Genomic DNA, 228,654 nt, shown 5'->3' with positions numbered 1-228,654 from the left:
ACTCGGCGTGGACGTGATCGAAGCCGGATTCCCCGCCAGTTCCGAAGCCGACCTCGAAGGCACCCGCGCAATCGTGCGCGAAGTGCGCGGCTCCACCCTCGCCACCCTGGCGCGCTGCCACCCGGGCGACATCGAAGCCTGCGCGCGCGCGCTCGAAGGCGCGGCCAAGCCGCGCATCCACGTGTTCATCTCGACCAGCCCGCTGCATCGTCAGCACAAGTTGAATCTGGACAAGCAGCAGGTGCTCGAGCGCGCGGTCGCGGCGGTCGAACAGGCGCGCAAGTACGTCGACGATGTCGAATTCTCGGCCGAAGACGCACTGCGCACCGAGCACGATTACTTGGCCGAGATCTGCAGCGCCGCGGTCGCCGCCGGCGCGCGCACCCTCAACATTCCCGATACGGTCGGCTACACCACCCCGAGCGAGATCCGCGCGCTGTTCGAATACCTGCGCGCCAACGTCCGCGATGCCGACCAGGCCGTGTTCAGCGCCCACTGCCACAACGACCTGGGCCTGGCGGTGGCCAACAGCCTGGCCGCGATCGAAGGCGGCGCGCGCCAGGTCGAATGCACCGTCAACGGCATCGGCGAGCGCGCCGGCAATTGCGCGCTGGAAGAACTGGTGATGGCGCTGCGCGTACGCAACGCCTACTACGGCGTCGGCACCCGCATCGACACACGCCGGCTGGTACCGACCTCGCGTCTGCTGTCGCGCATCACCGGCATGGTGGTCCAGCGCAACAAGGCGATCGTCGGCCAGAACGCGTTCGCGCACGAGTCGGGTATTCATCAGCACGGCATGCTCAAGCATCGCGGCACCTACGAAATCATGCATCCGGAAACCGTCGGCTGGGCGCAGTCGCAGATGGTGATGGGCCGCCACAGCGGCCGCGCGGCATTGAGCGATCGTCTGCAGACCCTGGGTTTCACTCTCGACGAAGCGCGCTTGAACGCGGTGTTCGCCGCGTTCAAGACCTTGGCCGAGAAGAAGCGCGAAGTGTTCGACGCCGACCTGGAAGCGCTGGTGCTCGGCGCCGACGCCAAGGCCGCGCGTGGCTATCGCCTGATGCGTGCCCACGTCAGCACCGGTGTGTCCGACGGCAGCCTGCCGACCGCGAGCGTGCAACTGGTCGACCCCGAGGGCGCGACGGTCAGCGAAGCCGCGGTCGGCGACGGCCCGGTGCACGCGCTGTTCGCCGCCTTGGCGCGCGCGACCGGCGTGGCGCTGCGCATCGACAGCTACAACGTGTCCAGCGTGACCACCGGCGACGATGCGCAGGGGCAGGCCAGCGTGACCGCGCGCGTGGACGGCGTGGAACTGACCGGTTCGGGCACCAGCACCGACATCATCGAGGCCAGTGCGCTGGCCTGGCTGGAGTTGGCGAATCGGATGCATCGGACGAAGCAGGCGCCGCAGCAACGACTAGCCGCAACCGCCTAAGCCCCTCTCCCGCATGCGGGAGAGGGGTTGGGTGAGGGCACGAAGTCGCCGCGAATCTACCTGTGCGACAGCCAAAGCGCCCTCATCCCGGCCTTCTCCCGCAAGCGGGAGAAGGAGCCAAAAGAAATAGCCAACACCATGCTCAAGCCGAACGCCAAAGCGAACCAACTCAACTCATGACTACACCCACCACCCTGTTCGAAAAACTGTGGAACGCACACCTGGTCGCGCCAGAAAGCGACGCCGCGCCCGCCGTGCTCTACATCGATCTGCACCTGATCCACGAGGTCACCTCGCCGCAAGCCTTCGCCGAACTCGAAGCGCGCGGCCTGTCGCCGCGCCGGCCCGACCTGACCAAGGGCACCCTCGATCACTCCACCCCGACCCTGCCCGCCGGCAACGACGGCCGTCTGCCCTACTACACCGCCGAAGCCGAGCATCAGGTCGACACCCTGCGCCGCAACTGCGAACGCCATGGCGTCGAACTGTTCGACTTCGATAGCGATTACCGCGGCATCGTGCATGTGATCGGCCCCGAACTGGGCCTGACCCAGCCCGGCCAGACCATCGTCTGCGGCGACAGCCACACCGCCACGCATGGCGCGTTCGGCGCGCTGGCGTTCGGCATCGGCACCAGCGAAGTCGGCCATGTGCTCGCGACCCAATGCTTGCTGCAACGCCGCGCCAAGACCCTGGCGATCAACGTCGAGGGCGAGCTCGCGCCCGGCGTCGGCGCCAAGGATCTGATCCTGCACGTCATCGGCGAGATCGGCGTCAACGGCGGCACCGGCCATGTCATCGAATACCGCGGCTCGACCATCCGCGCGCTGTCGATGGACGAACGCATGACCGTCTGCAACATGTCGATCGAAGCCGGCGCCCGCGCCGGTTTGATCGCGCCCGATCAAGTCACCTACGACTACCTGGCCAAGACCCCGCGCGCGCCGCGCGGCGCCGATTGGGACCGCGCGGTCGCGCGCTGGAGCGAGTTCAAGACCGACGACGGCGCCACGTTCGACCGCGAAGTGCATATCGACGCGAGCGCGATCAAGCCGACCCTGACCTGGGGCACGCATCCGGGTCAGGTCGCGGCGATCGACGCGAACCTGCCGCGGGGTCGCGACGCCGACGAAGCCAAGGCGCTGGCCTACATGGGTTTCGACGGTGGCGCGGCGATGGCCGGTCGGCCGGTCGATGTGGTGTTCGTCGGCAGCTGCACCAATTCGCGTCTGTCCGATCTGCGTCAGGCCGCCGAGGTGTTGCGCGGCCGTCACGTGCATCCGCGCGTGCGCATGCTGGTGGTGCCCGGTTCCGAACAGGTCAAGCGCGACGCCGAGGCCGAAGGCATCGACGCGATCGTGCGCGCGGCCGGCGCCGAATGGCGCGAGCCGGGCTGCTCGATGTGCATCGCCATGAACGGCGATCTGGTAGGCGCCGGCCAGTTGGCGGTGTCCACCAGCAATCGCAATTTCGAAGGCCGCCAGGGCAAGGGCGCTCGCACTCTGCTGGCTTCGCCGCTGACGGCCGCGGCGTGCGCGGTCGCCGGGCACGTGGTCGATCCGCGCGCTTACCTCGACCCCGCATTCAACCCGTCGATCAAGGAGGTCGCGTAATGTCCGCATCCGTCCATGCCGCGTCCGCCGACGCCGGCTTCGTCGAACTGATCTCGCGCACCGCGGTGCTGCGCGAACGCAATATCGACACCGACCAGATCATTCCCGCGCGTTTTTTGACCACCACCGAACGCAAGGGCCTGGGCCGGTTCGCCTTCAACGACTGGCGTTACCTCGCCGATGGTTCGCCCAATCCGGAGTTCGAACTCAACAAGCCGCACAACGCCGGCGCGGCGATCCTGGTCGCCGGGCGCAATTTCGGTTGCGGTTCCTCGCGCGAACACGCGCCGTGGGCCTTGACCGACCTCGGCCTGCGCGCGGTCATCAGCAGCGAGATCGCCGACATCTTCCGCAGCAATTCTCTCAAGAACGGCCTGCTGCCGATCGTGGTCGCGCAGGACCTGCTCAACGAACTACTCGATCAGCCCGGTATCGAACTGCGCATCGACGTGCGTACTCGCAGCTTGCATTTGCCCGACGGCCGCGCGGTCGAGTTTCCGCTCGACGCCTTCGCCCAGACCTGTCTGATCGAAGGCGTCGACCAACTCGGCTATCTGCTGCGCCAGATCGACGCCATCCACCATTTCGAACAGCGCCGCGAGGCGGCGCGGAATAATTCACAGGAGCAAACCCATGCGCGCTGACATCGTCGTTCTGCCGGGCGACGGCATCGGTCCGGAAGTCACCGCCGCCGCGGTCGAAGTGCTGCGCGCGGTCGCGATCCGCTACGGCCACCAGTTCAACCTGCACGAACACGCGATCGGCGGCGCCGCGATCGACGCCAGCGGCGAGCCGCTGCCGGCCGCCACCCTCGATGCCTGCCGCCGCGCCGACGCGGTGCTGCTCGGCGCGGTCGGCGGGCCGAAGTGGTCCGACCCCAAGGCCAAGGTGCGTCCCGAGCAAGGTCTGCTGGCGCTGCGCAAAGGCCTGGGCCTGTACGCCAACCTGCGCCCGGTGCAGCCGCATGCGGCCACGCTCGGCGCGTCGCCGATCAAGCCGCATCTGCTGGCCGGGGTCGACCTGATCGTGGTGCGCGAACTCACCGGCGGCATCTATTTCGGCCAGAAGCAGCGCAGCGAAACCAGCGCCAGCGATCTGTGCGAATACAGCGTCGCGGAAATCGAACGCGTGGTGCGCCGCGCCTGCGAACTCGCGCGCGGACGCCGCAACCACGTGGTCAGCGTCGACAAGGCCAACGTGCTGGAGACCTCGCGGTTGTGGCGCGAAGTCGCCACGCGGGTCGCGCGCGATGAATTCCCCGATGTGACCCTCGAGCATCAACTGGTCGATTCGATGGCCATGCACCTGATCGCCAAGCCGCGCGCGTTCGACGTGATCGTCACCGAGAACATGTTCGGCGACATCCTCACCGACGAGGCCTCGATGCTGGCCGGTTCGCTGGGCCTGCTGCCTTCGGCCTCGCTCGGCGAAGGCAAGGTCGGCCTGTACGAACCGATCCACGGCTCGGCCCCGGACATCGCCGGCCGCGGCATCGCCAACCCCTGCGGCACCATCCTCAGCGTGGCGATGCTGTTGCGCCATTCGCTGGGCCTGCAGGCCGAAGCCGAATGCATCGAGCAAGCGGTCGCCGCGGTGCTGGACGCCGGCGTGCTCACCGCCGACCTGGCGCCGGCCGGTCAGGCCGCGACCACCGCGGACGTCACCGCGGCGGTGCTGGCCCAGCTGGAATTGCCGTGCCAGATCGCCGAACTGCGCGACTGAGCCGGCCCGGTCGAACCATGCGGCCGCGCCGTCATCGAAACGCAAACCCCGTGAGTGTCCCGCTGTAAAACAAGCACGTCATAAGAGCGATCCATGCAGTGGTATACCCCTTCCCGGTGCCGAGAGGCACCGGGATTTTTTTGCCTGGCCCGCGCCGCGCGTCGCGCGCATCCGACACATTCCCCTCACCCGCCATTGATGTGAACCCAGGCAACAATCGCGCGGTAACCGTATGCCATCATCCTGACGCAACCTGGGTCGGCGACGCGCGACCCGCAGCCAGTCGCGGGAGCGCATGACCGAGCACGAAGTATCCGGCGTCGACCCGCCCGCTGTTGACCAGCCTGGCGTCGTACAGCCCGTTGTCGCCCCGTCTGCCACGGTTTTGCCCGAGGTCGATGTGTTGATCGTCGGCGGCGGTATCAACGGCGTGGCGATCGCGCGCGACGCCGCCGGTCGCGGCCTGTCGGTGCTGCTGTGCGAACGCGACGACATCGCCTCGCACACCTCCAGCGCCAGCACCAAGCTCATCCACGGCGGCCTGCGCTATCTGGAACAGTTCGAGTTCGCCCTGGTCGGCAAGGCCCTGGCCGAACGCAAGCGGCTGTTGCGAATGGCGCCGCACATCATCTGGCCGCTGCGCTTCGTGCTGCCGCATCAGCCGCATCTGCGTCCGGCGTGGATGATCCGCATCGGCCTGTTCCTGTACGACCGCCTCGGGGGCCGGCGCGGCCGCGACCTGCCGGGTTCGCGTTCGGTCAACCTGCGCAAGCACATCGCCGGACGGCCGCTGCGCGACGAATTCTTCCGCGGCTTCGTCTATTCCGATGCCTGGGTGCAGGACGCGCGCCTGGCCGTGCTCAATGCGATGGACGCCAGCGAGCGCGGCGCGCGCGTGCTGACCCGCACCGCCTGCGTGCACGCGCAACGCGGCGCCGAGCATTGGGACGTGCAGTTGCGCGGCCCCGACGGCACGATGCATCACGTGCGTGCACGCGCCCTGGTCAATGCCACCGGCCCGTGGGCGGTGAGCTTTCTCGACAAAGTCGCCCACGTCACCCATTCGCACAACCTGCGCCTGATCAAGGGCAGCCACATCGTCGTCCCCAGATTGTTCGATCACGACCACGCCTACATCTTCCAGCAGCCCGACCGACGCATCGTGTTCGCGATTCCGTACGAACACGACTACACCCTGATCGGCACCACCGATGTCGATTACCAGGCCGATCCGTCCGCGCCGCGCATCGACGACAGCGAAACCACGTATCTGTGCGAGGCGGCCTCGCGCTATTTCAAGCAGCCGATCCAGCCTGGCGATGTGGTCTGGACTTACAGCGGCGTGCGTCCGCTGCTCGACGACGACAGCGACAAGGCCTCGGAGATCACCCGCGACTATCTGCTGCTGCTCGACCGCGAGGGCGCGCCCTTGCTCAACATCTTCGGCGGCAAGCTGACCACCTCGCGCAAACTCGCCGAAGAAGCCTGCGACACGCTGTCGCCGCTGTTCGGCGCGCCGCGCGCTGCCTGGACCGGCGACGCGCCGCTGCCGGGCGGCGACCTGCCCGATGCGGACTTCGAAGCCTTCCACGAGGACTTCAGCCTGCGCCGCCCGTGGCTGCCCGATGCGCTGGCCTTGCGGCTGTGCCGCAATTACGGCAGCCGCGCGTTGCGGATCGTCGAGAGTTGCGTGCGTTTGGAAGAATTGGGCGAATGCTTCGGTGCGGATCTATATCGGGCCGAGGTGGATTATCTGATCGACTTCGAATGGGCGCGTACGGCGGAGGATATTTTGTGGCGGCGGTCGAAGCTGGGTTTGCGCTTCAGTCCGGCGCAGGGTGAAGCCTTGCAGCGCTACGTGTCGCAACGCGCCATCGACGCATGAATCCGCGCCGGGAACGACAGCCCCCTGTAGGAGCGGCGCGAGCCGCGACCGCGACATCGCGTTTGCGTCGTGGGTGTGGTGTCGCGGTCGCGGCTTGCGCCGCTCCTACAGGCCGATACGAACCTGTCGGAAGGCCCTGTATTGCGCTATCTGGCTGGTCGAAAATCCGCAGGCTTCAGCGCCATGCCACTAGAACGTCATTCCCGCGAAGGCGGGAATCCAGTGACTTCAAGCGTTCTCGCACGAAAGGCCCTGGATTCCCGCCTTCGCGGGAATGACGGGCTGAGAGATTCGCGCGCGATGGGGCCGTATACGGATAAGAAAAGCGATAAGCAAAATAGTACAACCCACCAGCATTCGCATTACCAGCACCACCCAAAACAATAAAAGCACCACCAGCACCAGGGAGACCCACCGCAATGGCCACACCGATGTCGCAATACCTCAGCGAGTTCATCGCCACCGGCATGCTGATCCTGCTCGGCAACGGCGTGGTCGCCGGCGCGCTGTTGAACAAATCCAAGGCGCAGGGCGCCGGCTGGGGCGTGATCACCGCGGCCTGGGGGCTCGCGGTGCTGATCGGCATCTTCATCGCCGGCCCGACCAGCGGCGCGATCATGAATCCCGCGCTCACCATCGCCCTGGCCGCGATCGGAAAATTGTCGTGGGCGGTGGTGCCCGGCTTCGTCGCCGCGCAGATCGCCGGCGCCTTCGCCGGCGCGACCCTGGTATGGCTCGCCTACCTCGCGCATTGGAAAGTCAGCGACGATCCCGCCGCCAAGCTCGCGATCTTCTGCACCGCGCCGGCGATCCGCGACACCAAGGCCAATGTGCTGACCGAAGTGATCGGCACCTTCGCCCTGACCTTCGGCGCGCTCGCGGTTGGCGCCAACACCCTCGCGCCCGGCATGGGTCCGCTCGGCGTCGGCCTGTTGGTGGTCGTCGTCGGCATGTCGCTCGGCGGCCCGACCGGTTACGCGATCAACCCCGCGCGCGACCTCGGCCCGCGCATCGCCCACGCCCTGCTGCCGATCGCCGGCAAGGGCGGCTCGGACTGGGGCTATGCGTGGGTGCCCGTCGTCGCGCCGATCATTGGCGCGCTGATCGGGGCGTTCGCGTTCGTAGCGGTTTACAGCTAAAAACGAGTTCAGAGGAGTGAGGAGTGAGTAGAAGCGGCGAATCATGCAACTGCTACGCTCCCCCAACGCCCCTGACCCCGCCTTTACTCATTCCTCACTTCTCTCCACCAGTTCCTAGCTCTTACTCACTCCTCACTCCTCTCAACTCATTTCTAGCCCCATGACCGACACCTACATCCTCGCCATCGACCAAGGCACCACCAGCTCGCGCGCGATGCTGTTCGATCGCAGCGGCGCGGTGGTCGGCGTGGCGCAGCGCGAGTTCGAACAGATCTTTCCGCGGCCGGGCTGGGTCGAGCACGATCCGCGCGAGATCCTCGCCAGCGTGCAGACCACCGCGATCGAGGTGATGACCAAGGCGCAGATCAGCGCCTCGCAGATCGCCGGTATCGGCATCACCAATCAGCGCGAAACCACGGTGGTGTGGGATCGCCACACCGGCCAGGCGGTGCACAACGCGATCGTGTGGCAATCGCGGCAGACCGCGGCGATCTGCGATCAGCTCAAGGCCGACGGTTATTCGCAGATGGTGCGCGAACGCACCGGCCTGCTGATCGATGCGTATTTCTCCGGGACCAAGGTCAAGTGGATTCTCGACAACGTCGAGGGCGCGCGCGAAAAGGCCGAGCGCGGCGATCTGCTGTTCGGCACCATCGACACCTGGTTGATCTGGAATCTGTCGGAGAACAAGGCCCACGTCACCGACTACAGCAACGCCTCGCGCACGCTGATGTACGACATCCACAAGCGCCAGTGGTGCCCTGAGCTTTTGGAGATGCTCGGGGTGCCGGCGTCGATGCTGCCGGAGGTCCGCTCCAGCAGCGAGGTCTACGCGCACACCGGTGCGCGTCATTTCTTCAACAACTCGGTGCCGATCTGCGGCGTCGCCGGCGATCAGCAGGCGGCGCTGTTCGGCCAGGCCTGTTTCGAGGCCGGCATGGCCAAGAACACTTACGGCACCGGCTGTTTCCTGCTGATGAACACCGGCGAGAAAGCGGTGCGTTCGGACAACGGCCTGCTGACCACGATCGCCTGGGGCATCGATGGAAAAGTCGAGTACGCGCTGGAGGGCAGCATCTTCGTCGCCGGTTCGGCGGTGCAGTGGCTGCGCGACGGATTGCGCATGCTCGGCAAGGCCGGCGACTCGCAGGCCTACGCCGAACGCGCGCGTTCGACCGAGGGCGTGTACTTCGTCCCGGCCTTCGTCGGCCTGGGCGCGCCGTACTGGCGCAGCGACGTGCGCGGCGCGATGTTCGGCTTGACCCGCGGCACCAGCAAGGAACATTTCATTCGCGCGGTGCTCGAATCCCTGGCCTACCAGACCCGCGACGTGCTCAGCGCGATGCAGGCCGACTCCGGTATCGAACTCAAGGCATTGCGCGCCGACGGCGGAGCAATCGCCAACGATTTCACCGCGCAGTTCCAGGCCGACATTCTCAACGTGCCGCTCAATCGTCCGCGGGTCAACGAGACCACCGCGCTGGGCGCGGCGTATCTGGCCGGGTTGGCGGTCGGGTTCTGGGAAAGCCGCGAGCAGATCGCGCAGCAGTGGCAGGTCGAGCGCAGCTTCGAGCCGCGGATGCTCGCGGACGAGCGCGAGAAGTTGTATGCGGGATGGAAGCGCGCGATCGAAGCGACCTTGGCTTTCAGCGTCGAACACGCCTGAAGAACCCGCTTTAGCCCCTCTCCCGCGCAGCGGGAGAGGGGTTGGGGTGAGGGCGCGCGCGACTTCAAGATGGCGTCGCCCGTGCGATGTCACTTGCCCTCACCCCGGCCGCACCCCAGCCCAAACGCACAGCGTTTGGGCGTTCGTGGACGCGCGAGCCAATGGCTCGCACGCAGCGCCCACTCACCCCGCTGTGCGGGAGAGGGAGACAAGCCTAATCCTCAGGTTTCCTCCGGCACCTTCACCTTGAACCAAGCCGCATACAACGCCGGCAGGAACAACAAGGTCAGCAAGGTCGCCACCATCAACCCGCCCATGATCGCCACCGCCATCGGCCCGAAGAAGGCGCTGCGCGACAGCGGGATCATCGCCAGGATCGCCGCCAGCGCGGTCAGCACGATCGGGCGGAATCGCCGCACCGTCGCATCGACGATCGCCTTCCACGGCTCATGCCCTTCGCCGCGATCCTGTTCGATCTGATCGACCAGGATCACCGAGTTGCGCATGATCATGCCGGCCAGCGCGATCGTGCCGAGCATCGCGACGAAGCCGAACGGCACCCGGAAGATCAGCAGGAACAAGGTCACGCCGATCAAACCCAGCGGCGCGGTCAACAGCACCATGAACGCACGCGAGAAGCTGCGCAGTTGCAGCATCAACAAGGTGAATACCGCGAACAGGAACAGCGGCATGCCGGCGTTGATCGACTTCTGTCCGCGCGCGGAATCCTCGACGCTGCCGCCGACCTCGATCGAGTAACCGTAGGGCAGCTGCGCGCGCAGTCCGTCCAGGGTCGGCGAGATCTGCGCCATCACCGAGGCCGGCTGGGTGCCGTCGTAGATGTCGGCGCGCACGGTCATGGTCGGCAGGCGATCGCGATGCCAGATGATGCCTTCCTCGAAGCCGTATTCGAGCGTGGCGATCTGGGTCAGCGGCACGCTGCGGTTGTTGCTGGTCGGCACCATCAGGCTGCCGAGCATGTCCAGTTGCAGACGTTCCTGATCCGGTCCGCGCAGCAGCATCTCGATCAGTTCGTTGCTCTCGCGGTAGGTGCTGATGTGCGAGCCCGACAGCGAGCTGGACAGGAACTGCGACAACTGCGCCGAGGTGATGCCCAGCGCGCGAGCGCGCTCCTGATCGACCTGCAGGCGCACGACCTTGCTGGGTTCGTCCCAATCCAGATTGACGTTGGCCACATGCGCGTTGGCGCGGATCTTTTCGCGCGCCTGGTAGGCGATCTTGCGCACCACGTCGATGTGTTCGCCGGACACGCGGAACTGCACCGGATAACCGACCGGCGGGCCGTTCTCCAGGCGCGTCACCCGCAATTGCAGCTCGGGGAAGTGCGGCACCACGTCCTTGATGATCCAGGTGCGCAGGATTTCGCGATCGGCCAGGGTCTTGGGCATCAGCACGAACTGGGCGAAATTCGCCGCCGGCAGCTGTTGATCCAGCGGCAGGTAGAAACGCGGCGAACCGGTGCCGACGTAGGCGACGTAGTTGCCAAGGTCCTTGCGCTGCTTGAGCATCGCTTCCAGCCGCTTGGCCTGTTCGGTGGTCTGGCGCAGCGAGCTGCCTTCGGCCAGCTCCATGTCGACCATCAGTTCCGGACGCACCGAGTCGGGGAAGAACTGCTGCGGCACGAAACGGAACAGGAAGATCGAACCGATGAACGCGGCGACGGTGATGCCGATCACCAGCCAGCGCCGACGCACGCACCAGGTCACCCAGCCGCGGAAGCGCACATAGAACTTGGTTTCGTACGGATCGTGCGCGTGGCCCACCGGCTCCTTCGGCGCGAGCACGCTTTCGAACATCGGCACGCGCTTGGCCATGCGGCTGCGCGCATCGCGCCAGCGCGCGGCGAGCGAACCGGGCTTGGGCAACTGGGCCGCGGCGCCGTGGTCGGGCAACAGTTTGTCGCCGAGGAACGGAATGAACGCGACCGCGGCGATCCACGACACGCACAGCGCGATCGTCACCACCTGGAACAACGAGCGGGTGTATTCGCCGGTGCTGGATGCGGCGGTCGCGATCGGCAGGAAGCCGGCCGCGGTGATCAAGGTACCGGTCAGCATCGGGAACGCGGTGCTGTCCCAGGCGAACGCGGCCGCGCGCAGGCGATCGAAGCCCTGCTCCATCTTGATCGCCATCATCTCGACCGCGATGATCGCGTCGTCGACCAACAGCCCCAGCGCCAGCACCAGCGCGCCGAGCGAAATCTTGTGCAGGCCGACGCCGAAGAAATCCATCACCGCGAAGGTCATCGCCAGCACCAGCGGAATCGACAGCGCCACCACCAGACCGGTGCGCAGGCCGAGCGAGAAGAAACTCACCAGCAATACGATCGCGACCGCCTCGGCCAGCACGCGCACGAACTCGCCGACCGATTCTTCGACCGCGGCGGGTTGATCGGCGACCTTGCGCAGCTGCATGCCGGCCGGCAGGGTCTTCTGCAGCGCGGCGAATTCGGTTTCAAGCGTCTTGCCGAGCTTGAGGATGTCGCCGCCCTGCTTCATCGACACGCCGATGCCGATCGCGTCCTGACCCATGAAACGCATGCGCGGCTGCGGCGGATCGGAGAAACCGCGACGCACCTCGGCGACATCGCCCAGGCGGAAGGTGCGGTCGCCGACCCGGATCGGGAACTGCTTGATCTGTTCGACCGAGGTGAACTGGCCGCCGACCCGCAGCGGCACGCGGCTCGACGCGGTTTCGAAGAAACCCGCGGGAGCCAGCGCGTTCTGCTGGTTGAGCGCGTCCTGCACCGCCTGCGCGGGCACGCCGAGGGTCGAGAGCTTCACGTTCGACAGCTCGACCCAGATCTTTTCGTCCTGCACGCCGATCAGTTCGATCTTGCCCACGTCGGTCTGGCTTTGCAGGGCCAGCTGGACGCGTTCGGCGTAATCCTTGAGCACGGCGTAGTCGAAACCTTCGCCGGTCAACGCGTAGATGTTGCCGAAGGTGTCGCCGAATTCGTCGTTGAAGAACGGGCCGACCACGTCGCCGGGCAAGGTCGGGCGGATGTCGCTGATCTTCTTGCGCACCTGATACCACAGCGGCTGGATCTCGGCCGAATGCATCGAGTCGCGCGCGGCGAAGATCACCTGCGATTCGCCCGGCCGCGAGTACGAGCGGATGAACTCGTATTCGCCGGTTTCCATGAGCTTTTTCTCGATTCGCTCGGTGACTTGACGCGAGACTTCCTCGGCGGTCGCGCCGGGCCACAAGGTGCGCACGACCATGACCTTGAAGGTGAACGCCGGGTCTTCGCTGCGGCCCAGGCGCAGGTACGACATCGCGCCGGCGATCGCCAGCACCAGCATCGCGTAGACGATCAGGCTGCGATGGCGCAGGGCCCATTCGGAAAGGTTGAAGCGCATAGATAAACCCACTTCATTGTCCCCCTCTCCCGCTTGGCGGGAGAGGGCAGGGGTGAGGGCGCGAGCGCCGGCAAACTAGAATTCAGTGATGCGCGGGCCGTCAGGCGCACGCATCGCGATCACTTCCCGACCGGATGGTTGTCGCGATCGACCGCGACCACTTTTTGTCCGTCGCGCAGCAGGTGGCCGCCGGCGGTGACGACCCAGTCGTTGGCGCCCAGTCCCTTGGTGACCGGCACGCGCTCCTGGCCGTAAGGTCCGACGACGATGGGCTTCAACTTCACGATCCCGCTGCCGATATCGGCGACGAACACCGCCGTGCCGTTGCCGGTGCGCTGCACCGCCGCGAGCGGCACGCTGAGCCCGGAAGCGGCGGCATCGGCCTGGTAGATGCGCGCGCTCTGGCCCAGCTCCAGCGTTCCGTCCGGCGCATCGACGGTGACCCGCGCCGCATAGGTGCGCGAGGCCGGATCGGCCGCGGGCGACACCTCGCGGACCCGGCCCGGCCAGCGCTTGCCGGCCTGTGACCACAGTTCGATCAGCACCTGCTGGCCGGGCTTGAAGGTCGCGATCGCGCCTTCGGGCACGGCGAAGGCGATTTCGCGCGCGCCGTCGGCGGCCAGCGCGAACACCTGCTGGCCGGCGGCGACGACCTGCCCGGCTTCGGCGTTGCGCGAGGCGATCACCCCGGCGCTTGGCGCGCGCAACTGGGTGTAGGCCGACTGGTTCTTCGCCACTTCCAGATTGGCGCGGGCCGAATTGAGCTGGCCTTGCGCGGCCTTGGCCGCGGCGTCCTGCGCGTCCTGGGCCGAGCGGCTGACCAACTGGTCCTTGCTCAGCTGGGCGAAACGGAGTTGATCGGCGCGGGCCCGCGCGTATTCGGCCTCGGCCGCCGCGTACTGGGCCTGGGCCGCGCGCGCCTGGGCGTCGAGATCGCCCGGGTCGAGCACCGCCAGCACCTGCCCGGCGGCGACGTGCGCGCCGACATCGACCTTGCGCTCGATCAGCTTGCCGGCCACCCGGAACGACAGCGGGCTTTCTTCGCGCGCCCGCACCTCGCCGGCATAGGCCGAGACCGCGTTGATCGCGCCGCTGGGCTGGGCGACCAGCACCGGTCGCGGCGCCTCGACCGCCGGCTTGCCGTCGCCGCAGGCGGCCAGGCTCAACGCCAGGGCCGCGGCCAGCAATGCCGGTACCGGGGTGGAAGCGGAAAAAATCCGGCTGCGCATTGCGGATGGCCTCATAGGGAATTAATGTACTTGGCGGTACTGTATAAATATCGAACCACGTAGTCCAGTATTGTTGCCATGCCGACGCCCCCCACCACGTCCACCGCGCCCCCACCCGCCACCGCAGACCAGCCGAAGCCCACCGCGAACACCTCCGCGGACAAGCCGGCCGCCTCCGCGCCTCCAGCGGCCTCGCCCAAGCCCGCCGGCCCCGGCCGTCCGAAGGACCTGAGCAAGCGCAACGCCATCCTCGAGGCCGCCAAGCGCCTGTTCCTGAGCGACGGCTACGACGGCGTGAGCATGGACCAGATCGCGGCCGGCGCCGGGGTCTCGAAACTCACCGTCTACAGCCATTTCGGCGACAAGGAAACCTTGTTCAGCGCGGCGGTGCAGGCGTATTGCGAGCAGCATCTGCCGCCGCCGCTGTTCGAGCCGGCGCCGGCGACCGCGCTGCGCGAGCGCCTGGTCGAGATCGCCACCGCCTTCTACGAAATGATCAGCACCCCCGAGGCGATCCAGATCCACCGCCTGCTGTGCTCGCCGCAACTGGCCGAATCGCCGCTGTCGAAGATGTTCTGGGACGCCGGTCCGCAACGCCTGCACGGCGAATTCGCCGCGCTGCTGCGGCGGCGGGTCGAGGCCGGCGAGCTCGATATCCAGGATCCGGCCCGCGCCGCGACCCAGTTCTTCGCCCTGATCAAGGGCGAACCGCACGCCATGCTGATGTTCGGCTGCGGCCTCACCGCGCCGGCCGAGCTGACCGTCCACATCGAGGCCTCGGTCGCGATGTTCCTGCGCGCCTATGCCCGGCGCGAGCAATGACTGTGCCGGGTCTGCCCGCCCGCGCCGCCGCGGCGAACACGCCGCCAAACGGCACGGTGCCGGGAGTTCCGGTGACTTTCGGCACTAAGCCCGGCCCCCGCCGTGGTTGATTCTTTTTGCGCCGGGGGCCGTGCGGTCCCGGTAGAATTCGCGGTTCCCGCGCACGATTCAGAAGACTGCTCATGATTACGATCGATTACGCCAAGGCCCGCGAAACAATGGTCGAACAACAGGTTCGGCCGTGGGACGTGCTCGACCCGCGCGTGCTCGATGTGCTGGCGACCGTGCCGCGCGAGGCCTTCGTCGCCGACGCGCATCGCAACCTCGCCTACACCGACATCTCGCTGCCGCTGGCGCACGGTCAGTTCATGATGAAGCCGGTGCTGGAAGGCCGCACCCTGCAGTCGCTGGCGGTGGACCCGACCGACGACGTGCTCGAGATCGGCACCGGCAGCGGCTACCTCACTGCCTGCCTCGGCCGGCTGGCGCGCGAAGTGGTGAGCCTGGAACTCCATGCCGACCTGGCCGCGACCGCGCGCGCGCGCCTGGCCGCGCAGAACGTACTCAACGTCCAGGTCATTCAGGCCGACGCGCTCAACTACAGCACCGACCGCCGCTTCAACGCGATCTGCGTGACCGGCGCGGTCTATCAGATTCCGCAGCAATGGCTGCAGTGGCTGCAGCCGGGCGGACGCCTGTTCGTGATGCGCGGCCGCTCGCCGGCAATGGAAGGCATCGTGGTCACCGCGTCGGCCGAGCGCAACGAAGTCAACGCTTCGCGCATCCAATCGTTGTTCGAAACCGATCTGCCTTACCTCGAAGGCGCGGCGCCCGCGCCGGCCTTCGAGTTCTGACGATCCTGTCAGTCAACCGTCAGTCCCTCGTAAGAACCCGCGTGCCAGCATGCGGGTTCTCAAATACCAGCAAGTTCAAGGAAGCCGCATGATCCGCCGTCCGCTCGCTCTTGCCCTGGCTCTCGTCCTGCTGCCGGCCGCCGCGTCGGCGGAAGATCTGTTGCAGACCTATGAGCTCGCGCGCCAGGGCGACCCGGTGCTGTCGGCCGCCGAGTCCAACCGGCTGGTGACCCAGGAAGACCGCATCCAGGCCCGCGCCCGGCTGCTGCCGTCGCTGTCGGGCGAGGCGCGCCTGAGCCGCAGCCGCAACGACAGCGAAGCCAACGGCCTCGTCGATCCGACCGATCCCACGTCCGGCATCGCGCCGGGCACCAACGTGCGATCGGACACCACCTCGCGCAATTATTCGATCAGCGCCAGCCAGCCGATCTACAACCGCGCCAGCATCAAGAACCTGCAAAGCCAGAACGCACTGAGCGAAGCCAGCGACTTCACCCTGGAATCGACCAGCCAGGCGCTGATCACCCGCACCTCGCAGGCGTATTTCAACGTGCTGGTCGCGTTGGAAAACCTGGCCGCGGCCGAGGCGGCCGAAACCGCACTGCAGAAGCAGTTCGATTACGCCTCCAAGCGCCTGGAGGTCGGCTTGGCGCCGATCACCGACGTGCACGAAGCGCGCGCCCAGTACGACGACGCGCGCGCGCGCACCATCACCACCCGCAACACGGTCGAAGACTCGTATCAGGCGCTGAGCGAAATCACCGGCCAGCCGGTGCGCACGCTCAAGGCGCTGCCGGCCGACTTCAAGCCGGCGCTGCCCGAAGCGCAGCAGGTCGAGACCTGGGTCAACAACGCGGTGCAGGGCAATCCCTCGCTGCGCGCGCAGGAACTGGCGGTGCGCGCCGCCGACATCGGCGTGGAAACCGCGCGCGCCGGCCACTGGCCGACGCTGACCCTGAGCGGCAGCTACGGCGACAACGCGAGTTGGGGCGACCGTACCTTCGGCGGCCAGACTCAGGCGCTCAGCGGCAGCGCCAGCCACGGCCCGAGCATCGGCCTGACCCTGTCGGTGCCGCTGTATTCCGGCGGCTCGGTCCAGTCCGGCGTGCGCCAGGCCCTGGCCCGTCGCGACGCCGCGCAGGACGAACTCGAGCGCCAGAAGCGCTTGTTGGTGCGCAACACCCGCAACGCGTACCAGACCCTGGTCGCCGGCATCAGCGAAGTCGAAGCGCGCCGCCTGGCGGTGGTCTCGGCGCAGGCCGCGTACGACGCTTCGCAGGTCGGCCTGGAAGTCGGCACCCGCACCGTGCTGGACGTGTTAAACAACCAGCGCACCTTGCTGCAGGCGCAGCAGGCCTACGCCCAGTCCAAGTACAACTTCCTGCAGAACCGCCTGCTGCTGGAGCAGTCGGCCGGTTCGCTCGACGTCTCCGACGTGCAGGACATCAACCGCCTGCTGACCGCCGACGCCGCGACCAACCTCGCGCCGCCGCCGGGGATGCAGTGATCGGGTAGCGCTTGATCGGATGCGTCTCGTGAAAGATTGGGATGCGTTTGCGAGGGGTTGATACTCGCAATGGATTCGCGATACGAAAAAACCGCCGGCATGTCCGGCGGTTTTTTGTTGGGTGGATTTTGTTGGGTCAGCTTTTTTGGGGCGGTTTCGCCGCGCCTTTGCTGTTCCCCCCTTTGGAAAAGGGGGGGTGGGGGGATTCGCTTTTGCTCTGTGCTGTTGCTCTGTCGGGAGCAATTGCAAGAACAAAGGCCAAAGCAAAAGCAAATCCCCCCTGCCCCCCCTTTTCCAAAGGGGGGAACGGCAACAACAACGGCAACAGCAAGAACTACGGCGAACCAGCCGAAACCCCGTGCTACTTCCCCAACGGCGGCAACGCCGGCTGCAGCAACGCCATCGTCCTCGCCAGCGCGCCACGCCCCAGCTCGACCAGCGCGCGCCCCGCATCGATCATCTGCGCGCGTTCGATCGGATCGTCGAGCAAGCGCTCCACCGCCGCCTCGACCGCATCCGCGTCCGGACCGATGCGCAAGGCGCCGGCATCCTCCAGCCGCTGCGCGATCTCGACGAAGTTGTGCAGATGCGGGCCGGTGACGATCGGCGTGCCGGTCGCGGCCGGTTCGAGCAGGTTGTGCCCGCCGATCGCCTGCAGGCTGCCGCCGACGAAGGCCACGTCGGCGCAGGCGTAGAAACTCATCAGTTCGCCGAGCGTGTCGATCACGAACACGTCGTCGCCCGGTTGCGGCCAGCGCGCGCGCGAACGCGTCGACACTTGCCAGCCGGCGCTGCGCGCGGTCTCGGCAACCACCCGGAAGCGTTCGGGATGACGTGGCGCCCACAGCAACAGCAGGCCCGGAAAGCGTTCGCGCAGGCGCCGGTGCATGCCGACCGTCGCGGCTTCCTCGTCCTCGTGCGTGCTCGCCGCGATCCACACCGGCCGCTCGCCGGTGTGGCGATGGCATTCCAGCGCGAATTCCTCCAGCGCGTCGGGCACGTTGACGTCGAACTTCAGATTGCCGGTCTCGATGACCTGTTCGGGCCGCGCGCCCAACTGGATGAAACGCTCGCCGTCGGCGCGCGACTGCGCCGCGACCGTGCGCACCGTGCGCAATGCGCGGCTCACCAGCGGCGCCAGCGCGCGATAGCCGCGCAGCGAACGTTCCGACAGGCGCGCATTGAGGATGTAGGCCGGAATCCCGCGATCGCGGCAGCCGAACAACAGGTTCGGCCACAACTCGGTTTCCATGATCAGCGCCGCGCACGGCTTGTGATGGCGCAGGAAACGCCCGACCGCGCCGGGCAGGTCGTAGGGCAGATACACGTGTTCGACCGAATCGCCCCAGGCCGCGCGCGCGCGGTCCGAGCCGGTCGGGGTGATCGTGCTGACCAGCAATCGCAGATCCGGACGGCCGCGGCGCAAGGCGTTCACCAACGGAATCGCCGCGTTGACCTCGCCGACCGAAACCGCGTGCAGCCACAGGGTGCGGGTCTGCGCCGGGCCGCGGTAGATCGCGTAACGCTCCAGCCAGCGCTGGAAATACGCCGGCTGGCGGAAACCGCGCCAGATCAGGTGATACACCGTGACCGGGGCCAACAGGTACAGCGCGACCGAATACAGGCCGCGCAACAGGCGCTCGATCAAATCCTTCCGCATGGGCGTAAGGATAAAGGCTGCGGCGGCGATGCGGTGGCCACGACGGCGAGAAGGCGATCCACGCCCCACTCCACCGCGCGCGCATCGGCCCCGGCCCGAATGCCTCCGGCGCGCGCCTTCGGCCGATGGCGCGGCATTCATCGCCTCACCGCATAAACTACCCGGCATGGCCGAATCGACCCTGCCCCCACGTCCGTCCCTGCTCTCGCCGCGCCTGTGGCCCATGTGGCTCGCGCTGGCCGCGATGTGCGCGGGCGCGCGCCTGCCCTGGGGCCTGCAGCGCGGCCTGGGCGCGCTGATCGGCGCATTCGCGCTGCGCGCGGCGGGCGAACGCCGGCGCGCGGCGCGGATCAACCTGACGCTGTGCTTCCCGGAGAAAAGTGAGGCCGAGCGCGAGGTGCTGCTGCGCGAAAGCTTCCGCGACCTGGGCGTGGGCTTCTTCGAATTCGCCCGCGCGTGGTGGGGCGAGGTCGCGCCGATGCGGAGCACGGTGAAGATCGAGGGGCTGGAACTGCTCGACGAGGTGCGCGCGTCCGGACGCGGCGTGCTGATGATCTCCGGCCATTTCATGACCCTGGAGATGTGCGGCCGGCTGATGTGCGATCACCTGCCGCTGGCCGGCATGTACCGCAAGCACCGCAATCCGGTGATGGAATGGGCGGTCAAGCGCGGACGCCTGCGCTATGCCGCGGCGATGTTCACCAACGAGGAAATCCGCCCGGCGATGCGCCACCTCAAGCAGGGCGGTTTCCTGTGGTACGCGCCGGATCAGGACATGCGCGGCAAGGACACCGTGTTCGCGCCGTTCTTCGGCGTGCCGGCGGCGACGATCACCGCGACCCACCAGTTCGCGCGCCTGAGCGGCTGCGCGGTGGTGCCGTTCTTCCATCGTCGCGAAGGCGCCGATTACATCCTGCGCGTCGGCGCGCCGCTGCCCGAGTTTCCGTCCAGCGATGCGACCGACGACAGCGCGCGGGTCAACGCGCAGATCGAAGCGATGGTGCGACAGGCGCCGACGCAATACCTGTGGATTCATCGGCGTTTCAAGCGGCGGCCCGCGGGCATGGTGTCGCCGTACAAGGTCGAGGAGTGAGTGCAGAGGAGTGAGAAGTGAGTAGGAGCAGGCGCTCTGCTACTCACTCCTCACTCCTCACTCCTCTGCACTCGTTACTCGCTTCGCGGCGGCTGCGCGAGCAGGCTGCCGGTATACAACGCCGCCAGCAACAACGTCAGCCCGCCCCAGAAGGTCGAATAGAACGCCAGGTGGGTGTTGAACGGAAACACCGTCACCGACAACGCCACCATCGCCGGGCGCGCGCGTTCGCGCGCGGCGCCGTCGGCGAAGGTCCACGCGCGCCAGGCCAGCGCCGCGCCGGCCAGCCACATCAGCAGGCCGAACGCGCCCGTTTCGCTGAGCACTTCCAGCAGCAGTTGATGCGCGTGCAAGGCCGGGCCGTAACCCCAGGAGGTGGTCACACCGGGTTGCGGATCGCAGGCCGGAAACGCTTCGCGGAAACCGCGCGCGCCGACGCCGTTGACCGGATGCTCGGCGACCATGCACAGCGCCGCGCGCCAGATCCGGGTGCGTCCCGACAACGCGGTATCGACGCCGGCCAGATCAGCGCCGACGATCTGCGCGGTGCGCTCCAGGCGCTGATGCACCTGGGTCGAGGTCTGATTCAAGATCACCAGCGCCAGCAGGCCCGCGGCGAACAGCCCGAGCAGACGCTTCCAGCCGAGCATGCGCCAGCCCGACAGCAACAGCACCAGGGCGAAGGTGATCCACGACGCGCGCGAGCCGGCCAGCACCACCACGATGCCGACCGCCGCGGTCGCCGCGACCCAGCCGCCGCGGCCGAAACGCCGCCCCACCGCGTACAGCACGAACGGCGAGAAACTCGCGATCACCTGGCCGAGCTTGAGATTGCACGGCCCGAGAATGCCGCCGAGCCGATCGACCGCGGCGATTTCCTCGGCGCTGCAGGTGCCATGGCCGCTGATCGCGTGCTTGAGCGAGTCGATCGCGAAGAACAGCGGGCTGGTGCCGCTGATCGCCTGCAGCAGCGCGTCGACGGTCCAGACACCGACGATGATCGCCAGGCCGCCGAAGGTGGTGCGTCGTCCCTGCGCGGATGCGACCGCGGCCGCGACCAGCCACAGGAACGGCAGATAACGCAGGTCCACCGCCGCTTCGCGCAGCGCGCGGGCGGGATCGACCGCGTCGATCGCCGAAATCAGTTCGGGCAGCCAATAGGCCGCGAACAACACGCTGGTCAAGGCCCAGGCAGGATCGCTGAGCAAACGCGCGCCGGTGTTGAAGCGCGCCAGCACCAGCTTCACCAGCATGGTGATCGCGCCCAGGCTCAGCACCGTCTCGGCGATGCCGGGCGCGAACAACAAGGCGACATAGGCCAGGATCCACACCGGCGCCCAACGCCAGCCAACGATCGCCGGCGGCGGCTCGGGCGGACGCGCGCCGGCCCAATGCACGGGATCGGCCACGCCTTCGCCGGTCGCGGTCGCGACGGTCGCGTCAGGGGGTGTCGACGAGTTCGGCATAGACGGCAAGCGTGGCCTCCTGCATCGCCCGCAGGGAAAACGCCATCGTATCCACTGCCGCCGGCGCTTGCGTTAGCAATTCGCAAGCCGCGTCGTACAAGGCGCGCTCATCGAACGCGGCCACCGCGCCACGCGGCTGCAGCCGCGCGAGCAATTCGCCGACGCCGCCGTGGTCCCAGCCCAGCACCGGTCGACCGACCGACAAGGCTTCGATCACGGTGCGGCCGAAAGCCTCGGGTTTGCGCGACAGCTGCAGCACCAGATCGCTGGCGGCGTAGGCGGGCGCGATCGCATCGGTGGGCGCGGTCAAGGCTATCGCCGCATCGATGCCCAAGGCCTGCGCCTGCGCTTCGAGTTCGGCGATATAGGCCTCACGCCCGTCGGCGCGCGCGCCGGGCAGCCACAGGCGCGCGTCGCGCCCGTCGGCGCGTAACGCGGCGAGCAGGTTCAACGCGTCGGCATGGCCTTTCAAGCGGGTGCCGCGACCGGGCAACAGCAGCAGCGGTCCGTCGCCGGCCAGGGCCGGATGCAGCGATGCGGCCCATGCGCGCGCTTGCGGATCGGGCGACGGCGCGCGCGCGAACGCGGCCGGATCGATGCCGCGCGGAATCACCCGCAGGATGTCGGGATCGGTGTCGGGGTAATGCTGCAGCACGTAGTCGCGGACCGTGTTCGATACGCAGATCACCCGCTCGCCGCGGGTCATCACCGCGCTGTAGCGCGACGGCGAATTCAAGCCGTGGACGGTGGTGACCCAATGCGGCCGCGCCGATTCGGGCAGGCCGCGCCAGGCCATCAGGCCGATCCAGGCCGGCAGGCGCGAGCGCGCATGCACCAGGTCGACACCGAGCTGCGCCCACAACCGGCGCAGCGCGAACACGTGCAGCAAGGTCGACGGCGACTTGCGTCCGATCGTCAGTTCGATGTGTTCGGCGCCGGACGCGAGCAACCGCGGCACCAGGCGGCCACCGGCGGACACGACGATGGCTCGATGGCCGGCGCGCACCAGCGCCTCGGCGATTTCCAGGGTGGAGCGTTCGACCCCGCCGGATTCCAGCGCCGGCAGCAACTGCATCACCGTCAGCCGGCGCGCGTGGGTCGGCTGCACGGGCGTCATGGCCGCTGGATCAGTCGTCGACCAGGGTGAAATGCGAGCCGCAGTACGGGCACAGGCACTCGCGCTCGGCTTCGATCGGCAGGTACACGCGCGGATGCGAGTTCCACAGCGCCATCGACGGCAGCGGGCAGCTCAGCGGCAGATCGGCGCGGATGACGGTGTAGCGCAGGTCGGCGCTGGCCTGGGTGGGATGGGCGTTGGCTGCGGTGGTCATGGGGGACTACGGATGGCGACGCGGGCGGGCAGTTTAGCAGTGTTGGGGCGCTGGGCCGGGGCGCGGGGTATGTGAGTTCGCTTTCGGGTGAGGCTAAAAGCAAATCCCCCCTGCCCCCCTTCTCCAAAGGGGGAAAAGCAACAGCAGGGGCGTGACCTTGGCGGACCGTGAGCCGCGACGACACCTACCTAACGGGTTCCCCCCTTTGCAAAAGGGGGGCCAGGGGGGATTCGCTTTTGCTTTGTGCTTTTGCAGCTTTTGCTTTTTGCTGCCTTCGCTCCAACCACTCAACCCGCCGGCAACTCAAACCAAAGCACATCCGCCGGCGCATCGCCCAACCCAATCAACACCCTCTCGCCGGATTCCTCGCGGAACCCTAACGCATCGCCCGCCTCGAGCACGCGCCCGTCGACCTCGATCCGCCCTTGCGCCACCTGCAGCCAATACCAGCGCCCGCCATCCAGCGTGCGCCGCGCACTGACCCCAGCGCCCAAGGTAAGCGAATACAGCAACAGATCCTGCCGAATCGGCAGACCGCCATGCACCCCGTCGCGCGAAGCGCGCAACACGAACTCGCCATCGCCATCGGCCGGCGCATCGCTGTGCGCATACGCCGGCTGCGCATTCAAACGATCGGATTGCACCCATATCTGCAGAAAATGCACCGGCTCGGTCTGCGAGGCGTTGTACTCGCTGTGCTCCACGCCGTGACCGGCGCTCATCCATTGCAAGGTACGAGGGCCGATCACGCCGCCCCCGCCGCTGCTGTCGCGATGCGCCAGCGCGCCGCTCAGCACGTAGCTGAGGATTTCCATGTTGGCGTGGCGGTGCGGGGCGAAGCCCGCGCCGGGATCGACGCGGTCTTCGTTGATCACCCGCAGACAGCCGAAGCCCATCCAGGCCGGATCGTAGTAGCCGCCAAACGAAAACGTGTGGCGGCTGTCGAGCCAGCCGGCCTGGACGCGGCCGCGGGCGCTGGAGAGACGTTCGATGATCATGCCGAACAGTTTATCGGTTCGGCCTTGCGACGGCTCAGGGCTTGGGCACGATCGCTTCGGTGGTGATGCGGATCTTGATCTCGTCGCTGACGTTCGGCACGTACTTGCCGATGCCGAAATCGCTGCGCTTGAGCGTGGTGGTGGCGTCGAAACCGGCCGCCGCGCGCTTGGCCATCGGCTGCTCGCCGATCTTGTTGATGGTCACGTCGAGCACCGTCGGCTTGGTCACGCCGTGCACGGTCAGGTCGCCGGTGACCTTGAGCTTCTTGGCGCCGGCCGCTTCGACCTTGGTGCTCTTGAAGGTGATGGTCGGATACTTGGCGGCGTCGAAGAAATCCGCGCTCTTGAGGTGTTCGTCGAAATCGGCGACGTGCGAATCCAGGCCCGACAGCGGAATGGTCACCTCGACCTTGGACGCGGCCGGCTTGGCCGGATCGTAGGTGATGCTGCCGTCGACCTTGCCGAAATGCGCGACCGGGTTGGAGAAGCCGAAGTGGCTCCAGCTGGCGACCACATCGGTGTGGTTCGGATCGATCTTGTAGGTCAGGGCGGCGGCGCTGGCGGTGCCGGCGAAAGCCAGGCCGAGGGCGGCGGCGAGCAGGATACGCTTCATGAGGGAACTCCTGGATCTGGGTTTGGGAAGGGACGTGCTCGGGGTGTTTCGCTGAAAAACCAACAAAGTCGGGTGAACGTTCGCCGGGGCACTATCGCGCAAACCGCGCGGAGCCGAAGCGTCCGCGCCGCGAAACCGTGGCCGGCGGCACGCCTCAGTCGATGCGCGCGGCTTCGTCGAACGGCAGGCGCGGCGAGCGCGGGAACAGCTGGGCGTGATCGCCGGCGCCCAGGTTGATCAGGAAGTTGGACTTGATCTTGGTGCCGGCGAAGAAGGCCTCGTCGACCTTGGCGTTGTCGAAACCCGACATCGCGCCGGTGTCCAGGCCCAGCGCGCGCGCGGCCAGGATCAGGTAGGCGCCCTGCAGGCTGCCGTTGCGGAACGCGGTGGTGTTGATCGCCGCGTCGTTGCCGGCGAACCAGCTGCGCGCGTCGTCGTGCGGAAACAGGTACGGCAGCTTTTCGTAGAACTCCAGATCGTGGCCGACGATCACCGTGACCGGCGCGGCCAGGGTCTTGGCCAGGTTGCCGGGCGACAGCGCCGGGGCCAGCTTCTGCTTGGCTTCCTGGGATTTGACGAACACGAAACGCGCCGGCGAACCGTTGGCGCTGGTCGGGCCCCACTTCACCAGATCGTAGAGCTGGCGCAGCGTCTCGTCGCTGACCTGCCCGCCGAGCACGTTGTGGGTGCGCGCGGTGCGGAACAGCTGATCGAGCGCCTGGTCGTCAAGAGCCTTGGACATCGTCTTCTCCGTGGGGCTGCCATGCTTGGCAAAGTGGTCGGGAGACGGAAGTGTAGAGTCTCGATCGGACCGCTAGACCGCCACTCCCGGAACGGATTGACTGCATCTGTGCAACGAAACGGCTTTTCCGCAAAGAATGACCCCATTTCTGCAACCTGGATCCTGACCGACGGCCACGCCGGCAATCAGCGCCAGGCCAGCGCCCTGTCCCAGGCGCTGGGGCGGGCGGCCACCGACTGGACTCTGCACCCGCGCGCGCCCTGGCGCTGGCTGGCGCCGCGACAGCTGCCCGGCGCCGAACGCGCCTTCGGTCCCGACTTCGTCCGCGCCCTGAGCGCGCGCCCGCGCCTGGCGATCGGCTGCGGCCGCCAGGCCGCGCTGGCCACCCGACTGCTGCGCGGCCCGGGCTGCGCGGCGGTGCAGATCCTCGACCCACGCATCGACCCCGCGCATTGGGACCTGGTGATCGCGCCCGAACACGACGGCCTGCGCGGCGGCAACGTCATCACCCTGCTCGGCAGCCTCAACCCGGTCGACGACCTGTGGCTGGCCGGCGCGCGCAAGGCGTTTCCCGCGTTCGGCGCCCTGCCCGGTCCGCGCACCGCTTTGCTGCTCGGTGGCCCGAGCGCGCATGCCGCGTTCGACCAGACCGCGTTCGACACCCTGGCCGTGCAGCTGCAGGCCTTGCTCGAACGCGAAGGCGGCAGCCTGTTGGCGACGACCTCGCGGCGCACCCCGGTCGAAATCCGCGCGCGCCTGCGCGAACGTCTGGCGCGGCTGCCGCGGGTGTCGTGGTACGAGCCCGGCGAAGGCACCAATCCCTATCCCGGCCTGCTCGGCTGGGCCGACCGCATCGTCTGCACCGCCGACTCGGTCAACATGCTGTCGGAGGCCGCGGCCACCTGCGTGCCGGTGTTCGCGTTCGGGGTCGAGCGCGTCGACGGCCGGCCGCGGCGTTTCATCGACAGCCTGCTGAGCCTGGGCCGCGTGCGGGTGTTCGATCAGTCGCTGCTGGCGTATCCGGTGGTGCCGTTGCGCGAGACCATGCGGGTGGCGCAGGAGGTTCGGCAACGGCTCGCGCTGCAGGACTGAGCGCGGCTTGTCGATCGAATCGACCATCGAGTAATCGACGGCGTCACGAAGCCCGTGTAGGAGCGGCGTGAGCCGCGACCGCGAAACCACGCATTCGACGCAAGCACGTTCCGCGGTCGCGGCTCACGCCGCTCCTACAGGGGCATCCGCAGTTGCGAGGGAAAGCGCCTCAGCCGATCCGGCGGCGCGGGTCGGCGAAGCTGCCGATGAAGCGCAGCTCGTTATACAGCCGGCCCGGCGCGTCTTCGCGAAAGCTGCAGTGATCGTAGTAGTACAACGCGTTGCCTTCGGTCACGCCGAGCGCATGGCAGCGCGCGAGGATCGCCTGCTCGGTCTCGATCGCGTTGACGCCCACTTCCTTGACCAGTCGTTCGACCGGAATCACTTCGTTGCCGGCGGTGCGCCAGGCGGCGAAGAAATCCGAGTCGATGAAGTCGCAACCCAGATCGCGATGCGCGGGGCAACCGGAGCCGCGCGACTCCATGCCGTCGGTGTAGCGGTTGAAGACTTCAAGCGACTGCGTGGATGTTCCCATCCAGACCGAAATCACGCCTCGGGTGGTGTCGTCGATCATGGGCGGGGTCCTGAAGCTTGTGCGGCGTGACCTTAGCATCGCCGCGGGTCGATCGCGATCCGGGCGCGAGCGTCGGGGCGGTAGCTGCGGTGCCTGTTCAAAGCCTAGGCCTGTTCGAACACCAGCCCCTGCCCGGCCACCGCCGCGCGAATCGCCGCGCGCGCCGTTTCCACCGCCGCATCCGGCGCGATCCGTCGCGCGCGCCGATCCAAGGTGCAATCCAAGCCACGCGACAACAAGGTCGCATGCGCGGCCAGCAGCGACGACGCGGTCGCATCGTCGAAGGCGCCGATCCCGTGCGCGGTGTCGATCAACCCGGCGGTGTCGCGCGGCGCCAGCAGCGCCGCGTGCCGCCGCGCGTCGCGCAACACCAGCGCCTGCAACAGAAACTCCAGATCGACCAATCCGCCTTCGCCCTGTTTCAAGTCGAACGCCGCCGCATCGCTGCGATCGAGTTCGGCGCGCATGCGCCGGCGCATCGCGCCGACGTCTTCGTAGACCTTGGCCGGATCGCGCTCGCTCGCCAGGGTCTGCGCGCGCACCGCTTCGAAGCGTTCGCCCAACGCGGCATCGCCGGCGACGAAGCGCGCGCGCACCAGGGCCTGATGCTCCCAGGTCCAGGCGCGCTCGCGCTGGTAGTCGGCGAAGCTCGCCAATGACGACACCAGCAGACCCTTGGCGCCATCGGGTCGCAGCCGCACGTCGATGTCGAACAAGCGACCGCCCGCGGTCACTGCGCCGAGCAGCGCTACGATTTTCTGCGCCAGCCGCGCGAACCAGCGCGGCGCGTCGAGGGGGCGCGCGCCGTCGGAGCTTGCCGCTTCCTCGCCGGCTTCAGTCGCCGGCAAGTCGTACAGAAACACCAGATCCAGATCCGAACCAAAGCCTAGCTCCTCGCCGCCGAGGCTGCCGTAACCGAGCACGGCGAAACGCGCGCCCGGCACTCGGCCATGGGCGGAGGCGACTTCCTGCTCGGCCAGGCGCAACACCCGCGCGGCCACGCCGTCGGCGAGCCAGGCCAGCTGACGCGCGCTGTCCTGGGCCGACTGGCGACCGTCGCGCAGCGCCATCGCGATGCGGAAACTCAGCGACTGGCGCACTTCGTTGAGCGCCTGCAAGGTCAGTTCGGTGTCGTCGCCGCCATCGACCTCGGCGCAGGCCGCGAGCAGTTCCTCGCGTCCCGGCAACGGACCGACCACGCGGGCGTCGAGCAATTCGTCCAGCAACAAGGGATGCGAGGCCAGGCGTTCGGCCAACAGCGCGCTGCGCGAGACCACTTCGATCAGGCGCGACAACGCCGCCGGCTGTTCGTCGAGCAAGGCCAGATAGGCGCTGCGGCGCAATACATTGTGCAGCAGCGCGAGCAACCGCTTGAGCGCGAGCATCGGCTGCGACGACGACGCGGTGCCTTGCAGCAAGGCCGGCAACACCCGGTCCAGGCGCGTGCGCGCCGCATCCGACAGGCCGCGCACGCCGGGACTGCGGGCGAAGTCGCGCAACACCGCGTCGGCATCGGCGGCCGCATCGAACCCGGCGTCGGCCAGGATGGTCGCGTCGCCGGCCTCGGGCAGCGCGTTCCAGTACGCGGTCAGCGCATCGGGCGCGGCGCGGCGGCGGCGCGGCGCGAGCAAGGCATCGAATTCGGCGGTGATGCGTTCGCGGCGGCGTTCCAGATCGCTCAGCAACGCGGCCCAGTCGGGATAGTCCAGGCCGGCGGCGATGCGTTCGCGATCGGCCTGCAGGCTCGGCAAGGCGTGGGTCTGCGCATCGCGCAACATCTGCAGGCGGTTTTCCAGGCGGCGCAGGAAACGGTAGTCCTCGCCGAGCGCCGCGCCGGCCTCGTCGCTGATCTGCCGTTGCGCGATCAGTTCGCGCAGCGCCGGCAACAGACGGCGTCCGCGCAGTTCGGCCTCGCGCCCGCCGCGGATCAGTTGCAAGGCCTGGACCAGGAATTCGATTTCGCGGATGCCGCCGGGCCCGCGCTTGATGTCGTCGGCGAGTTCCTTGCGCGCGACCTCGGCGCTGATCGCGGCCTTCATCGCGCGCAGGCCGTCGAGCGCGCCGAAATCCAGATAGCGCCGGTACACGAACGGACGCAGGCTATCGAGGAAGCGTTCGCCCGCGTCGGCATCGCCGGCGACCGGACGCGCCTTCTGCCAGGCGTAGCGCTCCCAATCGCGGCCTTCGCGCTGGAAGTACTGCTCCATCGCCGCGAACGACCAGGCCACGCGGCCGGCATTGCCGTACGGGCGCAGGCGCAAGTCGACGCGATGGCAGAAGCCTTCGGCGGTGAGTTCGTCGAGCAATCGCGCGAGCTGCTGGCCGAGCTTGGCGAAATAGGTTTCCGCATCGAGCGCGCGCGCGGCATCGCGGCCATCGAATTGGGTACTGCCGTCGTGTTCGTAGGCGTAGACCAGATCGACATCGGAACTGAAATTGAGTTCGCCGCCGCCGAGCTTGCCCAAGCCAAACACGACCAGCCCCACCCGCTGCCCGTCGGGCGTGCGGATCACGCCGTGGCGCTGGGCGAATTCGTCCTCCAATGCTCGCAGTGCGGTCTGCAAGCAAACCTCGGCCAGATGGGTGCTGCCCTCGAGCGTGTCCTCGACGCTGTCCAGGCCGAGCGCGTCGCGCCAGATCAGCCGGGTCGAGCCGGCGCTGCGGTAACGGCGCAGGCGCGTGCCCCAGTCGGCGCGATGCTCGGTATCGAGTTGCGGCGGCGGCAGTGGTATGGCGCCGTCGTCGGCCGCTAGCGCGAGCAACAGGTCGGGCTGGCGCGCCAGCGTGTCGATGGCGAAATCGCTGACTACGGCCACGCGCGCGAGTCGCGCGAGCAACGATGGCTCATCGAGCGCGGCCGACAGCTGCGGCGAAGCGGCGCGCAAACGCGCGATGGCGCGTTCGACCTGAGCGGATTCGAATATGGTGCGATCGGAAGAAGCCATCGAAGCTGCGAATGCGGGCGTGCATGAATGATCGCATGGCGATGACGGTGGCCGATGCGTGCGCGAGCGCGATGGTGTTTCGTCGCGGTGATATCGCGATCGCCCGCTGTAGGAGCGGCGCAAGCCGCGACCGCGCCACCGCGATCACGGCGAAAGCCTCGGCTCGGCCGACGACACGCCACGCGACTTCGGCGAGCGGCCACAACCCACCCCAAAACCCCAGCCAATAAAAAAGCCCGCTTCCGGTAGAACCGGTAGCGGGCTTTGCTCCCTCCCCCACGTCGGGATGCGGGGCGATCGTGAAGGAAGCGTTATCCCCTTTGCACGCTGCACTGCAAAACAGAACTAACCGGTTCATTTGAAACGCCCGGACCCGATCCCGAGCGCTTATGCCGAAAGCTAATAACGACAGGGCTGTTACCGATGACATCGAATTCGCCGCTGTGACGCTGCACCGGCTCGCCAGCTTCGCCCCGACAAAACTGAACAGGCGAAGCCGATCCGGGTTTGCGCCGAACGGCGCAGACGACGCGCCCGCCGCCGGCCCGCGCTTGTGACCGCGATGCCCTGAGCGGCATGCTGGCTGCGTTAACCCGCTAGCCGCCACATAAGCGAGCCCCAACGCAGCGAACCGCCCCCGCGGCCGCCCCCGCGTTCCAAGGAGGAGACGCATGCCCCGCCCGACGCATTACCGCCGAAGGCGGCAAGCCGCAGGTCCACATCAACATGAAAGCGCTGCACCTGGATCGCGAAATCATGGAGACCAACGGCCTCAACCTGGGCGCGGCCGCGACCGTGCAGCCGTATTGCGACACCAGCACCGCCCCGCCGACCCAGGCCAGGTTTCACCACACCACCGACACTCACTTGCCGGTGCGCGATCCGATCGCGCCGAGCGTTGATGTGGCTGCGCAAGCACAACCCGAGTGCGCCGCGCGGGCGAGCGCGGGCCATCGCGATCAATCCCTGATCGGCGACATCCGCGACAAGGTCCAGGCCGAATTCGCGCGTCACCGCAGCCCGTTGTCCGAACCGGACGCCGAGCGCGTCGCCGCGGCCCTGCGGTGCAAGGCAAGACCGCCGGCATCGGCGGCGGCGATCACGTGGTGTTGAGGGTCGACCCGGCGACCAAGGAGATCGGCAAGACCGTGTTCCTGGTCAAGGGCGAACTCGACAGCCGCTCGCACACCCGGGTCAGCGCCTCGCCGCAACAGGCGCCGGCCACCGAAGAGTCCTTGCGTCAGCTCGACGCGATCGGCCCGGCCGGTCCGGCGCAGGCCGCGCCGCAAGCCGCGAAGACGATGCAGCACTAAGCCGGTATCGCAACTCCCTTGAGTTCACTCGGCCCCTGCGGCGACGTGGGGCGGCATGCCTTGCGCCGCATTGGCCTGCCGCGCGGGCTTTCGCCGTTGATCAAGCGAGCGCGCCGACTCCGCCGAAGGAGACGCCGTTCTCAATGCCGAGCCGGCAGCACGACGCAGCGCGATCGCGTTCTTAGTTCCAGCGATCCCGCCGCCGTGCGAACGGAGCGAATCATCAGCAGCACCGTCGAAGCGGCCGCCGCGCGGTTTTCCGCGATCGGGCAGCCGTAGACGACGGGCAACAGGGGCCATGACCGAAACGCAACAACACAGCCGCACGCGACGGCGCGGCGCGTGCGCACGCGCGTGTCGATCGTATGTGTCGATCGTATGTGTCGATCGCACTCGTCATCGCGCGCTGCCATCGCCGGCGCCGTCACCGCATTCCTCTCATTCCATCAGGAGCCCAGCATGGAACGCCTTTCTTCGATTCCCGCCGTCCAATCGCGATCGCGCGCGCGCAATCCGCTCGCGCTCGCGCTGTGCGTGCTCATCGCCGCGCCCATGACCCTGCCCGCGCAGGAAAAACCCGCTTCGCGCGACCTCGAACAGCCGGTGTTCGCGCGCATGCTGCGCTCCAGCGACGACGTCAAACCCTTGCTGAGCCTGACCGAAGCCGGAACCAGGCCGCTGGACACGCGCGAAGCCAGGCTCGATCTGCGCATCGCTTTCACCACGTCCAAAATCTGGGACCCCAACAGCCAGAAGTTCGACACGGTCAAGCTGCGCTCCTATCAAAGCCCGGGCACCAATCCCGAGGTGCCGTTCCTCGCGCCGACCATCGTCACCTCGCCCGGCGAAACCGTGCGCGTCGCGCTCGACAATCAGTTGCCGCCGCAGCCCGACTGCCATCCGGTCGACATCAACGTCCCGCATTGCTTCAACTCGACCAACCTGCATTCGCACGGCCTGTGGGTCAGCCCGACCGGCAACAGCGACAACGTGCTGCTCACCTTGCGTCCCGGAGTGAAGTTCGAGTACGAGTACAACCTGCCCGCCGACCATCCGGCCGGCACCTTCTGGTATCACCCGCATCTGCACGGCTCGACCGCGCTGCAGGTGTCCAGCGGCATGGCCGGCGCGCTGCTGGTGCGCGGCGAGCGCCTGCCGTCCAGCAACCGCACCGGCGACATCGACACCTTGCTGCGCGACCCGACCGGCGCGGCGATGCCCGAACGCCTGCTGATCTTCCAACAGGTCGCCTATGCCTGCCGCGACGGCGACGGCAAGATCAGGACCGATGAGAAGACCGGCTTTTGGATCTGTAACAAGGACGACGTCGGCGAGATCGAAAAATACGACGATCAGTTCGGCTTCGGCGTGTGGCAGAAATCCGGCCGCCACACCAGCATCAACGGCACCGTGCTGCCGACCTTCGACGACCTGGTCGCCGGCCGCATCGAACGTTTTCGCCTGCTGCATGCCGGCGTGCGCGATACCGTCAACCTGCAATTGCGCGAAATGAAGACGGCCTCGGCCAGTATCGAAGGCCTGTCCGGCGCGGCATTGGAAAATTGGGTGACCGCCAACTGCACCGGCGCGCCGTTGAAGCAGTTCGAAGTCGCCAGCGACGGCCTGACCCACGCCAAGACCATCGTCAAGACCGAGAACGTGCTGCAGCCCGGTTATCGCAGCGATGCGCTGGTGGTGTTTCCGAAGGCCGGCAGGTACTGCGTGCTCGACGCCGCCGCGCCGGCCAGCGCCAGCATCACCAACGCCGCCGAGGACCGTCAGCTGCTCGGCGTCGCCGACGTCACCGGCGATGCGAAGGTCGCCGACGTCGAAGCCTATGTGACCGATGCATTGGTCGCCTCGGCGCACAAGCGCATGCCCGAGGGCGTGCGCGAATCCGTTGTCGCCGGCCTGCGCGATCATCTGCGCCTGGATGCGTTCGTCCCGCACAAGACCATTACCAAGGGCGAGGTGAACGGCAAAGGCCAGGCGGTGGTATTCGACATCAAGGACAAGATCGTCGACGGCAAGAAGGTGGGCGACATCTACCTGGTCGACGGCAAGCCCTACGACCCGGGCGCCGCGCGCGACCTGATCCTCGGCCAGACCGAAGAGTGGCATCTGACCTCGCTGGTCGGCGGCCATCCCTTCCACATCCACGTCAATCCGTTCCAGATCGTCAGCATCCTCGACGCGAACGGCAAGGAAGTCAGCGTCACCGGCGACCTCGACAAGGATGGCAAGGTCATCGATCCGCAGTACGCGAATCTGCAAGGCACCTGGAAGGACACCTTGTTCGTCAAGAAGGGTTACAACCTGTACGTGCGCACCCGTTATGAGCGCTATATCGGCGAATACGTCCTGCATTGCCACATCCTCGATCACGAGGACCAAGGGATGATGCAGAACGTGCGCGTGCTGGTGCCCGACGGCAAGGGCGGCGGGATTTCGGCCACGAGCCACCACTGAGGCTGACGATGCGGCCTGCCGTAGCAGCGGTGGGCCGCATTCGATGATGACGTCCGAACCGCGATTGCGCGGTTAGTCGGGCATGGCGGTCGCGGCTCACGCTGCTCCTACAGTCGGAAATGCAGCAACGTCCAGCGACAACGCGATAGCCCCCTGTAGGAGCTGCGTAAGCTGCGACCGCGCAACTTCGCCTACCGCGCCGTCACCGCTTCCCGTTCTTCTCGTACTGCGCCATATCCACGCGCAGAATCCGCCGCAACTCCAGGATCGCCTGCGGCGTCTCCTGCACGCTGTGGCCGGACACGATCACCTTCTCCGACAAGGCGCCATCCAGATGCGCGCTGCGGTACGGCACCGCGCCGTCGCTGGATTGCAGCAGCGCGATCTTGGGATCGCGTTGGCCGACAATCGTGTGGTACGGCATGCCCGCTTCGATCGGCAGGTTCTCGGTGCTGCGCATGAACAAGGAATTCGGACTCAGGTCGTCCGGGCCGGTCGGCGGACGGCCCTTGCGGAAACCGATCTTCTGCAACTCGTCCTGATCGACCTTGGTGCGCTGCGCCAGTTCGGCGGTCTCGCGCAGGACATCGAACGGCAGACGAATCAGCTTGCGCACCATCCGCAGCGGCCAACCGTCGGTGACCACCGCGCCGCGATGCGGCGAGGCCAGGAACACCACCCGGCCGAATTGCGGCAGCGGCTGGAACACGGTCAGCGCGCGCACCAGCGGTTCGTTACGCAGACGCTGCGCGACGGCCGGATCGAAGGCCTTGAGCGTTTCGTCGAGCACCCGTTCGCCGCTGTCGCTGACCAACAGCCGCGAAATCACCCCGCCCATGCTGTGACCCACCAACACCGCATCGCGACTGGCGACATCGTCGCCCTCGGGATCGTAATGTTTGAAGGTCTTGTCCAGCGCCGAAGCGATCGCCGCGCGATTGGACAGGATGCCGATGTTGGTCGGATAGAACACCTGCCACAGCTGATAGTGCTTGCGCAGCGCTTCGTCGCCGAGGATCTCGTTGGCCAGATTGACCCACGCCTCCGGGCTGCTGGCCAGGCCATGCACCAGCACGATCACCCGCTTGTTCGGATCGTAAGGCTGATTGAGGTAGATGCGCGGCTTGAACGCGCGCGCCTGCTTGGGCCGCAACAGACTCGACAGGCTCAACCGCGCCAGTTCCGAACGCGCCAGCCACACGCCATAGGCGGCCGAATAATTCGCCGCGAGCGGAACCTTGCGTCCGCCGATGGTCTCGCTGTCGATGCGATACGGGTTGTAGACGTCCATGCTGGCCTGATCGCTCGCCAGCACCGCGTCCAGGCTGTCGCCGTCGAAGCGCAGGGTCGCGGTCACCGGCAGATAGCGGGTGTCGCGATACGGCGTGTCGTCCGCGCTGGCTTCGTCGGCCGGCGTGACCGGCGCCGGCGACGGCGCGCGCCGCGGAAACACCGCGACCAGGCCGGTACCGAAACCGTCGCGGCGATACACCGCGCGCAGGTTGTCGAAGCCGAGCGTGTCGGAGGCGAGCAGCGCTTCGGGTTGCTGGCTGATCTCCGAGGCTTCGTAACCGTGCAGGCCGATGCCGAGATTCAAACCGCCGACCTGCAGCGGCGAGGCACCGATCTGGCCGCGGCTGGCTTCGAACGCGGCCTGGGCAACGACATCGACGGCGCGGTTGTAGTACTGCAGCACGCGTTGCTGGCGCGCTTCGAACACGCGCTGCTCGGGCGTGCGCGCGGTCAGGAACAGATAGGCGTAGGCATAGCGCGCGGTCTCGACCGCGGCGCGGGTGCGCTCGTCGGTGGCGACCTGCCCAGCGATCGCCGCGTTGGCGTCGACCGTCGCCGCGTCGCCCGCTTCGATCGCCTCGGCCTTGCGCCGCGACAGGCCCGCGCTCTCGGCGGCCTTGCTGACCGTCGCCGGCGCGGCGTTCATGCGCAACAGTTGCAGTTCCGACGCCGTCGCCAGCCACGACTCGCTCGACGCGAGCGGCCGCAGCTGTTCGATGCACGGTGCGGGGTCGCGCGCGCACAGCTCCGGATCGAGCCCGGCCGAACCCAGCGCGGTCGCCGACGCGGTGCTCAGCTTGCCGCCGTTGAGCGCGTCGAGATTGCGCTCGGCGGCGATATCGCCGAACGCGCGCTCCTTGACCTTGACCACCGCGCAGCCGCTGCCCAGCAGCATGAGGAGGCTCGTCAGGACGAGGGCGATCGAGCGCAGGGGCATGCTGGATCCGGGGGGAAGCGTGAAGGGCATTGTCGAGGGCGCTGTGAGCGGAGTAAATCGATTTCAGGGCGTGGATCGATCAAGACCGCGAGATTAGCGTCCACGGATTAGGGATTCATAAGACCGCCCGCGCCGGGCAGTTGGGGCCGGATCGATACGATGCCGGGGCGACGGCCAGCGCCCGGGCTCGGCGGCGAGGACCCGGCGGGGCTTCAGCCTCGACGCTTTCCGCCAGGGTTTCGATGCGGCTTTCGGCGGCGAGAGCATCGGGCCGACACCCCAACCGCGCAGACTTCCGATTGGTCGCGTTCGCGCATTCGCGGCGCGGCCGGCGCCGCAAAAAAGAACCCCGCCTTTCGGCGGGGTTCCTCGTGTTGCTTCACGGCGATCGGTGGATCAGAAGTCCATGCCGCCCATGCCGCCCATGCCGCCGCCGCCCGGCATCGCCGGCTCGTCCTTCTTCGGCAGCTCGGCGACCATCGCTTCGGTCGTGATCATCAGACCGGCGATCGACGCGGCGTTCTGCAGCGCGGTGCGGGTGACCTTGGTCGGGTCCAGGATGCCGAACTCGAGCATGTCGCCGTATTCGCCGTTGGCGGCGTTGTAGCCGAACGCGCCGGTGCCTTCCTGGACCTTGTTCAGGATGACCGACGGCTCTTCGCCGGCGTTGGTGACGATCTCGCGCAGCGGCGCTTCCATCGCGCGCAGGGCGATCTGGATGCCGTGGTTCTGGTCTTCGTTGGCGCCCTTCAGACCGCTGATCGCGGCCTTGGCGCGCAGCAGCGCGACGCCGCCGCCCGGGACGATGCCTTCTTCCACGGCAGCGCGGGTGGCGTGCAGCGCGTCTTCAACGCGAGCCTTCTTTTCCTTCATTTCGATTTCGGTCGACGCGCCGACCTTGATCACCGCGACGCCGCCGGCCAGCTTGGCCACGCGCTCCTGCAGCTTCTCGCGATCGTAGTCCGACGAGGTCTCTTCGATCTGCGCCTTGATCTGCTTGATGCGCGACTGGATCGTCTCGCCGTCGCCGGCGCCGTCGATGATGGTGGTGTTCTCCTTGGAGACCTGCACCTTCTTCGCGCGGCCCAGGTCCTTGATCGTGGCCTTCTCGAGCTGCAGGCCGACTTCCTCGGAGATCACGGTGCCGCCGGTCAGCACGGCCATGTCTTCGAGCATCGCCTTGCGACGGTCGCCGAAGCCCGGCGCCTTCACGGCGCAGACCTTGACGATGCCGCGGATGGTGTTGACCACCAGGGTCGCCAGCGCTTCGCCTTCGACTTCCTCGGCGACGATCAGCAGCGGCTTGCCGGACTTGGCCACGCCTTCCAGCACGGGCAGCAGGTCGCGCACGTTGGAGATCTTCTTGTCGTACAGCAGCACGTACGGGTCGTCCAGCTCGGCCGACATCGACTGCTGGTTGTTGATGAAGTACGGCGACAGGTAGCCGCGATCGAACTGCATGCCCTCGACCACGTCGAGCTCGTTCTCCAGGCCCGAACCGTCTTCAACGGTGATCACGCCTTCCTTGCCGACCTTGTCCATCGCCTGAGCGATGAGGTCGCCGATGTCGGCGTCGGAGTTGGCCGAGATCGCGCCGACCTGGGCGATTTCCTTGCTGGTCGAGGACGGCTTGGACAGCTTCTTGAGCTCGCCGACGGCTTCAACCACGGCCTTGTCGATGCCGCGCTTGAGGTCCATCGGGTTCATGCCGGCGGCGACCGCCTTCATGCCCTCGCGGATCAGCGCCTGCGCCAGCACGGTCGCGGTGGTGGTGCCGTCACCGGCGTTGTCGGAGGTCTTGGAAGCGACTTCCTTGACCATCTGCGCGCCCATGTTCTCGAACTTGTCGGCCAGCTCGATTTCCTTGGCGACGGACACGCCGTCCTTGGTGATCGTCGGCGCGCCGAAGCTCTTCTCGAGCACGACGTTGCGGCCCTTCGGACCGAGGGTGGCCTTTACGGCATTGGCGAGAATGTTGACGCCGCGCACCATCTTGGCGCGTGCGTCCTCACCGAAACGAATTTCTTTGGCAGCCATTTGAAACTCCGGGATTTGAGATTGGGGATTTGGGATTGGCAAGAGCTGAAGCGGGTCGTCGGGTGGGGCGGGATCGCAGCGCAAGCGCTTTGCGAATCCCGAATGCCCAATCCCGAATCGCGGCTCTTAACCGACGATCGCCAGCACGTCGTCTTCTTTCAAAATCTTGTACTCGACGCCGTCCTGCTTGTAGGAGCTGCCCGAGTACTGGCCGTAGATGACCTTGTCACCGACCTTGAGCTTCGGCGCGCGCAGGCTGCCGTTGTCCAGGGCCTTGCCTTCGCCGACGGCGACGACTTCACCCTTGGTCGACTTTTCCTTGGCGGCGTCGGGGATGATGATGCCGCCGGCGGAGATTTCGTCGGCTTCGATCGGCTTGACCACAACGCGGTCGTAAAGCGGCTTGAGATTCATGGCGACCCTCTGTAAGTGATTGAATGGGTGGAGAAAGAACGGGAATTTTAGCAGTCGCCCCCGTCGAGTGCCAACGCCGGGGACAAAAGCGCCCGGGCGAACCGGGACTGCACGGAACATGAGGCGTCCTGGCGGCCTTTCAAGGGCCCGGGCGAAGAAATTCTCGATGCCGCCCGGATGCCGGCGGGCGCGGACTCCCGGCGCGGATGCCGGACGCGCGGGGCAAAGCTCACTAATAAGAAGGACAGCGGTGCCTGGACCGATGGGGATCTGCGCATGGCCGAACCGTCAGGCCACGCCCGCCCCGTCCGGCCGCTCAGCCCCGCGAGGGCTTGAGGTACTGGGTCGGCGCGGCGCCAAGGTGGCGCCGGAACATGGCGGTGAACGCGCTGACGCTGTCGTAACCCATCTCCAGCGCGACCGTGGTCACCGCCTCGCCGGCCGCCAGCCGTTCCAGCGCGCGCATCAGCCGCGCGCGTTGCCGCCATTGCAGCAGGCTGTAGCCGGTTTCGGCGCTGAAGTGGCGGCTCAGGCTGCGCTCGGACAAATGCGCGTAAGCCGCCCATTCGGCCAGACCGCGTGGATCGGCCGGGTCGTCGATCAGGGCCTGGGCCACGCGCAGCGCGCGCGGATCGCTCGGCATCGGCAGGCCGATGCGTTCGCCGGCCCGGCTGTGGGCATGGCAATCGACGATCTCGTCCAGCAGCACCCGCGCCAGCCGCTCCCGGGCCTCGTCCAACGGCAACGAAGCCGGCCAGGTCGCGGCTCGGGCGATCGCTGCACGCAGCAGCGCCGACACCCGGATCGCACACGGCCGCGTCGGCAACGCCACGCAATCGGCCTGGGCGACATACACGCTCCAGCCGGAAAACGCCTCGCCGTGCGAGCGCAGCGAATGCGGCGCGTGCGGCGGCAGCCACACCGCATCGGTCGCCGGCACCAGCCAGCGGCCCTGCCCGGTGCCGACGGACAGCAGGCCGCGATGGGCGCCCAGCAATTGCCCGCGCGCGTGCTGGTGCGGCGCGGTGTCGCGCACGCCATGGGCGACCAGGCTCACCGCGATCACGAACGGCCCCGCATCCGAATCGGCGCGGGCCGGGGCAAGCAAAGGATCGGACATGGCCGGAACGCGCTATGGGATGGCCGGGGCAACGTAGCAGAGCCGGCCCGGCCCACCCAGCATGGACCCACCTTTTCGACCGTCACGATGGAGTTTCCGATGCGCGCTCACGACATCCTGCCCGACCACCTCGATGAAGCCCGGATCGACGGCGTGGCCGTACGCAAAGGCTCGGTCGCCGCGTTCCTGGCCAATGCCCGCGCCTTGAGCGACCCGCAAACCGCCGACGCCGCGCGCGCCGAGGCCGAACAGCACATCCGCGAAGCCCTGCCCGCCTTGCGCGCGGTGGGTTTGTTCGAAGTGCTGGAGATTCGCGACGCCAGGCTGCGCACGTGGGTCGAATCGCAGGATTGACGCACGCGGCGCCATGGCGCGCGTGCGGCCTCTGCATGGCCGGACACGCCGCGTCGGGCGGCGTGCCATGCGGCGTACCAGGGCGTACTAGACTGGGATTCCCAGCCTTCGCCAGGATTTCGCATGTCGTCCGTGACTTCTCCCGCCGAGATCGCCGCAACGCTCACCGAACTGTGGTCGCCGCGGGTGATCGCCGAAGTCGACGACGCCTATATCAAGGTCGCGCGCGTGCACGGCACCCTGGCCTGGCACAGCCATGCCGACGAGGACGAATTGTTCATGGTGCTCAAAGGCAGGCTGGCGATCGAGATGGAAGACCGCACCGTCGAACTGGGCGCGGGCGAGTTGTTCGTGGTGCCCAAGGGCGTACGCCACAACCCGGTCGCCAGCGAGGAATGCCACATCCTGCTGATCGAACGCAAAACCACCCGGCACACCGGGGACGTGGTCACCGACAAGACCCGCTCGCTCGACGAGCAGTTGCGGCCGCTGGCCTGAGCGCGCGGCCGGTCGGCCATCGTGCGGATCGGAATCGACGGCCCGCGCGGCGCACAAAAAGAAAGAGCGCGTCCCGTGGAACGCGCTCTTTGGTACGGAGATGGCCGTCCTACGCATGGCGCAATCCAGCGCCCGTCCCCCGAACCGACCTCGTGTCCAGCCGAAGTCCATATCAGCGTGTGAGCATCTTGCGAAGTCCTTGCGACGGTTGCCACACGTCGGCCGGCTGGGCGCCGCCACTACCGGTATCAACAGGACTTGTCCGAGCACTTAACTTGCTGTATTTGTTGGAAGCGACAGCGCACACGGCTAGCTAAAGCGCACTAGGTACGGCGTCTATCGATCACTAGGTGAGCATAGGTAGCACTTGCTGATTTTTCCCCTATAAAAGTGCCAAATCCATCTCATGACGCCCCAACAGCGCATTCGACTCGCACGCCGCCACGCCGGCCTGTCCCAGGCCGCCCTCGGCGCGGCGGTGGGCGTACAACGCAGCGCGGTCGGGCATTGGGAAGCGGCCCAGGGCAAGTTCCCGAGCATGGCCCACCTGCGCGAACTGGCCCTGGTCACCGGCGTGCAGTTCGAATGGCTCGCGACCGGTCGCGGCAAGATGGGCCTGTCGCTGGACACGGCGATGGACTCGGTCGCCGCCGCCGACGCGCTGCTGATCGATGACCCGCTGGAGCTGCGCCTGATCGCGGCGTTCCGCGAGGCGCCGACCCGCTCCAAGGCGCCGCTGGTGGAAGTCGCCGAGCAACTGGCGGAGCTGCGTACCGGCAAGACCCGCGGCGGCAAGGGCCAGGGCGCGGGCTGAGCGCCGGAGCCAGCCACCGCCTCGAGATGAGCTGAGCGAACCACATCGGGCTGAAGCCGCCCACCAAACCCGCACTCGCAAAAGCGCTGTTTCACAAGCCGATCGCGCCCGCGACCGTCGGCCCGCCGCCGCTTCTCGCGGCATCCAACGCAGCCGATCTACGGCGATAACCCACATAACCGCGACCAACGTCTCTATTTGGCTGCTCCATTCGCCGGCGCATGCCCGGCTCGGTCACAAACCGCGTCTAGACTCGACCGGTGCGCCCGGGGAGGGCGCCTGAGCTGCGCCGGCCTAGCGCTTTCATGCGGCCGGACGCCACGCCACTCACAAGGAGTCGTTTCGATGCGCAAGTCAGTCACTGACTGTTCCGCCATGCTGTTCGCAAGCACGCCCCGCGTGCGCCGCGCCGCCGTTCTCTCGCTCGCCATCGCCGCGCTGTTGCCGTCGATGGCCTCGGCCGCGGTGTTCATCAACGAATTCCATTACGACGACGCCACCTCGGCCGGCGACACCGGCGAGCGGATCGAAGTCGTCGCCACCGCCGGCGAAACCCTCAGCAACTACCGCATCTATCTGTACAACGGCAGCTCGCCGTCGTCGGCGGTGACCTACGACAACGACCCGGTCCCGGCCGGCAGCGTGGTGACCTGCGGCAGCGGCAGCGCGCGCATCGCCACGTTGAGCTACCCCACCAACGGCATCCAGAACGGGGCCAACGACGGCTTCGCCCTGGTCGACGGCAGCGGCAACGTGGTCCAGTTCCTGAGCTACGAAGGCCAGATCACCGCCAGCGGCGGCCCGGCCGCGGGCAAGACCAGCATCAACCTGCCGGTGTCCGAATCGGGTTCGACCGCGGCCGGCACCTCGCTGCAGCTGTCGGGCAACGGCAGCGCGTATTCGCAGTTCACCTGGCAGAACTCGGCGACCCAGACCTTCGGCGCCTGCAACAACGGCCAGACCTTCACCGGCTCCTCGCCGAACACCCCGCCGAGCGTGAGTTCGACCACCCCGGCCAACGGTTCGAGCACGTTCCCGGCCGCCGGCGACTTGGTCGCGAACTTCAGCGAAGCGGTGACCCTGGCCAGCGGCGCGCTGACCCTGCAATGCGCCACCTCGGGCGCGGTCGCGCTGAGCTACCCGGCCAGCGGCACCGCGATCACCGCCTCGACCGGCACCGCGCTGCACGCCGGCGAAAGCTGCACCTTCACCGTCGTCGCCAGCAAGGTCACCGACGCCGGCGGCGCGACCCCGGCCGCGAACACCGTGGTCAACTTCAACGTCGCCAGCGGCGGCGGCGGCACGCCGACGGGTTACTACTCGCACGTCAACACCAGCAGCGCCAGCCAGCTGCGTTGCTCGCTGCATGCCACGATCAAGGGCCACACCGCGTATCCGTACAGCGGCGGCACCACCAACACCTGGACGATCCTGGAAATCGCCGACGAGGATCCGAACAACGCCGGCCGCATCCTCGACGCGTACAAGAACCGCAGCTACCTCAAGGTCACCGACCGCGCCGGCAGCGGCAGCGGCGTGAAGTACAACCGCGAGCACACCTGGCCGAATTCGCTGGGCTTCAGCAGCGCGACCGGCAACCTCGGCCTGCCGCACGCGCCGTACACCGACACCCACATGCTGTATCTCACCGACGCGGGCTACAACTCCGATCGCGGCAACAAGCCGTTCGCCGACTGTTCGCTGTCGAGCGGCTGCGGCGAGCGCGTCACCGAGGTCAACAACGGCCAGGGCGGCGGCAGCGGCGTGTACCCGGGCAATTCGAACTGGTTCAAGACGCCCGACGGCAACGCCGGTTCGTTCCAGGTCTGGGGCAAGCGCCGTGGCGACATGGCGCGCGCGGTGCTGTACATGGCGATCCGCTACGAGGGCGGCACCGATCCGAACACCGGACAGAGCGAACCGGATCTGGAACTGACCGACGACCGCAGCAAGATCGTGATCACTTCGTCCTCGCCGGCCTACATGGGTCTGCTGACCACGCTGCTGTCGTGGCATCAGGCCGACCCGCCGGATGCGGCCGAGAAGGCGCGCAACGAAGTGATCTACAGCTTCCAGGGCAACCGCAACCCGTTCATCGATCATCCGGAATGGGCGACGGCGTCGCTGTTCAATTCGGCCAAGCCGGCTAGTTGCCAGTTGATTCCGTAAGCGCTGGTTGATTGGGTTTTAGTGTTTCGAGACGAAGGCCCGCGGATGCGGGCCTTCGTTTTTTCGGGGTGTGGCGATGGCGGTTTGAGATAGGACGTGTGGTTTGGTGTGGTGGCGGTGTTGTGCGTGCGATTTGATGTGGTGCTGTGCGGGTCTGCGCCATGCCCAAGATTCGATGTGGCGCGGTGCTGTGGTTGCGGTGTGGCCGCGATGCGATGCAGCGTAGTTTGGTGGCATGGCCTGCATTCGGCTGAAATGCACATTCGGGCGACCTGGACGAAAGCCGCTGGATTCCCGCGTTCGCGGGAATGAAGAGCAAAAGCACGACGCGCAGCCTTCCTATCAGGCGAGTCGACACTGATTCTTCCTTTCGTCGCGAACCATCCTGCCTTCACGAACCCTCCTAACGTCATTCCCGCGAAGGCGGGGATCCAGGGCTTCATCCAGGCATGACTCTGAAGTCTCTGGATCCCCGCCTTCGCGGGGATGACGGTAGTAAGGTTTCGTGGCGACTCAATCAGAACGCCGAGCGCCCTGCTTCTGCTCGTCATTCCCGCGAACGCGGGAATCCAGCGACTTTGAGCGAAAAACTTTACGTCCCCACGCCCCTGCGCCGCTAATCAAACATCACCAACGGCTTGCCCACCTGCCGCTGCTGCGCGATCGACGCAATCGCCTGCGCGCCCTGCTCGAACGAAAACCGCGCGCCCACGATCGGCACGATCCGCCGCGTTTCCACTTCGGCCAGGAACGCCTGCAGATCGCGCAGGCTGCCGACGCTGACGCCGTGAATGTTGAGCTGGCGCGCCATGATCGGGCCGATCAAGTTGCCGTCGACCTGCATGCTGTGCAGGAAGCCGATCACCGCGATATGCGCGTTGTCAGCCGCCGCACCAAGCAGGTCGAGGAACTGCGGGCCACCAACCACGTCGACGATGCCGTCCACGCCGCGACCATCGGTCAGTTCGCGCACCGCGGCCGACAGATCGGGCCGCTGTTTGTAATCGATGACGGCGCGCGCACCCAGGCCGCGCAGCCATTCGGCCTTGCCGGCGTCGCCGGTGGTCGCGATCACGTCCAGGCCGCGCGCGACCGCCAGTTGCAGCGCCATCAAGGACACGCTGCCGGTGCCCTGCACCAGCACGCTCGCGCCGGCCGGCAGGGCCATGCGTTGCAACGCCGCCCACGCGGTCAGGCCCGACACCGGCAAGGTCGAGGCGGCGGCATCGTCGAGAAATTCAGGCGCGCGCGCGATCGCGCTGGCCGGCAACACGATCTGCCGCGCCAGCCAGCCGTCGAGCGGGCCGCCAAGCTTGCTCGCATGGTTGGCCGACCGGAACGGACCGTCGATCCACTGGGTCGTGTAGTGACCGATCACACGCTCGCCGAGCGCGTAGCTATCGACGCCTTCGCCGAGCGCGTCGATGCGGCCGACGCCGTCGGACAGCGGCACGAACGGCCGCGGCAACTCGGGCTGGTAGCGGCCGGTGGCGAGGGCGTAGTCGCGGTAGTTGACCGAGGCCGCGGCAACGCGGATGCGGACTTCGCCGGGACCGGGGCGGGGTTCGGGCAGTTCGACGCGGCGCAGGCTGTCCAGGTCGTGGCCTTGCAGTTGGAAGGCGTCCATCGGGGTTCCTCGGGTCCGTCGCGCGGACCGGCTGGTTCGGGGAGCCCAGACTATTGTTGCGCCATGCATTGATATAGGATCGACTCGGCAACTCATCATTGAGGATGGCTCAATAATGATCGGTGGACTGTATTCCGAACTCGAAGCCTTCGAGGCCATCCTGCAGCACGGCAGTTTCACCGCCGCGGCGCGGCAGCTGCAGGTCACGCCGGGGGCGATCACGCGCCGGCTGAACACGCTGGAGGCGCGGCTCGGGGCCAAGCTGCTGAATCGCTCGACCCGGCGCCTGAGCCTGACCGAACCCGGCCGCCACTACTACGCCGAGGTCGCGCCGGCATTGGCGCAGATCCTGGCGGCGGGCGAGCGGGTCCACGACTTGTCGCTGCAGCCGCGCGGCGAACTGCGGGTGTCGCTGCCGATGAATTTCGGCCGCCTGTACGTGATGCCGCGGGTGTCGGCGTTTCTCGAACGCCACCCCGGCATCGACCTGGACCTGCAATTCGACGATCGCTTCGTCGATCTGATCGGCGACGGCTTCGACGCGGCGATCCGGATTGGCGCGCTGACCGATTCGCGGCTGGTGGCGCGACGCATCGCCCAGACCCGGCGCATCCTGGTCGCTTCGCCCGACTACCTCGCCCGGCGCGGCGCGCCGTCCACGCCGGCCGAACTGATCGAGCACGACTGCCTGCACTACACCTTGTTCCGCGACACCCCGACCTGGGAATTCCAGCGCGAGCGCGAGCCACTGCGGGTGCCGGTGCGCGGCCGCTTGAAGGCGAATTACGGCGTGCCGCTGGTCGAAGCGGCGGTGGCCGGCGGCGGCATCGTGCAGAGCGCGACCTTCGCGGTGGCGCAGGAACTGGCCTCGGGGCAGTTGGTGGAAGTGCTGCCGGACTGGAGCTTGGTGCCGATCGGGATCTACGCGGTGTACCCGGGACGCGAGTACCGGCCGCGCAAGGTCGAGGCCTTCATCGATTTCGTCGAGGAGACGATCGGGCAGCCGGCGGTATGGGATCGGCTGATCGGGGGCGGGGTGGGATGAAGGGTTCGCAGTGAATTGAACGCAAAAGCGAATCCTCCGCGCTGTGGGATGCACATGCTTCGGGGTTGCGCCGGGCGCTCGCCCCCTGTTCAAAGTGGGCATGGGGTTCGATCGGTTTAACCGGGTCGGGTTGGTGACGCTGGAAGTCCAACCAGCGCTTTAGAGCGCGGGACATTTCCTACGCAGGTCCTACGCTTGCCGTTTGCGTTGACGTCGTTTTCGCAGACACAGCTCGCACTCTCGTGCCGAAAAGCTCACGCTGCCCGACCCCGAGCCATCGTGCCCCCGACTTGCGCATAACCATCCCGAAGAGTTCCTACCTTTGAAAAGGGGGACCAGGGGGATTTGCTCTTACCCACACCCCGACGCCCTCGCCAGCGCCGTCGCCTAAAATGCCGCCGCCCACCCTCATTCCGCTTTCGCATCGCTTGCTGAAAGCTTCCCCATCCCCCACACGCAGCGCCGCATGACCACCCCGACGTCCGCCCCATCGCCAGCCGCCGAGCGTGCGTCGCCGTCCTGGCGCCGCGCCGTGTCGATGCTCGCCAGCCTGGCGATCCTCGCGCTGGCGCTGCATGCGCTCGCCGGGGAATTCAGCGAGCAGGGGTATCGGTCGATTAAACATGCTTTCGCGGAAATCGACTCTCTTCGTATCGCCTTGGCGTTTCTGCTTGCCCTCGCGAGCTATGCCTGTTTGGTTGGCTTCGACGCCATCGGCCTGCGCCGCAACGCGAGCAAGGTCAAGCCGCTGCGGTTGATCGTCACCGCCTTCCTCGCCAACGCGGTCGGCCACACTCTGGGCTTCGCCGCGCTGACCGGCGGCGCGGTGCGGCTGCGCGGCTACGGCGCGGCCGGGTTGTCGCTCGCCGACATCGGTCAGGTCGTGTTGATGAGCACCTTGGGCTTCGTGTTCGGCGCCTGGGTGTTGCTGGCCTGCGCGTTGATGTTCGAACCCGCGCCGGCAACCTTGTTGCTGCCGCTCAGCGCAAGCGCGATCCGCGCGATCGGCGCGGCGATCGCGCTCGCGTTCTTCGGCCTGCTGTTCGCGGTCGGCCGCGACGGTCGCACCCTGCGCCTGCGCGGCCATGCGCTGTGGCTGCCCGACCGCCGCACCGTGCTCAGCGTCACTGCGCTGAGCGTGGTCGAACTGGCCCTGGCCGGCGGCGCCCTGTACGTGTTGCTGGCGCCGTCCATTCCGCCGGAGTCGGGCACCGGTTTCATCGGCTTCGTCGGTTTGTATCTGGTGGCGGTGCTGGCGGGCCTGGTGTCGAGCGTGCCGGCCGGCATCGGCGTGTTCGAATGGAGCCTGCTCAAGCTGTTGCCGGGCGTCGCGCCGGCCAGCCTGCTCGCGGCCGCGGTCGCCTATCGCATCACCTACTACGCGCTGCCGCTGGTGCTGGCGACGGTGCTGGGCTTGTTCGGCGCGGTGCGCGGGCCGGTGGCGCGACGCGCGGGCGCGCTGCGCACCGCGTGGCTGGCGATCCGGCCGTGGTTGCCGCATGTGATCGCGCTGGCCGCGTTCGTGCTCGGCGCCGCGCTGATTCTCGACGGCACCTTGCCCAAGCCGAAGCATCGGCTGGTCGGTGCGCCACTGCCGTTGATCGAAACCTCGCAGTTGCTCGCCAGCCTCGGCGGCGTCGGCCTGTTGCTGATCGGCCAGGGCCTGCAGCGGCGCAGCCACGCGGCCTGGGCGCTGGCGTTGGGCGTGTGTCTGTTGCTGCCGCTGCCGGCCTGGCTGCGCGGCGGGCATTGGGTGTTGTCGCTGATGCCGCCGCTGGTCGCGGTCGCGCTGTGGGCGGCGCGACGCGAGTTCTACCGCGAAGGCGCGCTGCTCGACGAAGCCTGGTCGTGGCGCTGGCTGCGCAATCTCGGCCTGGTGTTGATCGCGGCGATCTGGCTGATGTTCTTCGCTTACAGCCACGTCGAATACCGCAACGAGCTGTGGTGGGAATTCCTGGTCTCGGGCAACGCGCCGCGCGCGCTGCGGGCTATGCTGCTGGTCAGCGTCACCGTGATCGCGTTCGGTCTGGCGCGCTTGCTGCACGCCGCGCGCGCGCCGCTGCCGGCGGCGGACGAAGCGCAACTGGCGGCGATCCGGCCGATCCTCGCCGGCGCCGACGACAGTCAGGCGCATCTGGCCTTGACCGGCGACAAGGCGCTGCTGCTCGACAGCAAAAACCGCGGCTTCGCGATGATGCAGCGCTACGGCGGTTCGCTGATCGCGATGGGCGATCCAGTCGGTCCGCCCGAGGTCGCGCGCGCGCTGATCTGGCGGTTCCGCGAGGAAGCCGATCGCCTCGGCATGCGCCCGGTGTTCTATCAAGTCGGCGAACAGTACTGGCAGACCTACCTCGACATGGGCCTGACCCTGGTCAAGCTCGGCGAGGAAGCGCTGGTGCCGCTGACCGATTTCAGTCTGCAAGGCCCGACCCGCGCCGACCTGCGTCAGGCCTGGAACCGCGGCAAGCGCTCGGGCCTGAGTTTCCGTATCGCGCCGAGCGAGGACATCGACGCGTTGCTGCCCGAGTTGGAAGCGATCTCCGACGATTGGCTCGAACACAAGGCCGGCGAGGAGAAGAGCTTCTCGCTCGGCAATTTCGATCCCGATTACCTGCGCCGCCTGCCGGTGGCGCTGATCGAGCACGAAGGCCGCATCGTCGCGTTCGCCAACGTGTGGAACGCGACCAACGGCCGCGAGTTGTCGGTCGACCTGATGCGTCATCGCGGCGACGCGCCCAAGGGCACGATGGATTTCCTGTTCGCCGAGTTGATGCTGTGGGGCCGCGCCAACGGCTTCGAGCGTTTTTCGCTGGGCATGGCACCGCTGTCGGGCATGTCGCAGCATCGTCTGGCCGGGCGCTGGAACCGCTTCGCCAATCTGATCGCGCGCCACGGCGAACGTTTCTACGGCTTCGTCGGCCTGCGCCGGTTCAAGGCCAAGTACGACCCGGTCTGGCGCACCCGTTATCTGGCCGCGCCCGGTGGCATGCATTTGCCGAGCGCATTGATCGACGTGACCCGGTTGATCTCGCTCGACCCGCATCGCAACGACGAAGGCGAAGGCGAACGTCACGTCGCCAAGTTCCCGGTGTCGGCGCCGCCGACGCCGGTGTTGTCGGCAACTCAGGGGCGCGACGCGATGCCCGCGGAAGCGATTCCCGCCGCCGACAACACCCGCGCCGCGACGCCGTCGTAATCGCCGCCGACATGATGGTCGCCGGGCATCTTGTCGATGCCGGCGGCTTTCGCCGGCAAATGCGGACACAGCGCATCGCCGTCGTCGCTGCCGTACAGGCACAGCGTGCGCGCCGGCGGCATGCGCAGCACTTCCGGCGCGATCGGCAGGCCGCGGCCGCTGCTTCCGATCCAGTTCGACAGATGGAATTCGTACTCGGCCTTCTGTCCGGCCGAAATCAGCGCGGTCAGCCGCACCGTGCCGCGTGTGGCCGGCGGCAAGCGGTTGTACGCGCCCGGCAACACGTCGGCGCCCTGCGAGAAACCGATCAGCACCACGTTGTCGCGATGCCAATGGGCGCGGTAGTAACGCACCATGCGATCGAGGTCCCCGGCGAAACTCTGCGGGGTGCGCGGCGTCCAGAAGTAACGCAGCGAATCGACCCCGGCCACCGGCACGCCGGCCTTGGCCAGGCGCGCGGCGACGCTCTTGTCGAAGTCGGCCCAGCCGCCGTCGCCGGAGACGAAGATCGCGAAGCTGTCGGCGTTGCCGCCGGGCATCGCCGCGACTTCGGTGATCGGCAAGCCCTGCAGGTCCGACGGCGGTGGCGGCAGGCTCGCATGCCGTTGCGCGCCGAGCACGTTCAAGGCCGCGCGCAGGCCGGGGGTCGCGTCGCCGCTGGCATTGCGGGCGAAACCGCGCGCCTGCGGAATCGCCTTGACGAAGTCCTGCACCGCCGCCGCGTCGCAGCGTCGCTCATCGGCCTGCGGCGCGGCCACCAGCCACGGCACTTTCAGCGGCGCCGGTTGCAGGCGCGCGAGCTTGCCGTCGAGCTTGAGTTTGAGCGAAGCCGACGCGCACAGCTGACGCGGCAATTCGAGTGTGGGGCAGAACCGGTTCGACACCGCACCGGCGAACAGGCTCGCATCGCCCTGCGCGGCGATCGCATAGGCCAGCGCGGCGCCTTCGCCGTCGCCGAGCAGCAGCGGCAGATGGTAGGTCGGCAGGCGGTAGTAGGCCTGTACGTAACGCGAGAAATTCTCGACGTCGCCGGAGGAGAAATTGCATGCGCCGCCGTCTTTGCGCAGCAGCGCTTGCAGCGCCGGCACATCGACCGTGGCGACCATCGCGCCGTCGGCGACCAGCGCATCCACGCGCGCCTTGCGCTGCGCGGCGTCGAGACCGTCGGCGAACCACAGCACGAAGCGCTTCACCTCGCCCTGCGGCAGGCGCACGGGGGTGCGCTGGAAGCGGCCGTGGGAGATTTCGCTGGCCAACCGAAGCGACGCATCGGAAGCGCCCGCCACCGAAGCCGCGAACACCGGCCCACACGCGGCCCACAAGCAGCCCGCGACCACCGCAACAGCCAAAATCGAAACGCGCATAAGGTCTCCTCGATGCGCCACCTTATACCTGGGTCGGCGTGCAAAGAATGCGTCGGGATGTTGGTGTCGATGGGGAAGCGAAAGCGAATCCCCCTGCCCGCCTTTGCAAAGGAGGAATGGTTCGGGTGGGAACGTTTTAGACGAAAGCGGCGATGGCTTGCGATGCTTTCGCGCGTCGAACGAGCAAGGTCCACGGCTTGATACAGACATGGCGCTGAAGTCTCTGGATCCCCGCCTTCGCGGGGATGACGAGCAAGAGCGGAGTGCGCGGGTCATGGCGCTTACCGGATGGTCGCCCGTTTCCTGCCGTCATCGCCGCTTGCCGCTTCCCGCCTGCCGTCTGCCACCTGCCGATGCCGATGCCGGAGAAGGCGCGTGGAGCCATGCCCACTCACCGCAGTCTTCCGCGGCCCGACCGGACCCGATGCCCAAGCCGCCAGGATTAGCGACACTCCGCACAGTCCGCGACCGCCGCAACACTGCATTCCCCCAATTCGGCCTCTTCCGGCACGTTCCGGCCCGACCCGGCCGAGTCGCGGGCCATGAGCGCGCATTACACTTGCGGCGATGCCCCCGACCGACCCCGCGCCCCTGCCCCGGCTGATCTTCAGCACCTGCCCCGACGAAGCCACGGCCGACGCGATCGCGCTGGCGCTGGTCGAAGAAGGCCTGGCGGCCTGCGTCAGCCGCTGGCCCGGGGTGCGTTCGACCTACCGCTGGCAGGGCCGGGTCGAACACGCCACCGAAGTCCAACTGATGATCAAGACCCAGCCCGACCGGGTGCGCGCGGTGCTCGCACGGATCCAGGCGCTGCATCCGTATGAACTGCCGGAAGCCTTGGTGGTCGAAGTCCGCGACGGCCTCGATCCGTATCTGCACTGGATCGCCGAACAGACCCGAGAACGATGACTGACGACCTGCTTCCAGGCCGGCGCCGACGCGCCGGCCATGCCTTCGCCCTCGCCCTGGCCACCGCCGGGCTGGCCGCCGCGTTCGTCGCGCCCGCGCTCGCGGTCGACGAAAAGGACCTGCTGCCGGTCGACGAGGCGTTCGCGCTGAGCGCCAGCGCGCCGAGCGCCGAGCGCATCGCGATCGACTGGAAGATCGCCAAGGGCTACTACCTCTACAAACACCGCATCTCGGCCAAGACCGACGCCGGCTACGCCGCGCGGCCGCTGCAACTGCCCAAGGGCGAGGCGCACAAGGACGAGTTCTTCGGCGACGTGGAGACCTACCGCGACCGCCTGAGCGCCAGTCTGCCGGGCAGCGCGCAGGGCGCCAGCGTCAAGCTGACCGTCAAATACCAGGGCTGCGCCGACGCCGGCATCTGCTACCCGCCGCAGACCCGCACGCTCAATGTCGCCCTGCCCGCCGCCGCCATCGCGGCGGCGTCGGCACCGGCCATGGACCCGGCGCCCGCATCCGCGCCGCTGGTCCAGTTCGGGCCGCGCGGCGGCGCCAGCAATCCGCTGCTCGGCGGCGGTTCGCCGCTGAGCGCGCCGGGCGCCGGCAGTATCGGCGGCACCGATGCGCTGCCGCTGCCGCCGGAACAGGCCTTCGGTTTCGAAGCCATCGCCCGCGACGGCGACAGCCTGCTGCTGCGCTTCACCCCGGCGCGCGGCTATTACCTGTATCGCGACAAGACCTCGCTCAAGACCGACAACGCGGCGATCGCCGCCGGCAAGCCGCAGTGGCCGCGCGGCACCGCGCATCGCGACGAACACTTCGGCCAGGTCACGGTGTTCTTCGACCAGATCGACGTGCCGCTGCCGCTGATCCGCAAGACCGCCGACGCCGCCAAGATCACCCTGACCGCCGGGTTCCAGGGCTGCCAGACCGACGGCATCTGCTATCCGCCGATGACCCGCAAGGTCACGGTCGATCTGGCGCGCGGCACGGTGACCGCCGCCGTCGATGCGACCAAGACCGACCCCGCCGCGGTCACGGCCGCGGGTGCCGCGACCGCCGCTGCTGCTGCAACGGCCGACGCCAGCAACGCTGATAACGGCGCCGGCACTCCGGCTTCGTCCAGCGACTCCGCCACGGCCGCTACCGATCCAGCCACCGGCGTCGCCAACGTCGATCCAGGCACCACCCAGGCCGGCGCAAGCCTCGCCGGGTCGCCCGACACGGCCAACCAAGCGGCCGACACCGCCGCACCGCAAGCCGAAGACAGCCTGCTCGCCGCCTCGCTGGCCGGCCCCAACCGCTACCTCGCCCTGCTGACCTTCTTCGGCCTGGGCCTGCTGCTCGCGTTCACTCCGTGCGTGCTGCCGATGATCCCGATCCTGTCGGGCCTGATCGTCGGCCAGGGCCCGGGCCTGAGCGCGCGCCGCGCCTTCACCTTGTCGCTGGTCTACGTGCTCGCCAACGCCGCGGTGTTCACCATCGCCGGGGTGATCGTCGGCCTGCTCGGCGCCGGTTCAAACGTGCAGATCCTGTTCCAGACCCCGTGGGTCATCAGCGTGTTCGCGCTGGTGTTCGTCGCCCTGGCGCTGTCGAGCTTCGGTCTGTACGAACTACAGCTGCCGTCGGGCCTGCGCAACTGGCTCAGCGAAGTCAGCAACCGCCAGCGCAGCGGCTCGTGGCTCGGGGTCGCGGCGATGGGCGCGTTGTCCTCATTGATCGTCGGCCCCTGCGTCGCGCCGCCGTTGGCCGGCGCGGTCCTCTACATCAGCCAGACCGGTGACCCGCTGTTTGGCGGGCTGGTGCTGTTCACCCTCGCCCTGGGCATGGGCGTGCCGCTGCTGGTGTTCGGCGTCGCCGCCGGCAAGGGCCTGCCGACCAGCGGACCGTGGATGGTCGCGGTGCAGCGCGTGTTCGGCCTGGTCTTCATCGGCATGGCGATCTGGATGCTGTCGCGGATCCTGCCCGGCCCGCTCACCCTCGCCCTGTGGGGCGCGCTGGCGCTCGGCACCGCGGTGATGATCGTGCTGTCGCTGCGCGCCGCGCGCGGCGACGGCGCGCGCGCGATCGGCTGGTTGTGCGCGCTGCTGTTCGGCGTGCTCGGCGCGGCCCAGGTGTTCGGCGCGCTGGCCGGCGGCAGCGACCCGCTGCGCCCGCTCGCCGGCCTGCGCGGCGGCGGCGCCGCGCATCCGGCCGAACTGCCGTTCCGCACGATCAAGTCCAGCGCCGACCTCGACCGCGAACTCGCCGCGGCCCAGGCCGCCGGCAAGCCGCTGATGCTCGATTTCTATGCCGACTGGTGCGTGGCCTGCAAGGAAATGGAGAAGTACACCTTCCCCGAACCGCAGGTGCAGCGCGCGCTCGATGGGTTCGTCCTGCTCAAGGCCGACGTCACCGCCAACGACGAGCTCGATCAGGCGCTGATGAAGCGGCTGGGCATCATCGGCCCGCCGGCGACGCTGTACTACAGCGACGGCGCCGAACGCCGTGAACTGCGCCTGTTCGGTTTCGAAAAAGCCCCCGCGTTCGCCGCGCGCGCCGATCGCGCGCGCGCCGCTCACCGCTAAGGACAGCACCCCATGGCCTGGTCGTCTACGCTCAAAATCGTGTTGATCGCGGTGGCCGCCGGCACCCTCGGCGTGCTCGCCGGGCAGCTGGTCGGCGGCGGCTGGCTGATGCGCACCGAACTGGGCCAGCGCGTGCTGCAGGACCAGATGGCGCGCGAGGCGCCCAAGCCGCCGGCCGACCTGGCCGTCGCCAGCCGCGGCGCGGCGATGCCGCCGCTGCAGCTGCCGGGCCTCGACGGCAAGCCGATGCAGCTGCCGCAGGCGTTCGCCGGCCGGCCGATCCTGATCAATCTGTGGGCGAGCTGGTGCGGGCCGTGCATCAAGGAAATGCCCGAACTCAATCGTTACGCCCAGTCGCAAGGCGCGACCGGCACCCAGGTGGTCGGCATCGCCCTCGACAATGCCGAGGACGTCGCCGCGTTCCTGCAACGGGTGCCTGTCGGTTACCCGATCCTGCTCGACAAGCCCGGCCCGCGCGACGCCGGCATCCAGCTCGGCAACCCCAAGGGCGTACTGCCTTACACCGTGCTGATCGGCGCCGACGGCAAGCTGCTCAAGCAGCGGATCGGGCCGTTCGAGGCCGGTGAAATCGACGGCTGGGTGAACTGACCCCGGCGCGACGATGCGCCGCTTCGGCCGGCTCAGGTCTTGCGGCGGCATTCTTGGCCCCGCGCACAGTTCCAGGCCGCGACGGCGTTCAGCCAGCACACGGCCCTGGATCACAGCCCCGACTATCGGCCGAACCGTCGGCCCGATACACGGCGGATGCGTGACGGCGCCGGCTTTCCACAGCGGCTCCGGCAGGCGAGGATCGGCGAGTCCCGGATGTACCTTGGCCGCGTGCCGCTGCGAACCCATCGTGGGGCCTGGTTCATCCGCGAACGCCGCGGTGACCCGCCGGCCGGCCGCGCACCCTGCAACGCGAAGTTGCTATCGTCCGTCTACAGCCAGCAAGTCGCGGGTAAAACCGCTACAACACCGGCGGACGCCCGCCGTTCTAGAGCCGCCACTCAAACAACTGCTTAAATCGCGACAACTTCGCCGATTTGGCGGCCAACTTCTGGACAGCTGAGCAGCCATCGCGCAAACTGCCGCCCTTTGAAGGCAACCGCGCGGTCCCGATGGCCAAGCTCCTGGTCCTGCACGGCCCCAACCTCAACCTGCTCGGCACCCGCGAGCCGGAGGTCTACGGCCGCACCACCCTGGCGCAGATCGACGCCGATCTGGGCGAGCGCGCGCAGGCGGCCGGCCACTCCCTGGAGAGCCTGCAGTCCAACGCCGAGCACGTGCTGGTCGACCGCATCCAGGCCGCCCGCGGCGACGGCACCGCGCTGATCCTGATCAACCCGGCCGCCTTCACCCACACCAGCGTGGCGATCCGCGACGCCCTGGCGGCCGTGGCGATCCCGTTCATCGAGATCCACCTGTCCAACCCGCACACCCGCGAAGACTTCCGCCGCCACAGCTATTTCAGCGACCTGGCCCTCGGCGTGGTCTGCGGCTTCGGCGCCGACAGTTACCGCTACGCACTCGAAGCTGCAATCAAGCGATTGGCACTCTAGCGAGCGCCATCGCACCCCGTATCCGTCCGGGCCGCGTCCGCGCGACCTGCATACCAAGCTCCACATCAGAGGCCCGCTCCATGGACCTGCGCAAAATCAAGAAACTGATCGACCTGCTCGAGGAATCCAACCTCGCCGAGATCGAGATCAAGGAAGGCGAAGAATCGGTCCGCCTGGCCCGCACGCCCAAGGGCGGCTACGCGATGCCCCAGCCGCAGCCGATGTACGCGCCGGCGCCGGAACAGCGCCCGGCGGCCCAGGCCATGCCGATGAGCTCGCCGACCGAAGCGGCGACCGGCGGCAGCGCCAAGCCCGCCAGCGACCTGCCCGACGGCCACGTCGTGCGCGCGCCGATGGTCGGCACCTTCTACTCCTCGCCCGCGCCGGACAAGCCGCCGTTCGTCGCGGTCGGCCAGTCGGTCAAGGCCGGCGACACCCTGGCGGTGATCGAGGCGATGAAGATGTTCAACCCGATCGAAGCCGACGTGTCCGGCACGGTGCTCAAGATCATGGCCGAGAGCGGCCAGCCGATCGAGTTCGATCAGCCTTTGTTCGTAATCGGCTGATCGCCGATTACGACGGGATTAGGGAATCGTGATTCGGGATTCGGACAAGCAGCGACCGCATGAGCGCCTGGAGGTCTGGCGCGACGCGATGGCGTTGGTCGAATCGATCTATCGCATCACCGCGTCTTTTCCCGAAACCGAGCGGCTGGGCCTGTCCATGCAATTACGCAGAGCGGCCGTGAGCGTTCCATCGAACATCGCCGAAGGCTCGGCGCGGCGATCGAGACCGGAGTACTTGCGGTTCCTGGCGATAGCGCGCGGCTCGCTCGCCGAAATCAGCACGCAGTATGAGATCGCCCGCCGCCTCGGATATCTAACCGACAACGCCATGGACACGGACTTGCTGGACCGAACCTTCGCCCGTCTGAACGCTCTGATCCGCTCGCTCGGTTCATCGCCGCGCGTCGTCAGCGAGACGCCCGCGCTTCACGAATCCCAAATCTCGAATCCCCAATCCCATGCTTGATAAAGTCGTTATCGCCAACCGCGGCGAAATCGCGCTGCGCATCCTGCGCGCGTGTCACGCGCTCGGCATCCGCACGGTCGCGGTGCATTCCACCGTCGACCGCAACCTCAAGCACGTGGCCATGGCCGACGAGTCGGTCTGCATCGGGCCGGCGCCTTCGTCCGACAGCTACCTCAACATGGCCTCGATCATCGCCGCGGCCGAAGTCACCGACGCCCAGGCGATCCATCCGGGCTACGGCTTTCTCAGCGAGAACGCCGACTTCGCCGAGCGCGTGGAGCAGTCGGGCTTCATCTTCATCGGCCCGCGCGCCGAGACCATCCGCCTGATGGGCGACAAGGTCGAGGCGATCCGCGCGATGAAGGAAGCCGGCGTGCCCTGCGTGCCCGGCAGCGGCGGTCCGCTCGGCGACGACAACGCCGCCAACATCAAGATCGCGCGCGAGATCGGCTACCCGATCATCGTCAAGGCCGCCGGCGGCGGCGGCGGTCGCGGCATGCGCGTGGTCCACACCGAAGCGCATCTCAACGCCGCGATCCAGACCACCAAGTCCGAAGCCAAGGCCGCGTTCGGCAACGACATGGTGTACATGGAGAAATTCCTGGAAAACCCACGCCACGTGGAGATCCAGGTGCTCGCCGACGGCCAGGGCAACGCGATCCATCTAGGCGAACGCGACTGCTCGATGCAGCGCCGCCATCAGAAAGTCGTCGAGGAAGCGCCGGCGCCGGGTATCACGCCCGAGCAGCGCGCGGAAATCGGCAAGGTCTGCGTCGAGGCCTGCATCCGCATCGGTTATCGCGGCGCGGGCACGTTCGAATTTTTGTATGAGAACGGGCGGTTCTATTTCATCGAAATGAACACCCGCATCCAGGTCGAACACCCGGTCACCGAGTTGGTCACCGGCATCGATCTGGTGCGCGAGCAGTTGATGATCGCCGCCGGCCGCAAGCTGTCGATCAAGCAAAGCGACATCGTGCTCGACGGCCACGCGATCGAGTGCCGCATCAACGCCGAAGACCCGGAAACCTTCATGCCCTGCCCGGGCCTGATCCAGCACTTCCACGCCCCGGGCGGCCCCGGCGTGCGCGTCGACAGCCATATCTACGAAGGCTATCGGGTGCCGCCGAACTACGACTCGATGATCGGCAAGCTGATCGTGCACGGCCCCGACCGCGACACCGCGATCGCGCGCATGCGCGTCGCGCTCAGCGAAATGGTCGTCGACGGCATCAAGACCAACATCCCGCTACAGCAGCGCATCCTGTCCGATGCCGGCTTCCAGCAGGGCGGCATGAACATCCACTACCTCGAAAAGCGGCTCAAGGAGCAGAAGGAGAAGACGATCTCGATCGTCTGAGACTTTGTGCCGACGATCTCGATCGTCTGAGTTCCTGCCGCGTAACAACACGAAGGCCCGCGTCGATAACGCGGGCCTTCGTCGTTTCACGATCGGCGAGAACCGCTTCCTGTAGGAGCGGCGCAAGCCGCGACCGCGAACCACGACCTCCAGCGGACACCCGAGGTCGCGACCAACGCCCCAGGAAAAACCACCCCGGCCCGCATCGCCCATCGCACACCCGCGACCGATCCCTCAGCGCCCTACCGCAACCTGCCGCCAACCACGGCCACAAAAAAACCCGCGTCGACAACGCGGGCCTTGACTGATCAACCACCCGGCCGCGCGCGGCGACCCGTCACGCGACGCCCGCGTTACCCGCGATCCGCGCGCGCACCACCCTCGCGCCGCGCCGATCGGCGCACGCACGACAGCCGCACGCCCCGCCTCAGCGCAACGTGGGCTCGACCCACGCCGCCATCTCCAGCACGTCGGCTTCGGTCAACTCGGCCGCGCCCGGCACATTGCGGTGCGCGGTCGTGGCGGTCTTGCCCTTGGCCTTGCCCGGCGCCGGCACCTGGGTGCCCGGAATCGGCTGGATGCCGCCGGTGGACGAGGCGCTGACGACCATCACGTACTCGCTGGAACCGTCCGGCCACATCACCTTGAAGGTGCTGCCCGGCGGCAAGGTCGAGAACGGCGCGCCGCTGCGCGCTCGATAGACCGCCGCGATCTGCGCCGCGCTCAACGAGCGCTGTTCGGCCTTGGAGTCCACCGAGGTCACCGCCACCTGCGACAGGTCGCGGTACTCCTCGCCGAACACGTCGATCATCACCCCGGCCGCGCCGACCGAGTAAGCGCTCAACAACAGCGCCCAGAAGCCGATCTTCGCCGTTTTCATGAAGTGCTCGCGTTTCATTGCACCATCCTCTTTTCGCCAGTCAGCGAATCGACCATTTCTTCAACCACTTCTGCCCCCTGACGCGGGATCGCCGCGTCGTATACGAACCCGGCGAAATCCTGCTCGGGGTCCTGCGAACAAATGCCGCCGTTGGCGCAATAGGAGGTCATCAACGACCCCTTCGCGCTGCAATCCTGGCCGAGCTTGCACGCGGCCAATTGCCACGCCAGTTCGGCGAACTGGGTACCGGCCGCGCGGGTGAAACCCGAGCTGCGGCCGCTGGATGCGATGCCCATGCCCGGCGACAGCGCCGAATAGGCTTCCGGGTCTTTCGAGCGCACGACCCGTTCGACCAGGTCGTTGCGGTATTCCTCGGTCTTCTCCAGCGGCTTGCCGGCCGCGAGCAGCGAGGCTTCGGCGGGCAGGCTGCCGCTCTTGGCCGCCTCCACGCGCTTGACCAGGATCATCGAGAAACTCAGATCGTCCTCGGGCACGAAACGCGCGCAGCGCGAACTCACCCGGCTGCGCGCGGCGACCATCGCCGCGGAGGTGCGCAATTTCATCGCCTCGATCGCGCGGGTGTCGTTGCCGTAGTCGACCGGCGCGTTGGCGTAATTCGCGCAGTAGTCGTAGACGCGCGTCAGCAGCCAGATCGCTTCGGGCTCGCCGGCATCGGCGCGCGAACGCAGCGATTGCGCGAACGAATACAGATCGCGCGCCTGCTCGAACTGCTGGCGCAGCGGCGACTGGGCGATGCCTCCGGGCGCGCGGCGCGGGCCGGCGACCGGAATCGAATCGTCGCGGCCGACATCGTTGTCGCGCACCGAGGCAGGCGTCGGCGCGGCGTGGGCGCGCGCGTCGGCCGCTGGCGCGGGCGCGGCGCCCGCGCCAGCGTCGTGACCGCGCCGGTTGGCGTAGACGAATGCGCCGGCCAGCAAGGTCAGGCCGAGGATCGCGACCAGCGAACGCCCGCCCACGCGCCAGACCGCGCGCGGCTCGCGCGGGCCTTGCTTGTAGCCGGACGTGTAGGTATCGGACATCAAGTGCGTGACTCGCGACCCGGGTTGGCGTAGCAACGGAGCGAGCGACCGGCGATGCCGATCGTCCGCGCCGCGGACGCGATGCCCGCCGCGTCGAACCGGTCGCGAAGACCTGTCCGGCGCCGGCGGCGCATCGTCAAGCCGTCGATGATAAGTCAAGCGCCGCGCAGATGCCCGCGGCCACTTGAATTGTGACTTAAATCACCATTCGCGATGCCCGGTGCCCGCCCGGCCCAGACACGGGCCAGGACGGATGCCCGGCCACCTGAACAGGGCTCAGCCGTCCTTCGCCGCGGCGCAGACCACGCGGTAACCGGCCACCCGGGGCCAGTTGGCCTCGGCCTGGTCGACACCGGGCGGGACGTACTCGCCCGCCGTGGTCAGCTGCAGCGCGTCGCCGGCGGCGTTGCGATAGTGGTAGTTGCAGTAGCCCATGCCGGTGCCGGAGCAGCCTTCGATCTCGGGGTAACCAAGCTTGCGCAGGGCGTCGCGCATGCCGTCCATGCCTTCGTCGGCGTCGGGGTCGGATTGGCGGGCCTGCCAGCCCTGCGCGAGCAGGCGCTCGCGCGCGGCAGGCAGCGCCACCGCTTCGAGCCGCGGCAGCTTCGCGCCCTGGCCGCAGTAGCTGTCGATCGCCGGCAGCGCGGCCAGTTCCAGCCCGCCGTCCGCGCCGACCACGAGGCGCGCGAGCTGGCTGCCGTTCCAGTCGCCGACCCGCAACTCGGCATCGGCGCCCGCGCGTCGCGCCGGCTGGCTCGATTCGGCCGCAGGACCGGGCACGCCGTCCTCCAGCGACTGCAGGCCGGCATCGGAATCCTCCTTGCCCGCCTGGCTATCGAGCACCTGCGCGACCGGCCGGCCGTCGCGGAACAGCAGCACCTGCCCATCTGGGAATACGCAGCCCATGCCGGCCAATTGGGTGCCGACCCGGGCCACGCCGACGGCGCGGTAACCGGCCCAGTCGCGTTCGCCGAACACCGTCCAGCCGGCCGCAGCGGCGGCGCGCGCCTCGGCTGAGGCCGGCGCTTGCCCGCAATCGCCCGAGGCCTCACCGCTGTCGGCGCTGGCCTTGGGCAGCGGCGGCAACGCGTCGATCAGGCGCAGGCGCAGGCTGCCGACCTCGCCCTTGACCGTGAGGCCCGTGGCGGCCGGTGTCGCGGCGGCGGGTGTCGCCGCGGGCGCTGGCGTCGCAGCCGCGGGCGCGGCGGGCGCCGACGCAGTCGCCGGGCCTTCGCGATTGCAGGCCGACGCGCCCAGCGCGATCAGCGCGGCCACGGCCCAGGCCAGCGGCCGTGGCGACGGCACGGCGCGCCCGGCGACGGCGAACGAACGGCGGATCGGCGTGGATTCCATTGCGCGGTGCTCCTTGAATGTGCGGGCACGCTATCTGATCACCGCGAAACGGGTCAATAATGGCCGCCGCTTTCATCCGCCGCCCGCTCGATGCCCTTTCTTGAACTGACCCTGCGCTGCAGCGAAGCCGAACAACCGCGCTACGAAGCCGCGCTCGACGACGTCGGCGCGCTCGCGGTGACCATGCTCGACGCCGACGCCGACACCAGCAACGAGCACGCCATCCTCGAACCGGGCGTCGGCGAAATCCCGCTGTGGCAGTCGATGGTGCTCAGCGCGCTGTTCCCGCACGACGCCGACGCACTGGTGCTGCTGGCCGCGCTGGAATCCTTCGATCCGGGCCTGGAATGGACCCAGGTGCGTTTCCGCCAGGTCGAGGACCAGGACTGGGAGCGCGCATGGATGGACCAGTACGTGCCGCTGCAGTTCGGCCGCCGCACCTGGATCGTGCCGTGGAATCACGACCTGCCCGACGGCGCCGACGCGGCCGACGCCGCGGTGGTGCGACTGGACCCGGGCCTGGCGTTCGGTTCGGGTACCCATCCGACCACCGCGCTGTGCCTGGGCTGGCTCGACGGCCTCGCCGACGAGGGCGAACTCGACGGCCAGCGCGTGCTCGATTTCGGCTGCGGCTCCGGCATCCTCGCCCTGGCCGCGCTCAAGCTCGGCGCCGCGCATGCGGTCGGCGTCGACAACGACCCGCAGGCCCTGCTCGCCACCGACGACAACGCCCAGCGCAACGGCGTGGCCGAACGCATCGAGGTGCATCTGCCGCAGGACGAACCGCTCGCGCAGTACCCGGTGGTGGTCGCCAACATCCTCGCCTCGGCCTTGATCGCGCTGGCCGACACCCTGGCTGCGCGGGTCGCGCCGGGTGGACGCATCGCCTTGTCCGGCATCCTCGCCGGCCAGGAAGACGACGTGCTCGCGCGCTACGCCGCCGACTTCGAACAATTGCGCGCCGACCGTCTCGAAGACTGGATGCGCGTCACAGGCATACGTCGTCGCTGAGCGCGACGGCATGATGGAATAAGGCCAATGTTCGTCGCCTGCCCTCACTGCGGTTATCTGGTTGCGCTGGTCGTGGCTCAGGACGGTCCGACCCGGACCTGTCCGCGCTGCGCCGGCGCGCTGCAATCGCAGGGCATGGCGAACAGCGGCGATGACGCGGCGAGCGCGGCGCAGGCGCCGAACGAACAAGCGCCGAACGAAGACGTTCGTGCGGTTGCGTCGGAGAGCAAACCGGTCGCAGCGACAAATGTCGCCGCCACCGACATCGACGACATCGCCAGCGTGTTGCGCAAGAAACCGCAGAAGAATCCTGCCGAGATTCCTGCATCGCCTGCGGCACCGACGAGCGCGGTCGACGTTGCGACCAAGGCCGAGGTCGGCAATCAAGTGGCCGATGCCGATGCGAACACCGACGCTGCACCGAGCACCGACATCGCTGCGGACGACATTCCGCCCGCGCAACCGGCGACGCCGGCCGCCGCATCGCCATCCGCCGACGCCGCACTGACCCCGCTCAGCGCCGCGGTGCCGATCGCACGCAAACGCCCGGCCAAGCGCGCCGGCAAATCCGAAACCGCGGTGAGCTCGGCTCGACGCGCGCCGAGCTTCGCCCGTCAGCACGCACGCGCCAACGCCGCGCCGACGCGGTTGCATTGGAGCGGCCCGTTGCTGATCGGCGTACTGACCATCGCGCTGGCCCTGCAATTACTGCTCGCGCAACGCGACGAACTCGCCGCCGACGCGCGCTGGCGGCCGCTGCTCGCGAGCCTGTGCGGCGTGCTCGCGTGCGAGATTCCGCCGTGGCACGAACCGGCCGCGTTGACCATGCTCAACCGCAACGTGCTGCCGGTCGCAGACCGCGCCGGCGTATTGCGCGTCAATGCCAGTTTCCGCAACGACGCGCGCTGGGCGCAGCCGTGGCCGACCCTGATGCTGAGCCTGGAGGACATCGATGGCCGCCGGGTCGGTCAGCGCGCGTTCTCTCCAAAGGACTACCGCAAGGGGTATCGGGCGGACGAACGGATCGCGCCGGGGCAAAGCGCCGCGGTGCAATTCGACGTGCTCGAACCGGCCCCGCACGTGGTCGCGTTCACCTTCGATTTCCGTTGAAATCCGTCGCCGTCGCGTTGTCTGCCGCGACCCCGGCGCGCTAGACTCCCCCTCCCGTCGTCACTGCGCGCAGTGCGCAACTGGCACATCCCGGCCGACGGAAACCTGCTACGGGGAAGCACTTGAACGCACTCAACGACCGCAACGAAGCCGCCCGCACCGGACCCCGGGTGCCGCTGCGCGATCATGTCGCGACTTCGATCCGTCGTTACCTCGGCGACCTCAACGGCAGCGGCACCGAAAATCTGTACGAAATCGCGCTGCGCGAACTGGAAATCCCGCTGTTCGCCGAAGTGCTGCAGCATTGCGACGGCAACCAGAGCCGCGCCGCGGCGATGCTCGGCATTCATCGCGCGACCCTGCGCAAGAAGCTGCGCGAGTACGGGCTGGAATAAGCGCCCGGCCGGCTTCGACGCCCGCATCGACGTCCGCATCGTTTCCATCGAAACAAACGCCGCGACGCGGCGTTCGCTTTGCCGAACCCGCCTGGTTTTCTCGACCGCCGCGCAATGCGACTGAGGTCATCGGTGGCATGCGATCATCGCCACGACGTTGATCCCGTGGAATGCAGGCCGATGCACGATCTGACCCAGCCCGGCGCTGTCCTGCGCCCATTTCCCGCGGCCGAGGACGTATTTGCGCCGGGCCAGGAAACCCTGGCCCGGCATCTGCATCCACTGGTATCGATCGACCTGTCCGCGGTGCGGCCGCAATGGTCGGGCTGGCTGCATCTGCTCAGTCCGCTGGAGCCGTGCGATGGCCTGGTCGGTCAGTACACCGAAGACGAATTTCACGCGCCGCTGCTGCGCAGCAACTGGATCGGTTTCGCGGTCGAGGACGGGCGTTATCGCCTGCTCGGCGATCCGCGCTATTTCCTGCTCGAGCGCAGTCTCGAACACACGCCCGCGGAGTTGCACGCCGAACGCGCCGAGATGCAACGGCATTACGAGATTGAAGAGCGCGCCTATCGGGCATCGCGCGACTACTATCGCGAGCACGGCCATCTGGTGCGGCTCAACCGGTTCGGCAACGGCCCGTCCAAAGACGCGATGCCGCAGGAACTGCTGACCCAGTTCGGCGGCGTGGCCGAATCGGGCTACAACTGGGAAGAGACGGTGGAGTTCCCGCTTGAGCACGGCATCGGCGCGGGCGACAACGGTGAGGACGTGGTGTGGCCGCTGAGCCCGAGCGGCCGTCGTTTCGAACACGTGGCCTCGGTGCCCGGTTGGCACTACCGACATAGCGGCGCGGACTTGATCGTGCTGTTCTACGAACCGGTCGAACGGTTGGCGTTGTTGACGTTCGATTGGAGTTGAGAGTTCGGCTGCATCGCGCGGTTTGGTTGTCGGGTTTCGATCGCGCTACGCGAACCGGTAATCACGCCGCCAGTCGAAGTGCTGTGTCATCGCGACGACAACCACAACCGCGCCGCGACATTCATCGCGCGACCCCGTGCAAGAAGCTGCGCGGATACGCATCGGAATAAGCCGCGCCGTCCGCACCCGTCCCGCCAGCAATCACAGCTGCGCGCGGGTCGCCAGAAACGCCAGGTACTTGGGATCGTCTTCGGCGAACAGGTCCGCGCCGCCGCCCTTGTACGCATGCATCAGTTCGTCGGCAGCCGCATCGTGCTCGCCGACGTCCAGCAGCACCTGGCCCAGGCGCAGATGGATGAAGGCATTACCCGGACCGCCCGGGCAGCGCAACGCGTATTCCAGCACCGGACGCGCGGACTTGAGGTCGCGCAGACGGAAGTAGCAATCGCCGATCGCGGTGAGGATCCAGGTCGACGCTTCCCAGTCCTTCTTCGGTTCGGGCACCCATTCCCAGGCGTCGTTGAAGCAGGTTACCGCAGCGTCGAAGCGGCCCTCGCCTACCGCCTGATTACCCGCCTCGCACAGTTTGTTCAAGCGTTCGTAGACGGCGTCGTCCATTTGCAGCGAGGTTGAGGTCATTGAGGGCTCCGCGGGGCTGCTTTGTTTTGGTTGTAACGCCTGGATGAAGGATTCGCGCTTCCTGCTCAGGCGGGCGGCCAGCGTACGACGCGTCTGCGATCTTCGCGCTGCCATTCATGGCGGAACAAATGCGGGCTCCGGATCGCCCGGCCCGGCCATCCTTCGCCGGTCGTCTAGCCGGACCTGCGCGCAGTGCGCGCGTACGGCGCTTCTTTCAACTTCGCGCCGCCATCCATGGCGCAACTGGCGACGGCTTCGGACTGCCCGGCCCGGCCATCCTTGGCCGGTCGTCTAGCCGGACCTGCGCGCATGCGCGCAGAGCGGTCCGGCTAGACCCACCAATACCGAATCAAATGAAAGAAGACCGGGGCGGCGAAACATACCGAGTCCAGACGATCCAGCACGCCGCCATGGCCTTCGATCATGTGCCCCCAATCCTTGATCCCGCGATCGCGCTTGATCGCCGACATCACCAGACCACCGTAGAAGCCCATCAGATTGATGACCAGCGCCAGCGCGGCCGCCTGCAGCGGCGTGAACGGCGTGATCCACCACAATGCCGCGCCCAGCGCGGTCGCCGAAGCGACACCGCCTACGAAACCTTCGACCGTCTTCGACGGCGACAGCTTCGGCGCGATCAGGCGCTTGCCGCACAGCTTGCCCCACACGTATTGCAGCACGTCCGAGGACTGCACCACGATCACCAGGAACGCGATCAACAACAGATTGCGTCCCTCGTAGCCGGGAATATGCAGATTGATCAGCGCCGGCACATGGGAAATGCTGAACACGCAGATCATCAGTCCCCACTGCACCTTGGCCGTGCGTTCCAGATAGCGCGTGGTGTCGCCGCCGATGGTCGACAGGATCGGCAGCAGCAAGAACGCATAGACCGGGATAAGCAACGTGTACAGCCCGTACCAGTCGATATAGACCAGCCAGTACTGCAACGGCAGCGCCACGTAGAACGCCGCGAGCAAGGCGTAGTAATCGCTGCGCCGGGTCGGCGTCAGTGTGATGAACTCGCGCAACGCGAACAGCGAGACGATCGCGAACAACACGATCATGCCGACCCGGCCGATCGCGAACGCGAGCCCGACCACGATCGCCATCACCCACCAGGCGCGAATGCGCGCGACCAGGTTGGCCACCACCTGGCTGGGCGCATCGCGGGTCTTCCAGCGCAGCCATTCGGCGATGATGGTCGCGATCAGCAACACGCAGGCCACGCCGGCGAACAGCAGCACCGAGTGCGGCCATTCGCGCACGAAACCGATCAGATCGTTCATTCCGCCGCTCCGTGGCCGGGGTTCGCGCCGCTCGTCGTGGCGCTGCCCGCGGCATGGCCCAAGCCGTGCTCGGACAAGGCCAGCAAGGCGTTGCGCGCGCGGTCGAGAAACGCCTGTTTGTCTTCGTCGGCGTGCAGACGCAGGGTCTCGCCGAAGGTCGCGGTGCATAGCAACGGCAGCGGCAGGACCTTGCCCTTGGGCATGACCCGGGCGAGGTTGTCGATCCACACCGGCACGAATTCGAGCTCCGGCCTGCAATGCGCGAGGTGATACAGCCCGCTCTTGAACGGCAGCAGCGGCTCGTCGCCCTGGTTGCGCGTGCCCTCGGGAAACAGGATCAGCGAACTGCCGCCATCGACCGCATCGCACAAGGTGTCGATCGCGTCCTGTTTGCGCTGGGCCGGGTCGCGTTCGATCAACACACCGTTGAAGACTTCGCGGATCAGATAACGACGCAGCGCGTCGCGCTGCCAGTAATCGGCGCCGGCCACCGGCCGCACCTGGCGCCGCAACGCCGGCGGCAAGGCCGACCAGATCATCACGAAATCGCCGTGACTGACATGGTTGCCGTAGTACACGCGGTGATCCGACGACGGCGAGCAGCGCCAAAGCGCGCGCGCGCCGGTCAGCGCGCGGATCGCGCCGCTGAAGCTGCTGGCGAGCAAGTTCGAAATCATCTGGCCTCCAATTCGCGCACGATCGAACGCAGGCGCAAGGCGATGGTAACGGCCGCGCCGAGCGCGACCGCGGCCAGGGCGGCGGCGAGCAACGCTTCGACCCACTGCGTCCATCCCAAGGCCAGACCGATCGCCGACAGCAACGCGGCCAGAGTCATCGCGATCATGCGCATGCGTCGCGACATCGGTCCTTCGGCATGTTCGCGCAAACCGCAGGCCAGGCCGAGCACGCGCACGTAGGCGGTACCGACCGACAGCAGCGACGCGGCCCAGCCCAGGTCGCTGGCCCAGCTCAGCCACGGCGCCAGGCCGTAACCGACGCCGAGGAAAATCAACGTGTCGGCGAGCCGGTCGGGCGCATCGCTGTAGACCTCGCCGGCCTTGCCGACCATGCCGCCGCGACGCGCGAGCAGACCGTCGAGCCGATTGCACAGCATCCGCCCTTGCAGGCAGACGGCCGCGAACAGCAGCAGCACCACGCCGGCCAGCGGCGGATCGCGCAGGGCGAAGAAGAACGACAACCCAGCCAATGCGGCCAAACCGATCGCGAACAGGGAAATGCCGTTGGGCGTGGCACCGCGCGAACGCAGCCGCGCGGCCAGGCGTATGCGCCAGTCGGGCCGCGTCGGTTCGCCCGCTGCGGACGGCACCGGCGCGACCTCGTCGGACGGCCGTGGATCGTGGGGGTCGCTCATGCTGTCGCTCCGTTCAATCGCCACCGCCGCCGCAACCGCCGCAGCCACTGGACCCACAACTGCTGCCGCCGCTGTCGCTGCTACCGCCGCTATTGCTACTGCTGCCGCAACTGCTGCTGCCGCCGCTGCCATCGCTGCTGCTCGACACCGGCGTGCGCAGGGTGTGGTAATCGATCAGGGCGCTGTCGATCAGGCCCGCCGTGCCCATCAACGCGACCCGCGCGCCGGCATCGGCGTCGCCGGCTTCGGTGTCGCTTGCTTCGCGGCGCTTGGCCAAGTTGCGGTCGGCATCGTGCAACACCCAGTCGCCGGCGCGCGAACGGCGCTTGGCGTACGCCCAGCGGACCAGCGCCAGCACGCTCGCGAGCGCGGTCAGCACCACCAGGAAACCGACCGGCTTGCCGCGCTCCACGCCGACGAAAATCTTGCTCAGGCCGAACCCGACCAAGGCGACGATCGGCAACGTGCCGAGCAGACGCGCACGCAAGGCCTGCGCCGGATTCATCCACCAGCCCTTGCGCTGCAATTGTTCGCCCAATTCGGCGTAATGCTGCTTGAGCGCGCCGAGGGCATCGTCGAGATTCTGCCGGCGCTGCACGATCCACAGCGCCTCGCGCAGGGATTCGCGAAGGGGCTGCTTGCCGCCGTCCTGATTCACGCGCAGCCACGCGCCGGTGCGCGCCGCATCGCGGGCGGTACCGGCGAAATCCAGGCGCAGGGCATCGCGATCGAGCAGTTCGACGATCGCCACATCGGCGGCGCGTTCGGCGCCCGCGGCGAGGAAACCCAGTTCGACCGGGTCCTCGCCCTTGACGCTGCCGCGTCGGTTGGCGCCGCGCACGCGCCGCTCCAGCGCACCGCCGAGCGTGAACACGCAGCCGATCGCGGCGATATAGAACGCGAGAAATTCATAACCGCGCCATTGCAGCGGATTGAAGTCCGCCGAGGCCGAGGCCTCCCATGCATACACCGCGGCGCAGGCAACGCTCCAGATCCACACCCAGCTGCCGACGCCGCGCGGCGGCGCGGTCCAGGGCGTGACGAAGCGCAACGGCGTGCGCCGGCCCGAACCCGCATGCGGCCCGGGAGTCGCGGCCTGCGCCGCGCGCGAGAGTTCCGGATACGGCCACTGCGCGGCCGGCGGATCGCCGAAGAAGCGCTCGTAGCTGATGTAGGTTTCGCGGTATTGCTGTTGATGCCGCTCGTGTTCCCGCGCACCGCCCAACGATGGCGCGTGGTGCAGCGACTGCTCGAGCACCAGCGGGCAGAAGCGCTGCCAGTAGTCGCGGGTGTCGGTCATGTGCGCGTGCCAGACCTGATCGATCAGTTCGCTCGGGGTGACCGGATGGCCGGCGGAAACCGCCAGAAAACAGAAGCGCCGGTATTCCTCCAGCGCCGCCTGCGCGCCCTCGCGGGTGGTCTGGCAGGCGTGGGCGACGCGGGTCAGAAAGGCTTCGTGGTGTTCGCCGCCGAAATCGTACTGATGCAGGCGTTGCCACAGCGCGCGCCGCGGCGCGGTCCATACGTTGTCGTCCATCCCCGCTTCGCTCATAGCCACACCCGCCCACAGGCCGCGACCAGCATCGCCAATTGGGCCAAAAGGCACAACGCCTGATTGCGCAGCAAGCCGCGCGCGCCGCGCCAGCGCGCAGGCCAATCGCGGCCGGCACGCTCGCGCGGCAACAGTCCCAGTGCGATCAGGCTCGCATCCAGGCGTCGCGCGGCGTGGATGCCGGCCTCACTGCCATCGCCGTGATCGGCCAGCGCGGCCAGCAACCTGGCATCGAAATCCACCCGCAGCGCGTAATACAACTGCGCCAGCCCGGCGCCGAGACTCAACAGCAACCACGCCGGTCTGGCATCTACGCCCGGCCATACCAGACCCAGCAGCGTCGCCGCCAGCACGATCAGCGAGCCGTTGCGCAGATGCCGTCCCTGCGCCAGCAGCGCGGCCATCGCGCGCAGGTCGAACGTCGTCGTCACGACGGGATCGTCACTCGGTTGCGGCATTTGCGTATCGCTCATGCGGCGTGTCCGTCCGGAATCTGCGTGCGCGCCATCGCCGCTTCGCGCGTCATCAGCCCCAGCGCGCGCCGATGCCGGTCGCGCAGCACGATCGCCGGCCGCGCCTTGCGCAGGATCGCGATCGCCTCGTCGACCGTGGCCGCGCGGCCGCTGTGCAGCAGCCAGGCCGCGACCGAGGCGGCGCTGCGCGAATAGCCCAGGGCGCAGCAGACCAAGATCTCGCCATGGCCGCGCATCGATTCGATATCGATGGCGGCCGCGCGCAACTGCTCGGCGCCCGGCGCGACCAGATCCAGCATCGGCCGGACCACGTCGCCCGATCGCCACGACCGCAACGGCAGCTCCGCGCTGACGTCGATCACCCGCGCATAGCCCTCGCGTTCGCCGCGGCCGGGCACCCGGCCCAACCAGACTTCGTCGATCACCCACACCGGCTGCGGCGCGTTGCGCGTCCACCAGCGCGAATTGAGCCACGCGCCCAGCAGGTACGGCGCATACAACCAGAGCGCGGCCATGCTCAGACGGCCATCGTCGCGTTTCTGGAAACCGGCGGCGCCGAGCACTGCGTAGTTCAGCGCCACCAGCAGCAACGACAGCGCCGGCCACAGCAGCCACAGCCCCACGCCACCCAGCGCGATCGCGGCATAAGCACACGCGCCAGCGCCGGCCAGATAGATCAGCGCCAATTTCCAGCGCTGCGGATCGCGCGCCAGCGCCGCATGCCGCCACGGCGCGGCGACACGCTCGGGCCATAGCCACACGCACAGCCAACCGGCCAGCACGCCCGTCGGCAGGTCGATGAAGTGATGCTGATACGTCGTCAACACCGACACGCCGATCAGCGCGAACCAAACGTGCAGCATCCCGCGCCAGGCGCCGCCCAGGTGCTGGGCGAAACGCACCCACAGCACGATCAGCAGCACGATGTGCAACGACGGCGCCTGGTTGAACGGCTTGTCGAAGCCCAGCAGCACGTCGAACAACCAGCCGAACACGCCGCCGGTTTCGGGTCGGGTGAAGCTGAAATGCAGCGGAAACAGCAGGAAACACGAGATCGCGACGACCTGCGCGCTCAACAGCCGCAAGCCCTGGGTATCGAGCTCGCGCCGGTCACGGCAGACAAACAGCGAAATTCCGTAGAACACGTCGATCGACCAGTACGGCACGATCGTCCAGGCCCAGAACGGCATCGCCCGTTCCCAGTCGAACACGATGCTGGGTACATCGATGCGCGCGGCCGCGACCGAATTGGCGTAGCCGTAGCTCAGAAAGAACAGCGGCCCGAGGAATACCAGCCACAGCAACGCCCGCCCCCACGGACGTCGCGCGGACGCAGCGGTCATGCGTCGACCCGCTGCGCCAGCGATACGGTGAAGATGCCCCAGGCGTCGATGCGCTGATCGATCTTGACGAAACCCGCCGCGCGCACCAGATCGTCCATCTCCTGCTGGCTGCGCCGACGCATCACCCAGGCCTCGCCGCCGCGATGGCTGGTCAGCGCGCGGGCGATGAACTCCAGTTGCGGATGCCAGGGCTGGCCGGTGTAGACGATGAAACCGCCCGGCGGCACCGCCGCGGCCAGGCCGTCGAGCGAACGCCGCACCAGCGCGTTATCGGGAAACAGTTCGTACAAGCCCGAGACCACCGCCAACGTTGGGCGCGGATCGAGCGCGGCCAGGGCGTTGCGGTCGAACGCGTCGCCCTGGTCGAAGCGCGCGAGCGCGCCGGCGCCGAGGGTTTCGATCAAGGCGCGGCCTTTGTCGACGTTGAGCTCGCTGTAGTCGCGCAGGCGGATCGAATCAGCGCGTTCGTTGCCTCCGGCCAGCGCTTCGAGCGCATAGCGGCCATGACCCGCGGCGATATCGACCGCATGCACCGGCAGCGACGCCGCGCGCAGGCGCCGCATCGCTTCGCGCAGCATCTCGTGCAGATGGGTACGGCGCACGCGGATGCCGCGCCAGCCGATCGCATCGAGGTAGTTGCGATCGATCATCCGGCCCAAGGGCCCTTTGCCGCGCGCCTCGTCGCGGTAGACATAATCCAGGCTGCTGCCCGAATCGAAGCCGGTGTCCAGGCCGAGCTTGATGCCTTCGGAGAACTTGCCGCCGAAACGCAGCCCGGCGCGGGTGAAGCGCCAGCGCAGGTCGGCCAGCGACCAGCGCTCCGGCGGCCACGAGAGTTTTTCCGATTCCTCGAAACTCGGGCCATGGCGATGCGCGTCGAGCAGATCGGCGCGGCGCAGCGGTTCGGCGAAACGCGCCTGCACGAACGCGCGGATGCGGTTGATCGCGGCGACCCGGCCCTTCTCGCCCAGGGTGTCGTGATAGAAGCCCTGCAACAGGTGGCGTTCCTTGATGCTCGATCCCAGACGCTCGTAGAACCGGTCCTGCGGGCCGCGATGCACGACGAAGTCCGAACCCGAGACCAAGAGTTGCGTCGGAACCGTTATGGCCTGCGCGTCGGCGACGATGCGTTCGGCCGCCTCATACAAGCCCAACAACACCCGCACCGAAATCGGCCGGGTGATCAACGGATCGGTGCGATAGCTTTCCACCCGTTCGGGATCGTGCGTGAGCCACTGTGGCTTGACATAGCTGTTGACGAAGAAGTTGCCGCGCAATTTCTGCATCAGCTTCAGGCCCGGCACCGCCAGCGGCACGTACAGCTTGACCTTGAACGCCGGCGAGGCGAGCACCAGCGCGCGCAGGCGCGGCGCGTAATCGTGGACCCAGGTCGAGGCGACCACCGCGCCGACGCTCTGCGCGATCAGCGCGGTGTCTTCGACCGAAATACCGTGGCTGGCGCCGATGTGAGCGACGAAACGGTCCAGGTCGCGCACCAGCGCATCGAAACCGGGCGCGTCGCCGCGCTCGCCGGGCGAGCGTCCGTTGCCGCGCGCGTCCCAGGCGAAGAAGTCGGCATCCTCCATGCCCAGCTCGGCGACCAGATGCTGGACCCGGCCGGAATGCTCGTGGCCACGATGCAGCAGCACGATCGCGCGGCGCGGCTGGCCGGCGGCCGGCGCGCTCGCGGGCCAATAACGATAGAACAGCGAAGTGCCGTCGAAACTGGCGAACTGGCGTTCCTGTACTTCCCTCATCAACCTTCTCCTTGTTGCGGTACTGCGGCGTCCTGCGCGGCATCATGCCGCAAACCGGCGCGCACGCGGCGCACCACGGTCAACACGCACAGCGCACCGGCGACGATCAACATCAGTTCCGTACCGCGCGCGCCGATCCAGCCCAACGCGAGCAACACCCCCAGCAAACCGACCACGAACGCGCGGTCGCTCTTGCCCATCGGCCCGTCGTAGCGGCGCGGCGCGCCGATCATCGGCCCGAGCACGCCGGCGTATTCGGTCAACACCGCCAACAGCACGAACGCCAGCAACGGCGCCGGATGCAGGCCGGCGACCGCGAACAGCGCCAGGTACAAGGCGCTGTCGGACACCACATCGCACAATTCGTTGAGGTAGGCGCCCAGCCGCGACTGCTGGCCGAACTCGCGCGCCAGCATGCCGTCGATCGCGTTCATCGCCATGCGCGCGAACATCCACAGCGGCAGCAACGCGAACAGCCACGGCCGGGCCGGCGCGCCCCAGTACACCAGCGCGGCCACGCCGAGCGAGACCGCCGCCGCCGCGGTGGTGACTTGATTGGCGGTGACGCCCAGCGCGTACAAGCGCCGCACCAGCGGCCGCAGCAGCGCCTGGAAGCGTCCTTTCAAAGCGTAGATCGAAGCCATTCCCTGTGCGTTCCTGAAGCCCTCGCGGGCGATCGCCGATCAGCTTAGCGGCTGCGGACAAAGATCGCGGCCCCCATGCCGGCGGATGCGCGCGGTATCGAAATACTGGCCCGCCGGACCAGCGTGGCGGTGCCGACCCCGGGCGCGCGGCGCTGGCGGCCTCGCGCAGCGCGGGCCGGGGTGGCCGAAGAAGCGCGATCCGGCCTGAACGGGCCGGCCCGGCGGCCCACCCCCGCTATAATTCCCGCGCCCTTCCGCTGCCCCCATCCCCGAATGACCTCCGATCGCTCGACCGGCACGCCGGTTCACATCCGCCGCGCCCTGCTGTCCGTGTCCGACAAGACCGGCCTCATCGAACTCGCCCAGGCCCTGGCCGCGCGCGGGGTCGAACTGCTGTCCACCGGCGGCACCGCCAAGGCCATCCGCGACGCCGGCCTGGCCGTGCGCGACGTGTCCGAGGTCACTGGCTTCCCGGAAATGATGGACGGCCGGGTCAAGACCCTGCATCCGCTGGTCCACGGCGGCCTGCTCGGCCGCGCCGGCACCGACGACGCGGTCATGGCCCAGCACGGCATCGCCGCGATCGACCTGCTGGTGCTGAACCTGTATCCGTTCGAGAAAGTCGCGGCCGATCCGGCCAGCAGCTTCGACGACATCATCGAGAACATCGACATCGGCGGCCCGGCGATGCTGCGCTCGGCGGCGAAGAACTTCGCCCGGGTCGCGGTCGCCACCGATCCGGCCCAGTACGCCGGCCTGATCGAGGAATTGAACGGCAACGACGGCGCGCTCAGCGGCAAGACCCGCTTCACCCTGTCGGTGGCCGCGTTCAACCGCGTCGCCCAGTACGACGCGGCGATCAGCAATCACCTCTCGGCGATCGCCGAGGACGGCAGTGCGCAGGCGTTCCCGGCCCAGCACAACGCCAGCTTCGTCAAGGTCATGGACCTGCGCTACGGCGAAAACCCGCACCAGCTCGGCGCGTTCTACCGCGACGTCAACCCGCTGCCCGGCACCCTGGCCACCTTCACCCAGCTGCAGGGCAAGGAGCTGAGCTACAACAACCTCGCCGATGCCGACGCGGCCTGGGAATGCGTGCGCCAGTTCGAAACCCCCGCCTGCGTGATCGTCAAGCACGCCAACCCCTGCGGCGTGGCCCAGGGCGTGGCCTGCGGCGACGCCTACGAACTGGCGTATGCGACCGATCCGACCTCGGCGTTCGGCGGCATCATCGCCTTCAACACCAAGCTCGACGCGGCCACCGCCAAGGTCATCCTCGACCGCCAGTTCGTCGAGGTGCTGATCGCGCCGGACTACGACGACGCGGCGATCGACTACGCCAAGAAGAAAGCCAATGTGCGCGTGCTGCGCATTCCGCACGGCGACGGCCGCAATGCGCAGGACATCAAGCGCATCGGCTCAGGCCTGCTGGTACAAAGCGCGGATCTGCGCGAAGTCGGCCGCGATGAGTTGAAAGTGGTCAGCAAGCTCGCCCCGACCGACGCGCAGCTCAGCGACCTGCTGTTCGCCTGGCGCATCGCCAAGTTCGTCAAGTCCAACGCCATCGTCTATGCGCGCGATCACCGCAGCATCGGCATCGGCGCCGGTCAGATGAGCCGCGTGGTCAGCGCCAAGATCGCCGCGCTCAAGGCCGAGGAAGCCGGTCTGGTCGTGCCGGGTTCGGTGATGGCCTCGGATGCGTTCTTCCCGTTCCGCGACGGCATCGACGCCGCGGCCGCGGCCGGCATCAAGGCGGTGATCCAGCCGGGCGGCTCGATGCGCGACAACGAAGTGATCGCCGCCGCCGACGAACACGGGCTGGCGATGGTGTTCACCGGCGTGCGTCATTTCCGTCATTGAGGTTGAAGCTTGGCGCGGCCGCGATCGCTTCGGCGCTCGCGGCCGCGCTTGATCGCTTATGTCCGATCCTTCTGATTCCGACCCCACCAAGCCCGGCGCGTCCGAGTCAGGTACCTCCGGGCCCAAGGCCGAGCTTGATGTTGCGACAGGCCTGAGCGGCCGGCCGTCGTTGGGCCGCCAGCTCGGCCGTTCGATCGCGCGCAAGCTCACCGTGCTTTCGGTGTTGCTGGTGGTGATGGCGATCTGGGGCGCGTGGCAGTACACGCGCCGGCAGGCGGTCGACAGCGAAACGCTCGGCGATTACCGCATCGACGGCTCGTCGCTCGCGGTGCTGCTGGTCGAACCCGACGTGTCGCTGGAAATCGGCGCCGGCCTGCGCCGCGATTACACCGTGCAGGTCGCGCGCGCGTTGGCCCGGCGTTTCGATCAGTTGGGTTACACCACCCGCGAATACGCCGCGCGCAGCGACGAAGAACGCTTCGGCCAGACCACCCGCGCCGCCGACCGCAACGCCGCTGCGCAGTACCAGACGCAAACCATGCACCGCCTGCGCGAATTCAACGCGCCGGTGCTGCGGGTCGCGCTGCAGGACCTGCAGTACGACGGACGCACCGTCAGCGAGCAGCATTACCGGGTCGAACTGCTGGACCCAAAAACCCTGCAACCCTCGTGGCGCGCGACGCTCACCTGGCGCGAAGGCCGCTCGCAATCCATCGCCTTGCTGTGGCACCTGCGCAAGAACCGGTTGCCGCCGCCGTTGTGGGACAGCCTGGCGGATCTGGCGATCGCGCGGATGCGCGAGGACGGCGTGATCGACGTCGAAACCAGAATCCAGTAACCACGCCGCCGCGTTCCAACCTGCAGGAGCGGCGCGCGCCGCGACCGCGACCGCGACACCGCGGCTACGACGCCGGCAACGGAGCAAGCGCGATGCGGCGGTCGCGGCGCGATCCGCGCGTGCACCGCGATCGCGCCGCTCAAGCTTCCGGCTTCGCCCGCTCCTTCCAGATCTCATGATCCACCCCGTCGCCCAACTCCGGGTACAGGGAAATATGGAACTCCGGCGACTTGCCCTCGCCCAGCTGACGGTCGTAGTCGCGGGTCAGTTTCACCACCACCCCCGACAACATCACGATCGCGACCAGATTGATCGAGGCCATCAACGCCATCGCCGCATCGGCCGCGTTCCACACCAACTCGACCTTGGAATACACGCCCCACACGATGACCAGCAAGGCCGCCACCCGCAGCACGAACAACGACTTCGCCCCGCCGCCGAGATACAGCAGGTTGCTCTCGGCGTACGAGTAGTTGCCGATGATGGTGGTGAAGGCGAAGAAGAACAGCGCGATGGCGACGAAGTAGGTGCCCCACACCGGGAAGAACACCGTCATCGCGTTCTGGGTGATCTGCACGCCGTCGCCGGCCTGGCCGAGCGCGCCCGACAGCAGGATCACGAACCCGGTCGCGCTGCAGATCAGCAAGGTGTCGATGAACACGCCCAGCGACTGCACCAGGCCCTGGCTCGACGGATGGTGCGGCACCGGCGTGGCCGCCGCGGCGACATTGGGCGCGCTGCCCATGCCGGCCTCGTTCGAATACAGACCGCGCTTCACGCCCTGCAACATGGCCACGGCCAGACCGCCGAGCACGCCGCCGGCCGCGGCGTCGAGCCCGAACGCGCTGCGCACGATCAAGGTCAACACGTCCGGCACCTGCGGCAGATGGGTGAGCACCACCCAGGCGGCCAGCCCCAGATAGCCCAACGACATGAACGGCACCACCCACTCGGCGAAACGCGCGATGGTGCGCAGGCCGCCGAAGATGATGACGCCGGTCAACAGCACCAGGCCGGTGGCGATCTGGAACTGGCTGAAACCGAACGCACTGCGCAGCGATTGCGCCATCGCATTGGCATGCACGCTGCTGAACACCAGGCCGTAGGTCAGCAACAGACACAGCGCGAACGCCACGCCCATCCACCGCATCTTGAGCCCGCGGGTCATGTAGTACGACGGCCCGCCGCGGTACTGGCCCTTGTCGTCGCGCACCTTGTACAACTGCGCCAGCGCGCTTTCCGCATACGCGGTCGCCATGCCCAGCACAGCCGTGCACCACATCCAGAACAAGGCGCCCGGGCCGCCCAGGCTCAGCGCGATCGCCACGCCGGCCAGGTTGCCGGTGCCCACGCGCGAGGCCAGCGAGGTGCACAGCGCCTGGAACGGCGAGATGCCGGAGCTGTCGCCGTCGGTGCCGCGGCCGATCACATGCAGCATGTGCGGGAAGCGGCGCACTTGCAGCAGCCGCAGGCGAACGGTGAAGTACAGGCCGACCAGCAACAGGCCATAGGTCAGGAAGTAATCCCACAGCACGTGGTTGATCCCGCCGATGACCGGCGCCAACAGCGCCTCGATACCGTCCAGCCAGGCTTGCATGCGGTCGCCCCAGAAAGTCGCGAAAAACAGTCGTCGATGGTAGCAGCCGGCTCGCGGCTGGGCGGCGGCTCACGTAAAATCGCCGATTCGCGTGTTTTCGCGCCATCTCGGCCCGCGTGGCCAGGAGCATCCATGAAAGTCCTCGTCATCGGTTCCGGCGGACGCGAACACGCGCTGGCCTGGAAGCTCGCCCAGTCGCCGCGCATCGACGAAGTGCTGGTCGCGCCCGGCAACGCCGGCACCGCGCACGAACACCGTTGCCGCAATGTCGCCGTGGCCGCCACCGACATCGACGGCCTGCTCAAACTGGTCGCCGACGAAAACGTGGCGCTGACCGTCGTCGGCCCCGAAGCGCCGCTGGTGGCCGGCGTGGTCGACCGCTTCCGCGCCGCGGGCCTGCGCATCTTCGGACCGACCGCCGCCGCCGCCCAACTCGAAGGCAGCAAGGCCTATGCCAAGGACTTCCTCGCCCGCCACGGCATCCCGACCGCGTACTACGCCGTGCACACCGACGTCGACGCCGCGCTCGCCTATGTTCGCGAGAAAGGCGCGCCGATCGTGGTCAAGGCCGACGGCCTGGCGGCCGGCAAGGGCGTGATCGTGGCGATGACCCTGGAAGAAGCCGAAGCCGCGGTCACCGACATGCTTTCGGGCAACGCCTTCGGCGCCGCCGGCGCGCGCGTGGTGATCGAGGAATTCCTCGACGGCGAAGAAGCCAGCTTCATCTCGATGGTCGACGGCAAGCACGCGCTGCCGATGGCGACCTCGCAGGACCACAAACGCGTCTTCGACGGCGACACCGGCCCCAACACCGGCGGCATGGGCGCCTACTCGCCCGCGCCGGTGGTGACGCCCGACGTGCATGCGCGCGTGATGCGCGAAGTGGTGATGCCGACCGTCGACGGCATGATCGCCGACGGCGTGCCGTTCACCGGCTTCCTCTACGCCGGCCTGATGATTGACGCGCATGGCGCGCCGAAAGTCATCGAATTCAACGTGCGCTTCGGCGATCCGGAAACCCAGCCGGTGATGCTGCGCCTGGACTCGGACCTGCTCGATCTGCTCGAAGCCGCGCTCGACGGCAAACTCGACACGACCCAAGCGCAATGGAACCCGCGCCCCTCGCTCGGCGTGGTGATGGCCGCGGCGAATTATCCCGAGACACCGAAAGCCGGCGACGTCATCCACGGCCTGGACGCGGCGCAACCCGCGCACGCCAAAGTCTTCCAGGCCGGCACCCGACTCGGCCCGAACGGCGAAGTGCTGACCGCCGGCGGCCGCGTGCTGTGCGTGTGCGCGCTCGGCGACGACGTCGCCCAGGCGCAGCGCGAAGCCTACGCCGCATTGGCGAAGATCGGCTGGGATGGGGAGTTCCATCGCAACGACATCGGCTGGCGCGCGATCGAACGCGAGCAACAAGCCGCGAAGTCCTGAGTCTCACCCATCGCGAAAAAACGGCCGGAAGAGCCCCGCTCTCCCGGCCGTTTCGTTTCCCCCTGTAGGAGCGGCGCAAGCCGCGACCGCGATACCGCAAATACGACGTATGCGTGATGTCGCGGTCGCGGCTCACGCCGCTCCTACAGTCGGTATCGTCATCCGCGACGACTCGCCGCCTTACACCGCCGCAGGCGACCCGAACCAGACAGTCAGCGCATCCGCTAACCCCTGCCAACCTCCCTCGCCCACCCAGGCCACATACCCGTCCGGCCGAACCAGCACCGCCACAGGCGCGGCGACCACCCCAAGCGCGGGCAACTCCCAAACCCCCGCGTACCCGGCATCGATCGCCTGCACGCGATCGGCCCAAGCCGAACTATCGAAGCCACCGACTTCGCCGAAGTTGATCAGCACCGGCCGCGCACCATGCAGCAAGCAGTAGACGCGCAACGGCCCCTCGGCGGTCACCAGATCGAGATCCGGCATGCGCCGCCCAAGCAAGGGATGGCCCTCGCCGAAGTCGTAGCGAATATCCAGCCCCGTCATCATCGCGGCGAATCGCTGGTACGGCTCGTCCATGCCGAGCAGCTCGGCCACCGTGTCGCGCAACGCCGTCGTGCGCGCATCCGCCGGCCGCAACGCAGTCGAGGCCATCGTATTGCGCAGCACGCGCGCCGCGACCGGATGACGCTCGGCGTGATAACTGTCGAGCAGATTGTCCGGCGATATTCCCTTGATCACCTGGGCCAGTTTCCAGCCCAGATTCATCGCATCCTGCACGCCGGTCTGCAAACCGTGCCCACCGTCGGGCGCATGCACATGCGCGGCGTCGCCGGCCAGCAGCACGCGTCCGCTGCGATACGTCGCTGCCTGCCGGCTCACGTCGGTGAAGCGCGAAATCCAGATGGGACTGTGCACGCCGTAGTCGGTGCCGCACGCAGCGATCAACGCCCGGCTGAGATCGTCCAAGGTGGGCTCATCGTTCGTCGTCGCGACGCCCGCCTCGGTGACCATCACCTTGATCGGCCCCTCGTCCTTGTAGATCACCTGCCCGTCGCGGATCTCGTATTCGGTCCGCCCAAACGCATGCACGCCCACGTCCGTGCGATGCACGCCCAATTCCGGCGTCCGGGTCATCTCGACCTCGGCGATCAGACTACTCATCGTCGGATCCCAACCGGGAAAATCGATACCGGCGATCTTGCGCACGCGGCTGCGTCCGCCATCGCAACCGATCATGTACTGCGAACGCAGCGACTTGCCGTCGGACAGGACGATGTCGACCCCGCTGTCGTCCTGCGCGAACCCCAGCACCTCGCGTTCGCGATAGAACGTCACCGGCAATTCGCCGACCCAGCCGGCGAGAATGCGTTCGATATGGTTCTGCCACAGCCCGAGCCCGTAATTGTGCCGGGTCGGAAACGCGCTGATGTCCAACTTGACCCCGGCGAACCCCGCGACCTGCGCCTTCTGTCCCTCGGCGAGAAACCGATCGACGATGCCGCGTTGATCGAATATCTCCAGCGTGCGCGCATGCAGCCCGCCCGCGCGCGAACCGGCCAGTTCCTGCGTGGCGCGCCGCTCGACCACCGCGACATCCACACCCGCGAGCGCCAACTCGCCCGCCAGCATCAACCCGGTCGGGCCACCGCCCACGATCACCACCGCATGCTCGTTCATCGCCACGCCCCCATCGCCATGCTCATCGCGGCGCTCGCCGCCCGCGCCTCGCGCATCGCGACAGCGAGCGCCCGCGACCGCATCCAAACCCACGCCGCGACGTCAACACAGCCGCGCGCTCCGCACCTCAACGACCACCTGCTCATCGCACCCTCCCGATCCACCGGCCAAGTCAGGTGTGCGATTGAGCACCACGCGCCGGGGCTTGCCGCAAGCCCCGGGGGAGTAAGATGTTGGCAGGGGCAGAGACCGATGTTTTTCGTCTCGGTTCGCTCAGCCCGATCAACAGGCTTACGTCCAGCCATACAGCGCCGCAGACAGCGGCTCACTCGCCCCGGGTGAACTCCCATTACTTATGAATGCAGTCGCCCATAGCGGCTAGCGCCGCGCCGATCTCGGCCGATACGCGAGCTTGCCGTCTGCAAACCAAAAAATCCGAATCTCAGCCACCCGCCTGACCCAAATCAAAACGGCCGGAAGAGCTCACGCTCTTCCGGCCGTCGTCATTTCTATTCGCAGGAGCCGCCTCACCACTCACACAACGAAGCGGAAGGACTAATGCACCGTACCCGTCGCGTCCTCATCCACCGGCCGCAACGAAACCGCCACCTCCTCCAACTCAGCGATCTCCGCCTCCAGCGCGTCGTACAACTCGCCCTGGCGCGTCATCAATTCCTCGATCCGCTCGGCCTGCTTCAACTTCGACAGTTCCCCGTCGAACAACAGCCACTGCGCGGTCAACTGCTGTACATAGTTCTTGGAGTAGTGCCGCATTTCCTTGAGCTGATTGAGCGTCGCGTTGACATGATCTAACGGTGTCTTGGTATCCGCAGACATACCGACCTCCTGTTCGCAAGGTTGGGCCCAGGGTATCGAGGCAAAGCTGGCTGTACGCGAAACATCCTGCGCCGACCGCAAGCGACAGCAGCGAATTTTCACCCGACGCCGACATTGCGAAATGAAAGCCCGGACTCATGCCAGAATCCGCGTCGAACCGTTCCAGCTCGCCGGATCGCCCGCATATTGCCGCGCCGGTTCGGCTTACCTTAGACACACGCGTCCGCAAGCATGCTCGACGAACTCTTGAAATCACTCACCCACGCCGAACTCACGTTCATTGCCGAAAGCGACTACGGCACCGACGTCGAGCGGCATCGCGACGCTTTGAGGCAGCTTATCGACGCACAACACGGTGTGCTGACGGCGGGACAGCATTGGTATCCGTACGAGGTCATCGAGTTGTGCGCGCAGGCATTGACACCGGGGCACGAGCGGGAATTCACCGCCTGCACCTTGCTGGTGCTGCGCGCTGTGGCTTCAGGGTTCGACACTTACACCGCCGTGGACGAAAAGTTGGCCGACCGCGCCCAGGATTACGACGCCTTGCCCGCGGACTTCAGGGACGCGATCCTGGATGCTTATCAACGCATCGATCAATAGCCCTCCGGCACGGCTCGCGTCATGGCGCCCGCTGGCTTCATCCAGGCAGTGAACCCGCATCCGCATGGCGTTGCCGACAGCTCGCCGGGTCCAGGATAAACGACCGAGCGACCGACAGGCCGCCGGCACCGCCTTGTCGACCAGCTTGGCGCGGCCGGGTGGAAACGCGTCCTCATCAGGCTGCTGCCCACTCAGGCACGGCGCGCTAACCACCGCCTTCGTACACTGCCCGGCCATATCCGCAAGCAAAGGCCGAACCCGCCATGTCCCCCACCATCGCCCAGGCCGCCTACATCGCCGCGAAACTCGGTGAAGCGCTGGCCATTCTGGCCGGGGCGTGGCTGCTGACCACGCTGCTGCGACATCTGCTGCGGCGGCTGTCGAACCAGTACGACCTGGCGCCGGCGTTCGCGATCGGGGTGCGGCGAGTGTTGAACACGCTGATCTATATCGCTGCCTTGCTGTTGTTGCTCAATCGGTTGGGGATTGAGGGATCGGTGGTGTGGACCACCTTGACCGGGTTCGTCGCGGTCGGCGCGGTGGCGTTCTTCGCGGCGTGGAGCGTGCTGTCGAATATCTTCTGCGCGTTGTTGATTCTGACCACGCGGCCGTTCCGGCTGTACGACTACATCGAGGTGCTGGAGGGCGGCGACAAACCGGGGCTGCGCGGGCGGGTGGTCGATATCAATTTCATCTTCACCACGCTGCAGGAAAGCCACGCCAGCGGCGAGGACACGGTGCTGCAGGTGCCCAACAGCCAGTTCTTCCAGCGCAGCACGCGGCGCTGGCGCGAGGAGCCGGAGTGGAGCCGGGTGGCGCGGGAGAAGGCCGCGGACGGGCCGCATGGGGCGGATTGGCAGGAGCCGGCGGTGCGTTGAGGGGCGGGACGTCAGGCTGCGAGCGCGGCTCACGCCCCGAATCGTTCGGCCTGCGCCTGCCGCGGTCGCTGCGAGCGGGAGAAGGCTTTTAGAGGTGCGGCTAATGCGGCGTGTCCGTCTGGGGTGGCGGCTAGGGCGGATGCGGCGGTTTGGGGATAGGTGCTCAGGTTGCGATTGAGAGCCGGCCAGGTGAAGCAACAGGGCAAAAGCGAATCCCCCCTGCCCCCCCTTTTGCAAAGGAGGGAAAAGCAAAAACAAAGGCTAAAGGCAAAGACGGGTGGCGGCGGTTGGATGGGTTCGCGGGTTTGGCGGGAGCGGGTGGTCTAGGGGCGTGCATTGCCGGGGCTACTTTTGCGCTACCTCGCTGATGCCGCTACACCCGGCCAGTCGGCTTTTGTTAGGCTCCCCACGCGAATCCTTCGCCCGAGCCGCGCATCCACGCGCGGACACGAACCGACAAGCAGGACGGCATGGCGCACAACCAGTTCGCGTTGCTCACCCAACGGCGGTTCCTGCCGTTCTTCCTGACCCAGGCTTTCGGCGCCTTCAACGACAACGTCTACCGGCAGGCGATCATCGGCCTGCTGTTCTATCTCGGCGTCGACGACGCGCAGCGCACGCTCTACACCAACCTCGCGCCGGCCTTGTTCATCCTGCCGTACTTCCTGTTCTCGGCCACCGCCGGGCAGATCGCCGAGAAGCTGGAAAAGCACAAGCTGATCCGGATCACGACCTCGATGGAGATCGCGATCATGTCGCTGGCCGCGGTCGGCTTCGTCACCCAGAACATGACGATCCTGCTGATCGCGCTGTTCGGCACCGGCCTGCAGTCGACCTTGTTCGGGCCGGTCAAGTATTCGATCCTGCCGTCGGTGCTCAAGCCCGAGGAACTCACCGGCGGCAACGGCCTGGTCGAGATGGGCACCTCGATCGCGATCCTCACCGGCATGATCTTCGGCGGCCTGATCTTCACCCTCGCCGGCACCCACGGCCCGGTGGTCGCGGCGACCGCGATCATCGTGTTGGCGGTGACCGGCAACCTGGTCAGCCGGATGATCCCGCGCGCCGACGCCGGCGAGCCGTGCCTGAAGATCCAGTGGAACCCGATTCCCGAGTCGGTGAAGATCATGCGCATGACCCGCCGGCAACCGGCGGTGCGCAATTCGGTGCTGGGCGTGTCGTGGTTCTGGTTCGTCGGCACGGTGCTGACTTCGCAGTTGCCGGGCTATGCGCTGACCAATCTCGGCGGCGATCCGACCTTGTACATCTTCGCCCTGGCGCTGTTCTCGATCGGCACCGGCGTGGGCTCGATGCTGTGCGAGCGACTGTCGGCGCGCACGGTCGAAATCGGCTTGGTGCCGCTGGGCGCGTTCGGCATCAGCGCCTTCATGATCGACCTGTATTTCGCCCGCACCGGCGCGGCCACCGCGACCGGGCTGGACGTGGCCGCGTTCGTGCGCGGCGCCGGTTCGTGGCGGATCATGATCGATCTGGTCGGGATCGGCCTGTTCGCCGGTTTCTTCGTGGTGCCGCTGTTCGCGCTGATCCAGAACCGCTCGCCGAAGAACCAGCTGTCGCGCGTGATCGCCGGCATGAACATCCAGAACGCGGCCTTCATCGTGTCGGCGGCGGTGCTCGGCGTGGTCGTGCAGCGCTTCCTGCACTGGACCATCCCGCAGGTGTTTCTGGCATTGGCGATCGCCAACGCGTTGGTCGCGATCTACATCTTCACGATCGTGCCCGAGTTCCTGATGCGCTTCCTGAGCTGGGTGCTGGTGCGCACCCTGTATCGGTTGCGCGTATCCGGGGTCGAGAAGATCCCCGACGAAGGCGCGGCGCTGGTGGTGTGCAATCACGTCAGCTACATGGACGCGCTGATCCTCAGCGCGAGCATCCCGCGGCCGGTGCGCTTCGTGATGTATTACAAGATCTTCAACATCCCGGTGATGAGCTGGATCTTCCGCACCGCCAAGGCGATCCCGATCGCGGGGGCCAAGGAAGACCCCGAGGTGATGCGGCGCGCGTTCGAGGAAATCGAGGCCGCGCTCGCCGACGGCCAGTTGGTCGGCATCTTTCCCGAGGGCGCGCTGACCAAGGACGGCGAGATCGCGCCGTTCAAATCCGGGGTCGAGCGGGTGCTGGAGAAAAATCCGGTGCCGGTGATCCCGATGGCGCTGCGCGGCATGTGGGCCAGCATGTGGAGCCGCCGCAGCAATCGCGCCGAGGGCGGCCGGCTGGATCGCATGCGGGTGCCGCGCCGGTTCCGCGCGGCGATCGAGGTCGTCGCCGATCCGCCGCAGGACGCCGCCGGCGTCACTGCGCAATCGCTGGAAGCGCAGGTCCGCGCGCTGCGCGGCGATCGGCCCTGATCGCCGCGCGAGGCGCCGTGCCGGTGACGCCGCGCACCGTCGCCGCTCGCCGCGGGCCCCCATAATCCGGCCACGGCCGGGCGTAATCGGCCGCAATCGGCATGCCCTGGGCCGTCGCCGCGACGTGCCGTCGTCGCGACGCGCTGCTAGGATGCCCGCGAACGGTCGCCGCGTCGGCGGCCGACGTTTGTCTTGGGGAAGGACACCATGAATCAGCCCATCACCACCGCGGCTTCGCCGTATCCCACCTACCTGGCCTGGTCGATCACCATCACCGTGCTCGGCGCCTGTTTCTGCTGCCTGATCGGCGCCGCGCCGGGCATCGTCGCGATCGTGTTCGGCAACCAGGTCAACACCAAGTTCAATGCCGGCGACGATGCCGGCGCGCGCAAGGCTTCGGAGAACGCGAAGATCTGGTGCTGGGTCGGCACCGCCCTGGTCGCGGTCAGCCTGCTGTTGAACATCGCGTCGTTCTTCATCAACGGCATGTCGTTCATGTCGGAAGACTTCCTGCAGCAGTTGCAGCAGGCGCAGTCGCGCTAAGCGCCCGCATCGGGACCCGCAACGTGCAGCACAGCGCCCACCCGCGCCATCTCGCCCTCGCGGCGACCGCCACCGCCGCGCTCGCGGCGGCGGCGGCCGGCGTGTGGGTGCTGCGCCGTTTCGATCCCAACGCCGCCGGCAGTCCGTTGCCGGCGTGCGTGTTTCACAGCTTCACCGGTCTGTATTGCCCGGGTTGCGGCATGACCCGCGCGCTGCACGCGCTGGTGCATGGCGATATCGCCCAGATGCTGGCGATGAATGCATTGCTGCCAGTGGCGATGCTGACCTTGCCGCTGATCGTGCTGCACGGCCTGGGCTATCGGCTGCCGCTGCCGCGACGCGCGGTCGCCGCGATGGTCGACGGCAAGGTCTGGCTGATCGCGCTCGGCGCGTTCTGGGTGCTGCGCAATCTGCCGTGGCCGCCGTTCTCGTGGCTCGCGCCGGGCTGAGCGCCTGATCGCTCGCGTCGGCCGATTGCGGGCCCATTGCGCGCCGTTGCGGCCACGCCGCGATCTCAGAAGCGGTACACCGCGCTGACCAGGTAATAGCGGCCGACCGGATCGTCGTCGACGATGCTGTAGCCGCCGAAGCTGTAGTCGTAATTGACCGGCCGGCGATCGTTGAGATTGCTGACGTTCAAACCGATCAGCCACTTGTCGAACCCGCCGTAGGCGAGATCGAACCCGACCAGGGTCGCGCTCGGCGTGCGGCAACGCGCGGGCTCGCCCAGCAGCACGCAGTCCTGGCCCGGCTGGATGCCGACCGTGGCGTGGCCCATGTAGCGCAGGTTGAGCGTGGCGATCCAGTCGCGATAGCTCCAGCGCACGCTGCCCAGCACGGTGTTGTTGGGCGTGCCGTAGCCGGAGAAGTCGTACTCGCGTTCCTTCGGATGCAACCGGCGCAGCAGGTGGTCCATGTAGTGGCCGTTGATGCGGAACGACACGCTGCCCCAGCGCCGGGTCTGGTGGCGGTATTCGGCGTCGATTTCCCAGCCGCGCACTTCGGTGCTGCCGACGTTGTCGAGGTAGGTCTCGACTGTGTCCAGATAGCCGTCGGCGTCGCGGATCAACGCCTTCGGAAACAGGTCGGGGCGCGATGCGGCGTCGATCGCCAGGATCTCGTTGTTGCGACGGATGCGATAGCGGTTGACGGTGGCGGTGAAGTCTTCGTTCGGCGTCCAGATCAGGCCCAGGCTGCGGCTGGTCGAGGTTTCCGGACGCAGGTCGGGATTGATCACCGCGCGCTGCACGACCTGGCAGTAATCGCCGTAGTCGATCAGGCACGGTTGGGTGGTGGCGTCGGAGCGCACGAACGCCTGGTTGTCGACCACCAGCGGACGGCGCAGCTCGGCCAGGGTCGGCGCGCGGTAGCCCTCGCCGAAGGAACCGCGCAAGGCCAGCGAACGCAGCGGCTGCCAGCGCACGCCGAACATCGGCGAGATCTGGTTGCCGTAGCCGGCATCGCGGTCCACGCGCCAGGCCGCGTTGACCCACAGCTTCTCGTGCAGCGGCGCGTTGAACTCGGCGTAGATCGCCGAGGTGTTGCGGCTGGCGTCGCGCGAGTCGGCTTCCTGGGCCAATGCGATCTTGCCCTTGATGAAAGCGTCGTCGGGCCGGTTGCGCACGCGCTCGCGCCGCGCCTCGAAGCCGGCGGCGACCTTGACGTCGCCCGCGGGCAACGCGAACAGCGGCCCCTCGATGCTGCCCGAGACGGTGTCGAGCACCACTTCGCCGCCCATGGTGGTGCGCGGCGAGATCGCCTCGAGCACCTCGGTCGGGTTTTCCTCGGCCTTGCTGAAACGGAAGGTACTGACCGCGGGTTCGGACTCGGTGCCGAACAACGCCGGCTCGTCGATCAATCCGTCGATGCGGTTGACCACCTTGTTGCGCCGGCGCGACAGGCTGACGTCCCACTCCCACTTGCCGCGATAGCCCTTGATGCCGGCGGTGTAGTCGCGGGTGGTGGTGACGCTGCGGTTGCGCACCGGACCCAATTCGGAAAACCAGTAGTTCAGGCGCAGGGCCGGAAACGGCTTGAACGAATCCGGATGCCCCTCGGGCAGTTGCACCGAGGCGTAAAACGGCGCGTTCTGCATCTCCAGGCTGACCCGGGTCGCGCGCAGGTCGGCGTAGAACTCGGCGTTGTCGCCGAGCGGCTGGCGGAAGTGGGTGTAGAACGCGTTGCTGGTGATGCCCGGCTGCAGGCTCACGTAGCGCGGAATGTCGAGGGTGCAGGCGGCGCTGTCCGCGACCGCTTCGTCGCCCTCGCAACCGGGCGCCGGCGCCACGACGAAGTTGCCGAAGGTGAAGCCCGACGGCACGCGCAGGTCGCGCTGGCCGTCGAAGCGCTGGTCGAGCGTGCTCCAGCGGCGCTGGCTGCCGATCAGCGGATTGCGGGTGTAGTGATCGACGCTGACGAAGATGCTGCCGTCGCCGGGCGTGCGTTCGCCGAAGCTGGCGTAGGCGCGCGTCTGCTCGGCGTCGCCGCGCTGCGACACGCCGAAGCTGCCGCCGACTTCGGCGCCGCGGTAATCCTTCTTGAGGATGATGTTGACCACGCCGGCCATGGCGTCGGCGCCGTAGATCGCCGAGGCGCCGCCGTGGGCGATTTCGATATGGTCGACCATGCTCAGCGGAATGCCGTTGAGGTCGGTCAGCGCGCCCATGTCGGTGGAGACCAGGCCGTAGTTGGCCATGCGCCGACCGTCGACCAGGAACAAGGTCGCGCGCGGCCCCAGCGAATACAGACTGGCCGAGGCCGCGGCCGCGGACGGCACCTGGGTCGCGCCGCCCTCGGTGGCGACGTTGCGCGGATGGTGGCCGGTCATGCCAGGCATCAGCCGCAGCAGGTCGAACAGGGTCTGGTGGCCGCTGGCGCGGATCTGTTCGTTGGTGATCAGGGTCAGCGGCAGTGAACTTTCGAAATCGGCACGTCCGATGCGCGTTCCGGTCACATGAACCGTGTCCAATTCGGTCGGCACCGGCGGCTTGGCGGTGGCCATCGGCTTGGCTGCCGGCACCGGCGCGGGCAAAGGCCGGGCCGGGCGCGGCGAGGCCTGTAGCAAGTAAACATTGGGCTTTACGGCTACCGCGGTGAGGCCGGTGCCCTCCAGCAGGCGGGCCAGGCCCTCGCGGACCGAGCCGGCGCCGCGCAGGCCGCTGCTGCGCCGACGCGCCACCAGGGCCGGGGAATAGGAGATCTGCAGATGATGCCGACGCGCGAACTCGTTCAGCGCGTCATCGAGCGCGCCGGCCGGAATGTTGTAGCCATCGGCTGGAAAATCGTCCGCAGCGGCCGGGAAGGCCCCGGCTTCGGACGCAAACGTCAGCGCGACGGAAACGATGAACGCATAGGAAATCTTGGCCATCCACCAACCGCATCGATCAGGCTACTGCTGAACCCATACGCCCCCTGTGTGCAGGCGCGGTCCAACCATAGCATCGCCGTGGCGGCCAGGGGACTCAGCCCGACTTGCGATGGAGCACGATTTCACCGCCCTGGCCCTGCTCGGCGCGCAACGACCAACCCTGTTCGAGCGCCTTGAGCAAGGACGCCTGATCGCCGATGTGAAACACGCCGCTGATGGTGATCTCGCCCAGCGCCGGTTCGGCCAGCAACAGCTTGGTCGACGAGTAACGGTTCATCTCGGTGAGCAGGGTGTCCAGGCGACTGTTCTTGAACACCAGGTCGCCGGTCGGCCAGGCCTGGGCGACGTTGAGATCGAGCGGCTCGGCCGGGGTCATGCGCCCGCTGCCGTCGTAGCTGATCTGCTGGCCGGGGTTGAGCGTGCTGCCGACCTGGGCCACGCCGCTGGACACGATCACCGAACCTTCGATCAGGCCGACGTTGATCGAGTCGGCGTGCTTGCTGACCTGGAAGGTGGTGCCGATGTCGCGGATCACGCCGTCGCCGGCCTTGACCGAGAACGGACGCGCCGCGTCGGCGGCGACCTGGAACTGGACCCGGCCGCGATCGAGTTCGATCTCGCGATGGTCGTCGTCGAAGCGCGCGACGATCGCCGAGTCGGTGTCGAGCATGACCTGGGTGCCGTCGGCCAGACGCAGCGAACGCTGCTCGCCGATCGCGGTGGCGTAGTGCTGGACGATGGGCTCGCCCGGCGCGCGCAACCAGTTGACCCCGACCACGGTCGCGACCAGCAGCGAGGCGACCAGCGTGGTCGGCACCCACCAGCGCGAGCGTGAGTTGTCGCGACCGGTCGCGCGCCAGGCGATGCGCGCGGCGGCCTGCAGCAGTTCGTCGTTCTTCAGTTGCGCGGCCGCCTGATGCGCGCGCTCGGCCTCGACATAGGCCAGGACGTGGCGCGGCGATTCGTCGAGCCAACGATCGAACTCGGCGCGATCGTGCGACGTGCATTCGGGCGAATCCAGCAGCGCGACCCACGCGCTCGCGCGGTCGTCGTCGGAGTCGGCGGAATGGTCGGCCGTGGATGTGAGCAGTGTGGTCTTCATGATTCTTGCAAGCTCTCGTAGCCGCTTTCCTTCATACGCACGCGCAACAGCGCGAGCGCCCGGCCGATATTCTTCTCCACTGCCTTTACAGAAATACCGCAGTGGCGAGCGATTTGCGTGTAACTCATTCCATTGATGCGATTGAGCAAATAAATCTGCCGGCTGCGCGTGGGCAATTGCATGATCGCCGCGCGCACCAGCGCCAACTCCTGCTCGGTGGCCACGCGTTGATCGTGCGCCGGTTCGTGCGAAGGCAACGCGTGATAGTCCTCATCCAGACTCACGTGCTCGGGCGCGTGGCGGGTCTTCTGACGCCGGCCGCGATCGTTGAGCGCGTTGATCGCGATGCGGTACATCAGGATCTTCAAGGCATCGGCCGGCTGATCGCGATAACGCAGCATGCGCATCATCGTTTCCTGGGCGATGTCCTGCGCGTCCTCGTGCGAGGCCGCGGACTTGCGCAGAAACGCGATCAACGGCTCGCGGTGCTCGCGCAGGAACACGACGAAATGATCGTCGCCCTCGCGCGTCGCCGCGGGCTGATTCGCCGCTGAAGTTTCCTGGCCTACGTCCACTTTCGCCCACGTTGCGGTTACCTGCTTCGATACTAGCCCAGCCGGCGCCGGGGATTGAACGAAGCCAAGGCCGTCATGCGTGGCAATTGCCGGCGCAAAACTGGCATGGATCACAGACGTGAAGCGATTGCCCAAATCGAATCCTCCGCAAGCGTGATGGCGCATGGACGCGAGGCGACCGCTTACGCGATGCACGGGGCTCAGTTCTTGGCCGCTGGACTCCCGTGCATGCGTAACCGGCGCTTCTTTCGTCGCGATTGCCGCTTTCTGGCTGCTGTGACGCGAACGCACGCGCGAGCGTGCGAACCGGTTCCGGCACATCCGCGGCGCGCGGGCCCTGTCCAACCCCCTGCGACAGGACAACCGTTCGACGCCGGGGTGGCCGGGGACGGACGGAGTCGCGCGGCTCGCGGATTGCGCGGAACCTGTCCCTACAAACGCAGGTCGTGCGCAGCCTCCCTACCCCACCCATGCGGCGGCGTCGGGTTTCCGCCCAGGCGGTCTCAGTTCGGGGTCGCGAACCCGGCGCGGGCGCCGCGGCGGGTCAAGCGACGAAGCCGGCGATCACGAACAGCGCCAGCACCGCCAGCCATACCAGCAGGCTGCGCCAGACCAGGCTCATCGCATCGCGCAGTTCCGGCACTTCGGCCGCGACCAGGGCGGTGCCCGGGCCGGACAGGGCCGGCGCGGCGACCCCGGATTCGTCGTTGTAGTCGGCGGCTTCTTCGGCCAATTCGCACTTGACGCTGGCGCGCCCGACCGCGCCGAGGAAGCGGTTGTCGAGGTTGAAGCGGGTGCCGCCGGCCTCGCGCCAGGCGCCGAGCACGGTGTCGAAATTGCCGACCAGGGCCAGCGCCAGAGTCAGCAGCTGCGCGACCGGCCAGTCCAGCAGGGCCAGCAGCGTGTGCGCGCCGGCCCGGGTCTCGCCGGGCAGGTGGCGCGAAGCCTCGCCCTCGGCGGCCAGCGCGACCAGGCGATAGCCGAGCGCGCCGATCGGCCCGAGCAGCAGAAACCAGAACAGCACCCCGAACCAGCGCCGCAGCGCACTGCGGAACACCGCTTCGACCAGCGAGCCACCGTCGAGCAACGGCGTGGCGCCTTCGGGCCACAGCTTGGCCGCGGCCTCGCGCCGCGAGGCGGGATCGCGCGCCGAGGCCAGCGCCTCGACGTCGAGATCCAGGTCGCGCGGACCCCAGGCGTAGAACAGGATGAAGATGCCGAACACCAGGCCGCCGAGCCCGATCAGGGGTTCGTCCAGCGCCAGTTGGAACAGCCCGACCGCGAGCAGCGGCGGCACCAGCGCGATCAGCAGGCCCCAGCGGCCGCGCCAGAAGCTGCCTTCGGGAAAGCGGCTGTCGATCCAGCGCAGCCAGTCGCTGTACCAGCCGTAGTGACGCACCGACGCGGCCAGCGACTGCGCGAGATGGCCGAGCACGAGTGCGACGACGGCGGCGATCAGCGTGACGGACATCGGGGCGACGCTCCTGGCGAGGCGAAGAAGGCAAGCATCAAACTCTCGCGATTCTAGCGCGACCGCGTGCAGGCGCGGTCGCGGGCCTGTGGCGACTCGACGAGAAACCAAGCCGCGGTCTTGCGGTGCGGTACGACTTGCGGTGAAGCCCGTTTGCTGTGAGTTCGGCTCGCTGCGAAGCCCCACGGGAGGCCTTGGCCTGTGGCGGCCCTGCTTTTGAGGTTTGCCCACGCTGTTCCGAGGTCTTTTGTGGGAGGGGCTTCAGCCCCGACGCTTTCTGTTCAGACCGCGACAAACCCTTCCGCAGCGAACACCGACATCGGATCGAACAGCATCGGGGCTGAAGCCCCTCCCACAAAAGACCTCGGGCTAACGCAGAAAGCCTGGAATCAGGACGGTTGGAATCAACGAGATCGACCGATCACGAAACACAACGAGCTCAGCACCGTCCGCAGCGGCATCGGACTCGATCTCTCGTCGTCCTCGCCACCCTCGCGTACTTCAACGCCCCGCGCGTTCCTCGGCGGCCACGCGCCAATGCTCGATCAGCCAGCGCGAAATCGAGATGCTGGGCGACAGCAGCGGGCCGTCGTCATCGCCCGCGGCGGCTTCGGCCGACGGCGCGGCCGCCTTGCGTTCGCCGCGCGCCGCCGCGGCGCGGATCTCCTCGAGCGTGAACCAGCGCGCTTCTTCCAGTTCGTCACTGACCTGCGGCGCATCGGGTTCGGCCAGGGCGGCGAAACCGAGCATCAGCGCGCTCGGGAACGGCCACGGTTGCGAGCCCAGGTATTGGCAGCTGCGCACGCGCACGCCGGTTTCCTCCAGCACTTCGCGGGCCACGGTCTGCTCCAGCGATTCGCCGGGCTCGACGAAGCCGGCGATCACCGAATAACGCTGCGCCGGCCAGCCGGCCTGGCGACCGAGCAACAGGCGTTCGCCGTCGCTGACCGCGACGATCACCGCCGGGTCGGTGCGTGGGTAATGTTCGGTGCCGCACTGGCCGCAACGGCCGGTCCAGCCGGCGCGGGCGAAGGCGATTTCGCCGCCGCACACGCCGCAATAACGATGCCGGCCGCGCCAGTGCTGCAGCGCGCGGGCCTGGGCGAACACGCTGGCGTCGAGCAAGGACCAATGCGCGGCGGCGCGACGCAGATCGACCCGGCGCGGCGCCTGGAACGCGACCAACTCGGATTCGATCGCGAACCACGCCTGCCCGTCCGCCGCCAGTCCCAGAAAAATCGAGGCGCCGGTGCCGCCCGGGCCGTCGGTCAGCTCATGACCCAAGGGCGCGAGCAGATTGTCGTCGTCGTCGGCATAGGCCTGACCGGAGGCATCGAGCACGATTACCCGCGCCCGTGGCCACAGCGCCGCCAGGGCTTCGGGTCGGTCGCGCAGATGATCGGCGCGGTCCAGCGCCGCGCGCCAGGCCGAATCGGCTTCGACGAACGCGAAAGCTGGGGCCGTACTCACACGCCGAACGAGGAGCCGCAGCCGCAGGTGGTCTTCGCGTTCGGATTGCGGATCACGAACTGCGAACCGTGCAGGCTCTCGGTGTAGTCGACTTCCGCGCCCATCAGGTACTGCAGGCTGAGCGGATCGACCAGCAAGGTCACCCCGTCGGTCTGCACCGCGAGATCGTCCTCGCCCTGCTGTTCGTCGAATTCGAACCCGTACTGGAAGCCCGAGCAGCCCCCGCCCTGAATGTAGACCCGCAGCTTGAGCGCGTCGTTGCCCTCTTCGGCGATCAACTCGCGCACCTTGCCGGCGGCCGAGGAACTGAACTGCAACGGCCGATCCAGCGACTGGTAGCCAGGCACCGCGGTGAGAGTGGTGATTTCCATGCCGAAAGGATGAGGGCCGCGGCCCTCGCATTCAAGCGCGCCAGGCGAACACTGCGATCAGCTGCCGGGGTTGCCGGCGGCCGCGGTGTCGCGGGTGGCGTCGGCCCAGCTGAAGGATTGCTCGACCGCCGGCCCCGATTGCGGAGTCAGCCGCACCGTGACCCGCACCGGGGTCAGGCCCTGCGGCACGAACACGTCGCCTTCGATCTGCTCGAAGTATTTGAACGAATACGCCGTGCCGGGCGCGGCGGGCTGCTGGCGCAGGTCGGCCCAGGCCAGTTTTTCCAGTTTGCCGGCGCGGGTGCCTTCCAGCGACAGGGTCAGCCGGCCGGCGCTGACCGCGCCGCGGTTGAGGTTCTGAGTCAGGGTGGTGGTGAAGTGCCAGGCCGAGGGCGCGCCGTCCTGCGGCTGCATCTTCAGCGCGTGGACGGTCAGGCCGCGGCGTTGGCCGGTGGCGCCGACCAGGCGCTCGTAGAAGGCCACGTCGGCGCGCAGGCCGGCGATTTCCTCGTCGCGTTCGGCCAGCGCGCTTTGCAGGTCGCGGTTGGCCTGGCGGCTGATCGCGTCGGACCGGCCCAGGGTGGTCACCCGCTGGCGCAATTGCTCGAGTTCGGCCTGCATCTGCCGCGGGCTCAACGCTGCGCCGTCGACGATCGGCGGCGGGGCTTGTTCGGGCTGGGTAATGCCGCGCCACAGGCCCCAGGCACCGAAGGCCAGAGCCGCGGTCAGCAGCACGGCGGCCGGAATCCGCCACGGGTGGCGGCCATCGCCGGCGGATGCGGGCTGGTCCGCGGGCGCCGCCGGGCCGGAGGTCGCCGGCTCGGCGGAAGTCGGCGCGGATTGGGAAGATTCTTCGCTCATCCGCACCGTCTGGGGGCTGGGGCGTTCGCCCTCAATCCATCAGGGCGTCAGCGGTAATCAGGGCTTCAGGCGCCGGCAACGCAGCGGCGGACTCTGCATGAATCAGACGGCCTGTGAGCTGGGAACCGGCCGTCATCTCGACCACCCGGTAATGCACATTACCCTGGACCCGCGCCTTGGCCGCGAGTTCCACCCGCTCGCTGGAATACACATCGCCGGTCAGTTCGCCGTTGATGATCACCACCGGCGCGCGCACCTCGCCCTCGATGCTGCCGTTCTCGGCCAGGGTCAGGCTGGCCGGCTGACCGTCCAGGGCCACCAGCTTGCCGACGATGCGGCCTTCGATATACAGCCCGCCGCTGAAGTGCAGGTCGCCGCGGATCACCACCTGCGGGCCGATCATGGTGTCGACCTGGCCTTCGCGCATTTGGGTCGGTTTGCTGTTGGTCTTGAACATGGTGTTTAAGTTTCCCCGTTTACGGTGACGCCGCTCTTCCAGGCGAAGTGCTGATCGATCGAGGCGTTCTCCCCGCGCAGCGAGATGCGCACGCGTTGCGGAGTGAACCCGGCCGGCAGCATCACGCTGCCGTCGACCTGCTGGAAGTAGCGGAATGAATAGTCCTGGGCGGGCGCCTTGGACTTCTGGTGCAACTCGTCCCAGCCGATCGCGGCCAGCTTGCCGCCGCGCACGCCTTCGACCTGGAACTGCAGCCCCCCGCTGCTGACCGCTCCGCGGTTGAGATTCTGGGTCAGGACGATCTGGTAATGCCAGGTGCCGCCGGCTTCGGGCGTGAACTCGACCGAGTGCACGTTGAGCCCCTTGGCCGGCGCGGTCGCGCCGACCAGGCGTTCGTAGAAGGCCACGTCGGCGCGCAGGTCGGCGATTTCCTCCTCGCGCTGGGCCAGCGAGCCCTGCACCTGCTTGTTGGCGGCGCGGCTGATCTGGTCGGAGCGCTGCAAGGTGGCCTCGCGCTGGGCCAGCCGATCGAGCTGGTTCTGGCGGTCGCGCAGCTCGCGCTTGGTGGTCTCCAGCTCGGCGGTCAGCGTGGGCAGCCTGGGCGCGGCCAGCGACTGCGACCACATCCACGCCACGATCAGCGACAACGCCCACGCCACGCCGACGGCGGTCCAGATATAAGGGCGCTTGTCCGGCTGCTGCTGGACGATGACGAAACGCGGCGGCGGGGTTTTGGCCATACTCGACAACGACGGCTCACACCGCCGGCTTTACCTATACTCAACCCTAAATCTTAACGGGAAAGCCACGATGTCCGATGCGCACCTGTTCGCAGTTGGCGTAGTTCTCGCCTGGCTGTCGGGGGTCCGGGTCTATCTGACCGTGTTCGGGGTCGGCATCGCCGGCGCGCTGGGCTGGCTGGAGCTGCCGACCGCGCTGCAGGCGACCCAGTCGCCGTGGGTGCTCGGCGTGTGCGGTTTGCTGACCGTGGGCGAATTCTTCGCCGACAAGATCCCCGGCGTGGATTCGGGCTGGGACCTGCTGCACACGTTGCTGCGGGTGCCGGTGGGCGCCTTTCTCGCGGCCGCGGCGATGTCGCCCGACGGCCAGCTCGGTGCCGGCGCGCTCGCCACCGGCGCCGGCGTGGCGCTCACGAGTCACCTGCTGAAGTCCGGCACGCGCGCCGTGCTCAACACCTCGCCCGAACCGGTCAGCAACTGGACCGCCTCGGTAACCGAAGACGTCGCCGTGCTCGGCGGCCTGTCGCTGGTGTTCGCCTACCCGTGGGTAGTGTTCGGCATCGCGCTGCTGATCAGCGTGGTGATCGCGATGGCGTTGTGGTGGCTGTGGCGCAAGCTGTTCCGGCGCAGGCCGAAGGTGGGGGCTGCGGCTTCGGGGTGAGGGCGGGAAGTGGTTGCGCAGGAGTGAGTGCGCAGGAGTGAGAAGTAAGTAGGAGCGAGAAGCGGCGACTCGTTGGCGGATCGCGGCGGTTGGGCGCTGCTGAGCTGCGAGCTGAAGGAGCGCGTCGGGGCTGAAGCCCCGCCCACAAAAGACTTCAAGCACGAATCTTCGTTGCGACAAAGGTTCTTCGTTGCGGCGAGGTCTTTTGTAAGAGGGGCTTCAGCCCCGACGCTGTTCGCTCAGATCATCGACGAATCCTCAAGCACCCACGCTTATCGCAGCAGCAAAAAAGCCGCAAGCTCATCGCCCGCGGCTTTTTTTGTTTTTTCACAGCAAGTGCGGAAGCAAAAAACGAGACCCGACTCGCGCTCGGCAAATCACGATCTTGGCTGGCTGGCTACGTCATCTACGTCGCTGGCTGGCTAGAACCGAAATCGTGCAAGCGCGGGCATAGAGCCCACTCGTTCCTCACTCCTCTCCACTCACTCCTCGATCTTGGTCAGCAAATAATTCTGCTCGCCCAGACGCTCGATCAACGCCAACTGGGTTTCGATCCAGTCGACATGCTCTTCTTCGGAATCGAGGATGTCGGCGAACAGCTTGCGGCTGACGTAGTCGCTGACGGTTTCGCAGTACTTGATCGCCTCGCGCAGCAGCGGGATCGCCTCGAGCTCCAGCGCCAGATCGCAGGCCAGCAGCTCGCGCGGGTTTTCGCCGATGCGCAGCTTGCCCAGGGCCTGGAAGTTCGGCAGGCCGTCGAGGAACAGGATGCGGTCCGACAACTTGTCGGCATGCTTCATCTCGTCGATCGACTCGTGGTACTCGTGCTCGGCCAGTTCCTTCAGGCCCCAGTTCTTCAGCATCTTGGCGTGCAGGAAGTACTGGTTGATCGCGGTCAGCTCATTGAAGAGCGCCTTGTTGAGGTATTCGATGACCTTGGGGTCGCCTTTCATGGCCGTGCTCCGACGTTGCAATGGGCGGCACTCTAACGGTTTCCCCCGAGCCATGACGAAACGCGAATCGTGCGCAACGGGAGCCGAGAATCAGTGTCGTTGCGGCCGCCATGGCGCCACTCGCAACCGGCGCGCGGCGTTCCGGAAAGTAACGTGGATGACGCGATAGCGCGTCGAGTCGGCCCGAAAGACAAGGCCAAGCCGCAGCGTGACGGCCGCGGCAAAAGATCAAAGGGGAATTCGAAGTCGGACCAAGCCCGAATCACACAACGCTGCGACGGCTCAGGCGGCCTGTTGCAGCACGTTCAACGGCAGCTCGCGCACGTTGCGCGCCTGCTCCAGCAGCGAGCTGGCCAGTTCCAGGCAGCTACCGCAATTGGCGCCGGCACCGGTGCGCATGGTCAGCTCGGGCACGCTGCGGCAACCGGCTTCGGCGGCCTGGCGGATATCGCGGTCGGTGACTCCGTTGCAGATGCAGACGTACACGGCGCAGGTCTTCGGTCATGCAGCCAACTGGCTGCAGCGCCATTCCGCCACGGATGCGAATGATTGTCAATTAACCGCGACCAACAAGCCGCAAATCCTTGCCAGGCCGGGCCCGCCGGCTCAGCCGCCGGACTCGGACCCGTTGCCGCGGGCCGGATTGCCGCCCCCGAACGCCCGCGCGCGCGGCGGATGGCCGCAACCGCCCATCTGCGCCTCGCGCAGACGCGCTTCCGGGCTGGGCACGGGCACCGCCTGGGGACCGGCGAGCTGGCGCGCGAACGGCGCCAGATGGCGCAAGGCGCTGGCATAGACGCCGCGCTTGAACATGACCACGTGTTCCACCGGGTACCAGAAGTCGACCCAGCGCCAGTGATCGAACTCGGGCTTGTCGGTCAGGTCCAGGCGCAGGTCGGATTCCTCGCCGGTCAGGCGCAGCAGGAACCAGACCTGTTTCTGGCCGATGCAGACCAATCGGTCGTTGCGGCGCACCGCCCGCCGCGGCAGGCGATAACGCAGCCAACCCGGGGTCGAGCCGAGGACTTCGACATGCTGCGGGAGCAGGCCGGTTTCCTCGTGCAGCTCGCGGTACATCGCCTCGAGCGGCGTCTCGTCGGTGTTCATCCCGCCTTGCGGGAACTGCCAGCCGTCACGATGCACGCGCCGGGCCCAGAACAAGCGGCCGTCCGAGTGCATGAGCACGATGCCGACATTAGGCCTATAGCCGTCCGGATCGATCACGATGCGGACTCCAAATTCACTGAGACCGACTCTGCCACGGGGTGGCGCAGACGACAAGTCGGGCAAAGCCGCGCTCAGACGATTGACAAGCGCCCGTCCGGCATGAAGAATTCGCGGTTCCCCATGGCTATGTAGCTCAGCCGGTTAGAGCACAGCACTCATAATGCTGGGGTCGGTGGTTCGAGTCCACCCATAGCCACCATGGATACCCGCGCAGCAAGACCCAGGCCCGCCCGCGCTGCGGGCCTTTTCGTTTCCGGCGCCGGACGCGCCTGCCGCCCCACTCACCGACGCCGCGCCGCGTCCGCATCGCCACCGGTTACCGCCATGACTGCCGTCGACATCTTCAAGGTCTTCACCCTCGAAGCCGCGCACCGGCTGCCGAACGTGCCCGAAGGCCACAAGTGCGCGCGCCTGCACGGCCACTCGTTCCGGATCGAGGTGCATCTGCGCGGCGAACTGGGCGAGCACAGCGGCTGGGTGATGGACTACGCCGACGTCAAGAAAGCGTTCCAGCCGATCTACGACCGTCTCGATCACCACTACCTCAACGACATCGAAGGCCTGGAAAACCCGACCAGCGAGCGTCTGGCGGTGTGGGTCTGGGATCAGCTCAAGCCGGTGTTGCCGCTGCTGAGCGAAATCGTCGTGCACGAGACCTGCACCGCGGGTTGTCGTTACCGCGGCTGAGGCCGCGGCCTGCACTCCGGGCTGATCGGTTCGACGACGCGCTAATCGGCGCGGTCGCGAACGTATCGCTGTTTCGTCTGCGCGTCGGCTCCGATCTGACGACAACCGCTCGCCCCGCGCCAATCCAACCTCGCCCACCCGCGACTGCTGCGCCGGAACCCAACGACGCGTTCCTGGACCGCGCGCGCAATTCCGCGTTTCGGCAGCCGTAAGCGGCGCCGCAAATAGTTTTTCTGTAACCCAGCCCATGCACGGTGCCGCGGTCGGCCGATCGAACCCGAGAGCGCCGACCGATGCGCGTCCGGTTCGGCGCATCCGAGGCCCGATTCCACCGCGCCGCGACGCTTTGCCTGAACAGCTGCCTCGTCGCTAACTAGCTGAATAGGCGGGCTTTCTGAACGGTTGGCGACCGCTCGTCGGGTCGATGTTGCATCGCAACAAAGCCGCACCTATGCTGCACCGCACAATCCAGTCGTTCTTCGTCTGGACCCTCACTCAGGAGCTCAGCCATGTACCAGCAATTCAACGAACAGTTCGCCGCCGCTACGCGCCAGTTCGCGGACACGGCCGCTCAGGTCAACCGCCTGGCCCTCGACAACGCCGGCGCCGTGTTCGGTCTGCAGATCGCCGCGATCGAAGAGCGCGTCAACGCGACCTTCGCTTTCTTCGGTGAAGCCGCCGAAGCGCGCGATCCGGAAGCCTTCAAGACCCTGTGGCCGAAGGGCGTGCAGATCGCTCGCGAAAACGTCGAGCGCGCTGTCAGCACCGGTCAGGAAGCGTTCGGCCGCACCCTCAAGGCCAACGAAGCCATCGCCGAGCTGGCCAAGTCGCAGATCGAAACCGCCGCCAAGGCCACCCAGGCCAACGTCGAGAAGGCCACCAAGGCCGCGACCAAGGCGACCGCTGCGAAGTAATCGCAACCGTCTCTCTCTCCGGCGGGTAACGCGGATACAAAAACCCGGCAGCGCAGGCTGTCGGGTTTTTTGTTGTGTGTACGAAAGTGGCCGTGGCGGTGGATCGATGGCGAATGCCTGATCGCGATCGCTCGACTGGACCGCTTCGCCATCGCGCTCTGCCGACGCATGCAATCAGCCGTGCGGATACCACCGAATGATCCCGGGCCTAGGCGCGGGCCGCCCTTTCGAACGCGCCGGACACCACGTTCGCAGCCCAGCATCGCAAGGCGTAACTCCGCCCAGTCCGCCTCGCCGATACCGCGTTTTCAGAACACCGGCGTCAACAGCCCCGCCATCGCGGCCGGATCGGGCGACGGCGCATACGGCAGCCGGCCCCAGCACGGCACCGGCAGGCGACGGCACAGGATCTGGAAGTTTTCCTCGGCGCTCGCCATGTGCGGGTCGATGCCGTTGGCGATCCAGCCGACCAGCCGCGCGCCATCGGCCTGGATCGCGCGCGCGCTCAGCCGCGCGTGGTTGATCGCGCCCAGCCGCATGCCGACCACCAGCACCACCGGCAGATCCAGCGCGCGCACCAGGTCGATCTGATCGAGCTCGGCGCTGATCGGCGCGGCCCAGCCGCCGACGCCTTCGACCACGACCGTATCGGCCTGCGCCGACAGTCGCGCATACGCCTGCAGGATCGGCGCGAGCGCGATCTCGACTCCGGCCTGCGCGGCGGCGATCTCCGGGGCCAGCGGTTGCGGCAGCGCATAGGGATTGACGTCGTCGTAGCGCGGGGTCGGCGCACTGGCCGCCTGCAGCAGCAGGGCGTCCTCGTTGCGCCAGCCCTCGGCGCTGGCCTCGCAGCCGCTGGCGACCGGTTTCATGCCGACCGCGCGCGCCCCGAGCGAGCGCAAGCAGTGCAGCAGCGTGGCGCTGGCCAGCGACTTGCCGATGCCGGTGTCGGTGCCGGTGACGAACACGCCCCGGGGAATCGGGCCGCGCGGAAGGCTGAAAGATTCGGTCATGCGGGGAGGCGCGGGGTCCTGGAGGCTGGATAAAGCGATGCGGTAAGGCGGACAAGACGCAGGCAGCGTGGGCGCTCAAGTCACCGTGGATGTGACTCATCTCGCGCTTTTCGGCGATGCCAGCCGGCCATGGTAGTCGCGGCAGGCCCCGCTGTTACACTCCCTGAATGTTTACAGCCTCCACACTTTCGGGCGGAAAGCCCGAGCAGTACGCCCAGTTGCTCGATCAGGCACGCGGCCTGCTCGACGGCGAGCGCGACCGGGTCGCCAATGCCGCCAACCTGTCGGCGCTGGTCAATCAGGCGCTGCCGCAGCTCAACTGGGTCGGCTTCTATTTCTACGATGGCACCGAATTGGTGGTCGGGCCGTTCCAGGGCCTGCCGGCCTGCGTGCGTATTCCGCTCGACAAGGGCGTATGCGGCGCCGCCGCGTCGAGCCGCCAGACCCAGCGCGTCGCCGATGTCCACGACTTCCCCGGCCATATCGCCTGCGACGCGGCCTCGCGTTCGGAGGTGGTGGTGCCGCTGTTCAAGGGCGACCGGCTGATCGGCGTGTTCGATCTCGACAGCCCGGTGCCGAACCGCTTCGATGCCGACGACCAGGCCGGCCTGGAAGCCCTGGCGCAGGTCTACCTGGAGTCTGTGGCATGACCGCAGCACCCAAGATGCGCAATATCGGCCCCAAAAGTGCGGCTTGGCTGCGCCAAGTGGGTCTGCGCACGCATCAAGATATTGCCGCGATCGGCACGGTCGAGGCGTTCATGCGGGTCAAGCGCGCCGGCTTCAAGCCGACCTTGAACCTGCTTTACGCGATCGAAGGCGCGCTGCTCGACTGCCATTGGCAGGAGATCAGCGACGAACGCCGCCAGGAGCTGATCCTGGCCGCCGAAGCGGCGACCGCGCTGCTGCCGGCGCCGCGCAACAAGCCGGCCGCCGCGCCGGTGCACACGACCATGCATGCCGAGGAACGGCACGAGGACAACACCGCCTACGACGGCGGCCCGGCGGCGCATGACGACGACGATGGGTCCGGCGGCGATGAGCGGCGGGGCGATCAGGACGGCGAAGAACGCCACGATTGAGGTCGGCCGGTTCGGTTGGCCTTAGTTGTGAGGCGTCGGTCGATGGCGGTGAACGTCGTGGCAGTTGCCGGCGCGCGTGCCCTCTTCCGCCCTTCGGGCACCTTCTCCCGCAAGGCGGGAGAAGGGAACGTGCTTGAGCTTGTGGTTGGCGCGACTTCCGGCCAGGCCGCTGTGGACGGCCCGACTGAGAACACTTTCAGCCCCATGCGGCCTTAAGCCCTTCTCCCGAGCTGTAAGGCGTCGGTCGGCGGCGGTGAACCTCGTGGCAGTTGCCGGCGCGCGTGCCCTCTTCCGCCCTTCGGGCACCTTCTCCCGCAAGGCGGGAGAAGGGAACATCCTTGAGCTTGTGGTTGGCCCGGCTCCCGGCCAGGGCGCTTTGGACTGCCCGACAGAGAAGACTTTCAGCCCCACGCCGCCTTAAGCCCCTCTCCCGCTTGCGGGAGAGGGGTTGGGGTGAGGGCCCGCCCGGACTTTGCCCCCCGCATCGCGTAGACTGCGCACCGCTTCAAGGTGACCCCACGGCTTGCGCCGCCGGGGTTGAAACGGGAAGCCGGTGACACGCCCTCCTCCGATCGGACGAGCCGGCGCCATTCCGGCACTGCCCCCGCAACGGTAAGCCAGTCAGATCGCGGCATCCGCCACTGTGCAAGGCACGGGAAGGCGCCGCGACCGGAGTCGACCCCGCGTCGGCCCGCTGGCGAGTCCGGAGACCGGCCTTGGGGTGCTACAGGTTGCGATGCGGAGGGCATCGCGGCGGCTGTTGCACTTCGTGCGCCTTGCTGCCCGCTCGCCTTCTTTCGCAACCGCCCATTCCGTTGTCGTAATCGCGTGCGCCACGGCGCGCGCTGGAGCTACCCCATGCCGGTTGCAAGTCTGCGTGCCCTGAACCTTTCCTTCGCCATCGCCCTGGCCCTGCCGACCGTCGCGGCCGCGGCGCCCGCCGGCGAGGCCACCGATCTGGACGAAGTCGTCGTCACCGCCAACCGCACCGCGGTCAGCGTCAACGACCTGCTGACCCCGGTCGAGGTGCTCGATCGCAGCGACATCCAGCGCAGCCAGGCGCGCGATCTGAACGATCTGCTGCGCGGCCGCGCCGGCATCACCCTCGCCAACCAGGGCGGCGCCGGCAAGCTCACCACGCTGTTCCTGCGCGGCAGCGAGTCCGACCACGTGCTGGTGCTGGTCGACGGCATCCGCATCGGTTCGCCGACCTCGGGCTTGGCCTCGCTGCAGGACCTGCCGCTCGAATTGATCGACCGGATCGAGATCGTGCGCGGCCCGCGTTCGAGCCTGTACGGCGCCGACGCCATCGGCGGCGTGATCCAGGTGTTCACCCGCCGCGAGCAGCAGGGCTTCGCCCCGCGCGCGCATGTCGGCGGCGGCAGCAACGGCACCATCGAATTCGGCACCGGCTTCGGCGGCCGCAGCGGCCGCGGCTGGTTCGGCGCCGACTACAGCTTCCGCAAGACCCAGGGCATCAACGCCTGCCGCGGCGCCGGCTTCCCGGTGTTCGCCGGCTGCTTCACCGACGAACCTGATCGCGACGGCTACGAGAGCCATTCGCTGTCGCTGCGCGGCGGCATCGAGATCAACGACCAGTGGAGCATCGAAGGCCAGGCGCTGCGCGCGGAAGGCGAGAACGCCTACGACGGCGACTTCGGCAATTATTCCGAGACCGTGCAGCAGGTGATCGGCGGCAAGCTCGACTGGCGTCCGTCGGATACGGTGCATGTGCAGCTCAGCGCGGGCCGCAATGTCGATGGTTCGCAGAATTACGATCTCAAGGGCCCCCACGCCTTTCCCAACAGCGTTTCTCCGGGGCAGCGCATCGGCTTCTTCGATACCGATCGCGACAGCGCGACCTTGCAGGCCGATTTCAATCTCTTCGAAGGCAATACGCTGACCGCGGGCTTCGATTGGCTGCGCGACCGGGTCGACAGCAACACCGTGTACGACGAACTCGAACGCGACAACAAGGCCGGTTTCCTCCAGTACCAGGGCCGCTTCGGCAACCAGTCGTTCGAAGCCAGCGTGCGCCGCGACGACAACGAGCAGTTCGGTGGCCACACCACCGGCGGCGCCGCGTGGGGCCTGAGCTTCGCCGAGCGTTGGCGCGTGACCGTGGGCTACGGCACCGCGTTCAAGGCACCGACCTTCAACGAGCTATACTTCCCGTTCTTCGGCAACGCCGACCTCAAGCCGGAAGAGTCCAAGACCTGGGAACTGGGCCTGGCCTACCGTGGCGACAACTTCAACGCGCGCATCGACGGTTTCGATACCCGCGTCGATCAGCTGATCACCTTCGACTCGTCGATCAACCTGCCCAACAACATCGAACGCGCGCGCATGCGCGGCGCCGAGATCGGCATCGACACCACCTTCGCGCAGTGGACCCTGGCGGCGAGCGCGAGCTTCCTCGACACCGAGAACCGGGTCGGCTTCTACCGCGGCAACGACCTGCCGCGCCGCGCAAAGCGCAGCGGCCGCATCGATCTGGATCGCGCGTTCGGCAAGTTCCGCATCGGCGCGACCGCGGTCGGTTACGGCTCGCGTTACGACGATGTCGGCAACAGCAGCCGCGTCGGTGGTTACGGCACCTTCGACCTGCGCGCCGAGTATGCGATCAGCGACGCGCTGAGCCTGCAGGCGCGCGTGGCCAATGTGTTCGATCGCGACTACGAGACCGTGTCGTACTACAACCAGCCCGGCCGCGAGTGGTTCGTGACCCTGCGTTACGCGCCGAAGAACTGAGGCGTCACGCATCGGTCGGTTTCGTACCGATCGATGCGATGTTCTACATCGCTGTAACGTTGCGACGACAAAGGCCCGGCATTGCGCCGGGCCTTTCGTCTTTATGATCGTCCGCGGGTTTCGCCCGACTTTTGCGCTTTCATCGATACCGCATCGCGATGCCCGACGAACGCATCGCCTCGCAAACTCAAGTCGGCCGCACCCCGCACTGCACCCAGGCTTTGCCGGCGATATCGCCGCCCACGCCGATCATGCCGTGCCGCCAGCGGCCGTCGTCCGGACCGGACGACAACGCCTCGTACACCTGCGCCGAAACACCTTGGCCGACGCCGCGCAATACCGAGGCGACTTGCGCGTCGTCGCGGTAGATCGCCTTGGCGAAAGTGAACCAGGTCAGCGCGCGCGGTTCGCCGTTCGCCGACAGGGCCAGACTCAGGCCCGACGGCCGCGGCAGATCGCAGCCCGGCATCAACACCGCCAACCGATCCATCATCGGCATCGCATCGCCGAGCACCGTCTGCGCCAACGACGCCAGTCCACTCAGGTCGAGGTCGTGAGCGCGCGCATAGAACTCGACACTGCCATCGGGATTGACCCCGGCCATGCGCCAGAACAACAAGGTCGAATTGAGCACCGGGTGACGGCCTTGCCATGCCGACGGCAGACGGCCCGACGGCAGATCCGCGTACAACTTGGTCGCGGTGCCGTCGCCGTGACGCGCCGACGCCCAGGCGCCGAACTTCAAGCGGCAATCGCGCTGATGCGCGAACCACATCGCCAGATCGGCCGGCGACGAATCGAGCGGCCAGTCCAGCGCGCGCGCGGCGATCGCCAATCGTTCGCCGTCGTCGGTTTCCGGCGCGGCGACTTCGGCGGTCCAGCGCACCGCGGCTTCGCGCGTGGTCCAGGCGAACTCCACCGGCACGCCGGTGTTGGTCAGGCTGCTGAAACGCCAGGCCATCTCCGGCCAGACCGACTCGGCCAACGGCGCGAGCACGCGTTCCAACATCGCCTGCGCCGCATCGGCCTGCGCCGGCAGCACCGCGCGCAGCCGCCGCAAGGTCGCGGCGACCGGCGCGGGCAACGCCCCGGTGACTTCGAACGGCATCACGTAGGCGGCGTTCTTCATGTCACTGCACCGCGATCAGTTCTTCGGTCTCGTCCACCCAGGCGCGCTGATCGAACTGGCCCTGCATGCCGACGAAGGTGAAGCGGCGACGGAACTTGCGCTTGTCCGCGTGCTTCAAGGCGATGCGCAGCTTGACCGGATCGGCCTGGCTGCCGGCCATCTCGATGCGTTCGTTGCGCTTGTAGGCGCCGTCCTCGTACTTCACGTCGATGTAGACGCGCTTGACCATGGCCTGATCGAACACCGGGATGAATTCGAGCTGCAGCGCATCCTCGAAGCTGTCGTGCACGATCAACTCGGGCACATCGACTTCCACCGGCGGCGACGCCGGATCGGCCTGGCTCACGCCCTTGCGCCGTTGAATGACCTGGTAGGTCACGCCGCGATCGGCCGGGGCCGGCTTGGCGCCGCGCAGACGCCAGGTCTTCGGACCGGAAGTCTTGGTCAGGGTCAACGTGGTCTTGGGCTCGGGCGTGGTGTAGCCGCGCGCCTGCAACTTCACGTCGATCGATTCGACCACTTCCCAATCGATGTCGCCCGGGGTCGCGGTGATCTGACGGAACTCGACGTGTTCGTAGGGATTGACGAACAAGGTGCGGTCTTCGGTCTTGGCCGCCGGGATCGTGTACGAGCTGCGGTCGGCGGCCCAGTCGGACTGCGGATCGAAGTGGTACTGGAACGCGGCGTCGTAGCCGATGTCGCGGGTCTCGTTCATGAACGCTTCGAAGCGCTTGACCCCGGTTTCGCCGGGCGTGAACACGAAGTCGGCGTGCTTGTGATCACGCGGCTTCTTCTTGTCGCCGTAGTCCAGCGCGACCTGCGCCGACTTCAGATCGATCGGTTCGAACGCGATCGGCATGCTCGCCTCGACCGCGAACTGACGGAAGAAGGGATCGTCGAGATCGATTTCCTTGAAGTACTTCGACTTGTCGCGCAGATCGCCGAGCATCAGGCCGAAGAAACCTTGCGGCGCGTAAGTGCGGCGCGTGGCCTCGGCGCGGTTGTAGCGCAGGGTCAGTTTCTTGCGTTCTTCCTGATGCACGAACTTGAGCTTGAGCGACAGGCTGACCGCGGTCGGCGGTGTGGGCAGAGTCGGAGTGGGTGTGGGCGTCGGGGTTGGAGTGGGCGTGGGAGTGGGCGTGGGAGTCGGCGTGGGAGTCGGCGTGGGTGTAGGCGTCGGAGTCGGGGTCGGCGTAACCGACGCGGGACGACGCAGACGGCCGCGCCAACGGCTCGGCGTGGTGCCGGCGACCTGGCCGATCACGTGGACGACGCGGTTGTCGGGATCGCCGCCCATGGTCGAATGCGTGCCGGGCCGGCTGCTCGCCGGAACGTCGCCGTGCGCGTTGGCCGGGGTGACGGTGAAGTTGCCGCCGGCGCGACGCACCACCGCCGCGGCGACGTCGAGGCGACGCTGCGACAGCGCGCGGTTGTAGGTCACGCGCTGCGCCTCGGTGGCGTTGTTGGCGTGCTCGTGGCTCGCATACGCTTCCAGCCGCACGTTGCGCGGCGCCGGCAGGCTGCGCACCCACGCGGCCAGACGATCGGCGCCGCGTTCGGTGCCGGTCCAGTTGCCATCGCCTTCGATGCGCAAGGTGCCCGAGGCGTCGCGATAGCGCGGATCGGTGGTGGTGTTCTCGACATAGGCGCGGTATTGCGTCGACGGCGGATTGATCATCCAGCCGCTCGCGGCGGGTTTGTCGAAATCGAAGAACAGGCCGAAGGTCTGTTCCTGGGTCGCCGCCGGCCATTCGACTTCGATGAGTTTTTCCGAAGCCGGATTGACGGTGAGATTGACCCGGCCCTGCGCGTCGGCGGCGACGGTCTGTCCGTCAACCTTCACCACCGCGCCGGCGCCGGTGACGGTGATGGTTTCGGCCAGGCCGTTCGCGGCCGGCGTATGGGTGACCGCTTGACCCGCGGGCAGCGGCGTCGGCGATTGCGATTCGACCGTCAGCGCGGCCGGTTGGATCTGCGGGGCTGGCGGCGTGGTGGTGCCGGTGCCGCCGGTGGTGCCGCCCGTACCCGTGCTGGTGCCACCGGTCGCGCCGCCGCTGCTGGCGCCGCTGGTACCGCTGAAGCCGCCGGGCGCGGTGCCGCTGGTGCTGCCACCCGTGCCGCCCGTGCTGCCGCCGGTACCTCCGGTGCTTCCGCCCGTGCCGCCCGTGCTACCTCCGGTTCCACCGGTGCCACCACCCGTGCCGCCCGTGCTGCCGCCGGTACCTCCGGTGCTTCCACCCGTGCCGCCCGTGCCGCCACCGGTTCCGCCAGTGCCGCCACCCGTACCGCCGGTGCCTCCACCGGTTCCACCAGTGCCGCCGCCCGTGCCGCCAGTTCCGCCGCCGGTACCGCCGGTGCCGCCCGGATTGGTTCCGGTGCCTGTACCCGTACCGGTTCCGGCATGCGCCGCATCGGTCGCCAGCTTGCCCGGCACCAGGGTCGGTTCGAACCACTTGGTCAGCAGATCGTTCTTGAAGAAATCCAGCGCCCACTTTTCCTGGTCGCGCTTGTCGTCGCCGTCGGTGAACGCTTCGACCTGGATATCGATCACGCCGTTCTGCACCAGCGATTCGAACGCCGCGTCGATGCCGGCCTTGAACCACGCGTACTGCCCTTCCAGGCTGACGCTGAAATGGTTGTAGATGCGTTCGAAGTCGGCGGTGATGGTGACCTTCAGCGCCGGGCGCATCGCCAGGTACTTGAAGTTGTAGATCACCCCGATCGGGGTCATGCCGTCGCTGAGCGCGGATTCGAGAATCGTCGCGCCTTCCGACGACAGGCTCAGGCTGAAAGCGGCGCGGTTGGCCGCGTCCATCGACGGCACGGTCGCGCCGAGAATGTGTTCGACCGCGTTGAACGTGCCCGGCGCGGCCGGTTGCGCCGAGGTGCCGCCACCGCCCTGCGCGTTCAAGGCGATGCACTGCACCGAACCTTCCTCGAACGTCGCGCAGGTCAGCCGCACCGGCAACTGCACGCCCGGTTCGGCGTTGAGCCGGCCGATGATCTTCGACTCCATCGACGACGACAGCTGCAAGGTGGTCACGAACATCACGAAGCCGCCGCCCTTGTCGGCTGCGGTGGCATCGGCGACGCGGTACTTGAGGAAACTGAATTCCTTGCGCCCATCGGGCTGACGCGTGGCCAGCGTAACCGGGCCGGGCAGGTACCAGAACTGGCCCTTGTCGGCGTGGTCGCGGAACACGGTGATGCCGTCGATGGAAAGCGGCTTTTCGAGACTGAGCATGACGAACTCCAATAGATCGTGAGTCCATGCGCGTGGCTTGCCGCGCGCTACGGAAACGTTTCCTTACGTGACTGATGCCGACCCGTCGCGCGATACCCCGCCACCGTCATTCCCGCGAACGCGGGAATCCAGTGCCTTATCGCGACCGTGCCCGTAAGTCGCTGGATTCCCGCGTTCGCGGGAATGACGAGCAAAAGGGGGCGCGGTCGGTGCGCTGTGGCGGTCTACATCAGGCCATCTTCAACACCAGATCGGTCGCATCGCTGGCCACCCAGTTGCCGGCCTTGTTGGTGCCGTTCTCGAGCAGATAGCTGGCCTTGTACTCGTAGCGCATGCGCGCCGGGTCGAGGTAGTCGTACTCGAACTCGCCCGAAGCCTGGCCGTCGGTGAACTCGAAATCCTCGGCGAACGACAGGCCGCCGGCGAAGTCCTCGAAGCGCAGCGAGACCTTGGCCTTGCGCATCTTGCGCTTGGCGAAATCCGCGGGCGGCTTGACCGTGACGATGCGCCGTCCCTTCATGCCGGCCTTCAACATGATGCGATTGCCGTTCGTCACCGACTCGGGAATCTCCTCGATGTCGCGGCCGTCCTTGTACAGGATGCTGACGCTGTAGAACACGCCCTTGATCTCGGGATTGCGCATGTCCACGGCGAAGGTCTGCGCGGCCGCGCCTTCCTGGAACGACATCTGCATCTCTTCCTGCACGCCGTTGGCCTTGTCGACGTAACGCAGGTCGACGAAGGCTTCCTGCACGTCGTTCCAGTTGAAGTTCGGCACCACCTGCACCACCCGCCGGGTCTGGAACGGATTGCGGATCGACACCTGCGGCTCGTCCAGCGTGGTCCAGTCGCGCACTACATCGCCGCCGCTGATGCCGTGGAACACGATGCGCACTTCATAGGCGGTCTTGCTCTGGTCGAGCATGAACATCTTCCATGCGCCCGACTGCGACTCCTTGGTCAGTCGCACCAAGTCGTTCTGGTTGATCTTGTTAGCCGGATCGCGATAACGCAGGAACACGTCGACCGAGCTGTAGCGATCCCACGGGAAGTTCTCGGCGAACACCGGCACGGTGTTGATCGTGTACAGGTCGCGCGGGATGATCTCGACGTTTTCCACATCGAACGTCTGCACCTTCGACTTGAGCTTGGTCGGCCGCTCGGCCGCGTCCACGCCCTTGAAGTTGACCTCGTACTCGACCTGCACCTCGCGCTTCATCTGGCCGCGGTCGAGCTGGCTGAGCCATTCGAAACTGGCATCGCCCTGGCTCGCGCCGAGCAGCGCGTTCTGCGCCTTGTCGCCGTAGCGCACCCGCACGTTGAGGCTGCCGATGTCGTCGGCGGCCAGGTCGGCGCGCGAAATCACCTTGACCCGACGCTTCTTGAAGAAGTCATTATCGAGGCTGATCTGCTTCACCAATCGGTCGCGCGGCACGTTGCCTTCGCGGATGGTCTTGAACAACGCCGCCAGATGGCCCTGCGGATAGATCGAGCGCTTGACCGCGACGCGTTCGGAGAAGTTGACGTTGAGCTTCTTCTTGTCGATACGCGTGTAGTCCATGCGCTTGTAGCTGAAGCTCGGCATCAAAGCGCCGATCGGACCGCCGGCGGCCATCGCCGAGGACTGGCTGGCGAACTTGCCCAGCGCATCGAGGCCGCGTTCGAAGTCGGACTTCTTCTCCGGCGTCCACGGCGGCAGGCTGGCCTGGAAGAACGCATCGGTGATCATGTTGCGCACCTGCGCCAGAGCGGCGTCGCGGCGATCGATGATACCCTTGGTGTCCTCGCTTTCGGCAACAAACGTGTCGGCCTCAAGCACGATCGCGCGGCTTTCGACCAGCTCGTCGACCGCCCTGCCGATCTCGGTGGAGAAGAACATGTTGCCGCCGGAGAAGCTTTCGTCCATGTGCTTTTGCACACGGTCCCAATCGATCTTCAGACTGATGTTGTAAGCCGGGCGCAGGCCGAGGAAATCCAGCGAATAGATCACCGCAACCGGCAGAATCTCGCCTTCCAGGCACTGCTCCATCACGGTGTAGCCGTCCTGGTCCAGACGCACCGAGAACGACGCCTGGTTGGCGCCGTACAGCGCGGGCTTGGCCGACTGGTCGATCTTGAGCACGAACTGCGGGCCGGGGCCGGCGGTCGGCGCGACATCGCCGGTGGCCTTGCCGAGCATCATCAGCTTGACGCCGCCGTCTTCCAGCGGCACCGGCGCGATCCGCGGCTTGTTGCGCAGGTTCTCGGAGTTGGCGATTTCGCGGGCCAGATCGTCGATCTGGCTCTGCGTGGCGCCGAGGTTGCAGTCGAAATTGAGAAAGCCGCCGGTGCCCGCGTCGCCGCGGAAACCGATCAGCAGAAACTGGGGCACATCCACGCCGAGGGTCTTGTCGCGGACCGTGGTCAGGTGCGGATTGAGCGGCATGTAATACCACTGCTCGGGATCGGCATGGTCGGGAAAGACCGAGATGCCGTTGATCTCGCGAGTGCGGCTGTCGAGGAGAAGCATGATCGGACTCCTTCCGAGTCAAGCGTGATAAGTGTTGGCGACGGCGGGCCCGGTGACCGGGCCCGCCGCGCTTGCGGCTGAGGTCGTGCTGCTTGAATCAGGTCGACAGAATCAAGCCGGAAGTTCCAGGAACAGCGACAGATCCGTCTTGGTTTCCGGGCCCACGACCTTGCGCTTGCCGTCGGTGAGGAAGTAAGTGATGGTGGCCTTGTACTCGGGCTCTTCGCCGTCGGTGAGCGGCAGCTTCCAGCTCTTTTCCTCGTCGCCGGGCTTGAAGCGCAGATCGATGCGCTTGGTCCCGTGCGACAGCGCCACGCTGACCATCTTCAGCTCGTCCCAGTTCAGCAGGTCCGGCACCACCGCCACTTCCAGCGCGTCGAGCTTCTTGCCGACCATGATGGTCGAGCGGGTCGCGACCTTTTCGTTCTCTTCCTTGCTGGTGCCGTCGGCGAACAAGGTGGTGACCGCGTACTTCACCTCGCCGAGGGTTTCGTCGACCACCGGGAAGGTCCAGTCGAACGAGGTCATGTCGCTGGACAGCGTCACGATGGTCTTCTGGTTGTACTTGTTGGCGGTGTCGGTGTAGCTCGCCTCGACCGTGATCGACGCGATCTCGGCGGACAGATCGCCGGCGGCGCGGAAGCTGACCGTCTTGGACGCCGAGAACGGATCGTCGACGTACAGTTCCTTGGCCTGCTGCTTGGCCAGCTTCTTGACCTGGCGGCCGTCGGCCAGCGTGTACAGGAACTCCAGGTCGATATCTTCGGTGCGCGGCGTGCCGATGATCTTGCGCAGGGCGAAGTTCGGCGTGGCCGCGGTCATGTTGAACTTGGCTTCGACCGGCTGCTTGCCGTGCTTGTAGCGCACGGTGATCTGGGTGCGCGGCACCTGGGCGAAATCGATGTCGCCCGGGCCGATGTCCAGCGCCAGCACGCCGAGATCGTCGACATTGATGGTCAGGTTGGTGTCGTCGGTCTTGATCTCCTCCGACACCTGCTTGAACGTCGCGCCTTTATAATTGACCGTGACCTGATAGGTGAAGTCGCGCTTGCCCTCGAACACGAAGGCCTCGAACTTGGCCACGTCGTCGGGCTTGGTGAAGACGAACTCCTGGACCTTCTTGTTCGGCCCGTACGGGTAGCGGATCTTGACCTCGACGCTGTGGATCGGCAGGTTGGCGAAGTCGGCGTTGACCCGCATCACCACCTGCACGGTCTTGAGGAACTCGTCCAGGTTGATCTTGGAGTAGTAGTCCTCCCACTTCAGCGGCTTCTTCTTGTCGTCGGTCAGCGAAGTGATCGTCGGCAGCATGCCCTGCGGGTTGCGGTTGACGATGACCGCCTTGGCCTCGCTCCACTCCACCCGCACGTTGGCGATCTGGCTCTTGTTGATGGTGCGCCGGATGTCCTCGATGTCCTGCTCTTCACGCAAATCCTTGGTGTTAGGATCGACTTCGGCGATTTCCTTGAGCAGGTTGCGCTGCACCGCGGCCTCGAGCTGCTTGTTGATGATCGCGCGGATGTCGGCCTCGAGCTTGGCGTTGTCCTCGGCGCTGAGGTTGGGCGCCTGCACGAACTCGAAGTGGGTCTTGGTGATGTCGTTCTTCCAGCGGCTGGAGCTGATGACCTCGGTGTAGCTGTCTTCGCGCCAGACGTTGTCTTCGGTGTTGATGTCCTGGAAGAAGCTGTAGAACTCCGAGGCGTTCCAGGTGCCCCAGGCCTTCATTTCCGGCAGGCGCATATAGCAGTTCATCTTGTAGACGACCTGCACCGCCGAGGCCGAACCGGTGCTCAGGGTTTCCTTGAAGATCGCCGTGCCCAGTTCGGTCAGCTCGACCATGAACGAGGCGACGTTCTTGCCGTAGATCGACGGCTTGCCGGCGCCGCGGATCTTCTCGACCAACGCGCCCCCTTCGGTCAGCAGCAGCTCGACGGTGCCGTCGGTCCAGGTCACCGGCGCGATCGCGACCTTGGGCGCATTCTTGCCCTTGTACTTCTCGGCCAGCTTCTTCTGCAGTTCGGCGGTGATCTTGGTCTGCACGTCGGCGGCGACGGCCAGTTCGGTGTCGAAGGCGATGAAGCCGCCGAACTTCTTGCCGCCATCCTCGCGGATCTGGCCGTACTCGACGAAGCGCAGCGCCAGGCCGCCGCTGGCCATGCGCGCGAAATTCGGCGTGTTCGGCATGATGTAGTAGGTGAAGTCGTTGGCATCGTCGCCGTAAACCACGTGGTCGAGGATGGTGTCAACGTTGTCGATCTTAAGCATGGACTTGCTCCTTATCCTGATAAATCCTGAGTTCGTTTGATTCCGTCGCGCCTTGGCTTGCGCGCTTACAGCGACGATGTTCCGCGGGCGAACGTTGTGCGGTTCGAATCTTTAGAACGCCACCACCGCTTCGTACCGGACAGGTTAAAAGTGCTATTTTTCAGCTGTTTTCCAACAAAACCACAAGGCAATACCCGCCCGCTGCGGGCCTGCGAGAGACCCGCATCGTCGTTGCCGAAGAGACGGCTACCGTCGCGACCGATTCACCGGTCGCGAGCGTTTGCGTTGCATCGCGCGGCAAGCGCCGCTGGCGCAAGATCGCGCCGTTACGATTCGCAGCGCGGCCGGTGGCGGCGTTCGCTCAGCTCGCCACCGGTCGCGACACGATCAAGATCGGACGTTCATGGCTTGGGCAATCCCCAGTCCGCGGCATCCGCCGATACGTGTTGTGTTTGCTGTTGTTGCTGGCCGCGTTCGGCATGGCTGCTGACCTGGCTGCGCAGGCTCAAACCGACATCGGCCTGCTCGCCGTCGGCGCGCAAGGACACGTCGACATCGATCGCGTCGGTTGTCGTCGTACTCGCGGTATGCCGGGTCGGCGCGGCGGCGGTGATCGCGTAGCGCAACTCCAACCAGCCGCGCTCACCGCTCAAGGCCTTGCGCACGCGCGCGGCCTGATCGGCATCGAGCATGATGTTGAACGCGGCGTGGTACGGCGGCGCGCCCGACGAACGGGTCTTGCCCAGTTGCACATACGCGCCCTGCCCGTCGCCGAGCATCAGGCTGACTTCGCCGACCTCGACCGGCGCCGGCAACAGGTTCAACTGCGCCACCGCCACGCCGGCGCGCGCGGCCAGATCGGCGCGCACCGCGTCCAAGGTCGCGGTCGCCACGCCCCACATGCCGGTGCAGGCGAACATCGTCATCGGCCCGGCATTGATCAAGTTGAACTGGACGCGGCCGTTGGCGTCGGTCGCCAGCGCCGGCGCGGCGGCGCGGTAGTACCAGGTCGTCGCCTGGTCGCCCGGCGCGACCAGCACGCCGCGCAGGTTTTCGTAACTGTCGCCGCTGTCGGCGGTGGTGTTTTCGCTCGAGCTCATGTCCCTGCTCCGTTGTTCGTCCTTGAGGCGTCGCTGCTGCGCAGTCGCAGCGGCGTATCGGGTTGCAGCACGTCCGACCAGGGCGACTGCGCGGTCCAGCGCCAGCGATAGCCGGAGCGGAACGGCGACAGCGCAAGCCAGGTCCAATGCGCGCGCGGCGTGTTGCGGGTGAATTTCAGCAGACGGCGTCGTGCCGGCTGCTCGGTGGCGTCTTCCGGCGCGATTTCGATCAGAACCTGCGTTGCGGCGTCGTCGAACTCGCAGACCGCTTCGAGTTCGCGCGAACCGGCGCCTTCGAAACTGAAAGCGTCCAGGCGCAGGCTGTCGGCGTCGATCGGCGCCATCGCGCAGCTGCGGCCGTCCTGACGCGAACGCGCGCTCGCGCGCAGTTGCGCATCCTGCACATCGGCCGGAATCGCGAACGCCAAGCTCGGCGACACATCGTCGAGCATGCCGCGCACCGACCAGGCCCGGCCCTTGCGCGTGCCCACGCATTCGACCTCGACGTCGGCCTGGGCCAGGAACGCCGGTTCGGCTTCGATCGGCACGAAACGCAGGCCGAAATCCTCGGCTTCGATTAGCAGATGCTCGCGATCGGATTTGCGCACCGGCCCCTTGATCGATTCTGCGCGGCCGTCACTGAGCACGACCGCGGTGGTCTGCCATTGATAGCTCAGCGCTTCCTTCGGGCTCAGGCGCAGATCGACCGTGATCGGACGATCCGACGCGGCCAGCGGCGTGCTGGTCTTGATCGTGAACATGCGCGCCGGCGGCTTGGCCGGCAGTTGCAGTTCGACCTGGGTCGAGACCACGCCGATGCGCCGCTGCGGCAGGTTCGGCCGCACCGTCACCGAGCGCCAGCCGCTGGCCAGCGCGCGCACGTCGTGACGGCGCACCACGCTGTCGTGCAGTTCGCCGCCGGGCAGGCTGCGCAGCGGGCCGAGCGGATCGGCCTCGATCACGAACAAACGCGGCGTCAGCAGCGGTTCGGCGAGATTCCACTGTACCGTGCCGGTGCGCATCGACGCTTCGTCGAACACCAGGCGCACGCCGCTCGGCGCATCGGCCGCGGACGGTTGCGGGGTTGCGAAGCGCGCGATGATGCGATCGAGCACTGCGTCGGCGAGCGGTTGCTTGAGGATGTCGCCGGAGCTCGCCGCCAGACCGAGGCCCAGGGTCTGCGGTGCGTCGATTAACCGCTCCCGCAGCAACGCGTGATCGATCGTGGTCGCGCCGTTGCCGAGCGACTTGATCGCCACCAGCAGCGCGGCCGGATCGAAGCTCATCGTCAGCGGCAGTCGATCGGCGACGCCGCGCACGCGCAGCCAGGCCTGCGCGCCGATTGCGAGCAGGCCGCGCTGCAGCGCGGCGACGAACAGATCGGTCGCCGCGCTGTCCATGCGCAACGCCAGGCCCATCGAGCCCAGGCTGGCCGCGTCCAGCGGCAGCAGTTCGCCGAGCGATGCCGGCAAGTCCAAAGCCTGCACCGCGTTCAAACGCAGCCAGCCGCCTTCGACCGGCAGCGGCGCCAGACTCACGTTCTGCGCGGCGTCGAACGCGGCCTGACGCGCGGCGTCGAGGCCGAACTGCGCGGCGAACGCCAGCGACAGGATCGAGTAACGCTCCAGTCCGGCGCTGCCGCGATCCTGCTGGAAAATGTCCAGGCGCAGCGGCGGAGTTTCGTCGAGCGTCTGCGCCGACAACTGAGTCGGCGGCAGCGCGAACACGCCGGGCTGATCGTAAGCGGCATAGGCGACGCGTTCGCCGATCTGCATCGGCGCGCGCCAATCGGGATGGCCGGAAAAGGACATGGCTCAGACCGCGGTCACGAACAGCACGCCCGCATCGTCGCGGCGCCACGGCGTCGTCGGCGCTTTCTGGCCGGACTTGTACACCACCGTCTGACGGTATTCGTAGAAGCCTTCGCTGTCCTTGCGCAACAGGATGTCCATCAGCGGCACCGGCACTTCGATATCGACGCTCTGGTTGTTCTCGCCCAGCACCACCCGGCGGTTGCCGCGGAACTCGACGATGATGTTGAGGATCGGACCGCCGGAGGAACCGGTGGCGATGTTTTCCAGCACTTCCGGCGCGGTCATCACGGTGACGGCGCGGAAGGTTTCCTGATCGATGGTGTCGTCCAGGGTGTATTTGAGGATCGCCTCGCCGTCGGGGATGCTGCGCACCGAGGCGGTGTTGAAGATCGCATCGGCCGGCGCGTTGCCGCTCAAGGTATCGGTGGGCTGCACGGTGAATTGCAGGCTTTGTTCGGGTTCGACCTCGACCGGCTGGCTCAGGTCCAGGCCGTCGATGCGGCCGACCACCAAGCCTTCGCCGCGGGTGATCCAGGTCGGCAACTGGGTGATGCGCAGCTTGCTCTCGGTCGCATTGAGCAGCTTGACCGCGACCGCGCCGGTCTGAGGATCGGGCGTCTCGATCGACTGGAACAACTCGCCTTCCATGTCGGCGAAGTTGAGCTTCACCGGCACCATCACGTTCTCGTTGATGCCGGTGGTCACCACCACGCTGCCCTGCAGCAGGTTGGAATTGGACGCGGCCATCAGCACGCCGAACACGTCCTGAAAATCCTTGAATTCGAAGCGCTCGTTGACGGTGAAGCCGTTGTCCCAGTCGATCGTCGCGGCCACGGTTTCCGAACGCACCGCGCCGTTGCGCAGCACCGCCATCTGCAGGCTCGACTTGGCCCGCAGCAGTCGCAGTTCGAATTCGCGATTGGGATTGGCCGCGCTCGCCGGCACTTTGTCGGCCAATTCGCGGCGCGCGGCGAGCAGGCGCTCGCCGTCGGTGACCGGACGCACTTCGCAGGTCAGGTCGACCATCACCTGTTCGGCGTTGTCGCCCTGATCGACCTGGAACACCAGCGAGGGCGCATGCGGCGCTTCGCTGCGACGCGCCAGCTTGAACGCATCGGGCAGGTAGAAGATCCGCGCCGGATCGTTCAAGTCCTGAAAATAGGCGTGGCTGCGGCCGCTGCCGGCCGGATAGCGCAGCGCGTGCACGACCCAACGGCTGGCCTGCGGGCCGTTGGCGCTGCCGGCCGGATACAGATACGGATGCAGCTGCGGCTCGAAGAACAACGCGACCGCCCAGTCCTGCACCTGATTGGAGATTTCGTAACGCGTTTCCGGCGCGGGCGGCGGCGGCACGTCGTCGGGCATCGGCTCGGGCTGGGCGATGATCGGGGTGCCGTCGAAGCGACGCGCCTTGATCGTCGAAATCGGAATGCGCGACACCGGCGGCTTGACCCCGACCGCGCGCATCGGCGCGATCGATGCCGTCATCTTGGCGGTGATACCCGGATCGAGCGTCACCGCCGGCTTCGCCACCATGCTTGCATCGACCACCGCCGCGTGCGACATCAGCTGCGCGCTTTCCAGCGGCGCACGCGCCAGCTTCATCTGGCCCTTGACCATCATCAGCTGACGCTTGGGTACGTCGGGCGAAGTACCCGCCGGCAACGGCACCGCGACGGTGAAGCCGCGCGACAGCACCAGCTTGCATTGCGCGTCGTTGCTCATGAACGCGCGCAGCAGGCCGTCGCGATCGGCCAGGCTCAGCTGCAGCATCACCACGCAGCCGGTCGCGTCCTTTTGCACTTCGCCGGCGGGCAGGCGTTGTTCGATCGCGGTGCCGGGCACGCGGTAGGTCACCGATGCGCCGCGGGTGACCTCGAGCATCTGCGCGGTGCGCGCGGCGTCGGCGATCTCCGGCGCGGGATAGGTTTCCAGGCCCAGGCTCACCGCCCACAGGCCGTTCTGGCCTTCGGCGACGGTGACTTCGTAGCGACCGTTGGCGTTGCGCAGGCGATAGCGCGGCAGCCAATAACGTTGCTGCGGGTTGTTCGGACTTTCATACAGGCAACGATCGTCCGGCGTCTGGGTCGGGCTGATCGGGTGCTGCGATTCGCCGCGGCCGAAGCCGCCGCCGCTCTTGATCGGAAACAGATCCGGACGCAAATCGTTCAAGCGCGGGCGCAGGGTGCGGCCTTCCAGTTGCGCGACGATCGCCGGTTGCGCGCGCAGGATCGCCGGATTGACCCGCACCGCGCCGGGAATGAACGGCGGCGCTACGCGCACGGCCGGCGCGGGCGCGGCGACAGGCGGCGCAGCGGCTGGCGGCGGCGCGACCGGCGGTGCGACGACCACGGCCGGCGCGACCGGCGCCGGCACCACGATCCCGCCGGGCAGCTTGATCGGCTGCGCGGCCGGCGCCGGACGGATACCGGCGAGGACCTGATTGATATTGAGCAGTCGACCCAGCGGCATGCGTTTCTCCTTGAAAGTTCAGCGCGGCGCGCTGTTCGGCCGAACGCAGCAGCGCCCGGTCCGGTCCTTGATGTCGATCGATGCGCTGTCCGCGCCGATCACCCCCGAGTAAACGAGCGTGCAACGCGGGGCAGGACATTTCAGGAATGAAACGTTTTTGCTCACCGGCTCGCGGCGAGCGCCGGGCCTTAATCGAGGGCGCGAGTATTCGGCGGCAAGGGCCGACTCGCTTTCAGCGCCGATCGCCCCGTCGCAGGCGACGGGTTCGGTCGCGGATCAGTGCGGGATCAAGCCAGGATCACTGCGGAATCAGCGCGCTCGCGACTTGCCTTCGACCAACCATGCCTGCGCCGCCGCGAGCACCGGATCGGACCCGTCGCCGTCGCCGGCCGGCACCACCACATCCGGCAAGACCTTGCCGCCGAACGCCTTGCCGTTGCGATCGGCGAACACCGCCGTGGTCAGCAGCAGGGTGCCGCCATCGGGCAATGCGATGGTTTCGTTGGACGTCGAGCGTCCCTCGCTGGGCTGACCGAACGAACGCGCGCGGGCGCGGCCGCTGAACGCGATCGCCACCGCTTCGCCGGAACTGCTGGTGCCCGGCCCGATCAATACCGCGACCCTGGCCGCGCTCAAATCCGGCTGCGGCCACGCCGCCGCCTTCGGCATGATGGTCTCCAGCCGCCAGGGCCGCGGCGACTGACCGGGCCCCGACACATTGCCGCCGATCTCGCCCGCGCCCAGCAACGGCCGCAGGCCGGCCAACATCGGCCACATCGTGCCGCCGCTGTTGCCGCGCAGATCGACGATCCAGCCCGCGGACACGCTCGGCGCGAGCGCGGCGATGCCTTCGACGATCCCGCGCGCGAACGCATTGCGACTGGCGTCGTCGCCACCGGAGAATCCCGGCACCGCCACATAGCCGATCGCGCCCGCGAGCGGCTTGATCACCGGCTCGAAGGTTTTCTTCGCCGTGCCGGCGTTGTCGCGCGTGGTCTGCGGCGGCATCAGGAAACTGTGGCCGTCGCCGAGCCGGCCGATCAGTTCGCGCAGCAGCGGATAGGCCGCGGACGCACTGCCGCCGGTTGCAAGACGCGCGCGCAGTTGCGTATCGGTCTTGCCCCAGTCGATGCGGTCGCGATGCAGTGCGCGGGCTTTGATCGCCTCGTTCGCGACATCGAACACGTCCTGCGCACTGACACTGCGGCCCTCGTCGATCAGACGCAGGTCGGTCGCGGCCGCGTGCCCGCTTTCGAGCAGTAGCATCCCGACCAACACCTGTTCGGCCGCATCGGGCACATCCAGCAACAGTTCGCGCGTGGCCGATGCGTGTTCACCCGCGACCGGATCGCGCTGCGAGTTGAAAAGCACCAGCATTTTCTTGTCGGCGCCGTTGGCGCGAATCCACAGCGCGGCACCCTTGGGTGCGGCGTCTACCGTCAACCGCGCCGACAGCCGCAGCCGATGCCCGCGCAACGCCGCGGCATCGATACCGGTCGAAGCGCTGCCGAATTCGCCGGCCTTGGCCTGCGTCGGCCCGATCAAGCGCACGCTCGCGCCCTTCGCATCGGCGGGATCGCCCTCGCCCTGCCCCTGATAAGCACCGCTGGCGCTGTAGATTTTCCAAACCGTTGATGTCGTCGCGGCCAGGGCCTTCGTGGCCGCCTGAGTTTGCGCGGCTGGAACGGAACTTCCCTGATTCGCGGCAACGGATTCGGCCGCCTCGGCCGGCGCGAACGCGCACCCCGTCGCCCACAATATTCCGACCATCAAATGCAGCCGCATATCCGCTCCGAATCCGATTCGTTCCATGCGGCCGAATCGTACATCGCCGACACGACCGAGCGAATACACGGCAGCTGATACACGGCGGTGCCGTTCTGCCGACGGCGCGTGCTCATCGCCGACGCAACTACGCGACTATCGCGTCGAGGTTGCACGCGATCACCGATGGGCCGTGTCGGCGGCTCAGCTTTTATCCACCAAGTCCTGGATATAAGCGGCCAAGGTGATCTCGCCGCGAACCGGCTCGCCCGGAATCGGATAATCCTCATCCAGCGTTACTGCGGTCATGTCGGCATACGACTTCGCCGCCGCCTCGGAAAAACCGAGTTTTCGATACGCGGCCACCCATTGCGCGCGCGGCACCACGTCGACTTCGACCTCGCGACCCAGCGCCCGCGCGAACGCGTCGGCCACATCGGTGGGCGAATACGGCCGCGGGCCTTCGACGTGATGCATGCCGATGTTCGCGGCCGGCTCGGTGATCAGATCGGCCGCGACGCGGCCCAGGTCGCGCGGCGCCACCATTGGCAGGGTGAAGTCGGCCGGATAGAAGCTGAGCACCTTGCCGTGTTCGCGCGCGCTCCGCAGCGAGGCATCCCAATTGCTCATGTAGTACGCGGCGCGAATGACGCTGAAAGCAATCGGCTGGGCGCGCAAGGCCTGTTCCATGGCGTACAGGATGCCGAGGTCGCCGCTGCGGTCGCGGTCCTGCGCGCCATAGGTGGATTCGGCGACGATCTTCTCCAGGCCCGAGCCTTCGATCGCGGCGAGGATCGCGCGCAGGTTGGCTTTCTCGACCGCATCGGTGTCGGTGGACGGATCGGCCGGCGGGTTGAGCAGGAACAGACGTCGGCCGCGCTGCAGCACTCGACGCAGTGCCTCGACGTCTTGCACGTCGACGACCGCGAACCGCGCGCCCTTGCGCTCCCAGGCCTGGCGCGTCGACGTGTTGCGCGACACCACCGTGACCGCTTCGCCACGTTCGAGCAGCGTCTCGGCCAAGGCCGAGCCGACATGTCCGGTGCCGCCGAGGATGATGTGCATCGTGGCTCTCCATCACGGGTGATGGCGCAGCCTAGCCGGACGTGCGTAAGCGTCGGGCAATACTCGCGTGAAGGGAATGTAGGGTCGTGCAGCGAATACTCAGCTGCATTCGCGATCGATGCAGCGCATCGTGCGGGAGCGACGACAGTGAAAGCTGATTCGAAGAGGGATGATTCGAAGCGCGCGAGCACGTCAGCCGAAGCGGTTATGCGAACGTGTAATCCGAGCTGGTTATCCGAGCGCGCCAGTTCGAAGCGGGTCGCGTCTAGACTTTCTTCGCCCGGTGAATCATCGCCCCGAGCGGCGGCATCACGAAATCGTTGCGGATCGGCCCGGTGAGTTGTTCGAGTTGATCCGACAAGGCTTCCTGAATCGAACGCAGGCTGCCGCGGCTGATGCCGAGCTCCTGCACGAACAGGCTGGGCATGTCTTCGACCACCGAGGGGAGATAGGCCGCGTCCTTGATGCCGATGCGGTTCAACAGCCGGACCAGCTCCGGAGGCGCGTGCAACACCTCGTCGACGACCTTGACGCCAAGGTCGTCGGAGGTGGTGTGCAGCAGGCTGTCGCTGACGATTTTCATGCGGCCTATCCTACCTCCGAGGCGGATGACAAGCTGAACCGGCTTCTAGAGCGCAGCGTACTCCAACAGATAGCGGTCGACATAGCTCGCCGAAACCTGGCCGTAACCCGGCTCCGGTCCGTGGACCCCAGGCGCGGGCAGGTTGGCGCCCCAGCGCTCGGACCAGCTGTTGCGCAGAATGAAATAGCCGCCGGCCGGCTCGTCCGGATCGGCCGCGAACCCGGTCAGGCAGACCGCGTGCGCGCCGTCCATGACCGCGGTCGGCGGCGGGTCCAGCACCTGCCCCAGATTCACCGCGATCGCGGCATCCCAGTTGCTGCGGCCGCGGCCCATCGGATCGACGAACACCGGCAGGCTGACCGCCACCGCGCGTCCCTGCCGCAACAGGTCGAGGACCGGGACAGCCGCGGCGACCGGCGCGTCGACATGCACGCCGGCATCGACCGCGCGGGTCAGCGCATCGTGCAGCACCGCCGCGGACGGCCGGTCGGGACCGCCGTGGCTGATGTTGTCCGGGTCGAGCCGCTGCTCGTATTCCCACAACGCTTCCTCGGCAATGCCGTGCGAGGCCAGCACCGCCAGCGCGAATTGCAGCCAGGTGCCGTCCTGGTCCGGCAGGCCGTCGTTGCCGTGGGTCTTGATCGCCCAGTACAGGAACTGCTCGGACAGATCGATGCGCTCGCCGCGCCGGCAGCGTTCCAGTTCGACCAGAGCCGCCACCGCGAACGCGACGCAGGTGCCGCGATTGCCCTGATAACGCACCGGCCACGGCAGGCCGGCGCGCACATCCAGCGACGCGGTCTGACCGACACGCGGATACGCGGCGTCCGGCGTCGCGGTGGCGTCGCTGTCGAGCGGCACCGCGTGGCCGATCTGCCACGGCGAATTCGCCGGCGGCCGCGCGCCGCGCCGGAAGCGGCTGTCGTCGCGTCGCGGCTCCAGTTCGATCGCCGCCAGCGCGGCGTTCATGCGCGTATACGCGCCGCCGAACGAACGACTGAGGGCGAAGCTGACCCGCGGCGCATCGACCAGGCCGTTCGCCGCCAGCCCGGGAAAATCGCGCAGCAAGCTGAGTACGAGCCCGGTATCGCGCGCGCCGGCCTGCTCCAGGGTCGCCAGGCTGCGCCCGTCGATGCCCTGCTCCTGCAACGCGGCGAGCACGCCGGTGTAGGTACGCGACCGCTGCAGGGCCGATTCAAATTCCATTTCGTACTCCTTCCTTGGCGACTCGAACGAACAGGCGATGGCGCCAGCGACGCGAACGCGCGCGGCGGCGATGACGGACGATGCAGTTTCGGCCGGCGCGATCGCACACGCCGATATACGAAAGAAGAGGGACCATCTCGCCGTGCGTTCGCCGGGGCCGTGATCGCGGCGCGCAATCGCCATGCAATCGCCGTGCATCGGCCGATGCCGGGATTTTTGCAGAAACCACCCGGCAAAAACCGCCGCGCTCACCGCAGCCAACCCAATCCGCGATGTGCGTCACCTATGAGGCCGGTTGCGGCCGGTTGCGACAGGAACAATCGATGGCTGGGCAGCGGCCGGAGCGGCCGATCGAAACCTCGGTCGCGCGCGATCCTTTCGATGTACGCACAGAACATCTCCGCCATCGCGTCCAAGTGAACCTTGATTTGCGCGGCCGTCGGCGCGGTGGCCGAGAGCTGCTTGCCGACCGTGCCGAGCTTCGAGCTGATCGGATCGCCGGCGAGCTTGCGCTTGAGGGCGTCGCGATACAACGGCGCGGCATCGTTGAGCGCGGCGCGCATCCGCGCCTCGTCGCACTGCGATCAGATGAAGGCGGGCACCAACGCGCGCAATCGCGCGAGCGGCGCGTGCGCGGCGTCCTCGAAGATCAGCCGCACCCTATCGGCGGTCTGCTTCCATTCGTTCGATTGCAGGCGAAACAAGATCGCGGCCTTGTTGAGGAAGTGTTGATGCAGCGAACCGATGAAGCCGTCGCCTTCAAGGCGATCGCGGAAACGATCGGCAGGCGCCTGGGCGCTCCAGTCGAGTCGCGCGATCGCGAACACTTCGGCGGGTTCGCGATGATGGCCGGCGCGGACATGTCGGTATCCAGCGCCTGCACCCGCGAAGCGCTGGATTGGACGCCGCACGGCCCTGGTCCGCTCGCCGATATCGATCAGCCGGGCTATTACGCCGGCTGATCGCTGAGGAACAAGAACCGCGCTCGCAAGCCGCTGTGCGCTTGCCGCGGCGATACGCAAACGAAAGGGCTCCGAAGAGCCCTTTCGTCATGAGTGTCATGCTTAGCCCGCAATGGGCGAGCCGACGTATTGAACACGCCATCGGTGCGGGTCCCCCACCCGCACCGAGGTGCTGGCCGCACTATCGGTCAGCTCGAAGCGCCGATAGCCGCCGCCCGCGGCCGCGTCATTCCACCGTCACCGCCTTGGCCAGATTGCGCGGCTTGTCCACATCGGTGCCGCGCGCCAACGCGGCGTGGTACGCCAGCAACTGCACCGGGATCGCATGCACCACCGGCGACAGCACGCCGACGTGGCGCGGGGTGCGGATCACGTGCACCGCTTCGGATTCGCCGAAGTGGCTGTCGAGATCGGCGAACACGAACATCTCGCCGCCGCGCGCGCGCACTTCCTGGATGTTCGACTTGACCTTCTCCAACAAGCTGTCCTTCGGCGCGATCACCACCACCGGCATGGCCGCGTCGACCAGCGCCAGCGGGCCGTGCTTGAGCTCGCCGGCCGGATAGGCTTCGGCGTGGATGTAGGAGATTTCCTTGAGCTTGAGCGCGCCTTCCAGCGCGATCGGGTAATGCACGCCGCGACCGAGGAACAGCGCGTGCTGCTTGGGCGCGAAGCGATCGGCCCAGCCGATGATCTGCGGTTCCAGGTTCAAGGCGTGCTGCACGCTGCCGGGCAGATGGCGCAGCGCATCGATGAACTCGGCTTCCTTTTCCGGCGACAGCTTGCCGTGCAGCTTGGCCAGGGTCGCGGTCAGGGTGAACAACGCCACCAGCTGGGTGGTGAAGGCCTTGGTCGAGGCGACGCCGATCTCGGCGCCGGCGCGGGTGTAGTAAACCAACTGGCTCGCGCGCGGGATCGCGCTCTCGGGCACGTTGCAGATCGACAGGGTCTTGTCGTGACCGAGCGACTTGGCGTACTTCAATGCCTCCATCGTGTCGAGGGTTTCGCCGGACTGCGAAATCGTCACGATCAACTGCTTCGGGTTCGCGACCGCGGCGCGGTAGCGATATTCGCTGGCGATTTCGACCTGACACGGCAGGCCGGCGATGGCCTCGATCCAGTAACGCGCGGTCAGACCGGCGTAATAGCTGGTGCCGCAGGCCAGGATCTGCACGCCCTCGATTCCGGCGAACACCGATTCTGCCTGATCGCCGAACAGCGACGCCGAGAACGCGCCGTTGTCCATCACCGCTTCGATGGTGTCGGCGATCGCGCGCGGCTGTTCGTGGATTTCCTTCTGCATGAAGTGGCGGTACGGGCCGAGCTCCAGCGACGCCAGCGACACGTCCGACACATGGACCTCGCGGCTGATCGGCTTGCCGTGCTGATCGAACACGCGCACTTGCTCGCGGGTGACCTCGGCGGTGTCGCCTTCTTCCAGGAAGATCACCCGGCGGGTGGCCTGCAGGATCGCCGACACGTCGCTGGCGACGAAGTTCTCGCCCTCGCCCAGGCCGACCAACAGCGGACAGCCCATGCGCGCGGCGATCAGGCGGTTGGGTTCGTTGCGGCTGACCACGGCGATCGCATACGCGCCGACCAGTTCATGCACCGCGGCCTGCACCGCGGCCAGCAGATCCAGGCCCTGCTTTTGATGGTGATGGATCAGGTGGGCGATGACTTCGGTATCGGTCTGCGATTCGAACGCGTAACCGGCCGCGAGCAGGCGTTCACGCTGCTCTTCGTGATTTTCGATGATGCCGTTATGGACCACCGCCAACTCGCCGAAGCTGATGTGCGGATGCGCATTGGCCTCGGTGACGCCGCCGTGGGTGGCCCAGCGGGTGTGACCGATGCCCACCTGTGCGCGGAAGCCTTCGGCCTGCGCGGCGCCCTCCATTTCGCTGACCCGCCCGGTGCGGCGCACGCGGCGCAGTTGCGCGCCGTCGAACACGGCGATGCCGGCCGAGTCGTAGCCGCGATATTCCAGGCGCTTGAGGCCATCGATCAGGACCGGTACCACATCGCGATCCGCGATCGCTCCGACGATTCCGCACATGCTGGGGCTGCTCCTACAGGGGGGAACCCCAATTCTATCCGGGCATGGTTACCGGCACGTCCGGCGGACACCCTGTCCGTCCGGACGGACACCCGGACGGCGGTGTCCGCCCATATAAATCAATAAGTTAAAGTTGGCACGGGTTGTGCTTGGGTATAGGCAAGCACCTACTGCCGAGCCGAGCCGACATGAGCATCCGCGACACCGCCGCCCAGGACCACCGCGTCGCCGACGCCACCGTGCAGGGCCGTCATCGCCGGCGCTGGGTGCTCGGCGCCGGCGCCGGCGTGATCGCTCTGGGCGCGGGCGCGTGGCTGCTGTCGGGCTGGAGCGCGGGCAGCCAGTCGATCGGCGCCGACCGCCTGCGCATCGCCCAGGTCACCCGCGGCGATCTGGTCCGCGACATCGCCGCCGACGGCCGGGTGATCGCCGCCAACAGCCCGATCCTGTACGCCATCGCCGGCGGTTCGGTCGACCTGAAGGTCGTCGCCGGCGACGTGGTCAAGAAGGGCCAGGTGCTGGCCGAGATCGACAGCCCCGAGCTGCGCAGCAAGCTCGCCCAGGAACAGGCCACCCTGGCCAGCCTGGAAGCCGAGGCCAGCCGCGCCGAACTCGACGGCGAACTGGCGCGCTCCACCGCGCGCAAGGAACTCGACCAGGCGCGGATCGAACGCGTCGCCGCGCAGCGCGACCTGGAACGCTATCAGCGCGCCTTCGAAGGCGGCGCGATGGCCGCGGTCGACGTGGCCAAGGCGCAGGACGAATTGAAGAAGGCCGACATCGGCCTGAACCAGGCGCGCGGCGACATCGATCGTCAGGACCGCAGCGCCAACCTGGACACCCGCAACAAGCGCCTGCTCGCCGATCGCCAGCGCGCGATCGCGACCGAAGCGCAGCGTCAGGTCGAAGCGCTGACCTTGCGCGCGCCGTTCGACGGCCAGGTCGGCCAAGTCCAGGTCGCCCAGCGCGCCAACGTGGCGATCAACGATCCGGTGCTCAGCGTGGTCGACCTGGGCGTGTTCGAAGTCGAGATCAAGGTGCCCGAAAGCTTCGCCCGCGACCTGGCCATCGGCATCCCGGCGCAGATCACCAGCGGCAACGGCCAGCCGTTCGCCGCGCAGATTTCCGCGGTGTCGCCGGAAGTCGTCGACGGCGAAGTGGTCAGCCGCCTGCGCTTCAAGGACAAGCAGCCGCCGGGCCTGCGCCAGAGCCAGCGCCTGAGCGCGCGGATCGTGCTCGACACCCGCCGCAACGCGCTGATGGTCGAGCGCGGCCCGTTCCTGGAACAGTCCGGCGGCACCAGCGCCTATGTCGTCGTCAACGGCATCGCCACCCGACGCGCGATCCGCACCGGGGTGAGCAGCCTGAGCAATGTGGAAATCCTCGAAGGTCTGCAGCCGGGAGATCGCATCGTCGTCTCCGGCAGCGACCAGTTCGCCAACGCCGAAACCGTCCGTATCTCTGGAGAATGATCATGAACGCAGCCAACCACAGCACCGACACCCGCACCGACCGCAACGACGCCTTCAACCCGCAGTGGAGCTCGCAGGAACTGGCCGATGCGGTGCCGCTGCGCCTGCACCAGCTGATCGATTTCGATCAGGTCCGCGACGCTGGCAACGCCCGCAGCGCCAATGCAGAAACGGTTACGCGCCGTGCGCCGCGGATCCAACGTTATCTGGCGGCGTGTGCGCTGCCTATGTTCGTGGTGCGTTGAGGGGTGACCCGCAGCATGCGCTCTCCGCTTCTGCTTTAGCTCGTCATTCCCGCGAAAGCGGGCTCCGCTTTACTTCGGCGTAGCCGAACATCCAGAGACTTTTACGAATCCCGCACGAAAGTCTCTGGATTCCCGCTTTCGCGGGAATGACGAGCGAAAAGCAAAGCGCACCAACGAATCCGAAACATCAACTACCCGCATTACTACAAGTTCAAGGAACCTACCCTCATGCTCGACATGCGCCAGGTCACCAAGGTCTACCGCACCGAACTCGTCGAAACCCACGCGCTGCGCTCGCTGGACCTGCATGTGCGCGACGGCGAATTCGTCGCGGTGACCGGGCCTTCGGGTTCGGGCAAGACCACCTTCCTCAACATCGCCGGCCTGCTGGAAACCTTCACCGGCGGCGAGTACAGGCTCGACGGCGAGGACGTGCGCGGCCTGTCCGACGATGCGCGCTCGCGCCTGCGCAACCAGAAGATCGGCTTCATCTTCCAAAGCTTCAACCTGATCCCTGACCTCAACCTGTTCGACAACTGCGACGTGCCGCTGCGCTACCGGCGCATGCCGGCGGCCGAGCGCAAGCAGCGCATCGAACAGGCATTGACCCAGGTCGGCCTGGGCTCGCGCATGAAACATTACCCGGCCGAATTGTCCGGCGGCCAGCAGCAGCGCGCGGCGATCGCGCGCGCCCTGGCCGGCACCCCGCGCCTGCTGCTCGCCGACGAACCGACCGGAAACCTCGACTCGCAGATGGCGCGCGGGGTGATGGAACTGCTGGAAGAGATCAACGCCGCCGGCACCACCATCATCATGGTCACCCACGACCCGGAACTGGCCGCGCGCGCGCAGCGCAACGTGCATATCGTCGACGGCATGGCCACCGACCTGACCGCCGAACCCAGCCTGATCCGCGCGCCCACGCCGATGAGCAGCACGATGGACCGCGCGACCGACGACGCGGCGTCCGCCGGCGCCGTCGACACCACCCACGCCTGAGGTCGCGGCCATGTCCGGCAACAGCCAGTTCGCTTATTACTTCCAGCTCGCCTTGCGCAGCTTCAGGCGCAACATCGTGCTGACCGCGCTGATGGTGCTCGCCATCGCGCTCGGCATCGGCGCGGCGATGACCACCCTGACCGTGTTCTACGTGCTCTCCGGCGATCCGCTGCCGGGCAAGAGCCATCAGGTGTTTCACCCGCGCCTGGATGCGCGCGCGATGAACGGTTACACCCCCGGCGACGAACCGCAGGACGACATGAGCCGCCTCGATGCCGAGACGCTGTTGCGCGAAGCACGCGGCGACCGCCAGGCGATGATGTCGGCGGGCAACATCGCGATCGAGCCGCGTCGCGATAACCTGCCGCCGTTTCGTCAGAACTCGCGCCTGACCTCGGCCGACTTCTTCCCGATGTTCCAGGTGCCGTTCAAGCACGGCTCGGCCTGGAGCCGCGAAGACGACGCGCGCCGCGCGCGGGTGGCGGTGATCGGCACCAAGCTCAACGATCGTTTGTTCGGCGGCGGCAACAGCGTGGGTAAATCGATCTGGCTGGATCAGGCCGAGTTCCGCGTCGTCGGCGTGATCGAGGACTGGCACCCGCAGCCGAATTTCTACGACCTCAACAGCGGCGACAACGGCTTCGGCGGACCGGAGGAATTGTTCGTTCCGTTCGCCACCTCGCGCGATGTCCGCATGAATCCGCAGGGCAGTATCGACTGCTGGGGCGATAACAACGTCGACGACGAAGGCAACCGCAGCGTCAACGCCAAGTGCGCCTGGCTGCAGTACTGGGTCGAACTGGGCACGCCGGAAAAAGTCGCCGCGTACGAGCAGTACCTGGAGAACTACAGCGCCCAGCAGCGCGCCGCCGGCCGCTTCGAGCGCCCGACCGCGCCCAAGCTCGACAACGTGATGCAGTGGCTGGACTTCAAGCGCGCGGTGCCCGGCGACGTGCGCCTGCAGGTGTGGCTGGCGTTCGGCTTCCTGCTGGTGTGCCTGCTCAACACGGTCGGCCTGCTGCTGGCCAAATTCCTGCGCCGCTCGGGCGAAATCGGCGTGCGCCGCGCGCTCGGCGCGACCCGTCGCGCGATCTTCGCCCAGTGCCTGGTCGAGGCCGGCACGATCGGTCTGGCCGGCGGTCTGCTGGGCCTGGTGCTCGCCCAGCTCGGCCTGTGGGCGGTACGCCAGCAACCGGTCAGCTACGCCGCGCTGGCCCATCTGGACCCGACCATGCTGTTCACCACCTTCGCCCTGGCCATCGTCGCCAGCGTACTGGCCGGGCTGTTGCCCGCCTGGCGTGCCTGTCAGGTCACGCCCGCCATCCAGCTCAAGAGCCAGTGAGGCCACGCATGGACATCCGCCCCATCCTCACCACGTTGCGCCGGCACAAGACCGCCGCCGCCCTGATCGTGTTCGAAGTCGCGCTGACCTGCGCGATCATCTGCAACGCCGTGTTCCTGATCAGCAACCGCATCGACCGCCTGCAGCGTCCCAGCGGACTGGCGGAGCAGGAAATCGTCCGCATCGCCATCCGCAGCATCAACAAGAGCGGCGACGCGCAGGCGCTGACCCGATCGGACCTGGCCAGCTTGCGGGCGATTCCGGGCGTGATATCGGCCACCATCACCAATCAGATTCCTTATGGCGACTCGGCCTGGAACTCCTCGGTGCGGCTCGATCCCGACCAGAGAATTCCGACCGCCAACACCAGCACCTACTACGCGACCTCTCAATTCATGAAATCGTCGGGATTGAAGCTGATCGCGGGTCGCGAATTCACCGATGACGAAATACTTTCATGGGCCGTGGTGAATGCGCCCGGCTACGAAGCGAACTTGCCCTCGGCGATCATCACCCGCGCGCTCGGCGAAAAATTGTTCCCGGGACAACAGGCGGTCGGAAAGCCCCTTTATATTTGGGGGGATAAACCGACCCGCGTCGTGGGGGTGGTCGAGCACCTGTTGCGCCCTAACGACCTGCTGTTCGGAGCGGGCGCGTCCGACTACTCGGTCATCGTTCCGCTGGAGGTGGACTACAACTTCGGCGTCTATGTCATTCGCACCGCTCCGGAGCGGCGCGACGAAGTCATCAAGGCCGCCGGCGAGGCGTTGATCAAGAATGGACCGAGCCGGATATTGAGCGAGAGCAACGACACGCTCGAAGCCATGAGCAAGAAGTTCTATCAAACCGACACCTCGATGATCTGGCTGCTCAGCGCGGTGTGCGTCGCCCTTTTGATCGTCACCGCGCTCGGCATCATCGGCCTGGCCAGTTTCTGGGTGCAGCAACGCACCCGCCAGATCGGCGTGCGCCGCGCATTGGGCGCGACCCGCGGCCAGATCCTGCGTTACTTCCAGACCGAGAACTTCCTGCTGACCAGCATCGGCATCGTGCTCGGCATGGCGATGGCGTTCGCGATCAACCTGGCCTTGATGAAGTATTACGAGCTGCCGCGCCTGCCCGCCCTGTATCTGCCCCTGGGCGCGCTGTGTCTGTGGGCGCTGGGCCAGGTGGCGGTATACGGCCCTGCCAAGCGCGCGGCGATGGTGCCGCCAGCGCTGGCGACGCGATCGGCCTGAGCGACGCGCGTTACCAACGTCACCCCTCGCCGCTCGCAAATGTCAGCTGCCTGCGAGGGGTGACTCAGGCAAGCTGCGGCACCGATGCCGCGCTCGCCCCATCCAATACCTCACGCTCCGTCCGGCCTCGCGCCGGACGGGATCGGGACGACACGCCCGCGTTTCGCCCCAACACCACACGGAGTCCCCACATGAGCCCTTCGTCTCCGCACCGCACCCCGCGCCGTTCGCTGCCGCGCACGGCGCTGTCGACCGTCCTGTCGGCCGCGCTGTTCGGCGCCATGCTGCTGCCGGTCGTGCAGGCCGCGCCAACCGCCGCGGCCGCCGACGCGGACGCCGCCATCGCCGACGCCGCGCAGGCCAGCGACGTCGCCGCGCGCCTGCAGGCCTTCAACGCGCTGATCGACGAGCAGTGGGAAGGCCTGATGCGCGAGCAGCCCGAACAGGCCAGCTTCTTCGGCGACTACCGCTACAACGCCGCCTGGGGCGATTTCTCGCTGGCCGGCGCGGCCAAGCACAACCGCGACACGAAGGAATTGCTCGCCCGTTTCAAGGCCGTCGACACTAGCGGCTTCGCCGAAAGCGACCTGCTCAATCACCGGCTGATGCTGCTGTGGCTCGAGGCCGATCTGCGCGCCTATGCGCTCAAGTTCCATGAAATGCCGCTGGACCAGTTCAACGGCACCCATCTGTTCCTGACCATCATGGTCAAGTCGTTCCCGTTCAACGACACCCAGCAGTACGACGACTACCTCAAGCGTCTGCACGAAATCCCGCGCATCCTGCGGCAGGTCACCGAAGTGGCCCGCCAGGGCGCCAAGGACGGCTTGATGCAGCCCTCGTACCTGCTGGAGAAAGTGGCCGCGCAATGCAACGGCATCGCCGACAGCGTCGGCGAGGACAATGTGTTCGCCGCCTCACTGAAGAAGTTTCCCGACAGCGTGCCGGCGGCCGAGCGCGAGCGCTTGCGCAAGCAGATCCTCGCCGCGGTCAACGACGAAGTGCGTCCGGCTTATCGCCAACTGGCCGAGTTCGTCAGCAAGGAATACGCGCCGAAGGGCCGCAAGGAATACGGCGTGTGGTCGGTGCCCAACGGCGAGGCGCTGTACCGTTTCTCGATCGAGCAGTTCACCTCGCTGGATGTGGCGCCCGAGCAGATCCATCAGCTCGGCCTGAGCGAAGTCGCCCGGATCGAAAAGGCCCAGACCGAAATCGCCAAGCGCCTGGGCTACGCCGACCTGAAGACCATGCGCAGCGCGGTCGCCGCCGATCCCAAACGCCACGCCAACTCGCGCGAGCAGATCCTGCAGTTGTACCGCGACTATCTGGCGCAGATGGACAAGCGCCTGCCCGAGCTGTTCGGCAAGTTGCCGACCACCCAAGTGCAGGTGCAGTCAGTCGAGGCCTGGCGCGAGAAGGAAGCCTCGGCCGCGCAGTACATGCCCGGCACGCCGGACGGCAAGCGCCCGGGCCTGATCACGGTCAACACCGGCGAACCGGAAAAGCGCCTGCTGACCCGGATCGAAGCGGTCGCCTATCACGAAGGCGTGCCCGGCCATCACCTGCAACTGTCGATCGCGCGCGATCTGCCGGCGCTGCCGAAGTTCCGCACCTTGACCGGGCAAACCGCGTTCATGGAGGGCTGGGGGCTGTACTCGGAAGAACTCGGCAAAGAGATCGGTTTCTACCAGGATCCGTACAGCGATTTCGGCCGCCTGTCCGAGGAACTGATCCGCGCCAACCGCCTGGTGCTCGACACCGGCGTGCATCACAAGCGCTGGACCCGCGAGCAGATGGTGCAGTGGATGCGCGATCACTCCGACATGGAGGAACCCACCATCCAGTCCGAAGCCGATCGCTACATCGCCTGGCCCGGACAGGCGCTGGCCTACAAGATGGGCCAGTTGAAGATCCGCGAACTGCGCGCGCGCGCCGAAGCCAGACTCGGCAAACAGTTCGACATCCGCGCGTTCCACGACCAGATCCTCGGCGGCGGCGCATTGCCCTTGAAGGAACTGGAACTGCGCATCGATCGCTGGATCGCCTCGGTGCCGGCGCAGCTCGACAGCAAAAAATAATCGCGACGCTCCTCTCCCTCTCCCGCCCCGCGGAAGAGGGCCGGGGTGAGGGCCGCGCCGCCCTACCGAATGCGCGACACACCACGCAGCTCACGCTCCACGCGTGGTCGCCGCTCCATGCCCTCGCTGGCATACTCACCGCACTCGGCCGCCGTCACCGCGGCTCACTCCACACGGAACCCAGATGCGCACGGTCCTGGTCATCGACGACAACCCGGCGGTCGGCACCGCGCTGGACCTGCTGTTCGGCTTGCGCGAGATCCAGGTGATCGCCGTGCAATCGCCCGAAGCCGGGCTGGAGACGCTCGCGCGCGAAGACATCGGCCTGGTCCTGCAGGACATGAACTTCACCGCCGACACCACCTCCGGCGAAGAAGGCGTGGCGCTGTTCCGCGCGATCCGCGCGCGCCACCCGGACCTGCCGATCATCCTGCTGACCGCGTGGACCCATCTGGACATCGCCGTCGACCTGGCCAAGGCCGGCGCCGCCGATTACCTGGCCAAGCCCTGGGACGATCAGAAACTGCTGGCCAGCGTCGAGAACCTGCTCGAACTGGGCGCCAGCACGCGCGAGGTCTCGCGCCTGCACGAACAACGCCGCAAGCTGCATCGCGACCTGGAGGCGCGTTACGACCTGCGCGGGCTGGTGCTGGGTTCCGAACAACTCGCGCGCGTGGTCGAACTGGCCGGACACGTCGCCCGCGCCGACGTGCCGGTGCTGATTACCGGCCCCAACGGCGCCGGCAAGGAAAAGATCGCCGAGATCGTGCAGGCCAATTCCTCGGTCAAGTCCGGCCCGTTCGTGACCTTGAACTGCGGCGCGCTGCCGACCGAGCTGATCGAGGCCGAGCTGTTCGGCGCGGACGCCGGCGCCTACACCGGCGCCAACAAGATGCGCGAAGGCAAGTTCGAAGCCGCCGACGGCGGCACCTTGTTTCTCGACGAAATCGGCAACCTGCCGCCGACCGGGCAGATGAAGCTGCTGCGGGTGCTGGAGACCGGACGCTTCGAACGCCTGGGCTCCAACCGCGAACGCCAGGTCAAGGTGCGGGTGATCAGCGCGACCAACGCCGATCTGCCGGCGATGATCCGCGACGGCCGTTTCCGCGAGGATTTGTATTACCGGCTCAACACCATCCAGATCGACATTCTGCCGCTGGCCGAACGCCGCGACGACGTGCTGCCGCTGACCCGGCATTTCCTCCAGGACAATCCGCTCGCCGCCGGCAAACGCCTGAGCGAGGACGCCGAGCGCGCGCTGTTGCATCACGCCTGGCCCGGCAACGTGCGCGAACTGCGCAACACCCTGCAACGCGCGGCCCTGCTGGCGCGCGGCGACAGCATCGGCGTGGCCGACCTCGGCCTGCCCGCGGCCGCCGCGCAGCCGGCGATGGCGATCGGCGGCGACGAACTCGACCGCGCCACCATCGAGGCCGCGCTGGAACGCGCCGGCGGCGTCCTGGCCCAGGCCGCGAGCGAACTGGGCCTGTCACGTCAGGCGCTGTACCGACGTCTTGAAAGACTCGGCATCAAGCGCGACTGAGGACATGAGCATGCGCCGTCCCTCATTGAGTCTGGTATTCAGCGCGATCGCGATGGCCTACCTCGCGGTCGGCGCCGCGGCCACGCTGTGGCTGTCGCAATGGATCGGCAACCGCTGGCTGGTGCTGGCGATCGTGCTCGCGGTGCTGGCGCCGTTGCTGGTCTATCACGTTCGACGCGCGTTCGCTCCGATGAATTCGCTGTTCCGCGCCCTGGCCGGCTCGGTCGCCAGCTACCGCGACGGCGATTACTCGATCAGCTTCCACTGGGAAGGCAAGGGCGACCTGGGCGAACTGGTCGCCAGCCACAACCGCCTGGGCGACACCTTGCGCGAGCAGCGCCTGAGCCTGGTCCAGCGCGAACTGCTGCTCGACACCATGGTCCAGAACACGCCGGTGGCGATGCTGCTGGTCGACCCCTTGCGCCGGATCATTCACGGCAACCTCGCCGCGCGCAAGGCGCTGGGCGAAGGCAAGCGCCTGGAAGGCCAGGATTTCTCCGAATTGCTCGCGCGCGCGCCGGTGCCGATGCAGGAAGCCTTCGATCGCGGCGGCGACGGCATGTTCACCGTCGGCGATATCGAGAACGAAGAGATCTACCACCTCTCGCGCCGGGTGTTCCGCCTCAACGGCCGCGCCCACGAACTGGTGCTGCTGCGCCAGCTGACCGCCGAACTGCGCCGCCAGGAAGTGCAGACCTGGAAGAAAGTGATCCGGGTCATCAGCCACGAACTCAACAATTCGCTGGCGCCGATCGCCTCGCTGGCGCATTCGGGCGCCGAGTTGCTGCGCCGCGGCCAGTACGATCGCCTGCCGACCGCGCTGGCCACCATCGAAGACCGCGCGCGCCATCTGGAAGGCTTCATCCGCGACTACGCGCGTTTCGCCAAGCTGCCGGCGCCGCGGCTGGAGCCTATCGAATGGTCGCGCTTCGTCGAGCAACTGCGCAGCCAGGTCGACTTCGCCTTCGACGGCATCCAGGGCGACGCGATCGCGCGGGTGGACGTGGCCCAGCTCGAGCAATGCCTGATCAACCTGCTCAAGAACGCGCACGAGTCGGGCTCGGCGCCCGAGGAAGTGCGCCTGCAGTTGCGCCGGGTGCAGGACGCGTGGCGCATCGACATCCTCGACCGCGGCACCGGCATGAACGACTCGGTGCTGTCCAACGCGCTGCTGCCGTTCTATTCGACCAAGCGCAACGGCACCGGCCTGGGCCTGGCGCTCGCGCGCGAGATCGCCGAGGCCCATGGCGGCCGCATCGCGTTGTTGAATCGCGAAGGCGGCGGCCTGTGCGTGTCGATGGTGTTGCCCGACTGAGCCGGACCGCCCGCGTCGCGTGACCGGTCACGCGCACGATCCGGATAGACGCCGCCGCGGACGGCGCGGATCATCGCGCTCAGGCATTCATCGGGAATAACTCAGGCGCTGTTCGAAGCGCGCCGCGCTCAAGCGCGACGCCGCGGGCAGCCAAACTCAAACCGCTTTGGATCTGGCCGCGGCGGCTTTGCGCTTGGCAACCTTCGCGCGCTCAACCGCCTGCGCGCCATGCGCTGTCAGGATCGCGCCGATCAAACCCGGGAAGCGCTGCTCGACATCCGCGCAGCGCGTGGTGTTGTGCATTTCCACCCCGCGCCGCTCGCTGCGGATCAGCCCGGCTTCGCGCAGCGCGCGGAAATGCAGCGACAGGGTCGACTTGGGAATGCTGCGGTCGCTGACCTGGAGAAAATTGGAACAGTTCATCGCGCAGGCCGCGCCGGCCATCTGCGCATAGATCGCCGCGCGCACGGGATCCGACAGGGCGTGAAGGATGCCCTCCACGGTGATGTCCTCGATCGCGGGATGCACCAGGGGTTTCATGCGCCCATCTTAAAGCCCCTTGACTTCAAGTTCCATAGTTCATATGTTTTGAACTATTGGAATTAACCGCCGCTTCATCCCCCAAACAGGACTACATCGATCATGAGCAACAAACTCGCAGGCAAAGTCGCGCTGGTCACCGGCGCATCCAAGGGCATCGGCGCGGGCATCGCCAAGGCGCTCGCCGCGCAGGGCGCGTCGGTCGCGGTGAACTACGCCAGCAGCAAGGCCGGCGCCGACGCCGTGGTCGCGGCGATCGAAGCGGCCGGCGGCAAGGCCATCGCGGTCCAGGGCGACGTGTCCAAGACCGCCGACGCCCAGGCCATCGTCGACGCCACGGTCAAACAGTTCGGCCGCCTCGACGTGCTGGTCAACAACTCCGGCGTGTACGCGTTCGGACCGCTGGCCGAGATCACCGAGGAGAGCTTCCACCAGCAGTTCAACGTCAACGTGCTCGGCCTGCTGCTGACCACCCAGGCCGCGTCCAAGCACCTGGGCGAAGGCGCCAGCATCATCAACATCGGTTCGGTGGTCAGCCGCATCACCCCGCCCGACAGCGCGGTCTACACCGGCACCAAGGGCGCGGTCGACGCGATCACCGGCGTGCTGTCGCGCGAACTCGGCCCGCGCAAGATCCGGGTCAATTCGCTCAACCCCGGCATGATCGAAACCGAAGGCACCCATTCGGCCGGCTTCATCGGTTCGGACTTCCAGAACTGGGCGGTCTCGCAGACGCCGCTGGGCCGCATCGGCCAGCCCGACGACATCGCCTCGATCGCGGTGTTCCTGGCCTCGGACGATTCGTACTGGCTGACCGGCGAACAGTTGCTGGCCGGCGGCGGTACGCGCTGAGTCGCAGCGAACGACGACGCATCGCCGCGAACGCGGCGGTGCTTGAGCAAGACGCAACGCCACGGCTTCGGCCGTGGCGTTGTGCGTTGCGACGAAAAAAACGCCGCGTTGCGCTGCAATGCGCAGACCGATGCAGCGATGGGTCTTCTCGCCGGCGCTTTCGTACGCCTTGTGTACGAAGTTGCCCACGCGATCACATCGAGACGCAAGCGTGACGACGATGCTTGGCGACGGTAGGGGAGCGGCCTTCGCATTCGTTTCTAGAAACGACGACCGCGAACCTCAATCGGCACGGCGCGTGCGCGTGCGTCAAATCGAATGTGTTTTCCAAACAATGGAAGAGGAGATTCGCCAATGCTTAGCAAATCTACGCTTTTTTCCGCCGGTTTAATGGCAATGCTTGCCAGTTCCGCCGCCGACGCGCGCAACGTCGTATTCCTGAATAATCCCTCGCCGCAAAACGTAAGCGATGTCGGACGCTTCATCGTCAAAGGCACCGGCAAGCCGTTCTTTTCCGATCTCGTGCTGTTCGCCGCCAACATCAACGGCAGCACCCCGAATACGCCGGTGCTGTTCTACAACTCGCAGATGAGCACGATCCTGAACAACAACCTCGCCATCGTCAGGCAGTTGCAGCAGAAGGGGATCAAGGTGCAGATCTCGTACCTGGGCAATCATCAGAACGCGGGCTGGTCGTGCAACATGAGCGCCACCGCCGCGGCCCAGCTCGGCAATGCGATGGTGGCGGAGGTGGTGCGGTACGGCCTCGACGGCATCAACGTCGACGACGAGTACTCCACCTGTTCGGGCAACGCGAGCGCGTTCTATTCGGTGCTCAGCGCGATCAGGAGCAACTCGGGTTTTTCCGGCAAGACCCTGAGCAAGGCGCTGTGGTCGGACTCGCAGTATTTTTCCGCGCCGTACAACGCGGCGACCAAGCTGACCGAAGGCTATGAGATGACCTATGGCGGCAGCGTCAGCTATCTCACCCCGTATGTCGGTTACGGCATGCTCAAGAGCAACTTGTTCCTCGGCATCTCGCCGGAATTCAGTTCGGCCACGCAAGCGCGGACGATCGCGGCGAACGTCGCCAGCGGCGGCTACCAGGGCGTGATGATCTGGGCGCCCAACGCCTTCCTCAGCAACAGCGCGGCGGCCAGTTACTACACCCAGATCATCAAGGCGCAGGCCGGCAGCACCGCGTCGGTGGAATACGTTCAGTGATGCGATCGTGGCAGCGGACGCGCACGGTGTGCGCGTAGACGTAACCGCCCCGGTTCGCAGCGATCCGATGCATTGCCCGCCGTGAGATCGGCCGGGTTTACCCGAGTTCGGGAAGCCGATCGGCTTCCCGAACTCTCCGCGGCGAGCGGCGCTCACCGCAGCGACGCACCGCGCCGCGCCGCCGATCAACCTTGCGGCGGTCTCTTCACCGGCCGCTTCCAGCCTTCCACCGTCGACTGACGCGCGCGACCGATGCTCAGCTCGCCGGCCGGCGCCGGCCGGGTGATCACCGAACCCGCGGCGATGGTCGCGTCCTTGCCGATCGTGACCGGCGCGACCAGCGAAGAGTTCGAACCGATGAACGCGCCGTCCTCGATCGTCGTGGTCGACTTGTTCACGCCGTCGTAGTTGCAGGTGATGGTGCCCGCGCCGACGTTGACGCCGGCGCCGATCACCGCGTCGCCCAGGTAGGTCAGATGATTGGCCTTGCTGCCCACGCCGATGCGGGCGTTCTTGGTCTCGACGAAATTGCCCACGTGCGCGCCGTCGGCGAGCACCGTGCCCGGGCGCAGGCGCGAGTACGGGCCGATGATCGCCGCGCCCTCGACCACCACGCCGTCGAGATCGCAATGCGCGCGCACCACCGTGCCGGCGGCGAGCTTGACGTCGCGCAGCCGGCAGAACGGACCGATCTGCACGCCGTCGCCGAGTTCGACCCGGCCTTCGAGCACCACGTCGACATCGATCTCCACGTCCTGGCCGACACTGACCGTGCCGCGCAGATCGAAACGCGAAGGATCGGCCAGGCGCGCGCCCTGCACGCAGACGGCACGCGCGGCGCGCAATTGATATGCGCGTTCGAGCTGGGCCAGTTGCCACGCGTCGTTGGCGCCTTCGACTTCGACCGGATCGGCGACATGCACCATCTCGGCCGGGCTGTACTCGGCCGCGGCCGCGGCGAACACGTCGGTCAGGTAGTACTCGCCCTGTGCGTTGTCGTTGCCGAGGCGATCGAGCCAGCGGCGCAGCGGTTCGCCGTCGGCGACCAGGATGCCGGTGTTGACGGTGCGGATCTCGCGCTGTTCTTCGTCGGCGTCCTTGTGCTCGACGATGCGGCCGACCCGGCCCTCGGGATCGCGGACGATGCGGCCGTAACCGGTCGGGTCGTCCATGTCGGCCACCAGCACCGCCAATCGGCCCGGCGCGGCCAGCAGCCGCCGCAACGTGTCCGCCGTGATCAACGGCACATCGCCGTACAGCACCAGCACGCGTGCGTCCTGTGGTACACCCGGCATCGCCTGTTGCACGGCGTGGCCGGTGCCCAGACGCTGTGCCTGCTCGGCCCAGTGCAGATCGCCCTGGCCGTCGAACGCGGCGCGGACCTGCTCGCCGCCATGACCGTAGACCACGTGGATACCGGCCGGGCCCAACGCCCGCGCGGTTTCGATCGCGTGCGCCAGCATCGGCCGGCCGGCGATCTTCTGCAGTACCTTGGCCGTCGCCGACTTCATGCGCTTGCCCTCGCCGGCGGCGAGAATCACGATGTGCAGCTGGTTCATCGACTCATGAGCCATGTATGAAATCTTCCTTACATTCGGTTGCTTGACGTGGGCCCCCCGTCGAGGACGAATCTTAGCAATTCACCGTTGAAGGACCCTGTATGCCCATCGACCGCGCTGCTCGGCGAACCGCCGCACTGGTGGCCCTGTTCTTCACCACGATCGCGATCGTGGGCCTGCGCCAGGACGCGAACTGGGACCTGCGCAACTACCACCTGTATACGCCGCTGGCGTGGATGGAGGGGCGGCTGGACAGCGATATCGCGGTGGCGCAGCTGCAGACCTGGCACAACCCGATCGTCGACATCCCGTTCGCGCTGATGGTCCGCGCCGGGGTCGGCGGGGTGCCGATCACCGCCTGGCTGGCCATTCCGAGCGTGCTGGCGCTGTTCTTCGCCTTGCGCCTGCTCGACACGCTGCTGCCGGCGCAGCGCAGCCGCGCCCGCACCTGGATCGCCGGATTCGTGGCCATCACCGGCGCGGCGGTGTACCCGAGCACCGCGGCGATCTTCAACGACCACATCGTCGGTGCCCTGATGCTCGCCGCGCTGTACTGGCTGGCCACCTCGCCGCAGCGACGCGGACCGTTCGCGACCTGGCTGCCGATCGGCCTGCTGGCCGGCGCGGCGGCCGGGTTCAAGCTCACCGCCGCCACCTACTGCCTGGGCTTCATCGCCGCGGCGCTGGTCGCCGGCCCGGCGCGGCAGCTGCCCGCGCGCATCGGCGCGCTGGCGCTCGGCGGCGGCGCCGCCGCGCTGCTGTGCTGGGGGCCGTGGGGCTGGTATCTGTGGCAGCACCATGGCAATCCGCTATTCCCTTACTTCAATCAGTGGTTCCATTCGCCCGACGCGCTGCCCGAATCCATGCGCGACCTGCGCTATCTGCCCGACGGCGCACTGCAGTACTTGAACGCGCCGTTGCGCATGCTGCGCCGCAGCCGCGATTTCTCCGAGGTGGTGCTGGCCGATCCGCGGGTCCTGCTGGGCATGATCGCGCTCGCGATCTGGGTGTGGCGGGGCCGCGCGCGCGGCGATGCGATCGCGCCGCCGGTCGCTCCCGTCGCGAGCGATACGGGCGCTGCGAACGACGAGGCTTCGATCCGCGAGGCTTCGATCCGCCTCGCCCTGCGCTGGCCGTTGCTGGCGTTCGTGCTGGTCAGCTATGTCGGCTGGTTGGCGATGTACAGCATCTACCGCTATCTGCTGCCGCTGGAACTGTTGTTCTCGATGTTGATCGTCGGCGTGGTGTCGGTCCTGTTCGCCCAGCGCCGTACCCGCACCGTCATGCTCGTCGCGATGGTGCTGGTAGTCGCGCCGACCAAGCATCCGAGCTGGGGCCGCGACCCGTTCCGTTCGCCGATGATCGAAGTGAGCTACCCGGCGCTGCCGAAGCACAGCGTGGTGCTGACCAGCACCAATCACCCGATCGGGCACGCCCTCGCGTTCCTGCCGCGCGACGTGCCGGCTATGGCGATCCACAACAACTTCATGGACCCGCAGCGCTGCACGCGACTGCAGGAGCGCGTCGAACGCACCGTCGCCACCAATCCCGGTCCGCTGTGGCTGCTGCGCCCGGTACGCGTGGACCCACCGGCCGCCGAACGCATGGCCTTGTACGGACTGACGGTCGATGGCGACTGCCGGCCGCTGCACAACACGCTGGCGAAGCTCGAACTGTGTCCGCTGGCGCGCGCGCCGTTCGCGCCGATCTGCGTCAAGGCGGCGCCATGAGTGTGGATGCGTCTTGCCAGGTTGCGCGGAACTGCGGAGCGGTCACGCGCCGATCGCAGCCATGCGCCCAGCCGGACGCATCGCTCACTCCGGCGTGTGCCGCACCACGTGGTCGGTGATCAGCCGCAGGATTTCGTTGCTGCGCCGGTTCACCGTGTCTAGGATCAGGCCGGTCGCGAGCAGGATGAAGGAGGTCAGCGCGAGCGCCGCGGCCAGCACCGCGGTCGACGGATGGGTCACCGCGCCGGTCAGGCTGAATTCGTGGACCACGAACGCGCCGAAGCCGAGGCTGGCCAAGGCGGCGATCAACGCCGCGACGCCGAAGAAGCGCAACGGGCGCAGGTCCTTGAACAAAAACCCGATCGTGCGCAACACGCGGAAGCCGTCGCGGAAGGTATTGAGCTTGGACACGCTGCCTTCCGGACGCACGCCGTAAGGCACGGTGCGTTCGCTCAGCACGAAGGCGTTGGCCATCGCGAACACGGTCATCTCGGTTTCGATCTCGAAGCCGCGCGACAGCACCGGCATCGATTTGACGAAACGGCGCGAGAACGCGCGATAGCCCGACAGCACGTCGCGCACCGGCTGGCCGAACAGGCTGCCGATGCTCCAGCGCACCAGGCGGTTGCCGAAGCCGTGGAAGCGTCGGAACGAACCCGAATCGTGCGATTCCAGGCGCGTGCCGACGACCATGTCGGCATGGCCGTTGACGATGTCCTCGAGCAGCAGCGGCGCGTGATCGGCTGGATAGGTGTCGTCGCCGTCGACCATCAGGTACACGTCGGCGTCGACCTCGCGAAACATCGTGCGCACCACGTTGCCCTTGCCCTTGGCTGGCACCCGATGCACCCGCGCGCCGGCGGCGCGCGCGATCGCGGCGGTGTCGTCGGTGCTGGCGTTGTCGAACACCCAGATCTGGGCATCCGGCAGGACACGGCGGAAGTCGGCGACCACCTTGGCCACCGTCCGGGCTTCGTTGTAACAGGGGATCAGAACCGCGCTGCGCAAACCGCCGCTCCGTCGTGCCGGTGAGTGATGGCCGCGATGGTACAGCCTGGCTTGGCTAGAATGCGCGGATGACCGCACTCCCCCCTGTCCGGCCGCATCGCCTCCGCTTCGTTCGCCCGGGAACCCGCGCGTGAGCCTGGGCCGGCAAGGCCGCAACTATCTGTTGTTCGGCGCCCTGCAGTACTTCCTGGACTGGGGCGTGATGGTCGGCCTCAGCCATCTGGGCATGCCGGTGGAAGCGGCCAATCTGACCGGCCGCATCTGCGGCGCGCTGCTCGGGTTCTGGCTCAACGGCCGTTTCACCTTCGCCAGCGACGACACCCGGGTCGGGCGCCGGCAGTTCGCGCGCTTCGTGACCATGTGGATCGGCACGACGATTCTCAGCACCTGGGCGATCAGCACGGTCGATGCCTATGCCGGTCTGCAATGGACCTGGGCGGCCAAGCCGGTGATCGAGGTGATACTCGGCGGGGCCGGGTTCGTGATGTCGCGGTATTGGGTGTATCGGCGCTGAGGTTCGGCTGCATTTGCGGCGCGATCGCGCTCCCAGTCGGATCCGCGAAATGGTCGCGCGAGCACAAGCGCTGATTCGGATAGTCAAGGCAATGCAGAGAATTCGCCCACTTTGAAAAAGGGGGCTGGCGCCTGCGTTGTCGCTTGAGTGGTTGATCACGAATGCGCCGGGGGATTTGCTTTTGCTTGCGATGAATCACCGCGGTGGGCGGCAAGAGCAAATCCCCCCTGCCCCCCTTTTTCAAAGGGGGAACAGCATGGGCGTACTGCCACCTGTCGCATTGACGCAAATCTCAAAACGAAAAACGCCGGCGCAAGGCCGGCGTTTTCGTAAGCGGCGTACAGCGACCGACTTAGTGCTTCATGTTCTTGCGCAGACGCTCCAGCGCCTGCAACTGCGCCATCGCTTCGGCCAGCTTGCTCTGGGCTTCGGCGATGTCCATCTGCGGACCGCGGTTGGCCAGCGCGCGCTCGGCCTCTTCCTTGGCGGCGCGCACGGCGGCCTCGTCGATGTCCTGGGCACGGATCGCGGTGTCGGCCAGCACGGTGACGACCTGCGGCTGCACTTCGAGAATGCCGCCGGACACGGCGAAATCCAGCTGTTCGCCGCTGGGCAGGGTCACCACGACCTTGCCCGGCTTCAGGCGCGTGATCAGCGGTGCATGGCGCGGCGCGATGCCGAGTTCGCCGATCTCGCCGGTGGCGACGAGCAGCGTCGCCTCGCCGTGGAAGATCTCTTCCTCGGCGCTGACGATGTCGCAACGGAACGTGGTGGCCATAATCTTTCTCGCTTCGCTCGATGGGATTCGTGATTCGGGATTCGGGATTGGCAAAACCCGCCGATCGCCGCGTACCGCCTTACGAATCCCTATTCCCTAATCCCGAATCCCGAGACGCCCGGTGGGCGTCTCAGCCCACGCCCATCTTCTTGGCCTTCTCGACCGCTTCCTCGATGCCGCCGACCATGTAGAACGCCTGCTCCGGCAGGTGGTCGTATTCGCCGTCGCAGATGCCCTTGAAGCCGCGGATCGTGTCCTTGAGCGACACGTACTTGCCCGGGGCGCCGGTGAACACTTCGGCGACGTGGAACGGCTGCGAGAAGAAACGCTCGATCTTGCGCGCGCGCGACACGGCCTGCTTGTCTTCTTCCGACAGCTCGTCCATGCCGAGGATCGCGATGATGTCCTTGAGCTCCTTGTACTTCTGCAAGGTGGCCTGGACGCGGCGCGCGGTGTCGTAGTGCTCGGCGCCGATCACGTTCGGGTCGAGCTGACGCGAGGTGGAGTCGAGCGGATCGACCGCCGGGTAGATACCCAAGGATGCGATGTTACGGCTCAACACGACGGTGGCGTCGAGGTGGGCGAAGGTGGTCGCGGGCGACGGGTCGGTCAAGTCGTCGGCGGGCACGTACACGGCCTGGATCGAGGTGATCGAGCCGGTCTTGGTCGAGGTGATGCGTTCCTGCAGAACGCCCATTTCCTCGGCCAGGGTCGGCTGGTAACCCACCGCCGACGGCATGCGGCCGAGCAGCGCCGACACTTCGGTGCCGGCCAGGGTGTAGCGGTAGATGTTGTCGACGAAGAACAGCACGTCGCGGCCCTTGCCGTCGGCGTCCTTTTCGTCGCGGAAGTACTCGGCCATGGTCAGGCCGGTCAGCGCGACGCGCAGACGGTTGCCCGGCGGCTCGTTCATCTGGCCGTACACCATCGCGACCTTCGAGTCCTTCAGGCTCTCGAGCTGGATGACGCCGGCTTCGGCCATCTCGTGGTAGAAGTCGTTGCCTTCGCGGGTGCGCTCGCCGACGCCGGCGAACACCGACAGACCGGCGTGCTCGGTGGCGATGTTGTTGATCAGCTCGAGCATGTTGACCGTCTTGCCCACGCCGGCGCCGCCGAACAGGCCGACCTTGCCGCCCTTGGCGAACGGGCACATCAGGTCGATGACCTTGATGCCGGTTTCCAGCAGCTCGTTGCCCGAGGACTGGTCGGCGTAATCAGGCGCGGCGCGGTGGATTTCCCAATGCTCGGTGGCTTCGACCGGACCGGCTTCGTCGATCGGCTCGCCGAGCACGTTCATGATGCGGCCCAGGGTGCCCGCGCCGACCGGCACCGACACACCCTTGCCGGTGTTGATCGCCACCAGGTTGCGCTTGAGGCCGTCGGTGGAACCGAGCGCGATCGCGCGCACGATGCCGTCGCCCAGCTGCTGCTGCACTTCGAGGGTGATGGCGGTGTTCTCGACCTTCAACGCGTCGTACACGCGCGGAACCGACTCGCGTGCGAACTCGACGTCGACGACCGCACCGATGATCTGAACGATCTTGCCCTGGCTCATGGTTGTAACTCCACTAAACTTTGTTTGATTCGTTTGTCGGGAATGGGGAGTTGGGAATGGGGAATGGGAAGTCGAAAGCCGCGGCTTTCGTGCGATTCCCTATTCTCGATTCTCGATTCCCGGCTTAAACCGCCGCGGCGCCGCCGACGATTTCGGAGATTTCCTGGGTGATCGCGGCCTGACGGGCCTTGTTGTAGACCAGGTTCAGAGTGCCGATCAGCTTGCTGGCGTTGTCGCTCGCCGACTTCATCGCGACCATGCGCGCGGCATGCTCGGACGCCACGTTCTCCAGCACCGCCTGGTACACCAGCGACTCGATGTAGCGGGTCAACACGTGGTTGAGCACGGTCTCCGCGTCGGGTTCGTAGATGTAGTCCCAATCGTGCTTGGCGACCTGGGTTTCCGGCTCCGGCAGCGGCAGCAGCTGATCGAACGCCGCGCGCTGAGTCATGGTGTTGACGAAATCGTTGTAGCAAAGGAACACGCGATCGATGTTGCCGCCGCTGTACGCGTCGAGCATCACCTTGATCACGCCGACCAGTTGCTCCAGATGCGGCTTGTCGCCCAGGTGGGTGACCGAGGCCAGCATGTTGACCTTGACCCGGCGGAAGTACACCGAGGCCTTCTGGCCGATGGTGACCACGTCGACCTCGACGCCCTGCTCCTGCCACTTGCGCATTTCGCCCAGCAGCTTGCGGAACAGGTTGTTGTTGAGGCCGCCGGCCAGACCGCGGTCGGACGACACGATCACATAGCCGACGCGCTTGGGATCCTTGCGCTCGATCATGTACGGATGCTGGTAATCGGAATTGGCCTGGGCCAGATGACCGATCACCTGCTTGATGACCCGCGCGTACGGGCGCGAGGTCTTCATCCGATCCTGCGCCTTGCGGATCTTGGAAGCCGAGACCATTTCGAGCGCGCGCGTCACCTTGCGGGTGTTCTGCACGCTCTTGATCTTGGTTTTGATTTCTCTGCCGCCGGCCATTTACTCGCTCCGCTCGTGGGATTGGGGATTCGGGATACGGGATTCGTCAGAGCGGGGATCGGGATCGGCCTGGCCGAATCCCGAATCCCGAATCTCGAATCCCGGCCTTGATCACCAGGTCCCGGTCTGCTTGAACTCTTCGATGCCCTTCTTGAAGGCGCCTTCGATGTCGTCGTTCCAATTGCCGGTGGCGTTGATCTGGTCGACCAGCTCGCCGGCGGTATTGGTGAAGTGCGCGTGCAGCGCTTCTTCGAACGCACCGATCTTGTTCACCGGCACGTCGTCCATGAAGCCCTTGTCGACCGCGTAGATCGACAGCGACTGCAGGGCGATCGACATCGGCGCGTACTGCTTCTGCTTCATAAGCTCAGTGACGCGCTGACCGCGCTCGAGCTGCTTGCGGGTGGCTTCGTCGAGGTCGGAGGCGAACTGCGCGAACGCAGCCAGCTCGCGGTACTGGGCCAGGGCGATACGGATGCCGCCGGACAGCTTCTTGACGATCTTGGTCTGGGCCGCGCCACCGACGCGCGACACCGAGATACCGGCGTTCACCGCCGGGCGGATGCCGGCGTTGAACAGGTCGGTTTCCAGGAAGATCTGGCCGTCGGTGATCGAGATCACGTTGGTCGGCACGAACGCGGACACGTCGCCGGCCTGGGTTTCGATGATCGGCAGCGCGGTCAGCGAACCGGTCTTGCCCTTCACTTCGCCGTTGGTGAACTTCTCGACGTACTCGCTCGACACGCGCGCGGCGCGCTCGAGCAGGCGGCTGTGCAGATAGAACACGTCGCCCGGGTAGGCTTCGCGACCCGGCGGGCGCTTGAGCAGCAGCGAGATCTGGCGGTAGGCCACGGCCTGCTTGGACAGATCGTCGTACACGATCAGCGCGTCTTCGCCGCGGTCGAGGAAGTACTCGCCCATGGTGCAGCCCGAGTAGGCGCTGATGTACTGCATCGCGGCCGATTCCGACGCGGTCGCGGCGACCACGATGGTGTGGGCGAGCGCGCCGTTTTCTTCCAGCTTGCGCACGACGTTGGCGACCGAGCTGGCCTTCTGGCCGATCGCGACGTACACGCACTTAATGCCGGTACCCTTCTGGTTGATGATCGCGTCGATCGCCAGCGCGGTCTTGCCGGTCTGACGGTCGCCGATGATCAGCTCGCGCTGGCCGCGGCCGATCGGGATCATCGCGTCGACGGTCTTGTAACCGGTCTGCACCGGCTGGTCGACCGACTTGCGCCAGATCACGCCCGGGGCGACGCGCTCCACCGGAGCGGTCATCGCCGCGCCGATCGGACCCTTGCCATCGATCGGCTCGCCGAGCGCGTTGACCACGCGGCCGAGCAGTTCGCGACCGACCGGCACTTCCAGGATGCGTGCGGTGGTCTTGGCGACGTCGCCTTCGCGCAGATGCTCGTAATCGCCCAGGACCACGGCGCCGACCGAGTCGCGCTCCAGGTTCAGCGCGAGCGCGAAGGTGTTGTTCGGCAGTTCGATCATTTCGCCCTGCATCACGTCAGCCAGGCCGTGGATGCGCACGATGCCGTCGGACACCGAGGTAACGGTGCCTTCGTTGCGCGCTTCGGCGGCCAGCTTGACCTTCTCGATGCGGGTCTTGATCAGTTCACTGATTTCGGACGGGTTGAGCTGGGTGCTTGCCATTGTCGTTTCCTTGGTCCTGCATCGCGATGGGGCGACGCGCGGGTGCTTTCTTTTGGTCGGGATTGGGGATTAGTGATTCGGGATTCGCTGAAGCTTTGCGAATCCCCAATCTCCAATCCCGAATCCCAGCTGTTAACCGGCCAATGCCGTCTGCAGGCGCGCGAGCTTGCCCTTGAGCGAGCCGTCGATCACCACGTCGCCCGCGTCGATCACCGCGCCGCCGATCAGCGATGCGTCGACCGCCGTTTCGATGTCGACCTGGCGGCCGAAGCGCTTGGTCAGCGCGGCCTTGATCGCATCGAGTTCGGCCGCCGGCAGATCGTTGGCCGAGGTGACCTTGGCCTTGACCACGCGGTCGGCCTCGGCCCGCAGCTCTTCGAACAATCCGGAGATTTCCGGCAGCAGCGCGAGGCGGCGGTTGTCGGCCAGCAGCGCGAGGAAGCGCTGCACCGACTCGTCCGCGCCGTCGATCGCGATCAGGGCGATCGCGTCGGCGGCGCTCAGCTGCGGATGACCGAGCAGCGCGGACACCTGCGGATCGGCGGCGACGCGCGCCGAGAAGGCGAGCGCGTCGGACCATTGCGCGGAACGGCCGGCATCGCGCGCCAGCGAAAACGCGGCGCGTGCATACGGTCGGGCGAGGGTGAGGTTCTGGCTCATCGCGTTGGGCTATCCGATCAGATTTCTGCGGCAAGCTCGTCGAGCAGCGCCTTGTGGGCGTTGGCGTCGATTTCGCGCTTGAGCAGTTTTTCGGCGCCGCTCACGGCCAGCGCGGACACCTGCTTGCGCAGTTCCTCGCGAGCGCGGTCGGCGGCGGCGGCGATCTCGGCATCGGCCAGCGCTTTCAGACGCGTGCCTTCGACCATCGCATCGGTCTTGGCCTGATCGACGATCTGGTTGGCGCGCTGATGGGCCTGGTCGATGACCTCATTGGCCTTGGTACGGGCTTCGCGCACGACCTCGTCCGCCTGCGCTTGCGCCTGCTGGATGAGAACTTCGGCGCCTTCGGCGTTCGCCAGACCTTCGGCGATCTTCTTCTGGCGCGCTTCGATCGCTGCGTTCAGCGGCGGCCAAATGAACTTCATCGTGAACCATACGAGGATCGCGAAGGAGAGCATCTGACCGAAGAAAGTCATGTTGGGATTCATGACGGGTCCTCGACGTTACTTACGTTGGACCAACCGAAGCCGGTCCGGGTTGCCCGCTTCGCGCCTTGCGAAGGCGCGAAGCGACCACGATCAAGCGCTGCTTACTGCTGCAGGACGCTGATCAGCGGGTTGGCGAACGCGAAGAACAGAGCAACGGCGAGGCCGATGATGAACGCGGCGTCGATCAGGCCGGCGAGCAGGAACATACGGCCCTGCAGCATCGGCACCAGCTCCGGCTGACGCGCGGCGGATTCGAGGAACTTCGAGCCCATGAGCGCGATGCCCAGGCAGGCGCCCAGCGCGCCGAGACCGATGATGATGCCGATCGCGATCGCGGTCAGACCCTGAACGTTGGCGATGTACTCCATGGTGCTTCTCCTGGTAGAGGTAGTGCTAAGCGGTGAAGGGAAAACGAATTAGAAATCTGGATGCAGCGGGTGACGCGGCTTGAATCAATGGCTTTCGCGGGCGCCTGCGATGTAGACGACCGTGAGGATCATGAAGATGAAGGCCTGCAACAGGATGATCAGGATGTGGAAGATCGCCCAGGCGGCGTTGGCGAGAACGCCAGGCACGAAGGTGTAGATGCTCCCCATCAGACCGGCGATGAGCATGAACACCAGCTCGCCGCCGTACATGTTGCCGAACAGTCGCATCGCGAGCGAAACCGGCTTGACCAGCCACTCGATGATGTTCATGACCAGGTTGACCGGCACCAGCACGATCTTCATCACGCCATGCGCGTGGAACGGCGCGGTGACCAGTTCCTTGCCGAAACCGCCGGCGCCCTTGGCCGAAATCGCGTGGCCGATCAGGATGAAGAACACCGAGGCCGAGATCGCGAAGGTGGTGTTGAGATCGGCGGTCGGAACCGCGCGGAAATACGTGTGGTGCGCCGCTTCCGGACCGGCGGTGACGTGCACCAGCCAACCGAACAGGTCGAGCGGCAGCAGGTCCATCGTGTTCATGAACACGACCCACATGAAGATGGTCAATGCCAGCGGAGTCACCGAACGGCGATCGCCGTGGAAGGTGTCTTTGACTTGGCCGTCGATGAACTCGAGGATGATCTCGACGAACGCCTGGCCCTTGCTGGGAACGCCCGCCGTCGCTTTACGCGCGGCCAGGCCGAACCACAGGATGAACAGCAAACCGAGCACCAGGGCGACGATCCACGAGTCGAAGTTGAACTTCGACAACGCGTCGCTGCCAAAGACCTCACTGGTGTTGTGGGTCAAATGGTGCTTGATGTATTCGTTCAGGCCGCCCGAACCGGTCTGTTCACTCACGAAAGACACCTTCATCGTTGTTTCAAAAGATTAGCCAGTACGAAAGCCAGCGTCGCCGCGAGCAATCCCACCAGCATGGGGAGTGGAGGCAGACGCCACCAGGCCAGTCCCAGCCCGAATACCGTCAATACCGCCACCCACTTGAATATGACGCCGGCCAACAACCGTCCTACAGCCATCCCGGCCGGTTGCACGCCCCCCCCGAGTGCCATCCTGGCCGCCACGAGGCTGCCAGCTACCGCCGCGCCGCCGCCGACCGCAGCCGCAAGCGCGAAAGACGCGCCCTTGGAGTAGAAGGCCAGCGCGACCAGCGCCGTCGCGCCGGCTTGCCAGGCAATCGCGCGCGACGCCAGCCGGCGGCCTGCGGACAATGGATCGTGCACGCGGGTCTCGTCGGTCTGGGGTTGGCGCAAAGCGCCCGGTAGAGCCGCAAAAGTATAGAGTGCGGGCGACTTTGCGGCAACCGGCGGCAGTCACGGACCTGCCATGGGGCGATCGGGAGCGAGCAGCCGGGGCGGCGAAAGGCGACTTCATGGCCGCAACTATGCGGCGCGGCGCGCTTGCGCTGAATTACCTGCCACGTAACGCACGCCGCATCGACACGGCCATCGATAGTTGCGAGCTATCGGAACCGTCGGATCATTCGATTTGATTCCCCATGTGCGAAGCGTATTGTTGAGAACAATTCTCATCCAGGTCGCCGCCATGAGCAAGACCCTCAGTTTCGCCTGCGTGCATTTCTCGGTCGCTTTCCTGGTCGGTTACCTGATGACCGGCAGTGTCTGGGTCGGCGGCGCGCTGGCCCTGGTCGAGCCCGCCTGCAACACCGTGGCCTTCCATCTGCACGAGAAATTCTGGAAGCGCATCGAGACCCGCCGCGCCGCCCAGGCCGTCGCCGGCGCGGCTTTGACGACGTGATCGAAAATCTTTGACGCACGGCGGAACCTTTCGCGAAAGCACCGGTCAGTATCTGGGAACGCCCGCCGCCACTCTCTCCTCGTCAATGGCAAAGCTGCGGTGGGCACCCGAAGCCCCGGCATGACCCGCCGGGGCTTCGCCTTTTCGTGATGCGCATCACTTAATTCCCGCTTTGCGCTTTGCCGAATCGGTCGCTCGCGATTTTTTCACAATTACTCCACCGCAAAGACGGCATTCATGTACGCACCAGTACACGAATGTGCTGCATTCCCCCGCCTTTCCTTTACGGAGTACACCTGTGATTTCCAGACTGCTTCCTTTAACGCTAGCGCTGGCCGCCGCGAGCGCCGCCTATGCCCTGCCCGCGCACGCAGAAGACGATCGATTCACGGTACGACTGGGCGCCATGTCGGTCGACACCAGCGGCGAACTGACCGCCGGCACCACCTTCCAGGGCCGTCCCTACGAGTTCAGCCAGGACTTCGATTTCGGCAGCAAGGAAACCGTGCCGCGCATCGAGGGCCAGTTCCACTTCGGCGAACGCCATCGCCTGCTGTTCAACTATTTCGGCTACGACAAGAGCAAGACCGCCACGCTGGGCGAGGACATCTCGTTCGACGACACCACGATTCCGGCCGGCAGCTTCGCCCGCGCCAAGGCCAAATTCGAACTGGCCAGCGTGATGTACGACTACGCCGTGGTCGAGACCGACACGGTCAGCTGGGGTCTGCAGATCGGTGTTGAGTACGCCAAGATCGAAGGCAAGCTGCGCGCCCAGGCCGGCACCCTCAATTACAGCGACAAGCAGAGCGAAGACGGCTTCGCGCCGGTGGTCGGCACGCGCCTGCAGTTCTCGCCGGGCGAGAAGTGGCGCTTCATCGTGCAGGGCCAGTACCTGGACGCGGACTGGGGCGACTTCGGCGATTACGAAGGCGACATCAGCCGCGCCAATGCCCTGGTCGAATACCGCTTCACTCCGGCGGTCGGCGCGTTCGTCGGCTACGACTGGTTCAAGATCGACGCCAAGCGCAACGGCGGCGATGCATCGGTCGGGTTGGACCAGCGCTTCAAGGGGCCGATGGCGGGCGTGACGTTCTCGTTCTAAGGTAGCGGAGCCTTCGGCTCTGATGCCCCGTGCTCCGATCGGACGATAGCGTCCGATCGGGGCCACGCGTGTGGGCCCAAAGACCGTCTCCCGATGATGCCGTCCGCTGCCGGTTACAGATCCGGCACGTGTGTGCGCAACGTGCTCAAGCGCTCGCGCAAGCAAATTTCCAACCCCAGCGGCATTCGCTCGAATTCACTGCGATAGGCCTCGGCGGCCTGCATGCTGTCGATGGGCTTCAACGCGATCTTGCCGTCGACGAGATCGAACTGCGTGCCATAGCGCTGTGGCCGGCCTTCAATCAGCAGCAGATCGTCGACCTTCTCCATCGCATCGCGAATCAGATGCCCATCGGCGCCGGGAACGCGTCGTTGCGTCTCCAGGAACGACTCGGCCCATCGTAGTTGCTGCGCGCGATCGTCGCGGTCGCGGTAGATCGCGAGCCACAACGCTTCCACGCCATCCACGCCAATCTCATCGACGCCGGGCATCGGTCGACGCTGCAGAATCTCGCGCAGGTGCTGCACGGCCGCGCGCGCCTGCGCCGGCGTCACCCGCGGCTCGGGCGGGCGCGAAGCCTGCTGCCGGGCCGGCTTTGCGCCGGCGGCGACATCGGCCGCATCGGCCGCGGCATCGGCTGCGGTTGCGGCCGCATCTGCTGCCGCTTCAGCAGCCGCTTCAGCAGCGACTTTAGGAGCCGCGACCACGGCGCCGCGGGGTTGGTAGTCGTAGCCGCCGTGCAACGCGATCAACCTCAGGCGCCGCACGTTGTCGCGCAAGGCCGGATCGCGCGGCGGCGCCGTCGGCTGGCGCAGGCGCGCTCGCTGCATGCGCGCGCCGCCGCTGTCCTTCCAGGCCTGCCCCCGAGGGCAGGCGCGGTAGTCTTCGTCCTTGGGCAGCACCGGCGGCCTCACCGACAGGGCCAGCGCCTGCGTCGCATGACAGCCGACGATCAAGGCCAGCGCCAGCGCGCCGAACTCAGCCCTTCTTCTTGGGGATATACAAATCCGTGATCGTTCCATCGAACACCTCCGCCGCCATGCCGACCGACTCGCTCAGAGTCGGGTGTGGATGGATGGTGTGGCCGATGTCGGCGACTTCGCAACCCATTTCGATCGCCAGGCCGACTTCGGAAATCAGATCCCCGGCGTGCACGCCGACGATGCCGCCGCCGACGATGCGGTGGGTGGCTTCGTCGAAGATCAGCTTGGTGAAGCCTTCGGTGCGGCCGATGCCGATCGCGCGGCCGCTGGCGGCCCACGGGAACTTGCCGACGCCGACCTTCAGGCCCTTGGCCTTGGCTTCGGTCTCGGTGACGCCGACCCAGGCGATTTCCGGATCGGTGTAGGCCACCGACGGGATCACCCGCGCGACCCACTCCTTCTTCTCGCCCGCGGCCACTTCGGCGGCGAGCTTGCCCTCGTGAGTGGCCTTGTGCGCGAGCATCGGGTTACCGACCAAGTCGCCGATGGCGAAGATGTGCGGCACATTGGTGCGCATCTGCCGGTCGACCGGGATGAAGCCGCGATCGGTCACGCCGACGCCGGCCTTGTCGGCGCCGATCTTGCCGCCGTTGGGCGAACGGCCGACCGCGACCAGCACGCGATCAAAGACCTGCGCGTCGGGCGCCTTGTCACCTTCGAACGACACCTTGATGCCGTCCTTGACCACTTCGGTGCCGGCGGCCTTGGTCTTGAGATGCACCGCCACGCCCTGCTTCTTCAGGCGATCGGCGAGCGGCCTGACCAGATCCGGATCGGCGCCCGGCATCAGCTGGTCGAGGAACTCGACCACGGTGACTTCGCTGCCCAGCGCGCGGTACACGGTGGCCATTTCCAGGCCGATGATGCCGCCGCCGACCACCAGCAATTTATTCGGGATGTCGGCCAGTTCCAGCGCGTCGGTCGAGTCCATGACGCGCTTGTCGTCCCACGGAAAGTTCGGCAGCTTCACCGCCTGCGAACCGGCGGCGATGATGCATTGCTCGAAGCGGATCAGCTGGGTGCCGCCCTCGCCGGTCACTTCCAGTTCGTTCGGCGAAATGAACGTGCCGGTGCCGGCGACCACGCGCACCTTGCGCTGCTTGGCCATGCCGGCCAGGCCCTTGGTCAGTTGGCCGACGACTTTTTCCTTGTACTTGCGCAGCGCGTCCAGATCGATCGTCGGCTTGCCGAAACTGACGCCGTAATCGCTGGCGTGCTGGGCTTCGTCGATGACCGCGGCCGCGTGCAGCAGCGCCTTGGACGGAATGCAGCCGACGTTGAGGCAGACGCCGCCGAGGCTGGCGTAACGCTCGACCAGCACCGTGTCCAGGCCGAGGTCGGCGGCGCGGAACGCGGCGGTGTAGCCGCCGGGGCCGGAGCCGAGCACGAGCATGCGGCATTCGACGTCGGCCTTGCGGCCGCTTGCGCTGGCGGCGGTGGGCGCGGGCGGGCTCGGCGCATTCGTCGCCGCGCTCGCAGGTGCTGCTTCGCTCCTTCCCCCGCTCGCGGGGGAAGGCTGGGATGGGGGCGCGCCGGCCGGCGTACCCTCACCCGCCGCGCCGGGCGCCGCGACCTCTCCCGCAGGCGGGAGAGGCGCTTTGGTTTCGCTGGCGGAGGCTGCATCGCCCACGGCTTCCAGGACCGCGATCACCGCGCCCTCGGCCACCTTGTCGCCGATCTTGACGCTGATCGACTTGACCACGCCGTCGGCCGAGGACGGGACTTCCATCGTCGCCTTGTCCGATTCCAGCGTGACCAGGCCCTGGTCCTTCTTGACCGTATCGCCGACCGCGACCAGCAGCTCGATGACGGGGACGCCGTCGTAATCGCCGATATCGGGAACCTTTACTTCGATGCTGTTGGCCATGACGCCGTGTCCTCCGGTTCTGATCTGTTTCTGGCGAACGCGCCGCGCGCATCCGTCGTGGGGTCGCGCGGCGGAGCCGCGCGGCGCGCGTGCGCCGTGACAGCGCGCGCGCTCGATGCGAAGCCGTCGCGTGCGGGCAGGCGCGCGGCGGCCGGGACGATCATTCGCCGGCCGACCCAGAGCCGGCCTGAGCCAGCTGGGCGTCAAGTTCGTCCAGCGATTCGCCCAGCGCGCGCCAGCGGCGTTCGCGCTTGGAGATGCTTTCGTTGGCGGCCTCGGTCATCAGCCCGGCCTGCTCCATCAAGGTTTCGCCGACGCCGCAGTCAGGACGCAGTCCGCTGACGCGGATGCCGTCGACCACGAACAGCAGCTGATCCTTGTCGTGGAACTCGGCCGGCTTGTCGTCCGGCGCCATCGTCGTCAGCGCGCGCTTCCAGGCGCTGACCACACGCGCGGCCAGTGCTTGCGGGATCGGCGCTTCTTCCTTGTCGACTTCCTGCTCCACGCGCAGTTGCAGGGCGCCGCCGTTACGCGAGGAACTCCAGCTCTGCACGCGATCGTTGGGCACGGCGTGACGCACCGTCCAGTCGGCCTCGCCTTCGCCGGCGATCAACATCAAGCCGCTCTCCACGCCGCGCTGCGGCAGATAGGTCAAGCTCAGCCGCGGCGCGGCCTGGGCCGCGAGCAACTGCTCCACCGCCGAGCCGTGGTTTTCGGTGGCCGGCGGCCAGCCGCGGCCGAGCGCGAACGTGCAGCCGTCGGCGGCCTGCGCGAGCGGCGCGGCCAGCACCAAGGCCAGGCCGAACAATGCGCATCGGCGCGAAGAGGAACCAGAACGTGCGAAGGGCATGCGGCTCATTGCAGCGGGCGATCCTGTGTGGGCGGCTGGCGTCGGGGGCGTACTGGCGAGGAAGGTACTGGCGATGGCGAGGCGCGACGATCGGCGCGTCTCGCGCATCGCCGCCGGCACGGGCGGCGATGCGCGGGTCATCGCGGCGGCGAACCGGCCGCGCGACGACCGCGAACCGCGCTTACAGCAACACCCGCCGCATGTCGGCCAGCAACTGCGCCAGGTGCGCGGTGAAGCGCGCGGCGGCGGCGCCGTCGATGACGCGGTGATCGTAGGACAGCGACAACGGCAGGATCAGGCGCGGCGCGAACTGCTTGCCGTCCCAGACCGGCTTGGTCGCCGACTTGGACACGCCGAGGATCGCCACTTCCGGCGCGTTGACGATCGGGGTGAACGCGGTGCCGCCGATGCCGCCGAGCGAGCTGATCGAGAAACAACCGCCGCTCATGTCGGCCGGGCCGAGTTTGCCGTCGCGCGCCTTGGCCGCGAGTTCGCCGGTTTCCTTGGCGATCTGCAGCACGCCCTTTTTGTCGCAGTCGCGCACCACCGGCACGACCAGGCCGTTCGGGGTGTCGGCGGCGAAACCGATGTGGAAGTACTTCTTCAGCGTCAGGTTTTCGCCGCTCGCGTCGAGCGAGGCGTTGAAGTTCGGAAACTTCTGCAGCGCCGACACCGAGGCCTTCATCAGGAACGCGAGCATGGTCAGCTTGAGGCCGGCCTTCTCGTTTTCCTTGTTGAGCGTCACGCGCAGCGCTTCCAGATCGGTGATGTCGGCATCGTCGTGCTGGGTGACGTGCGGGATCATCGCCCAGTTGCGCGCGAGGTTGGCGCCGGACAGCTTCTGGATGCGGGTGAGCGGCTTGACCTCGGTCTCGCCGAACTTGCTGAAGTCGACCTTCGGCCACGGCAGCAGGTTGAGGCCGCCGCCCAGGCTCGGCGCCGCGCCGGCGCTGGCCGCGCCACCGCCGCCGCCCTGCATGACGCTCTTGACGAAGGCCTGCACGTTTTCCTTGCTGATGCGGCCGCCGCGCTCGCTGCCGGTGACGCGGCTCAGGTCGACGCCGAGCTCGCGCGCGAACAGGCGCACCGCCGGACTGGCGTACGGCACCTTGTCGGGCATCAGCTCTTCGGCGGTGAAGGCCACCGGCGGGGTGCGCGGCGGCAACGCTTCGGGGTCGGTGCCGGCGTTGGCGGCGGCGATCGGAGCGGGGGCCGGAGCTGCTTCGGACTTGGCCGGCGCTTCGGGCTTGGCAGCTTCCTGCTTCGCGGGCGCGGGGGCTTCGGCTTTGACTGGAGCGGCGGGTGCTGACGGCTTGGCGGGTTCTTCGGCTTTCGCGGGCGTTGCTTTTTCTTCCCCTTCGAGTGGCTCGATCAACGCCACCACGCTGCCTTCGGCCAGCTGATCGCCGATCTTGACCTTGAGTTCGCGTATCACGCCCGCGAACGGCGCGGGCACTTCCATGGTGGCCTTGTCGGATTCCAGCGTGACCAGTCCCTGGTCCTGGGTCACCGTGTCGCCGACCGCGACCAGCAGTTCGATGACGGGTACGCCGTCGTAGTCGCCGATGTCGGGGACGCGTGCTTCCTTCAGATCAGCCATGTTCGTGGGGCTCCGCAATGCGCGAAAACCCTATTGTGGCGGTTGCGGCCGGTCACGCCAACCGCACGGCGGCCCATGCAGTACTAAAGACCTAAGCGGCAATGCCGGCGGCCTCGCGGGGCGCTACGTACGCCCAGGTATTGGGATGGACGTCGCGGCCCGCGACGGCGAGACGCGGGCGCGGACCGCCGATGGGCACACGGCTGGCGGATTCGCCCGGACGCGTATTCGTCCAGGCGCGGCGACTCAATGCTTGTCGCCGCCGGACTTGTTGTCCTTGATCTGGACCCGCAGCAACTCCAACGGCCGGCCATCGAAACGGTAGCTCAGCGCATTGTCGATCGCGTCCAGCTCGACCATCTGCCGGCACAGCTTGTCGGCGCGGCGGCCCAAGGCGTCGGCGCGCGGCTGCACCGCGGCTTCGATCTTGGCGTCCAGGCTGTCCAGGCGCTTGAGCCGCTCGGCGTCGCCGCTGAGCGCGGCGGTGACCGCGCCGCCGACCAGTTCGCCGACCAGGATCGGCACGTTCTCGCCGAGCGCATCGGCGATGCCGTCGCCGAGCACCTTACCGCTGAAATGGGTCGGAGTGACCACGTTGCTCAGACGCTTGTCGAGGTCCTTGCGCATCTGCTCGATGCGGCCGCGGGTGCGGTCGGGGTGATTGCCCAGCACCGCGGCCACCTCGCCCAGCGCGGTAAAGGCGATGTCGGCGGCCTCGCGGCCGATGTGCTGGGCCTCGGGCATCGCCGCGCGCGCGCCTTTCTCGAACTCGGCGATGCGGCGCGCGTCGTCACGGCTCAGTTCGACCCAGCGGTCGTCGACGAACAGCCGGCCCTGGCGCATCACGATCGCCTTGGGCACGCCGTCGTCGCGGGTCAGGATCAGGCTGCGCTGGTTGAGGGTCAGGTCGAAGGCGCTGTCGATCTCGCAGCTGGCGTCGACATGGACGTTGGCGGCGAAGACCGGGCCGCTGACGAGCGTGGTGGCGGCCATGGCGGCGATCAGTACGGGGCGGGACAGGCGCATCGTCGGTTCCTGGACGGTTCAATGGCGACCACAGTGCGGCCGCGGCGCCCAGATTTCGTGTGCCGATGGGTGGCGTGACCTTTGTCATGGCGGTTGACCGTACGCAATCGGGCGGTTGGCGGGCGATCGACCTTCGCGATCGATTCGCGAGGCGCGCTTTGTTCGCGCAACAGCGACTCGAACGCGCCGCAAGCACGATGAACGACGTTTCCGCAGTGGAACGCATCGATGACGCAATCGATGCAAAGGCAGTTTTTCTCGCGATTTCGATTGGCTTCATGCGAATCGACTTCGCGCATCACGCGGATGTTTCGATGATTCGCACACCTCGATCGACTCGGCGCGCGTTCCAGTCGAATTTTTCGCGATGGTCCGATAGCGCTTGTTTTACCGGGTTTTTTCGCTATTCCTGCTTAAAACCAGCGCCTTAATCTCGTTCATAAACCATCGCCGCGTGAACGAATTTCGTTCAATTCGCTCGTTTCAATATTTGTTCATTTCGTTCATTTTCCCCTTGAAAACACGGGTCTAGCACGTGTCGTCCGTGAAAAGTTCCTTCACGCGCATTCGCGCGGCAAGTTCGGTTCATGCATGCGTTGTTACCTTGCGCTCCGCCTCCCCCAAGGCGTCGTGCAACACCACAACAACAGGAGTCCACTCCATGATCCGCATTTCTCATTTGACTCTCGCCCTGCTGGGCACCATGGCCCTCGCCCCGGCCGCCTTCGCTCAGGATGCTTCCACCGACAGCGCCAGCGGCAAGCGCTTCGCCGTCGTCGGCGGTTACTCGCTCAGCGAACCGACCAAGAATCCGCAGATCGGCGGCGTGCGCACCAACGTGGACGGCGGCGGTGCCCCGACCCTCAGCGCCAGCTGGTACATCAACGACAACATCGCCATCGAAGCGTGGGGCGCGGCCGACAAGCTCGGTCAGCGCGTCAACACCGGCGGCGGCAAGATCGGCAGCGTCGATTCGCAGCCGGTCGCGCTGAGTGGCCAGTACCACTTCCGCGGCGCCGACACGATCGTGCGTCCGTTCGTGGGCCTGGGCTACTACGAAGCCAACTACAGCAACGAAACGCTGAGCAGCGGCAACCGTCTGGGCATCGAGAACGCCAAGGGCGCGATGGCCACCGCCGGCGTCGATCTCAACATCAACCCGACCTGGTTCGCCCGCGCCGACGTGCGCTACATGCAGGGCAAGCCGGACGTGAAGCTCGACGGCGTCAAGGTCGGCGAAGCCGAGCTGAACCCGGTGACCATCGGTATCGGTCTGGGCGCGCGCTTCTAAGTCGCACGCTGTCACGCGGTACGATCCATGCAACACGACGGGCCCCTCGCGGGGCCCGTTTTTTTACGCGACCGACAACGATCCGATCAGAGGAACTTGATCAGATAGAACGCCGCGCCGCCGGGATCGCAGACCCGCGCGATCCGTCCCACGCCCGGCGCATCGAACGGCGGAAACGCGATGCTGCCACCCAGCCTGAGCGCGCGCGCGGCGCAGGCGTCGACATCGGCGACCTGCAGGTAGATCGACCAGTGCGGCGCGATCTCGCCCCAGTCGGCCGTCATCTGCAACAGACCGCCGAGCATGCGCTGCTGATCAACGAAGACGCGGTACCCGGCCGGCGTCGCCGGATGCGCCTGCATGCGCCAGCCGAACAGGCGCTGGTAATAGGCTTCGGCGCGAGCGATATCGCGCGTCGCCAGTTCCGCCCAGCACACCGCGTTGTCGACCCCGATCGCGTCCACGCCGGGGTGCGCGCGTTGCTGGGCGAGCGAGAACACCACGCCTTCGGGATCGGCGCATACCGCCATGCGCACGTGCTCCATCAGTTCGAACGGCGCGGCGAGCATGCGCCCGCCCAGCGCGACCGCGCGCGCGGTCATCGCGTTGCAGTCGGCGACGCGGAAGTACACGCCCCAATGCGAGGTGCTGTTGCCGTCGGGACCGGGCGCGGCGCCGGGCACCAGCGGGTAACTGCCGGCGACATCGCGGCCGGCGAGCTTGAAGGTGGTGTAGGCGCTGCCGGCCGGCATCGGCGTGCGTTCGATGGTCCAACCGAACAAGGCGCTGTAGAAAGCGTCGGCCGCGGGCTGATCGTGGGTCGCCAGCTCGAACCAGCACGGCGCGCCGGGCGCGTGGACGAGTGCGGTCATGTGGCGTTTCCCCCTGAACTGCGGACTACGCCTCGACACTACGCGCAGGCAACCCGATCGTCATGGCGCGCTGCGGCGAAAGCTTGAATCCAATGAATGCGGTGGCGGCGGGTGTGGTGTCGGTGGCGCCGGCGCGCCCTCACCCGGCGCGCTGCGCGCGCCGACATCTCCCGCGCGCGGGAGAGGTGTGCCGAGTTTGTCGCGTCGATGGGCGCGCTGGCTGAGGCCTGCTTTCGCCAGGGTCTGCACTCGCCAGTATCTGTCGTGGCAGGGGGCTACTGTCGCCAGCACCTGCTTGCGCTATGGATGTTCAGCTTCGGCGTGAACGCTCTCGCGGCGCATCAGGTACAGACCGCTGGCGACGATGATCGCCGCGCCGATCCAGGTCACCGAATCGGGCAGCACGCCCCACAGGCTCAGGTCGAGCATCACCCCCCAGATCAGCGCGGTGTATTCCAGCGGCGCGATCAGCGAGGCTTCGCCCAGACGAAAGGCTTCGGTGACCGCGTATTGGCCGATCGTGCCAGCGATGCCCAGGCCGAGGATCAGCCACAGGTCCTCGCTGCGCAGCGGCACCCAGCCCGACCAGGCCAGCGCGCCAGCGCCGACGGTGATCATCACCATCAGCCACACCATCATCGCCTGGGTGCTGTCGGTGCGCGCGAGCAGGCGCACGGTGATCGCGCTGACCGCGTAGCCGAACGCCGCGGCGAGCACCGCCAAGGCCGCCATGCTGAGCATGCCCTCGCCGCTGGGGCGCAATAGCACCAGCACGCCGAGCAGGCCGATGCCGATCGCGATCCAGCGCCGCGGCCCGACCCGCTCGCCGAGAATCGGCACCGACAACGCGGTGATCAGCAGCGGCGCGATGAAGAAGATCGAATACGTCGTCGACAGCGGCAGGCGGTTCACGCCGTAGACGAAGCTGGCCATCATGCCGACGCCGAGCACGCCGCGCAGCAGATGCAAGGGCCAGCGCACCCGCAGCAGCGGCCGCCAACCGGCGCTGGCCAGCGCCCAGGTCAGCACGAACGGCAACGACGACAACCCGCGCAGGGTCGCGACCTGGAACGGCGGATAGTGATCCGACAGCAGCTTCAGCACCGCGTCCATCAACGAGAACATCAGCACCGCGACCAGCATGGTGACGATGGCGCGGCCGCGGTGCGGGTGGGCCGCGGTCATGGCGCGCGCGTCGCGATGCGAACCGCGCCAGCGGCGCAATTACGGCTGATTGAGCGGGGGTGGCGCGGAAAGGTCATGGCGGCGTTGCGGACTGGACCGTTCATCATGCCGCGCCGCGCCGGGCGCGTCATCTGCGCTGCGTCATCCGTTCGCGGTGAGCGCGACCCGGCGCAAACGGCGGCGCAGGCCCAGGGTGTAGAGCTGGTAGTAACCGAGCAACAAGCCGCCGACCGCGAACAGGCTGCCCTGGCGCGGCAACCACGCGCCATGCCCGCTCCAGCCCTGCGCGCCTTGCCACAGGCCGTAGACGATGCGCGCGGCGACGATCAGGGTCAGGCCGAGGATCAACCAGCGGTTGGGGGTGTAGTACAGGCCCTTGGGTTCGTGTTCGAAACGGGTCAGGGCCAAACCGAGCGCGCCGAGCAACAGGCCCGCGAGCAGACCGCCGCCGGCGTACAGGGGCGCATCGTCGATCCAGTGGCCGACCAGCCAAGCGCTGAAAAAGAAGATCAGCAGCGACAGCAGCGACAACGCCGCGGCCAGATGCACCACCCACGGCAGCGCGCGACGCCGCGCCTTGCCATAGCGGTAGCGCTGGATCAGGCCGATCGGCAGCAACAGGGCCCACAGCAGGACCAGGGCCAACAGGGCGAGCGGGATGATGAGCAGCAGGGGCATGGACGCATGCTTAGCGAGTGCGTGCGATGGTGGTGGCAAGAGCGGTGGTCGAAGGCGATTGCGACATCTGCCGGTCTGCGATACCTGCCGACCTGCAATACGTGTCGAACTGCGGTTGCCTGCGCATGCTTACCTGTCTGCGCTTGCCCGCCTGTGCCGACTTGAATGCGCGACGCCTGGTTTTTGCCCGTCACTCCATGTTTTTGACCGTCATCCCCGCGAAGGCGGGGATCCAGAGGCTTCAGAGTCATGCCTGGATGAAGCCCTGGATGTTCGGCTCCGCCGAAATGGGGCGGAGTCCGCCTTCGCGGGAATGACGATCTGAGATGACGACGCAAAACCAATTATCCCGCGAAGCCGAAGATTCAAGCCCTGATCGCGACAGAACTCTGAAGTCTCTGGATGTTCGGCTCCGCCGAAATGGGGCGGAGCCCGCCTTCGCGGGAATGACGATCTGAAATAACGACTCGAAACCAAGATGGGCGACACACGCGTCATTACAAACCCCACGTAACGATATGCAGGCCGCTGCGAACCCTGCAGCAACGAGCGGGCCGCTGCGAACGCCGCAGCGACCATCACCTCGGCCGTCCACGGCTAAGCCTCAAGCCGCCTCGTTCAAACTCGCAATATCGATCACGAAGCGATAGCGCACATCGCCCTTGATCATGCGCTCATAGGCCTCGTTGATCTGAGCGATGTCGATCAGCTCGATATCCGAAGCCACGCCGTGTTCGGCGCAGAAATCCAGCATTTCCTGGGTTTCGCGGATGCCGCCGATCAGCGAGCCGCCCAGCTTGCGCCGCTGCATGATCAGCGCGCCGGCCGCGACCGTCGACGGGGTTTCCGGAATCCCGAGCAGGACCATGGTGCCGTCGAACTTCAACAGGCCCAGGTAGGCGTTGTAGTCGTGATCGCCGGACACCGAGTCGATGATGAAATCGAACGAGCGCGCCAGGGTCTTGAAAGTGGCCTCGTCGCGGGTCGCCGCGAACGCATGCGCGCCAAGCGCCAGCGCGGCGTCGCGCTTGGATTCGGAGGTGCTCAGCACGGTCACCCGCGCGCCCATCGCCACCGCCAGCTTGACCGCCATGTGGCCCAGGCCGCCGAGGCCGACCACCGCGACTTCGTCGCCGGCCTTGACCCCGTAATGCTTCAACGGCGAGTACGTGGTGATGCCCGCGCACAGCAGCGGCGCGGCGCGGTCGAGCGGAATCGACGCAGGGATGCGCAACACATAGGCCTGATCGACGGTGATCCGGGTCGAATAGCCGCCCTGGGTCGCGAGGCCGGTGCCGCGTTCGCGCGAGTTGTAGGTGCCGGTCATGCCCTGATCGCAGTATTGCTCTTCGCCGGCGTGGCATTGCGGGCATTCGCGGCAGGAATCGACGAAGCAGCCGACTCCGACCGCGTCGCCGACCTGGAACCCGAGCACGTTGGCGCCGACCTGGGCGACCCGGCCGACGATCTCGTGGCCCGGCACCATCGGGAAGCGGGAACCGCCCCACTCGTCGCGGGCCTGGTGGATGTCGGAATGGCAGACCCCGCAATAGAGGATGTCGATCAGCACATCGTCCGGGCCGGGTTCGCGGCGTTCGATCGAGAACGGGGCCAGGGGCGAACGCGCGTCTTGGGCGGCGTAGGCGGCGGTCTTGAGCATGGGGCGGGTCCAGGTGGCGTGGAAGCGCTCGATTCTAGCGAGGCGGCGTTCCGCCGCCGTCAATTGACGGCCTTTTCGAGCCCGCGTCGCTGCAACGCTGCGTATCGCCACGGCGCTTGCGCTACCCTTTGCGCCGTTCCCCCATCACTGCGAGTGCGCCATGCCTTCCTTCGACGTCGTGTCCGAAGTCGACACCCACGAACTCACCAACGCGGTCGACCAGGCCAACCGCGAGTTGACCACCCGCTTCGATTTCAAGAACGTCGAGGCCAAGTTCGAGCTCGACGACAAGGCGATCAGCCAGTCCGCGCCGAGCGAATTCCAGCTCGAGCAGATGACCCAGATCCTGCGCGCCCGCCTGGCCGCCCGCGGCATCGACGCGCGCTGCCTGGAATTCGGCGACGTCGACACCAACCTGGCCGGCGCGCGGCAGAAGATCACCGTGCAGCAAGGCATCGAGCAGAAGCTGGCCAAGAAGATCGCCGCGGCGATCAAGGACGCCAAGCTCAAGGTCGACACCCAGATCAACGGCGACAAGCTGCGCGTCAACGGCAAGAAGCGCGACGACCTGCAGACCGCGATCGCCCTGCTCAAGGGCATGGAATTCGAGCGGCCCCTGCAGTTCGACAATTTCCGCGATTGATCAGCGCGACCCTCCGTTGTGCAGTGAGCCAGCGACCATGAGCGATCCCCTGTCGAGCCATGCTTCGCCCAACCACGCCTCATCGGACGAGGCCGAACCGATCGCCGCGACCCGGCGCTGGCTGGAACGCGCGGTGATCGGCCTGAACCTGTGCCCGTTCGCCAAGGCGGTGCTGGCCAAGGGCCAGGTGCGCTTCGTGCTGAGCGATGCGCAGACGCCTCAGGCGCTGCTGGAAGAACTCGCCTCGGAATTGGTGCTACTGGAACAAAGCGATCCCGAGCGCATCGACACCACCTTGCTGATCCACCCGCAGGTGCTGCAGGACTTCTTCGACTTCAACGATTTCCTCGACCTCGCCGACGGAGCGGTCGCGGCGCTGGATCTGGAGGGCGAGATCCAGGTCGCCAGTTTCCATCCCGACTACCAGTTCGCCGGTACCGGATTCGATGAGGTCGGCAACTGCACCAACCGTTCGCCGTATCCGACCTTGCACTTGTTGCGCGAAGCGAGCGTCGAGCGCGCGGTGGCGGCGTTTCCGGATCCGGATGTGATCGTGGAGCGGAATCTGGAGACGCTGCAGAAGTTGGGGTTCGAGGGGTGGCGGGGGTTGTTGGCTAAGTGAGTTGATGCCGCTTAGATTGCGCGTAGAGGCAGAGCAAGGCAGAAACAGAGCAAAAGCGAATCCCCCTCAATCCCCCTTTTCCAAAGGAGGAAGCAGGTAGGTGGGATGCGTAGCTCGGTAGCCGACGCGAAGGTCGCCCAGCCCTGCACCACTCTCCCGAAGGGCTTCCCCCCTTTGCAAAAGGGGGGGCCAGGGGGGATTCGCTTTTACTTCAAGCCCCGAACGCAACTCCAACCCGCCCACGTCCAACCAACACCCTCTCCAACATCTCCCGCACCTGCACCAACGACCCCGCGATCCGATGCCCGAACCCGCGCAGCTCCACGCTGGGCGCAACCAGATCGGGCACCTGGATCGGCGTCGCCCCGGCCGCCAGCGCGGCGCGCACGCCCGGCTCGGAATCCTCCAGCACCAGGCAATCGCGCGGATCGACCCCGAGCTGCCGCGCCGCCAACAGATAGATGTCCGGCGCCGGCTTGGGATGCTCGACATCGCTGCCGGTCACGATCACCGCGAAGCGATCGATCAAGCCGCTCGCCTCAAGCTTAGCCAGCGCGCGCTTGCGCCGGGTCGAAGTCGCCACCGCCTTGGCGATGCCGTGCGCGTCGAGCAGATCCAGCAATTCGATCAAGCCGCCCTTGTGCGGCAGACCCGCCGCGACCTGCGCGTCGTACAGACGATCACCGGCCGCGCGCAGACGCGTCGCCGCGTCTTCGCCCAGGCGCTCGGACAGGATCGCGAAACTGGCGCGGTCGTGGACGCCGACCATCGACAGCCACAGCGCGTCGTCGGCCTGGATCGATTCGGCCAGCGCCGCCGCGCGCCAGGCGCCCAGCATGGCGCGCTCGCTGTCGAGCATCAGCCCGTCCATGTCGAACAGCACCGCGGCGGGAACGAAATCGATCGGAATCAGATCACGCGAATCGACCGGATCAACCACGGAACAACGTCTCCAGATCGGCTGCATCCAACGTCCGCCACTGCCCCGCCGGCAGATCCTGCAGCGACAAACCGCCGATACGGCTGCGATGCAGCGCCTGCACGTGATTGCCGACCGCGGCGAACATGCGCCGCACCTGGTGATAGCGGCCTTCGGTCAGGATCAGCCGCGCCTGACGCGGCGCGAGCGTTTCCAGGATCGCCGGCGCCAGCGGGGTCTGCTCCGATTCCAGCTCCAGCTCGCCGCTGGCGAAGATCGCCGCTTCGTCGCCGCGCAGGTCTTCGGCCAACTGCGCCTCGTAGACCTTGGCCAGATTCGCCTTCGGCGACACGATCCGGTGCAGCAGGCCGCCGTCGTCGGTCAACAGCAACAGGCCGCTGGTGTCGCGATCCAGCCGCCCAACCGTCGAGAGCAGCGGCGAACGCAGGCGGAACCGCGGCGGCAGCAGGTCGTAGACGATGCGACCGGGGTCCTTGGTTGAGCAGGTGTAACCGGTCGGCTTGTGCAGCATCAGCACCAAACCGGCCGGCGGATCGAGCGGCTCGCCGTCGATACGGATGGCGGCGTGCTCGACCTTGTCGTCGGCGTACAACACCTCGCCGTCGGGATCGGTGATGCGGCCTTCGCGGAACATCGCGCTGACTTCCTTGCGGCTGCCGTAGCCCAGGTTGCCGATCAGCTTGACCAGCTTCATGCGCGCGCTCCGCCCTTGCCGCCAGGCTTGCCGGCGGACTTGCTGGCGAATTTGCCGGCGGGTTTGCTGCTCGCCACGCCGGCGGACTTACCCGCGGCCTTGGCCTTGATCGCCTCGACCACCTTGAAGCCGCCCTGCTGGGCCACGGTGCGGACCTCGCCGAAACGTTCGTCGAGCACCACTTCGTACGGCAGGTGGCGATTGGCGACCAGCCACAGGCGGCCGCCGGGATTGAGCGCCTGCGCCGCCACGGCGATGAAACGCCGGCCGATATCGGGGCGTTCCTCGCGGCCTTGCGCATGGAACGGCGGGTTGCTGACGATCACGTCGTAACCGCGATCGTCCAGGCCGGCGGTGACGTCGTGCCAGAAGAACTCCATCGGCACCGAGGTCGGCACGCGTCGCAGATTGGTCCGCGCCAGTTGCAGCGCGCGCGCCTGCGCTTCGTACACGTCCAGCGCGGTGATGCGCGGGCAGCGCGCCAGCAGTTCGGCCGACAGATAGCCGTAACCCGCGCCGAGGTCCGCGGCGCGACCGGCGAGATCGGCCGGCAGGTGCTCGGCCAGCAGCGCCGAGGCCGGATCGACCCGGTCCCAGGCGAACACGCCGGGCCGGCTGAGGAAACGCCCGCCGAGAATCTCGCGCGGCCGGTCGCCGCCGGCCCAGGCCGCGGCCAGGGCCGGGTCGGCCGGGCCGTCCAGCGGCGCGGTCCAGAACACCCGGCATTTGCGCTTGGACAGGCTGCCGACCTTGCCGGCGATCCGGCCCAGGTCGTCCTCCCCCGAACGCGCGCCTTCGTCGTTGCTCAGGCAGGCGACCACGCGCCCGCCCGGCGCTGTGCGGGCCAGCGCCTGCGCGTACAGCGCACGCGCTTCGTCGCGCTGGCGCGGCGGCAGCACCAGGACCAGCGGATAGCGCTGGTCGGACGGCAGCGAGTCGAGATCGACGGTGTCCAGGCCGCCGCGATGCAGGGCATCGATCGCCGGCTTGTAGTCCTGTTCGCACACCAGGCCCGGGCGCGGCCGCTGGCGCAGGCCGACGCCGTCGCGCGCGCGCAGGAACAGCGCGCCGCCTTGGTCGGGCCACGACAACACGCCGTCGGCGAAGGGTTGGAACAGGGTGTCGAGCGCATCGTCGGAGGCGTCAACGCGCATGGGAGAGGGCATGGCGGAATGGCTCGAAGGAGATCATCGCGCCGATTTTACGCGGCTGCGCGTTAGGGTGTGGGCATCGCAATGCCGGGAGTGTTCATCGTGCGCCTGTCCGTGCTGTTCGCCGCCGTGTTGATGCCGGTGGTGGCCTGGTTTTCCCAACAGGGCTACTTCGGTCCCGACAACGGCGCGATTTCCGATCGCTATCCCACCTTGCTGGTCGCGGCGGGCTATGCGTTCGCGATCTGGGGCGTGATCTTCCTGCTCGACCTGGCGTTCGCGCTGTGGCAACTGCGCGCGCGATTGCGCGAGGACGACACCTTGCAGCGGCTGCGGCCGGCCGTGGCGGCCGGTTTCACCCTGACCGCGCTGTGGATGCCGATCTTCTCCCAGCAATGGTTCTGGCTGGCGCTGGCGGTGATCTGGCTGGCCCTGGCCTGCATGGCCTGGAGCGCGGTGCTGCTGTCGCGCGATCCGACCCCGGCGCCCGGTCAAGCGTTGTGGGCCAAGTTCGCGATTTCGCTGCACGCCGGCTGGCTGTCGCTGGCGGCGTTCTTGAACACCGCGCAGGTGGTGGTCGCGTATCGATTGCTGCCGGTCGACGACATGCTCGGCTGGAGCGTAGTCCTGTTCGCCGCGGCGGCGTTGCTGGTGTTGCTGTTGAACGGGCGCATGCGCGGCAACCTGGGTTATGCCGCGGCCGCGCTGTGGGGGTTGATCGGGGTGTATCTCAAGCAATCCGAATCGGCTTTGAACGGCGCGCAGGTCGCGGCCTGGTGCGCAGCGGGCATCGCGGCGTTGGTGCTGGCGCAGACCTTGTGGTTGCGCCTGCATCCGCGTCATCGGGTGTTTTCCGGGCATCTGTCGCCGGGTGAGTGATGGCATGCGCGGTTTCATCCGCGATATCCGTAAGTACGCAGACGATCGCAGCCGCTTGCCGCCTGCCGCTCCGAGAACATCGGCTTCATCGCCACGCAACGTCGCAACGGCGACGATCGAGTCTGGTCCAGCCCAAGGAGCGAATCACGATGCGAGCCCTTTTTATCGGCGGCACCGTCGACAACAGCGAACTCGATCTCGAAGGCGGCGAACCGCCGCGTCATTACCCGCCCAACACCGGCAGCGGTCAGCCGCGCTATCGCTTGCACCATATCGGTTTGCGCGATGGCGCTACGGTGTATGCGGTGTACGCCGCGCCGGAACTGGCCGATGGAGAAGTCGAACGGGTGGCCGAGGAGCGCGGGTATGCGCGCAGGTTTCAGGCTGAGCCGCAGTTGGGGGTTTGATCGTCAGTCGGGCGCGGCCCTCACCCCAACCCCTCTCCCGCAAGCGGGAGAGGGGCTTTAAGTAGCGAAATATCGAAGTAATTGGCGCGTTTGATTCCCTTCTCCCGCGGAGCGGCGACCGAAGGGAGTGCAGGGCTGAGAAGGTGGCCCGCAGGGCCGGATGACGGCCCGCGGACTTCAGCGCAACATCCGCAAACGCCTCATCCCTGCAACTCACGCAACGTAACCGAAGGCGGCGCATCCAGCACCTTGCGCGTGGCGAACATGCCCGCCGCCAACGCTGCCAGCACACCCGCGCCACCGCCGGCCGCGGCCATCCGCCAGTCGAACTCCCACGGCAGGTCGAACACCTGCACCGCGACCACGCCGGCCAATACGGATGCGGCGATCGCCGCGGTGAGCCCCGACAACAAACCGATCGCGGCGAACTCCGACGCCTGCGCCAAGCGCAACTGGCGACGGCTGCCGCCGAGCACGCGCATCACCCCGCCTTCAAGCAGACGTTCGTCCTGACTGGCGCTCACCGCCGCCATCAACACCAGCACGCCGGCCACCAGCGAGAAATAGAACACCACCTCGACCACGGTCGATACCTGATCGGCGGTGCTGCGCACCTGCTTGAGCACCGCCTCGACATCGATCACCGACAGATTCGGGAAGCGCTCGACCAGTTGCGAAGTGAAGCGGATCTGCTGCGGCGGCACGCTGATCGCGGTGATGTAGCTGGCCGGATAGCCGTCCATCGATCCGGGCGAAGCGATCACGAAGAAATTCGGCCGGAAGCTTTCCCAGTCGACCTTGCGCAGACTGGTGATCCTGCCCTTGAAACTTTGTCCGGCGATATCGAAACCGATGGTGTCGCCGAGCTTCCAGCCAAGCGTTTCGGCGAACCCTTCCTCGACCGACACCTCAGGTTGAGCGAGCTTGCGCGGCGCCCAGAATTTTCCATCGACCAGCTTGTTGTCCGAACGCAGGGTATCGGCCACCGACAGATTGAACTCGCGCTCGGCCAGTTGCTTGGCGCGATCGCCGCGTTCGACATAATTCTGCCCGGTCACCGGTTTGCCGTTGTACGACACCAGCCGCGCGCGGATCATCGGGAACAAGGTCGGCGCGGGCAGCTTCTGCTCGGCGATGAAACTACGCACGTCCTTGAGCTGATCGGGCTGCACGTTGATGATGAAACGGTTCGGCGCATCGGCGGCCAGCGCCAGTTGCCAGCGATCGAGCAGATCGGTGCGCACGAAGGTCAACAGCAACAACGCCATCAAACCCAGGCCCAAAGCCGAGACCTGCGCGATGCTGGTACCGGCGCGACGGCTGACGTTGGCCAGGCCGTAGCGCAGGCTGCCGCGCAGGCGCGAACGCAGGCGCCGCACCAGCACGATCATCAACAACGCCAGCAGTGCGAGCACGGCCAAGGTGGCGGTGATGCCGGCGAGCATGGTCAAGCCGAGCGTGACCGAACCGGCCTTCCACCACAGCAACGCGCCCAGACCGACCAATCCAGCCACCGCAACGAGCCACGCGCTCGGCTCGGTCGGATCGAGGTCGCGACGCAACACGCGCAGCGCCGGCACCCGTCGCAACGCAAGCACCGGCGGGGCGCCGAACGCGAGCAGCACGACCAGACCGACGCCGAAGCCCTGCACCGCCGGCATCAGTCCAGCGGCCGGAATCGACATCTTCAAGGATTGTTCCAGCCAGCCGCCGATCGCCCATTGCAGGCCGAACGCGAGCGCGACGCCGATCGCGCTGGCGATCAGTCCGAGCATCACCAACTCGCCGACATGGATACCGACCAGGGTGCGCTGGCTCGCGCCGAGGCAACGCATGACCGCGGTGCCCGACAGATGCCGCTCGCTGTGACGACGCGCGGCCATCGCCACCGCGACCGCGGCGAGCACCACCGACACCAGCGCGGCCAGACCGAGGAAACGGCCGGCGCGATCGAGCGCCGAGCGCACTTCCGGGCGCGCGTCGGAGATGGTTTCCAAGCGCTGACCGCGGCCGAGCGCGGGCTTGGCGTCGGCGACGAAACGTTCCACCGCGTTGGCCGGGCCGGCGACGACCATGCGATAGCGGATGCGGCTGCCGGGCTGGATCAAACCGGTCGCCGGCAGATCCGACAGATTGAGGAACACCTTCGGCGCGATGTTGAAGTAATCCAGCGACGCATCGGGTTCCTGCGTCACCAACGCGGCCAGACGCAGGCGCGCATCGCCGAGCGCGATCTCCTGCCCGACCTGCGCGCCGAGCGTGTCGGCGCCGGCCTGGCTCATCCACACCGTGCCCGGCGCGGGCACGCCGGGCGCATCGCGCTCGGTCGCGCCTGCGCGATCGACGATGCGGAAGCTGCCGCGCAGCGGAAACCCCGCGCCGAGCGCGCGCAGATCGCCGAGCTGCAAACGCTCGCCGACCCGGATCATGGTCTGCAGTTCGGTCGCTTCGGCGTGGCGCAGTTGCGGCACCGACGCGGCTTCGCGCAGCTTGCCCTGGATCGGCTGATCGGCGCGGATCACCGCATCGCCGCCGAGCAGACGGTTGGCTTCGATCGCCAGCGCGCGCTCGGCGCGATCGGTGACGAAACCGACCGCGGTCACCGCGAGCACCGCCAGGATCAGCGCCGCGAGCAGGATGCGGACGTCGCCGGCCTTGAGGTCGCGGCGCAGTTGCCGCCATGCCATCGAGAGTGTGCGGCCCATGCCTCAGCCCTGCACCAGGCGGCCGCTGTCGAGGCGGATGCGGCGATGGCAGCGTTCGGCGAGGTGTTCGTCGTGAGTTACCAGCACCAGCGTGGTGCCAGCGTCGGCGTTGAGTTCGAACAGCAGTTCGATGATCGCCTGACCGGTGTGGGTGTCGAGGTTGCCGGTGGGTTCGTCAGCGAACAGCAACGACGGCCGGGTCACGAACGCGCGCGCCAGCGCGACGCGTTGTTGTTCGCCGCCCGAGAGCTGACGCGGGTAGTGATCCAGACGCTGGCCCAGGCCGACCTTGCCCAGGATCGCCTTCGCCGGCGCCTGCGCATCGCGGTCGCCGCGCAGTTCCAGCGGCAGCATCACGTTTTCCAGCGCGGTCAGCGACGGCAGCAGTTGAAAGCTCTGGAACACGAAGCCTACTTTCTCGCTGCGCACGCGCGCGCGGCCGTCTTCGTCGAGCGCGGAGATGGTGTCGCCATCGAGCTTGACCGTGCCGGTGCTCGGCGAATCCAGGCCCGCCATCAGCGACAGCAGGGTGCTCTTGCCCGAGCCCGAAGCGCCGACGATGGCGACGGTGTCGCCCTTGGCGATCGAGAAACCGACCCCATCGAGGATGACGAGCTCGCCCGACGGCAGGGGCACGTGCTTGCCCAGGCCCTCGACTTCGAGCATCGCCACACGCGCTTTCGCGCCCGGCGCTTCAGCCTGCGGTTCGTCGTGGTCTTTCACGATGCTGTCGGCCATGATCGAATCAGCCAGGTTGGAAGCTGCCATGATCGTCCTTCTGCTTGCCTCGCCGTAGTGTCGGGAGACGTTATTAAATGAATTTTAAGAACTTGAATTTTAAGAGCCGGAATACTGCGGATCCGACCGCTGCATGCCGCAACAGCGAGCGCCGCGATGGCGCCAGCGCGCAGCTCACCGGCGCAGACCAGGCATCCACGGTGGCGCTCCACGCAGGTTCGCCCGCTCGTGCCCGGGGCCGCGAAATCGCAGCCACGAAACAAGGATATGCGGCATCGCGCGGCCCGGTTCAATGGGCCATCGGTCCTGGCCTGGGTGTCGCGATGCTCGCTTCGGCCCTGCTGTTGAGCGCGCTGGCCCCGTTGCAGGCGCAGCCCGCCGCGGCTTCGAAGGCCGTCGCCAAGCCCGCTGCCGCGCCGGCGACCAAGGCCGCGCGCACGGTGTTGTTCATGGGCGATTCGCTTTCGGCCGGTTACGGCCTGGCCGCATCCGAGGGCTGGGTCTCGCTGACCGCGCAGCGTATCGCCAAGACCAAGCCGGGCTGGCGCGTGGTCAACGCCAGCATCAGCGGCGAAACCACCGCCGGCGGCGCTTCGCGCATCGCTGGCGAACTGCAGCGCAACCGGCCCGCGGTGGTGGTGATCGAACTGGGCGCCAACGACGGCCTGCGCGGCCTGCAGTTGGCGCAGAGCCGGGCCAACCTGGAACGCATGATCCAGGCCGCGCAGGCGGCGAAGGCGCAGGTGTTGCTGATCGGCATGCGCATGCCGCCCAACCTCGGCAAGGAATACACCCAGGGCTTCGAACGCAACTACCGCGAGCTGTCGAAGAAGTACGCCACCCAGTTGCTGCCGTTCCTGCTCGAACCGGTGGCGATGGACCGTGCCGCGTTCCAGGCCGACAACCTGCATCCGATCGCGGGCGTGCAGCCGAAGTTGCGCGATCACGTCTGGACGAAGCTTGGGCCGATGTTGAAGTGAGGTTGGATCGGCTGCCGGGGTGAGTCGCGGGTTGGCGAGTGCGCACCGCGCTCGGCGGGCGATGCAACTTCTCGAGTTGCGCGCCTTTGCTGCTGCCCCCTTTGACAAAGGGGCGAACGGCCGCGAAGCGGACGTGGGGGATTTGCTTTTGCTGTTGTTTTTTTCAGGAGCAAAAGCAAATCCCCCCTGCCGCCCTTTTGCAAAGGGGGAACAGCAGATGCGAATGCACTTGAGCCGGAACCGGAACCGAAAATGTGGCTGTAGTTGAAGCTCACGTCGGGGTCGAAGTCGAAACTGGCTCGGACTCGCAACCGTGACCGTGACCGGCCGAAGCTACGACTGACGATGCACCGGCAGCGACCGATTCCAAACGATCGCCTCGGCTCTTGCTGTTGCCCCCTTTGACAAAGGGGGCGAACGGCCGCGAAGCGGACGTGGGGGATTTGCTTTTGCTGTTGCTTTTTTTCAGGAGCAAAAGCAAATCCCCCCTGCCCCCTTTTGCAAGGGGGGGAACAGCAAAGGCGAGTTCGCTGGAGCTGGAGCTAGCGCTGGCTCAGGAGTCGAAATTTGCATGATCGGCGCATGCACAATCATTCGGCCCGAATGCGGCGGCCTCAACGCCAGCCGCCCATAACCCCTCGGCCCAAACCACTCAAGCATTGTGCCGAGCCACCGCCGTGCGCGCGCGCAGGTTCGGTCGCTGCGCATCGCGCCCCAGATATGCCTTGCAACGGAACTGATCCATGTCGTTGATGCGCAGGATGTTGCGCTTGCGGCTCACCAGTCCGCTGCGATGCCAGGTCTGCAGCTGCGCGTTCAACTTCGGCCGGCTGGCGTTGACCATCGCCGCGAGGATGCTCTGGGTCGGCGGCAGGGCGACTTCGAAATCGTCGCCGCGCTGACGCGATTGCGAACGCATCAACGACAGCAGATAACGCGCCAGGCGCGATTCCAGGCGATGCAGGCACATCGTCTCCAGGCTCTCCACCGCCTGGCGCAGGCGCACGCACAGCGAAGTGTGCGCGCGTTCGATCACCACCGGATCGGCGATCAGGCTGGCGAAATGCCGGCGTGACAGCAGCAATACCCGCGTCGGACTGTAGGCGACCGCGGTGAAGGTGTGCGCATGGGTGTCGAGCAGCGGCATTTCGTCGACCGTCTCGCCGCTTTCGATGGTGTCGACGATTAGTTCCTGGCCGTCAGGGCCGTACAGCAGCTTGTAGATGCGGCCATGCACGACGAAGGCGAGGAAGTCGCTGGAATCGTTCTTGAAGAACAGCGCGTCGCCTTCTTCCAGATTCAATTCGGTGCAGTGGCGGGCGACGTGATCGAGCAGCGTGGACGGCAGGCCGCGCAGCAAGCCGCAGCGGTCCAGGCCCCAGCGGCGCCGGCGTACCGCGATGCTGTCTTCGGATGTCAGGCACATAGCGGCGGCCACGTGCCGCGGCAGGCGGTGGAATGGGAGCGACCGATGCGGTCGCGGCGATCATGACGGCCGCGCCCGCGGCCGGTGGCACGTTCCATAACGCCCCCTGTGGACGTCTGCGTTCGGGGTCTGCGGCGAGTGCGACGTCCGGCAAGCGGAGCGTTCGTCTGCAGTTGTGGCGGCATTGCCACGATGCGCGTCTCGGCGAAGCCGGTACGATGCCGGCGCCTCGCGGCGGCCCGGCATCGGGTGCTGCGCGACTTACGGGCCGTACGGATTGGGACTGGACTTGAACGACTTCAGCACGGTCATCAGGCTGGTCAGATTGTCGGCCACGCCGGTCTGGGCGATCTTCTCGGTGGCGCCGGCGGCGGCGGTGGTGTCGACGGTGTAGATCTGCATCACGCCCTGGTTGGCCGCGGCCAGCGCCAGCGTGTTCTGCTGCTGCTGAGCGGCGATCGCGTTCTCGAACAGGATGCCGGTCGAATGCGCCGAGGCCTGGAACAGCGAACCCATCGCGAAGGCGGGACCTTCGGCGATGACCTTGACGTTCGACTGGGTGACGGCGTCGGTGATCTGGTTGTTGACGGCGGTGGGATATGCCATGGGTAAATCCTCGTTAGCGATAGTCGGGAAGCCTGTGGGCGGAGATGCAGGCTCGACTCAGGTCATGAGCGAGCCGGCATCCTCGATCCGGCCGATGCGGCCGGACCTCCGCCGCGCGCGGATCAGGGCTTGAACGCCTGCAGCACGGTCAGCAGGCTGGTGAGGTTGTCGGACACGCCGGTCTGGGCGACCTTCTCGGTGGCGCCGGCCGCGGCGGTGGTGTCGACGCTGTAGATCTGCATCACGCCCTGGTTGGCGGCGGCCTGCGCCAGCGTGTTCTGCTGCTGCTGCGCGGACACGGCGTTCTCGAACAGGATGCCGGTGGAGTGGGCCATCGACTGGTAGATCGAACCCATCGCGAAGGCCGGCGCTTCGCCGATGACCTTGACGTTGGACTGGGTGACGGCATCGGTGATCTGGTCATTGACAGCGGTAGGGAATGCCATGTGAAGCTCCTTGGAGTAGTGGGGTACGGCCGATGCCGTACGTAGCTGAAGAACGAGTCATCAATCGCGTTGTGAAGCCGATGCAGGCGCCTTGGCGGCATTGTCGTGGTTGTTGTTCTGATCGGGTTTTTCAGCGGTTTTTCCGCTGTTTTCCGCAGTACCGCGCGACTCGTCCGAGGACGCGGAATCGGATTTGCTGGCCAGCAGTCCGCTGTCCTGCGCGGCGTCGATCACCGCCTGCAACTGGCTCGCGAGCGGGCCGAACTGTTGCTGGAAGCAGGCATCGACTTCGCGCTTGATCAAGCCGGTGAGCTGATCGGCGATCTGCGCGATCAGCGGATCGGTGCGCGGCGCCTGGTTGGCTGCGGTGCCGGCGCCGGCGGCGGGTTTAGGCGGACGCAGATCGTCGAGCGATTGCGCGCGCTCGACCGCGCCGAGCACCGCGGCCTCGGCGGCGCGCTCGGCGCGCGCATTGCCCATCACGGTGGCCTGGGTGCGGCTGAGGTTTTGATCGATCAGGTTCTGGATGCGCCGCCGGTCCATGTCGATCGCGCTGCCGCCCGGGCGTCGCGCGCTCGCCGCGTTGGCCGCCTGGGCGGCCTGCATGCGCTGCTGCGCTTCCAGCACGGCGATCGCGCCGCGCACGCGGGCGCGCTCCTCCGCGCCCAGTTCGATCCCGAGCCAGTCGCGCGCGAATTCGGTGAACTGCGCGTCCAGCGCGGTGACGGCCGGATCGATGCCGGGCGCGGTTGCGGGTGCTGCTGGTGCTGGTTCGGGTGCTGGTGCGGGTGCTGGCGATGACTCGGGCGTGGATGCGGTGGCGGACATTCAACGCCCCCCCAGCAGACGCGCCAGCGCCTGCAACACCTTCGGATCGGCCAGACGCGCGATCAACTCGTCGAACGTACGGTCCGAGACTGACGCGGTGGTCGCGGCCGGCGTCGCCGCGGGCTCGACGCCGGCCGGCGCTACCGGCTCCGCGGTCGCCACCGGCACGACCGGCACGGCCTCGGCGGCCGGCCGATCGAACAGACCTTCCAGTTCTTCATGCAGCAGATAGTGCAGGCTCTCGTCCATTGCGAACTCCGGTCTTACAAGGGATGCGATACGCAATGCGGCCGCCGATCAGGCCGAAGCGCCCTGCGCGAGGACCGCGCGGGTGACGGTGACGACCGAGGCCGGCGCCTTGTAACCGGCGATGGCGGCGGCGGTCTGAGGCCCGCTGTCATTGCCCGCCAGCGGCCCGACCGTGGTCTGCCAGTAGGCGGCGGAGATGGTGGTCACCAGCGCCTGCAACTGCTTGCCGACCTCGGCCGCGCCTTGCGCTGAGGTATCGAACGGCGCGACGTTGTAGGCCAGCAACAGCACGCAGCGCAGGAATTCGTCCTGCACGTTGGTGTGCTCGACGCCCTGCGCATCGGAGCCCAGCAGGTACGAACGCCAGTTGATGAACAGGTTGAGCACCCGCGCCAGCGCCGCGAACCACACGCTCGGCGAGGTGTTGGCGCCGACCATCGCGGTGACCAGGGCCGAGAAACTCGCGTAGTTGGCGGCGGAGTCCATCTTCGGCGCGATCGGCGCGATCGCGGCGTTGAGCAGCCCCGACAAGGTGCCCTGCCCCTGTTGCAGCAGATCGGCCAGGGTCGCGGAGCCGCGCGCCAGGGTCATCAGACTGGCGACCTGGCTGTCGCTCAGCGCCTGCAGGCCGGTGAACATCACCTTGTCGCTCACGGTCGTGAGCAGATCGGTGTCGACATAACCGTCGAGGTGGCGGAAACCGCGATTGAGCCGATAGCCCTCGGCCGAGGCGAACAGGCCGGACGCGCCGGTGATCGAGTTGCTGCCCAGGTTGGTGTCGAACGCGATCAGCGGATAACGCGCGGCGACGAAGCTGCGGTAGTAATACGCATGACCGAGGCGGAAGCCGAACAGGCTGCCGTCGGCGGTCAACACGTTGTAGTAGCTCGAGGGCGACGCCGGCGGCGCGGGCGGAACCGTCGCCGGCAGCGAGGAGCGGTCCAGCGATTCGCACAGCGCCATCATGTTGCGCTTGCCGGCGTAGGCGACGAGTTCCTGGGTGCGCACGCTGTTGCCGTCGTAGCGGCGCAGGGTCAGGCCGTCGACGGTCAGCGAATCGTTGCGGAACATTTCGTCGAACAGGCCCGACACGCCATTGTCCTTGTGCGCATGGGTGCCGGCGGTGCCGCGGGCGTTGTCGGCGCGGCGGCCCTGCGCGGCGATCTGGCAGGCCAGCACGTACTGCGCGTAGGCGCGGTAGAACTCCGGGCCCGGCAGATGCCGCGAATAGGCCATCGCATAGCCGATCGCCGAGCGGTTGTCGGCGGCCACGCCCATGCCCTCGCCGCAATGGATGTGACTGACCAGCTGCAGCGCGCGCGACTGATCGACGTTGCCGAAGAACTGGGTCAGCGGAGCGGATTGCGCGTTCTTCTGCGCGGTGAGGAAGGAGAACAGCTCGGTGTAGTTGCCGACCTTGTTCTCGCTGCCCAGCAGGTCGATGCCGATCAGCTCGTTCAAGCTCGGGTCCAGGAACAGCGGCAGGATCTTGCTGGTGAGCTCGTGCTCGAGCGCCTTGTCGCCGGCGTACACCGTCGCGGTGTGCGCGAGCAGCTTGTAACAGGTCTTGCGCGCCTTGTTGTAGGCGCTGAGCACCGCGTTGGCGACGCGCACCTCGTCTTCGCCCATCGCCAGTTGCGCATGCGCGATGCCCTCCTGCTCGAGATAACGCAGGCTCATCGCGATCCATTGCAGGTAGCGCTCCTCGCCGCCGACTTCGGCGCGCAACTTCTTCATCGCGAACGAGCGCATGCGGTACGCGTCGTCGAACGGCGTGTACTTGCTGGCGCTGTAGATCTTGTCGTTGAAGTAACGCAACAGCGGCATCAGCGCTTCGATCGGCCGCGGCTGGCCGGGCGGCGGCGCCAAGGCCAGCCGTTCCAGCGCGCTGCGCACGGTCTTGTACAGCACCGGATCGGTGGCGGCGGCATCGCGCACGGCGTCGAGCTTGAGCTGGTTCGCCAGGCAGACGCAGGCGATATAGATGTCTTCGGCGATGCACTCACCCCGCTCGTAACGCGAACGGTTGCGGCTGGCGGCCAGGGCGGCCAGCGGATTGCTCTCCTCCATCAGCATCAAGGCCTTGAGGAACAGCGACAGCGCGCCGCGTTCGGGCTGCTGCTCGTCGAGCGTGCCGCCGAACAGCCCGGCCAGGGTCAGCTGCTGGCCCTTGATCACGGTGACGGTGACCTTGGTATCGACCGTGACGCCCTGGTCCTGCACCTGGTAGGTGATGTCGAGCGGAACGGCGTCGGTCGCGACCGCGGCCTCGTTCTCGACCGGCAGGATGCCGCCGAAGTGGCTGTGGTAGTCGAAGCGATAGCTCGGCAGGGTCAGCGCGGGCAACGAGAAATAAGCCATGATCGGGATCCTTTGCGGTTATCGCGGCAACACCGGGCCATGGCGCGGGCCGGTGCGGCCCGCGCGTGCGCTGCGGCGAGTTGTGTGGGTGAACGAAGTCGGTCAGGAACTCTTGCGGTTCTGCAACAGCGTCGAGTACTTGGCGATGCTCTGGTCGATGCGATCGATCGCGAAGCCCGCCGATGCGGCTTCCATCGCGCCGGCCGCCGCGGCGACGGCCGCGGCCGCGCCCATGAAGACGTCGGTGGCGAGCACGCCCAGCGCGTCTTCGGCGGCTTGCTCGACGTTGCCTTCGATCAGGTCCTGGGTCATCTGCTTCATCAACACGCCTTGGCTGGCCAGGGCGATCTTGGTGACGCCGTCGAAGTACGCCGCCGCCGATTGCGCGACCAGGCCGGCGGCCTGGCTGATCATCATGTCCGGGCCGGTCGCGATCTGCGACGGCGCGTACGACGCGGTTTCGGCGTTGGTGAACACCACCGCCTGCACGATCTGCTTGTTCAAGGCATCGGTCGGCGCGCCGTTGCCGCCGCCGGCCTGGGCCATGGCGAGACTGCGCGACGCGGACAAAGGCGAGGGCGGCGGTTGCGATGCCGCGGTCGCGGCGGGCGATGCCGATGCCGATGCGGGCGATGACGATGCGGGCGATGACGACGACGGCGAAGGATCGGATGCGGTCGACGCGGGCGCCGCGGCGGCGGAGCTTGCGCTTGGCGCGGCGGCGGGCGGCGTGGATGCCGACGCTCCGGCCGACGCGGCACTCGCTGCATCGGTGGTCGCAGTCGCCGGCACCGCGGCGGCGACATCGTTGGGAATGGTGGCCGCCGACGCGGTGTTGGCTACGTCCGCATCGCTTGCCGCCGCGGATGCGGTGGTGGTCGCCGCCGGCGTGCTCGGCGCCGCTGCGTCCGGTGTCGTCGCGGGCGCGGCGAGCGCCGTGTCGGCGGACGCAGCAGGCGCCGCGGCGGCAGACGCGCCGGTCGCATTGGCGGCGGACGTCGTGGTGGGATTATTGCTTCTGCCGAACCGTCTCATCGCGTCGCTCCTGCGCGTCCGTGCGGACGCATCCGCTCACTGCCCGTTCGCCCGCGTGCCGCCGCGACGGTCATGGCTTGTCACCGACCGCCATGATCATCTGCACCGCCTTGGACACCACCGCGCTCGAGATCTGGTTGAGCACCTGCTGACTGTGGACCGCGTTCTGCAGGGCCAGTCCGGTCGAGTGGCTCGATACCTGGTACAGCGAGGCGATGGCCTGCGCGGGCGCTTCGGCGACCACCTTGACGTTGGTCTGTGTGACGGCGTCGGTGATCTGCGAGTTGACGGGTGTGTCGGCCATGAGCCTGTCCTTGAAGAAGCGGTGGTGAGGGAATCGGCACCACCGGCGCCCATTGGCGCTGATCGGTGCGGCTTTCGTTATCGGTCTAAACGGTGGAACGCGGTCCTGTCAGCGTTGTGAATCGCGATTTGACGATGACGGCCACGCCGCGACATCCCGATGCGACGTGCGGCGATCGGCGCGATGCCGCGTCAATCGCGCGCCATCGCCGACTTGATCCGGTTGCGCAGCAGCTCCACGCGTTTGCGCGCGAGCGGCTGATTGATGTGCAGCTTCTCGGCGATCACCGGATACGGCAGGTCGTCGATGAAGCGGTAGGCGAACAGGCGGCGCTGATCGCGGCTCAGGCGCGCGACCGCGTTGACCACGCGACCGAGCTGCTGGTCGAGCTCCAGCTTCTGCAAGGCCGACAGGCCGTCGTGGGCGAAACCGTTGCTGTCGCTGTCGATGTCGCGATGGCGGTCGAACACTTCGCGGTCGCGTCCGCGCCGGCGCACGCTGTCGAGAAACACATGCCGCAGCACCACGAACAAGAACCCGCACGGGTCGGTGATGGTCTGCGGCGATCGACGCATGAACAGCAAGGCCTTGATCGCGGTATTGGCCAGCAATTCCTCGGCGCGATCGCGCTGACCCTCGGCGAAACGGCGCGCGCGCGCTTCCAGTTCCGGCAGGCTCGCCCGCCATGCATTGGCGAACATTTCATCGGCGGCCTTGAACTGGCCGCGATCCATCTTGGGACGTTCCATCTGTCGTCTCTCCTGTTTTGAAGCATGTGCAGGCGAGTCTGGTGAGGGGGTCCGACGATGGCTGTTACTTGGGTGACACGCGCCGACGGCTAAGCGCGGCGAACTGCGCACCCCGTCGCTATACCGAAATACAAGTGGTTTTTCGCCGCCGCGCGCGCGTTCGCGAACGCGCGCGCGTCCTGTGCGAGCGCCTTATCGCGTTGCGCGCGCGTGTGCGAAGCGCGCGGTCGTTCGCGCGCGCGGCGCGCGCCGCGTTCGGGTGTCAGGGGCTTGCGCGGCGAATCAGGCGGCAGGCGGCGGCGATCCGCATGCGCCACCGCGGACACGCGACCGCGGTCGCGCGCGGCGATCGCGACGATCGAACCGCGCGCGAGGCGTCCGGATGGGATGGCCGGAACATCCGGCCGTATCGAGGTCGAGGGCCCGCGAGCCCTCAGCGATCACTCAAGGCGATGCAGCCGGCGGACCATGGGCCTCAGGCCGCGTGTCCGCCACGGCCGCGGTCCAGGCCGACGACGCGGGCCACGCCGTCCCAGCCCCAGGTCAAGGCGCAGCAGGCGACCACCACCGGACCCCACGACAACGCGCCCTGCGGCAAACCCTGCGACACGCCTTGCAGCATCGCCGGCAGCCAGCCGGCGCTGCTCGACCAGGCGAACCAGACGCCCGCCAGCACCAGAGCGCCGAGCAGCAACTGCTGCAGATAGCGTTCGACCCGGTCGTTGCCGGTGGCGACGGCCTGGGCGCGGCGCGCGACCTGTTCGGCGAAACCGAACGGAATCGGCTCCATCACCGGCGCGCGCAGCGCGCGGGTCAGCAGGCGGTATTGGGCCAGGCGCGGATCGTCGGCGGCCATCGGCGCACCGGCGCGTTCCTCGCGCTGGGCGCGTTCCTGCAACTGCCATTCGCGTTCCATGCGCGGGTCGTCGAACTCCGGCGCGGCGCGGTCGTTGGCGTTTTTATCGTCGAAGGTCTTGCGGTTCATGCGAATTCTCCCAGCCGGGCTTCCAGGCGCTGACGCAGTCGCGCGCGGGTTCGGAACAGGTGGCTCTTGATCGTACCCTCGGCCAGGCCGGTCATGGCGGCGATCTCGCCGATGGGCACTTCTTCCAGGTGATACAGGGTCAGCAGCGTGCGCTGCAACGGCGGCAGGGCCTCGATCTCGGCGTGCAGGCCGGCGGCGACCTCCTCGTCGGCGCAGGCCGCCTCCAGATCGAAGCCGTCGCTGACCATGTCCAGCGGCGACAGCGCATCCTCGTCGTCGGCCACTTCCACGATCGGAATGCGCTTGCGTTCCAGATGGCGCTTGGCCACCGAGTAGGCGACCTGGCCGATCCAGGACTTGAGCGCGCTCTCGTGGCGGTACTGATGCAGGCACTGGTGGACGCGCAGGAACGCCTCCTGACACAGCTCGCGGGTGTCGTCGGGGTGGCGGACCATGCGCTGGATGATGTGCCAGCACAGCCCTTGGTACTCGCGGACCAGGCGCTCGAAAGCGCCCGGCGTCTGGGCGAGCACGGCAGCGACCAGGCTGCGATCGTCGTTCATGGTGTAGGACCGGTCATCGCACTGAGGATGCGGCGGGGGCGCCGCCGGTTGCAGTGGCGGTCGCACCGATCTGCGAATGATACCTGTCACCCCTTCCTGGCCCCTGACGGCTACCAGCCGGGATCGCGGCAGGCCGGCAACGCCCCGGCCCATGGTCGCGGCGCGCCGGGCACCGGGCTGCAACCGATCGCCGCGGCCCCGTATCCATTGCACCGAGACCCGAACCCACCGAGACTGCCGCCATGCCTGGAATCCTTGTCCCCATCACCCTGTTCATCTGCATCGTCTTCGCGATCAAGATCGTCGTCGAGGCGCGTTTCCGCAGCAAACTGCTGTCCACCGGCGGCGCCGAAGAGCTGTTGCGCTCGATGGCCCGCGACGAAGACATCCGCCGCCGCCACGGCGCCCTGCGCTGGGGCATCGTCATGGTCCTGCTCGCGATCGGCTTCGGCATCATCGAAGGCGCCGGTTGGAACGATGCGACACCCGGCACGATCGCGGTGCTGCTCGGCGCGGTCGGGCTCGGCAATCTGGCCTACTACTTCATCTCGCGCAAGTTGGACTGACGTCGCATCTCCGCGCCTTGCGCGCCCGCTCCGGGCCGCAAGGCGGTTTGCAGGCGGCGCGGAGGCGGCGATGATCGCCGCTTCCCGTCCCGGAACCGCGCATGCGCCCGCCCACCTCGCTCCCTCGCCTGCCCGGCCGCCTGCTGGCGCCGCTGCTGGCCTCCGTGTTGCTCGCCGCGCAGCCGCTGGGCGCCGCGATCGCCAGCTCCAGTTCCGATTCCGGCTCTGATCCGAAAACCGACGCGAACGCCGAGCCTGACAAGACCACGCCCGATCGCCGCATCGTCATGACCATCGACGATCTGCCCTGGGTGCAGTTGCCCGGCATCAGCACCGCGCAGGCCCTGCCCGGCCATCGCCGCCTGGTCGCGGCGATCAAACGCGCCGGCATTCCCGCGATCGGCTTCGTCAACGAAGGCAAACTCGAACACGACGGCAAGCTGCAGCCCGAACGCGTGGCGATGCTGAGCGACTGGCTCGACGCCGGCGCCACCTTGGGCAATCACACCTACGCCCACGCCGACCTGCACGAGGTCGGCCTGCCGGCGTATCAGGACGACATCCTGCGCGGCGAACGGCAACTGCGACCGCTGTTGCAGGCGCGCGGCCAACAACCGCACTGGTTCCGCCATCCCTATCTGCGCGCCGGACGCAGCGCGCAGGACAAGGCCGGGCTGGAACGCTTTCTGAGCGAACACGATTACCGCATCGCGCCGGTCACGGTCGACAACTCCGACTGGATCTGGGCCGGCGCGTACCTGCACGCCGCCGACGCCAAGGACGCCGCCAAGCTCAAGGCCCGGCTGCGGCGCGAATACATCGCCTACATGGGCGCGAAAATCGACTACTACGAACAGCAGTCGATCGCCCTGCTCGGCTACAACCTGCCGCAGACCTGGCTGATCCACGCCAACCTGCTCAACGCCGACACCTACGGCGACCTGGTCAAGATGGTGCAAAAGCGCGGCTATCGCTTCATCGGCCTCGACGAAGCCATGCGCGATCCGGCCTACCGGCGCGCCGACGCCTACACCGGCCCGGCCGGACCGAGCTGGATCCACCGCTGGGCGATCGGCGAGAAGAAGCCGGCGAGTTTCTTCGGCGATGAACCCGAAGTGCCGGCCTGGGTGATGACGCTGGCCGATCTCGAATCCGAATAGCCGCATCCCGCGTCGTGGCGACGCGGGCCAGCGGCGACTACAAGCGATCCAGCGCCGTGCGCAGCACCGGAATCGTGGTCACGTCGTCCACGCCCTTCATCGCCGCGACTTTTTCGCGCAGGTCGGCCAATTCGCCGGGCGTGCGCGTTTCCACCAGCACCATCAGGTCGGTCTCGCCGGCCACGCTGTGGACCAGCCGCACCTGGGTCAGCTCGACCAGCAACGGCACCACATCGTCGCAGCTGAAGCCATCGCCGTAACGCAGCAACAACCACGCCCGCAGCGGATCGCCGCCGCTGCCGAGCCGCACCGTGTACTGCGCGATCACGCCGCCGGCTTCCAGCCGTTGCAGCCGTTCCTGCACGCTGCTGCGCGACAGCGCCACCGCCTTGGCCAGCGCCACCGTCGACAGCCGCGCATTGTCCTGCAGCAGCGCGATCAGCTTGCGATCCACATCGTCCAGGGTCTTCATCGGCGGCGGCTCCGGTTGCGCGGCGCATGCGGATGCCCGGCGCGCCGGGCGAGACCGGCATTGTGCCGGGTTGAGACCGGCGCGGGCGAACACGCACAGTGACCGTGGTTTCCCGATCCGGCCCGCCGATGTCCGCCTCCGCCTTCGCCGACCTGCCCGCCCCGCCGTATTACGCGGTGATCTTCTCCTCGCAGCGCAACGCGCACGACAAGGCCGGATATGACCGCGCCGCGACGCGCATGGTCGAACTGGTGCGCCAGCAACCCGGATTCCTGGGTTTCGAATCGACCCGCGGCGCCGACGGCTTCGGCATCACCGTCGCCTACTTCGACAGCGAACACGCGATTCGCGCCTGGCGCGAGCACGCCGAGCACACGGTCGCGCGCGATCTGGGCCATCGGCTTTGGTATCAACGTTTCGAGCAGCGCGTGGCGATCGTGCAACGCGCCTATGGCGGGCCGCGAAGTGCGCGAACCGACCTGGACGAATGAAGGGCAAGTCGATGCGTCGCGGATCGGATCTTCACCGCGACCTTCCGGATCAGCGCGACACACAACTCATTCCCTCTCAACGCAGCAGGCACCGAACCATGATCGATCCGCAACGCACCGCGCTGATTCCCATCGACGTACAGCGCGGCTTCGACTATCGGCCGTGGGGTCCGCGCAACAATCCACAGATGGAAGCAAACGGCCAGCGCTTGTTGCAAGCCTGGCGCGCGAAGAACTGGCCGCTGATCCACGTACGCCACGACTCGATCATCGACGCGTCGACCCTGCATCCCTCGCATCCGGGCAACGCGTTCCGTCCAGGCTTCGAACCGCTGGCCGGCGAGGCCGTGGTCGGCAAATCGGTCAACGCCGCCTTCATCGGCACCGACCTGGATCTGCGCCTGCGTCGCCTTGGCATCGACACGGTCGTGCTGTTCGGCATCAGCACCGACATGTGCGTGTCGACCACCGCGCGCGTCGCCAGCAACCTCGGCTATCGCACCGTGGTGATCGCCGATGCGTGTTTCTGTTTCGATCTGCTCGATGCCGATGGTTCGGCGATCCCCGCCGACGCAGTGAGCCGCGCGCATATGGCCACGTTGCGGGCGGAGTTCGCCGAAGTGATGAATGTCGATGACATCGTCGCGATGATCGGGGTCTGACGGCGCTGTCGCGATCATCGCGATCGACGGCACCGTCGCGTCGACGCCGCCCGAAAACCCCGATGCGCTTGCGCGCCCCTCTCCCTCTCCCGCTTGCGGGAGAGGGCCGGGGTGAGGGCAACAAGCCAAAGCAATCCATCCAGACCGTCATTCCCGCGAAAGCGGGAATCCAGAGACCTTCGTGCAGGTACGACAAAGTCGCTGGATTCCCGCCTTCGCGGGAATGACGGTCTGGAAGGATATGTCTGCACCGGAACTGTCGTCTTTGTCCGTCTCCGTCTGCCGTCTGCCGTCTGCCGTCTGCCGATATCGGTATCGATATCGATGTCGATGTCGATGTCGATGTCGATGTAATTGTCAGCGTGGATACGAGCATCTGCATTGAAGCCTAAACATTCCAACCCTTCTCATTCGCGACACATCAACGCAGCCGACCCAAACAAAAACCACTCACAACACGACGAACGGTCTTGCATATCGATTTTCCCGCGCGTATTGTTCGCGCCCATCGTCCACCCACTTCAGCGAACCGACCGCCTTCCATGCATTTCAACGCCTACATCGCCAAGCAGAACGCCACCGGGCCCGCGCGCCTGGGCATGCGCGACTGCGCGCGGTCGCAGCGCGGTCGCATCGATATTCCGCACACGCCGGACTGACTCCCTTTGCCACGGGAGATCGGTCGCCCCGATCTCCCGAGGAACGCGAACGCCCTCGGTTCACCACCGGGGGCGTTTTCGTTTCAGCGCTCGCAAAGGAACTGCCGTAACCCCTTAAAACAAGGCATACGCACAAGGCCCCGAAGCATCGCAGTCACAGGGGTTAAGCCGTCGAGGCGCTTGTAGCGCTGTACCCCGGTGCTTCGGTACGGGCGGTGCGTGCGTGTGACAACGAACGGGCGCATGCGCCCCAACCCATTGCCGTGTGGCGACACACGGCAATACGCAGCATCCGATGAAACGCACTACAGCGGTACGGGTTCGCATCCCGTCCGGTGCGCGCGGCGTTGCCGTGGCGTATGCCGAAGTGCGTGGATGGGTGTTGCGCCCCAGGAAGGTAGCTCAGCCAGGTAGAGCAGCGACTAGTGCGCGGGTCGTCGGTTCAAATCCGAGCCTTTCTATTGGATATAGCTCAGTCGGTAGAGCGCGGCATTCATGCTGTGGTCGCGGGTTCGATTCCCGTTATCCCCAACTGCCTTCCAGCAGTTCGTACGGAACGAAAGTTCCAACCCAGGAAACGCCCCGTGTGGTGTTTCGCCAAGCGTCGCTGATATAGGACGCGCAACGGACACCGCAGCGACGGCATCGCCGGCCCCTCGCCCGCAAGGCGCGGGAACGGCGCGGCGAACGCATCGCGACAAGGATCGTCACGATGCCCGGCCGCACCGGCTCCGCGTTCAGCACGCGCGGGTTTCGCGATGTCGGCGTCAGGGGCGTTTCCAACTTATTCCGTTCGCCGCGCTTTTCGGCGGATCCCATTCCAGGTTGCGTGCGCATCGCGTACGCGACGACGTACCGCTGCGCCTCGGCGCAACGCCACCCGCGCCGCCGCGACAACCGATTCGGTCGCGACGGCCATCACCACGGATCGGATCACCAGAACCTCAAGGAGATCGTCATGTTCTGGATCAAGAAGGTCGTGGTCGGCGATGCCGAGCGCGTCCTGGTGTACCGCAACCGCCGCATCGAGCGCGTGCTCGGCCCCGGCGTCCATCGCATCGGCGACTTCAAGCGCGAGCTCGAGCTGTCGCCGCACTCGATCGTCAACGCCGAATACAACGGCCGCGACGCCGAGGCGTTGATCGCCGGTCTCGGCCCGCGTTTGCAAAACCACTTCGTGCTGGCCGACCTTGGCATGCAGGAGATCGGTTTGATGCTGCGCAACGGCCGCGTCGCCGATGTGCTGCCGCCCGGCACCCGCCGTCTGTACTGGAAAGGCCTGGCCGAGATCGCCATCCACACGGTCGCACTCAGCGAGGGTCTGGAAGTCGAGCGCGACGTCGCCAACGCGCTGCGTCAGCTCAGCTACCTCGATAAGGTCGCGGTCGCCGGCGTGGTGCCGACCCAGTCGGCCGGCCTGTTGTTCGTCGACGGCAAGTTCGTGCGCCGTCTCGAACCAGGCGCCTACGCGTTCTGGAACGTGCGCAAGAACGTCGCGGTCGAAGTGATCGAGTTGCGCGTGCAGTCGATGGAAGTATCGGGTCAGGAATTATTGACCCGCGACAAGGTGTCGTTGCGCGTGAACCTGGCCGCCAGCCTGCGCGTGTCCGACCCGGTCGCCGCGCGCACCCAGGTCGCCAAGTACCTCGATCACGTCTATCGCGAGCTGCAGTACGGTCTGCGCAAGGCGGTCTCGGCCAAGACCCTGGACGAACTGCTCGGCGACAAGGCCTCGCTCGATGCCGACATCTTCGGTTACGTGCGCGGTCAGGCTTCGCAGGTCGGCGTAGAGGTGCTGGGCGTCGGCGTCAAGGACGTGATCCTGCCGGGCGAGATGAAGGAGATCCTCAACGGCGTGGTGCAGGCGGAGAAGACGGCGCAAGCCAACGTGATCCGCCGTCGCGAAGAGGCGAACGCCACCCGCAGCCTGCTCAATACCGCCAAGCTGATCGAGGACAGTCCGGTGCTGATGCGCCTGAAGGAACTCGAGGCCTTGGAAAAGATCACCGAGAAAATCGACAAGTTGACCGTGTTCGGCGGTCTGGAGGGAGTCATGAAGCAATTGGTCAGCCTGAAGGGCAACGGCTGAACGCAGGACCGGACGGCACCGCCGTCCGGATTCCGATAGCGCGTCGGCCGTAAGCGAAAACGCGAAGGCCGCTCCGATGGAGCGGCCGATATGTCGCGCCGGGTAGCCGGCGTGACGCTATCTGTCGGAAAAATTTGTATGCGTAACGATATGTACGACGTACTGCTGGAACGGTCGCCACCGAAAGGCTGGGGCTGGGACAAGCCGGGACGTCCTGTAAAGGACATCGAGGATGCGCCGCCACGGGAAAGAATGATGCGCCGCGGTTACTGGTTCAGCCGCAAAAATCTGAACCCGCTACGTCGCTATCTGGCCAGTCAGGTCGGGCAACCTTGGAATGCGGTGTACGCACAGCTGTGTGCACAACGTGATCCGAAAAATCCAACCCACGATCAGATTTTTCACTACCTGCCCTCCCTGATTGCACTGGAGGTTTGGGATATCGGCGGCGTCCTGCACGTACGGGATTCGTGGCGAGGGCTGCTGCGACTGGAGGACACCGACCGGAGACTTTACGTCGACCCCGACAGCGGCCTTGTTGCGATCAACGAGTCGGCGATTCGTCTTCGCGCGCAGATGCGGCGGGAGCACAGCCAGCGCGTGAAGGAAAATCGACTCGGGCTGGAGCCCGACCTGCGTCGTCTGAGCGAAAGGCGCCAACTGCGACGGATCGACGGCATCTGGTACGAGATCGAACTCATGCCGGTGCCACCGCAAGCCGAACCCCGCAAGCCCGAGCAACGCCGGCGCAGTGTCACCAGAGTATTTCCGTTCGATGCGATCACCCACAAGAAGGTCACCCAGTGCGATGGCGAGCGATGCCGGATGTACGGCTCTTGCAAGTTGTACGCCGCGCGCAAGCGGCAACTCAGCAGATCGGAATTGATCGAGCACGGACTCCGCAACGGCGCCGAGCCCGATCCGTATCAGCAGGCCATCGGCTGGAATAAACCCAGGCGGCCCGGTCGCAAATACCGCGGATCGATACGAAACGTCGCCAGCTATAAGGATTACCACTCATGAACACATCAAGTTACGAACTATTGCACGCCGAAGAAGGCTCGGTGCCAGTCAAGGCCTGGGTCCGCGGCGTGCCCGTGGACGAAGGCGCGCGGCGGCAACTGCGCAACATCGCCGCCCTGCCGCATGTCGGGCCCTGGGTCGCGGTGATGCCCGACGTCCACCTGGGCAAGGGCGCGACCGTCGGCTCGGTCGTGCCGACCCGCGGCGCGATCATCCCGGCCGCGGTCGGCGTCGACCTGGGCTGCGGCATGGCCGCGGTGCGGACCACGCTGCGGGCGGAGCAATTGCCCGACAGCCTGGCCGCGTTGCGTTCGGCGATCGAGCGCGTGGTCCCGGTCGGCAACGGCCGCGGCGGCGAGCATCGCAAGCGTCCCGACCGCATCGACACCCGGCTGGCCCAGTCCGGGCTGGCCGGGCAACTCGATCGCATCCACGACAAACACCGCAAGCTGCGCACCGACAAGTTCGACAAGCAGATGGGCACGCTCGGCGGCGGCAACCACTTCATCGAAGTGTGTCTGGATGAAGCCGGTTTCGTCTGGGTGATGCTGCACTCGGGTTCGCGCGGCACCGGCAACCTGATCGGCAGCTACTTCATCGAACTGGCCCGGCGCGAACTGGAAAAACGCGTGCTCGGCTTTCATGTCCCGGATCGCGACCTGGCCTTCTTCCTCGAAGGCGAGCCGCTGTTCGACGACTACATCGAAGCGGTGTCGTGGGCGCAGGACTACGCCCGCCACAACCGCGAGGCGATGATGGAGCGGGTGCTGCACGCGATGCGCGCGCAGTTGCCCAAGTTCCAGTTGGAGAAGACCGCGGTCAACTGTCACCACAACTACGTGCAGCGCGAGGAGCATTTCGGCGAATCGTTGTGGGTCACCCGCAAGGGCGCGGTCAGCGCTCGCGCGGGCGAACTCGGCATCATCCCCGGCAGCATGGGCGCGCGCAGCTACATCGTGCGCGGCAAGGGCAACGCGGACAGCTTCCACAGCTGCAGCCACGGCGCCGGCCGGGTGCTCAGCCGCACCCAGGCGCGGCAGCAGATCACCCTCAAGCAACACCGCGAGGCGACCGCCCACGTGGAATGCCGCAAGGACGCGGCGGTCATCGACGAATCGCCGGCGGCGTACAAGCCGATCGAGGCGGTGATGGCCGCGCAGGCCGATCTGGTCGAGGTGGTCCACACCTTGCGCCAGGTGGTCTGCATCAAGGGTTGAAGCGCGCTTCGTCGCGCCTGCGACGCCGCCTTCGGGCGGCGTTTTTTTTGGCGGAAATGGGACCGGCCTCTCCGCCTTTTGGCGGAGACGTCGAGATACGGTGAATTTCGAACGCGCGTTTGCGACATCGCTCGCGCTTTGTCTGTGCGCTGGCGACTTTTCGTAACCCCTTTGGAACGCAAAACCGATATCGTCCTAATGCAAGCGCAATGCCAACGGACTTCGCTCATGAGCTATCGCCATTTCGACAGGCTGTCTTCTGAGCGCGCAGATCAAGAGTGCGAACCCTGCCTGTCGGCCGCCGCCGCGGCGGCCGCGATCTCGCATCGCACCCGCGAACTGGCGATCACCTACGGCATCGGCGCGCGCCTGCATCACGGCGAACGCCACTGGGACGATATCCGCGAGGAACTCGCGCGCGGCTGGGATCGGCTGCGCGGCAACGACCCGGTGCCGTGGCAGAACGTCGAAGGCGATGTCGAAGGCGCATGGCGCCTGGTGCTGGCCGACTGAGCCTCGCGCGTCACCCCTGTAGCGACGCGTTAAATTCCCCGCCGGCGCGTCCCTGCACCGAACGAGCAGAACAAACGTCTGCTGATCCGCGCGATTGCGCGAATCGGGTCGAGTAAGTCGTGCATCGCGAGAGTGGGCATCTCGACAGCCAGCGGAGCGATCAGGCGCTGACCGCCACCGGGCGACGACGCCATTGCCATTTCAGGTTGACCCCGAGCGTGCCGAGCACGATCAGCGCCACGCCCACGCTCTGCACCGGCGCCAGCGTGCGTCCGTAGACGAGGTAGTCGAGCAGCAGTGCGATCACCGGGTAGATGAAGGCCAGCACGGCGATGGTCGCGACCTGCAGCCGCGGATAGGACGAATAGAACAGCACGTAGCACACGCCGCTGTGGATCAGGCCCAGGCCGGCCAGCCAGAACCAGTGACTGCCCGGCGTCCACACCGCCGCGTAGTCGGCGAACGGCGCGAGCATTACCACGCCGACCAAGCATTGGATCAGCACCACCGCGAACGGCCGCTCGCGGCTGATCCGCCGCGACAGCAGCAACGACGCGCCGCACAGGATCGCCGCGACGAAGGTCAGACCGACCCCGATCAGATAGCCACTGCCGGCGCTGTTCCACAGCTTGAACGGATCGGCCGAACACAGCACGCCGACGAAGGCGATCGCGGTCCAGCCCAGATCGGCGGCGCGGGTGCGCTCGCCGTAGAACATCGCCGCCATGCCCAGGATCACGAACGGAAAGAAGTGGTAGACCATCGTCGCCACGCCGATCGACGAACGCGCCATCCCGGCGAACAGCGCGACCCAGTTCAGCACCAGTAACACGCCACTGACGATCGCCGAGCGGATCAACGCGCGCTCACCGAGCAGGCCGCGGAACAGGCCGCGCGCCGAGCCCCACACGATCAGGAACGCGCAGCCGAAGATGCAGCGGAACAGCACCGCGGTGATCGCGTTCTGTCCGCTCTCGTGGACGAACACGCCGACCGAGCCGATCAGCAGTTCGGCGATCAGCAACTGGATCAGGGCGGTCCGCGACTCGGCGGGGGTGGCGCTGGGGCTCATGGCGGTCGAAGCGGGGACGCTTCGCGGGAGGGGGAAGCTCAGGTTAGGGCCGGGCCGCGGACCGATACAGATTCAGTTAGGATGGATTTTGACCGGTACAGTTTCGTCGTGCCTGGACACCGGACAGTCCCCTCTCCCGCTTGCGGCGACCGAAGGAAGTGCAGAGCTGAGAGGGTTAGGGTGAGGGCAACAAGATCGAGGTCAAACCAGCGTCGCCGCATCGCATCTGTTCGACGCCGGCTCGGATCGCAGCTGCATCGCTGCGCCGGCCCCCTCACCCCAACCCCTCTCAGCTCTGCACTTCCTTCGGTCGCCGCAGGCGGGAGAGGGGCTTTCCATCCTCGGCTCTCAATCGCCGGTTTTCGATCACACCAAAGCGCGCCATGACCCACGACCTGCTCTACGAACGCCTCGCCGATCGCATGCGCCGCCAGATCCAGCGCGGCGTGCTGCGCGCGGGCGAGCGCCTGCCCTCGCTGCGCCGGCTCGGGCGCGATCAGCGCATCAGTCTGGCGACCGCGGTCGAGGCCTATCAGCAACTCGAACGCGAGGGTCTGATCGAGGCACGGCCTCGCTCAGGTTATTACGTGCGCGCCGCGGCGACCGCACCGCCGCGCGGATCGCGCGCGCGCCATCTGTCGCGCACGCCGATGCCGGTACGCAACCCGGCCTTGCTCGGCGTGCTCGACGTGCAGTCGCGACGCGATCTGGTCCCACTGCATACCGCGACCCCGGCCTCCTCGCTGCTGCCGACCGCCGCGCTGGCCGCCTCGGTCGCGCGCGCGATGCGCCGCGATCCCGAAACCGCGCTCAGCTACACCGTTGCGCAAGGACTGCCGCAACTGCGCGAACGCATCGCCGAACGCTACGCGCAATGCGGCGCCGAGATCGATCCGGACGAAGTCATCATCACCGCAGGCGCGATGGAGGCGATCAGCCTGACCCTGCGCACCGTGACCCGCCCCGGCGACATCGTGATCCTGGAAACCCCGACCTACCACGGCCTGCTGCAAGCGGTGGCCGCGCACGGCCTGCGCGTGCTGGAACTGCCGAACCACCCGGGCCGCGGCATCGACCCGGCGCAACTGCGCGAATTGCTCGAACGCCACGCGGTGCGCGCGGCGCTGCTGGTGCCGAGTTTCAACAACCCGCTCGGCAGCCTGACCTGCGACGATGCCAAGCGCGAGATCGTCGCCGCCTGCGCCGCGCACGGCACCGTGGTGATCGAAGACGATCTGTACGGCGAACTGGCGTACTCGGGCGAGCGCCCGCCGCCGTTGCGTCGTTATGACGACGGCGAGCACGTGGTCACTTGCAGTTCCTATTCCAAGACGCTCGCACCTGGCCTTCGCGTAGGTTGGATGCTCGGCGGACGACGCCGTTCGGAATTGCTTCGCACCAAGAGTTTTTCGACCGTGGCCACGGCGACTCTGCCGCAGATGGCCTTGATCGATTTCCTCGCCCGCCACGACATCGAGCGCGGCCTGCGCCGGCTGCGTCGCGCGCTGGCCGGCAACGCGCAGGCGTATCGGCAGGCGGTGCTCGATCATTGGCCCGAGGGCAGTTGCGTATCGGAACCGGCCGGCGGCATGACCTTGTGGGTTGAACTGCCGCCCGAAATCGATGGGCAAGCCTTGTTCGAAGCCGCGCTGGCCAAGGGCGTGGGCATTCTGCCGGGGCATCTGTTCTCCAACCGCGGCGATTACACCCATCATGTGCGGCTTGGGTGCGGGCATGTGTGGGACAAGACGATCGAGTCGGCGCTGCGGACGGTGGGTGAGGCGGCCAAGCGGTTGCAGGGTTGAGATCGATGGGGGCGTGTGTCTCCGCGCTTCGGCAGCTCGAGCGTCGCTTCGGATAGGAGTCGCGAGGTTCCCGCCTTCGCACGTCGGCGAAAGCAAAAGCAAATCCCCCACGTCCGCTTCGCGGCCGTTCGCCCCCTTTGTCAAAGGGGGCAACAGCGACGGCCGCGATGATTGAAGCGAAGTCACACGCAACAAAAAGGCCGCGCAAGGCGGCCTCTTTCGTGAACTATTACTTCCCAGCGAATCTAAAACCGATTCCCGATTCCTACCCCGCCCGATCGCCGCGCCTCAAACCTGAGCCGACAACAGACTCGGCAGAAACCGCTCCAGCGCGGTCTTCACCTGCTCCACGCTCAAGTCCGGCTGCGAGATCGCGCGCATCGCCAGACCTTCGATCAGGCATTGCAGCATCAACACGCGGGTGTCGACTTCCTGCTTCGGCACGCCCAGGCCGCCGTCCTTGGAACTGCGCTCGAACCACGCCGCCAGATCGGCGCGGAACACCTTGTCGGACGCGTGCGTGGCCGCGGCGATTTCGGGATCGCGCGTGGCCTCGGCGGTCAGTTCCAGAAACAAGGCCGCGCTGGTGATGTTGGGATCGTTCGCCTGCCATTGCTGGAACACTTCGGCGATGCCTGCGACCAGATCGCTGGTCGCGTGCAGCTTGGCCACATCGGCCCTGGCCTCTTCGAGCTGGCGCTCGATGATGGCCAGGATGATGTCGTTCTTACCCTTGAAATAGCGGTAGATCAGGCCGGCGCTCATGCCGGCCGTATCGGCGATGTTGGCCATGCTCGCGGCATGGAAGCCATGCACGACGAAGCATTTCTGCGCCGCGACCAGGATGCGCTCGCGCTGAGCCTGCGCGCGCGCCTCGGCCTTGGCGGTGGGCTTGCCCGCGGTGTTCATTGGCTGCGCTCGTTCCAGCCACCTCCAAGGACTTTGTAGAGCGTCACCCGATTGACCTGCTCGCTCAGGCGCGTGGTCACCAGTCCCTGTTGCGCGGCGTACAGCGTGCGCTGCGCATCGAGCTGATTGAGGTAGCTGTCGCGGCCGGCCTTGTAACGCGCGGTCGAAAGCTGATCGGCGCGCGAAGCCGCTTCGACCAGCGCTTCCTGCGCCTGCCGCTGTTCGGCCAGGGTCTTGGTCAGCGCCAACGCATCGGCGACATCGCGGAAACCCGACTGGATCGCCTTTTCGTACTGCGCCAACGCGATCTGCTGGTCGGCCTTCGCCGAGGCCAGCCCCGCGCGCAGCTTGCCGCCCTGGAAGATCGGAATATTGATCACCGGATTGACCGACCAGGCGCGCGTGTTCGAATCGAACAAGCCCGACAGTTCGGTGCTGGCGCTGCCGAACAGACCGGTCAGGCTGATCGACGGGAAGAACGCGGCGCGCGCGGCGCCGATGTTGGCGTTGGCCGCGAGCAGGTTGTGCTCGGCCTGCAGCACGTCGGGACGACGCAGCAGCACTTCCGACGGCAGTCCGGACGGCAATGCGCCTACGCCGCTGACTTCATCGGTCAGACGCTGGGGCAACAACGCCGGATCGACCGGTTCGCCGACCAGCAGATTGAGCGCGTTGATGTCCTGCGCCACCTGCCCGGCATAACGCGCCGCATCGGCGCGCGCCTGCTCGACCTGAGTCCGCGCCTGGCTCACTTCCAGGCCCGAGACCGCGCCCAGTTCGCGACGCTTTTCGGTCAGGTCGTAGGCCGCCTGCTGATTCTTCAAGGTCGCTTCCGACACCGACAACAGTTCGCGATCGGCGGCCAGGGTGAGGTACGCATTGGCTACCTCGCCGATCAGGCTCAGCTGGGCGCTGCGACGCGCTTCTTCTTCGGCGAAGTAACGCTGCAAAGCCGACTGGCTCAGGCTGCGCACGCGACCGAACAGATCCAGTTCGAAGTTGGTGATGCCCAGACCGGCGGTGTAGGCATCGGTGACCGGCTGATTGTCGCCGCCGCTGCGCTGCAACTGGCCGATCGCGCTGACACCCGGAACGCGGTCCGCGCGCTGGATGCGGTACTGCGCGCGCGCCTTCTCGACGTTGAGCACGGCCACGCGCAGATCGCGGTTGTTCTCCAGCGCGCGGCCGATCAGCGTTTCCAGATTCTGGTCGGCGAAGAAATCGCGCCAGCCGATGTCGGCGACCGTGCCGGCCGCGGCCGGCTGCGAGCCGTCCGCCGCCGGCATCGCGCCGGTGAAAGCCTGGGTGGTCGGCGGCAACGGCCATTCGCCCGGAATCGCCGCATCGGCGGCCGGCACCTTCGGCGCCAGGCTCAGGCAACCGGTGGTCGCCAGCGTGATCGCCAGCGCCAGGGCGTGAATCGAAAACTTACTCATGGCTCTGCGCTCCTGCCGGACCCTGCTGCGAGGGCGCGTGCTTTTTCCTGACGAACAGTTTCTCCACGACCACGAAGAACAGCGGGACGAAGAAGATGCCCAGGAACGTACCCACCACCATGCCGCCGAGCACGCCGGTACCGATCGCGCGCTGCGCGCCGGAACCCGCGCCGCTCGCCAGCGCCAGCGGCAACACGCCCAGGCCGAAGGCCAGCGAGGTCATGATGATCGGGCGCAGGCGGTCGCGAACCGCGGCCAGCGTGCCCTCGATCAGGGTCATGCCCTTTTCCAGGTTCTCCTTGGCGAACTCGACGATCAGGATCGCGTTTTTACTCGATAGACCCACGGTGGTGAGCATCGCCACCTGGAAGTAGACGTCGCGCTCCATGCCGCGCATCCACGTCGCCAACACCGTGCCGAGGATGCCCATCGGCGCGATCAACAGCACCGAGGTCGGGATCGCCCAGCTTTCGTACATCGCGGCCAGACACAGGAACACGATCAGCAGCGACAGCGTGTACAGCAGCGGCGTCTGCGCGCCGGCCTGGCGCTCCTGGTAGGAAAGACCGGTCCATTCCAGACCGATGCCCGGCGGCAACTGCGCCACCAGCTTTTCTACTTCTTCCATGGCCTGGCCCGAGCTCACGCCCGGCTTGGCTTCGCCGTTGATTTCCAGCGCCGAGACGCCGTTGTAACGCTCAAGACGCGGCGAACCGAATTCCCAACGGGTGGTGGCGAACGCCGAGAACGGCACCATCTCGCCCTTGTCGTTGCGCACGTACCAACGGTTGAAGTCGGTCGGCGCCATGCGGAAAGGCGCATCGGCCTGGATGTAGACGCGCTTGACCCGGCCGCGATCGACGAAGTCGTCGATGTACTGGCCGCCCCAGGCCGCCTGCAGGGTCGAGTTGATGTCGGCGATGCTCAGGCCCAATGCCGAAGCCTTCTGATTGTCGACGTCGACGCGGAACTGCGGCGTGTCTTCCATGCCGTTGGGACGAACGTTCTGCATCGACTCGTTCTTGCCGGCCATGCCGAGGAACTGGTTGCGCGCGGCGACCAAGGCATCGTGACCGAGCCCGGCGTTGTCCTTGAGGTAGAACACGAAGCCGTTGGAGTTGCCCAGTTCGAACACCGCCGGCGGCGCCAGCGCGAACACGAACGCGTCCTTGATCTGCATGAAGCTGCCCATCGCCCGGCCGACGACGCCGTTGACGCTGTTGTCCGGCATCGGCGTCTTGCCGAAGCTGGTGATCCAGCGCCAGCGATCGCCCCAGGTGGTGGCGCGCTCTTCCCACGGCTTGAGCTGCGAGAACGCCATGCCCGCGTTCTGGCCGTTACCGGCGAAGCTGAAGCCCTGCACGGTGAACAGCGAATCCACCGCCTTGTCGGCGAGGAACTGGTCTTCGACCTTCTTGAGCACTTCGCCGGTGCGTTCCTGGGTCGCGCCGACCGGAGCCTGCACGATGGTGAACAGGAAGCCTTGATCTTCCTGCGGCAGGAACGAGGACGGCAGGCGCAGGAACAACACCGCCATCAACGCCGCCATCGCCGCGAACACGATCATGAAGCGGCCGGTACGGGTGACGATGCCGCGCACCACGCCCTGGTACTTCTTGTTGCCGCGGTCGAACTTGTCGTTGAACCAGCCGAAGAAGCCCTTGTCGGACGCGTGATGGCCCTTCTCGATCGGCTTGAGCATGGTCGCGCACAGCGCCGGGGTCAGCACGATCGCGACCAGCACCGACAAGGCCATGGCCGAGACGATGGTGACCGAGAACTGGCGGTAGATCACGCCGGTCGCGCCGCCGAGGAAGGCCATCGGCACGAACACCGCCGACAGCACCAGGCCGATGCCGACCAGCGCGCCGGTGATCTGGTCCATCGACTTGCGCGTGGCCTCGACCGGCGACAGCCCTTCTTCGCTCATCACGCGTTCGACGTTTTCGACCACGACGATGGCGTCGTCGACCAGCAGGCCGATCGCCAGCACCACCGCGAACATGGTCAGCATGTTGACCGAGTAACCGAACAGCGCGAGCAGGCCGAACGTGCCCAGCAACACCACCGGCACCGCGATCGTCGGGATCAAGGTGGCGCGGAAGTTCTGCAGGAACAGGTACATCACCAGGAACACCAGCACGATCGCTTCGAGCAGGGTCTTGATCACTTCCTCGATCGCCACGCGCACGAACGGCGTGGTGTCGAACGGCGTCACCGCCTTGAGGCCCTTCGGGAACGAGGGCTTGAGCTGCTCGAGTTCGGCCTGCACCGCCTGCGCGGTGGCCAGCGCGTTGGCGCCGGTCGCCAGCGAGATCGCGATACCGGTCGCGGGCTTGCCGTTGAAGCGGGCGATGGTGGTGTAGTCCTCCTGGCCCAGTTCAACGCGCGCCACGTCGGACAGCTTGAGGATCGCACCGCTGGAATTGGCGCGCACGACGATGTTCTTGAACTGGTCGGCGGTCTGCAGGCGATCCTGCGCGGTGATGGTCGCGTTGAGCTGCTGGCCCTTCACCGACGGGGTGCCGCCGAGCTGACCGACCGCGACCTGTGCGTTCTGCGCGCGCAGGGCGTTGATGATGTCGGTCGGGGTCAGCTTGTAGGTGTTGAGCTTGTCCGGGTCGAGCCAGATCCGCATCGCGTACTTGGTGCCGAACAGCTGAGTGCTGCCGACGCCGTCGACGCGGGCGAGCGGATCGACCAGGTTGGCGGCGACGTAGTCGGCGATGTCGGCGCCGGTCATGCTGCCGTCCTCGGACACGAAGCCGATGACCTGCAGGAACGCCGAGTTGGCCTTCGACACGCTTACGCCTTGCTGCTGCACGATCTGCGGCAGCAGTGGGGTGGCCAGTTGCAGTTTGTTCTGCACCTGGACCTGGGCGATGTCGGGGTCGGTACCGCTTTCAAACGTCAGGGTGACGCCGGACTGACCGTCGGACGAGCTGGTCGCCGACATGTACATCAGGCCGTCGATGCCCTTCATGTTCTGCTCGATGATCTGGGTCACCGAGTTTTCGACGGCTTTCGCGGAAGCGCCGGGGTAGGACGCGTTCACCGATACGGTCGGCGGCGCGATGGTCGGGTACTGCGAGATCGGCAGCTGGGTGATCGCGATCGCGCCACCGAGCATGATGATGATCGCCAGGACCCAGGCAAAGATCGGGCGATCGATAAAGAACCGTGCCATGAATTTCTCCGATTACTGCTTCGGCGCGGCGGCGGGAGCCGCGGCCGGCTTGGCCGGTGCCGCGCCCTTCTCGGTCGCGTCGACCGGCATGCCGGGGCCGATCTTCTGCAGGCCCTCGACGATCACCTTGTCGCCGGCCTTCAGACCGCCCTCGACCAGCCACTTGTCGCCGATCGCCTGACTGACCTGCACTTCGCGCGGCTCGACTTCGCCCTTGGCGTTGACGACCATCGCGGTCGCCGCGCCCTTGGGATCGCGCGAGATGCCCTGCTGCGGAACCAGCAGCGCGTTCTGACGCACGCCGGTGCCGACCTGCGCGCGCACGTACATGCCGGGCATCAGGATGTTGTCGGGGTTCGGCACCACCACGCGCAGCAGGAAGCTGCCGGTGCCTTCGTCGACGGTGACTTCGGAGAACGCGAGCTTGCCTTCCAGCGGGTACTTGCTGCCGTCTTCGAGCAGGATCGTCACCGGCGTGACCGCTTCGGTCAGCGTGCCGGCGGCGATCTGCTTGCGCAGCGCGAGCAGTTCGGCGCTGGACTGGCTGATGTCGACATGCACCGGATCGAGCTGCTGCACCACCGCCAGCGCATCGGCCTGATTGGCCGTGACCAAGGCGCCCTGCGTCACCGCGGATTTACCGATACGGCCGCTGATCGGCGAAGTGATGCGCGCGCGGCCGAGAATCACACTCGCGCTCTGCACCGCCGCGCGGCCCGAGGACACATCGGCCTGGCTCTGCTTGAGCGTGGCGACCGCGGTTTCGTCGTCCTGCTTGCTGACCGCGTCGATCTTGACCAGATCGCTGGAACGCCGCGCATTCAAGCGCGCCGAATTCAACGCCGCTTCGCCGCGCGCCAGAGTGGCCTTGGCGGTTTCCAGATCGGCGGCATAGGTCTTGTCGTCGAGCTGATACAGCGGCTGCCCGGCCTTGACCAGACCGCCCTCGGTGAACAATCGCTTCTCGACGATGCCGTTGACCTGCGGCCGCACCTCGGCGATCAGCGACGCGCTGGTGCGCCCCGGCAACTCGCGGGTCAGGGTGACGGTCTCGGGCTTGAGGGTCACCACGGTGACCTGCCCCTTCTGACCGCCGGGGCCGCCAGGCCCACCTTGTTGATCGCCGCCCTTGCCGCAGGCCGCGAGGGCGAGGGTCAGGACAGCCACGGAAACAGCAGCGGGCACGCCGGAAAAAGCGTTACGGGACATAGACTTGCGCGACGGCATGGGGGAGCCTCAGGTCGTTGTTGCGGTCAGACAGACCGCGGCCACATCATAGAATGAACGATCATTCTCTTTTTTTGGATGGGCGCGGTCAAGCGGGCCTGAGGGGTTGCCTGGGCGGGGTTTGGGGGTTTGTGCTTGATTGTGTTGGGTTTTTTGTTGCGGGGCAGCATTGAGAGGGCTGATTGGGCAAAGCCAGGGCTTGCTATGGGTGCTGCAGAGGTAGCGGTCCGCGCGCCAAGACGTAGCGCTCGGACGCCGTCTGCTTGCGCTCACGAAGCCTCGGCCGCACGCGCTTCTATCTCCTAGTTCATAGTTTCCGTAGTCGGTACTGTCGACTTCTTACGCTTGAGGCGTTTGATCGCCACTACGAATCCGACGGCAATCGATACGCAAACTGCCGCCTGGACCCGACTGCCCGATAAAAACCCAGAGCACGACCAGCAAGCCACTCATGGAAGCGGCCACTTTGTTCAGATCGATCCGGTCGTCGTCGCTCATTGCTTGGGTTCCGGCAAGACGGAATTTCCAAGCAAGCAGTGCGCCAGGAGATCAAATCTCCTTAATGCGACAGAGCATAATGATTTGAAACATCCCTCACAGGGCGCTGAAGCGACGGAACTGCGTGATCAGTTCCCCCGTAGATCTAATCCCGTATCGGACAGAAATACATTTCGCTCATACGGCGACGAAATACACTCGCAGACCAAAATTTTCTCAGCGCACCATACCGCAGGGGTCGGAAACAGTCCCCGAAGAATAGAGCGCCAGTGAAATTGAATAGTCAGTCTTTTCATAGAACGGCATTGTCGCCAAATCTGAAGAAGCGCCACCCCTGCACAACGTTAACTGCTGTCTGCGCTGTCCGGAACGATGGAACTGAACGACCTTCCATCCCATGGATTCCAACGCGACCTTGTAATAGCCAATGATCTGATCGGCGGACCGCGACGAAGACACGCTTCGACTTACTCCGATCGGCCCATCATGGTTGATGACCGATATGCCGCCCACACCCCAATCGCCGGCGGCAAAAGGAATGCTCAAAAATTGCGCTCGCGCCGACTCAACGATTGGCCGATTGGTTTTTTCGTAATGAGCCGATACCACCAGACTCAGCGCATAGCAAAGTGCGACTACGATTGCCATACCAGCCGCGCCTCTGACTATTCTTTCGTGGCGCATCGCCCTCTTTCCAGAATTGTTTCAAGCGAACAGTACAAATAGCTGTCAAAGTGGACTTCTCCGAAAGTCTACTCTGATCCCGGTTTCGCTTTATCGCAAATTGCCACCGTCGAAAAAATTGATGACCACACAATCCAAGCAAGGGTCGGAGTAAAAGATTGGCTTTTCTTCCCCGCCCCGCAAAAAACCATGGCGAACTGCGAGTGGACTCAGAGCCGACACAAACAAGAATAGAAAAAAATAAAACAAAAAATCACCTTGCAATCTACCAGGCTTGACCCACATAAATCTGATCAATAGTAAACAAGCAAATATATGCGAAATTTCTCCCAGTAGCCCGACCCCAATATGTACAAAATTGGCCTCGAACGAGGCACTCGTGCGCAAACTTGCATAACAAAAATTCAGCCCTATAAAGCAAGCCACAGCGCCCGCAGTCCAAATCATTACTGCGAAAAGAATTACCTTTCGCATTCTTCACACAAAACGGGTTGCGCGTTAGTCACGGTCGCAGACCCAGTAAGCATCCATGCACCAAAATAATCGGAGCTCGCCCCCCATCCTTCAGCACTACCATAAGCATCGCCAATCGCCAGTGTCGCCAAGAAGCTATAGAACTTCGTCCCAGCTCCATAATAAGTAAATGGGCCGTTAAAAGCATATGGACTAGCTCCAAATGGATTTCCATCATCCATGGAAATCGTCATCGTACTCACACTTCCTCTCTTTGTTATGCCCTTACCTGGAGCTATACCGCTACCAAACTCAGATATATGAACGACCCACTTCTGGCCTCTAATACAGTCACTTACAAGTGAGATAGACGCGAAATGAACACCAAAATTCAAATTCTTGGTTGCCCCGCCGGTCTTCACGGACACAAATGTCAAAGCCATAGCGCCAGTCCATTTTGCTAATCCATAAGGATCGAATCCTGATAGCGGAGAACTATCAACATAAGCATAGGTTGAACGCCCCCCATTCAACCCCACAGGATCGCTTTGAACATATCTACCAACTGAGGCGTCATAATCTCGGGCATAGTTGTAACTCAGACCACTTATTTCATCAAAACGCTGCCCGTAAAACCGCATGGCCATCGTGAAAATATTACTATCTTGATCTGGATCTTGATTTGGCAAAGTCGCACCAAATAACTCGCCCTTCAAATCCCAATTCCAAACTGCCAGATCACGAATTGGATCGATCACCACTCTTGGCGTACCAAGGTGATCCGGCTCGATGTAATGCAACGCCTGCTGAGTGGCATGACCCGCCCATAGCCCAACTGGCAGACCATCCATCCAGATCGCCTGCTGAATCGCGTTGCCGCTTCCATCGTAATCACCCAGCCAATGGCCGGTTTCGTCATAGACCGTGTAGCGATCATTGGCCGCGGTGTATTTGCGAACCTGCTCACCCTTACCGTTATAGACGTAGGTCTGAACGAGGGTGACCCCTTGCTTGAGTTCGCTACTACGACCGGCATCGTTATAAACAAAGCTGTTCCCACCGATCTGGATGGAATTGCCACTCGCGTCGTAACTACGCGGACTATCCGCACCAGCCTGAGCCAGACGATGGCTGTCGGTCGGATACGTATACGTCTTGGTGCCGCTAGCCGTGGTGACGCTCTGGCGGTTACCGGTGGCGTCATAGGTATACGCCTCGATCGCCGTATTGGTCGGCCCATCGCGCAATGCGGTCAATCGATTCAGCGCGTCGTAGCTGAAGGTCAACAGCGCATTCGTCGCACCTGCGGGCGTGAGCTTGTCAATATTGCCGACCGCATCGAAGCCAAAACCGACCGATAGACCACCGGCGGACGGATCGATGACGGCCGTGGTGCGGTAATCCAGATCGACCGGACGCGCGAAGGTACGACCGTTGCCATAGGTCCAGCCCGCGGTCGGGCCGAACGGGTGATACGTGGCCTGACTCAACAACACTTCGGTCGCCGCGCCCGCAACCGCGCGCTTGGTGTCGATCTGGCTGATGCGGCCCTGCGCATCGCGCTGATAGGTCACGACCGCGCCGTCTGGATAGGTCAGGCTGCTCAGCTGCCCCGCCAGTGTGTACGCATAGCGCACCACGAACACTTTGCCGTTGGTGGTCTGCACCTTGCGGACCGTGCGGCCGAAGCGGTCGTAGCAGTACTGGGTGCTGCCGCTCGCATCGGTCATCAGCGACAAGCGGCCCTTGGCGAAGGTCTCGCCCGCGGCGCAAACGGTGGGCACTGCGTCGTACTCGTAACCCACGTTGAGGCTGGTGGTCGGGTATGCGACAGCGGTCGGGCGGTTGAGCGCGTCGTAGCTGTAGGTGCGCGTGATGTTGCGCGCGTCGGTTTCGGTCTTGCGATTGCCGGCGCTGTCGTAGGTATAGGTCGACACGCCGGTGTCGGGACTGGTCAGCTGCACCTGATCGCCGAAGCCGTTGTAGGCATACGTGGTGTCGAGATTCTTCGGATCGGTGACCTTGGTCAGGCGATCCAGCGCGTCGTACTTGAACTCGGTCTTGGCGTTGATGCCGCCGACGTCCTGCAAGGTCTTGGCCAGACGATTGAGCGGATCGTAATCGTTGTCGACCTTACGGCCGAGGGCATCGGTGGTGACATCGCCATTGCCGCTGGCGTCGTAGGTGAAGCCGGTCGGGTGATCGTAGGCCGTCTTGGCGGTTTTCAGCTGACCGAGCTGGTTGTAGATCTGCGACAACGTGCGCTTCAGCGCGCCGCTGCTGTCGCGGGTGTCTTCCTTGGTCCGCGCGCCGGCGGCGTCGAGGGTGTAGTGGATGCGGTTGCCGGCGTTGTCGTAGATGTCGGTCAGACGGTGCGCCGCGTCGTACTCGTAGCGGATGAAGGCGCCATCGGGCTGGATGACTTTCTTGACCTGTCCGAACAAGTCGTACTCATAGCGGGTGATCACATCGTCGGTTTCCGAACCGTCGTTGGAGCCGCGCATCTTGGTGGCTGTGAGCCATCCTCGAGGGTGATATTCGTACTCGGTCACCACCCCATTGGCATCCATGACCATTAGCGCACGGCCCGCCGCGTCATAACGCAGGGTTTCGGTCACTTGACCGAGTGCGTTGGAGGCTTTCCAAAGATCACCCTTGCGGTAGGCACACAACGACGGCGCCGTCGCGCACGCTGGATCGTCCTGATCGTAGTAGGCGTACGTCGTTAAATCGTTGGTATCTGTGCGTGCGCCGTCGGTTTTCTTAAGCAATCCCACCAGTGGGCAGCCCGCGCTGCCTACATCGGCTGCTTCACAGTAAGTATTCGCGCTGATTCGTTCGGCTCCGCTCGAGACATCCACCTGAGTGGCAGTCAACATTTGACCGCGGCCGTTATAAGTCTGTTTGGACTTCGCTACTAATGTGCCCGTGCTGTCAAGAACGCGGCGCTCTATCGGCTGATGAGCCGTCGAACTCCAATCTGTCTGAGTCGTACGCGAGTACGTGGTCACGGCTCCTGTTGACGAAAGACCTTCAGTCCGCGAAATCTCATGCAGTCCATCATAGCTGTAGCTGGTTCTGCTGCCATTCGGCGATATGCGATGTGACAACCTGCCCGATGCATATCCCACAGACGTCGTCTGCATAGAATTATCGACCGCATCAATTACCGTGGACTGCAGCGGCCTCTTGAAGACCTCGGTATTGAAGGTGTATGCCTTGATCGCTCCCGTCGGCAAAGTGACCTTGACGCTGGTGGGGGATATGTATTCGAGTGTCACCCGGCCTGTGGCGCCTGCGTGTTCACTGCTGGTCGCCCGACCTTTCTCGTCGTAGGTATAGGTCGCGAAGCGGGCGCCATCCTCGCCAATCACACCAGTCAGATGGTTAGGAAAGTTCGCCGGATCGCACGACGCGATCGGGTTCGCCTGCCAGTCGCGGCAAAGCAAGTCGGTTTCTGCATAGACGTACTGTCGCCCGTCACCGTTTGCGCCGCCATGACGCGCGTTTATCAAACGTCCCTGCCCGTCGTAGGCATATTCGAGAAGGATTTCGCTATCTGACTTGATACGCAGAAGTTGAGCCCTGGGCAGATTCCCCGAGCCAGTAGGCACTTCACCATACTCCAAGGCAAGACTACGTCCGCTCGAGCTGAGCACCTTGATCAGGTTATCCGGCGACAAACACTGTTCGAGCCCCAACGTGGTACCGCCGCAGTATTTGAACTCCAAAAAGCGCGCGCCATGTTCCCAGCGCAGCAATCGACCATTGCCCCCGAACCAAGAATGAGTTCCGTCGGGTCGGATCAGCTCCCAGGCGCCCTTGGAGTCAATCACGGCCTGATTGGCTTCCTTGCGCAGCACCACATTCAGGCTCGCGGAAGGACGGTAAATGCCAGACCCGGTTCCGATCTCAGTGAAGTCTTCGACATAACCGTCCGCCCGGATCAGATAGGCCGCCTTGTCCACGCTAGGCAACGCCAAGCGTTCCGAGAAAGAATGAGACCAATTATCGCCAAGACCTGAAAGCAGTGAAAAGTCGGCGACTGAATTGTAACTGCGACTAAACTGGTAGCCGTCCCAGGAAAAATCATTCTCCGCATAGGCCTTATTACCGGTATCGGCGGCGCAGGGATTGCCATTATCGGTACAGATGCCCTTCACCACCGTTTTTTGCCCTGAAATTCTTCTAATAGTCGCGGTCGCGCCATTCGCGCAAACCAGAGGCCATGCCGAGCCTTTTTGGCTGGCTGTCGGATCGCTCGCAACATGAAATAGCGCAGGGCATTTATAGAAGTCAGCCCGATTTATTGGGTAGGTATAAGACGAACCAGTGGCGATGCTGGTGGCAATGACGCTTCGCGGGTTCGGGACCGGAACTCCATCAAACCCGGTCCGATTCATCATTATTTTGACTTTGCCGTTTTCCGAGATCCAACCTTTGGGAGGAAGGGAAAAATACTCGCCTTGCAGGGTCGCCGTGTAATTGTTGCTCAATGGAGATGCGCGCAGGCTGGCCGCGACCATCTCTTCCTCCGATTCGCATTTCAAGCCAGAGCAATCAGTAGCATTGCCGGTTGCGTGCCCATCATAGAAGTCACCCAGATATGTCGCGTACTTCCTCCTCGGAACCGCGTACCTGAAAACGGTACTGTCTCCCGACATCGTTTCACCGACACGCTCAAGAAACGCGTTCCCGCGAGGCACCGCCGGTTCAGTTCGGATGTAAGCCTCGGCCTCGGCCAATGTGCCAAAGTTCTGAGTCTCCTGGGCAGTGGTGTAACGAGTAGCTTGATAGACCGCGTCTGAGAATTGCGCGCCAGCCACGCTTGTCGCAGTCGCCAACAGCAGCCCCACAAGCAGACGGTATCGAACGAAACGTGGTTTCGTTGCTTGAGCGAGTCCTTCCATAACACTTGTCTCCGTCCGGCGAATCTGTCTACGACGTCGTGTGGTGGCGATGAGTGAACCATCGAGCGCCGGTGGCCGGCGTTGATGCGTCGCTCAAGCACCAGCTTCCCAGAATTTTTTCACACTTGCGAGTCTCGGCGACTGTGCGAAAAACCAAGAACGATGCTGAAACCGCGAAACAACGCCGTCCAGACACGGAAGCAAGCTCATATCCGCACCTGGACTGCACAGGAATGACTTCAATACCGAGGCTTACCGGTACGGGTTGTAGCTATAGGATGCACTCACGCCTTCAGGAATCCTGAAGTAAGTCGTCACCAACCCCACCGGATCGACAGCCAACATCCCCCTTCCCGGCCCATCGTTACCGTCATCCCATCCCCACGGCGCATTCGCCGCATTGGTGCTACACCCAATCGCCCCACTCCCGCAGCCGCCGCTCTTATCGCCAGCGAAGCTGCCGTAGCCGGCGAACAGCCAGCTGTTGTTGCGCTGGTCCCACATACTTCCGGGTTCGAAGATGTCGATGAGTTTGTATTTGACGTCGCGGTCGTCGGGGTTCGACGGGACTTCGGCGGTGGTCAGCGAGGGGTAATAGATCACGCCGTCGCCGTTGATGTTGTAGGCCGGCCAGGCTTTGAGGCCGTGGCCTTTGGCTTCCTGCGCGGTGACCGGGTGCGAGGCGCCTTGGTAGGTCAGGAACGACAGCGAGCCGTCGACGCTTTCGGCGTTGCCGGTCCAGTTGCTGCCGGCCGGGACGTAGGAGAAGAAATCGGTGTGGGCGACGGTGACCGCGGCTTTCAAGGTGCCGTAGGTGGAACCGTCGCGGGCGATCGCGAACAGCACGCCCTCGGCGTCGTTCTCGTGTTCGGTGTCGAAGAACGAATCGGTCCAGTCGCGCGGGTGGAAGAACAGGTAGGTGATGAACCAGTGGGTGCTGGTTTCCACGACCGAGTAGTACGCGTGCGCGGCGAGTGGATAGGCGGATTGACCGGCGCGATCCCAGTTGTTGCGCGCGTCGAGGTCGCCGTCGAAGTCGTAGCGGGTGATGTAGTCGGCGCCGCCGCCTAATGCGTGACTGCCGGTTTGATCCACGTCCTGGTAGTGCACCGGGGCCCAGCGCATGGCAAGCGCGGCGCGGTCGGCCGGCGATTGCGCGGACAAGCCGGCGGCGAAGCCATTGCTGGCGAACAGTGCGGCGGCGAGGCCGCCGATTGCGAGCCAGGCGCGGGGCGCGCGTGAGCTGCTACTGAACCCGATCATCGAACACTCCTTGCGTTGCGGAAGATCGAAGAATGCGAAGTGCTTCGTGGCAACCGTATTGCAGGGGCGTTGATGCTAAGGCGCGATGGCGCACAGATTCGCCGATCCGCGACGGTGGATGTCGGGATTGGGAGCGAGGTCACTTGGGGATGCGACGCTGGTGCGGCGATGGAAATCGATGACGAGAGTGAGGCCGTGCGAATGCGGCGCGATCACGCTTCAGGTTGCGCGGTTGGCTCAGTCGCCAACGCATTGGTGCGATCGGGCTGGACGTGGCACGGCGACTTGTCCGGGCAGTGCCGCGACTTAAAAAGTAGGCTGGCTGGCTAAGCGCGTGGCTGGCAAAGAGGGGGTACGACCGACCTCGGTCGCGCCGCGGATACTACGGAGCGCGGATGTTGCTAACAAGGCAGTGGGTGCGTTCGAGCAGATGCGGCACAGTGGGGTTGTGCTGCGATCTTGGGCGGGGCTGACGCTTCATCCCACAAAAGAACGTGGGAGCCACGCGATGATTCGTGGGATGTTGTTCAAGGTGAGGTTTGGTTCTTGCTGTCGTCCCCGCGAAGGCGGGGATCCAGGGCTTCACCGAGGCATGACTATGAAGTCTCTGGATCCCCGCCTTCGCGGGGATGACGAGCAAAAGCGGAGGCGATCTTGGGCGGGGCTGTACCTCCATCCCACAAAAGAACCCGGAAGCCACGTAATGATTCGTGTGGGATGTTGTTCGATGTGCGGCTGGGCTTTTTGCTGTCGTCCCCGCGAAGGCGGGGACCCAGGGCTTCACCGAGGCATAACTGTGAAGTCTCTGGATCCCCGCCTTCGCGGGGATGACGAGCAAAAGCGGATTCGATCCGGCTCAATCCGATCCCAGTCCCTATTTCGATTCCGAGTCCGAAATCCTCAGTTCCGAGTTCCGAGTTCTCGATTCCCATCGCCATCAAGCAGCCGTTGCCAGCAAGGCAATCACCCAGCCGGCGCCAACCCGGCAATCTGCCGAATCGCCGCTTCGAACTGTTCGGCCGGCTGGCCGCCCTGGATCAGGTGACGGTCGTTGATGATCACCGACGGAACCGCGCGGATGCCCTGGCTCTGATAGAACCGCTCCTGCTCGCGCACGGCGTCGGCGTATTCGTCCGAGGCCAGCAGCGAACGCGCGCGATCGGCGTCGAGGCCGGTTTCGCCCGCGACGGCGGCGAGTACGTCATGTTGGGAGATGTCGCGGCCATCGGTGAAGTAGGCCTTGAGCAGCGCGTGCTTGAGCGTGCGTTCCTGCGCCGCGCCCTCGGCCGCGACCCAATGCAGCAGGCGGTGCGCGTCGAAGGTGTTGTAGATGCGATCACGCGCGTTGAACTGGAAACCGACCGCGGCGCCGCGTTCGCGCAAGGCTTCGCGGTTTTGCGCCAGCTGCTGCGCGCCCAGGCCGTACTTGTGCGCCAGGTGTTCATCGATGTTCTCGCCTTCCGGCGCCATCTGCGGATTGAGTTCGAACGGCTGGAAATGCAGCTCGACCTCGACCGCGTCGCCGACCCGGGCGATGGCCTGCTCCAACGAATTCAGGCCGACCGCGCACCACGGGCAGACCACGTCGGAGACGAAATCGATCTTGATCCGCGGCGTGGACGAATCGGGGGACTGGCTCATGGATCGGCTCCGCGCGTGGCGTTGTGTGTGAATCCACACGATGCGGCCGGCCGCCGCCGGCATCAAGCCGGACGGCGGCGCATCAGCGGATCGGTGCGTTCCATGCACTCACCTCCCGCGGCCGACGGATCGATCACGCAAGACTTTCGACATAGCCCTTGCGCAGCTTTTCCTCGACCAGCTTGACGATCTCGCGTTCGGCGCGCTCGGGCGTGTCGAAACTCTTGATCAGGGTCTGGCCGCGCGTGCCGACGCGACCGAACACCACGGTCATTTCGCCGTCGACACGACCGATCCGCCAGAATTTGTGCGAACCACCCTGCTGCAACACGAACTCGCGCAAGGCGGGCGCGGCGGATGCCGGCGTGGCCGCGATCGGTTCGGGCTGCGGTGCAGCTTCGGCCACCGCTTCGATCGACTGCACGGCTTCTACCGCTACGTCATCGCTAGCCTCTTCGACGGCCAAGGCCGCCTCGATACGTTCGATCGCCGCATGCGGATTGCGCAACCAGTCCGCGGCCGGCAGATCGATGACCCGCCAGCCGAACGCACGCAAGATGCCGGGACGGAACACGTAGCGTTCGCGCACGTCCGCCGCCGCGGCATCGGGTGGATCGAGCAGAATCGCGAGTGCATAGCCCTCGCCGGCCGGATCGACGATGGCCAGGTCGCAGCGGAACTGCGAGCGGCCGACATGCTCGTGGACCGTGTGACCGCGCTCGCGCAACGCCTTGGCCAGGCTCGAGCGCGCCGCGTCGGCGCGCGCGACGCTGGAGAACGCGCGCTCGGCACCGGGATTCAAGGCGCCCAGAACGCTCTGCGAACGTTCGGTCTCGCCGCGCGCGCTGGCTTCGGCGAACGCGAGGAACGCGCGCAACGCAGCCGCGCCGTCGTTGTGGGTGTTGGTGATCTGCTCGGCGCGGATCGTGGTCACCACCGCCATGCGATGGCGCGCGCGGCTGAAGATCACGTTGAGCCGCTTCTCGCCGCCGCGCTGATTGATTGGGCCGAAGTTCATCAGCATGCGGCCGTCGGCGCCGGGCGCATAGCAGATGCTCAGCAGGATCACGTCGCGTTCGTCGCCCTGCACGTTCTCCAGGTTCTTGACGAACAAGCCGTTGAACTGATCTTCGTCTTCGCGCAAGTATTCGCGCTCCAGGCGCGCGGCGAAGTCGGCGTCCTGCGCGGCCAGCGCCTCCAACGCCGATTCGATCTCGCCCTGCTGCGCTTCGGAGAATGCGACCACGCCCAGGCTCAGGCCGCTGTCGCGGCGCAGCAGTTCGCGCACCAGCCCGGCGATGTAGCGCGCTTCGGCCAGATTGCAGCGGTTCGCGTAGACGCCGTCCTCGATCCGGTGGTGGCTCAGCGGCCGGGCAAGCAAGGCATCGACGCCGGTGATTGCCGCCTGCTCGTCGGCCGCGCGCAGGCTCAGCGACTGTTCGCTGCGCGTGTCCAGGCCGCGATCGGGAATGGTGATCAAGCGGCCGTCGTAGAACGCGGCATTGGAAAAACTGATCAGCGCTTCGTGGCGGCTGCGGTAATGCCAGGCCAGCAAGGTCGCCGGCAGGTTGCGTGCGGCCTGGTTGAGCAGGCTGTCGGCGTCGAGATTGATCGCGATGCGTTCGCCGTCCTCTTCGGCGACGATCTCGTTGTCGTCGTCATCGCCGGCCGCGGAGAAGAAGCTGGTCGGCGGCAACTGCATTTCGTCGCCGACCACCACCACCTGCGGCGCGCGGCTCAAGGCGGGCACTGCCTCCTCGGTCGGGATCTGGCTGGCTTCGTCGAATATCACCACGTCGAACAGGTCGGCGCTGAGCGGCAGGGTGTCGGACACCGACAGTGGGCTCATCAGCCAGATCGGCTTGAGGTCGTTGACGACCAGGCCGGTGTCGCCGCCGGCCAGTTCGCGGATCGAGCGATAGCGCATGCTCTTGCCGAATTCGTGTTCGAGTTCGCGCCGGCCGGTGGCGTAGCGCTTCTTGAACAGCTTGCCGTCGGCATCGAGCTGGCTCGCCGACAGCGATGACTGACGCACGCGTTCGAGGAACTGGCGATGCAAGGTTGCGCGCACCACGCCGGCATTGCGCTGCAACAGCTCGCGTTCGGCGCGCGCGGCGCGTTGCGCGGCGTCGGCCAGGGCGCGCGCATCGAAGCGGGCCAGTTCGGGTTGTTCGCGATGCAGCCGCGCCAGCGACTCGTCGAGGATCACGCCATCCAGTTGCGCCGGCGCGAGGTCGAGTTGCTGCAGGGCGCGCGCATACGCCGCGCCGGCAGCGTGCATCGCGCGCAGCGGCGGCAGCGCGTCGGGCAAGTCGTCGAGGCTTTCGCGCAGGTCGCGGGTCCATTCGGCGAACTCGCCCAGGCTCAGCGTGTCCGGCAGATCCAGCGAAGCCCGGGCGATTTCCTGCAGACGCACCGCGGCCGCGGCGAAACCGGCTTCGCGTTGCGCGTAAGCGACCGGGTCGGGCGTGGCCAGCAGGTGTTCGTGCAGGCGACGCAGGATCGGCGAGGTCGGCAGGACGTTGCGCCACAGCTGAAGGGTCTGCAGAAACGGGCTCAATGCCGGCGTATCCAGACGCGCGCGCATCTGTTCTTCGAACGCCACGCATTCGTTGGCGGCATGTTGATGCGCGGCTTGCGCTTCCAGCACCTGGACCAGGCTGGGTCGGACCGCGTGCTGGCTGAAGTCGTAGCTGCGCGCCATCGTCCCGCGCAATCGCCACCACGATGGCTTGAGCCAACGCAGCGGCGACCGCTCTTCCCTGCGCGCGATCGCCAACGCCGCTTGCGTGTCCTGCTCGGAGAACGACACCTTCCAATACACGGTGTGCTTGCCGGCCTCGGCGCGACGGCGTTCGAGTTGCTCGAAGGCTTCGCTGTCCTGGCGCAACTGAGTGCTCGCGGCCGAGGCCGGATCGAGCAGGTCCGGATGCGCCGCCAGACGCGCGTCGTCGAGCTTGTGCGCCATCGAGGTCAGGGTGGCTGCATCGGCGAGCGTGGTCTGCGGTGTCAGCAGGCTGCGGTCGTCATCGAAGGCCGCATCGAGCCGATCGACCTGCTCATTGCAATCTGCAAGCATTGCCTCGGTGTCGGCGTAAGCACGCTCGCCGCCTAGCAGCCGCGCCGACAGCCGCGCGAACGGATGCGCAGCCAACCGGTCGTTGCCGTAGCGTTCGCGCAGCAAGGCCTGCAGGCCTTCGCGCGCGCCGCGTTCGCGCTCCCACAAGGCGAAATCAGGCAGTTGCTCGCGTTCGCGCGCGCCCAGTTCGACCGGCGCAGGCAACTCCGCCGCGCGCCGCAGCAGCGCGCGCACGCTCGCGCCCAATCGCTGTGGAATCGCGGCCATCCCGTTTTCGTAACGCTCGATCTGGCCAAGCTGCGCGGCCAGCGCCTCGTGCACCGCCGCGCGCGCCTGGGTCAACGCGTCGTGCTGATGCGCCTGGGCGATCCAGCGTTCGTAGCAATCGCGCAGATCGTGGACGAAGGCTTTCTTGTCGGTCTGCGAGTCGTGGATCAGACAGCACATTTCGTCCAGCCCGGCCTGCTTGAGACGATGGAACACCACATCGAGCGCGGCGCGCTTCTCGCAGACGAACAACACGCGCTGGCCGCGTCCGGCGTAATCGGCGATCAGGTTGGTGATGGTCTGCGATTTGCCGGTGCCCGGCGGGCCCTGGATGATGAAACTGCGGCCGCCGCGCGCCAGCGCGACCGCCGCGTTCTGGGTCGCGTCGCTGGCGACCACGTTCCATTGCTGGTCCGGCGCGATCGGCGCCGGCGGCGCGACATCGACCTCGCGCGGCTCGATCGAGAAGATCCGGTCGAAGCCGCCGCGCGCGGCGTCGGCCGAGGTCGGATCGTCCTCGATCAACTGCGCGTAGTCGCGCACCAGCGACATTTTCTTGTAGTTGAAATTGGCCAGGGTGACCTGGGTCAGGTCGAAGTCCCAGGCATAGGCATGCCCGGTGTCGTCCTGCAGCGCGTAGGTGGTGTGCTCGATCTCTTCGCTGTTCGCGCTCATGCGCTGCGGCTCGGGGATGGGCGCGGCGCCGACCGCGGCGCGCAGCGGCAACGGGCTCGGCTGCACGCGCTGGCGGAACAGGGCCAGGCCGAGCGGACGGTAATCCTCGCGTTCGTAACTGAAATCCGGACGCTGCGCGTCGGGCTTGATGCGTCCGCCGCTGCGACGCTGATATTGCTGCAGGCGCTGCACCGCCTTGCGCCGGATCAGTTCGATCGCCGGCTTGCTCTGCAGGCGCAGTTCGACGCCAGGCTCGGATGCGCGGATCTGCGCGGCCAGATCGGCATGGATCGATTCGATCGATACCTTCTGCAGATCGACGGTTTCGGGCAACTGGATGTCGTAGAGCTGGCGCAGGTAATGGCGCAGGGCCGGGTTGAATTCGGCCTCGCCGTCCTCGCACTGGATCACGTACTGGTCGCGCACGCCCTTCTTGCGCACCAGTTCGACCGGCAGCCACAGCAGCGGCGAAACGAAGCGCTGCTCGGGGTCTTCCTTGAGGTTATGCCAGCGCAGGAAGGCGACGACCAGACGCAGATGGCTGAAACCGAACTCGGCGCGGTCGCGGCGGGTTTCCTGGGCGATGCGGTCCAGCGCCGCCGGCAGGTACGGCTGATCGTCGAAACGCAGCCAGCGATGCAGGCTCACCGGTTTGCCGGCGATCACCTCGTTGGCGAACTCGCCGCTCCAGGTGCATAGCTGCTCGGGACGGATGCTGCCCAGTTGCAGCACGATCGGCACGCTCGCGATCGTCAGGTTGACGCTGGCCTGGGTCGCGCGGAATTGCAGCAGGCGATTGCGCCGCGACAGATCGAACAATCGATCGCGCAGGTGCGAGAGCACCGCGATGCGGCGCGGGCTGTGGCCCTTCGCATCTGACAACACGCGTTCGACATCCAGACCCATCGGCTGGTCGCGGTACGTCTGCAGGCGTTGCACCAGTTCGGCCAGATCGGTTGCGCGTTCGTGCCGGTTCAACGCGGTCATCTCGACGATGATCGCGGCCAGCACCGGGTTCAGACGCGGGTTGATCCGGAACAGGTTCTGGCGTTGCGCGGCGAACAGGTCCAGATCGTCGGTGTCGTCGAAATCCAGACCGCAGGCGAGGCTGGCGAGCACTTGCCCGAGTTGGAAGATGTCGCCGATTTCGTCGTGATGGCCGAGTGCGAGTTCCCAGCAGCGATAACCCGGCAGGTACACCGGGCGTTCGATCGGCTGCGCCGGATCGTGCTGGGTGTGCAGGTTTTCCAGGCTGCTGCCGCGGGCGGCGTCCTGGGTGACGCGCAGTTCGCCGACGATGTTGAGGGTCGATCCCGGTGGCGGCTGGACCTTGCGCAGGTGTTCGATATCGAGGGTCGGCAAACGGCCCTCAGGCGCGCGCAGGCCCAGGCCGGTGTCGGCGGCATACACGATGTCGTCGGCGTTGAGCGCGGCGACCCGGCCATGCGCATGCAGTTGCGCGACCGCGCGCAGCAGCGGCAAGGCCAGGAACAGCACGTCGTCGGTCGCGAGGCCCGCGCCGCGCTGGGCCGCGATCACCGCGCGCAGGGTGTCGCCGTCGATGCGGACCGCGCTGGTCGCGGCGGGCATCGCGCCTTCGGGCGGAACAGTTGGCGTATTCATGCCGCGCTCTCCTGATCGAGCCGGCGCACCAGCTTGTCGAGTTCGCGCTTGCCCAGGCCGGCGTCGCGCTTGAGCGCGGCCAGGAATTCAGCGCGGCTGCCCATGCTTGCGGCCACACGCGCGGTTTCCAGCAATGCCGCCTCGCGCTGATCGGCGTCGATCAAGGCGAAATCGAGCATCACGCTGTGCAGGTAGCCGCGCACGCTGTCGTCGATGCGCTCGGGCGCGAGCGCTTCGTCGTCGGCCGCGGGCTCCTCGCTACCCCAATCGGGAAAATAACCGCGCGCTTGCTGCTGCGCGGCTTCGGAATTCAGCGCCGGCATCGTCAGCAAGCGGGCGATGAAGCGCCGGGTCAGCGCACGCAGCTCGACCTGATCGAGCAAGTCGAGCCGATCGAACGACAACGGCCCCTGCAGGCGCCGGCGCAACCAGGTATCGGTATCGGCCGCACCGCGCCACCAGCGATCGACCGCCTGCGCGCGCAGATACGCTTCCGGGTGAGTTTCGCCGCGGCTGTGGCGCGGATCGTCGCGTTCGACTTCTTCGGCCTGACCCAGGTACGCGGTCGGATCGACATTGCCCAGCCCGGTGTGCACCTTGACCAGGATCGCGACCGCCGGCAGCGCCGCCTGCGCCGCGACCGCGGCGCCGCGGTCGGCGAAGATCTCGGTGTGCAGGCTGTAGCGGCGCGCGCTTTCGGCGTGGCTGCTCGCGGCCTGCGGATCGGCCATGCAGTGGTCGAGGATGCGTTGGGCGGTGTGATAATCGCCGCCGTCGAGCGTCCACAGTTTGTAATGGGCGAGTTCGTGACCGAGCAGCGCGCTCAGTTCGATCTCGTCGAGGCGTTCGAGTACCGCGCCGGCCAGGACCACGTGCGCCTCGCCGGGCAGGAACCACAGGCTCGCGCCCATCGCGCCGTCGCCGGCCTGGTACAGGGTGACGTTGGCTTCGATGCCCAGGCGCGCGAGCACTTCGGCGCAGAGTTCATGCACGCGCGGATGCGAGCCGGCGGTCAGCCGATAGGTCTTGCGCAGCAGTTCGGTGCGCAGTTCCTGGGCGTGCTGGGTTTGCACGCTCAGCGACGAGGCCCAGGCCCAGACCTCGGGTTCTGTGCGCTTGAAATGCGCGACCAGGGCCTGGTGATACGGCAACGGCGCCAGCGCATGTGGCGCGTCCGCTGTCGCATCGATGTCGTCGTCCTTGGGCTGTGCTGCATCCATCGCGTTCGTGGTCTCCGGGCCGTGCGTTGACGGCCGCATCGAGCGACCGCGGGCCGGCATGGTTTGGTCAAGCCGTCACGATACAGGGCGGCGCCGGTCGCTCGCCCGATCGGGCCGAGTCAGGCCGAATCATGCCGAATCGGGCGGGATCGAACCGGCCCGGGCCGTCGCGACGATCTCGTCCTCTGGGCTGGCGCGCTTCGAAAAACCCCGCCAAGAGCGATGACTAGATCACAAAAATCGGCGCAGAGTAACCACGCCGGCCGGCAATGGGGCGGCTGCCGATCGTTCGCGACGGCCGCCGTTTTTTTTGTGCTTTCATTTCCCGCGACGGAGCCCGACAAGATGCTCTGTCGCCGGTTTTGCTCGTCATTCCCGCGAAAGCGGGAATCCAGTGCCTTTCGTGCGAGAACGCTTGAAGTCACTGGATTCCCGCTTTCGCGGGAATGACGGCTTGAGGGTTCTGAGCGGTTTGGATAGGCACGAGCCCCTGCTTTTGCTCGTCATCCCCGCAAAGGCGGGGATCCAGAGACTTCAGAGCCATATTGCGATAAAGCCCCTGGATATTGAGCTCCGCCGAAATGAAGCGGAACCCACCCACGCGGCGATTACAGCGTGAAAGCCACGCCGAGCAAAGCGCGGCATGCGGCGAACTGGCCATCCTTGCGCCCCTCGGCTTTGCCGCAATAGCCCTCTTGCTCCCGCAACTGACTGTTGCCGCGCCGCCCCTGGCGCCTTCACCGCGCACTGCGCACACTGTGCAGGCCCCATCAGCCCGCGCGATCCGCGCAGCGGCGCCATCGGTCCGCCCCTTGCGCGCGACGCCCTCGCCTCGCGCGGTCCGTGCGTATCTCGCCTCCCCCTTCGAATCCGTAACCGCATGAGCGTCAGCACCGCCTCTTCGTCCCTCGCCCGCCCGCTGTGGCAGGGCCGCGCCTGGGTGCTCGCCGGCATCGTGCTGTCGGCGTTCACCTTGCGCACCGCGGTCACCTCGCTGACCCCGCTGCTGGATGCGCTAGGCCGGGAATTTCATTTCGGCGCGACCATGACCGGCGTGTTCGGCATGGTCCCGACCGCCGCGTTCGCGCTGTTCGGCGTGGCGACCCCGGCGCTGGCCCATCGCATCGGCCTGGAACGCGCGGCGCTGCTGGCGATGGCGATGGCCGCGCTGGGCCTGCTCGCGCGCGCCTTCGTCGGCGATACGCTGCAGTTGTTGCTCGCCAACGCATTCGCCCTGGCCGGCATGGGCATCGGCAACGTGGTGCTGCCGCCACTGGTCAAACGCTATTTCGCCGATCGCGTCGGCACCGTCAGCACCGCCTACATCACGGTGCTGCAACTCGGCACGATCCTGCCCGCGCTGGCGGCGGTGCCGTTGATGCAGGCCTCGGGCTGGCGCGTGTCGCTGGGTTCGTGGTCGCTGGTCGCGGTCGCCGCCGCGCTGCCGTGGCTGGCGGTGCTGTGGATGGAAGCGCGCGGCCGCTCCGAACCGGCGCGCGAACTCGCCCGCACCCACGACAATGCCGTGCATGGCGACGACGCCGCGCCCGAACTCGCCGCCAGCGCGCCGCGCGGCCGCGTGTGGCGCTCGCCGGTGGCCTGGGGCATGGCGCTGATGTTCGGCATGACCTCGTTGATCACCTATTCGATGTTCACCTGGTTGCCCAAGCTGCTGATCGAAGCCGGCGGCAGCCCCGCGCTGGGCGGCAGCATGGTCGCGCTGTTCTCGACCCTGGGCATGATCAGCGCGCTGTGCATGCCGGCGCTGGCGGTGCGGGTGGCCAATCCGTTTCCGATCGTGCTGGTGTGCGTGTTGGCTTACCTCGGCGGCTTCGCCGGCCTGCTGCTGGCGCCGATGCACGGCACCTACGTCTGGGTCGGCCTGATCGGCCTGGGTCCGAGCACCTTCCCGCTGGCGTTGACCCTGATCAATCTGCGCACGCGCTCGCCGGCCGGTTCGGCCGCGCTGTCGGGTTTCATGCAGGGCCTGGGTTACACCATCAGCTGCCTGGGCCCGCTCGCATTCGGCTGGCTGCACGAACTCAGCCATGGCTGGGTATGGCCGTTCGCGATGCTCGGCGCCTGTCTGGTGATCCTGGTGATCGGCGGACGCATGGCGTGCAAGCCGCGGATGCTGGAGGACAGCTGGTAGTCCGATCGTGATTGCATTGCATGGCCAAGTCGGCGATCGGTTCGCGCGACGAACGACAACCGTCTGTATCGCAACCGATGTAGCCAGGCGCCGTTGCAATGCGATGACAAATCCCTACCAATCGAATCGACTCCGGAAGGCGGCCAACTGGCCGCCTTTTTCGTTGTCCCGTTTCCAAAGCTTTCCGATTCCCCATTCCCAATTCCCCATTCCCGGCTCCATTCATCCGCGTGAATCGCACCACACCCCGCGATCAAACCTCGGATATGGAAACGCGGGCACAAATCGGTCTGTCATCTCACCGCGGTTTCCGGTAACGGATCACGTAACGCGCCACCTCGCTCACGACAATGAACGCACGGGATCCATGCTTGCCTTGTAACCGCGCGGCTTTATCGCGGCCGCGTACGAAGGAGATCGTTCGATGCATCTTCACTCTCTCGCCGCAGCCCTGGGCTGCTCGTTGCTGTTGACCGTGTCCGTGGCCGACGCAAGCGAAAGCACCCGACTCGACGCGCTACGCCTGCAGCTGGACAAGGCCAACGCCCTGGTGCTCGCGCAGGCGCAACGCGCGTCGTATCCCGAGTATTTCCGTCGCGCCTACGCGCGCTACCCGAACCTGCCGGCCGGCGCGCTGGAAGCCATCGCCTACGCCGAAACCAACTGGGTGCACGTGCGTCCCGACCCGGCGCAGAACCCGCACGACCTGCACATGCCGCGTTCCTACGGCGTCATGGGCCTGTACCACGGCGGCGGTTTCGCCGATCAGGTCGGCGACGGCGCGCGTTTGATCGGCCGCAGCGCGCGGCAGGTCATCGACGATCCGGAAAGCAACATCCTCGCCGCCGCCGCGTTGCTCGATCGCGCGCTCGCCGCCACCGCGCCGGACCAGCGCAGCCGCGCGCTGGCCCAGACCGAGCAACTCGCTCCGGTGCTCGCGCGCTATGCCGGTTACGGCGCGGGCAACGGCGGCATCGCCGACTACGCGCGCCAGAGCTTCGCCTACGGCGTGCTGCAGACCTTGCAGCATGGCGTCGACCAGCAAGGCATCAAGATCGAGGCGCAACCGCTCAAGCTCGAACGCGCCTTCGACGCCGACCAACTGCGCAAGCTGCGCGCGCCGGCCTTGCTGATGAACGCCGGCGACGACAGCGTGCAGCTCAACCGCGCGCTCGCCCGCGATCTGGCCGCGCCCGCGACCATGGCCGCGCCGTCCACCGATGTCGGGATCAAGGCGGTCGACTTCGGCGAGGCGATCTGGAATCCCGCAAGCTCCAGCAACTACAGCACCGCCTCCAATGCGACCAGCGCGGTGATCCTGCACACGATGGAAGGCTCGTACGCGGGCTCGATCTCGTGGTTCCAGAACCCCAGCGCGCAGGTGTCGGCGCATTACCTGATCCGCAAGTCCGACGGCCAGATCACCCAGATGGTGCGCGAGTACCATCAGGCCTGGCATGCGAAGAACCACAACTACTACACGATCGGCATCGAGCACGACGGCCGCGCCGCCGATGCCGGCAACTGGTCGGCCGCGATGGTCAACGCCTCGGCGCGCTTGACCAAGAGCATCTGCGCGCGGCGCGGTGTGAATTGCGCCAGCGCGTGGAGCGGCCCGGGTTACGACACCTATCACTTGGTCCCCGACAGCGTGCGGGTCAAGGGCCACGGCATGCTCACCGGCAACGAGAACCGCTATGACCCCGGCAAGTACTTCCCGTGGTCGAACTACTACGGCCTGATCAACGGCGGCGGCAATCCGCCCAACCCGCCGGGCAAGTACTGGGTCGACACCTTCGCCAATGCCACCGGCTACAAGTGGCCGTCGACGCTGACCCCGGTCGGCACCTTGTACCAGGGCACCAACTACGTCTACTGCAAGGCCTGGGGCCAGGAAGTGCGCTCGGGCAGCAGCTACAACCACTATTGGCTCAAGACCGATCTCGACGTCGGCCCGGCCGGCGCCTGGGTGTCGGCGTATTACCTCAGCCGCTGGGGCAACGACGAAGCGCGCGACAACAACGGCGCGGTGATCCCGGACTGCTGATCGTCGCGGCGCATGCGTTATCCGCCGCGGCGCGGACCACCGGCGACGGCGGTTCGCGCCGCGGCGACAACGGCGAGGCGGGTTACCGCCTCGCCGGCACCACTCCCCCACTCCTGCAGAGTCCACGATGAAACGCAAAATGATGCTCTGCGAGCGCGTCATGTACGTCGATCGCGACACCACCTTCACCATCGTCCAGGCCGCGCGCATTCGCGGCCGCCTGGATCCGGCGCGGCTGCGGCACGCGCTCGACCGGATCCAGCTCAAGCACCCGATGCTGCGGTGTTCGATCGAGGACGGCGACCCGCCGTTCGTCGTGCTCGAAGACGACCCGGCACCGATTCCGCTGCGTCTGGTCGAACGCAAAAGCGACGAGGACTGGCAGCACCAATCGCATATCGAACGCGAGACCCGCTTCGCCAGCGAACGCGCGCCGCTGATGCGCGCGGTGTGGATCCATGGCGACGATAGCCGCGGCGAGCCGGTCGGCGAACTGCTGATCGTCTGCCATCACGTGATCTGCGACGGCATGTCGATGATGACCCTGCTGCGCGAGACGCTGGCGTTGTGCGAACGTCCGGAGCTCGACATCGGCCGCCTGAGCGGCTTCAACGGACTGGAGGACATTCTTCCGGCGGAAATCCTCGGCGACCGCCGCATCCGCCGCAAGGCGGCCTGGAAGGCGCTCGCGTTCCGCTTGTTCTTCTCCTTGCGCCGCAAGCGCAAGCCGGTGCCGCAGGGCGAGTTCTACGTGCTGCACTGGAAGTTGTCGCGCGAAGACACCGCCGCGCTGGCCGCGCGCGCGCGCGCCGAGGGCGTGACCTTGTTCGCCGCGCTCGCGGTGGCGTTCTCGCTGGCCTTCCGCAGCGTCAAGGGCGCCAGCGCGAACGGCAAGGTGTTCTCGCCGGTCGACATCCGCAAGTTCCTGCCGCTGATCCGCCCCGACGGTCTGTTCTCGGCCGCGCCGGGCACGATCGTCGCGCTCGACACCGGCACCGCGCCCGAACAGATCGACGACGCCGGTTTCTGGGAGCAGGCGCGCGCGTTCAAGACCCGGCTCAATCAGCGGGTCGAACGCCTGACCCGCAACGTGCATGAATATTTCATCGGCCTGGAGATGCTGCATTCGATCTTCGGCCAGTTCATCGCCGAGCGCCGTTCCGACCTGGATCAATTCGACACCACCTTGTCCAACATCGGCCGGATCGAGATTCAGCAGCAGTACCAGGGCTTCCGCGTGGAGACGGTGTTCAGCCCGACCGCGCGCCTGCCGTGGCGTTCGACCACCGCGGTGCTGATGTCGGGCTATGCCGGCGAACTCGATTTCGCCTTCACCTGCGACGAAGCCTCGTTGACCCGCGAGCAGGCCGCGCGCGTGCGCGAGTTCGCCACCCGCCTGATGCGCGAACGCGGTGCGGCCGCGCCAGCGCAGGACGCGGTGCTTGTGCGGGAAGCGGCATGAGCGAGGAACGCAACGATGGCGTGGATACCGCCGCGATGGGTGGCGGCGATGGGATTTTGCCGGGCACCGGGCACGAAGGCCCGGTCGATCTCGGCACCGCTTCGGATCGTGCCGCGGGTGGGCCGGGGCTCTCCGCCAGAGGCTTCACTTACGCTGGGACTTCCGTTGACCCCGATGCTTTTGGCGTGATCTTCGTGCTGTGGCAACCCAACGCCTCGCACCTGATCCATCTCGACGATACCCGCGCGATCTGCCGGCACGTGGTCGCGGTCGACAACTCGCCCGAGGCCGACACCGGCCTGCATGCGCGGCTGCGCGCGGCCGGCATCGAGGTGATCCACAACGCCAACCACGGCGGCATTTCCGGCGCCTACAACCAGGGCGCGCAGTGTTTGCTCGCGCGCGGTTGCGAGGTGCTGTTCCTGCTCGACCAGGATTCGCAGCTCGGCGCGGATTTCTTCGACGGCATGATGCAGGCCTGCGCCAACGTCGGCAGCGATACCTTCATCGTCGGGCCGAAGGTGTTCGAGGTGAACCTCGGTCGTTATCTGCCGGTGTTTTCGCCGCGCGCGCGCATGCCCAAGCCCGAACGCATCGAGGATCATCCCGAAGGCCTGGTGCCGACCTTATTCGTGATTTCCTCCGGCTCGGCGATCTCGGCGGCCGCGTACCGCAAGATCGGCGCGTTCCGCGAGGACTACTTCATCGAATACGTCGACATCGAGTACGGCCTGCGCGCGACTCGCAACGACGTGCCGGTCTACATCAACACCGCGGTCGAGCTGCGCCAGCAGGTCGGCCAGTTCGTCAAGCGCGGGATTTTCTCGACCAGCAACCATGTCGCGTGGCGGCGCTACTACGCATCGCGCAACGCGGTGCATGCGCTGCGTTCGAATGCCGATCGCTGGTCGATCCATTGGCTGATCGAGTTGCTGACCTTGCACCAAGTGGCCTGCGTGCTGGTGTGCGAAGAGCACAAGCTGCGCAAGGTGGTGGCGATCGCGGTGGGCTATGTCGACGGCTTGTTCGGCAAGCTGGGGACGTTCGAGCAGCGGCATCCGCGGGTGGCGGCGTTCTGCCGGCATTGAGCCACCCCGGTCAGCGAAATTCCAGGCGCGAGTCGATCGATGTGGCGGGACTCGCGCCCGTGCGCGAGCGCCGCCTTGGCCGTCTCAGTAAGCGTCGCTGCCCGGCCGCACATCGATGCCCAGGCCCACCGCCACCGCCTGCATGTTCTCGTCGTCGCGGCGCAAGGTGATCCAGCCGGCGTAGGAGTCGCCGCCGGTCGAGCGGTTCCACAAGGTGTAGCCGTACTCGCGCAGGCGATCGTGGGCGCGCGCCATCAGCTCGGGCACGTCGGTGCCGTCGAGGAATTCGTCGTCGGTGGGGTCTTCCACGCCCCAGTCCACCTGCAGGTTGAAGCGCGCGGCCAGCTCCGCGATCGAATCGACGAAGGATTCGGTGTCCTTCCAGTCCACGTGGAAACCCGAGGTCCAGTCGATCACGTCCTGGAGCGTGTCGATCTCGCCGAAATCGTCGTCGGCCTCGTCTTCGCGCGCTTCGCGGTAACGCGCGAACTGCTGCAGCGCGGTTTCTTCGTCGCCGGGGTTGATCAGCAGCA

The 228,654-nt window shown here is 66.6% G+C and carries 191 protein-coding genes, 3 tRNA genes, 1 pseudogene and 1 riboswitch (2 of these 196 only partly in view); of the genes and pseudogenes, 86 read left to right on the top strand and 109 right to left on the bottom strand.

Annotated elements, in window-relative coordinates; all coding sequences use genetic code 11:
• The 7 genes from AC3A4T_RS05200 to glpK form a co-directional block, all read left to right on the top strand.
• On the top strand, positions 1 to 1,441 hold the 3' portion of the coding sequence (locus AC3A4T_RS05200) for a 2-isopropylmalate synthase (RefSeq protein WP_487674411.1). The gene continues 149 nt to the left of window position 1, outside the view; 1,441 of the gene's 1,590 nt are visible here — the last part of the coding sequence; its start codon lies off the left edge, out of view; the stop codon is at positions 1,439 to 1,441.
• 176 nt (positions 1,442 to 1,617) lie between these two features.
• Complete coding sequence (gene leuC, locus AC3A4T_RS05195; protein ID WP_487674410.1) at positions 1,618 to 3,054, top strand: 3-isopropylmalate dehydratase large subunit; 1,437 nt, start codon at positions 1,618 to 1,620, stop codon at positions 3,052 to 3,054.
• Positions 3,054 to 3,698, top strand: coding sequence for a 3-isopropylmalate dehydratase small subunit (gene leuD, locus AC3A4T_RS05190; protein ID WP_487674409.1), 645 nt, complete (start codon positions 3,054 to 3,056; stop codon positions 3,696 to 3,698). Before leuC ends, leuD begins: the two co-directional genes overlap by 1 nt.
• On the top strand, positions 3,688 to 4,776 hold the full coding sequence (gene leuB, locus AC3A4T_RS05185; protein ID WP_487674408.1) for a 3-isopropylmalate dehydrogenase: 1,089 nt from the start codon (positions 3,688 to 3,690) through the stop codon (positions 4,774 to 4,776). The genes leuD and leuB overlap by 11 nt, the downstream gene beginning before the upstream one ends.
• 295 nt (positions 4,777 to 5,071) lie before the next feature.
• Entirely contained in the window at positions 5,072 to 6,661 is a 1,590-nt protein-coding gene (glpD, locus tag AC3A4T_RS05180; RefSeq protein WP_487674407.1) for a glycerol-3-phosphate dehydrogenase, read from the top strand.
• Between the two features lie 419 nt (positions 6,662 to 7,080).
• Positions 7,081 to 7,800, top strand: coding sequence for an MIP/aquaporin family protein (locus AC3A4T_RS05175; RefSeq protein WP_487674406.1), 720 nt, complete (start codon positions 7,081 to 7,083; stop codon positions 7,798 to 7,800).
• Positions 7,801 to 7,960: 160 nt separating this feature from the next.
• Positions 7,961 to 9,466 (top strand): glycerol kinase GlpK, encoded by a 1,506-nt coding sequence (gene glpK, locus AC3A4T_RS05170; protein WP_487674405.1) that lies wholly within the window; start codon positions 7,961 to 7,963, stop codon positions 9,464 to 9,466.
• Between the two features lie 221 nt (positions 9,467 to 9,687).
• On the opposite strand, the gene AC3A4T_RS05165 is transcribed toward glpK, so the two are convergent.
• Positions 9,688 to 12,849: an efflux RND transporter permease subunit gene (locus AC3A4T_RS05165; protein WP_487674404.1), complete on the bottom strand. Its 3,162-nt coding sequence runs from the start codon at positions 12,847 to 12,849 to the stop codon at positions 9,688 to 9,690.
• 119 nt (positions 12,850 to 12,968) lie between these two features.
• On the bottom strand, positions 12,969 to 14,078 hold the full coding sequence (locus AC3A4T_RS05160) for an efflux RND transporter periplasmic adaptor subunit (RefSeq protein WP_487674403.1): 1,110 nt from the start codon (positions 14,076 to 14,078) through the stop codon (positions 12,969 to 12,971).
• A 78-nt stretch (positions 14,079 to 14,156) separates the two neighbouring features.
• Here AC3A4T_RS05160 and AC3A4T_RS05155 point away from each other — a divergent pair, with 78 nt between their 5' ends.
• The 3 genes from AC3A4T_RS05155 (at position 14,157) to AC3A4T_RS05145 (ending at position 17,261) form a co-directional block, all read left to right on the top strand.
• Entirely contained in the window at positions 14,157 to 14,900 is a 744-nt protein-coding gene (locus tag AC3A4T_RS05155) for a TetR/AcrR family transcriptional regulator (protein WP_487674402.1), read from the top strand.
• A gap of 185 nt (positions 14,901 to 15,085) precedes the next feature.
• On the top strand, positions 15,086 to 15,754 hold the full coding sequence (locus AC3A4T_RS05150; protein ID WP_487674459.1) for a protein-L-isoaspartate O-methyltransferase family protein: 669 nt from the start codon (positions 15,086 to 15,088) through the stop codon (positions 15,752 to 15,754).
• 88 nt (positions 15,755 to 15,842) lie between these two features.
• Positions 15,843 to 17,261 carry a TolC family outer membrane protein gene (locus AC3A4T_RS05145; protein WP_487674401.1) on the top strand — a complete coding sequence of 473 codons (1,419 nt, stop codon included), beginning with the start codon at positions 15,843 to 15,845 and terminating at the stop codon, positions 17,259 to 17,261.
• A 361-nt stretch (positions 17,262 to 17,622) separates the two neighbouring features.
• Here the strand turns inward: AC3A4T_RS05145 and waaA are convergent, their stop codons facing one another.
• Positions 17,623 to 18,921, bottom strand: a complete 1,299-nt coding sequence (gene waaA, locus AC3A4T_RS05140) for a lipid IV(A) 3-deoxy-D-manno-octulosonic acid transferase (protein ID WP_487674400.1) — start codon at positions 18,919 to 18,921, stop codon at positions 17,623 to 17,625.
• A gap of 166 nt (positions 18,922 to 19,087) precedes the next feature.
• Between waaA and lpxL the strand changes: the two genes are divergently transcribed.
• A complete protein-coding gene (lpxL, locus tag AC3A4T_RS05135) occupies positions 19,088 to 20,014 on the top strand; it encodes an LpxL/LpxP family Kdo(2)-lipid IV(A) lauroyl/palmitoleoyl acyltransferase (protein WP_487674399.1) in 927 nt (308 codons plus the stop codon).
• A 74-nt stretch (positions 20,015 to 20,088) separates the two neighbouring features.
• Here the strand turns inward: lpxL and AC3A4T_RS05130 are convergent, their stop codons facing one another.
• From AC3A4T_RS05130 to AC3A4T_RS05105, 6 genes are all read right to left on the bottom strand, one after another.
• Positions 20,089 to 21,489: an O-antigen ligase family protein gene (locus AC3A4T_RS05130; RefSeq protein ID WP_487674398.1), complete on the bottom strand. Its 1,401-nt coding sequence runs from the start codon at positions 21,487 to 21,489 to the stop codon at positions 20,089 to 20,091.
• Entirely contained in the window at positions 21,455 to 22,597 is a 1,143-nt protein-coding gene (locus AC3A4T_RS05125) for a glycosyltransferase (RefSeq protein WP_487674397.1), read from the bottom strand. The genes AC3A4T_RS05130 and AC3A4T_RS05125 overlap by 35 nt, the downstream gene beginning before the upstream one ends.
• A gap of 10 nt (positions 22,598 to 22,607) precedes the next feature.
• Complete coding sequence (locus AC3A4T_RS05120) at positions 22,608 to 22,811, bottom strand: zinc-finger domain-containing protein (RefSeq protein WP_487674396.1); 204 nt, start codon at positions 22,809 to 22,811, stop codon at positions 22,608 to 22,610.
• A gap of 287 nt (positions 22,812 to 23,098) precedes the next feature.
• Entirely contained in the window at positions 23,099 to 23,809 is a 711-nt protein-coding gene (locus AC3A4T_RS05115) for a pirin family protein (RefSeq protein WP_487674395.1), read from the bottom strand.
• 34 nt (positions 23,810 to 23,843) lie between these two features.
• Complete coding sequence (locus AC3A4T_RS05110) at positions 23,844 to 24,422, bottom strand: YceI family protein (RefSeq protein WP_487674394.1); 579 nt, start codon at positions 24,420 to 24,422, stop codon at positions 23,844 to 23,846.
• Between the two features lie 154 nt (positions 24,423 to 24,576).
• Positions 24,577 to 25,164 (bottom strand): malonic semialdehyde reductase, encoded by a 588-nt coding sequence (locus tag AC3A4T_RS05105; protein ID WP_487674393.1) that lies wholly within the window; start codon positions 25,162 to 25,164, stop codon positions 24,577 to 24,579.
• Between the two features lie 144 nt (positions 25,165 to 25,308).
• Between AC3A4T_RS05105 and AC3A4T_RS05100 the strand changes: the two genes are divergently transcribed.
• On the top strand, positions 25,309 to 26,256 hold the full coding sequence (locus tag AC3A4T_RS05100) for a mitochondrial fission ELM1 family protein (protein WP_487674458.1): 948 nt from the start codon (positions 25,309 to 25,311) through the stop codon (positions 26,254 to 26,256).
• 169 nt (positions 26,257 to 26,425) lie between these two features.
• Here AC3A4T_RS05100 and AC3A4T_RS05095 read toward each other — a convergent pair whose 3' ends face one another.
• Together AC3A4T_RS05095 and glnE are read right to left on the bottom strand one after the other, a co-directional pair.
• Positions 26,426 to 26,830: a hypothetical protein gene (locus tag AC3A4T_RS05095; RefSeq protein ID WP_487674392.1), complete on the bottom strand. Its 405-nt coding sequence runs from the start codon at positions 26,828 to 26,830 to the stop codon at positions 26,426 to 26,428.
• A gap of 104 nt (positions 26,831 to 26,934) precedes the next feature.
• The gene (gene glnE / locus AC3A4T_RS05090; protein ID WP_487674391.1) at positions 26,935 to 29,775 is read right to left on the bottom strand and encodes a bifunctional [glutamate--ammonia ligase]-adenylyl-L-tyrosine phosphorylase/[glutamate--ammonia-ligase] adenylyltransferase; all 2,841 of its coding nucleotides are present in this window, start codon (positions 29,773 to 29,775) and stop codon (positions 26,935 to 26,937) included.
• A gap of 23 nt (positions 29,776 to 29,798) precedes the next feature.
• Here glnE and AC3A4T_RS05085 point away from each other — a divergent pair, with 23 nt between their 5' ends.
• From AC3A4T_RS05085 to AC3A4T_RS05070, 4 genes are all read left to right on the top strand, one after another.
• Positions 29,799 to 30,005 carry a hypothetical protein gene (locus AC3A4T_RS05085; protein ID WP_487674390.1) on the top strand — a complete coding sequence of 69 codons (207 nt, stop codon included), beginning with the start codon at positions 29,799 to 29,801 and terminating at the stop codon, positions 30,003 to 30,005.
• Positions 30,006 to 30,501: 496 nt separating this feature from the next.
• Complete coding sequence (locus tag AC3A4T_RS05080) at positions 30,502 to 30,888, top strand: hypothetical protein (RefSeq protein ID WP_487674389.1); 387 nt, start codon at positions 30,502 to 30,504, stop codon at positions 30,886 to 30,888.
• Entirely contained in the window at positions 30,840 to 31,088 is a 249-nt protein-coding gene (locus AC3A4T_RS05075; protein ID WP_487674388.1) for a hypothetical protein, read from the top strand. Before AC3A4T_RS05080 ends, AC3A4T_RS05075 begins: the two co-directional genes overlap by 49 nt.
• Before the next feature lie 459 nt (positions 31,089 to 31,547).
• Positions 31,548 to 33,557, top strand: coding sequence for a multicopper oxidase family protein (locus AC3A4T_RS05070; RefSeq protein WP_487674387.1), 2,010 nt, complete (start codon positions 31,548 to 31,550; stop codon positions 33,555 to 33,557).
• Positions 33,558 to 33,759: 202 nt separating this feature from the next.
• Here AC3A4T_RS05070 and AC3A4T_RS05065 read toward each other — a convergent pair whose 3' ends face one another.
• From AC3A4T_RS05065 to AC3A4T_RS05050, 4 genes are all read right to left on the bottom strand, one after another.
• Entirely contained in the window at positions 33,760 to 35,745 is a 1,986-nt protein-coding gene (locus AC3A4T_RS05065; protein ID WP_487674386.1) for an esterase/lipase family protein, read from the bottom strand.
• Between the two features lie 438 nt (positions 35,746 to 36,183).
• On the bottom strand, positions 36,184 to 37,824 hold the full coding sequence (gene groL / locus AC3A4T_RS05060) for a chaperonin GroEL (protein ID WP_487674385.1): 1,641 nt from the start codon (positions 37,822 to 37,824) through the stop codon (positions 36,184 to 36,186).
• Positions 37,825 to 37,950: 126 nt separating this feature from the next.
• Positions 37,951 to 38,238: a co-chaperone GroES gene (locus AC3A4T_RS05055; RefSeq protein ID WP_056116248.1), complete on the bottom strand. Its 288-nt coding sequence runs from the start codon at positions 38,236 to 38,238 to the stop codon at positions 37,951 to 37,953.
• A gap of 316 nt (positions 38,239 to 38,554) precedes the next feature.
• Positions 38,555 to 39,358, bottom strand: a complete 804-nt coding sequence (locus AC3A4T_RS05050) for an AraC family transcriptional regulator (RefSeq protein WP_487674384.1) — start codon at positions 39,356 to 39,358, stop codon at positions 38,555 to 38,557.
• Positions 39,359 to 39,457: 99 nt separating this feature from the next.
• Between AC3A4T_RS05050 and AC3A4T_RS05045 the strand changes: the two genes are divergently transcribed.
• The 4 genes from AC3A4T_RS05045 to AC3A4T_RS05030 all read left to right on the top strand — a co-directional run bounded on the left by AC3A4T_RS05045 (position 39,458) and on the right by AC3A4T_RS05030 (position 43,193).
• The gene (locus AC3A4T_RS05045) at positions 39,458 to 39,712 is read left to right on the top strand and encodes a hypothetical protein (RefSeq protein ID WP_487674383.1); all 255 of its coding nucleotides are present in this window, start codon (positions 39,458 to 39,460) and stop codon (positions 39,710 to 39,712) included.
• A gap of 123 nt (positions 39,713 to 39,835) precedes the next feature.
• Positions 39,836 to 40,210, top strand: a complete 375-nt coding sequence (locus AC3A4T_RS05040; RefSeq protein WP_487674382.1) for a cupin domain-containing protein — start codon at positions 39,836 to 39,838, stop codon at positions 40,208 to 40,210.
• Between the two features lie 406 nt (positions 40,211 to 40,616).
• Entirely contained in the window at positions 40,617 to 41,024 is a 408-nt protein-coding gene (locus AC3A4T_RS05035) for a helix-turn-helix domain-containing protein (protein ID WP_487674381.1), read from the top strand.
• A gap of 375 nt (positions 41,025 to 41,399) precedes the next feature.
• On the top strand, positions 41,400 to 43,193 hold the full coding sequence (locus AC3A4T_RS05030) for an endonuclease (RefSeq protein WP_487674380.1): 1,794 nt from the start codon (positions 41,400 to 41,402) through the stop codon (positions 43,191 to 43,193).
• 616 nt (positions 43,194 to 43,809) lie between these two features.
• Here the strand turns inward: AC3A4T_RS05030 and AC3A4T_RS05025 are convergent.
• Complete coding sequence (locus AC3A4T_RS05025; RefSeq protein WP_487674379.1) at positions 43,810 to 44,820, bottom strand: zinc-dependent alcohol dehydrogenase family protein; 1,011 nt, start codon at positions 44,818 to 44,820, stop codon at positions 43,810 to 43,812.
• Between the two features lie 115 nt (positions 44,821 to 44,935).
• On the opposite strand from AC3A4T_RS05025, the gene AC3A4T_RS05020 reads away from it, so the two are divergent.
• Together AC3A4T_RS05020 and mprF are read left to right on the top strand one after the other, a co-directional pair.
• Positions 44,936 to 45,865 (top strand): LysR family transcriptional regulator, encoded by a 930-nt coding sequence (locus AC3A4T_RS05020; RefSeq protein WP_487674378.1) that lies wholly within the window; start codon positions 44,936 to 44,938, stop codon positions 45,863 to 45,865.
• 466 nt (positions 45,866 to 46,331) lie between these two features.
• Positions 46,332 to 49,061 (top strand): bifunctional lysylphosphatidylglycerol flippase/synthetase MprF, encoded by a 2,730-nt coding sequence (mprF, locus tag AC3A4T_RS05015; RefSeq protein WP_487674377.1) that lies wholly within the window; start codon positions 46,332 to 46,334, stop codon positions 49,059 to 49,061.
• On the opposite strand, the gene AC3A4T_RS05010 is transcribed toward mprF, so the two are convergent.
• Positions 48,989 to 50,425 carry a virulence factor family protein gene (locus AC3A4T_RS05010; RefSeq protein ID WP_487674376.1) on the bottom strand — a complete coding sequence of 479 codons (1,437 nt, stop codon included), beginning with the start codon at positions 50,423 to 50,425 and terminating at the stop codon, positions 48,989 to 48,991. The two genes, mprF and AC3A4T_RS05010, sit on opposite strands and share 73 nt — an antisense overlap.
• A gap of 567 nt (positions 50,426 to 50,992) precedes the next feature.
• Between AC3A4T_RS05010 and cutA the strand changes: the two genes are divergently transcribed.
• From cutA to accC, 7 genes are all read left to right on the top strand, one after another.
• Entirely contained in the window at positions 50,993 to 51,334 is a 342-nt protein-coding gene (cutA, locus tag AC3A4T_RS05005) for a divalent-cation tolerance protein CutA (RefSeq protein WP_487674375.1), read from the top strand.
• Positions 51,331 to 53,898, top strand: coding sequence for a protein-disulfide reductase DsbD (locus AC3A4T_RS05000; RefSeq protein ID WP_487674374.1), 2,568 nt, complete (start codon positions 51,331 to 51,333; stop codon positions 53,896 to 53,898). Before cutA ends, AC3A4T_RS05000 begins: the two co-directional genes overlap by 4 nt.
• Positions 53,899 to 53,910: 12 nt before the next feature.
• Positions 53,911 to 54,507 (top strand): TlpA family protein disulfide reductase, encoded by a 597-nt coding sequence (locus tag AC3A4T_RS04995; RefSeq protein ID WP_487674373.1) that lies wholly within the window; start codon positions 53,911 to 53,913, stop codon positions 54,505 to 54,507.
• A gap of 512 nt (positions 54,508 to 55,019) precedes the next feature.
• Positions 55,020 to 55,460 (top strand): type II 3-dehydroquinate dehydratase, encoded by a 441-nt coding sequence (aroQ, locus tag AC3A4T_RS04990; protein ID WP_487674372.1) that lies wholly within the window; start codon positions 55,020 to 55,022, stop codon positions 55,458 to 55,460.
• 80 nt (positions 55,461 to 55,540) lie between these two features.
• Complete coding sequence (gene accB, locus AC3A4T_RS04985) at positions 55,541 to 56,026, top strand: acetyl-CoA carboxylase biotin carboxyl carrier protein (protein ID WP_046660090.1); 486 nt, start codon at positions 55,541 to 55,543, stop codon at positions 56,024 to 56,026.
• A gap of 28 nt (positions 56,027 to 56,054) precedes the next feature.
• On the top strand, positions 56,055 to 56,492 hold the full coding sequence (locus AC3A4T_RS04980; RefSeq protein WP_487674371.1) for a four helix bundle protein: 438 nt from the start codon (positions 56,055 to 56,057) through the stop codon (positions 56,490 to 56,492).
• Positions 56,485 to 57,852 (top strand): acetyl-CoA carboxylase biotin carboxylase subunit, encoded by a 1,368-nt coding sequence (gene accC / locus AC3A4T_RS04975; RefSeq protein ID WP_487674370.1) that lies wholly within the window; start codon positions 56,485 to 56,487, stop codon positions 57,850 to 57,852. Before AC3A4T_RS04980 ends, accC begins: the two co-directional genes overlap by 8 nt.
• Positions 57,853 to 58,279: 427 nt before the next feature.
• On the opposite strand, the gene AC3A4T_RS04970 is transcribed toward accC, so the two are convergent.
• From AC3A4T_RS04970 to AC3A4T_RS04960, 3 genes are all read right to left on the bottom strand, one after another.
• Positions 58,280 to 58,750 carry a hypothetical protein gene (locus AC3A4T_RS04970; protein WP_310980286.1) on the bottom strand — a complete coding sequence of 157 codons (471 nt, stop codon included), beginning with the start codon at positions 58,748 to 58,750 and terminating at the stop codon, positions 58,280 to 58,282.
• Positions 58,747 to 59,772, bottom strand: coding sequence for a hypothetical protein (locus AC3A4T_RS04965; protein ID WP_487674369.1), 1,026 nt, complete (start codon positions 59,770 to 59,772; stop codon positions 58,747 to 58,749). Before AC3A4T_RS04965 ends, AC3A4T_RS04970 begins: the two co-directional genes overlap by 4 nt.
• Before the next feature lie 276 nt (positions 59,773 to 60,048).
• The gene (locus AC3A4T_RS04960; RefSeq protein WP_487674368.1) at positions 60,049 to 61,125 is read right to left on the bottom strand and encodes a hypothetical protein; all 1,077 of its coding nucleotides are present in this window, start codon (positions 61,123 to 61,125) and stop codon (positions 60,049 to 60,051) included.
• 90 nt (positions 61,126 to 61,215) lie between these two features.
• On the opposite strand from AC3A4T_RS04960, the gene prmA reads away from it, so the two are divergent.
• The 4 genes from prmA to AC3A4T_RS04940 all read left to right on the top strand — a co-directional run bounded on the left by prmA (position 61,216) and on the right by AC3A4T_RS04940 (position 64,562).
• Positions 61,216 to 62,136 (top strand): 50S ribosomal protein L11 methyltransferase, encoded by a 921-nt coding sequence (gene prmA, locus AC3A4T_RS04955; protein WP_487674367.1) that lies wholly within the window; start codon positions 61,216 to 61,218, stop codon positions 62,134 to 62,136.
• Positions 62,137 to 62,163: 27 nt separating this feature from the next.
• Complete coding sequence (locus AC3A4T_RS04950; protein WP_487674366.1) at positions 62,164 to 63,246, top strand: DUF3426 domain-containing protein; 1,083 nt, start codon at positions 62,164 to 62,166, stop codon at positions 63,244 to 63,246.
• Positions 63,247 to 63,368: 122 nt separating this feature from the next.
• Entirely contained in the window at positions 63,369 to 63,641 is a 273-nt protein-coding gene (gene fis / locus AC3A4T_RS04945; protein ID WP_036111375.1) for a DNA-binding transcriptional regulator Fis, read from the top strand.
• A 180-nt stretch (positions 63,642 to 63,821) separates the two neighbouring features.
• Complete coding sequence (locus tag AC3A4T_RS04940) at positions 63,822 to 64,562, top strand: hypothetical protein (RefSeq protein ID WP_487674365.1); 741 nt, start codon at positions 63,822 to 63,824, stop codon at positions 64,560 to 64,562.
• A gap of 201 nt (positions 64,563 to 64,763) precedes the next feature.
• Here the strand turns inward: AC3A4T_RS04940 and AC3A4T_RS04935 are convergent, their stop codons facing one another.
• The 9 genes from AC3A4T_RS04935 to AC3A4T_RS04895 form a co-directional block, all read right to left on the bottom strand.
• Complete coding sequence (locus AC3A4T_RS04935) at positions 64,764 to 65,201, bottom strand: tetratricopeptide repeat protein (RefSeq protein WP_487674364.1); 438 nt, start codon at positions 65,199 to 65,201, stop codon at positions 64,764 to 64,766.
• 329 nt (positions 65,202 to 65,530) lie between these two features.
• A complete protein-coding gene (locus tag AC3A4T_RS04930) occupies positions 65,531 to 66,490 on the bottom strand; it encodes a phosphatidate cytidylyltransferase (protein WP_056116178.1) in 960 nt (319 codons plus the stop codon).
• Entirely contained in the window at positions 66,487 to 67,167 is a 681-nt protein-coding gene (locus AC3A4T_RS04925; RefSeq protein ID WP_056116176.1) for a lysophospholipid acyltransferase family protein, read from the bottom strand. The genes AC3A4T_RS04930 and AC3A4T_RS04925 overlap by 4 nt, the downstream gene beginning before the upstream one ends.
• Positions 67,164 to 67,862, bottom strand: a complete 699-nt coding sequence (locus tag AC3A4T_RS04920; protein ID WP_487674363.1) for a CDP-alcohol phosphatidyltransferase family protein — start codon at positions 67,860 to 67,862, stop codon at positions 67,164 to 67,166. Before AC3A4T_RS04920 ends, AC3A4T_RS04925 begins: the two co-directional genes overlap by 4 nt.
• Positions 67,863 to 67,875: 13 nt before the next feature.
• Positions 67,876 to 69,399 carry a TIGR04222 domain-containing membrane protein gene (locus AC3A4T_RS04915; RefSeq protein ID WP_487674362.1) on the bottom strand — a complete coding sequence of 508 codons (1,524 nt, stop codon included), beginning with the start codon at positions 69,397 to 69,399 and terminating at the stop codon, positions 67,876 to 67,878.
• An 11-nt stretch (positions 69,400 to 69,410) separates the two neighbouring features.
• Positions 69,411 to 69,887 carry a hypothetical protein gene (locus tag AC3A4T_RS04910; protein ID WP_487674361.1) on the bottom strand — a complete coding sequence of 159 codons (477 nt, stop codon included), beginning with the start codon at positions 69,885 to 69,887 and terminating at the stop codon, positions 69,411 to 69,413.
• Entirely contained in the window at positions 69,884 to 71,230 is a 1,347-nt protein-coding gene (locus AC3A4T_RS04905) for a phosphatase PAP2/dual specificity phosphatase family protein (protein WP_487674360.1), read from the bottom strand. The genes AC3A4T_RS04910 and AC3A4T_RS04905 overlap by 4 nt, the downstream gene beginning before the upstream one ends.
• Entirely contained in the window at positions 71,227 to 72,987 is a 1,761-nt protein-coding gene (locus AC3A4T_RS04900; protein ID WP_487674359.1) for a bifunctional alpha/beta hydrolase/class I SAM-dependent methyltransferase, read from the bottom strand. The genes AC3A4T_RS04905 and AC3A4T_RS04900 overlap by 4 nt, the downstream gene beginning before the upstream one ends.
• Positions 72,987 to 73,631 carry a CDP-alcohol phosphatidyltransferase family protein gene (locus AC3A4T_RS04895; RefSeq protein WP_487674358.1) on the bottom strand — a complete coding sequence of 215 codons (645 nt, stop codon included), beginning with the start codon at positions 73,629 to 73,631 and terminating at the stop codon, positions 72,987 to 72,989. Before AC3A4T_RS04895 ends, AC3A4T_RS04900 begins: the two co-directional genes overlap by 1 nt.
• Positions 73,632 to 73,904: 273 nt before the next feature.
• Between AC3A4T_RS04895 and purH the strand changes: the two genes are divergently transcribed.
• Together purH and AC3A4T_RS04885 are read left to right on the top strand one after the other, a co-directional pair.
• A complete protein-coding gene (gene purH / locus AC3A4T_RS04890) occupies positions 73,905 to 75,491 on the top strand; it encodes a bifunctional phosphoribosylaminoimidazolecarboxamide formyltransferase/IMP cyclohydrolase (protein ID WP_487674357.1) in 1,587 nt (528 codons plus the stop codon).
• A 58-nt stretch (positions 75,492 to 75,549) separates the two neighbouring features.
• Complete coding sequence (locus tag AC3A4T_RS04885) at positions 75,550 to 76,329, top strand: hypothetical protein (protein ID WP_487674356.1); 780 nt, start codon at positions 75,550 to 75,552, stop codon at positions 76,327 to 76,329.
• Between the two features lie 139 nt (positions 76,330 to 76,468).
• Here the strand turns inward: AC3A4T_RS04885 and AC3A4T_RS04880 are convergent, their stop codons facing one another.
• On the bottom strand, positions 76,469 to 77,926 hold the full coding sequence (locus tag AC3A4T_RS04880; RefSeq protein WP_487674355.1) for an alanine/glycine:cation symporter family protein: 1,458 nt from the start codon (positions 77,924 to 77,926) through the stop codon (positions 76,469 to 76,471).
• 132 nt (positions 77,927 to 78,058) lie between these two features.
• Here AC3A4T_RS04880 and purD point away from each other — a divergent pair, with 132 nt between their 5' ends.
• Positions 78,059 to 79,360 (top strand): phosphoribosylamine--glycine ligase, encoded by a 1,302-nt coding sequence (gene purD / locus AC3A4T_RS04875; RefSeq protein ID WP_487674354.1) that lies wholly within the window; start codon positions 78,059 to 78,061, stop codon positions 79,358 to 79,360.
• A gap of 180 nt (positions 79,361 to 79,540) precedes the next feature.
• Here the strand turns inward: purD and AC3A4T_RS04870 are convergent, their stop codons facing one another.
• Together AC3A4T_RS04870 and AC3A4T_RS04865 are read right to left on the bottom strand one after the other, a co-directional pair.
• Entirely contained in the window at positions 79,541 to 81,043 is a 1,503-nt protein-coding gene (locus tag AC3A4T_RS04870) for an FAD-dependent monooxygenase (protein WP_487674353.1), read from the bottom strand.
• Positions 81,044 to 81,598: 555 nt separating this feature from the next.
• A complete protein-coding gene (locus tag AC3A4T_RS04865; protein ID WP_487674352.1) occupies positions 81,599 to 81,880 on the bottom strand; it encodes a hypothetical protein in 282 nt (93 codons plus the stop codon).
• Between the two features lie 231 nt (positions 81,881 to 82,111).
• On the opposite strand from AC3A4T_RS04865, the gene AC3A4T_RS04860 reads away from it, so the two are divergent.
• The 5 genes from AC3A4T_RS04860 (at position 82,112) to AC3A4T_RS04840 (ending at position 86,722) form a co-directional block, all read left to right on the top strand.
• The gene (locus AC3A4T_RS04860) at positions 82,112 to 82,483 is read left to right on the top strand and encodes a hypothetical protein (protein WP_487674351.1); all 372 of its coding nucleotides are present in this window, start codon (positions 82,112 to 82,114) and stop codon (positions 82,481 to 82,483) included.
• 263 nt (positions 82,484 to 82,746) lie between these two features.
• On the top strand, positions 82,747 to 83,361 hold the full coding sequence (locus tag AC3A4T_RS04855) for a mechanosensitive ion channel domain-containing protein (protein ID WP_487674350.1): 615 nt from the start codon (positions 82,747 to 82,749) through the stop codon (positions 83,359 to 83,361).
• Between the two features lie 470 nt (positions 83,362 to 83,831).
• Positions 83,832 to 85,730, top strand: coding sequence for an MFS transporter (locus tag AC3A4T_RS04850; protein WP_487674349.1), 1,899 nt, complete (start codon positions 83,832 to 83,834; stop codon positions 85,728 to 85,730).
• Positions 85,731 to 85,937: 207 nt separating this feature from the next.
• Positions 85,938 to 86,273: a CD225/dispanin family protein gene (locus tag AC3A4T_RS04845; RefSeq protein ID WP_487674348.1), complete on the top strand. Its 336-nt coding sequence runs from the start codon at positions 85,938 to 85,940 to the stop codon at positions 86,271 to 86,273.
• 23 nt (positions 86,274 to 86,296) lie between these two features.
• Positions 86,297 to 86,722, top strand: coding sequence for a DUF2752 domain-containing protein (locus AC3A4T_RS04840; RefSeq protein WP_487674347.1), 426 nt, complete (start codon positions 86,297 to 86,299; stop codon positions 86,720 to 86,722).
• A gap of 65 nt (positions 86,723 to 86,787) precedes the next feature.
• Here AC3A4T_RS04840 and AC3A4T_RS04835 read toward each other — a convergent pair whose 3' ends face one another.
• The 4 genes from AC3A4T_RS04835 to ampE all read right to left on the bottom strand — a co-directional run bounded on the left by AC3A4T_RS04835 (position 86,788) and on the right by ampE (position 92,788).
• The gene (locus AC3A4T_RS04835) at positions 86,788 to 89,640 is read right to left on the bottom strand and encodes a TonB-dependent receptor domain-containing protein (RefSeq protein ID WP_487674346.1); all 2,853 of its coding nucleotides are present in this window, start codon (positions 89,638 to 89,640) and stop codon (positions 86,788 to 86,790) included.
• Between the two features lie 94 nt (positions 89,641 to 89,734).
• Positions 89,735 to 90,742, bottom strand: coding sequence for a FecR family protein (locus AC3A4T_RS04830; protein ID WP_487674345.1), 1,008 nt, complete (start codon positions 90,740 to 90,742; stop codon positions 89,735 to 89,737).
• The gene (locus AC3A4T_RS04825) at positions 90,739 to 91,452 is read right to left on the bottom strand and encodes an RNA polymerase sigma factor (RefSeq protein WP_487674344.1); all 714 of its coding nucleotides are present in this window, start codon (positions 91,450 to 91,452) and stop codon (positions 90,739 to 90,741) included. The genes AC3A4T_RS04830 and AC3A4T_RS04825 overlap by 4 nt, the downstream gene beginning before the upstream one ends.
• A gap of 409 nt (positions 91,453 to 91,861) precedes the next feature.
• Positions 91,862 to 92,788: a regulatory signaling modulator protein AmpE gene (gene ampE, locus AC3A4T_RS04820; protein ID WP_487674343.1), complete on the bottom strand. Its 927-nt coding sequence runs from the start codon at positions 92,786 to 92,788 to the stop codon at positions 91,862 to 91,864.
• A gap of 201 nt (positions 92,789 to 92,989) precedes the next feature.
• On the opposite strand from ampE, the pseudogene AC3A4T_RS04815 reads away from it, so the two are divergent.
• A pseudogene (locus AC3A4T_RS04815) lies at positions 92,990 to 93,136 on the top strand (hypothetical protein); the annotation flags it as partial.
• 153 nt (positions 93,137 to 93,289) lie between these two features.
• On the opposite strand, the gene nudC reads toward AC3A4T_RS04815, so the two are convergent.
• Genes nudC through AC3A4T_RS04790 form a run of 5 tightly spaced genes read right to left on the bottom strand, consistent with a single transcriptional unit; the run spans position 93,290 to position 96,687 of the window.
• Positions 93,290 to 94,258, bottom strand: coding sequence for an NAD(+) diphosphatase (gene nudC, locus AC3A4T_RS04810; protein ID WP_487674342.1), 969 nt, complete (start codon positions 94,256 to 94,258; stop codon positions 93,290 to 93,292).
• On the bottom strand, positions 94,255 to 94,629 hold the full coding sequence (gene erpA / locus AC3A4T_RS04805; protein WP_487674341.1) for an iron-sulfur cluster insertion protein ErpA: 375 nt from the start codon (positions 94,627 to 94,629) through the stop codon (positions 94,255 to 94,257). The genes nudC and erpA overlap by 4 nt, the downstream gene beginning before the upstream one ends.
• Positions 94,630 to 94,686: 57 nt before the next feature.
• A complete protein-coding gene (locus tag AC3A4T_RS04800; RefSeq protein WP_487674340.1) occupies positions 94,687 to 95,490 on the bottom strand; it encodes a DUF6776 family protein in 804 nt (267 codons plus the stop codon).
• A 31-nt stretch (positions 95,491 to 95,521) separates the two neighbouring features.
• Positions 95,522 to 95,917 (bottom strand): bactofilin family protein, encoded by a 396-nt coding sequence (locus AC3A4T_RS04795; protein ID WP_096418144.1) that lies wholly within the window; start codon positions 95,915 to 95,917, stop codon positions 95,522 to 95,524.
• A gap of 35 nt (positions 95,918 to 95,952) precedes the next feature.
• Positions 95,953 to 96,687 carry a DUF6776 family protein gene (locus tag AC3A4T_RS04790; RefSeq protein ID WP_487674339.1) on the bottom strand — a complete coding sequence of 245 codons (735 nt, stop codon included), beginning with the start codon at positions 96,685 to 96,687 and terminating at the stop codon, positions 95,953 to 95,955.
• Positions 96,688 to 96,757: 70 nt separating this feature from the next.
• Here AC3A4T_RS04790 and AC3A4T_RS04785 point away from each other — a divergent pair, with 70 nt between their 5' ends.
• Positions 96,758 to 97,348, top strand: coding sequence for a DUF4126 domain-containing protein (locus tag AC3A4T_RS04785; protein WP_487674338.1), 591 nt, complete (start codon positions 96,758 to 96,760; stop codon positions 97,346 to 97,348).
• A gap of 482 nt (positions 97,349 to 97,830) precedes the next feature.
• Here the strand turns inward: AC3A4T_RS04785 and bfr are convergent, their stop codons facing one another.
• The 3 genes from bfr to AC3A4T_RS04770 all read right to left on the bottom strand — a co-directional run bounded on the left by bfr (position 97,831) and on the right by AC3A4T_RS04770 (position 99,525).
• Positions 97,831 to 98,301, bottom strand: a complete 471-nt coding sequence (bfr, locus tag AC3A4T_RS04780; RefSeq protein WP_036108857.1) for a bacterioferritin — start codon at positions 98,299 to 98,301, stop codon at positions 97,831 to 97,833.
• 282 nt (positions 98,302 to 98,583) lie between these two features.
• Positions 98,584 to 98,787 (bottom strand): (2Fe-2S)-binding protein, encoded by a 204-nt coding sequence (locus AC3A4T_RS04775; protein ID WP_036108858.1) that lies wholly within the window; start codon positions 98,785 to 98,787, stop codon positions 98,584 to 98,586.
• 120 nt (positions 98,788 to 98,907) lie between these two features.
• On the bottom strand, positions 98,908 to 99,525 hold the full coding sequence (locus tag AC3A4T_RS04770) for an RNA pyrophosphohydrolase (protein ID WP_487674337.1): 618 nt from the start codon (positions 99,523 to 99,525) through the stop codon (positions 98,908 to 98,910).
• Positions 99,526 to 99,650: 125 nt separating this feature from the next.
• Here AC3A4T_RS04770 and AC3A4T_RS04765 point away from each other — a divergent pair.
• The 3 genes from AC3A4T_RS04765 (at position 99,651) to AC3A4T_RS04755 (ending at position 101,129) form a co-directional block, all read left to right on the top strand.
• A tRNA-Met gene (locus AC3A4T_RS04765) sits at positions 99,651 to 99,727 on the top strand.
• A 125-nt stretch (positions 99,728 to 99,852) separates the two neighbouring features.
• Positions 99,853 to 100,215: a 6-carboxytetrahydropterin synthase QueD gene (gene queD / locus AC3A4T_RS04760; RefSeq protein ID WP_487674336.1), complete on the top strand. Its 363-nt coding sequence runs from the start codon at positions 99,853 to 99,855 to the stop codon at positions 100,213 to 100,215.
• 509 nt (positions 100,216 to 100,724) lie between these two features.
• Positions 100,725 to 101,129 carry a phasin family protein gene (locus tag AC3A4T_RS04755; protein WP_487674335.1) on the top strand — a complete coding sequence of 135 codons (405 nt, stop codon included), beginning with the start codon at positions 100,725 to 100,727 and terminating at the stop codon, positions 101,127 to 101,129.
• A gap of 308 nt (positions 101,130 to 101,437) precedes the next feature.
• Here the strand turns inward: AC3A4T_RS04755 and bioD are convergent, their stop codons facing one another.
• The gene (gene bioD / locus AC3A4T_RS04750; RefSeq protein WP_487674334.1) at positions 101,438 to 102,142 is read right to left on the bottom strand and encodes a dethiobiotin synthase; all 705 of its coding nucleotides are present in this window, start codon (positions 102,140 to 102,142) and stop codon (positions 101,438 to 101,440) included.
• 167 nt (positions 102,143 to 102,309) lie between these two features.
• Between bioD and AC3A4T_RS04745 the strand changes: the two genes are divergently transcribed.
• The 3 genes from AC3A4T_RS04745 to btuB all read left to right on the top strand — a co-directional run bounded on the left by AC3A4T_RS04745 (position 102,310) and on the right by btuB (position 105,974).
• Positions 102,310 to 102,792 carry a GAF domain-containing protein gene (locus AC3A4T_RS04745; RefSeq protein WP_487674333.1) on the top strand — a complete coding sequence of 161 codons (483 nt, stop codon included), beginning with the start codon at positions 102,310 to 102,312 and terminating at the stop codon, positions 102,790 to 102,792.
• Complete coding sequence (locus tag AC3A4T_RS04740) at positions 102,789 to 103,223, top strand: TfoX/Sxy family protein (RefSeq protein ID WP_487674332.1); 435 nt, start codon at positions 102,789 to 102,791, stop codon at positions 103,221 to 103,223. The genes AC3A4T_RS04745 and AC3A4T_RS04740 overlap by 4 nt, the downstream gene beginning before the upstream one ends.
• A 491-nt stretch (positions 103,224 to 103,714) precedes the next feature.
• Positions 103,715 to 103,956, top strand: a riboswitch (cobalamin riboswitch).
• A 125-nt stretch (positions 103,957 to 104,081) separates the two neighbouring features.
• Complete coding sequence (btuB, locus tag AC3A4T_RS04735; protein WP_487674331.1) at positions 104,082 to 105,974, top strand: TonB-dependent vitamin B12 receptor; 1,893 nt, start codon at positions 104,082 to 104,084, stop codon at positions 105,972 to 105,974.
• A 187-nt stretch (positions 105,975 to 106,161) separates the two neighbouring features.
• Here the strand turns inward: btuB and AC3A4T_RS04730 are convergent, their stop codons facing one another.
• The 14 genes from AC3A4T_RS04730 to glmS form a co-directional block, all read right to left on the bottom strand.
• The gene (locus AC3A4T_RS04730) at positions 106,162 to 107,103 is read right to left on the bottom strand and encodes a hypothetical protein (RefSeq protein ID WP_487674330.1); all 942 of its coding nucleotides are present in this window, start codon (positions 107,101 to 107,103) and stop codon (positions 106,162 to 106,164) included.
• Between the two features lies 1 nt (position 107,104).
• Positions 107,105 to 110,347, bottom strand: coding sequence for a hypothetical protein (locus AC3A4T_RS04725; RefSeq protein WP_487674329.1), 3,243 nt, complete (start codon positions 110,345 to 110,347; stop codon positions 107,105 to 107,107).
• 229 nt (positions 110,348 to 110,576) lie between these two features.
• A complete protein-coding gene (locus AC3A4T_RS04720; RefSeq protein ID WP_487674328.1) occupies positions 110,577 to 112,856 on the bottom strand; it encodes a hypothetical protein in 2,280 nt (759 codons plus the stop codon).
• Positions 112,857 to 112,967: 111 nt separating this feature from the next.
• Positions 112,968 to 115,121 carry a hypothetical protein gene (locus tag AC3A4T_RS04715; RefSeq protein WP_487674327.1) on the bottom strand — a complete coding sequence of 718 codons (2,154 nt, stop codon included), beginning with the start codon at positions 115,119 to 115,121 and terminating at the stop codon, positions 112,968 to 112,970.
• 401 nt (positions 115,122 to 115,522) lie between these two features.
• Positions 115,523 to 116,221: a hypothetical protein gene (locus AC3A4T_RS04710; protein ID WP_487674326.1), complete on the bottom strand. Its 699-nt coding sequence runs from the start codon at positions 116,219 to 116,221 to the stop codon at positions 115,523 to 115,525.
• The gene (locus tag AC3A4T_RS04705; RefSeq protein ID WP_487674325.1) at positions 116,218 to 118,032 is read right to left on the bottom strand and encodes a hypothetical protein; all 1,815 of its coding nucleotides are present in this window, start codon (positions 118,030 to 118,032) and stop codon (positions 116,218 to 116,220) included. The genes AC3A4T_RS04710 and AC3A4T_RS04705 overlap by 4 nt, the downstream gene beginning before the upstream one ends.
• Before the next feature lie 3 nt (positions 118,033 to 118,035).
• Entirely contained in the window at positions 118,036 to 120,507 is a 2,472-nt protein-coding gene (locus AC3A4T_RS04700; RefSeq protein WP_487674324.1) for a hypothetical protein, read from the bottom strand.
• 309 nt (positions 120,508 to 120,816) lie between these two features.
• Entirely contained in the window at positions 120,817 to 122,292 is a 1,476-nt protein-coding gene (locus AC3A4T_RS04695; RefSeq protein WP_487674323.1) for a S41 family peptidase, read from the bottom strand.
• A 183-nt stretch (positions 122,293 to 122,475) separates the two neighbouring features.
• Positions 122,476 to 123,336, bottom strand: a complete 861-nt coding sequence (locus AC3A4T_RS04690) for an NmrA family NAD(P)-binding protein (RefSeq protein WP_487674322.1) — start codon at positions 123,334 to 123,336, stop codon at positions 122,476 to 122,478.
• 265 nt (positions 123,337 to 123,601) lie between these two features.
• On the bottom strand, positions 123,602 to 123,919 hold the full coding sequence (locus tag AC3A4T_RS04685) for a hypothetical protein (protein ID WP_036108894.1): 318 nt from the start codon (positions 123,917 to 123,919) through the stop codon (positions 123,602 to 123,604).
• A 45-nt stretch (positions 123,920 to 123,964) separates the two neighbouring features.
• Positions 123,965 to 125,125, bottom strand: a complete 1,161-nt coding sequence (locus tag AC3A4T_RS04680) for a C1 family peptidase (protein WP_487674321.1) — start codon at positions 125,123 to 125,125, stop codon at positions 123,965 to 123,967.
• A 248-nt stretch (positions 125,126 to 125,373) separates the two neighbouring features.
• Positions 125,374 to 125,688 carry a hypothetical protein gene (locus AC3A4T_RS04675; RefSeq protein ID WP_487674320.1) on the bottom strand — a complete coding sequence of 105 codons (315 nt, stop codon included), beginning with the start codon at positions 125,686 to 125,688 and terminating at the stop codon, positions 125,374 to 125,376.
• A 21-nt stretch (positions 125,689 to 125,709) separates the two neighbouring features.
• Entirely contained in the window at positions 125,710 to 126,147 is a 438-nt protein-coding gene (locus AC3A4T_RS04670) for a hypothetical protein (protein WP_487674319.1), read from the bottom strand.
• 166 nt (positions 126,148 to 126,313) lie between these two features.
• On the bottom strand, positions 126,314 to 128,146 hold the full coding sequence (gene glmS / locus AC3A4T_RS04665) for a glutamine--fructose-6-phosphate transaminase (isomerizing) (protein WP_056116016.1): 1,833 nt from the start codon (positions 128,144 to 128,146) through the stop codon (positions 126,314 to 126,316).
• 188 nt (positions 128,147 to 128,334) lie between these two features.
• On the opposite strand from glmS, the gene AC3A4T_RS04660 reads away from it, so the two are divergent.
• From AC3A4T_RS04660 to AC3A4T_RS04625, 8 genes are all read left to right on the top strand, one after another.
• Complete coding sequence (locus AC3A4T_RS04660; protein WP_487674318.1) at positions 128,335 to 129,618, top strand: efflux RND transporter periplasmic adaptor subunit; 1,284 nt, start codon at positions 128,335 to 128,337, stop codon at positions 129,616 to 129,618.
• Between the two features lie 2 nt (positions 129,619 to 129,620).
• Entirely contained in the window at positions 129,621 to 129,863 is a 243-nt protein-coding gene (locus AC3A4T_RS04655; protein ID WP_487674317.1) for a hypothetical protein, read from the top strand.
• Between the two features lie 228 nt (positions 129,864 to 130,091).
• Complete coding sequence (locus AC3A4T_RS04650) at positions 130,092 to 130,862, top strand: ABC transporter ATP-binding protein (protein WP_487674316.1); 771 nt, start codon at positions 130,092 to 130,094, stop codon at positions 130,860 to 130,862.
• Positions 130,863 to 130,872: 10 nt separating this feature from the next.
• A complete protein-coding gene (locus AC3A4T_RS04645) occupies positions 130,873 to 132,204 on the top strand; it encodes an ABC transporter permease (RefSeq protein WP_487674315.1) in 1,332 nt (443 codons plus the stop codon).
• An 8-nt stretch (positions 132,205 to 132,212) separates the two neighbouring features.
• The gene (locus tag AC3A4T_RS04640; protein WP_487674314.1) at positions 132,213 to 133,442 is read left to right on the top strand and encodes an ABC transporter permease; all 1,230 of its coding nucleotides are present in this window, start codon (positions 132,213 to 132,215) and stop codon (positions 133,440 to 133,442) included.
• A 281-nt stretch (positions 133,443 to 133,723) separates the two neighbouring features.
• Positions 133,724 to 135,520 (top strand): DUF885 domain-containing protein, encoded by a 1,797-nt coding sequence (locus AC3A4T_RS04635; protein WP_487674457.1) that lies wholly within the window; start codon positions 133,724 to 133,726, stop codon positions 135,518 to 135,520.
• Between the two features lie 184 nt (positions 135,521 to 135,704).
• On the top strand, positions 135,705 to 137,063 hold the full coding sequence (locus AC3A4T_RS04630) for a sigma-54-dependent transcriptional regulator (RefSeq protein WP_487674313.1): 1,359 nt from the start codon (positions 135,705 to 135,707) through the stop codon (positions 137,061 to 137,063).
• A 10-nt stretch (positions 137,064 to 137,073) separates the two neighbouring features.
• Positions 137,074 to 138,378 carry a sensor histidine kinase gene (locus AC3A4T_RS04625; RefSeq protein ID WP_487674312.1) on the top strand — a complete coding sequence of 435 codons (1,305 nt, stop codon included), beginning with the start codon at positions 137,074 to 137,076 and terminating at the stop codon, positions 138,376 to 138,378.
• 156 nt (positions 138,379 to 138,534) lie between these two features.
• Here the strand turns inward: AC3A4T_RS04625 and AC3A4T_RS04620 are convergent, their stop codons facing one another.
• Positions 138,535 to 138,906 (bottom strand): ArsR/SmtB family transcription factor, encoded by a 372-nt coding sequence (locus tag AC3A4T_RS04620; RefSeq protein WP_487674311.1) that lies wholly within the window; start codon positions 138,904 to 138,906, stop codon positions 138,535 to 138,537.
• A 114-nt stretch (positions 138,907 to 139,020) separates the two neighbouring features.
• Between AC3A4T_RS04620 and AC3A4T_RS04615 the strand changes: the two genes are divergently transcribed.
• Positions 139,021 to 139,770 (top strand): glucose 1-dehydrogenase, encoded by a 750-nt coding sequence (locus AC3A4T_RS04615; RefSeq protein WP_487674310.1) that lies wholly within the window; start codon positions 139,021 to 139,023, stop codon positions 139,768 to 139,770.
• 396 nt (positions 139,771 to 140,166) lie between these two features.
• A complete protein-coding gene (locus tag AC3A4T_RS04610; RefSeq protein ID WP_487674309.1) occupies positions 140,167 to 140,994 on the top strand; it encodes a glycoside hydrolase family 18 protein in 828 nt (275 codons plus the stop codon).
• A 185-nt stretch (positions 140,995 to 141,179) separates the two neighbouring features.
• On the opposite strand, the gene glmU is transcribed toward AC3A4T_RS04610, so the two are convergent.
• On the bottom strand, positions 141,180 to 142,553 hold the full coding sequence (glmU, locus tag AC3A4T_RS04605; RefSeq protein WP_487674308.1) for a bifunctional UDP-N-acetylglucosamine diphosphorylase/glucosamine-1-phosphate N-acetyltransferase GlmU: 1,374 nt from the start codon (positions 142,551 to 142,553) through the stop codon (positions 141,180 to 141,182).
• Between the two features lie 101 nt (positions 142,554 to 142,654).
• On the opposite strand from glmU, the gene AC3A4T_RS04600 reads away from it, so the two are divergent.
• Complete coding sequence (locus AC3A4T_RS04600; RefSeq protein WP_487674307.1) at positions 142,655 to 144,283, top strand: hypothetical protein; 1,629 nt, start codon at positions 142,655 to 142,657, stop codon at positions 144,281 to 144,283.
• 84 nt (positions 144,284 to 144,367) lie between these two features.
• Here AC3A4T_RS04600 and AC3A4T_RS04595 read toward each other — a convergent pair whose 3' ends face one another.
• Complete coding sequence (locus AC3A4T_RS04595; protein ID WP_487674306.1) at positions 144,368 to 145,291, bottom strand: glycosyltransferase; 924 nt, start codon at positions 145,289 to 145,291, stop codon at positions 144,368 to 144,370.
• A gap of 130 nt (positions 145,292 to 145,421) precedes the next feature.
• Here AC3A4T_RS04595 and AC3A4T_RS04590 point away from each other — a divergent pair, with 130 nt between their 5' ends.
• Positions 145,422 to 145,805 carry a GtrA family protein gene (locus AC3A4T_RS04590; RefSeq protein WP_487674305.1) on the top strand — a complete coding sequence of 128 codons (384 nt, stop codon included), beginning with the start codon at positions 145,422 to 145,424 and terminating at the stop codon, positions 145,803 to 145,805.
• A gap of 352 nt (positions 145,806 to 146,157) precedes the next feature.
• On the opposite strand, the gene AC3A4T_RS04585 is transcribed toward AC3A4T_RS04590, so the two are convergent.
• The 9 genes from AC3A4T_RS04585 to AC3A4T_RS04545 form a co-directional block, all read right to left on the bottom strand.
• Complete coding sequence (locus tag AC3A4T_RS04585; RefSeq protein ID WP_487674304.1) at positions 146,158 to 146,583, bottom strand: F0F1 ATP synthase subunit epsilon; 426 nt, start codon at positions 146,581 to 146,583, stop codon at positions 146,158 to 146,160.
• Between the two features lie 130 nt (positions 146,584 to 146,713).
• On the bottom strand, positions 146,714 to 148,138 hold the full coding sequence (gene atpD / locus AC3A4T_RS04580) for a F0F1 ATP synthase subunit beta (RefSeq protein WP_046660007.1): 1,425 nt from the start codon (positions 148,136 to 148,138) through the stop codon (positions 146,714 to 146,716).
• Between the two features lie 124 nt (positions 148,139 to 148,262).
• A complete protein-coding gene (gene atpG, locus AC3A4T_RS04575) occupies positions 148,263 to 149,126 on the bottom strand; it encodes a F0F1 ATP synthase subunit gamma (RefSeq protein ID WP_487674303.1) in 864 nt (287 codons plus the stop codon).
• A gap of 111 nt (positions 149,127 to 149,237) precedes the next feature.
• Complete coding sequence (gene atpA, locus AC3A4T_RS04570) at positions 149,238 to 150,788, bottom strand: F0F1 ATP synthase subunit alpha (protein WP_487674302.1); 1,551 nt, start codon at positions 150,786 to 150,788, stop codon at positions 149,238 to 149,240.
• 132 nt (positions 150,789 to 150,920) lie between these two features.
• Positions 150,921 to 151,448 (bottom strand): F0F1 ATP synthase subunit delta, encoded by a 528-nt coding sequence (locus AC3A4T_RS04565; protein ID WP_036108953.1) that lies wholly within the window; start codon positions 151,446 to 151,448, stop codon positions 150,921 to 150,923.
• A gap of 17 nt (positions 151,449 to 151,465) precedes the next feature.
• A complete protein-coding gene (locus AC3A4T_RS04560; RefSeq protein WP_056115963.1) occupies positions 151,466 to 151,936 on the bottom strand; it encodes a F0F1 ATP synthase subunit B in 471 nt (156 codons plus the stop codon).
• A 101-nt stretch (positions 151,937 to 152,037) separates the two neighbouring features.
• Entirely contained in the window at positions 152,038 to 152,304 is a 267-nt protein-coding gene (gene atpE, locus AC3A4T_RS04555; protein ID WP_487674301.1) for a F0F1 ATP synthase subunit C, read from the bottom strand.
• 84 nt (positions 152,305 to 152,388) lie between these two features.
• Complete coding sequence (atpB, locus tag AC3A4T_RS04550; RefSeq protein WP_036108963.1) at positions 152,389 to 153,240, bottom strand: F0F1 ATP synthase subunit A; 852 nt, start codon at positions 153,238 to 153,240, stop codon at positions 152,389 to 152,391.
• The gene (locus AC3A4T_RS04545) at positions 153,237 to 153,608 is read right to left on the bottom strand and encodes a hypothetical protein (RefSeq protein WP_036109156.1); all 372 of its coding nucleotides are present in this window, start codon (positions 153,606 to 153,608) and stop codon (positions 153,237 to 153,239) included. The genes atpB and AC3A4T_RS04545 overlap by 4 nt, the downstream gene beginning before the upstream one ends.
• 322 nt (positions 153,609 to 153,930) lie before the next feature.
• Between AC3A4T_RS04545 and AC3A4T_RS04540 the strand changes: the two genes are divergently transcribed.
• Both AC3A4T_RS04540 and AC3A4T_RS04535 read left to right on the top strand, forming a co-directional pair.
• Entirely contained in the window at positions 153,931 to 154,143 is a 213-nt protein-coding gene (locus tag AC3A4T_RS04540) for a DUF2061 domain-containing protein (protein ID WP_487674300.1), read from the top strand.
• A gap of 301 nt (positions 154,144 to 154,444) precedes the next feature.
• Positions 154,445 to 155,248 carry a hypothetical protein gene (locus AC3A4T_RS04535; protein WP_487674456.1) on the top strand — a complete coding sequence of 268 codons (804 nt, stop codon included), beginning with the start codon at positions 154,445 to 154,447 and terminating at the stop codon, positions 155,246 to 155,248.
• A 113-nt stretch (positions 155,249 to 155,361) separates the two neighbouring features.
• On the opposite strand, the gene AC3A4T_RS04530 is transcribed toward AC3A4T_RS04535, so the two are convergent.
• From AC3A4T_RS04530 to AC3A4T_RS04510, 5 genes are all read right to left on the bottom strand, one after another.
• A complete protein-coding gene (locus AC3A4T_RS04530; RefSeq protein ID WP_487674299.1) occupies positions 155,362 to 156,204 on the bottom strand; it encodes a hypothetical protein in 843 nt (280 codons plus the stop codon).
• Positions 156,205 to 156,226: 22 nt separating this feature from the next.
• Entirely contained in the window at positions 156,227 to 158,098 is a 1,872-nt protein-coding gene (gene lpdA / locus AC3A4T_RS04525) for a dihydrolipoyl dehydrogenase (RefSeq protein ID WP_487674298.1), read from the bottom strand.
• Positions 158,099 to 158,258: 160 nt separating this feature from the next.
• Complete coding sequence (locus AC3A4T_RS04520; RefSeq protein ID WP_487674297.1) at positions 158,259 to 158,957, bottom strand: hypothetical protein; 699 nt, start codon at positions 158,955 to 158,957, stop codon at positions 158,259 to 158,261.
• Positions 158,958 to 159,129: 172 nt separating this feature from the next.
• Positions 159,130 to 160,548, bottom strand: coding sequence for a dihydrolipoyllysine-residue acetyltransferase (locus tag AC3A4T_RS04515; protein WP_487674296.1), 1,419 nt, complete (start codon positions 160,546 to 160,548; stop codon positions 159,130 to 159,132).
• 246 nt (positions 160,549 to 160,794) lie between these two features.
• Positions 160,795 to 161,574 carry a DUF2884 family protein gene (locus tag AC3A4T_RS04510; protein ID WP_487674295.1) on the bottom strand — a complete coding sequence of 260 codons (780 nt, stop codon included), beginning with the start codon at positions 161,572 to 161,574 and terminating at the stop codon, positions 160,795 to 160,797.
• Between the two features lie 74 nt (positions 161,575 to 161,648).
• Between AC3A4T_RS04510 and AC3A4T_RS04505 the strand changes: the two genes are divergently transcribed.
• Entirely contained in the window at positions 161,649 to 162,005 is a 357-nt protein-coding gene (locus AC3A4T_RS04505; RefSeq protein ID WP_487674294.1) for a hypothetical protein, read from the top strand.
• Between the two features lie 230 nt (positions 162,006 to 162,235).
• Positions 162,236 to 162,865 carry an OmpW/AlkL family protein gene (locus tag AC3A4T_RS04500; RefSeq protein WP_487674293.1) on the top strand — a complete coding sequence of 210 codons (630 nt, stop codon included), beginning with the start codon at positions 162,236 to 162,238 and terminating at the stop codon, positions 162,863 to 162,865.
• 86 nt (positions 162,866 to 162,951) lie between these two features.
• Here AC3A4T_RS04500 and AC3A4T_RS04495 read toward each other — a convergent pair whose 3' ends face one another.
• The 4 genes from AC3A4T_RS04495 to AC3A4T_RS04480 all read right to left on the bottom strand — a co-directional run bounded on the left by AC3A4T_RS04495 (position 162,952) and on the right by AC3A4T_RS04480 (position 167,260).
• On the bottom strand, positions 162,952 to 163,737 hold the full coding sequence (locus tag AC3A4T_RS04495; protein ID WP_487674292.1) for a VOC family protein: 786 nt from the start codon (positions 163,735 to 163,737) through the stop codon (positions 162,952 to 162,954).
• Between the two features lie 300 nt (positions 163,738 to 164,037).
• The gene (locus tag AC3A4T_RS04490) at positions 164,038 to 164,922 is read right to left on the bottom strand and encodes a DMT family transporter (RefSeq protein ID WP_487674291.1); all 885 of its coding nucleotides are present in this window, start codon (positions 164,920 to 164,922) and stop codon (positions 164,038 to 164,040) included.
• 141 nt (positions 164,923 to 165,063) lie between these two features.
• Positions 165,064 to 165,600 carry a CcdC protein domain-containing protein gene (locus AC3A4T_RS04485; RefSeq protein WP_487674290.1) on the bottom strand — a complete coding sequence of 179 codons (537 nt, stop codon included), beginning with the start codon at positions 165,598 to 165,600 and terminating at the stop codon, positions 165,064 to 165,066.
• Positions 165,601 to 166,204: 604 nt separating this feature from the next.
• On the bottom strand, positions 166,205 to 167,260 hold the full coding sequence (locus tag AC3A4T_RS04480; RefSeq protein WP_487674289.1) for an NAD(P)-dependent alcohol dehydrogenase: 1,056 nt from the start codon (positions 167,258 to 167,260) through the stop codon (positions 166,205 to 166,207).
• Between the two features lie 160 nt (positions 167,261 to 167,420).
• Here AC3A4T_RS04480 and AC3A4T_RS04475 point away from each other — a divergent pair, with 160 nt between their 5' ends.
• A complete protein-coding gene (locus AC3A4T_RS04475) occupies positions 167,421 to 167,903 on the top strand; it encodes a YajQ family cyclic di-GMP-binding protein (RefSeq protein ID WP_056115918.1) in 483 nt (160 codons plus the stop codon).
• Between the two features lie 37 nt (positions 167,904 to 167,940).
• Positions 167,941 to 168,525 (top strand): DUF1415 domain-containing protein, encoded by a 585-nt coding sequence (locus AC3A4T_RS04470; RefSeq protein WP_487674288.1) that lies wholly within the window; start codon positions 167,941 to 167,943, stop codon positions 168,523 to 168,525.
• Between the two features lie 211 nt (positions 168,526 to 168,736).
• On the opposite strand, the gene AC3A4T_RS04465 is transcribed toward AC3A4T_RS04470, so the two are convergent.
• The 3 genes from AC3A4T_RS04465 to AC3A4T_RS04455 are packed head-to-tail and all read right to left on the bottom strand — an operon-like array spanning position 168,737 to position 171,325.
• On the bottom strand, positions 168,737 to 169,465 hold the full coding sequence (locus AC3A4T_RS04465) for an HAD family hydrolase (protein ID WP_487674287.1): 729 nt from the start codon (positions 169,463 to 169,465) through the stop codon (positions 168,737 to 168,739).
• Positions 169,458 to 170,159, bottom strand: coding sequence for a pseudouridine synthase (locus AC3A4T_RS04460; RefSeq protein WP_487674286.1), 702 nt, complete (start codon positions 170,157 to 170,159; stop codon positions 169,458 to 169,460). The genes AC3A4T_RS04465 and AC3A4T_RS04460 overlap by 8 nt, the downstream gene beginning before the upstream one ends.
• Positions 170,156 to 171,325, bottom strand: coding sequence for a class I SAM-dependent methyltransferase (locus AC3A4T_RS04455; protein WP_487674285.1), 1,170 nt, complete (start codon positions 171,323 to 171,325; stop codon positions 170,156 to 170,158). The genes AC3A4T_RS04460 and AC3A4T_RS04455 overlap by 4 nt, the downstream gene beginning before the upstream one ends.
• Before the next feature lie 87 nt (positions 171,326 to 171,412).
• Here AC3A4T_RS04455 and AC3A4T_RS04450 point away from each other — a divergent pair, with 87 nt between their 5' ends.
• Entirely contained in the window at positions 171,413 to 172,189 is a 777-nt protein-coding gene (locus tag AC3A4T_RS04450) for a hypothetical protein (RefSeq protein ID WP_487674284.1), read from the top strand.
• A 149-nt stretch (positions 172,190 to 172,338) separates the two neighbouring features.
• Positions 172,339 to 172,596, top strand: a complete 258-nt coding sequence (locus AC3A4T_RS04445) for a hypothetical protein (protein WP_487674283.1) — start codon at positions 172,339 to 172,341, stop codon at positions 172,594 to 172,596.
• Between the two features lie 200 nt (positions 172,597 to 172,796).
• On the opposite strand, the gene AC3A4T_RS04440 is transcribed toward AC3A4T_RS04445, so the two are convergent.
• On the bottom strand, positions 172,797 to 175,301 hold the full coding sequence (locus AC3A4T_RS04440) for an ABC transporter permease (protein WP_487674282.1): 2,505 nt from the start codon (positions 175,299 to 175,301) through the stop codon (positions 172,797 to 172,799).
• A 3-nt stretch (positions 175,302 to 175,304) separates the two neighbouring features.
• Entirely contained in the window at positions 175,305 to 176,069 is a 765-nt protein-coding gene (locus AC3A4T_RS04435; protein WP_483587767.1) for an ABC transporter ATP-binding protein, read from the bottom strand.
• A gap of 293 nt (positions 176,070 to 176,362) precedes the next feature.
• Between AC3A4T_RS04435 and AC3A4T_RS04430 the strand changes: the two genes are divergently transcribed.
• Positions 176,363 to 177,019, top strand: coding sequence for an arylesterase (locus AC3A4T_RS04430; RefSeq protein ID WP_487674281.1), 657 nt, complete (start codon positions 176,363 to 176,365; stop codon positions 177,017 to 177,019).
• Between the two features lie 652 nt (positions 177,020 to 177,671).
• Here AC3A4T_RS04430 and AC3A4T_RS04425 read toward each other — a convergent pair.
• From AC3A4T_RS04425 to AC3A4T_RS04395, 7 genes are all read right to left on the bottom strand, one after another.
• Complete coding sequence (locus tag AC3A4T_RS04425; protein WP_487674280.1) at positions 177,672 to 178,445, bottom strand: Crp/Fnr family transcriptional regulator; 774 nt, start codon at positions 178,443 to 178,445, stop codon at positions 177,672 to 177,674.
• Positions 178,446 to 178,706: 261 nt separating this feature from the next.
• Entirely contained in the window at positions 178,707 to 179,051 is a 345-nt protein-coding gene (locus AC3A4T_RS04420) for a RebB family R body protein (RefSeq protein ID WP_487674279.1), read from the bottom strand.
• Between the two features lie 122 nt (positions 179,052 to 179,173).
• A complete protein-coding gene (locus AC3A4T_RS04415; protein WP_487674278.1) occupies positions 179,174 to 179,497 on the bottom strand; it encodes a RebB family R body protein in 324 nt (107 codons plus the stop codon).
• A 60-nt stretch (positions 179,498 to 179,557) separates the two neighbouring features.
• Positions 179,558 to 180,325, bottom strand: coding sequence for a hypothetical protein (locus AC3A4T_RS04410; RefSeq protein ID WP_487674277.1), 768 nt, complete (start codon positions 180,323 to 180,325; stop codon positions 179,558 to 179,560).
• Complete coding sequence (locus AC3A4T_RS04405; protein WP_487674276.1) at positions 180,326 to 180,574, bottom strand: hypothetical protein; 249 nt, start codon at positions 180,572 to 180,574, stop codon at positions 180,326 to 180,328. It abuts the gene before it with no gap.
• A gap of 48 nt (positions 180,575 to 180,622) precedes the next feature.
• The gene (locus AC3A4T_RS04400; protein WP_487674275.1) at positions 180,623 to 182,935 is read right to left on the bottom strand and encodes a hypothetical protein; all 2,313 of its coding nucleotides are present in this window, start codon (positions 182,933 to 182,935) and stop codon (positions 180,623 to 180,625) included.
• Between the two features lie 102 nt (positions 182,936 to 183,037).
• Positions 183,038 to 183,481, bottom strand: a complete 444-nt coding sequence (locus AC3A4T_RS04395; protein WP_200957290.1) for a hypothetical protein — start codon at positions 183,479 to 183,481, stop codon at positions 183,038 to 183,040.
• Here AC3A4T_RS04395 and AC3A4T_RS04390 point away from each other — a divergent pair.
• Complete coding sequence (locus tag AC3A4T_RS04390) at positions 183,480 to 184,394, top strand: hypothetical protein (RefSeq protein WP_487674274.1); 915 nt, start codon at positions 183,480 to 183,482, stop codon at positions 184,392 to 184,394. The two genes, AC3A4T_RS04395 and AC3A4T_RS04390, sit on opposite strands and share 2 nt — an antisense overlap.
• A 71-nt stretch (positions 184,395 to 184,465) precedes the next feature.
• On the opposite strand, the gene AC3A4T_RS04385 is transcribed toward AC3A4T_RS04390, so the two are convergent.
• From AC3A4T_RS04385 to AC3A4T_RS04375, 3 genes are all read right to left on the bottom strand, one after another.
• Positions 184,466 to 185,023: an RNA polymerase sigma factor gene (locus AC3A4T_RS04385; RefSeq protein WP_487674273.1), complete on the bottom strand. Its 558-nt coding sequence runs from the start codon at positions 185,021 to 185,023 to the stop codon at positions 184,466 to 184,468.
• 475 nt (positions 185,024 to 185,498) lie between these two features.
• Positions 185,499 to 186,008, bottom strand: coding sequence for a hypothetical protein (locus AC3A4T_RS04380; RefSeq protein ID WP_487674272.1), 510 nt, complete (start codon positions 186,006 to 186,008; stop codon positions 185,499 to 185,501).
• The gene (locus tag AC3A4T_RS04375; protein WP_036109036.1) at positions 186,005 to 186,571 is read right to left on the bottom strand and encodes an RNA polymerase sigma factor; all 567 of its coding nucleotides are present in this window, start codon (positions 186,569 to 186,571) and stop codon (positions 186,005 to 186,007) included. Before AC3A4T_RS04375 ends, AC3A4T_RS04380 begins: the two co-directional genes overlap by 4 nt.
• Positions 186,572 to 186,813: 242 nt before the next feature.
• Here AC3A4T_RS04375 and AC3A4T_RS04370 point away from each other — a divergent pair, with 242 nt between their 5' ends.
• Entirely contained in the window at positions 186,814 to 187,137 is a 324-nt protein-coding gene (locus AC3A4T_RS04370; RefSeq protein WP_487674271.1) for a DUF6249 domain-containing protein, read from the top strand.
• Positions 187,138 to 187,238: 101 nt separating this feature from the next.
• On the top strand, positions 187,239 to 188,297 hold the full coding sequence (locus tag AC3A4T_RS04365; RefSeq protein ID WP_487674270.1) for a polysaccharide deacetylase family protein: 1,059 nt from the start codon (positions 187,239 to 187,241) through the stop codon (positions 188,295 to 188,297).
• Between the two features lie 37 nt (positions 188,298 to 188,334).
• Here the strand turns inward: AC3A4T_RS04365 and AC3A4T_RS04360 are convergent, their stop codons facing one another.
• Positions 188,335 to 188,769, bottom strand: a complete 435-nt coding sequence (locus tag AC3A4T_RS04360) for an Lrp/AsnC family transcriptional regulator (RefSeq protein ID WP_487674269.1) — start codon at positions 188,767 to 188,769, stop codon at positions 188,335 to 188,337.
• A gap of 128 nt (positions 188,770 to 188,897) precedes the next feature.
• On the opposite strand from AC3A4T_RS04360, the gene AC3A4T_RS04355 reads away from it, so the two are divergent.
• The 8 genes from AC3A4T_RS04355 (at position 188,898) to AC3A4T_RS04320 (ending at position 195,423) form a co-directional block, all read left to right on the top strand.
• On the top strand, positions 188,898 to 189,260 hold the full coding sequence (locus AC3A4T_RS04355) for an antibiotic biosynthesis monooxygenase family protein (RefSeq protein WP_487674268.1): 363 nt from the start codon (positions 188,898 to 188,900) through the stop codon (positions 189,258 to 189,260).
• 98 nt (positions 189,261 to 189,358) lie between these two features.
• The gene (locus AC3A4T_RS04350; protein ID WP_487674267.1) at positions 189,359 to 189,922 is read left to right on the top strand and encodes a cysteine hydrolase family protein; all 564 of its coding nucleotides are present in this window, start codon (positions 189,359 to 189,361) and stop codon (positions 189,920 to 189,922) included.
• 1,050 nt (positions 189,923 to 190,972) lie between these two features.
• A tRNA-OTHER gene (locus tag AC3A4T_RS04345) sits at positions 190,973 to 191,042 on the top strand.
• Between the two features lie 2 nt (positions 191,043 to 191,044).
• A tRNA-OTHER gene (locus AC3A4T_RS04340) sits at positions 191,045 to 191,112 on the top strand.
• A 427-nt stretch (positions 191,113 to 191,539) separates the two neighbouring features.
• Positions 191,540 to 192,670, top strand: coding sequence for a slipin family protein (locus AC3A4T_RS04335; RefSeq protein ID WP_487674455.1), 1,131 nt, complete (start codon positions 191,540 to 191,542; stop codon positions 192,668 to 192,670).
• Positions 192,671 to 192,808: 138 nt separating this feature from the next.
• A complete protein-coding gene (locus tag AC3A4T_RS04330) occupies positions 192,809 to 193,693 on the top strand; it encodes a P-loop NTPase family protein (protein ID WP_487674266.1) in 885 nt (294 codons plus the stop codon).
• The gene (locus AC3A4T_RS04325; protein ID WP_487674265.1) at positions 193,690 to 194,910 is read left to right on the top strand and encodes an RtcB family protein; all 1,221 of its coding nucleotides are present in this window, start codon (positions 193,690 to 193,692) and stop codon (positions 194,908 to 194,910) included. Before AC3A4T_RS04330 ends, AC3A4T_RS04325 begins: the two co-directional genes overlap by 4 nt.
• Positions 194,911 to 195,138: 228 nt before the next feature.
• Positions 195,139 to 195,423: a hypothetical protein gene (locus tag AC3A4T_RS04320; RefSeq protein WP_487674264.1), complete on the top strand. Its 285-nt coding sequence runs from the start codon at positions 195,139 to 195,141 to the stop codon at positions 195,421 to 195,423.
• A gap of 160 nt (positions 195,424 to 195,583) precedes the next feature.
• Here the strand turns inward: AC3A4T_RS04320 and AC3A4T_RS04315 are convergent, their stop codons facing one another.
• Positions 195,584 to 196,495 (bottom strand): DMT family transporter, encoded by a 912-nt coding sequence (locus tag AC3A4T_RS04315; protein ID WP_057920647.1) that lies wholly within the window; start codon positions 196,493 to 196,495, stop codon positions 195,584 to 195,586.
• A 383-nt stretch (positions 196,496 to 196,878) separates the two neighbouring features.
• On the opposite strand from AC3A4T_RS04315, the gene AC3A4T_RS04310 reads away from it, so the two are divergent.
• Entirely contained in the window at positions 196,879 to 198,300 is a 1,422-nt protein-coding gene (locus tag AC3A4T_RS04310; RefSeq protein ID WP_487674263.1) for an aminotransferase-like domain-containing protein, read from the top strand.
• 288 nt (positions 198,301 to 198,588) lie between these two features.
• Here AC3A4T_RS04310 and AC3A4T_RS04305 read toward each other — a convergent pair whose 3' ends face one another.
• The 11 genes from AC3A4T_RS04305 to AC3A4T_RS04255 all read right to left on the bottom strand — a co-directional run bounded on the left by AC3A4T_RS04305 (position 198,589) and on the right by AC3A4T_RS04255 (position 221,372).
• Positions 198,589 to 199,209, bottom strand: coding sequence for a TetR/AcrR family transcriptional regulator (locus tag AC3A4T_RS04305; RefSeq protein WP_487674262.1), 621 nt, complete (start codon positions 199,207 to 199,209; stop codon positions 198,589 to 198,591).
• Entirely contained in the window at positions 199,206 to 200,645 is a 1,440-nt protein-coding gene (locus AC3A4T_RS04300) for an efflux transporter outer membrane subunit (RefSeq protein WP_487674261.1), read from the bottom strand. The genes AC3A4T_RS04305 and AC3A4T_RS04300 overlap by 4 nt, the downstream gene beginning before the upstream one ends.
• Positions 200,638 to 203,832: an efflux RND transporter permease subunit gene (locus AC3A4T_RS04295; protein WP_487674260.1), complete on the bottom strand. Its 3,195-nt coding sequence runs from the start codon at positions 203,830 to 203,832 to the stop codon at positions 200,638 to 200,640. Before AC3A4T_RS04295 ends, AC3A4T_RS04300 begins: the two co-directional genes overlap by 8 nt.
• A gap of 12 nt (positions 203,833 to 203,844) precedes the next feature.
• Positions 203,845 to 205,041: an efflux RND transporter periplasmic adaptor subunit gene (locus tag AC3A4T_RS04290; RefSeq protein WP_487674259.1), complete on the bottom strand. Its 1,197-nt coding sequence runs from the start codon at positions 205,039 to 205,041 to the stop codon at positions 203,845 to 203,847.
• A gap of 357 nt (positions 205,042 to 205,398) precedes the next feature.
• Positions 205,399 to 205,557 (bottom strand): hypothetical protein, encoded by a 159-nt coding sequence (locus tag AC3A4T_RS04285; protein ID WP_487674258.1) that lies wholly within the window; start codon positions 205,555 to 205,557, stop codon positions 205,399 to 205,401.
• 216 nt (positions 205,558 to 205,773) lie between these two features.
• The gene (locus AC3A4T_RS04280; RefSeq protein WP_487674257.1) at positions 205,774 to 206,205 is read right to left on the bottom strand and encodes a hypothetical protein; all 432 of its coding nucleotides are present in this window, start codon (positions 206,203 to 206,205) and stop codon (positions 205,774 to 205,776) included.
• A 497-nt stretch (positions 206,206 to 206,702) separates the two neighbouring features.
• Positions 206,703 to 211,604, bottom strand: a complete 4,902-nt coding sequence (locus AC3A4T_RS04275; protein WP_487674256.1) for an RHS repeat-associated core domain-containing protein — start codon at positions 211,602 to 211,604, stop codon at positions 206,703 to 206,705.
• Between the two features lie 252 nt (positions 211,605 to 211,856).
• Positions 211,857 to 212,867: a hypothetical protein gene (locus tag AC3A4T_RS04270; RefSeq protein ID WP_487674255.1), complete on the bottom strand. Its 1,011-nt coding sequence runs from the start codon at positions 212,865 to 212,867 to the stop codon at positions 211,857 to 211,859.
• A gap of 963 nt (positions 212,868 to 213,830) precedes the next feature.
• The gene (locus tag AC3A4T_RS04265; protein ID WP_487674254.1) at positions 213,831 to 214,508 is read right to left on the bottom strand and encodes a DsbA family oxidoreductase; all 678 of its coding nucleotides are present in this window, start codon (positions 214,506 to 214,508) and stop codon (positions 213,831 to 213,833) included.
• Positions 214,509 to 214,641: 133 nt separating this feature from the next.
• Positions 214,642 to 220,152 carry an AAA domain-containing protein gene (locus tag AC3A4T_RS04260; protein WP_487674253.1) on the bottom strand — a complete coding sequence of 1,837 codons (5,511 nt, stop codon included), beginning with the start codon at positions 220,150 to 220,152 and terminating at the stop codon, positions 214,642 to 214,644.
• Positions 220,149 to 221,372: a M48 family metalloprotease gene (locus tag AC3A4T_RS04255; RefSeq protein ID WP_487674252.1), complete on the bottom strand. Its 1,224-nt coding sequence runs from the start codon at positions 221,370 to 221,372 to the stop codon at positions 220,149 to 220,151. Before AC3A4T_RS04255 ends, AC3A4T_RS04260 begins: the two co-directional genes overlap by 4 nt.
• Positions 221,373 to 222,252: 880 nt before the next feature.
• Here AC3A4T_RS04255 and AC3A4T_RS04250 point away from each other — a divergent pair.
• The 4 genes from AC3A4T_RS04250 to AC3A4T_RS04235 all read left to right on the top strand — a co-directional run bounded on the left by AC3A4T_RS04250 (position 222,253) and on the right by AC3A4T_RS04235 (position 228,121).
• Entirely contained in the window at positions 222,253 to 223,524 is a 1,272-nt protein-coding gene (locus AC3A4T_RS04250) for an MFS transporter (protein ID WP_487674251.1), read from the top strand.
• Between the two features lie 424 nt (positions 223,525 to 223,948).
• Positions 223,949 to 225,571, top strand: coding sequence for an N-acetylmuramoyl-L-alanine amidase (locus AC3A4T_RS04245; protein ID WP_487674250.1), 1,623 nt, complete (start codon positions 223,949 to 223,951; stop codon positions 225,569 to 225,571).
• A 127-nt stretch (positions 225,572 to 225,698) separates the two neighbouring features.
• Entirely contained in the window at positions 225,699 to 227,033 is a 1,335-nt protein-coding gene (locus AC3A4T_RS04240; protein WP_487674249.1) for a condensation domain-containing protein, read from the top strand.
• Complete coding sequence (locus tag AC3A4T_RS04235; RefSeq protein ID WP_487674248.1) at positions 227,030 to 228,121, top strand: glycosyltransferase; 1,092 nt, start codon at positions 227,030 to 227,032, stop codon at positions 228,119 to 228,121. The genes AC3A4T_RS04240 and AC3A4T_RS04235 overlap by 4 nt, the downstream gene beginning before the upstream one ends.
• 84 nt (positions 228,122 to 228,205) lie before the next feature.
• Here the strand turns inward: AC3A4T_RS04235 and AC3A4T_RS04230 are convergent, their stop codons facing one another.
• Positions 228,206 to 228,654, bottom strand: the 3' portion of a protein-coding gene (locus AC3A4T_RS04230; protein WP_487674247.1) for a DUF6630 family protein. The gene runs 103 nt beyond the window's last position; 449 of the gene's 552 nt are visible here — the last part of the coding sequence; its start codon lies off the right edge, out of view; its stop codon occupies positions 228,206 to 228,208.

The sequence above is a fragment of the Lysobacter sp. Soil_N_51 genome (genome assembly GCF_057655755.1).
Note: the sequence above shows the minus strand (reverse complement) of the source record. Positions and strands in the feature narration are given on the sequence as shown.

What these genes read in the sequence shown, in the direction of transcription:
- leuC (WP_487674410.1), top strand. Translation starts at nt 1,618, where the DNA reads ATGACTACACCCACCACCCTGTTCGAAAAACTGTGGAACGCACACCTG.
- leuD (WP_487674409.1), top strand. Translation starts at nt 3,054, where the DNA reads ATGTCCGCATCCGTCCATGCCGCGTCCGCCGACGCCGGCTTCGTCGAA.
- leuB (WP_487674408.1), top strand. Translation starts at nt 3,688, where the DNA reads ATGCGCGCTGACATCGTCGTTCTGCCGGGCGACGGCATCGGTCCGGAA.
- glpD (WP_487674407.1), top strand. Translation starts at nt 5,072, where the DNA reads ATGACCGAGCACGAAGTATCCGGCGTCGACCCGCCCGCTGTTGACCAG.
- AC3A4T_RS05175 (WP_487674406.1), top strand. Translation starts at nt 7,081, where the DNA reads ATGGCCACACCGATGTCGCAATACCTCAGCGAGTTCATCGCCACCGGC.
- glpK (WP_487674405.1), top strand. Translation starts at nt 7,961, where the DNA reads ATGACCGACACCTACATCCTCGCCATCGACCAAGGCACCACCAGCTCG.
- AC3A4T_RS05165 (WP_487674404.1), bottom strand. Translation starts at nt 12,849, where the DNA reads ATGCGCTTCAACCTTTCCGAATGGGCCCTGCGCCATCGCAGCCTGATC.
- AC3A4T_RS05160 (WP_487674403.1), bottom strand. Translation starts at nt 14,078, where the DNA reads ATGCGCAGCCGGATTTTTTCCGCTTCCACCCCGGTACCGGCATTGCTG.
- AC3A4T_RS05155 (WP_487674402.1), top strand. Translation starts at nt 14,157, where the DNA reads ATGCCGACGCCCCCCACCACGTCCACCGCGCCCCCACCCGCCACCGCA.
- AC3A4T_RS05145 (WP_487674401.1), top strand. Translation starts at nt 15,843, where the DNA reads ATGATCCGCCGTCCGCTCGCTCTTGCCCTGGCTCTCGTCCTGCTGCCG.
- waaA (WP_487674400.1), bottom strand. Translation starts at nt 18,921, where the DNA reads ATGCGGAAGGATTTGATCGAGCGCCTGTTGCGCGGCCTGTATTCGGTC.
- lpxL (WP_487674399.1), top strand. Translation starts at nt 19,088, where the DNA reads ATGGCCGAATCGACCCTGCCCCCACGTCCGTCCCTGCTCTCGCCGCGC.
- AC3A4T_RS05125 (WP_487674397.1), bottom strand. Translation starts at nt 22,597, where the DNA reads ATGACGCCCGTGCAGCCGACCCACGCGCGCCGGCTGACGGTGATGCAG.
- AC3A4T_RS05120 (WP_487674396.1), bottom strand. Translation starts at nt 22,811, where the DNA reads ATGACCACCGCAGCCAACGCCCATCCCACCCAGGCCAGCGCCGACCTG.
- AC3A4T_RS05115 (WP_487674395.1), bottom strand. Translation starts at nt 23,809, where the DNA reads ATGATCATCGAACGTCTCTCCAGCGCCCGCGGCCGCGTCCAGGCCGGC.
- AC3A4T_RS05110 (WP_487674394.1), bottom strand. Translation starts at nt 24,422, where the DNA reads ATGAAGCGTATCCTGCTCGCCGCCGCCCTCGGCCTGGCTTTCGCCGGC.
- AC3A4T_RS05105 (WP_487674393.1), bottom strand. Translation starts at nt 25,164, where the DNA reads ATGTCCAAGGCTCTTGACGACCAGGCGCTCGATCAGCTGTTCCGCACC.
- AC3A4T_RS05095 (WP_487674392.1), bottom strand. Translation starts at nt 26,830, where the DNA reads ATGATCGACGACACCACCCGAGGCGTGATTTCGGTCTGGATGGGAACA.
- glnE (WP_487674391.1), bottom strand. Translation starts at nt 29,775, where the DNA reads ATGGCTTCTTCCGATCGCACCATATTCGAATCCGCTCAGGTCGAACGC.
- AC3A4T_RS05085 (WP_487674390.1), top strand. Translation starts at nt 29,799, where the DNA reads ATGAATGATCGCATGGCGATGACGGTGGCCGATGCGTGCGCGAGCGCG.
- AC3A4T_RS05080 (WP_487674389.1), top strand. Translation starts at nt 30,502, where the DNA reads ATGAAAGCGCTGCACCTGGATCGCGAAATCATGGAGACCAACGGCCTC.
- AC3A4T_RS05070 (WP_487674387.1), top strand. Translation starts at nt 31,548, where the DNA reads ATGGAACGCCTTTCTTCGATTCCCGCCGTCCAATCGCGATCGCGCGCG.
- AC3A4T_RS05065 (WP_487674386.1), bottom strand. Translation starts at nt 35,745, where the DNA reads ATGCTGCTGGGCAGCGGCTGCGCGGTGGTCAAGGTCAAGGAGCGCGCG.
- groL (WP_487674385.1), bottom strand. Translation starts at nt 37,824, where the DNA reads ATGGCTGCCAAAGAAATTCGTTTCGGTGAGGACGCACGCGCCAAGATG.
- AC3A4T_RS05055 (WP_056116248.1), bottom strand. Translation starts at nt 38,238, where the DNA reads ATGAATCTCAAGCCGCTTTACGACCGCGTTGTGGTCAAGCCGATCGAA.
- AC3A4T_RS05050 (WP_487674384.1), bottom strand. Translation starts at nt 39,358, where the DNA reads ATGTCCGATCCTTTGCTTGCCCCGGCCCGCGCCGATTCGGATGCGGGG.
- AC3A4T_RS05045 (WP_487674383.1), top strand. Translation starts at nt 39,458, where the DNA reads ATGCGCGCTCACGACATCCTGCCCGACCACCTCGATGAAGCCCGGATC.
- AC3A4T_RS05040 (WP_487674382.1), top strand. Translation starts at nt 39,836, where the DNA reads ATGTCGTCCGTGACTTCTCCCGCCGAGATCGCCGCAACGCTCACCGAA.
- AC3A4T_RS05035 (WP_487674381.1), top strand. Translation starts at nt 40,617, where the DNA reads ATGACGCCCCAACAGCGCATTCGACTCGCACGCCGCCACGCCGGCCTG.
- AC3A4T_RS05030 (WP_487674380.1), top strand. Translation starts at nt 41,400, where the DNA reads ATGCTGTTCGCAAGCACGCCCCGCGTGCGCCGCGCCGCCGTTCTCTCG.
- AC3A4T_RS05025 (WP_487674379.1), bottom strand. Translation starts at nt 44,820, where the DNA reads ATGGACGCCTTCCAACTGCAAGGCCACGACCTGGACAGCCTGCGCCGC.
- AC3A4T_RS05020 (WP_487674378.1), top strand. Translation starts at nt 44,936, where the DNA reads ATGATCGGTGGACTGTATTCCGAACTCGAAGCCTTCGAGGCCATCCTG.
- mprF (WP_487674377.1), top strand. Translation starts at nt 46,332, where the DNA reads ATGACCACCCCGACGTCCGCCCCATCGCCAGCCGCCGAGCGTGCGTCG.
- AC3A4T_RS05010 (WP_487674376.1), bottom strand. Translation starts at nt 50,425, where the DNA reads ATGCGCGTTTCGATTTTGGCTGTTGCGGTGGTCGCGGGCTGCTTGTGG.
- cutA (WP_487674375.1), top strand. Translation starts at nt 50,993, where the DNA reads ATGCCCCCGACCGACCCCGCGCCCCTGCCCCGGCTGATCTTCAGCACC.
- AC3A4T_RS05000 (WP_487674374.1), top strand. Translation starts at nt 51,331, where the DNA reads ATGACTGACGACCTGCTTCCAGGCCGGCGCCGACGCGCCGGCCATGCC.
- AC3A4T_RS04995 (WP_487674373.1), top strand. Translation starts at nt 53,911, where the DNA reads ATGGCCTGGTCGTCTACGCTCAAAATCGTGTTGATCGCGGTGGCCGCC.
- aroQ (WP_487674372.1), top strand. Translation starts at nt 55,020, where the DNA reads ATGGCCAAGCTCCTGGTCCTGCACGGCCCCAACCTCAACCTGCTCGGC.
- accB (WP_046660090.1), top strand. Translation starts at nt 55,541, where the DNA reads ATGGACCTGCGCAAAATCAAGAAACTGATCGACCTGCTCGAGGAATCC.
- accC (WP_487674370.1), top strand. Translation starts at nt 56,485, where the DNA reads ATGCTTGATAAAGTCGTTATCGCCAACCGCGGCGAAATCGCGCTGCGC.
- AC3A4T_RS04970 (WP_310980286.1), bottom strand. Translation starts at nt 58,750, where the DNA reads ATGAAACGCGAGCACTTCATGAAAACGGCGAAGATCGGCTTCTGGGCG.
- AC3A4T_RS04965 (WP_487674369.1), bottom strand. Translation starts at nt 59,772, where the DNA reads ATGTCCGATACCTACACGTCCGGCTACAAGCAAGGCCCGCGCGAGCCG.
- AC3A4T_RS04960 (WP_487674368.1), bottom strand. Translation starts at nt 61,125, where the DNA reads ATGGAATCCACGCCGATCCGCCGTTCGTTCGCCGTCGCCGGGCGCGCC.
- prmA (WP_487674367.1), top strand. Translation starts at nt 61,216, where the DNA reads ATGCCCTTTCTTGAACTGACCCTGCGCTGCAGCGAAGCCGAACAACCG.
- AC3A4T_RS04950 (WP_487674366.1), top strand. Translation starts at nt 62,164, where the DNA reads ATGTTCGTCGCCTGCCCTCACTGCGGTTATCTGGTTGCGCTGGTCGTG.
- AC3A4T_RS04940 (WP_487674365.1), top strand. Translation starts at nt 63,822, where the DNA reads ATGCACGATCTGACCCAGCCCGGCGCTGTCCTGCGCCCATTTCCCGCG.
- AC3A4T_RS04935 (WP_487674364.1), bottom strand. Translation starts at nt 65,201, where the DNA reads ATGACCTCAACCTCGCTGCAAATGGACGACGCCGTCTACGAACGCTTG.
- AC3A4T_RS04930 (WP_056116178.1), bottom strand. Translation starts at nt 66,490, where the DNA reads ATGAACGATCTGATCGGTTTCGTGCGCGAATGGCCGCACTCGGTGCTG.
- AC3A4T_RS04925 (WP_056116176.1), bottom strand. Translation starts at nt 67,167, where the DNA reads ATGATTTCGAACTTGCTCGCCAGCAGCTTCAGCGGCGCGATCCGCGCG.
- AC3A4T_RS04920 (WP_487674363.1), bottom strand. Translation starts at nt 67,862, where the DNA reads ATGAGCGACCCCCACGATCCACGGCCGTCCGACGAGGTCGCGCCGGTG.
- AC3A4T_RS04915 (WP_487674362.1), bottom strand. Translation starts at nt 69,399, where the DNA reads ATGGACGACAACGTATGGACCGCGCCGCGGCGCGCGCTGTGGCAACGC.
- AC3A4T_RS04910 (WP_487674361.1), bottom strand. Translation starts at nt 69,887, where the DNA reads ATGAGCGATACGCAAATGCCGCAACCGAGTGACGATCCCGTCGTGACG.
- AC3A4T_RS04905 (WP_487674360.1), bottom strand. Translation starts at nt 71,230, where the DNA reads ATGACCGCTGCGTCCGCGCGACGTCCGTGGGGGCGGGCGTTGCTGTGG.
- AC3A4T_RS04900 (WP_487674359.1), bottom strand. Translation starts at nt 72,987, where the DNA reads ATGAGGGAAGTACAGGAACGCCAGTTCGCCAGTTTCGACGGCACTTCG.
- AC3A4T_RS04895 (WP_487674358.1), bottom strand. Translation starts at nt 73,631, where the DNA reads ATGGCTTCGATCTACGCTTTGAAAGGACGCTTCCAGGCGCTGCTGCGG.
- purH (WP_487674357.1), top strand. Translation starts at nt 73,905, where the DNA reads ATGACCTCCGATCGCTCGACCGGCACGCCGGTTCACATCCGCCGCGCC.
- AC3A4T_RS04885 (WP_487674356.1), top strand. Translation starts at nt 75,550, where the DNA reads ATGTCCGATCCTTCTGATTCCGACCCCACCAAGCCCGGCGCGTCCGAG.
- AC3A4T_RS04880 (WP_487674355.1), bottom strand. Translation starts at nt 77,926, where the DNA reads ATGCAAGCCTGGCTGGACGGTATCGAGGCGCTGTTGGCGCCGGTCATC.
- purD (WP_487674354.1), top strand. Translation starts at nt 78,059, where the DNA reads ATGAAAGTCCTCGTCATCGGTTCCGGCGGACGCGAACACGCGCTGGCC.
- AC3A4T_RS04870 (WP_487674353.1), bottom strand. Translation starts at nt 81,043, where the DNA reads ATGAACGAGCATGCGGTGGTGATCGTGGGCGGTGGCCCGACCGGGTTG.
- AC3A4T_RS04865 (WP_487674352.1), bottom strand. Translation starts at nt 81,880, where the DNA reads ATGTCTGCGGATACCAAGACACCGTTAGATCATGTCAACGCGACGCTC.
- AC3A4T_RS04860 (WP_487674351.1), top strand. Translation starts at nt 82,112, where the DNA reads ATGCTCGACGAACTCTTGAAATCACTCACCCACGCCGAACTCACGTTC.
- AC3A4T_RS04855 (WP_487674350.1), top strand. Translation starts at nt 82,747, where the DNA reads ATGTCCCCCACCATCGCCCAGGCCGCCTACATCGCCGCGAAACTCGGT.
- AC3A4T_RS04850 (WP_487674349.1), top strand. Translation starts at nt 83,832, where the DNA reads ATGGCGCACAACCAGTTCGCGTTGCTCACCCAACGGCGGTTCCTGCCG.
- AC3A4T_RS04845 (WP_487674348.1), top strand. Translation starts at nt 85,938, where the DNA reads ATGAATCAGCCCATCACCACCGCGGCTTCGCCGTATCCCACCTACCTG.
- AC3A4T_RS04835 (WP_487674346.1), bottom strand. Translation starts at nt 89,640, where the DNA reads ATGGCCAAGATTTCCTATGCGTTCATCGTTTCCGTCGCGCTGACGTTT.
- AC3A4T_RS04830 (WP_487674345.1), bottom strand. Translation starts at nt 90,742, where the DNA reads ATGAAGACCACACTGCTCACATCCACGGCCGACCATTCCGCCGACTCC.
- ampE (WP_487674343.1), bottom strand. Translation starts at nt 92,788, where the DNA reads ATGTCCGTCACGCTGATCGCCGCCGTCGTCGCACTCGTGCTCGGCCAT.
- erpA (WP_487674341.1), bottom strand. Translation starts at nt 94,629, where the DNA reads ATGGAAATCACCACTCTCACCGCGGTGCCTGGCTACCAGTCGCTGGAT.
- AC3A4T_RS04800 (WP_487674340.1), bottom strand. Translation starts at nt 95,490, where the DNA reads ATGAGCGAAGAATCTTCCCAATCCGCGCCGACTTCCGCCGAGCCGGCG.
- AC3A4T_RS04795 (WP_096418144.1), bottom strand. Translation starts at nt 95,917, where the DNA reads ATGCGCGAAGGCCAGGTCGACACCATGATCGGCCCGCAGGTGGTGATC.
- AC3A4T_RS04790 (WP_487674339.1), bottom strand. Translation starts at nt 96,687, where the DNA reads ATGGCCAAAACCCCGCCGCCGCGTTTCGTCATCGTCCAGCAGCAGCCG.
- AC3A4T_RS04785 (WP_487674338.1), top strand. Translation starts at nt 96,758, where the DNA reads ATGTCCGATGCGCACCTGTTCGCAGTTGGCGTAGTTCTCGCCTGGCTG.
- bfr (WP_036108857.1), bottom strand. Translation starts at nt 98,301, where the DNA reads ATGAAAGGCGACCCCAAGGTCATCGAATACCTCAACAAGGCGCTCTTC.
- queD (WP_487674336.1), top strand. Translation starts at nt 99,853, where the DNA reads ATGACTGCCGTCGACATCTTCAAGGTCTTCACCCTCGAAGCCGCGCAC.
- AC3A4T_RS04755 (WP_487674335.1), top strand. Translation starts at nt 100,725, where the DNA reads ATGTACCAGCAATTCAACGAACAGTTCGCCGCCGCTACGCGCCAGTTC.
- bioD (WP_487674334.1), bottom strand. Translation starts at nt 102,142, where the DNA reads ATGACCGAATCTTTCAGCCTTCCGCGCGGCCCGATTCCCCGGGGCGTG.
- AC3A4T_RS04745 (WP_487674333.1), top strand. Translation starts at nt 102,310, where the DNA reads ATGTTTACAGCCTCCACACTTTCGGGCGGAAAGCCCGAGCAGTACGCC.
- AC3A4T_RS04740 (WP_487674332.1), top strand. Translation starts at nt 102,789, where the DNA reads ATGACCGCAGCACCCAAGATGCGCAATATCGGCCCCAAAAGTGCGGCT.
- btuB (WP_487674331.1), top strand. Translation starts at nt 104,082, where the DNA reads ATGCCGGTTGCAAGTCTGCGTGCCCTGAACCTTTCCTTCGCCATCGCC.
- AC3A4T_RS04730 (WP_487674330.1), bottom strand. Translation starts at nt 107,103, where the DNA reads ATGAAGAACGCCGCCTACGTGATGCCGTTCGAAGTCACCGGGGCGTTG.
- AC3A4T_RS04725 (WP_487674329.1), bottom strand. Translation starts at nt 110,347, where the DNA reads ATGCTCAGTCTCGAAAAGCCGCTTTCCATCGACGGCATCACCGTGTTC.
- AC3A4T_RS04720 (WP_487674328.1), bottom strand. Translation starts at nt 112,856, where the DNA reads ATGCTTCTCCTCGACAGCCGCACTCGCGAGATCAACGGCATCTCGGTC.
- AC3A4T_RS04715 (WP_487674327.1), bottom strand. Translation starts at nt 115,121, where the DNA reads ATGCTTAAGATCGACAACGTTGACACCATCCTCGACCACGTGGTTTAC.
- AC3A4T_RS04710 (WP_487674326.1), bottom strand. Translation starts at nt 116,221, where the DNA reads ATGAGCTCGAGCGAAAACACCACCGCCGACAGCGGCGACAGTTACGAA.
- AC3A4T_RS04705 (WP_487674325.1), bottom strand. Translation starts at nt 118,032, where the DNA reads ATGTCCTTTTCCGGCCATCCCGATTGGCGCGCGCCGATGCAGATCGGC.
- AC3A4T_RS04700 (WP_487674324.1), bottom strand. Translation starts at nt 120,507, where the DNA reads ATGCCGCTGGGTCGACTGCTCAATATCAATCAGGTCCTCGCCGGTATC.
- AC3A4T_RS04695 (WP_487674323.1), bottom strand. Translation starts at nt 122,292, where the DNA reads ATGCGGCTGCATTTGATGGTCGGAATATTGTGGGCGACGGGGTGCGCG.
- AC3A4T_RS04690 (WP_487674322.1), bottom strand. Translation starts at nt 123,336, where the DNA reads ATGCACATCATCCTCGGCGGCACCGGACATGTCGGCTCGGCCTTGGCC.
- AC3A4T_RS04685 (WP_036108894.1), bottom strand. Translation starts at nt 123,919, where the DNA reads ATGAAAATCGTCAGCGACAGCCTGCTGCACACCACCTCCGACGACCTT.
- AC3A4T_RS04680 (WP_487674321.1), bottom strand. Translation starts at nt 125,125, where the DNA reads ATGGAATTTGAATCGGCCCTGCAGCGGTCGCGTACCTACACCGGCGTG.
- AC3A4T_RS04675 (WP_487674320.1), bottom strand. Translation starts at nt 125,688, where the DNA reads ATGCGCGCCGCGCTCAACGATGCCGCGCCGTTGTATCGCGACGCCCTC.
- glmS (WP_056116016.1), bottom strand. Translation starts at nt 128,146, where the DNA reads ATGTGCGGAATCGTCGGAGCGATCGCGGATCGCGATGTGGTACCGGTC.
- AC3A4T_RS04660 (WP_487674318.1), top strand. Translation starts at nt 128,335, where the DNA reads ATGAGCATCCGCGACACCGCCGCCCAGGACCACCGCGTCGCCGACGCC.
- AC3A4T_RS04655 (WP_487674317.1), top strand. Translation starts at nt 129,621, where the DNA reads ATGAACGCAGCCAACCACAGCACCGACACCCGCACCGACCGCAACGAC.
- AC3A4T_RS04650 (WP_487674316.1), top strand. Translation starts at nt 130,092, where the DNA reads ATGCTCGACATGCGCCAGGTCACCAAGGTCTACCGCACCGAACTCGTC.
- AC3A4T_RS04645 (WP_487674315.1), top strand. Translation starts at nt 130,873, where the DNA reads ATGTCCGGCAACAGCCAGTTCGCTTATTACTTCCAGCTCGCCTTGCGC.
- AC3A4T_RS04640 (WP_487674314.1), top strand. Translation starts at nt 132,213, where the DNA reads ATGGACATCCGCCCCATCCTCACCACGTTGCGCCGGCACAAGACCGCC.
- AC3A4T_RS04635 (WP_487674457.1), top strand. Translation starts at nt 133,724, where the DNA reads ATGCTGCTGCCGGTCGTGCAGGCCGCGCCAACCGCCGCGGCCGCCGAC.
- AC3A4T_RS04630 (WP_487674313.1), top strand. Translation starts at nt 135,705, where the DNA reads ATGCGCACGGTCCTGGTCATCGACGACAACCCGGCGGTCGGCACCGCG.
- AC3A4T_RS04625 (WP_487674312.1), top strand. Translation starts at nt 137,074, where the DNA reads ATGCGCCGTCCCTCATTGAGTCTGGTATTCAGCGCGATCGCGATGGCC.
- AC3A4T_RS04615 (WP_487674310.1), top strand. Translation starts at nt 139,021, where the DNA reads ATGAGCAACAAACTCGCAGGCAAAGTCGCGCTGGTCACCGGCGCATCC.
- AC3A4T_RS04610 (WP_487674309.1), top strand. Translation starts at nt 140,167, where the DNA reads ATGCTTGCCAGTTCCGCCGCCGACGCGCGCAACGTCGTATTCCTGAAT.
- glmU (WP_487674308.1), bottom strand. Translation starts at nt 142,553, where the DNA reads ATGAACCAGCTGCACATCGTGATTCTCGCCGCCGGCGAGGGCAAGCGC.
- AC3A4T_RS04600 (WP_487674307.1), top strand. Translation starts at nt 142,655, where the DNA reads ATGCCCATCGACCGCGCTGCTCGGCGAACCGCCGCACTGGTGGCCCTG.
- AC3A4T_RS04585 (WP_487674304.1), bottom strand. Translation starts at nt 146,583, where the DNA reads ATGGCCACCACGTTCCGTTGCGACATCGTCAGCGCCGAGGAAGAGATC.
- atpD (WP_046660007.1), bottom strand. Translation starts at nt 148,138, where the DNA reads ATGAGCCAGGGCAAGATCGTTCAGATCATCGGTGCGGTCGTCGACGTC.
- atpG (WP_487674303.1), bottom strand. Translation starts at nt 149,126, where the DNA reads ATGGCCGGCGGCAGAGAAATCAAAACCAAGATCAAGAGCGTGCAGAAC.
- atpA (WP_487674302.1), bottom strand. Translation starts at nt 150,788, where the DNA reads ATGGCAAGCACCCAGCTCAACCCGTCCGAAATCAGTGAACTGATCAAG.
- AC3A4T_RS04565 (WP_036108953.1), bottom strand. Translation starts at nt 151,448, where the DNA reads ATGAGCCAGAACCTCACCCTCGCCCGACCGTATGCACGCGCCGCGTTT.
- AC3A4T_RS04560 (WP_056115963.1), bottom strand. Translation starts at nt 151,936, where the DNA reads ATGAATCCCAACATGACTTTCTTCGGTCAGATGCTCTCCTTCGCGATC.
- atpE (WP_487674301.1), bottom strand. Translation starts at nt 152,304, where the DNA reads ATGGAGTACATCGCCAACGTTCAGGGTCTGACCGCGATCGCGATCGGC.
- atpB (WP_036108963.1), bottom strand. Translation starts at nt 153,240, where the DNA reads ATGAAGGTGTCTTTCGTGAGTGAACAGACCGGTTCGGGCGGCCTGAAC.
- AC3A4T_RS04540 (WP_487674300.1), top strand. Translation starts at nt 153,931, where the DNA reads ATGAGCAAGACCCTCAGTTTCGCCTGCGTGCATTTCTCGGTCGCTTTC.
- lpdA (WP_487674298.1), bottom strand. Translation starts at nt 158,098, where the DNA reads ATGGCCAACAGCATCGAAGTAAAGGTTCCCGATATCGGCGATTACGAC.
- AC3A4T_RS04520 (WP_487674297.1), bottom strand. Translation starts at nt 158,957, where the DNA reads ATGAGCCGCATGCCCTTCGCACGTTCTGGTTCCTCTTCGCGCCGATGC.
- AC3A4T_RS04515 (WP_487674296.1), bottom strand. Translation starts at nt 160,548, where the DNA reads ATGGCTGATCTGAAGGAAGCACGCGTCCCCGACATCGGCGACTACGAC.
- AC3A4T_RS04510 (WP_487674295.1), bottom strand. Translation starts at nt 161,574, where the DNA reads ATGCGCCTGTCCCGCCCCGTACTGATCGCCGCCATGGCCGCCACCACG.
- AC3A4T_RS04500 (WP_487674293.1), top strand. Translation starts at nt 162,236, where the DNA reads ATGATCCGCATTTCTCATTTGACTCTCGCCCTGCTGGGCACCATGGCC.
- AC3A4T_RS04495 (WP_487674292.1), bottom strand. Translation starts at nt 163,737, where the DNA reads ATGACCGCACTCGTCCACGCGCCCGGCGCGCCGTGCTGGTTCGAGCTG.
- AC3A4T_RS04490 (WP_487674291.1), bottom strand. Translation starts at nt 164,922, where the DNA reads ATGACCGCGGCCCACCCGCACCGCGGCCGCGCCATCGTCACCATGCTG.
- AC3A4T_RS04485 (WP_487674290.1), bottom strand. Translation starts at nt 165,600, where the DNA reads ATGCCCCTGCTGCTCATCATCCCGCTCGCCCTGTTGGCCCTGGTCCTG.
- AC3A4T_RS04480 (WP_487674289.1), bottom strand. Translation starts at nt 167,260, where the DNA reads ATGCTCAAGACCGCCGCCTACGCCGCCCAAGACGCGCGTTCGCCCCTG.
- AC3A4T_RS04475 (WP_056115918.1), top strand. Translation starts at nt 167,421, where the DNA reads ATGCCTTCCTTCGACGTCGTGTCCGAAGTCGACACCCACGAACTCACC.
- AC3A4T_RS04470 (WP_487674288.1), top strand. Translation starts at nt 167,941, where the DNA reads ATGAGCGATCCCCTGTCGAGCCATGCTTCGCCCAACCACGCCTCATCG.
- AC3A4T_RS04460 (WP_487674286.1), bottom strand. Translation starts at nt 170,159, where the DNA reads ATGAAGCTGGTCAAGCTGATCGGCAACCTGGGCTACGGCAGCCGCAAG.
- AC3A4T_RS04455 (WP_487674285.1), bottom strand. Translation starts at nt 171,325, where the DNA reads ATGCCCTCTCCCATGCGCGTTGACGCCTCCGACGATGCGCTCGACACC.
- AC3A4T_RS04445 (WP_487674283.1), top strand. Translation starts at nt 172,339, where the DNA reads ATGCGAGCCCTTTTTATCGGCGGCACCGTCGACAACAGCGAACTCGAT.
- AC3A4T_RS04440 (WP_487674282.1), bottom strand. Translation starts at nt 175,301, where the DNA reads ATGGGCCGCACACTCTCGATGGCATGGCGGCAACTGCGCCGCGACCTC.
- AC3A4T_RS04435 (WP_483587767.1), bottom strand. Translation starts at nt 176,069, where the DNA reads ATGGCAGCTTCCAACCTGGCTGATTCGATCATGGCCGACAGCATCGTG.
- AC3A4T_RS04430 (WP_487674281.1), top strand. Translation starts at nt 176,363, where the DNA reads ATGCTCGCTTCGGCCCTGCTGTTGAGCGCGCTGGCCCCGTTGCAGGCG.
- AC3A4T_RS04425 (WP_487674280.1), bottom strand. Translation starts at nt 178,445, where the DNA reads ATGTGCCTGACATCCGAAGACAGCATCGCGGTACGCCGGCGCCGCTGG.
- AC3A4T_RS04420 (WP_487674279.1), bottom strand. Translation starts at nt 179,051, where the DNA reads ATGGCATATCCCACCGCCGTCAACAACCAGATCACCGACGCCGTCACC.
- AC3A4T_RS04415 (WP_487674278.1), bottom strand. Translation starts at nt 179,497, where the DNA reads ATGGCATTCCCTACCGCTGTCAATGACCAGATCACCGATGCCGTCACC.
- AC3A4T_RS04410 (WP_487674277.1), bottom strand. Translation starts at nt 180,325, where the DNA reads ATGTCCGCCACCGCATCCACGCCCGAGTCATCGCCAGCACCCGCACCA.
- AC3A4T_RS04405 (WP_487674276.1), bottom strand. Translation starts at nt 180,574, where the DNA reads ATGGACGAGAGCCTGCACTATCTGCTGCATGAAGAACTGGAAGGTCTG.
- AC3A4T_RS04400 (WP_487674275.1), bottom strand. Translation starts at nt 182,935, where the DNA reads ATGGCTTATTTCTCGTTGCCCGCGCTGACCCTGCCGAGCTATCGCTTC.
- AC3A4T_RS04390 (WP_487674274.1), top strand. Translation starts at nt 183,480, where the DNA reads ATGGCGAGACTGCGCGACGCGGACAAAGGCGAGGGCGGCGGTTGCGAT.
- AC3A4T_RS04395 (WP_200957290.1), bottom strand. Translation starts at nt 183,481, where the DNA reads ATGGCCCAGGCCGGCGGCGGCAACGGCGCGCCGACCGATGCCTTGAAC.
- AC3A4T_RS04385 (WP_487674273.1), bottom strand. Translation starts at nt 185,023, where the DNA reads ATGGAACGTCCCAAGATGGATCGCGGCCAGTTCAAGGCCGCCGATGAA.
- AC3A4T_RS04380 (WP_487674272.1), bottom strand. Translation starts at nt 186,008, where the DNA reads ATGAACCGCAAGACCTTCGACGATAAAAACGCCAACGACCGCGCCGCG.
- AC3A4T_RS04375 (WP_036109036.1), bottom strand. Translation starts at nt 186,571, where the DNA reads ATGAACGACGATCGCAGCCTGGTCGCTGCCGTGCTCGCCCAGACGCCG.
- AC3A4T_RS04370 (WP_487674271.1), top strand. Translation starts at nt 186,814, where the DNA reads ATGCCTGGAATCCTTGTCCCCATCACCCTGTTCATCTGCATCGTCTTC.
- AC3A4T_RS04365 (WP_487674270.1), top strand. Translation starts at nt 187,239, where the DNA reads ATGCGCCCGCCCACCTCGCTCCCTCGCCTGCCCGGCCGCCTGCTGGCG.
- AC3A4T_RS04360 (WP_487674269.1), bottom strand. Translation starts at nt 188,769, where the DNA reads ATGAAGACCCTGGACGATGTGGATCGCAAGCTGATCGCGCTGCTGCAG.
- AC3A4T_RS04355 (WP_487674268.1), top strand. Translation starts at nt 188,898, where the DNA reads ATGTCCGCCTCCGCCTTCGCCGACCTGCCCGCCCCGCCGTATTACGCG.
- AC3A4T_RS04350 (WP_487674267.1), top strand. Translation starts at nt 189,359, where the DNA reads ATGATCGATCCGCAACGCACCGCGCTGATTCCCATCGACGTACAGCGC.
- AC3A4T_RS04335 (WP_487674455.1), top strand. Translation starts at nt 191,540, where the DNA reads ATGTTCTGGATCAAGAAGGTCGTGGTCGGCGATGCCGAGCGCGTCCTG.
- AC3A4T_RS04330 (WP_487674266.1), top strand. Translation starts at nt 192,809, where the DNA reads ATGCGTAACGATATGTACGACGTACTGCTGGAACGGTCGCCACCGAAA.
- AC3A4T_RS04325 (WP_487674265.1), top strand. Translation starts at nt 193,690, where the DNA reads ATGAACACATCAAGTTACGAACTATTGCACGCCGAAGAAGGCTCGGTG.
- AC3A4T_RS04320 (WP_487674264.1), top strand. Translation starts at nt 195,139, where the DNA reads ATGAGCTATCGCCATTTCGACAGGCTGTCTTCTGAGCGCGCAGATCAA.
- AC3A4T_RS04315 (WP_057920647.1), bottom strand. Translation starts at nt 196,495, where the DNA reads ATGAGCCCCAGCGCCACCCCCGCCGAGTCGCGGACCGCCCTGATCCAG.
- AC3A4T_RS04310 (WP_487674263.1), top strand. Translation starts at nt 196,879, where the DNA reads ATGACCCACGACCTGCTCTACGAACGCCTCGCCGATCGCATGCGCCGC.
- AC3A4T_RS04305 (WP_487674262.1), bottom strand. Translation starts at nt 199,209, where the DNA reads ATGAACACCGCGGGCAAGCCCACCGCCAAGGCCGAGGCGCGCGCGCAG.
- AC3A4T_RS04300 (WP_487674261.1), bottom strand. Translation starts at nt 200,645, where the DNA reads ATGAGTAAGTTTTCGATTCACGCCCTGGCGCTGGCGATCACGCTGGCG.
- AC3A4T_RS04295 (WP_487674260.1), bottom strand. Translation starts at nt 203,832, where the DNA reads ATGGCACGGTTCTTTATCGATCGCCCGATCTTTGCCTGGGTCCTGGCG.
- AC3A4T_RS04290 (WP_487674259.1), bottom strand. Translation starts at nt 205,041, where the DNA reads ATGTCCCGTAACGCTTTTTCCGGCGTGCCCGCTGCTGTTTCCGTGGCT.
- AC3A4T_RS04285 (WP_487674258.1), bottom strand. Translation starts at nt 205,557, where the DNA reads ATGAGCGACGACGACCGGATCGATCTGAACAAAGTGGCCGCTTCCATG.
- AC3A4T_RS04280 (WP_487674257.1), bottom strand. Translation starts at nt 206,205, where the DNA reads ATGGCAATCGTAGTCGCACTTTGCTATGCGCTGAGTCTGGTGGTATCG.
- AC3A4T_RS04275 (WP_487674256.1), bottom strand. Translation starts at nt 211,604, where the DNA reads ATGGAAGGACTCGCTCAAGCAACGAAACCACGTTTCGTTCGATACCGT.
- AC3A4T_RS04270 (WP_487674255.1), bottom strand. Translation starts at nt 212,867, where the DNA reads ATGATCGGGTTCAGTAGCAGCTCACGCGCGCCCCGCGCCTGGCTCGCA.
- AC3A4T_RS04265 (WP_487674254.1), bottom strand. Translation starts at nt 214,508, where the DNA reads ATGAGCCAGTCCCCCGATTCGTCCACGCCGCGGATCAAGATCGATTTC.
- AC3A4T_RS04260 (WP_487674253.1), bottom strand. Translation starts at nt 220,152, where the DNA reads ATGAATACGCCAACTGTTCCGCCCGAAGGCGCGATGCCCGCCGCGACC.
- AC3A4T_RS04255 (WP_487674252.1), bottom strand. Translation starts at nt 221,372, where the DNA reads ATGGATGCAGCACAGCCCAAGGACGACGACATCGATGCGACAGCGGAC.
- AC3A4T_RS04250 (WP_487674251.1), top strand. Translation starts at nt 222,253, where the DNA reads ATGAGCGTCAGCACCGCCTCTTCGTCCCTCGCCCGCCCGCTGTGGCAG.
- AC3A4T_RS04245 (WP_487674250.1), top strand. Translation starts at nt 223,949, where the DNA reads ATGCATCTTCACTCTCTCGCCGCAGCCCTGGGCTGCTCGTTGCTGTTG.
- AC3A4T_RS04240 (WP_487674249.1), top strand. Translation starts at nt 225,699, where the DNA reads ATGAAACGCAAAATGATGCTCTGCGAGCGCGTCATGTACGTCGATCGC.
- AC3A4T_RS04235 (WP_487674248.1), top strand. Translation starts at nt 227,030, where the DNA reads ATGAGCGAGGAACGCAACGATGGCGTGGATACCGCCGCGATGGGTGGC.